Origin of the sequence: Nonomuraea jiangxiensis (genome assembly GCF_900099965.1) — a bacterium.
Lineage (GTDB): Bacteria > Actinomycetota > Actinomycetes > Streptosporangiales > Streptosporangiaceae > Nonomuraea > Nonomuraea jiangxiensis.
This window is the reverse complement of record NZ_FNDJ01000013.1, coordinates 1-221,854: the sequence shown is the minus strand read 5'-3', so window position 1 is coordinate 221,854 and position 221,854 is coordinate 1. Positions and strand designations below refer to the sequence as shown.

At 69.9% G+C, this 221,854-nt stretch carries 221 protein-coding genes, 4 tRNA genes, 1 other RNA gene, 2 pseudogenes and 2 riboswitches (1 of these 230 cut by a window edge); of the genes and pseudogenes, 123 read left to right on the top strand and 105 right to left on the bottom strand.

Features of this window, described 5'->3' with window-relative positions; genetic code table 11:
- Positions 1-404: the 5' portion of a methyltransferase domain-containing protein gene (locus tag BLS95_RS28225; protein ID WP_425434751.1), read on the bottom strand. 58 nt of this gene lie to the left of the window's left edge; only the first 404 of its 462 coding nucleotides appear in the window; the start codon lies at positions 402-404; its stop codon lies beyond the left edge, outside the window.
- 329 nt (positions 405-733) lie between these two features.
- On the opposite strand from BLS95_RS28225, the gene BLS95_RS55890 reads away from it, so the two are divergent.
- A complete protein-coding gene (locus BLS95_RS55890) occupies positions 734-895 on the top strand; it encodes a hypothetical protein (RefSeq protein ID WP_176993413.1) in 162 nt (53 codons plus the stop codon).
- A gap of 9 nt (positions 896-904) precedes the next feature.
- Here BLS95_RS55890 and BLS95_RS28220 read toward each other — a convergent pair whose 3' ends face one another.
- Positions 905-1,360, bottom strand: a complete 456-nt coding sequence (locus BLS95_RS28220) for a MarR family winged helix-turn-helix transcriptional regulator (RefSeq protein ID WP_090937624.1) — start codon at positions 1,358-1,360, stop codon at positions 905-907.
- Between the two features lie 76 nt (positions 1,361-1,436).
- Here BLS95_RS28220 and BLS95_RS28215 point away from each other — a divergent pair, with 76 nt between their 5' ends.
- The gene (locus BLS95_RS28215) at positions 1,437-2,315 is read left to right on the top strand and encodes an alpha/beta hydrolase (protein ID WP_245765321.1); all 879 of its coding nucleotides are present in this window, start codon (positions 1,437-1,439) and stop codon (positions 2,313-2,315) included.
- A 63-nt stretch (positions 2,316-2,378) separates the two neighbouring features.
- On the top strand, positions 2,379-2,675 hold the full coding sequence (locus BLS95_RS28210) for a DUF4287 domain-containing protein (RefSeq protein WP_090937621.1): 297 nt from the start codon (positions 2,379-2,381) through the stop codon (positions 2,673-2,675).
- A gap of 144 nt (positions 2,676-2,819) precedes the next feature.
- Here the strand turns inward: BLS95_RS28210 and BLS95_RS28205 are convergent, their stop codons facing one another.
- Both BLS95_RS28205 and BLS95_RS28200 read right to left on the bottom strand, forming a co-directional pair.
- On the bottom strand, positions 2,820-3,800 hold the full coding sequence (locus BLS95_RS28205) for a hypothetical protein (protein ID WP_143043902.1): 981 nt from the start codon (positions 3,798-3,800) through the stop codon (positions 2,820-2,822).
- 358 nt (positions 3,801-4,158) lie between these two features.
- Positions 4,159-4,243 (bottom strand) — tRNA-Ser (locus BLS95_RS28200).
- Positions 4,244-4,340: 97 nt separating this feature from the next.
- On the opposite strand from BLS95_RS28200, the gene ffs reads away from it, so the two are divergent.
- An RNA gene (gene ffs / locus BLS95_RS28195) (signal recognition particle sRNA small type) lies at positions 4,341-4,436 on the top strand.
- A 31-nt stretch (positions 4,437-4,467) separates the two neighbouring features.
- A complete protein-coding gene (locus tag BLS95_RS28190; protein ID WP_090937614.1) occupies positions 4,468-6,855 on the top strand; it encodes a DNA polymerase III subunit gamma and tau in 2,388 nt (795 codons plus the stop codon).
- A 487-nt stretch (positions 6,856-7,342) separates the two neighbouring features.
- Here the strand turns inward: BLS95_RS28190 and BLS95_RS28185 are convergent, their stop codons facing one another.
- On the bottom strand, positions 7,343-8,779 hold the full coding sequence (locus BLS95_RS28185) for a GAF domain-containing protein (RefSeq protein ID WP_090938072.1): 1,437 nt from the start codon (positions 8,777-8,779) through the stop codon (positions 7,343-7,345).
- A 651-nt stretch (positions 8,780-9,430) separates the two neighbouring features.
- Here BLS95_RS28185 and BLS95_RS28180 point away from each other — a divergent pair.
- The 5 genes from BLS95_RS28180 to BLS95_RS28160 all read left to right on the top strand — a co-directional run bounded on the left by BLS95_RS28180 (position 9,431) and on the right by BLS95_RS28160 (position 13,321).
- Positions 9,431-9,781 (top strand): YbaB/EbfC family nucleoid-associated protein, encoded by a 351-nt coding sequence (locus tag BLS95_RS28180; protein ID WP_176993412.1) that lies wholly within the window; start codon positions 9,431-9,433, stop codon positions 9,779-9,781.
- A gap of 2 nt (positions 9,782-9,783) precedes the next feature.
- Positions 9,784-10,383: a recombination mediator RecR gene (gene recR / locus BLS95_RS28175; RefSeq protein ID WP_090937611.1), complete on the top strand. Its 600-nt coding sequence runs from the start codon at positions 9,784-9,786 to the stop codon at positions 10,381-10,383.
- Positions 10,376-10,906, top strand: a complete 531-nt coding sequence (locus BLS95_RS28170) for a DUF5063 domain-containing protein (protein ID WP_090937608.1) — start codon at positions 10,376-10,378, stop codon at positions 10,904-10,906. Before recR ends, BLS95_RS28170 begins: the two co-directional genes overlap by 8 nt.
- Before the next feature lie 85 nt (positions 10,907-10,991).
- Positions 10,992-12,266, top strand: coding sequence for an aspartate kinase (locus BLS95_RS28165; protein WP_090937605.1), 1,275 nt, complete (start codon positions 10,992-10,994; stop codon positions 12,264-12,266).
- A complete protein-coding gene (locus tag BLS95_RS28160) occupies positions 12,263-13,321 on the top strand; it encodes an aspartate-semialdehyde dehydrogenase (RefSeq protein ID WP_090937603.1) in 1,059 nt (352 codons plus the stop codon). Before BLS95_RS28165 ends, BLS95_RS28160 begins: the two co-directional genes overlap by 4 nt.
- 192 nt (positions 13,322-13,513) lie before the next feature.
- Here the strand turns inward: BLS95_RS28160 and BLS95_RS28155 are convergent, their stop codons facing one another.
- On the bottom strand, positions 13,514-14,374 hold the full coding sequence (locus tag BLS95_RS28155) for a hypothetical protein (protein WP_090937600.1): 861 nt from the start codon (positions 14,372-14,374) through the stop codon (positions 13,514-13,516).
- A 192-nt stretch (positions 14,375-14,566) separates the two neighbouring features.
- Between BLS95_RS28155 and BLS95_RS28150 the strand changes: the two genes are divergently transcribed.
- The 3 genes from BLS95_RS28150 to BLS95_RS28140 all read left to right on the top strand — a co-directional run bounded on the left by BLS95_RS28150 (position 14,567) and on the right by BLS95_RS28140 (position 16,755).
- Entirely contained in the window at positions 14,567-15,235 is a 669-nt protein-coding gene (locus BLS95_RS28150; RefSeq protein WP_176993411.1) for a TetR/AcrR family transcriptional regulator, read from the top strand.
- Positions 15,236-15,295: 60 nt separating this feature from the next.
- On the top strand, positions 15,296-16,255 hold the full coding sequence (locus BLS95_RS28145; protein WP_090937597.1) for an LLM class F420-dependent oxidoreductase: 960 nt from the start codon (positions 15,296-15,298) through the stop codon (positions 16,253-16,255).
- A gap of 152 nt (positions 16,256-16,407) precedes the next feature.
- The gene (locus BLS95_RS28140; protein WP_245765320.1) at positions 16,408-16,755 is read left to right on the top strand and encodes a YkvA family protein; all 348 of its coding nucleotides are present in this window, start codon (positions 16,408-16,410) and stop codon (positions 16,753-16,755) included.
- A 29-nt stretch (positions 16,756-16,784) separates the two neighbouring features.
- On the opposite strand, the gene BLS95_RS28135 is transcribed toward BLS95_RS28140, so the two are convergent.
- From BLS95_RS28135 to BLS95_RS28120, 4 genes are all read right to left on the bottom strand, one after another.
- Positions 16,785-17,981: an amidohydrolase family protein gene (locus tag BLS95_RS28135; protein ID WP_090937594.1), complete on the bottom strand. Its 1,197-nt coding sequence runs from the start codon at positions 17,979-17,981 to the stop codon at positions 16,785-16,787.
- A gap of 123 nt (positions 17,982-18,104) precedes the next feature.
- On the bottom strand, positions 18,105-18,854 hold the full coding sequence (locus tag BLS95_RS28130; protein WP_090938061.1) for a tyrosine-protein phosphatase: 750 nt from the start codon (positions 18,852-18,854) through the stop codon (positions 18,105-18,107).
- Positions 18,855-18,864: 10 nt separating this feature from the next.
- Positions 18,865-19,668, bottom strand: a complete 804-nt coding sequence (locus tag BLS95_RS28125; protein ID WP_090937591.1) for an SURF1 family cytochrome oxidase biogenesis protein — start codon at positions 19,666-19,668, stop codon at positions 18,865-18,867.
- Between the two features lie 42 nt (positions 19,669-19,710).
- On the bottom strand, positions 19,711-20,172 hold the full coding sequence (locus BLS95_RS28120) for a winged helix-turn-helix transcriptional regulator (RefSeq protein ID WP_090937589.1): 462 nt from the start codon (positions 20,170-20,172) through the stop codon (positions 19,711-19,713).
- Positions 20,173-20,230: 58 nt separating this feature from the next.
- On the opposite strand from BLS95_RS28120, the gene BLS95_RS28115 reads away from it, so the two are divergent.
- Positions 20,231-20,743, top strand: coding sequence for a GNAT family N-acetyltransferase (locus BLS95_RS28115; protein ID WP_090938058.1), 513 nt, complete (start codon positions 20,231-20,233; stop codon positions 20,741-20,743).
- Positions 20,740-21,336: a TetR/AcrR family transcriptional regulator gene (locus BLS95_RS28110; protein WP_090937584.1), complete on the top strand. Its 597-nt coding sequence runs from the start codon at positions 20,740-20,742 to the stop codon at positions 21,334-21,336. The genes BLS95_RS28115 and BLS95_RS28110 overlap by 4 nt, the downstream gene beginning before the upstream one ends.
- Here BLS95_RS28110 and BLS95_RS28105 read toward each other — a convergent pair.
- Entirely contained in the window at positions 21,284-21,640 is a 357-nt protein-coding gene (locus BLS95_RS28105; protein WP_090937579.1) for a hypothetical protein, read from the bottom strand. The genes BLS95_RS28110 and BLS95_RS28105 overlap by 53 nt on opposite strands.
- A gap of 118 nt (positions 21,641-21,758) precedes the next feature.
- Between BLS95_RS28105 and BLS95_RS28100 the strand changes: the two genes are divergently transcribed.
- Positions 21,759-23,183: a DUF7059 domain-containing protein gene (locus tag BLS95_RS28100; RefSeq protein WP_090937576.1), complete on the top strand. Its 1,425-nt coding sequence runs from the start codon at positions 21,759-21,761 to the stop codon at positions 23,181-23,183.
- A 271-nt stretch (positions 23,184-23,454) separates the two neighbouring features.
- Here BLS95_RS28100 and BLS95_RS28095 read toward each other — a convergent pair whose 3' ends face one another.
- The 3 genes from BLS95_RS28095 to BLS95_RS28085 form a co-directional block, all read right to left on the bottom strand.
- Positions 23,455-26,646, bottom strand: a complete 3,192-nt coding sequence (locus BLS95_RS28095) for an AfsR/SARP family transcriptional regulator (RefSeq protein ID WP_090937573.1) — start codon at positions 26,644-26,646, stop codon at positions 23,455-23,457.
- A 274-nt stretch (positions 26,647-26,920) separates the two neighbouring features.
- Entirely contained in the window at positions 26,921-27,565 is a 645-nt protein-coding gene (locus tag BLS95_RS28090; protein WP_090937570.1) for a GNAT family N-acetyltransferase, read from the bottom strand.
- 141 nt (positions 27,566-27,706) lie between these two features.
- Positions 27,707-29,008: a pyridoxal phosphate-dependent aminotransferase gene (locus BLS95_RS28085; RefSeq protein WP_090937567.1), complete on the bottom strand. Its 1,302-nt coding sequence runs from the start codon at positions 29,006-29,008 to the stop codon at positions 27,707-27,709.
- A gap of 79 nt (positions 29,009-29,087) precedes the next feature.
- Between BLS95_RS28085 and BLS95_RS28080 the strand changes: the two genes are divergently transcribed.
- The 3 genes from BLS95_RS28080 to BLS95_RS28070 are packed head-to-tail and all read left to right on the top strand — an operon-like array spanning position 29,088 to position 31,776.
- Positions 29,088-30,065, top strand: a complete 978-nt coding sequence (locus BLS95_RS28080; RefSeq protein WP_090937564.1) for a LysR family transcriptional regulator — start codon at positions 29,088-29,090, stop codon at positions 30,063-30,065.
- Between the two features lie 26 nt (positions 30,066-30,091).
- Positions 30,092-30,763: a ribonuclease HII gene (locus tag BLS95_RS28075; RefSeq protein WP_090937561.1), complete on the top strand. Its 672-nt coding sequence runs from the start codon at positions 30,092-30,094 to the stop codon at positions 30,761-30,763.
- Between the two features lie 32 nt (positions 30,764-30,795).
- On the top strand, positions 30,796-31,776 hold the full coding sequence (locus tag BLS95_RS28070) for an LLM class flavin-dependent oxidoreductase (RefSeq protein ID WP_090937558.1): 981 nt from the start codon (positions 30,796-30,798) through the stop codon (positions 31,774-31,776).
- 31 nt (positions 31,777-31,807) lie between these two features.
- On the opposite strand, the gene BLS95_RS28065 is transcribed toward BLS95_RS28070, so the two are convergent.
- Positions 31,808-32,194, bottom strand: coding sequence for an SCO5389 family protein (locus tag BLS95_RS28065; protein ID WP_090937555.1), 387 nt, complete (start codon positions 32,192-32,194; stop codon positions 31,808-31,810).
- An 83-nt stretch (positions 32,195-32,277) separates the two neighbouring features.
- The gene (locus BLS95_RS28060) at positions 32,278-33,207 is read right to left on the bottom strand and encodes an ATP-binding protein (protein WP_090937553.1); all 930 of its coding nucleotides are present in this window, start codon (positions 33,205-33,207) and stop codon (positions 32,278-32,280) included.
- 67 nt (positions 33,208-33,274) lie between these two features.
- Here BLS95_RS28060 and BLS95_RS28055 point away from each other — a divergent pair, with 67 nt between their 5' ends.
- Positions 33,275-33,754 carry a tetratricopeptide repeat protein gene (locus BLS95_RS28055; RefSeq protein WP_090937550.1) on the top strand — a complete coding sequence of 160 codons (480 nt, stop codon included), beginning with the start codon at positions 33,275-33,277 and terminating at the stop codon, positions 33,752-33,754.
- Here the strand turns inward: BLS95_RS28055 and BLS95_RS28050 are convergent.
- Positions 33,751-35,013: an LCP family protein gene (locus BLS95_RS28050; RefSeq protein WP_245765319.1), complete on the bottom strand. Its 1,263-nt coding sequence runs from the start codon at positions 35,011-35,013 to the stop codon at positions 33,751-33,753. The genes BLS95_RS28055 and BLS95_RS28050 overlap by 4 nt on opposite strands.
- A gap of 246 nt (positions 35,014-35,259) precedes the next feature.
- Here BLS95_RS28050 and BLS95_RS28045 point away from each other — a divergent pair, with 246 nt between their 5' ends.
- Together BLS95_RS28045 and BLS95_RS28040 are read left to right on the top strand one after the other, a co-directional pair.
- Positions 35,260-35,982 (top strand): class I SAM-dependent methyltransferase, encoded by a 723-nt coding sequence (locus BLS95_RS28045; protein WP_218136012.1) that lies wholly within the window; start codon positions 35,260-35,262, stop codon positions 35,980-35,982.
- 39 nt (positions 35,983-36,021) lie between these two features.
- Positions 36,022-37,461, top strand: coding sequence for an MFS transporter (locus tag BLS95_RS28040; protein ID WP_090937544.1), 1,440 nt, complete (start codon positions 36,022-36,024; stop codon positions 37,459-37,461).
- Positions 37,462-37,466: 5 nt separating this feature from the next.
- Here the strand turns inward: BLS95_RS28040 and BLS95_RS28035 are convergent, their stop codons facing one another.
- Entirely contained in the window at positions 37,467-38,447 is a 981-nt protein-coding gene (locus BLS95_RS28035) for a polyprenyl synthetase family protein (RefSeq protein WP_090937542.1), read from the bottom strand.
- A 129-nt stretch (positions 38,448-38,576) separates the two neighbouring features.
- Here BLS95_RS28035 and BLS95_RS28030 point away from each other — a divergent pair, with 129 nt between their 5' ends.
- Positions 38,577-39,122: a flavoprotein gene (locus BLS95_RS28030; protein ID WP_090937539.1), complete on the top strand. Its 546-nt coding sequence runs from the start codon at positions 38,577-38,579 to the stop codon at positions 39,120-39,122.
- 28 nt (positions 39,123-39,150) lie between these two features.
- Here BLS95_RS28030 and BLS95_RS28025 read toward each other — a convergent pair whose 3' ends face one another.
- On the bottom strand, positions 39,151-40,590 hold the full coding sequence (locus BLS95_RS28025; RefSeq protein ID WP_090937536.1) for an ATP-binding protein: 1,440 nt from the start codon (positions 40,588-40,590) through the stop codon (positions 39,151-39,153).
- 144 nt (positions 40,591-40,734) lie between these two features.
- Between BLS95_RS28025 and BLS95_RS28020 the strand changes: the two genes are divergently transcribed.
- Positions 40,735-41,679, top strand: a complete 945-nt coding sequence (locus tag BLS95_RS28020) for a serine hydrolase domain-containing protein (protein WP_245765318.1) — start codon at positions 40,735-40,737, stop codon at positions 41,677-41,679.
- Between the two features lie 7 nt (positions 41,680-41,686).
- Here BLS95_RS28020 and BLS95_RS28015 read toward each other — a convergent pair whose 3' ends face one another.
- Positions 41,687-42,640: a quinone oxidoreductase family protein gene (locus tag BLS95_RS28015; protein WP_090937532.1), complete on the bottom strand. Its 954-nt coding sequence runs from the start codon at positions 42,638-42,640 to the stop codon at positions 41,687-41,689.
- A gap of 82 nt (positions 42,641-42,722) precedes the next feature.
- Between BLS95_RS28015 and BLS95_RS28010 the strand changes: the two genes are divergently transcribed.
- Entirely contained in the window at positions 42,723-43,325 is a 603-nt protein-coding gene (locus tag BLS95_RS28010) for a TetR/AcrR family transcriptional regulator (protein ID WP_245765317.1), read from the top strand.
- A gap of 36 nt (positions 43,326-43,361) precedes the next feature.
- On the opposite strand, the gene BLS95_RS28005 is transcribed toward BLS95_RS28010, so the two are convergent.
- Positions 43,362-44,231: a LysR family transcriptional regulator gene (locus BLS95_RS28005; protein ID WP_090937525.1), complete on the bottom strand. Its 870-nt coding sequence runs from the start codon at positions 44,229-44,231 to the stop codon at positions 43,362-43,364.
- A gap of 71 nt (positions 44,232-44,302) precedes the next feature.
- Here BLS95_RS28005 and BLS95_RS28000 point away from each other — a divergent pair, with 71 nt between their 5' ends.
- Positions 44,303-45,166: a 4-hydroxy-tetrahydrodipicolinate synthase family protein gene (locus tag BLS95_RS28000; protein ID WP_090937522.1), complete on the top strand. Its 864-nt coding sequence runs from the start codon at positions 44,303-44,305 to the stop codon at positions 45,164-45,166.
- 14 nt (positions 45,167-45,180) lie between these two features.
- On the opposite strand, the gene BLS95_RS27995 is transcribed toward BLS95_RS28000, so the two are convergent.
- The 4 genes from BLS95_RS27995 to BLS95_RS27980 form a co-directional block, all read right to left on the bottom strand.
- The gene (locus BLS95_RS27995) at positions 45,181-45,609 is read right to left on the bottom strand and encodes a hypothetical protein (RefSeq protein ID WP_090937519.1); all 429 of its coding nucleotides are present in this window, start codon (positions 45,607-45,609) and stop codon (positions 45,181-45,183) included.
- Positions 45,606-50,414, bottom strand: coding sequence for a DNA repair ATPase (locus BLS95_RS27990; protein WP_090937516.1), 4,809 nt, complete (start codon positions 50,412-50,414; stop codon positions 45,606-45,608). The genes BLS95_RS27995 and BLS95_RS27990 overlap by 4 nt, the downstream gene beginning before the upstream one ends.
- Positions 50,415-50,487: 73 nt before the next feature.
- Positions 50,488-52,584, bottom strand: coding sequence for a flotillin family protein (locus tag BLS95_RS27985; RefSeq protein WP_090937511.1), 2,097 nt, complete (start codon positions 52,582-52,584; stop codon positions 50,488-50,490).
- A complete protein-coding gene (locus BLS95_RS27980) occupies positions 52,584-53,135 on the bottom strand; it encodes a hypothetical protein (RefSeq protein WP_090937508.1) in 552 nt (183 codons plus the stop codon). Before BLS95_RS27980 ends, BLS95_RS27985 begins: the two co-directional genes overlap by 1 nt.
- 143 nt (positions 53,136-53,278) lie before the next feature.
- Between BLS95_RS27980 and BLS95_RS27975 the strand changes: the two genes are divergently transcribed.
- Positions 53,279-54,199 carry an NADP-dependent oxidoreductase gene (locus tag BLS95_RS27975; protein ID WP_245765316.1) on the top strand — a complete coding sequence of 307 codons (921 nt, stop codon included), beginning with the start codon at positions 53,279-53,281 and terminating at the stop codon, positions 54,197-54,199.
- A gap of 30 nt (positions 54,200-54,229) precedes the next feature.
- Here BLS95_RS27975 and BLS95_RS27970 read toward each other — a convergent pair whose 3' ends face one another.
- From BLS95_RS27970 to BLS95_RS27960, 3 genes are all read right to left on the bottom strand, one after another.
- Positions 54,230-55,150 carry an aminoglycoside phosphotransferase family protein gene (locus BLS95_RS27970; RefSeq protein ID WP_090937506.1) on the bottom strand — a complete coding sequence of 307 codons (921 nt, stop codon included), beginning with the start codon at positions 55,148-55,150 and terminating at the stop codon, positions 54,230-54,232.
- Positions 55,151-55,186: 36 nt separating this feature from the next.
- Positions 55,187-56,065: a 1,4-dihydroxy-2-naphthoyl-CoA synthase gene (locus tag BLS95_RS27965; protein WP_090937503.1), complete on the bottom strand. Its 879-nt coding sequence runs from the start codon at positions 56,063-56,065 to the stop codon at positions 55,187-55,189.
- A gap of 202 nt (positions 56,066-56,267) precedes the next feature.
- The gene (locus tag BLS95_RS27960; RefSeq protein ID WP_090938046.1) at positions 56,268-56,600 is read right to left on the bottom strand and encodes an ArsR/SmtB family transcription factor; all 333 of its coding nucleotides are present in this window, start codon (positions 56,598-56,600) and stop codon (positions 56,268-56,270) included.
- Positions 56,601-56,687: 87 nt separating this feature from the next.
- Here BLS95_RS27960 and BLS95_RS59885 point away from each other — a divergent pair, with 87 nt between their 5' ends.
- On the top strand, positions 56,688-56,849 hold the full coding sequence (locus BLS95_RS59885) for a DUF3073 family protein (RefSeq protein WP_090937497.1): 162 nt from the start codon (positions 56,688-56,690) through the stop codon (positions 56,847-56,849).
- On the opposite strand, the gene BLS95_RS27950 is transcribed toward BLS95_RS59885, so the two are convergent.
- Positions 56,812-57,483: a cytochrome P450 gene (locus BLS95_RS27950; RefSeq protein WP_090937494.1), complete on the bottom strand. Its 672-nt coding sequence runs from the start codon at positions 57,481-57,483 to the stop codon at positions 56,812-56,814. The two genes, BLS95_RS59885 and BLS95_RS27950, sit on opposite strands and share 38 nt — an antisense overlap.
- 16 nt (positions 57,484-57,499) lie before the next feature.
- Between BLS95_RS27950 and BLS95_RS59150 the strand changes: the two genes are divergently transcribed.
- On the top strand, positions 57,500-57,622 hold the full coding sequence (locus BLS95_RS59150; RefSeq protein WP_281250043.1) for a hypothetical protein: 123 nt from the start codon (positions 57,500-57,502) through the stop codon (positions 57,620-57,622).
- Positions 57,623-57,734: 112 nt separating this feature from the next.
- Here BLS95_RS59150 and BLS95_RS27945 read toward each other — a convergent pair whose 3' ends face one another.
- The 3 genes from BLS95_RS27945 to BLS95_RS27935 form a co-directional block, all read right to left on the bottom strand.
- Positions 57,735-59,138, bottom strand: coding sequence for an LCP family protein (locus BLS95_RS27945; RefSeq protein ID WP_090937491.1), 1,404 nt, complete (start codon positions 59,136-59,138; stop codon positions 57,735-57,737).
- Between the two features lie 172 nt (positions 59,139-59,310).
- Positions 59,311-59,973: a response regulator gene (locus tag BLS95_RS27940; protein ID WP_090937488.1), complete on the bottom strand. Its 663-nt coding sequence runs from the start codon at positions 59,971-59,973 to the stop codon at positions 59,311-59,313.
- Positions 59,970-61,178 carry a sensor histidine kinase gene (locus tag BLS95_RS27935; protein ID WP_090937485.1) on the bottom strand — a complete coding sequence of 403 codons (1,209 nt, stop codon included), beginning with the start codon at positions 61,176-61,178 and terminating at the stop codon, positions 59,970-59,972. Before BLS95_RS27935 ends, BLS95_RS27940 begins: the two co-directional genes overlap by 4 nt.
- Before the next feature lie 191 nt (positions 61,179-61,369).
- Here BLS95_RS27935 and BLS95_RS27930 point away from each other — a divergent pair, with 191 nt between their 5' ends.
- Genes BLS95_RS27930 through BLS95_RS27920 form a run of 3 tightly spaced genes read left to right on the top strand, consistent with a single transcriptional unit; the run spans position 61,370 to position 64,265 of the window.
- On the top strand, positions 61,370-62,410 hold the full coding sequence (locus tag BLS95_RS27930) for a carboxymuconolactone decarboxylase family protein (RefSeq protein ID WP_090937483.1): 1,041 nt from the start codon (positions 61,370-61,372) through the stop codon (positions 62,408-62,410).
- Entirely contained in the window at positions 62,407-62,811 is a 405-nt protein-coding gene (locus tag BLS95_RS27925) for a hypothetical protein (RefSeq protein ID WP_218136010.1), read from the top strand. The genes BLS95_RS27930 and BLS95_RS27925 overlap by 4 nt, the downstream gene beginning before the upstream one ends.
- Positions 62,808-64,265 (top strand): multicopper oxidase family protein, encoded by a 1,458-nt coding sequence (locus tag BLS95_RS27920; RefSeq protein WP_090937481.1) that lies wholly within the window; start codon positions 62,808-62,810, stop codon positions 64,263-64,265. The genes BLS95_RS27925 and BLS95_RS27920 overlap by 4 nt, the downstream gene beginning before the upstream one ends.
- Positions 64,266-64,276: 11 nt before the next feature.
- On the opposite strand, the gene BLS95_RS27915 is transcribed toward BLS95_RS27920, so the two are convergent.
- Positions 64,277-64,765, bottom strand: a complete 489-nt coding sequence (locus BLS95_RS27915; RefSeq protein ID WP_245765315.1) for an MSMEG_6728 family protein — start codon at positions 64,763-64,765, stop codon at positions 64,277-64,279.
- Positions 64,766-64,820: 55 nt separating this feature from the next.
- On the opposite strand from BLS95_RS27915, the gene BLS95_RS27910 reads away from it, so the two are divergent.
- Positions 64,821-67,103, top strand: coding sequence for a xanthine dehydrogenase family protein molybdopterin-binding subunit (locus tag BLS95_RS27910; RefSeq protein WP_090937475.1), 2,283 nt, complete (start codon positions 64,821-64,823; stop codon positions 67,101-67,103).
- A 54-nt stretch (positions 67,104-67,157) separates the two neighbouring features.
- Here BLS95_RS27910 and BLS95_RS27905 read toward each other — a convergent pair whose 3' ends face one another.
- Entirely contained in the window at positions 67,158-67,373 is a 216-nt protein-coding gene (locus BLS95_RS27905; RefSeq protein ID WP_143043901.1) for a hypothetical protein, read from the bottom strand.
- Positions 67,374-67,591: 218 nt separating this feature from the next.
- Between BLS95_RS27905 and BLS95_RS27900 the strand changes: the two genes are divergently transcribed.
- The 3 genes from BLS95_RS27900 to BLS95_RS27890 all read left to right on the top strand — a co-directional run bounded on the left by BLS95_RS27900 (position 67,592) and on the right by BLS95_RS27890 (position 69,395).
- A complete protein-coding gene (locus BLS95_RS27900) occupies positions 67,592-68,026 on the top strand; it encodes an ATP-binding protein (protein ID WP_176993410.1) in 435 nt (144 codons plus the stop codon).
- A gap of 214 nt (positions 68,027-68,240) precedes the next feature.
- Positions 68,241-68,888 carry an HD domain-containing protein gene (locus tag BLS95_RS27895; RefSeq protein WP_090937466.1) on the top strand — a complete coding sequence of 216 codons (648 nt, stop codon included), beginning with the start codon at positions 68,241-68,243 and terminating at the stop codon, positions 68,886-68,888.
- Positions 68,889-68,933: 45 nt separating this feature from the next.
- Positions 68,934-69,395, top strand: coding sequence for a hypothetical protein (locus tag BLS95_RS27890; protein WP_090937463.1), 462 nt, complete (start codon positions 68,934-68,936; stop codon positions 69,393-69,395).
- Between the two features lie 40 nt (positions 69,396-69,435).
- Here the strand turns inward: BLS95_RS27890 and BLS95_RS58130 are convergent, their stop codons facing one another.
- The 7 genes from BLS95_RS58130 to BLS95_RS27855 form a co-directional block, all read right to left on the bottom strand.
- A complete protein-coding gene (locus BLS95_RS58130; RefSeq protein WP_143043900.1) occupies positions 69,436-71,121 on the bottom strand; it encodes a PQQ-dependent sugar dehydrogenase in 1,686 nt (561 codons plus the stop codon).
- A gap of 186 nt (positions 71,122-71,307) precedes the next feature.
- A complete protein-coding gene (locus tag BLS95_RS27880; RefSeq protein ID WP_218136009.1) occupies positions 71,308-72,705 on the bottom strand; it encodes a glycoside hydrolase family 28 protein in 1,398 nt (465 codons plus the stop codon).
- Between the two features lie 96 nt (positions 72,706-72,801).
- On the bottom strand, positions 72,802-73,599 hold the full coding sequence (locus tag BLS95_RS27875) for an ABC transporter permease (protein WP_218136008.1): 798 nt from the start codon (positions 73,597-73,599) through the stop codon (positions 72,802-72,804).
- Positions 73,592-74,344, bottom strand: coding sequence for an ABC-2 family transporter protein (locus BLS95_RS27870; protein ID WP_090937454.1), 753 nt, complete (start codon positions 74,342-74,344; stop codon positions 73,592-73,594). The genes BLS95_RS27875 and BLS95_RS27870 overlap by 8 nt, the downstream gene beginning before the upstream one ends.
- A complete protein-coding gene (locus tag BLS95_RS27865) occupies positions 74,341-75,279 on the bottom strand; it encodes an ABC transporter ATP-binding protein (protein WP_090937450.1) in 939 nt (312 codons plus the stop codon). The genes BLS95_RS27870 and BLS95_RS27865 overlap by 4 nt, the downstream gene beginning before the upstream one ends.
- A gap of 56 nt (positions 75,280-75,335) precedes the next feature.
- Complete coding sequence (locus BLS95_RS27860) at positions 75,336-76,898, bottom strand: choice-of-anchor I family protein (RefSeq protein ID WP_090937447.1); 1,563 nt, start codon at positions 76,896-76,898, stop codon at positions 75,336-75,338.
- Positions 76,899-77,024: 126 nt separating this feature from the next.
- Positions 77,025-78,668 (bottom strand): ABC-F family ATP-binding cassette domain-containing protein, encoded by a 1,644-nt coding sequence (locus tag BLS95_RS27855; protein ID WP_090937443.1) that lies wholly within the window; start codon positions 78,666-78,668, stop codon positions 77,025-77,027.
- Between the two features lie 298 nt (positions 78,669-78,966).
- Between BLS95_RS27855 and BLS95_RS27850 the strand changes: the two genes are divergently transcribed.
- From BLS95_RS27850 to BLS95_RS27840, 3 genes are all read left to right on the top strand, one after another.
- Complete coding sequence (locus tag BLS95_RS27850; protein ID WP_090937440.1) at positions 78,967-79,818, top strand: helix-turn-helix transcriptional regulator; 852 nt, start codon at positions 78,967-78,969, stop codon at positions 79,816-79,818.
- Between the two features lie 96 nt (positions 79,819-79,914).
- Entirely contained in the window at positions 79,915-81,489 is a 1,575-nt protein-coding gene (locus BLS95_RS27845) for a sensor histidine kinase (protein WP_090937437.1), read from the top strand.
- 110 nt (positions 81,490-81,599) lie between these two features.
- Positions 81,600-81,896, top strand: a complete 297-nt coding sequence (locus tag BLS95_RS27840) for a hypothetical protein (RefSeq protein ID WP_090937436.1) — start codon at positions 81,600-81,602, stop codon at positions 81,894-81,896.
- Here BLS95_RS27840 and BLS95_RS27835 read toward each other — a convergent pair.
- The 4 genes from BLS95_RS27835 to BLS95_RS27820 all read right to left on the bottom strand — a co-directional run bounded on the left by BLS95_RS27835 (position 81,893) and on the right by BLS95_RS27820 (position 84,224).
- The gene (locus BLS95_RS27835; protein WP_218136007.1) at positions 81,893-82,837 is read right to left on the bottom strand and encodes a TIGR03620 family F420-dependent LLM class oxidoreductase; all 945 of its coding nucleotides are present in this window, start codon (positions 82,835-82,837) and stop codon (positions 81,893-81,895) included. The two genes, BLS95_RS27840 and BLS95_RS27835, sit on opposite strands and share 4 nt — an antisense overlap.
- Positions 82,838-82,937: 100 nt before the next feature.
- Positions 82,938-83,252, bottom strand: coding sequence for an ArsR/SmtB family transcription factor (locus tag BLS95_RS27830; RefSeq protein ID WP_090937433.1), 315 nt, complete (start codon positions 83,250-83,252; stop codon positions 82,938-82,940).
- Between the two features lie 100 nt (positions 83,253-83,352).
- Positions 83,353-83,751 carry an STAS domain-containing protein gene (locus BLS95_RS27825; protein ID WP_090937430.1) on the bottom strand — a complete coding sequence of 133 codons (399 nt, stop codon included), beginning with the start codon at positions 83,749-83,751 and terminating at the stop codon, positions 83,353-83,355.
- 86 nt (positions 83,752-83,837) lie between these two features.
- The gene (locus tag BLS95_RS27820; protein WP_090937426.1) at positions 83,838-84,224 is read right to left on the bottom strand and encodes an STAS domain-containing protein; all 387 of its coding nucleotides are present in this window, start codon (positions 84,222-84,224) and stop codon (positions 83,838-83,840) included.
- 231 nt (positions 84,225-84,455) lie between these two features.
- On the opposite strand from BLS95_RS27820, the gene BLS95_RS54455 reads away from it, so the two are divergent.
- On the top strand, positions 84,456-84,851 hold the full coding sequence (locus tag BLS95_RS54455; RefSeq protein ID WP_143043899.1) for a helix-turn-helix transcriptional regulator: 396 nt from the start codon (positions 84,456-84,458) through the stop codon (positions 84,849-84,851).
- Positions 84,852-84,974: 123 nt separating this feature from the next.
- Here the strand turns inward: BLS95_RS54455 and BLS95_RS27810 are convergent, their stop codons facing one another.
- Positions 84,975-85,838 (bottom strand): DMT family transporter, encoded by an 864-nt coding sequence (locus BLS95_RS27810; RefSeq protein WP_218136006.1) that lies wholly within the window; start codon positions 85,836-85,838, stop codon positions 84,975-84,977.
- A 410-nt stretch (positions 85,839-86,248) separates the two neighbouring features.
- Between BLS95_RS27810 and BLS95_RS27805 the strand changes: the two genes are divergently transcribed.
- From BLS95_RS27805 to BLS95_RS58125, 3 genes and pseudogenes are all read left to right on the top strand, one after another.
- The gene (locus BLS95_RS27805) at positions 86,249-87,412 is read left to right on the top strand and encodes an NAD-dependent epimerase/dehydratase family protein (RefSeq protein WP_090937424.1); all 1,164 of its coding nucleotides are present in this window, start codon (positions 86,249-86,251) and stop codon (positions 87,410-87,412) included.
- Entirely contained in the window at positions 87,409-88,143 is a 735-nt protein-coding gene (locus BLS95_RS27800) for a class I SAM-dependent methyltransferase (protein WP_090937421.1), read from the top strand. Before BLS95_RS27805 ends, BLS95_RS27800 begins: the two co-directional genes overlap by 4 nt.
- A pseudogene (locus BLS95_RS58125) lies at positions 88,140-88,523 on the top strand (GtrA family protein); the annotation flags it as partial. The gene BLS95_RS27800 and the pseudogene BLS95_RS58125, both read left to right, overlap by 4 nt.
- Positions 88,524-88,570: 47 nt before the next feature.
- On the opposite strand, the gene BLS95_RS27790 reads toward BLS95_RS58125, so the two are convergent.
- Together BLS95_RS27790 and BLS95_RS27785 are read right to left on the bottom strand one after the other, a co-directional pair.
- Entirely contained in the window at positions 88,571-89,413 is an 843-nt protein-coding gene (locus BLS95_RS27790) for a glycosyltransferase family 2 protein (protein ID WP_090937415.1), read from the bottom strand.
- The gene (locus tag BLS95_RS27785; RefSeq protein ID WP_090937411.1) at positions 89,410-90,366 is read right to left on the bottom strand and encodes an NAD-dependent epimerase/dehydratase family protein; all 957 of its coding nucleotides are present in this window, start codon (positions 90,364-90,366) and stop codon (positions 89,410-89,412) included. Before BLS95_RS27785 ends, BLS95_RS27790 begins: the two co-directional genes overlap by 4 nt.
- A gap of 187 nt (positions 90,367-90,553) precedes the next feature.
- Here BLS95_RS27785 and BLS95_RS27780 point away from each other — a divergent pair, with 187 nt between their 5' ends.
- The gene (locus tag BLS95_RS27780) at positions 90,554-91,786 is read left to right on the top strand and encodes a hypothetical protein (protein ID WP_090937408.1); all 1,233 of its coding nucleotides are present in this window, start codon (positions 90,554-90,556) and stop codon (positions 91,784-91,786) included.
- Here the strand turns inward: BLS95_RS27780 and BLS95_RS27775 are convergent.
- Entirely contained in the window at positions 91,761-92,738 is a 978-nt protein-coding gene (locus BLS95_RS27775) for a DsbA family protein (RefSeq protein ID WP_090937405.1), read from the bottom strand. The two genes, BLS95_RS27780 and BLS95_RS27775, sit on opposite strands and share 26 nt — an antisense overlap.
- A gap of 75 nt (positions 92,739-92,813) precedes the next feature.
- Here BLS95_RS27775 and BLS95_RS27770 point away from each other — a divergent pair, with 75 nt between their 5' ends.
- Both BLS95_RS27770 and BLS95_RS27765 read left to right on the top strand, forming a co-directional pair.
- The gene (locus tag BLS95_RS27770) at positions 92,814-93,398 is read left to right on the top strand and encodes a TetR/AcrR family transcriptional regulator (protein ID WP_090938034.1); all 585 of its coding nucleotides are present in this window, start codon (positions 92,814-92,816) and stop codon (positions 93,396-93,398) included.
- A 113-nt stretch (positions 93,399-93,511) separates the two neighbouring features.
- Positions 93,512-96,154, top strand: coding sequence for a metallophosphoesterase (locus tag BLS95_RS27765; RefSeq protein ID WP_176993408.1), 2,643 nt, complete (start codon positions 93,512-93,514; stop codon positions 96,152-96,154).
- 184 nt (positions 96,155-96,338) lie between these two features.
- Here the strand turns inward: BLS95_RS27765 and BLS95_RS27760 are convergent, their stop codons facing one another.
- Entirely contained in the window at positions 96,339-96,779 is a 441-nt protein-coding gene (locus BLS95_RS27760) for a hypothetical protein (RefSeq protein ID WP_090937399.1), read from the bottom strand.
- 229 nt (positions 96,780-97,008) lie between these two features.
- Positions 97,009-98,232 (bottom strand): MFS transporter, encoded by a 1,224-nt coding sequence (locus BLS95_RS27755; RefSeq protein ID WP_245765314.1) that lies wholly within the window; start codon positions 98,230-98,232, stop codon positions 97,009-97,011.
- Positions 98,233-98,360: 128 nt separating this feature from the next.
- Here BLS95_RS27755 and BLS95_RS27750 point away from each other — a divergent pair, with 128 nt between their 5' ends.
- A complete protein-coding gene (locus tag BLS95_RS27750; RefSeq protein WP_090937393.1) occupies positions 98,361-99,317 on the top strand; it encodes a LysR family transcriptional regulator in 957 nt (318 codons plus the stop codon).
- A 308-nt stretch (positions 99,318-99,625) separates the two neighbouring features.
- Positions 99,626-101,110, top strand: coding sequence for a serine/threonine-protein kinase (locus tag BLS95_RS27745; protein ID WP_090937391.1), 1,485 nt, complete (start codon positions 99,626-99,628; stop codon positions 101,108-101,110).
- 79 nt (positions 101,111-101,189) lie between these two features.
- Here BLS95_RS27745 and BLS95_RS27740 read toward each other — a convergent pair whose 3' ends face one another.
- The 5 genes from BLS95_RS27740 to BLS95_RS27720 all read right to left on the bottom strand — a co-directional run bounded on the left by BLS95_RS27740 (position 101,190) and on the right by BLS95_RS27720 (position 104,238).
- On the bottom strand, positions 101,190-101,852 hold the full coding sequence (locus tag BLS95_RS27740; RefSeq protein ID WP_143043898.1) for a hypothetical protein: 663 nt from the start codon (positions 101,850-101,852) through the stop codon (positions 101,190-101,192).
- Positions 101,853-101,903: 51 nt separating this feature from the next.
- Positions 101,904-102,500, bottom strand: a complete 597-nt coding sequence (locus tag BLS95_RS27735; protein WP_218136005.1) for a TVP38/TMEM64 family protein — start codon at positions 102,498-102,500, stop codon at positions 101,904-101,906.
- Positions 102,501-102,766: 266 nt separating this feature from the next.
- On the bottom strand, positions 102,767-102,988 hold the full coding sequence (locus BLS95_RS27730) for a hypothetical protein (protein ID WP_143043897.1): 222 nt from the start codon (positions 102,986-102,988) through the stop codon (positions 102,767-102,769).
- Positions 102,989-103,251: 263 nt separating this feature from the next.
- Positions 103,252-103,752, bottom strand: a complete 501-nt coding sequence (locus tag BLS95_RS27725) for a DinB family protein (protein WP_245765313.1) — start codon at positions 103,750-103,752, stop codon at positions 103,252-103,254.
- 54 nt (positions 103,753-103,806) lie between these two features.
- Positions 103,807-104,238: an SgcJ/EcaC family oxidoreductase gene (locus BLS95_RS27720; RefSeq protein WP_176993406.1), complete on the bottom strand. Its 432-nt coding sequence runs from the start codon at positions 104,236-104,238 to the stop codon at positions 103,807-103,809.
- Positions 104,239-104,437: 199 nt separating this feature from the next.
- On the opposite strand from BLS95_RS27720, the gene BLS95_RS27715 reads away from it, so the two are divergent.
- Positions 104,438-104,812 (top strand): YciI family protein, encoded by a 375-nt coding sequence (locus tag BLS95_RS27715; protein ID WP_218136004.1) that lies wholly within the window; start codon positions 104,438-104,440, stop codon positions 104,810-104,812.
- 2 nt (positions 104,813-104,814) lie between these two features.
- A complete protein-coding gene (locus tag BLS95_RS27710; protein WP_090937376.1) occupies positions 104,815-106,095 on the top strand; it encodes an RNA polymerase sigma factor in 1,281 nt (426 codons plus the stop codon).
- A gap of 200 nt (positions 106,096-106,295) precedes the next feature.
- On the opposite strand, the gene BLS95_RS27705 is transcribed toward BLS95_RS27710, so the two are convergent.
- Together BLS95_RS27705 and BLS95_RS27700 are read right to left on the bottom strand one after the other, a co-directional pair.
- Positions 106,296-107,198, bottom strand: coding sequence for an alpha/beta hydrolase (locus BLS95_RS27705; protein ID WP_090938027.1), 903 nt, complete (start codon positions 107,196-107,198; stop codon positions 106,296-106,298).
- Positions 107,199-107,337: 139 nt separating this feature from the next.
- Entirely contained in the window at positions 107,338-108,237 is a 900-nt protein-coding gene (locus tag BLS95_RS27700) for an SDR family oxidoreductase (protein ID WP_218136003.1), read from the bottom strand.
- A gap of 113 nt (positions 108,238-108,350) precedes the next feature.
- Between BLS95_RS27700 and BLS95_RS27695 the strand changes: the two genes are divergently transcribed.
- Complete coding sequence (locus BLS95_RS27695; protein ID WP_090937374.1) at positions 108,351-109,022, top strand: winged helix-turn-helix transcriptional regulator; 672 nt, start codon at positions 108,351-108,353, stop codon at positions 109,020-109,022.
- An 84-nt stretch (positions 109,023-109,106) separates the two neighbouring features.
- Here BLS95_RS27695 and BLS95_RS27690 read toward each other — a convergent pair whose 3' ends face one another.
- From BLS95_RS27690 to BLS95_RS27675, 4 genes are all read right to left on the bottom strand, one after another.
- Positions 109,107-110,528: an MFS transporter gene (locus BLS95_RS27690; protein ID WP_090937373.1), complete on the bottom strand. Its 1,422-nt coding sequence runs from the start codon at positions 110,526-110,528 to the stop codon at positions 109,107-109,109.
- Positions 110,525-111,148, bottom strand: a complete 624-nt coding sequence (wrbA, locus tag BLS95_RS27685; RefSeq protein ID WP_090937370.1) for an NAD(P)H:quinone oxidoreductase — start codon at positions 111,146-111,148, stop codon at positions 110,525-110,527. Before wrbA ends, BLS95_RS27690 begins: the two co-directional genes overlap by 4 nt.
- Before the next feature lie 199 nt (positions 111,149-111,347).
- A complete protein-coding gene (locus BLS95_RS27680) occupies positions 111,348-111,839 on the bottom strand; it encodes a MarR family winged helix-turn-helix transcriptional regulator (RefSeq protein WP_090937369.1) in 492 nt (163 codons plus the stop codon).
- 107 nt (positions 111,840-111,946) lie between these two features.
- On the bottom strand, positions 111,947-113,830 hold the full coding sequence (locus BLS95_RS27675) for an ABC transporter ATP-binding protein (RefSeq protein WP_090937367.1): 1,884 nt from the start codon (positions 113,828-113,830) through the stop codon (positions 111,947-111,949).
- A 154-nt stretch (positions 113,831-113,984) separates the two neighbouring features.
- Between BLS95_RS27675 and BLS95_RS27670 the strand changes: the two genes are divergently transcribed.
- Complete coding sequence (locus BLS95_RS27670; RefSeq protein ID WP_245765312.1) at positions 113,985-114,734, top strand: DUF998 domain-containing protein; 750 nt, start codon at positions 113,985-113,987, stop codon at positions 114,732-114,734.
- Between the two features lie 52 nt (positions 114,735-114,786).
- Here BLS95_RS27670 and BLS95_RS27665 read toward each other — a convergent pair whose 3' ends face one another.
- The 10 genes from BLS95_RS27665 to BLS95_RS27620 are packed head-to-tail and all read right to left on the bottom strand — an operon-like array spanning position 114,787 to position 127,822.
- Positions 114,787-116,880 carry a golvesin C-terminal-like domain-containing protein gene (locus BLS95_RS27665; protein ID WP_090937365.1) on the bottom strand — a complete coding sequence of 698 codons (2,094 nt, stop codon included), beginning with the start codon at positions 116,878-116,880 and terminating at the stop codon, positions 114,787-114,789.
- 3 nt (positions 116,881-116,883) lie between these two features.
- Positions 116,884-117,801 (bottom strand): dihydrodipicolinate synthase family protein, encoded by a 918-nt coding sequence (locus BLS95_RS27660; RefSeq protein ID WP_090937364.1) that lies wholly within the window; start codon positions 117,799-117,801, stop codon positions 116,884-116,886.
- A complete protein-coding gene (locus tag BLS95_RS27655; RefSeq protein WP_090937362.1) occupies positions 117,801-119,414 on the bottom strand; it encodes an FAD-dependent oxidoreductase in 1,614 nt (537 codons plus the stop codon). The genes BLS95_RS27660 and BLS95_RS27655 overlap by 1 nt, the downstream gene beginning before the upstream one ends.
- Positions 119,411-121,489, bottom strand: coding sequence for an MGH1-like glycoside hydrolase domain-containing protein (locus BLS95_RS59145; RefSeq protein WP_090937360.1), 2,079 nt, complete (start codon positions 121,487-121,489; stop codon positions 119,411-119,413). Before BLS95_RS59145 ends, BLS95_RS27655 begins: the two co-directional genes overlap by 4 nt.
- Positions 121,486-122,250, bottom strand: coding sequence for an ATP-binding cassette domain-containing protein (locus BLS95_RS58110; protein ID WP_090938019.1), 765 nt, complete (start codon positions 122,248-122,250; stop codon positions 121,486-121,488). Before BLS95_RS58110 ends, BLS95_RS59145 begins: the two co-directional genes overlap by 4 nt.
- Before the next feature lie 5 nt (positions 122,251-122,255).
- Positions 122,256-123,284: an ABC transporter ATP-binding protein gene (locus tag BLS95_RS58105; RefSeq protein WP_245765311.1), complete on the bottom strand. Its 1,029-nt coding sequence runs from the start codon at positions 123,282-123,284 to the stop codon at positions 122,256-122,258.
- Between the two features lie 11 nt (positions 123,285-123,295).
- Positions 123,296-124,813 carry an ABC transporter substrate-binding protein gene (locus tag BLS95_RS27635; protein WP_090937359.1) on the bottom strand — a complete coding sequence of 506 codons (1,518 nt, stop codon included), beginning with the start codon at positions 124,811-124,813 and terminating at the stop codon, positions 123,296-123,298.
- 26 nt (positions 124,814-124,839) lie between these two features.
- Positions 124,840-125,715, bottom strand: a complete 876-nt coding sequence (locus BLS95_RS27630; protein WP_090937358.1) for an ABC transporter permease — start codon at positions 125,713-125,715, stop codon at positions 124,840-124,842.
- Complete coding sequence (locus BLS95_RS27625) at positions 125,712-126,632, bottom strand: ABC transporter permease (protein WP_245765342.1); 921 nt, start codon at positions 126,630-126,632, stop codon at positions 125,712-125,714. The genes BLS95_RS27630 and BLS95_RS27625 overlap by 4 nt, the downstream gene beginning before the upstream one ends.
- Positions 126,633-126,637: 5 nt before the next feature.
- Positions 126,638-127,822, bottom strand: coding sequence for a LacI family DNA-binding transcriptional regulator (locus BLS95_RS27620; RefSeq protein WP_090937354.1), 1,185 nt, complete (start codon positions 127,820-127,822; stop codon positions 126,638-126,640).
- A 153-nt stretch (positions 127,823-127,975) separates the two neighbouring features.
- On the opposite strand from BLS95_RS27620, the gene BLS95_RS27615 reads away from it, so the two are divergent.
- From BLS95_RS27615 to BLS95_RS54440, 6 genes are all read left to right on the top strand, one after another.
- Positions 127,976-128,827: a phytanoyl-CoA dioxygenase family protein gene (locus tag BLS95_RS27615; RefSeq protein ID WP_090937352.1), complete on the top strand. Its 852-nt coding sequence runs from the start codon at positions 127,976-127,978 to the stop codon at positions 128,825-128,827.
- Positions 128,824-129,684: a helix-turn-helix transcriptional regulator gene (locus BLS95_RS27610; protein ID WP_090937351.1), complete on the top strand. Its 861-nt coding sequence runs from the start codon at positions 128,824-128,826 to the stop codon at positions 129,682-129,684. Before BLS95_RS27615 ends, BLS95_RS27610 begins: the two co-directional genes overlap by 4 nt.
- Positions 129,685-129,815: 131 nt before the next feature.
- The gene (locus tag BLS95_RS27605) at positions 129,816-130,160 is read left to right on the top strand and encodes a hypothetical protein (RefSeq protein WP_090937349.1); all 345 of its coding nucleotides are present in this window, start codon (positions 129,816-129,818) and stop codon (positions 130,158-130,160) included.
- Between the two features lie 199 nt (positions 130,161-130,359).
- Positions 130,360-130,827, top strand: a complete 468-nt coding sequence (locus BLS95_RS54450; RefSeq protein ID WP_143043896.1) for a hypothetical protein — start codon at positions 130,360-130,362, stop codon at positions 130,825-130,827.
- Between the two features lie 32 nt (positions 130,828-130,859).
- Positions 130,860-131,063, top strand: a complete 204-nt coding sequence (locus tag BLS95_RS54445) for a hypothetical protein (protein WP_143043895.1) — start codon at positions 130,860-130,862, stop codon at positions 131,061-131,063.
- Positions 131,064-131,386: 323 nt separating this feature from the next.
- Positions 131,387-131,803, top strand: coding sequence for a hypothetical protein (locus tag BLS95_RS54440; RefSeq protein ID WP_143043894.1), 417 nt, complete (start codon positions 131,387-131,389; stop codon positions 131,801-131,803).
- Between the two features lie 43 nt (positions 131,804-131,846).
- Here the strand turns inward: BLS95_RS54440 and BLS95_RS55885 are convergent, their stop codons facing one another.
- Complete coding sequence (locus tag BLS95_RS55885; RefSeq protein ID WP_176993405.1) at positions 131,847-132,005, bottom strand: hypothetical protein; 159 nt, start codon at positions 132,003-132,005, stop codon at positions 131,847-131,849.
- Positions 132,006-132,163: 158 nt separating this feature from the next.
- Here BLS95_RS55885 and BLS95_RS27590 point away from each other — a divergent pair, with 158 nt between their 5' ends.
- Positions 132,164-133,813 (top strand): hypothetical protein, encoded by a 1,650-nt coding sequence (locus BLS95_RS27590; protein WP_090937343.1) that lies wholly within the window; start codon positions 132,164-132,166, stop codon positions 133,811-133,813.
- Positions 133,814-134,130: 317 nt separating this feature from the next.
- On the opposite strand, the pseudogene BLS95_RS59880 reads toward BLS95_RS27590, so the two are convergent.
- Positions 134,131-134,352: pseudogene (locus BLS95_RS59880) on the bottom strand (IS701 family transposase); the annotation flags it as partial.
- Positions 134,353-134,361: 9 nt separating this feature from the next.
- On the opposite strand from BLS95_RS59880, the gene BLS95_RS27585 reads away from it, so the two are divergent.
- Positions 134,362-135,618, top strand: coding sequence for a recombinase family protein (locus BLS95_RS27585; protein ID WP_425434750.1), 1,257 nt, complete (start codon positions 134,362-134,364; stop codon positions 135,616-135,618).
- A gap of 272 nt (positions 135,619-135,890) precedes the next feature.
- Here BLS95_RS27585 and BLS95_RS27575 read toward each other — a convergent pair whose 3' ends face one another.
- The 3 genes from BLS95_RS27575 to BLS95_RS59875 form a co-directional block, all read right to left on the bottom strand.
- Positions 135,891-136,472, bottom strand: coding sequence for an SMI1/KNR4 family protein (locus BLS95_RS27575; RefSeq protein ID WP_090937339.1), 582 nt, complete (start codon positions 136,470-136,472; stop codon positions 135,891-135,893).
- 82 nt (positions 136,473-136,554) lie between these two features.
- Positions 136,555-137,181: a DUF5753 domain-containing protein gene (locus BLS95_RS27570; protein ID WP_245765310.1), complete on the bottom strand. Its 627-nt coding sequence runs from the start codon at positions 137,179-137,181 to the stop codon at positions 136,555-136,557.
- Positions 137,182-137,273: 92 nt separating this feature from the next.
- Positions 137,274-137,378, bottom strand: coding sequence for a hypothetical protein (locus BLS95_RS59875; RefSeq protein ID WP_425434754.1), 105 nt, complete (start codon positions 137,376-137,378; stop codon positions 137,274-137,276).
- A 180-nt stretch (positions 137,379-137,558) separates the two neighbouring features.
- On the opposite strand from BLS95_RS59875, the gene BLS95_RS54435 reads away from it, so the two are divergent.
- The gene (locus tag BLS95_RS54435; protein WP_176993404.1) at positions 137,559-137,822 is read left to right on the top strand and encodes a site-specific integrase; all 264 of its coding nucleotides are present in this window, start codon (positions 137,559-137,561) and stop codon (positions 137,820-137,822) included.
- Entirely contained in the window at positions 137,819-137,941 is a 123-nt protein-coding gene (locus tag BLS95_RS55880) for an integrase (RefSeq protein ID WP_176993403.1), read from the top strand. The genes BLS95_RS54435 and BLS95_RS55880 overlap by 4 nt, the downstream gene beginning before the upstream one ends.
- 100 nt (positions 137,942-138,041) lie before the next feature.
- Here the strand turns inward: BLS95_RS55880 and BLS95_RS27560 are convergent.
- Positions 138,042-138,127: transfer RNA gene (locus BLS95_RS27560), tRNA-Leu, on the bottom strand.
- Positions 138,128-138,466: 339 nt separating this feature from the next.
- On the opposite strand from BLS95_RS27560, the gene BLS95_RS27555 reads away from it, so the two are divergent.
- Both BLS95_RS27555 and BLS95_RS27550 read left to right on the top strand, forming a co-directional pair.
- Entirely contained in the window at positions 138,467-139,093 is a 627-nt protein-coding gene (locus BLS95_RS27555; protein WP_245765309.1) for a hypothetical protein, read from the top strand.
- A gap of 227 nt (positions 139,094-139,320) precedes the next feature.
- A complete protein-coding gene (locus BLS95_RS27550) occupies positions 139,321-141,516 on the top strand; it encodes a chaplin family protein (protein WP_090937335.1) in 2,196 nt (731 codons plus the stop codon).
- Positions 141,517-141,687: 171 nt separating this feature from the next.
- Here BLS95_RS27550 and BLS95_RS27545 read toward each other — a convergent pair whose 3' ends face one another.
- Entirely contained in the window at positions 141,688-141,873 is a 186-nt protein-coding gene (locus tag BLS95_RS27545; protein ID WP_090772450.1) for a DUF5703 family protein, read from the bottom strand.
- Positions 141,874-142,062: 189 nt separating this feature from the next.
- Here BLS95_RS27545 and topA point away from each other — a divergent pair, with 189 nt between their 5' ends.
- The 9 genes from topA (at position 142,063) to BLS95_RS27500 (ending at position 153,125) form a co-directional block, all read left to right on the top strand.
- A complete protein-coding gene (gene topA / locus BLS95_RS27540; protein ID WP_090937332.1) occupies positions 142,063-144,747 on the top strand; it encodes a type I DNA topoisomerase in 2,685 nt (894 codons plus the stop codon).
- Between the two features lie 167 nt (positions 144,748-144,914).
- A complete protein-coding gene (locus BLS95_RS27535) occupies positions 144,915-146,144 on the top strand; it encodes a metallophosphoesterase (RefSeq protein ID WP_218136002.1) in 1,230 nt (409 codons plus the stop codon).
- 72 nt (positions 146,145-146,216) lie between these two features.
- Positions 146,217-146,774, top strand: coding sequence for a helix-turn-helix transcriptional regulator (locus BLS95_RS27530; RefSeq protein WP_090938007.1), 558 nt, complete (start codon positions 146,217-146,219; stop codon positions 146,772-146,774).
- Between the two features lie 142 nt (positions 146,775-146,916).
- Complete coding sequence (gene tmk / locus BLS95_RS27525) at positions 146,917-148,962, top strand: dTMP kinase (protein ID WP_090937330.1); 2,046 nt, start codon at positions 146,917-146,919, stop codon at positions 148,960-148,962.
- Positions 148,963-149,072: 110 nt separating this feature from the next.
- Entirely contained in the window at positions 149,073-150,245 is a 1,173-nt protein-coding gene (locus BLS95_RS27520; protein ID WP_090937328.1) for a DNA polymerase III subunit delta', read from the top strand.
- Between the two features lie 121 nt (positions 150,246-150,366).
- Positions 150,367-150,894: a SigE family RNA polymerase sigma factor gene (locus BLS95_RS27515; RefSeq protein WP_245765308.1), complete on the top strand. Its 528-nt coding sequence runs from the start codon at positions 150,367-150,369 to the stop codon at positions 150,892-150,894.
- Positions 150,891-151,931 (top strand): permease-like cell division protein FtsX, encoded by a 1,041-nt coding sequence (locus BLS95_RS27510; protein WP_143043892.1) that lies wholly within the window; start codon positions 150,891-150,893, stop codon positions 151,929-151,931. The genes BLS95_RS27515 and BLS95_RS27510 overlap by 4 nt, the downstream gene beginning before the upstream one ends.
- A gap of 116 nt (positions 151,932-152,047) precedes the next feature.
- Positions 152,048-152,911 (top strand): PSP1 domain-containing protein, encoded by an 864-nt coding sequence (locus tag BLS95_RS27505; RefSeq protein ID WP_090937325.1) that lies wholly within the window; start codon positions 152,048-152,050, stop codon positions 152,909-152,911.
- A 140-nt stretch (positions 152,912-153,051) separates the two neighbouring features.
- Positions 153,052-153,125, top strand: a tRNA-Thr gene (locus BLS95_RS27500).
- 86 nt (positions 153,126-153,211) lie between these two features.
- Here BLS95_RS27500 and BLS95_RS27495 read toward each other — a convergent pair.
- Both BLS95_RS27495 and BLS95_RS54430 read right to left on the bottom strand, forming a co-directional pair.
- A complete protein-coding gene (locus BLS95_RS27495) occupies positions 153,212-154,543 on the bottom strand; it encodes a tyrosine-type recombinase/integrase (RefSeq protein ID WP_090937323.1) in 1,332 nt (443 codons plus the stop codon).
- Positions 154,540-155,049: a hypothetical protein gene (locus tag BLS95_RS54430; protein WP_143043891.1), complete on the bottom strand. Its 510-nt coding sequence runs from the start codon at positions 155,047-155,049 to the stop codon at positions 154,540-154,542. Before BLS95_RS54430 ends, BLS95_RS27495 begins: the two co-directional genes overlap by 4 nt.
- A 162-nt stretch (positions 155,050-155,211) precedes the next feature.
- On the opposite strand from BLS95_RS54430, the gene BLS95_RS27490 reads away from it, so the two are divergent.
- From BLS95_RS27490 to BLS95_RS27440, 11 genes are all read left to right on the top strand, one after another.
- A complete protein-coding gene (locus BLS95_RS27490) occupies positions 155,212-155,421 on the top strand; it encodes a helix-turn-helix domain-containing protein (protein ID WP_090937321.1) in 210 nt (69 codons plus the stop codon).
- On the top strand, positions 155,421-155,771 hold the full coding sequence (locus tag BLS95_RS27485) for a hypothetical protein (RefSeq protein ID WP_090937319.1): 351 nt from the start codon (positions 155,421-155,423) through the stop codon (positions 155,769-155,771). The genes BLS95_RS27490 and BLS95_RS27485 overlap by 1 nt, the downstream gene beginning before the upstream one ends.
- Positions 155,768-155,971: a hypothetical protein gene (locus tag BLS95_RS27480; protein WP_090937316.1), complete on the top strand. Its 204-nt coding sequence runs from the start codon at positions 155,768-155,770 to the stop codon at positions 155,969-155,971. The genes BLS95_RS27485 and BLS95_RS27480 overlap by 4 nt, the downstream gene beginning before the upstream one ends.
- Positions 155,968-157,437, top strand: a complete 1,470-nt coding sequence (locus tag BLS95_RS27475) for a hypothetical protein (RefSeq protein WP_090937313.1) — start codon at positions 155,968-155,970, stop codon at positions 157,435-157,437. The genes BLS95_RS27480 and BLS95_RS27475 overlap by 4 nt, the downstream gene beginning before the upstream one ends.
- Positions 157,438-157,624: 187 nt before the next feature.
- On the top strand, positions 157,625-157,870 hold the full coding sequence (locus BLS95_RS27470) for a hypothetical protein (RefSeq protein WP_090937310.1): 246 nt from the start codon (positions 157,625-157,627) through the stop codon (positions 157,868-157,870).
- Complete coding sequence (locus BLS95_RS27465; protein WP_090937307.1) at positions 157,867-158,304, top strand: helix-turn-helix domain-containing protein; 438 nt, start codon at positions 157,867-157,869, stop codon at positions 158,302-158,304. The genes BLS95_RS27470 and BLS95_RS27465 overlap by 4 nt, the downstream gene beginning before the upstream one ends.
- A 1-nt stretch (position 158,305) precedes the next feature.
- Complete coding sequence (locus BLS95_RS27460) at positions 158,306-158,941, top strand: hypothetical protein (protein WP_090937304.1); 636 nt, start codon at positions 158,306-158,308, stop codon at positions 158,939-158,941.
- A complete protein-coding gene (locus BLS95_RS27455; protein WP_090937302.1) occupies positions 158,938-159,150 on the top strand; it encodes a hypothetical protein in 213 nt (70 codons plus the stop codon). The genes BLS95_RS27460 and BLS95_RS27455 overlap by 4 nt, the downstream gene beginning before the upstream one ends.
- 235 nt (positions 159,151-159,385) lie before the next feature.
- The gene (locus tag BLS95_RS27450) at positions 159,386-159,640 is read left to right on the top strand and encodes an HNH endonuclease signature motif containing protein (protein ID WP_090937299.1); all 255 of its coding nucleotides are present in this window, start codon (positions 159,386-159,388) and stop codon (positions 159,638-159,640) included.
- 137 nt (positions 159,641-159,777) lie between these two features.
- Entirely contained in the window at positions 159,778-160,155 is a 378-nt protein-coding gene (locus BLS95_RS27445; protein ID WP_090937296.1) for a hypothetical protein, read from the top strand.
- A gap of 11 nt (positions 160,156-160,166) precedes the next feature.
- On the top strand, positions 160,167-161,771 hold the full coding sequence (locus BLS95_RS27440; RefSeq protein WP_245765307.1) for a terminase: 1,605 nt from the start codon (positions 160,167-160,169) through the stop codon (positions 161,769-161,771).
- A gap of 284 nt (positions 161,772-162,055) precedes the next feature.
- On the opposite strand, the gene BLS95_RS27435 is transcribed toward BLS95_RS27440, so the two are convergent.
- A complete protein-coding gene (locus BLS95_RS27435) occupies positions 162,056-162,364 on the bottom strand; it encodes a hypothetical protein (RefSeq protein WP_090937293.1) in 309 nt (102 codons plus the stop codon).
- The gene (locus tag BLS95_RS27430) at positions 162,361-162,615 is read right to left on the bottom strand and encodes a hypothetical protein (protein ID WP_090937290.1); all 255 of its coding nucleotides are present in this window, start codon (positions 162,613-162,615) and stop codon (positions 162,361-162,363) included. Before BLS95_RS27430 ends, BLS95_RS27435 begins: the two co-directional genes overlap by 4 nt.
- A 94-nt stretch (positions 162,616-162,709) precedes the next feature.
- On the opposite strand from BLS95_RS27430, the gene BLS95_RS27425 reads away from it, so the two are divergent.
- A complete protein-coding gene (locus tag BLS95_RS27425; RefSeq protein ID WP_090937287.1) occupies positions 162,710-162,961 on the top strand; it encodes a GntR family transcriptional regulator in 252 nt (83 codons plus the stop codon).
- 165 nt (positions 162,962-163,126) lie between these two features.
- Here the strand turns inward: BLS95_RS27425 and BLS95_RS27420 are convergent, their stop codons facing one another.
- From BLS95_RS27420 to BLS95_RS27390, 7 genes are all read right to left on the bottom strand, one after another.
- A complete protein-coding gene (locus BLS95_RS27420) occupies positions 163,127-165,136 on the bottom strand; it encodes a hypothetical protein (RefSeq protein WP_090937284.1) in 2,010 nt (669 codons plus the stop codon).
- Entirely contained in the window at positions 165,136-165,525 is a 390-nt protein-coding gene (locus BLS95_RS27415) for a hypothetical protein (protein WP_090937281.1), read from the bottom strand. Before BLS95_RS27415 ends, BLS95_RS27420 begins: the two co-directional genes overlap by 1 nt.
- Positions 165,522-165,749 carry a hypothetical protein gene (locus BLS95_RS27410; RefSeq protein WP_090937278.1) on the bottom strand — a complete coding sequence of 76 codons (228 nt, stop codon included), beginning with the start codon at positions 165,747-165,749 and terminating at the stop codon, positions 165,522-165,524. Before BLS95_RS27410 ends, BLS95_RS27415 begins: the two co-directional genes overlap by 4 nt.
- Before the next feature lie 81 nt (positions 165,750-165,830).
- The gene (locus BLS95_RS27405; protein ID WP_090937275.1) at positions 165,831-166,586 is read right to left on the bottom strand and encodes a DUF2637 domain-containing protein; all 756 of its coding nucleotides are present in this window, start codon (positions 166,584-166,586) and stop codon (positions 165,831-165,833) included.
- Positions 166,583-166,897: a hypothetical protein gene (locus BLS95_RS27400; protein WP_090937272.1), complete on the bottom strand. Its 315-nt coding sequence runs from the start codon at positions 166,895-166,897 to the stop codon at positions 166,583-166,585. Before BLS95_RS27400 ends, BLS95_RS27405 begins: the two co-directional genes overlap by 4 nt.
- Complete coding sequence (locus tag BLS95_RS27395; protein ID WP_090937269.1) at positions 166,894-167,073, bottom strand: hypothetical protein; 180 nt, start codon at positions 167,071-167,073, stop codon at positions 166,894-166,896. The genes BLS95_RS27400 and BLS95_RS27395 overlap by 4 nt, the downstream gene beginning before the upstream one ends.
- Positions 167,070-167,831 (bottom strand): DUF6907 domain-containing protein, encoded by a 762-nt coding sequence (locus tag BLS95_RS27390; protein WP_090937266.1) that lies wholly within the window; start codon positions 167,829-167,831, stop codon positions 167,070-167,072. Before BLS95_RS27390 ends, BLS95_RS27395 begins: the two co-directional genes overlap by 4 nt.
- A gap of 164 nt (positions 167,832-167,995) precedes the next feature.
- On the opposite strand from BLS95_RS27390, the gene BLS95_RS27385 reads away from it, so the two are divergent.
- Complete coding sequence (locus BLS95_RS27385; protein WP_143043890.1) at positions 167,996-168,226, top strand: helix-turn-helix domain-containing protein; 231 nt, start codon at positions 167,996-167,998, stop codon at positions 168,224-168,226.
- Between the two features lie 66 nt (positions 168,227-168,292).
- Positions 168,293-168,383, top strand: a tRNA-OTHER gene (locus BLS95_RS55875).
- 77 nt (positions 168,384-168,460) lie between these two features.
- Here the strand turns inward: BLS95_RS55875 and BLS95_RS27380 are convergent.
- Both BLS95_RS27380 and BLS95_RS27375 read right to left on the bottom strand, forming a co-directional pair.
- Positions 168,461-169,108 carry a mechanosensitive ion channel family protein gene (locus BLS95_RS27380; protein WP_090937260.1) on the bottom strand — a complete coding sequence of 216 codons (648 nt, stop codon included), beginning with the start codon at positions 169,106-169,108 and terminating at the stop codon, positions 168,461-168,463.
- Positions 169,109-169,680: 572 nt separating this feature from the next.
- On the bottom strand, positions 169,681-170,427 hold the full coding sequence (locus BLS95_RS27375; RefSeq protein WP_218136001.1) for a helix-turn-helix domain-containing protein: 747 nt from the start codon (positions 170,425-170,427) through the stop codon (positions 169,681-169,683).
- A gap of 359 nt (positions 170,428-170,786) precedes the next feature.
- Between BLS95_RS27375 and BLS95_RS27370 the strand changes: the two genes are divergently transcribed.
- The gene (locus BLS95_RS27370) at positions 170,787-171,398 is read left to right on the top strand and encodes a DUF6461 domain-containing protein (protein WP_090937257.1); all 612 of its coding nucleotides are present in this window, start codon (positions 170,787-170,789) and stop codon (positions 171,396-171,398) included.
- 666 nt (positions 171,399-172,064) lie between these two features.
- Here BLS95_RS27370 and BLS95_RS27365 read toward each other — a convergent pair.
- Positions 172,065-172,778 carry a DUF4328 domain-containing protein gene (locus tag BLS95_RS27365; RefSeq protein WP_176993402.1) on the bottom strand — a complete coding sequence of 238 codons (714 nt, stop codon included), beginning with the start codon at positions 172,776-172,778 and terminating at the stop codon, positions 172,065-172,067.
- A gap of 129 nt (positions 172,779-172,907) precedes the next feature.
- Between BLS95_RS27365 and BLS95_RS27360 the strand changes: the two genes are divergently transcribed.
- The 5 genes from BLS95_RS27360 (at position 172,908) to BLS95_RS27340 (ending at position 178,465) form a co-directional block, all read left to right on the top strand.
- Complete coding sequence (locus tag BLS95_RS27360) at positions 172,908-173,567, top strand: class I SAM-dependent methyltransferase (RefSeq protein ID WP_090937251.1); 660 nt, start codon at positions 172,908-172,910, stop codon at positions 173,565-173,567.
- A 23-nt stretch (positions 173,568-173,590) separates the two neighbouring features.
- Positions 173,591-174,541 carry a MerR family transcriptional regulator gene (locus BLS95_RS59140; protein WP_090937996.1) on the top strand — a complete coding sequence of 317 codons (951 nt, stop codon included), beginning with the start codon at positions 173,591-173,593 and terminating at the stop codon, positions 174,539-174,541.
- A 256-nt stretch (positions 174,542-174,797) separates the two neighbouring features.
- On the top strand, positions 174,798-176,372 hold the full coding sequence (locus BLS95_RS27350) for a sulfatase family protein (RefSeq protein WP_342742768.1): 1,575 nt from the start codon (positions 174,798-174,800) through the stop codon (positions 176,370-176,372).
- 84 nt (positions 176,373-176,456) lie between these two features.
- A complete protein-coding gene (locus tag BLS95_RS27345) occupies positions 176,457-176,987 on the top strand; it encodes a DUF305 domain-containing protein (RefSeq protein WP_090937245.1) in 531 nt (176 codons plus the stop codon).
- A gap of 41 nt (positions 176,988-177,028) precedes the next feature.
- Positions 177,029-178,465 (top strand): S10 family peptidase, encoded by a 1,437-nt coding sequence (locus tag BLS95_RS27340; protein ID WP_090937242.1) that lies wholly within the window; start codon positions 177,029-177,031, stop codon positions 178,463-178,465.
- Here the strand turns inward: BLS95_RS27340 and BLS95_RS27335 are convergent.
- The 3 genes from BLS95_RS27335 to BLS95_RS27325 all read right to left on the bottom strand — a co-directional run bounded on the left by BLS95_RS27335 (position 178,424) and on the right by BLS95_RS27325 (position 181,077).
- Positions 178,424-179,275, bottom strand: a complete 852-nt coding sequence (locus BLS95_RS27335; protein ID WP_090937239.1) for a hypothetical protein — start codon at positions 179,273-179,275, stop codon at positions 178,424-178,426. The genes BLS95_RS27340 and BLS95_RS27335 overlap by 42 nt on opposite strands.
- Positions 179,276-179,343: 68 nt before the next feature.
- A complete protein-coding gene (locus BLS95_RS27330) occupies positions 179,344-179,763 on the bottom strand; it encodes a peptidase inhibitor family I36 protein (protein WP_090937237.1) in 420 nt (139 codons plus the stop codon).
- Between the two features lie 213 nt (positions 179,764-179,976).
- Positions 179,977-181,077 (bottom strand): glycoside hydrolase family 183 protein, encoded by a 1,101-nt coding sequence (locus BLS95_RS27325; protein WP_090937234.1) that lies wholly within the window; start codon positions 181,075-181,077, stop codon positions 179,977-179,979.
- 132 nt (positions 181,078-181,209) lie between these two features.
- On the opposite strand from BLS95_RS27325, the gene BLS95_RS27320 reads away from it, so the two are divergent.
- The 4 genes from BLS95_RS27320 (at position 181,210) to BLS95_RS27305 (ending at position 186,491) form a co-directional block, all read left to right on the top strand.
- On the top strand, positions 181,210-182,820 hold the full coding sequence (locus BLS95_RS27320; RefSeq protein ID WP_090937232.1) for an ABC-F family ATP-binding cassette domain-containing protein: 1,611 nt from the start codon (positions 181,210-181,212) through the stop codon (positions 182,818-182,820).
- 145 nt (positions 182,821-182,965) lie between these two features.
- Positions 182,966-183,685 (top strand): hypothetical protein, encoded by a 720-nt coding sequence (locus tag BLS95_RS27315; RefSeq protein WP_245765306.1) that lies wholly within the window; start codon positions 182,966-182,968, stop codon positions 183,683-183,685.
- 150 nt (positions 183,686-183,835) lie between these two features.
- On the top strand, positions 183,836-185,278 hold the full coding sequence (locus BLS95_RS27310) for an RNA polymerase sigma factor (protein ID WP_090937226.1): 1,443 nt from the start codon (positions 183,836-183,838) through the stop codon (positions 185,276-185,278).
- A gap of 112 nt (positions 185,279-185,390) precedes the next feature.
- Positions 185,391-186,491, top strand: coding sequence for a C40 family peptidase (locus BLS95_RS27305; RefSeq protein ID WP_090937224.1), 1,101 nt, complete (start codon positions 185,391-185,393; stop codon positions 186,489-186,491).
- Between the two features lie 4 nt (positions 186,492-186,495).
- On the opposite strand, the gene BLS95_RS27300 is transcribed toward BLS95_RS27305, so the two are convergent.
- The gene (locus tag BLS95_RS27300; RefSeq protein WP_090937221.1) at positions 186,496-186,993 is read right to left on the bottom strand and encodes an inorganic diphosphatase; all 498 of its coding nucleotides are present in this window, start codon (positions 186,991-186,993) and stop codon (positions 186,496-186,498) included.
- Positions 186,994-187,077: 84 nt separating this feature from the next.
- On the opposite strand from BLS95_RS27300, the gene dacB reads away from it, so the two are divergent.
- The 11 genes from dacB (at position 187,078) to BLS95_RS27245 (ending at position 197,107) form a co-directional block, all read left to right on the top strand.
- Entirely contained in the window at positions 187,078-188,499 is a 1,422-nt protein-coding gene (gene dacB, locus BLS95_RS27295; RefSeq protein WP_090937218.1) for a D-alanyl-D-alanine carboxypeptidase/D-alanyl-D-alanine endopeptidase, read from the top strand.
- A gap of 112 nt (positions 188,500-188,611) precedes the next feature.
- Positions 188,612-189,688 carry a zinc-dependent metalloprotease gene (locus BLS95_RS27290; protein WP_176993401.1) on the top strand — a complete coding sequence of 359 codons (1,077 nt, stop codon included), beginning with the start codon at positions 188,612-188,614 and terminating at the stop codon, positions 189,686-189,688.
- Positions 189,689-189,862: 174 nt separating this feature from the next.
- Positions 189,863-190,864 carry a tRNA lysidine(34) synthetase TilS gene (gene tilS / locus BLS95_RS27285; protein WP_090937216.1) on the top strand — a complete coding sequence of 334 codons (1,002 nt, stop codon included), beginning with the start codon at positions 189,863-189,865 and terminating at the stop codon, positions 190,862-190,864.
- A gap of 11 nt (positions 190,865-190,875) precedes the next feature.
- Positions 190,876-191,427, top strand: a complete 552-nt coding sequence (gene hpt / locus BLS95_RS27280; RefSeq protein ID WP_218136000.1) for a hypoxanthine phosphoribosyltransferase — start codon at positions 190,876-190,878, stop codon at positions 191,425-191,427.
- Between the two features lie 238 nt (positions 191,428-191,665).
- A complete protein-coding gene (gene ftsH, locus BLS95_RS27275; protein WP_090937213.1) occupies positions 191,666-193,660 on the top strand; it encodes an ATP-dependent zinc metalloprotease FtsH in 1,995 nt (664 codons plus the stop codon).
- Entirely contained in the window at positions 193,657-194,235 is a 579-nt protein-coding gene (folE, locus tag BLS95_RS27270; RefSeq protein WP_090937210.1) for a GTP cyclohydrolase I FolE, read from the top strand. Before ftsH ends, folE begins: the two co-directional genes overlap by 4 nt.
- A gap of 58 nt (positions 194,236-194,293) precedes the next feature.
- Complete coding sequence (gene folP / locus BLS95_RS27265; RefSeq protein ID WP_090937207.1) at positions 194,294-195,151, top strand: dihydropteroate synthase; 858 nt, start codon at positions 194,294-194,296, stop codon at positions 195,149-195,151.
- Positions 195,148-195,594, top strand: a complete 447-nt coding sequence (locus BLS95_RS27260; protein WP_090937204.1) for a nuclear transport factor 2 family protein — start codon at positions 195,148-195,150, stop codon at positions 195,592-195,594. The genes folP and BLS95_RS27260 overlap by 4 nt, the downstream gene beginning before the upstream one ends.
- Entirely contained in the window at positions 195,584-195,949 is a 366-nt protein-coding gene (folB, locus tag BLS95_RS27255; RefSeq protein ID WP_090937202.1) for a dihydroneopterin aldolase, read from the top strand. The genes BLS95_RS27260 and folB overlap by 11 nt, the downstream gene beginning before the upstream one ends.
- Before the next feature lie 193 nt (positions 195,950-196,142).
- Positions 196,143-196,646: a 2-amino-4-hydroxy-6-hydroxymethyldihydropteridine diphosphokinase gene (gene folK, locus BLS95_RS27250; protein ID WP_090937199.1), complete on the top strand. Its 504-nt coding sequence runs from the start codon at positions 196,143-196,145 to the stop codon at positions 196,644-196,646.
- Positions 196,643-197,107: a DUF3180 domain-containing protein gene (locus BLS95_RS27245; protein ID WP_090937196.1), complete on the top strand. Its 465-nt coding sequence runs from the start codon at positions 196,643-196,645 to the stop codon at positions 197,105-197,107. The genes folK and BLS95_RS27245 overlap by 4 nt, the downstream gene beginning before the upstream one ends.
- A gap of 45 nt (positions 197,108-197,152) precedes the next feature.
- Here BLS95_RS27245 and BLS95_RS27240 read toward each other — a convergent pair whose 3' ends face one another.
- Together BLS95_RS27240 and BLS95_RS27235 are read right to left on the bottom strand one after the other, a co-directional pair.
- Positions 197,153-198,271, bottom strand: coding sequence for an acyltransferase family protein (locus BLS95_RS27240; protein WP_090937194.1), 1,119 nt, complete (start codon positions 198,269-198,271; stop codon positions 197,153-197,155).
- Positions 198,268-199,413 carry an NADH-quinone oxidoreductase subunit D gene (locus BLS95_RS27235; protein ID WP_090937191.1) on the bottom strand — a complete coding sequence of 382 codons (1,146 nt, stop codon included), beginning with the start codon at positions 199,411-199,413 and terminating at the stop codon, positions 198,268-198,270. Before BLS95_RS27235 ends, BLS95_RS27240 begins: the two co-directional genes overlap by 4 nt.
- A 122-nt stretch (positions 199,414-199,535) precedes the next feature.
- Here BLS95_RS27235 and BLS95_RS27230 point away from each other — a divergent pair, with 122 nt between their 5' ends.
- Positions 199,536-200,183, top strand: a complete 648-nt coding sequence (locus BLS95_RS27230; protein WP_090937188.1) for a DoxX family protein — start codon at positions 199,536-199,538, stop codon at positions 200,181-200,183.
- Here BLS95_RS27230 and BLS95_RS27225 read toward each other — a convergent pair.
- Positions 200,180-201,517 (bottom strand): aminotransferase class V-fold PLP-dependent enzyme, encoded by a 1,338-nt coding sequence (locus BLS95_RS27225; protein ID WP_090937186.1) that lies wholly within the window; start codon positions 201,515-201,517, stop codon positions 200,180-200,182. The genes BLS95_RS27230 and BLS95_RS27225 overlap by 4 nt on opposite strands.
- 42 nt (positions 201,518-201,559) lie before the next feature.
- Positions 201,560-201,675, bottom strand: a riboswitch (SAM riboswitch).
- A gap of 111 nt (positions 201,676-201,786) precedes the next feature.
- On the opposite strand from BLS95_RS27225, the gene BLS95_RS27220 reads away from it, so the two are divergent.
- Positions 201,787-202,560 (top strand): TerC family protein, encoded by a 774-nt coding sequence (locus tag BLS95_RS27220; protein WP_176993400.1) that lies wholly within the window; start codon positions 201,787-201,789, stop codon positions 202,558-202,560.
- Positions 202,560-203,753: a cytochrome P450 gene (locus tag BLS95_RS27215; RefSeq protein ID WP_090937183.1), complete on the top strand. Its 1,194-nt coding sequence runs from the start codon at positions 202,560-202,562 to the stop codon at positions 203,751-203,753. The genes BLS95_RS27220 and BLS95_RS27215 overlap by 1 nt, the downstream gene beginning before the upstream one ends.
- Positions 203,754-203,778: 25 nt before the next feature.
- Here the strand turns inward: BLS95_RS27215 and BLS95_RS27210 are convergent, their stop codons facing one another.
- Positions 203,779-204,741: an SAM-dependent methyltransferase gene (locus BLS95_RS27210; RefSeq protein WP_090937181.1), complete on the bottom strand. Its 963-nt coding sequence runs from the start codon at positions 204,739-204,741 to the stop codon at positions 203,779-203,781.
- Between the two features lie 189 nt (positions 204,742-204,930).
- Here BLS95_RS27210 and BLS95_RS27205 point away from each other — a divergent pair, with 189 nt between their 5' ends.
- The 5 genes from BLS95_RS27205 to BLS95_RS27185 all read left to right on the top strand — a co-directional run bounded on the left by BLS95_RS27205 (position 204,931) and on the right by BLS95_RS27185 (position 210,817).
- The gene (locus BLS95_RS27205; protein WP_245765305.1) at positions 204,931-205,164 is read left to right on the top strand and encodes a chaplin; all 234 of its coding nucleotides are present in this window, start codon (positions 204,931-204,933) and stop codon (positions 205,162-205,164) included.
- 418 nt (positions 205,165-205,582) lie between these two features.
- Entirely contained in the window at positions 205,583-206,473 is an 891-nt protein-coding gene (locus BLS95_RS27200; RefSeq protein WP_090937178.1) for a Rossmann-like and DUF2520 domain-containing protein, read from the top strand.
- Between the two features lie 87 nt (positions 206,474-206,560).
- Positions 206,561-207,397, top strand: coding sequence for a pantoate--beta-alanine ligase (gene panC / locus BLS95_RS27195; RefSeq protein WP_090937176.1), 837 nt, complete (start codon positions 206,561-206,563; stop codon positions 207,395-207,397).
- Between the two features lie 105 nt (positions 207,398-207,502).
- Positions 207,503-210,031: an L-aspartate oxidase gene (locus BLS95_RS27190; RefSeq protein WP_090937173.1), complete on the top strand. Its 2,529-nt coding sequence runs from the start codon at positions 207,503-207,505 to the stop codon at positions 210,029-210,031.
- A 3-nt stretch (positions 210,032-210,034) separates the two neighbouring features.
- Positions 210,035-210,817 (top strand): type III pantothenate kinase, encoded by a 783-nt coding sequence (locus BLS95_RS27185; RefSeq protein WP_090937171.1) that lies wholly within the window; start codon positions 210,035-210,037, stop codon positions 210,815-210,817.
- Positions 210,818-210,880: 63 nt separating this feature from the next.
- Here the strand turns inward: BLS95_RS27185 and BLS95_RS27180 are convergent, their stop codons facing one another.
- Positions 210,881-211,360 carry a hypothetical protein gene (locus tag BLS95_RS27180; protein ID WP_090937168.1) on the bottom strand — a complete coding sequence of 160 codons (480 nt, stop codon included), beginning with the start codon at positions 211,358-211,360 and terminating at the stop codon, positions 210,881-210,883.
- A gap of 171 nt (positions 211,361-211,531) precedes the next feature.
- On the opposite strand from BLS95_RS27180, the gene lysX reads away from it, so the two are divergent.
- Complete coding sequence (gene lysX, locus BLS95_RS27175) at positions 211,532-212,989, top strand: bifunctional lysylphosphatidylglycerol synthetase/lysine--tRNA ligase LysX (protein WP_245765340.1); 1,458 nt, start codon at positions 211,532-211,534, stop codon at positions 212,987-212,989.
- Here the strand turns inward: lysX and BLS95_RS55870 are convergent.
- Together BLS95_RS55870 and BLS95_RS27170 are read right to left on the bottom strand one after the other, a co-directional pair.
- A complete protein-coding gene (locus BLS95_RS55870; protein WP_176993399.1) occupies positions 212,973-213,137 on the bottom strand; it encodes a hypothetical protein in 165 nt (54 codons plus the stop codon). The two genes, lysX and BLS95_RS55870, sit on opposite strands and share 17 nt — an antisense overlap.
- 414 nt (positions 213,138-213,551) lie before the next feature.
- Complete coding sequence (locus BLS95_RS27170; RefSeq protein ID WP_090937162.1) at positions 213,552-213,782, bottom strand: hypothetical protein; 231 nt, start codon at positions 213,780-213,782, stop codon at positions 213,552-213,554.
- 229 nt (positions 213,783-214,011) lie between these two features.
- On the opposite strand from BLS95_RS27170, the gene BLS95_RS27165 reads away from it, so the two are divergent.
- Positions 214,012-214,224 (top strand): LuxR C-terminal-related transcriptional regulator, encoded by a 213-nt coding sequence (locus BLS95_RS27165; RefSeq protein ID WP_090937160.1) that lies wholly within the window; start codon positions 214,012-214,014, stop codon positions 214,222-214,224.
- A gap of 19 nt (positions 214,225-214,243) precedes the next feature.
- On the opposite strand, the gene BLS95_RS27160 is transcribed toward BLS95_RS27165, so the two are convergent.
- Positions 214,244-215,302, bottom strand: coding sequence for a C40 family peptidase (locus BLS95_RS27160; protein WP_245765339.1), 1,059 nt, complete (start codon positions 215,300-215,302; stop codon positions 214,244-214,246).
- Between the two features lie 15 nt (positions 215,303-215,317).
- A riboswitch (cyclic di-AMP (ydaO/yuaA leader) is annotated at positions 215,318-215,458 on the bottom strand.
- A 276-nt stretch (positions 215,459-215,734) separates the two neighbouring features.
- On the opposite strand from BLS95_RS27160, the gene BLS95_RS27155 reads away from it, so the two are divergent.
- The 5 genes from BLS95_RS27155 to BLS95_RS27135 form a co-directional block, all read left to right on the top strand.
- Complete coding sequence (locus BLS95_RS27155; RefSeq protein ID WP_090937157.1) at positions 215,735-216,316, top strand: amino-acid N-acetyltransferase; 582 nt, start codon at positions 215,735-215,737, stop codon at positions 216,314-216,316.
- Between the two features lie 85 nt (positions 216,317-216,401).
- A complete protein-coding gene (locus BLS95_RS27150) occupies positions 216,402-217,841 on the top strand; it encodes an RDD family protein (RefSeq protein WP_143043888.1) in 1,440 nt (479 codons plus the stop codon).
- A 123-nt stretch (positions 217,842-217,964) separates the two neighbouring features.
- On the top strand, positions 217,965-218,453 hold the full coding sequence (locus tag BLS95_RS27145; protein ID WP_090937152.1) for an RDD family protein: 489 nt from the start codon (positions 217,965-217,967) through the stop codon (positions 218,451-218,453).
- A 513-nt stretch (positions 218,454-218,966) separates the two neighbouring features.
- Entirely contained in the window at positions 218,967-219,299 is a 333-nt protein-coding gene (locus tag BLS95_RS27140) for a histone-like nucleoid-structuring protein Lsr2 (protein WP_090937978.1), read from the top strand.
- A gap of 1,590 nt (positions 219,300-220,889) precedes the next feature.
- Positions 220,890-221,854, top strand: a 965-nt coding sequence (locus BLS95_RS27135) for a Clp protease N-terminal domain-containing protein (RefSeq protein ID WP_143043887.1), incomplete at its 3' end; no start/stop codon positions are given.

The following is a 221,854-nucleotide window of genomic DNA, read 5'->3' as shown; positions in this document are numbered from 1 at the left end:
GTCGTAAGGGCCGAGTCGGCCAGGCGGAAGCCAGCGGCGGTGAAGGATCGTCCGTTGAACGTCCATGCGTCGGTACAGCTGGTGTTCGCGAAGTAGCTGGGTCGAGGAGGAGGCTGGCTCACGTGCACCGCGAACGGGTGGTTCACCGAGGCGATCAGCTGGCCGCCGGGCCTGAGCACGGGCCGCAACCCGGCCAGCGTCGGCCCCCAGGCCTCCAGATAGTGCAGCACCAGCGACGCGACGACGTCGTCGAACGAGTCGTCATCGAACGGCAGCGGATCGCGCAGGTCGACCACGCGCAGGTCCGCGTCGTCACCGAGCCGCCGCCTGGCCAACTCCAGCATCCCCGCGCTGGAGTCGATGCCGGTGACGACGGCACCGCGGTCGCGTAGCGCGGCGGACACGGGGCCTGAGGCACAACCGGCGTCCAGGATCCGGCGGCCGGCCACGTCTGACGAGCAGTTGCTTGGGGCCACGGTGAATGGAAAGCGCAAATGGAAGGACACACCTGGGAGGATTTCTGGAGTGGCCTTTCACCGGTGTGGCGGAGGGTGTTGTGCGGCGCCGACACGCCCACGCCTCCACGTCCAGCTGCAATCCTGCGACGCCGTCGCCTCACGACCGACTTTGAATGGGTCTGGTATTTCGACCCCGTCAGGTCGCTGCCGGCGGTGACCGAGGCGTTGCTCTGGGATGTCAACGGCATGGACCTGGGCCCCTTGACGGGCCGGTCGTGGCAGGCGACTTCGGGGTGTTGCCGCCACTGCGTGACCTCGCCGAGCTCGTCCTGTACGCAGATGTTGACGTCGATATCACCGCCGCACGGAACGACGGCCTTCGCGTCACCCACCTCGATCAGCCTTATTTCCCGCCCTTCGGCCCCGATGACGTGTAACCGATCCGATCAGGGCTCCATCCGATCCGTCCGATGATCCGTCTCGGCCCGCCGGCGGAGCATGGAGAGGTTGACCGCAAGGTTCTCCAGGACGTCGGCCGGGAGCACCGAGCCGATCCAGGTCTGGAGTTCGGCCTCGACCGTCGGGGTGGCTTCGGCCAGGATGCGTTCGCCCTCCGGGGTGAGCATGACCAGGGAGGACCTTCGGTCGTCCGGGTTCGCGGTGCGGCGGCAGCGGCCGGCGGCTTCGAGCCGGTCGACGGCCTTGCTGGTGGCGCCGATCGTGATGGCCGCCTCGTGCGCGAGATCGTAGACCCGGGCCACGCCACGCCGGGCGATGAAGCGCAGGAACTCGAACTGGCCCAGCGGTAGGTCGTGCTCGGCCTTCAGCCGGGCGTCGAGCGCGTTGTAGAGCCGCGTTTCCACCCGTACCAGGTCCGTGAACAACGATGTGAGGTCCGTCACAACCTTCCCCAGAATTAGGTTCCTTGGAATGTAGTTGCCATAAAGTGCATTCCGTGGAACCTATCAGTAGGGAACGATGATGACGCGCGACCAACGCTCCGCGGCACGATCCATGATCATCAAAGGTGAGCTCGGCCGTCCGCCGAGTCGGCAGCGCGCCGAGTTCGACGAGCTGTTCGCACGGGGCCCGCTCGGCGACGACATCACGCTGGCACCTCGCACGCTGGGAGGTGTTCCGGCCCTGGATGTTCAGGTCGAGGGCGCCGATGGCGACGCGGTGATCCTCTATTTGCACGGAGGCGGTTACGTCGTCGGCTCGGCCCGGACGGGGGCCGGCCTGGCTGCGCCGCTCGCACGCCGTACCGGGCTTGCGGCGGTGTCGCTGGACTACCGCCTCGCGCCGGAGAACCCGTTCCCGGCGGCGGTCGACGACGCACTGGCGGCGTACGGAGATCTGCTTGGGAGCGGTCGCCGGATCGTGATCGCGGGCGACTCCGCCGGCGGTGGGCTGGCCCTCGCCACCATGCTGGCCGCGCGGCGGGACGGTCTGCCGTTGCCGGTCGCCGCGGCTCTTTTCTCGCCGTGGACGGATTTGACGCTGTCCGGTGCGAGCCTCGACTCCCGCGGTGATGTCGATCCGCTGTTCAGCCGCGCGCACATGGCGGAGTACGCCGAGCACTACCTCGCCGGTCACGACCCGAAGGACGAGTTGGCCAGCCCGCTTCTGGCGGACCTGACCGGTCTGCCCCCGCTGCTGATCCAGGTCGGCTCAGCCGAGGTCCTGCTCGATGACTCGCTCCGGCTGGCGGTCCGAGCCGCGGAACACGAGGTCGACGTCAGCCTGGACGTCGTCGCCGGCGCGCCGCATGTGTACCCGCTCATGGCCGGCGTGATGGACGAGGCCGACCAGGCGCTCGACCATGCCGCCAGGTTCTTGGGAGATGCCCTCGCATAGATGCCAGGACCATCACCAATGGGACACTATGCCCGAAATGTCAGATGAGGAGTGGAGAGAGCTATGTCGTTTCAGGCATATTTGGACAACATCGAGGACAAGACCGGGCTGACGCCGCGAGAGTTCATGGCCTTGGCGAAGGAGCGCGGCTTCGATGAGCCGTCCACGAAGGCGGGGACGATCATCGAGTGGCTGAAGCAGGACTACGGCCTTGGCCGCGGGCACGCGATGGCGTTGGTGCATGTGATCAAGAAGGGCCCGAAGATCGACGCAAAGCATGTCGGGACCTCCGGTTCACATCGAGACGAGTCCGACACCCTGTGGCTGGATGGCAAGAACAACCGGCCTGAGGCGAACTGACACCCGGCCCGGCGTTCCCCATCCGGGCCAGGACGGGAACTCGGCGATCAGCTGGGTCAGCAGGGTCGGCGCGTAGCGTGGCTCTGGCGCAGGCCGATCAGGGCAGGCCAGGCGGCCTGAGTCGGGCAGGCCTTGGCCAAGGACTCAGGCAGGTGGCGCCAGCCGATCCATCTGGGCAAGAAGCGCATCGTTCAGATCCCCCACCAGCACCCCGTTGTTCACCGAGGGTCGGCAACCGGGATTGATCCGCACCCAAGCCGAGGGTCCCTCCTCATAACCGAAGTGCAGATAGAGCATCTCCCGTTGTCCACCACCGACTTCTCTGCACGTGTTCCCGCCCGGTTCGGCGTCCAGCGAGTTCAGCTCCGCCGCCAGCTCACGCGCCTGTTGCTCCCCATGCTCCGGCCCGTGTGACGGGCGGGGGGTGGAGTTGCCGCTCGATACCTCCCGGCAGACCAGCACCTTGATCGCCCCATCGGGCACCATCTGCTCGTTCTGCCCCCGCCGTCCGGTCGTCGGGTCGCACGGGTCCTTCGGCTGGAGGAGTTTCCAGGTCCCGGTGCGGTAGGCAGCGGTGATGCTGGGCCCGATGTAGGAATCGCTGGCGACCGTGCCGTTGGTGGTCGTGACGCAGGAGTTGATCTCTTCGGCGCTGCCCACCCACAGCGCCTGGCCATCGGGGTAGGCGAACCGGATGAGGTAGTTCGTCACCTGCCCGCCGATCAACGTGCACACCTTTTCGATGCGCTCGGTGGTGACCGGAAGGTAGCCCAGGTCGTAGGCCATCGACTTGGCCTGGTCGGTCAAGGTACGTGATCCGGCGAGCGACTCCCTGCCCGGATTCGAGTTCTGCCCGGGATAGGCGCAGATCAACGCGCTTGTGGGCGTACCGGGTACGAGTGAGTCCTCAACCCCGTCGAGGTCAGCGGGGGCCGGCACCCAGCGGCCGATCTCGTTGCTTTCCCATCGCTGCGGACACGAGGCCGGCACCGGCGGCGCAGGCTCTTCGACCGTGCCCGGAACCAGGACGACCGCCGTGAGAAGCAGGACCGCCGCCGCGACTGCGCTGATCCAATGGATGGGCTTCACACCGCTAAGGACGTCGTCCGCCCACCACCGGTTCACCGAACGGAAGCTCCGAGCCGGTCAGGCGAGCCGCACGATCAGATCGAGAACACCGTCGTCCGGATCTGCCTGAAGCAAGCCGCTTGTTAAGCCATCGCCATTGTGTGCACCACCGCCGAAACGCCTTGGTTTCTGCTCGACGTGAGCGAATGCGGAAGTCACCGGGCTGATGGGACGACTTGCACAGCAGTCTGGGCTACCGCAGCCCGGCCGACTTCGAGGATGCTCGCGCGGCCTGATCACCACACCAAGCTCAGCTGCCCGAGGGAACGCGATGGAGGCAACTTAGGCTGGGCATAGCGAAAGGGGCCGACTTGGATGGGGTCGGCCCCTTCGCGTTTACTGCCTCAACCAGGCGCGGAGGATGGGGGATTTGAACCCCCGAAAGGTTGCCCTTTACACGCTTTCCAAGCGTGCGCCCTCGGCCACTAGGCGAATCCTCCGCCGACGAGCTTACCGGACTTTCAGGAGTGTGCAGACCACGTTTTCGCCGGGCTTTCGGGGGTGGAGCGAGCACTGCCGCGTCCGGCTAGACTGTTCAGGGACCCCTCGCGCGGCGTCATCCTGTGAACCTCCCCAGGGCCGGAAGGCAGCAAGGATAAGCGGGCTCTGGCGGGTGTGCGGGGGGTCTCTTCGTTGGGAGCCCCCTCGCAGGCGGGATGGTCGCATGAGCCTTGCGCTTTACCGCAAGTACCGGCCCGGGACCTTCGCCGAGGTCAAGGGACAGGAACACGTCACTGACCCGTTGCGGCAGGCGTTGCGCACGGGCCGGATCAACCACGCTTACTTGTTCAGTGGCCCCCGAGGTTGTGGAAAGACCTCCAGTGCCCGCATCCTGGCGCGCTCCCTCAACTGCGAGCAGGGACCGACGCCCGATCCCTGTGGTGTCTGCGAGTCGTGTGTCGCGCTGGCCCCGACCGGTCCGGGTCACCTCGATGTGATCGAGATCGACGCCGCCTCGCACGGCGGTGTGGACGATGCCCGTGACCTGCGCGAACGTGCCTTCTTCGCGCCCGTCTCCGCGCGCTACAAGATCTACATCATCGACGAGGCGCACATGGTGACCCGCGAGGGGTTCAACGCGCTGCTCAAGCTCGTCGAGGAGCCCCCGCCGCACCTGAAGTTCATCTTCGCGACGACCGAGCCGGAAAAGGTCATCGGCACGATCAAGTCGCGTACGCACCACTACCCGTTCAGGCTGATGCCGCCCGCCACGCTCAGGGCGCTCCTGGAGGAGATCCTCACTTCGGAGAACGTGCCCTTCGAGCCGAACGCCCTCCCCCTCGTCGTACGCGCCGGGGCCGGCTCCGCCCGTGACTCCCTCTCCATCCTCGACCAGCTGCTCGCCGGGGCGGAGGAAGACGGCATCACCTACGCCAAGGCCGTCTCCCTGCTCGGCTACACCGACGGCGACCTGCTGGACGAGGTCGTCAACGCGTTCGCGGCCAGGGACGGCGCCCAGGTCTTCCACACGGTCAACCGGGTCATCGAAGGCGGCCACGACCCCCGCCGGTTCGCCTCAGACCTGCTCGAACGCTTCCGTGACCTGGTGATCCTGGCGAACGTTCCCGAGGCGGCCTCCAGCGGGCTGCTCGACCGCCCGGCCGACGAGCTGGAGCGCCTCGTCCAGCAGGCGGCCTCGATGGGGCCGGCGGAGCTCACCCGTGCGGCCGAGGTCTTCAACGCCGGTCTCACGGAGATGCGCGGCGCCACCTCGCCGCGGTTGCTGCTGGAGCTGATGTGCGCCCGCGTGCTGCTTCCTGGCGCCTCGCAGGGTGAGGACGCCCTGCTGGCTCGCCTCGAACGTCTCGAACGCGGTGGCGCCGTCGCCCAGATGGCCGCCCGCGCCACCGGTGCCGCGTCCACCTCCGCCGCGCCTGTCGCCCCCGCTGCGGCCGCTCCGAGTCCTGCCGCTTCAAGCCCGGTCGCGATACCCAGGCCAGGCATGTCACGCGGACAGCCGGCGTCCGCGGGTTCGGCTCAGGCTGGTGCTCCGGTGGAAGCGGCCGGTGGGGCCGTATCTGCATCGGGGTCCACCGGTGCGGCGGCGCCCGCCGACGACTGGCCCGAAACGGCCCGGCCCGGCTCGTCCGCCGCCGCCACTGGTGCGCAGTCCCCGTCGGCAGGCGGTACGCAGTCCGCTCCCCAGGGTTCTTCCGAGCCCGCCACGAGCGCCGGGCAGGGAGGCCCGGTTGCGGGCGGGGCGGGGGCCATGCAGGCGCAGTGGCCCGCCGTGCTGGCCGCGCTCAAGCAGCGCAGCATCGTGGTGTGGGCCAACGTGAGCACCAACGCCCAGGTGGTGGGCGTGGAAAGCAATCTGGTCACGCTCGGGTTCAGCCAGGTCGGCGCGATGAAGAACTTCACCGGCGGCGGCAAGGACGCCGTGGTGGCCGCCGCGCTCGGCGACGTGCTCGGCGGTACGTGGCGGGTCGAAGCCGTCGTCGGCGGCGCCCCGGCCCCGGGTCCGCCACCCTCCCGGGGTCCCGCGCGCCCACAGGGAGGCCAGGGGACGACTGGGCCCGCCGGTCACAACCAGGGCCACGGCCAAGGTTCGCCCGGCTCTCAGGGATCCACCGGCCCGCAGGGGACGGCAGGCGCCCAGTCGTCCGTGCCGGCCCCGCACGGACGCACGTCGTCACACGGTACGTCCTCGCAGGGCACATCTTCGCAGGCCACCTCGCAGGATGACGGCCAGGGTGCGCAGGACCCCGGCCAACCTCCGGGACACCAGACCACCGACGAGTCCTGGCCCGACGCCCCCGACGACCTCGCCCCTGGCTCCCCGCCCGCCCCTGATTTCACGCACACGGTGAGCGCCGTCCAGCACACGAGCGGCGGCGCCCCAGCGGCGGCTCAGGCGGGCCCGCGCGTCCCGGCCGCTCGTCGTGGTGCCCCGGCCTGGCCGGAGAAGATCCCCGGTCGCGACAAGGGCCTGGAATCGGACGACGTCGACCCCTTGAACGACGAGGACGCCGACGTGGACGCGGTCTCCGGAATGGCCCTGCTGGAGCGGGAACTCGGCGCCAAGGTGATAGGCGAAATCGACCACACGTAACCGAACCGAACCGGCGGCCGCCGCCCGGTCCAGCGTCCCGGGGGTCAGCGCTCTCGACTACGGCATGAGGGCACAGTGGCTCCCGGGCCCACAACTCGTGGGCGCACAGCTCCTGGGATCGGGGATCAGGCACTGCTTCTGGGATCGCGCGCCGCTCCTGGGACTGCGCGCCTCCTGGGATCGCGCACAGCTCCTAGGACCGCGCACTGCTCCGGGAATCGCGCACTGCTTCTGGGATCGCGCGCCGCTCCGGGAATCGCGCGCCGCTGCTAGGCGAGGGTCGTGTGTGCGCGGACGCCTCCCAAGGTGCTGGATTCCGTCGTTGGTCGTGGGGGGCGGACGGGACCGACCAGAGGGTCAAGGTTGCGACGTTGCGGTCTGCGCCGGGACGGCCGAGGGGCGTTGAAGTGAAGGTCCGTAGGGACGACGGTGGGGAGTGCTCTCCCGTGCTCTGCCGTAAAGGATGCTTGGAATGGAGGAGACGGGTTCAGGTGAGGCGGGAGCGGGCGGCGGCGGAGCGGGGGTCGGCGGGGGCGAGGGCGGCGAGGCGTTCCAGGACCTCGTAGTCGTCGCGGCCGTTGAGGGTCTGTGCGTACGCCCACAGATCCTCCGGCGCTCCGTGCCGCAGCAGGCAGGCCCGGACCTGGGCCTCCAGCTCGTCGCGTTCCCGCCGGATCTCCGGGGACTCCGAGCGCACCAGCAGCGGCCCGGTGTACGCGCGGGCCAGTGACCGTGGGTCGCCCGCCGCGAGATGGCGGCGCAGGTCCAGGAAGTCGGCCTCGACCGAGCAGACCAGCCGGTACGGCTTCGCCGCGATGGCGTCTCCGAGCTGGCTACGCAGCCGATGGATCTCGGCCCTGATCGTCACCGGGTTGCCGTCGTCCCCGTACAGATGGCATGAGAGCTGCTCGGCCGTCAGCCCGTACGGGTGCAGGGCCAGGAGCGCGAGGATCTCGGCGTGCCGGAGGGAGAGCGACCGGTCGTGGCCGTCGAAGGTGGCCGAGGGCGGGCCGAGGCCGAGGAACGACAGGGTCAGGATCGGGGTCGCGGTGGAGGAGACGTGGTGCAGGAGGAAGCCGTCCGAGAAGGGTTCGAGGCGGGCCACGGTGCCGTCTCTGAGGATCATGCGCCGGCCGGGGACGCGCTGCGGCTGCTCGCCGAGGTGGACGCGGTTGCCCAGGTCGCCCGCCGGGTCGCCGGAGATGACCCGGCCGGTGGCCGACAGCAGCACGCCCGGCCCGCTCCGCAGGGAGTCGTAGCGGCGGCGCAGGCGTTCGTCACGCTCGTGCATCCGCAGCGCGAGCTGGGTCTCCGCGAGCTTGGCGGCGGCGGCGACCAGCGCGACGGTGGCCGGGTGCAGGGTACGGGCCCTGCCGCTGACGTCGACGCAGCCGATGATGCGGCCCGAGTCCGGGTCGGTGATCGGGGCGGCGCTGCAGGACCAGACGTGCAGCACGCGCATGAGGTGCTCTTCCGAGTAGACGTGGACCGGACGGTTCGCGGCCAGCGCGGTGCCGATGCCGTTGGTGCCGACGCTGTGCTCGGACCAGTTGTGCCCGTCGGCCAGGCCGATCTGGTCGGCGCGGCTCATGCTCGCGTGGCAGCCCTCCCGCCACAACACGCGTCCGTCGCAATCCGTGACGATCATGACGTTACCGGTCTCCTTGGCCACACTGGACAGGGTCTGGCTGAGCAGCGGGAGCAGAGGCCGCAGCGGATGAGCGGCGCGCGCGTCCTTGAGGTGGGACCGGTCATAGACCAACGGCGCGCTTTTGATCTCCGGATCGATCCCTGCCTCCAGAGAACGCCGCCAGGAGGCCGTGATCAGACGACGGGGCTGCTCTGGCCAGTTCCCACCGACAACGGCGGCTTCGTGCGCGCCGCGCAGCAGGCGGGAGTACGCGTCGAGATGGGGGTAACTCATCGTCACTCCAAGTAGTTATTTCAGAGCATCCGTCGTGTCGGCGATCCGCGCAACCGATTCGGGGGGATTGCATACGGTGATTGAATGAACGCAACCTGTGTGCAACGTTCGCATGGCTAGCGTGCTGCTCAACACGTCGGCGTGGTGCGGCCGCTCCGTCCGACGTGATTGGCCGGGTCTCGGACGCTGGAGGGGGGCCGAGATCCGGCCAGAAACGACGGCCTGGCGGGATCGGAGATCTTCCCGGAGCCGGCCCAAACAGATCCTTCCGCCGCACGCGAATCGGATGAGCCTGACACTGCACGACGCGGAGCGGACTGGCGGGGCTGGGTTGGTTGGACTGACGGGGTCGACCTGAACGGGCTGATGGGGCTGACCTGAACGGATGCCCGATCCGGCCGGAACGACAGCCGAGCCGTCCCGAATGCCGGGGACCGGACTGAACGACGGCTCAAGAACAGGCCGGGCAACAGCGAAGACGACCGGCGGGGACGGCGATGGAGCCCCGGCCGCGACGACGGACGACAATGCCGCACACGCTCAGAACAGGGGCCCAAGGGCGAAACATGGGGACGCGCCAGTACATGACGCCGCCCAAACACCGTAGGCTCGTGGCAGTCAAGAACGCGGAGCCACGAGGAGCGCACGACGGTGAACCCAGGGGATGTCAACCTGCAGCAGCTGCTGGAGCAGGCACAGCTCATGCAGCAGCAGCTTGTGAGCGCCCAGCAGGAGCTGAACGACGCGCAGATCGAGGGCTCGGCGGGCGGGGGCCTGGTCACGGCCATCGTCAACGGCTCGGGCGAGTTGCTCGAGCTCAAGATCGACCCGAGCGTGATCGACGCGGGAGACGCGCAGGACACCGCGGAGACGATCGCCGACCTGGTGATCGCGGCCGTCCGCGACGCCGTGCGCGCGGCGGCCGACCTGCAGCAGGAGAAGCTCGGTCCGCTGGCCCAGGGCCTGGGCGGCGGCGGCCTCGGACAGCTGCCAGGGTTCTAGGCATGTACGAAGGGGTCGTCCAGAACTTGATCGACGAGCTGGGCCTGCTGCCCGGCGTCGGTCCCAAGAGCGCGCAGCGGATCGCGTTCCATCTGCTGGCGGCCGATCCAGCCGACGTCAAACGGCTGGCCCACGCGCTGCTGGAGGTCAAGGAGAAGGTCCGCTTCTGCCGGGTGTGCGGAAACGTGGCCGCCGAGGAGGAGTGCCGCATCTGCCGCGACCCGCGTCGCGACACGCATGTGATCTGCGTCGTGGAGGAGTCGAAGGACGTCGTGGCGATCGAGAAGACGCGCGAGTTCCGCGGCACCTACCACGTGCTCGGTGGCGCGATCAGCCCGATCGACGGCATCGGACCCGACGACCTGCGCATTCGCGAGCTCATGACCCGCCTGGCCGACGGCCGGGTCACCGAGCTCATCCTCGCCACCGACCCCAACCTTGAGGGTGAGGCGACGGCAACCTACCTTGCCCGTCTGGTCAAGCCGATGGGTGTGAAAGTGACACGACTGGCCAGCGGTCTGCCTGTGGGCGGTGACCTCGAATACGCCGACGAGGTGACCTTGGGCCGCGCGTTCGAAGGACGGAGGCTGCTGGATGTCTGACCAGTGGAGCGCGCTGGCGGAAGAGATCTCCGTGCACGCGCAAGACTACGTGGACGGCCTGACCAGGGTCGCGGGCGGCGAGGGCGGCGACGCCATCTGGTCGCTCCTGCTGGTGGAGGTCGCCCAGGTGAGCCTGGCGGGTGCCAAGCTCGGCGCGAACCAGGACGTGATCCTGGCGGGCAACTACGAGCCGCCCATGAGTGAGGACCCGGACATCGACGGCGTGCGCACCGCCCTGGCCGAGCGGCTGGAGGCGGTCGACGACTACGCCGAGGTGTTCGACCCGTACAAGGACACCGGCGTCACGCCCTACCGGCTGTCGGACGACCTGACCGCGGTCGCCGCCGACCTCATCCACGGGCTGCGCCACTTCCACGCGGGCCGCCCGCACGAGGCGCTGTGGTGGTGGCAATACTCCTACTTCAACACCTGGGGCAACCACGCCGGCGCCGCGATGCGTGCGCTGCAGGCCCTGGTCGCCCACTCGCGGCTTGACGTGGCCGAGGAGGCCACCACCGTCTGACCGGTCCACATGCTGGTACGAACCATCAGGCCCATGAAAGGCCCCCGATAGACTGACACCTCACAGTCCAGACCGGGAGACTCTCGTGGCGCTCGTTGTGCAAAAGTACGGTGGTTCGTCCGTCGCCGACGCGTCCTGCATCAAGCGGGTCGCGCAGCGGATCGTCGCGACGAAAAAAGCCGGCAACGACGTGGTCGTGATCGTCTCCGCCATGGGCGACACGACGGACGAGCTGCTCGACCTGGCCGAGCAGGTGTCACCGCTGCCTCCGGGCCGCGAGCTCGACATGCTGCTGACCTCGGGCGAGCGCATCTCGATGGCCCTGCTGGCGATGGCCATCGCCAACCTCGGCCACGAGGCCCGCTCGTTCACCGGTTCGCAGGCAGGCGTGATCACCGACTCGACGCACGGCAAGGCCCGCATCATCGACGTGACGCCCAGCCGCATCCGCGAGGCGATCGACCAGGGTCACATCGCGATCGTGGCCGGTTTCCAGGGTGTCTCGCAGGACACCAAGGACATCACCACGCTGGGCAGGGGTGGCTCCGACACGACGGCGGTGGCGCTCGCGGCGGCCCTGGAGGCCGACGTGTGCGAGATCTACACCGACGTGGACGGCATCTTCACCGCCGACCCGCGCATCGTGACCGCGGCCCGCAAGATCCCCAGGATCTCCTATGACGAGATGATGGAGATGGCGGCCTGCGGCGCGAAGATCCTGCATCTGCGGTGCGTCGAATACGCGCGCCGGTTCGACCTGCCGATTCACGTACGCAGTTCGTTCAGCACCAAGGAAGGCACGTGGGTCGTCTCCGACCCTTACAGCGAAGGAACCGAGATGGAGCAGCCGATCATCTCCGGCGTCGCGCACGACCGGAGCGAGGCCAAGATCACTGTTGTCGGGGTGCCCGACAAGGTCGGCGAGGCTGCCTCGATCTTCAAAACACTGGCCGACGCCGAGATCAACATCGACATGATCGTGCAGAACGTCTCGGCAGCGGCCACCGGCCGCACCGACATCTCCTTCACGCTGCCCACGGCCGACAGCCCGACCGCGCTGACGGCGTTGAAGAAGATCCAGGGTGACATCGCCTACGAGTCGCTGCTCTTCGACGACCAGATCGGGAAGGTGTCGCTGATCGGCGCGGGCATGCGCTCGCACCCCGGCGTCACGGCGACGTTCTTCGCGGCCCTCGCCGACGCGGGGGTCAACATCGAGATGATCTCCACCTCGGAGATCCGCATCTCAGTGGTCGTCGGGCAGGACGGCGTCGACGCGGCCGTGGCGGCCGCGCACCGCGCCTTCGATCTCGACGCCGACCAGGTCGAAGCCGTGGTCTATGGAGGTTCAGGACGATGAGCAGGCCCAATCTCGCCCTGATCGGCGCCACCGGCGCCGTGGGCACCGTCATGCGTGACATCGTCTCGACCCGCGAGGACATCTGGGGCGAGATCCGTCTCGTCGCCTCCGCCCGCTCGGCGGGCAAGGTTCTCCAGGTGCGCGGCCAGGACGTCGTGGTGCAGGCCCTCGCGCCCGAGGTGTTCGACGGCATCGACGTGGCCATCTTCGACGTGCCCGACGAGGTGTCGGCCGTCTGGGTGCCGATCGCGGCCGAGCGCGGCGCGATCGTGATCGACAAGTCCGGCACGTTCCGGATGGAGCCCGACGTGCCCCTGGTCGTGCCCGAGGTCAACCCGCTCGACGCCCGCGACCGGCCGCGGGGCATCATCTCGACCCCCAACTGCACGACGCTGTCGATGATGGCGGCCATGGGCGCGCTGCACGCCGAGTTCACGCTGACGGAGCTGGTCGTCGCCTCCTACCAGGCGGTCTCGGGTGCCGGCGTGGCGGGCTCGGCGCGGCTCTACGACGAGATCGAGGCGCTGGCGGGCGACCGTACGATCGCGCAGACGGCCGGTGACGTGCGCAAGGTGCTGACCAACAAGCTGCCGGAGGAGTCGCCGTTCCCCGCGCCCATCGCGTTCAACGTGGTGCCGTGGGCGGGCTCGCTCAAGGACGGCGGCTGGGCCTCCGAGGAGCTCAAGCTCCGCAACGAGTCCCGCAAGATCCTCGGCATCCCGGACCTGAAGGTCTCCGCGACCTGCGTGCGCGTGCCGGTGATCACGACGCACTCGCTGGCCGTGCACGCGCGGTTCGAGCGCGAGATCACGGTCGCCGACGCGCACCGGATCCTGGAGGCGGCGCCGACGGTGGTCCTCATGGACGACCCGGCCGATGGGGTGTTCCCGACACCGCTGGACGTGGTGGGCACCGACCCGACCTACGTGGGCCGCGTGCGGCAGGCGATCGACTTCCCCAACACGCTCGACCTGTTCGTGTGCGGTGACAACCTGCGCAAGGGCGCGGCGCTCAACGCGGCGGAGATCGCCGAACTGGTCGCCGCCGAGTTCTGAGGCCGGTCCGGGAGGCAGCGGTCGCCGAGAGCGGTCCATAGCTCTGAGGCCGGTCCGGGAGGCAGCGGTCGCTGGTGTGGCGCCGTACGTAGGTTCGTGCGGCGTCACATCTTCGTTCGGGGCGCTTGCGGGGCGTCGAACGGTGTCATGGGCCGCGTCAGGGCCCGTGGGGGGCCGTGGCGGCGGGCTCTGTCACCGGAAGAGGATGTCCCAGTGGTCGCTCTCGTCGGCGAACGTGGTGCCTGAGGCGGAGCGGTAGAGCGGGGAGCCGTCGCCGCGGGTCCCGATCCTGTCGTGATTTTTCCTGATGTGCCGGTCGATGCAGGCGTTGTGGCCGATGTCGAGCTTGTAGCCGTTGCCGTGGCTGAACTGGCCGGGCGCGTGCCCCGCCTCGGTGCCACCGGTGACCATGATCGGACAGCCGCTGGCCCGCTTCAGCTGGATGACCCGGGTGATCGTGCCCGTGCGCACCGAGTCGAGCGAGGTGCAGTGGTGCATGTGCCGGCTCACGCAGTTGCCGGTCGACGTCGTACGCAGGCCCGCGCTCCGCAGCCAGCCGGCCGCGGTGGCGTGGGACATGTGCACGGCCGCCAGCCGGGGCGTGACACGGGCCAGATCGACCTGTGCGCGCCGCTGAGCCATGGGCAGCCTCAACTTGGGCATGACCGCCGCCCTGGCGTGAACGGGGCTTGTAGTGGATCTGGCGGCTCTCGCCCGCCTGTGCGGATGGTGACGGAAGGTCACGGACGGATGTCGTTCGAAGGCCGCGTCGTCATAGCGGTGTTTGGGGGACCACGCCCGGGCGGGGCGCAGCCCGATGTCCTCCATGTTGTCCATGGCGTGTTCGAGGGCCCAGAACGGGGCCGACTGCGGCCTCACGCCGTACGTCTCGTACATGACCTCGGCCCCCTCCTTCATGGGAGCCGGCGCGTACTGCCAGCCGGGGAACCTGTCCAGGTGCAGAACGCTCGGTGCCGACTCCTCTTCGGGGTAGGTGTCGGCCGCTGCCGCCGTGGCCAGCGCGATTATGGTGATGTCTATGCCGAGAAGCACGACTACGACGAGGCGCGCTCTTCCACGTATCCACATGTCGATGCCTTTTCGCGGAAATAGCCCTTCCGCCTGAATCGACAATCCCACCTTTCACAGGAGAGAAATCATGCCGCAGGCTCAACTTTGCCTTGTGGCGGTGATCACCGTGCGGCTCCATGACCTAACGTGCGTCCACGACGTAAAGTGACGAACGTGTCCGAAGCCCGAAACCGCGGATCGGAGAGCACCCGAGAGGTCATCGTCGAGACGGCACTGCGACTGTTCAGGGAGCGCGGCTTCGACGCGACGACCATGCGTGCCATCGCCGCTGAGGCCGGGGTGTCAGTGGGCAACGCCTACTACTACTTCGAGAGCAAGGAGGCCCTAATACAGGCGTACTACGACCGTGCGCAGGCCGAGCACGAGGCGGCCTGCAGAGACCTGCTGGCCACCGAGTCGTCGTTCGCGGCCCGGCTGGACGGGGTGCTGCGCGAGTGGGTACGCGTTTCCGAGCCTTACCACGAGTTCGCCGTCAAGTTCTTCAAGCACGCGGCCGAGCCGACCAATCCGCTGAGCCCCTTCAGCGCCCAGTCCTCGCCCGCCCGTGAGGCGTCCATAGCCATCTACCGCCAGGTCGTCGAGGGTGCGCGCGACCGCATGAACTCGGAGCTGCGGGAGGAGCTGCCCGAGCTGCTCTGGCTGCTGTCCATGGGCATGGTGCTGTTCTGGGTGCACGACACCTCGCCTGGCTGTGCCCGTACGTACCGGTTGATCGAGGTCACGGTGCCGCTGGTGGACCGGCTGGTCGGGTTGTCGCACCTGCCGGGGCTGCGGGGGATCACGAAGGACTTCATCGCCGCCGTTCACGAGTTGCGCGCCTAGGGGACATACCGAGCGGTTGGTACGGTAGCGGGGCTTGCGCCGAAGAGCTGGAGGCCGTGAATGACGCAGAACTGGGGCATGACCATCCCCTTCTACGACCGCTCGTTGTCCAGGTCGCGGGAGCTGATCGCGGAGCTGCCCGGACTGGGTTACACCGACGCCTGGTCCGCCGAGGTCAACGGGGCCGACGGGTTCACCCCGCTGGCCATGGCCGCGCAGTGGGCGCCGGGGATCAGGCTGGGCAGCGCGATCGTGCCGGTCTCGACGCGCGGCCCTGGGCTGCTGGCCATGTCCGCGGCCACGCTGGCCGACCTCGCGCCCGAGCGGTTCGTCCTGGGGATCGGTGCCTCCTCTCCGGCGATCGTCGAGCGGTGGAACGCCGGTACGTTCGACAAACCGTACGCGCGCACCCGCGACACCCTGCGCTTCCTGCGGAGGGCGCTGGCCGGGGAGAAGGTCTCGGAGGCGTACGAGACGTTCGAGATCAAGGGGTTCAAGCTGGAGCGGGCCCCCGAGATCCCGCCGCGGATCGTGCTGGCCGCGCTGCGCCCCCGGATGTTGCGCCTGGCCGCCGCGGAGGCCGACGGGGCCATCACCAACTGGCTCTCGCCCGAGGACGTCCGCCAGGTGCGCGCCGAGATCGGCCCGGACACCGAGCTGATCGCCCGCCTGTTCGTCTGCGTGAGCGAGGACACCGACAGAGTGCGCGAACTGGGCAGGTGGATGCTGGCCAGTTACCTGACCGTGCCGGTGTACGCCGCCTTCCACGACTGGCTGGGACGCGGTGAGGTGCTGCGGCCGATGCACGAGGCGTGGGCGGCCGGCGACCGCCCGGCGGCCCTCAAGGCGATCCCCGACGAGGTGGTGGACGCCCTGATCGTGCACGGCGACGCGGCCACCTGCCGGGCCCGGATCCAGCAGTACGTGGACAACGGGCTGGACACGCCCGTGCTCGCCCCCATCCCGGGCGGCGAGGTCCCGATCGATCAGGCCGTACGGGCCCTGGCCCCCCGAGCCTAGGCACCCAGGGCTCCGAGCACCGGCGAGCGGCAGAAGCCGGAGCGGAGGCCGGCGGGCCGGGCCCTTCCAGCACCCGGCGATGGCCCGATCGGTAGGAACTCGTGGCCGCGCCGACGCGTTATGTCGTGAGAGCCGCGGGTAAAGGGGATCTCATGATGGCTAAGGCAGCACGGGCAGCGGCGGCGTGGCGCACCTATCGCGAGGTGACCAAGCCGGGATCGCCGGGCCTGATGGCGAGAGTCAGAGCTGTCCCGCGCATGGTGGGTGCGGTCATGCGCGGCCAGTATTCAGGCCTGGGCAAGGGCAAGCTCGCCCTGCTCGGCATCGGAGTGGTCTACATCCTGTCACCGATCGACGTCCTGCCCGACTTCCTGATGGTGATCGGCGTCGCCGACGACTTCGGCGTGTTCCTGTGGCTGCTGGGCACGCTGCTCGGCGAGAGCGGGCGCTACGTCGAGCACGAGCGCAGCATCATCCAGGGCAACCTCGAAGGGGCCTGAACCTTCCTCCGGCCACGGCCGGAGGAAGGTCAGAGCTCCTCCATCCGCAGCCAGGCCCGTGAGGGCAGCGGGTGGCCGAACAGCCGAGCCGCGTTGCCGTAGGCGACCCTGGCGATGTCGGCGGGCGGGAGCGTGCCGAGGTTGCGCGCCACGGACTGCTGGGTGTCCGGCCAGGTCGAGTCGGAGTGCGGATAGCCGCTCTCCTGCAGCACGTGGTCGAGCCCGACCGCGAGCCGCACCCCCGACAGGGCGTGGTCGTCGAGCGTGCCGAAGAAGAAGTTGCGGCGCAGCACCTCGCTGGGCTTGAGCCCGCCGTCCCACGACGCCTCACCCGCCACCGGGTGGTCGAGCGCGTAGTCGGCACGCTCGGCCAGCATCGGCAGCCAGCCCACGCCGCCCTCGACGATGAGGATGCGCAGCGCCGGGAAGCGCAGCGGCAGCCCCGACCAGAGCCAGTCGGCACAGGCGAACATGGCGCTGGTCGGCATGAGCGTGGTGATCGCCTCGATGGGCGTGTCGGGCGAGGGCACGGGCGACCACGAGGAGTCCCCGGCGTGCAGCGCGACGACGGTGCCGGTCTCCTCGCAGGCGGCGAAGAACGGGTCCCAGTGGCCCGTGTGGATCGACGGCAGCCGGAGCCTGGTCGGGAACTCCGGGAACACGACGGCCTTGAAGCCCCGGGCCGCGTTGGCCCGGATCTCCTTGGCGGCGACGTCGGGATCGGGCAACCACGGGAGCTGCAGGCCGATGACGCGCTCGGGGTAGGTGCCCGCCCAGACGTCGATGTGCCAGTCGTTCCACGCCTTGACCAGGGCCAGGCCCAGCTCCTGGTCGCGGGTCCTGGCGAACGGCATGCCCGACTGCCCGGCCAGCATGCCGGGGAAGCAGAGCGCGGCCCAGATGCCGGCCACGTCCATGTCGCGGATCCGGGCCTCGATGTCGTGGCAGCCGGGGCGCATGTGCTCGAACCTGACCGGGTCGAGCGTCCACTGCTCGCGCGGCATCCCGGCGCCCACGTCGATGCCGGCGCACGGATAGGTGGCCCCGCCGTAGCGCCAGACCTGGTGACCGGCCTCCGTCTCCACGACCTTGGGCGCGACCTCCGCGTATTTCTCCGGCAGCCGGCCTTCGAAGATGTCGGGAGGCTCGATCAGGTGATCGTCGGCGGAGATGATCACGTAGTCGCGCCGCCTCGGGTCAGGGTCAGGAAGCAGCGGCGTAGTCACGCGTGTAACCGTACGACGGCGGGATAACGTCGAACAAGCTGCGACGTATCCGTTGGGTATCCGAGATCTTCCGACCGGGGACCGCGGGGAGGGGATGGGCGGCGGTCCCGGGCCGCCGGACGCCTACGACCGCTCCTTCGAGTCCGGTCCGGTCAGCAGGTGATCGCGGAGTTCGGCGATGACATCGGGGGAGACGCGCAGGACGTCGGTGACGTATTCCTCCACCGAGCCGTGCCTCAGCGCGAGGTCGGCGAGGAAGAACCGCATGGCCTCGGCGGGCGCCAGGCCGAACCCTGGCCACAGTTGCATGCCGGGATGCCGTCTGCGCCAGTCGGCGACGAAACGGTCGTGGGCCAGGCCGGTGAGCGCGTAGTCGGCGACGATGTCGTCCTCGCCCACGCCCACCAGGGACAGGATCAGCGCCGTGAGCAGCCCGGTGCGGTCCTTGCCTGCCGCGCAGTGGATGACCACCGGGGCGTTGCCCGCCTCCGAGATCGTCTCCAGGGCGGTCCTGAGGTTGTCGATGCCGTCCTCGGTCACCTCCAGGTAGCGGTCGGCGAGGTATCTCGCGATGCCGGCGGCCTCGACGATGGCGGCGACGTCCCACCTGCGCCCCTCGATCGGCAGGTTGTGGTAGAGCTGCCCCTCGGCCTCCGGGACCCGTCCGGCCCGCTCGACCTCGTACGGATGCCGCAGGTCGATGACGGTGCGCACTCCGAGCGCGCGGAAGGCCGGCAGGTCGTCACCGGCCAGCCAGCCGAGGGAGTCGGCCCGGTAGAGGCGTTGCCACCGGACCGTGCATCCGTCTCTGGCGGCATATCCACCTACGTCGCGAAAGTTGCAGAGGTTCGTGAACTCAATGTGGCGGATCACCCTCAACACCTTAATTGGCGGTGGCCCCGGCCTCCTCGTCCGCGGGCGCGCCCCGCGATTCGCCCGCGGCCTTCCGCTCGGCGACTTCGCGCCGGATGAGCATGATCCACCCGCCGATGGCGATCCCGATGAACAGCCACCACTGCACCCCGTAGGCCAGGTTGAGCCCGCCTCCCGGGCCCACGTCGGGCTCGGGCACCGGCACCGGCGCGACCGCGGGCCGCGGCTGCTGCTCGGTCAGCTCGACGTAGCCGCCCACTAGCCGGTACGGCAGTCCCTGCCCGAGCTTGTCGGCGTTGATCAGCAGCACCTGGCCGGGCGGCAGCCCGGAGCGATCGCGGATCCCGCTGGACTCCTCGGTCTCGCTGGGTCGTAGCCGCCCGGTGACAGTTACCTGGCCGGCGGGGGGAGCGGGCACCTCGGGCGCGGTGTCGGCGGTGGCGCCCGCCTTGACCCAGCCGCGGTTCACGATCACTGCGGTGCCGGCGCCGGTCACGAGCGGGGTCAGGACGTAGAAGCCGGCCTGGCCCTCCTGGGGGCGCCGGCGTACGACGACCGCGTGGGCCGGGTCGTACGTGCCCGTCACCCGGACCGTACGGAACCGCTCGTCCTGCCGGACCGGTTGGCCGGGGGCCGCGAGCCGGTCGAGCGGCACCGGCGCGGCGTCGATGTTCGAGGTGACCAGGTCGCTGTTGGCGGAGCGCTCCTCGAAACGGCCGAACTGCCACCGCCCGAGCAGCACGAAAGCGGGGATGACCAGCAGCACCACGACATGGAGCGCGAGCCATCTGGGCGTCAGCAGGAACCGGTACACGCCTTCAAGGGTAGGCACCCGACCCCGTGCCCCTGGAAACGCCTAGGCACTCTTGAGGCCGGAGCCCGGCACCGGGGTCACCTCGCGGGGGCCGCGCACCTCGTGGCCGTCCGCGCAGTGGAAGTGCTGCTCGATGAGCGCGCCGCAGCCGCGATGGGTCAGCAGGACCGGCGGGCCGTCCTCGTCGGACAGGTATTTGTCACCCCAGTGCATGAGCGCCACCAGCAGCGGATAGAGGTCGCGGCCCTTCTCGGTGAGCCGGTATTCGTCCCGCTGCCGCTGCCCGGGCTCGCGGTAGGGCTCCTTGCGCAGCAGCCCCTCGTCGACCAGCCGGGCCAGGCGGGCGCTGAGCACCTGGCGGGGAGCGCCGGTGATCGCCTGCATGTCGGCGAAGCGCCGCACGCCGCTGAACGCCTCCCGCAGCACCAGGAAGGTCCACTTCTCCCCGACGATGTCCAGGGTGCGCTCGATTGAACAGTTGTCCACCCGGAAGGGCACGTTCATCTTTGCATTATACCTGAGTTCAATTGACAGACTCAGCTTCGACGGGCAGCCTGAGTCTATGCATGGAACTCAGATCCGCCCCGCCTGTCCGGACGACGAGGAGCGGATCGCGCGCTTCCTGGCGGGGCTGTCGCTGCAGACGCAGACAATGCGCTTCTTCACCGGCTTCGGCGTTCCGGCGAGCGGGCTGGTGCACGCCCTGATCGCGGTGGACGAGCGTCGCGACGCCCTGGTCGCGACCGAGGGTGGCGAGATCGTCGGGCATGCCATGAGCTATCTGGGCCGGTGCGCCGACGTGGAGATCGCCGTGGTCGTGGCCGACCAGTGGCAGGGGTTCGGGCTCGGGCCGGAGCTGGTCGAGAGACTGCTGCTCAGGGCCGCCCTGCGCGGCGCGAGGACCGTGGGCATGGACGTCATGGGGGAGAACCGCCGGGTGCTCCGGCTCATCCGCAGGATCTGGCCTGATGCGGTGATGAAGGTCGCTTCCGGGACGGTTGAGGTTACCGCTATGATCGATCAGGCTGCATTATTTGCGGAACAACGTTCTGGTGGCACACCATTGACATTGTGAAGAGTGTCAAGAACGGACGCGACGGCCGGACCCGCATCATCGAGGGCGCCCTCCGCCGGTTCAGCCAGGACGGGGTGTCGGCCACCACGCTGGCGAGCCTGCGCGAGGAAAGCGGAGTGAGCGTCGGCAGCTTCTACCACCACTTCGCCAGCAAGGAACACGTCTTCGGCGTGCTCTACGCGGAGATCCTCACCGCCTACCAGGAGGCCTTCCTCGCCGAGCTGGTCAGCCACGAGGAGGCCCGGGCCGGCATCGAGGCCGTGGTCGCCTTCCACATGCGGTGGGCGGGGGAGCATCCCGAGCGGGCCAGGCTGCTGGTCAGCGAGCGGCCGCCGCGCAAGCACGAGCCGGGTGGCACGGAGGTGGCCGAGGCGCGGCGGGCGTTCTTCCGCCAGGTCTCCGACTGGTGGCGGCCGCACATGAAGAACGGCCTGCTCCAGCCCGTGCACGCCACCATGTGCTACGTGCTGTGGCTGGGGCCGGCGCAGGAGATGTGCCGGTTGTGGTTCGCCGGGGCGCACACGCCCACCGAGGAGGAGATCAGGGGACTGGGCGAGGCGGCCTGGCAGAGCCTGCGCCAGCGTCCCGAGTGAGGGGCCGGGCCCGGCGCAGGCTCGTACTGATCCGCCAGCTCGCCCGGTCGAGCGAGATGTCCAGCCGCAGGTCACCGCGGTGCCTGCGGAGCCCGGGCACCCGCACCCTGGCGTGCACGTCGAAGCGGCCGTGGTGCGGATAGCCGAACCCGAGCTCGCCGGGCAGCACCCGCAGGTCGTCGCGGTTGCCGCAGTGCGGGCAGGTCCAGGACACCAGGTCCAGGCCCCGGTTGTAGTCGGAGCAAGCGCTGAAGTATTCGTCGGGCCCGAATCGGGACTCGCAGGCCAAGCAGGGGATCAGCATCGGTCCGCTCCTTGGGATGAGCTGGTTACCTCCCTAGAGATATCGCGCTCGCCTTGTTAGTGGCTTGCAGAATGCTTGGACGTTTAAGTAACAGTATGAACGCCGTGGGTATCGGATCATGCCAGGAAGCCCGTGGTGGAAGGATGGTCCTGTGGAACGACTGCGCCATCACCTCCTGGAGACCGGTTACACGATCGACGGCGTCCGCGACCGCCTGGGCGGCATGGCGGCCACGGCCCTCTCCAGGGAGGAGCTGGTCCCGGCACTGCGCGCCACCGCCGACGGCGATCCGCTGGCCACGCTGATCAGGCTGTGGTGGCTCGGCGTCCCCGTTCCCGCCGTCTCCGTCCCCGACGAGGTGCTCGACTCCGGCCTGGTCGCGGCCGAGGGCGACCAGATCCGCGCGACCGTGCACCTGCAGCCCTGGGAGACCGGCGGCTACCTGGTCTCCGATCGCAAAGTACGGCCGGGCGACCCGGCGCTGCGGGCCGACCACGTCGTCGGCGCCGGGGGCGCCTCGGCCAACCTGGCGCAGCTCGTCACCCGCCGCCCGGCCGGGCGCGCGCTCGACCTCGGCACCGGTTGCGGGGTGCAGGTGCTGCACCTGGCAGAGCGGGCCGAGCAGCTGGTGGCCACCGACGTCAATCCGCGGGCCGTGGAGCTGGCCAGGCTGAGCTGGGAGTTGTCGGGGGTCACGGGGGTGGACGCGCGGGTCGGGTCGATGTTCGAGCCGGTCGAGGACGAGCTGTTCGACCTGATCGTGAGCAACCCGCCGTTCGTCATCTCGCCGGCGCCCGGGCTGACCTATCGCGAGGTGGGCGGCGACGGGTTCTGCCGCGACCTCGTACGCCGCACGCCCCGCCATCTCGCCCCCGGCGGCCAGGCCCACTTCCTGGCCAACTGGCTGCACGTCGAGGGCGAGGACTGGCACGACCGCGTCGGCGGCTGGCTGCGCGAGACCGGTTGTGACGGCTGGGTGGTGCAGCGCGACGTGCAGGACCCGGCCGAATACGTCGAGCTGTGGCTGCGGGACGCGGCGCAGCAGGGCACGGAGTCCTACACCGAGCACTATGACCGCTGGCTGGCCTGGTTCGACGAGCACAAGGTGGAGGGCGTCGGGTTCGGCTGGATCACGATGCGCAACTCAGGCGCGTTCGACCCCGTCGTCCGCGTGGAGCACCTCACGCACCAGGTCTCGCTGCCGGTCGGCGACTACGTGGACGCCGTGCTCGACGCCGTGGCCGCCGCGCACCGGGCCGGGGATCTGGACACCGCGCGGCTGCGTACCGCCGACGGGCTGCTGGACGAGCGCATCGGCCTGCCGGGCGCCGAGGACCCCATCCGCATCGTGCTGCGCCAGACGCAGGGACTGCGGCGCAGCAGGGAGGTCGGCACGGTGGAGGCGGCGCTGGCCGGCGTGTGCGACGGCGAGCTGGCACTCGGGCCGCTGCTCAACGTGATCGCCGAGCTGGTCGGCGACGGCGAGATCCTCAACGCCGACGCGGTCAGGCCGCTGATCGCGGAGGGTTACTTCCTGCTTTAATCGGCCGTTGATTCGACGTTGACCGCTTGGGTGCAGGCTCTAGCAGGACACGGACCTGGGGGGTTCGAGGGCCGTGTCAGGTCCGGCCGGTCGTCCTAGTGAGGCGGCTAGCCGCCGCGCGGAGCATCCGGATGACCGGGCCCCCTAGCGACGCGTGGCGGCAACGGATGGCCGGCCGGGCTGAAAACCATTGATCACGATGTTTCGTGACTCCCTAAGGACAGCCTTGATCAACCATGTGTGGATGACACGTCTGGACGACGAGCTGTACTCAGGACTCGACGACGGACTCGACGACGGACTCGACGACGGGCTCAACAGTGGGCTCGACAGCGGGCTCGACAGCGGGGGCGGCGGACTCCAGGGCGGACCCGGTGACCGCGGTGGGACCGAGGGCGGGTTCTGTGATGGCGATGCCGTCCAGCAGGACCTTCAGGTCGCCGGCCTCGGGAGCGCCGAGCCGGGAGAAGATGTCGAAGGCCCGCCTTAAGCAGTCCAGGCTCCGCGTCCTGCTGCCGAGACCGCGCAGCGCCTTGCCGAGCACGGTGAGGGAGAGCGCCTCGCCGTAGGGGTGACCGATCTCGCGGGCCACGACCAGCGCCTGCTCGGCGTGGCGGACGGCGTCGGGATAGCGCTTGGCGGCGATGAACGTCTCGGCCAGCCGGGAGCACACCCGCTGCTCCCAGACCCGCTGCTTGCCGGCCCGGAAGAAGGCCAGGCACTCGGCGTGGTGGTGGACGGCCTCGGTGAGCCGGCCGACCCGGGACAGCACGATGCCGAGATGGTAGCGGGCCCGGGCGGTGCCGGCGCCGCTGCCGATCTCGGTGAAGATGGCCAGCCCCTTCTCCGCCGCCGCGATCGCGTCCTCGGCGTGGCCCAGGCCCAGGTGGTCGCGGGCCGAGTAGCTGAGCACCAGCGCCTCGCCGGCCGGAACGCCGTTCTCGCGGTAGAACCGCATCGCCGCGTCGAACAGCGCCAGCGCCTCGGTGTGGCGGCGCTGGCGGCCGACCACGACGGCCAGCGCGTTCAGCACCTCGCCGGTGACGATCTTCTCCGCGCGGGCGCGCGAGAGGTCGTACACGATCCTGAACTGCTCCTCGGCCTCCCTCAGCCGGTTGCCCGCGAACAGCACCCGGCCCAGCACATAACGGGCGCGTAGCTCGCTTGCTCGCTCGGATCCGGGGTCGGCGCGGCCCTGATCGCGCCCGGGTCCGGCGCGGCCCTGATCGCGCCCGGGTTCGGCGCCGGTCTGGTCGGTGAGGTGCTGGGCGGCGGCCAGCGCGGCGCGGGTGCTCTGGTCGAACTCGCGCGTGTGCGTGCCCGACTCCAGCAGCGGCTCCATCGCCACCAGCAGGTCGGCGGCGGGCTGGAGCTCCTCGTCGGTACGCGCGACCGCGGCCGCCTGGTTGATGGCCGCGAACAGCGAGTCGCCCTCGGAGATCAGCCAGGCCACGGCCTCCTCCGCACCGGCGAACGCCCGCCCGCTGCCGATCACCACGAGGTTGTCCGCGATCATGCTGCCCTCGTAGGCCAGCCGGTGCGCGGACTGGGCCGAGGCCAGGTAGAAGCCGAGCAGCCGGCGCAGCGCCATGGCCCGTTCCCGGGGCTGCTCGCTCCTGTCCAGCTCCCGCCTGGCGAACAGCTTGAGCAGGTCGTGGAAGCGGTAGCGGCCCGGCGCCGGCGCCTCCAGCAGGCTGGCGTCCACCAGTGACTCCAGCACCTCCTCGGCCTCCAGCGCGCTCATCGACAGCACGGCGGCCGCCGCCTCGCCGGAGATGTCGGGCCCGCTGGGCAGCGACAGCAGCCGGAAGGCGCGGGCCGCGGCCGGGTCGAGCTGCCCGTACCCGAGCGCGAACGTGGCCTCCACCCCCAGGTCGCCCACCCGCAGCTCGTCGAGGCGGCGCTGTTCGTCGGCCAGCCGGGCCACCAGGGAGGCGATCGTCCACGAGGGCCGCGCTGCCAGCCTGGCCGCCACGATCCGCACCGCCAGCGGCAGGAACCCGCAGGCGGCCACCGCGTCCATGGCCGCGCCGTGCTCGGCCGACACGCGCTCCGCCCCGGCCACCGCCCCGAACAGCGACAGCGCCTCCCCCGGCTCCATCACGTCGAGGTCGATCAGCCGGGCCGAGGGCAGGTCGGCCAGCTTGACCCGGCTGGTGACGATGGCCGCGCAGCCGGGCGAGCCGGGCAGCAGCGGGATGACCTGGGCGGTGTCGCGGGCGTTGTCCAGCAGGACCAGGATGCGGCGTTCTGCCAGGATCGAGCGGAAGAGCGCGGATCGTTCGGGCAGGCCGTCGGGAATGACGTCGGGCGGGATGCCGAGGGCGCGCAGGAATCCGCCGAGGGCCGACTCGGGCGCGGTCGCCTCGTCGGTGTAGCCGCGCAGGTCGGCGTAGAGCTGGCCGTCCGGGAACAGGTCGTCGGCCAGGTGGGCGACGTGCACGGCCAGCGCGGTCTTGCCGACGCCGCCGATGCCGGAGATGGCCGCCACCGGGACGCCGCCGGCTGAGGAGAGGGACGAGGACTGGGCCGACAGCAGCGCGCGCAGCCGTACGGCGAGCTCCTTGCGCCCGGTGAAGTCGGTGACGGCGGCGGGGAGCTGGGCGGGGCGCGGCAGCTCCAGGGCCGGCCGCGGCTCCTCCGGCTCCGGCGACTCGTCGGCGGCCGGCTCGGCCGGGGCCAGCGTGGGGTCGGCGGCCAGGATGCGCTGGTGCAGCGTGGCCAGCTCGGGACCCGGCTCGATGCCGAGCTCGTCGATCAGCGCCTCGCGCGTCTCGGTGAACACGTTGAGAGCGTCGCCCTGCCGGCCGCACCGGTAGAAGGCCAGCATGAGCTGGGCCCGCAGCCGTTCGCGCAACGGATGGTCGGCGGTCAGCGCGATCAGCTCGGACACGATCTCGGCGTGGTTGCCCAGCTCCAGGTCCAGGTCCATGAGCGTCTCGATGACGCTGATGCGGCGCTCGACCAGCCGGTCGCGCTGGTGCTCGGAGTAGGGCCCGACGGTGCCGGCCAGCGGCTCGCCCTCGAACAGCGCCAGCGCGGCACGCAGCCTCTCGGCCGCCTCGCGCGGCCGCCCCGCCTTGCGCGCCGCCTCGGCCCCGGCGATGCCGCGCTCGAAGCGGGTCAGGTCGAGGGCGTCGTCCGGCAGCCGCAGCGCGTAGCCGCGGCCGATGGAGGTGAGCAGCTCCGGCCGGGAACGGGCCGGCCTGTCCGGTTCGAGCACGGTACGGAGTCTGGAGACGTAGGTGCGGAGCGCGCCCAGGGCCCGCGGCGGGGCGTCCTCGCCCCAGACGGCGTCGATCATCTCGTTGGGGGTGACGGCGTGGCCCGCGCGCAGCAGCAGCATGCCGAGGATGGAACGCTGCAACGGGGTGCCCAGGTCGAGTTCGAGGCCGTCACGCCACGCGCGGACAGGACCGAGGACGGCGAACCGCAGCCCCCCTTCAACGCTCTGACCAGCCATGCCGTCCGTCTCCAAGCCAATGGGATGATTTGTGACCAAATGATAGATCGGACATTGCACACCACCTAGCACCGGCCTGATCGTTAACCTGTACGTCGATCGGCTGTCAATCAGGCGTTGAACCTTCCCGCCGATGCTGGTGGTCGGCTGGGCATGACGCATGGGCTCGACCATCGAGCACGCCGCGGGCGGCGTGTCATGTAGAGCACACGGGGGCGGCGAAAAATACAGGCCCCGCCCGGAAAGTTGGGCGGGGCCTTTGGTGGAAAGGTGGTCAGGCTGCCTCGACCAGTCCGAGCCGCATGACGAGCCGCTCCCTGACGGCCGGCCATTCGGAGTTCAGGATCGAGTAGAACGCGGTATCTCGGACCGTATTGTCGGCGCCTCGGCTATCCGCTCGTCGCACCCCGTCGAAGTGTGCGCCGAGGGCCTCGATGGCGGCCCGGGACTTGGTGTTGCGTACGTCTGCTTTGAGGGTGATGCGGTGGACGTTCCACGTCTCGAAGGCGTGTGAGAGCAGCAGGAACTTGCTCTCCCGGTTGACCCCCGTGCCCTGGGCGCTCGCGCCCAGCCAGGTGTAACCGATGTCGGCCACGGACGGAATCTCGCCCACCGCACCGCGTGTACCCGGTGGCCAGGGCATGGGGCCCTGCCAGTACTCCAGGTGCATGAGACGGGTGGCACCGACCACGCGGTCGGTGTTCAGCCACCGGATGGCGAAGGGCAACGAGCGGCCCTCCGCCTGCTCAGCCATAGCGGCCCCCACATAGGAGGCCATCTCGTCCCGGCCGTTCGGGACGCGAGTGAAGGCATACGTGGAGCGGTCTTCACTCGCCGCGGCGACCAGGTCATCGACCGCCGCGGGGCTGAGAGGTTCCAGGCGCACGGAGCGCCCGGACAAGGTGACAAGAGCGGGCATGTGCACATGATGGAGGGGAACCCCGCGTGCATGTAACCAGACTGTTGATCCCACCTTCGACCGGGTTCCGCGGACAGGATGTTTCCGCAGGTCAAGGGCCCCTTTGGGGGAAGGTAAAGCCGATCTTGGGAAAAGATTCGCCTAACCGTGACATGGGGTCGGCACAAGCGCGGGGTGGTGTTCACGCACCGCGTCGTGGCGCACCAGGGAAAGCTCCTTGAGGCCCATCGAAAGGTGATCGAGATTGGCCGCGATCCACGGCAGCTGGAGAGGGTCGGCGCTGGTCAGAGAGGCCATCCGGGCCTCGGGGGTCTCGCCGTAGAGCAGGCTCACCGCGACCCGCACCCTGGCCGCGGCGGGGTCGTCGCCGAAGGCGTGGCCGGGCAGCACGCCGATGCCGTGCTCCTCCAGCAGGATCCGGGTGATGTCGGCGGCGCCGCCGAGCCGTAGGTGGCTCAGGTCGGGATAGAGGTAGAAGCCGCCCTGGGGGACCGGCACGCTCGCCCCGATCTCCACGAAGCGGTCGCGTACGGCCCTGGCGACCACGCCGTGCAGCCGGCGGCTGAGCGCGATGCGGTCGACCAGCTCGGGCGGGTCGTCGAAGGCGTAGGCCGCGGCCTCCTGCACGGGCGCCGCCGGGGCCGACCAGATCTCGCTGGCCACCCCCAGCAACTTCGTGCGCAGGGCGTGCCCGTCCGCCTCCGCGCTCGGGTGCGGCAGCCTGGCCACGCCGATCCGCCAGCCGCCCAGTGCCAGGCTCTTGCTCAGCCCGGTAGTGATGATCGTGCGCTCGGGCGCCACGTCGGCCGGCGAGGTGAACGGCAGTGACGGGTCGTGCACCAGGTCCCGGTAGATCTCGTCCGAGATGATCATCAGGTCGAGCTCGCGGGCGACCTGCGCCAGGCGGCCCACGGTCTCCGGCGTGGCGAGCCGGCCCGTGGGGTTGTCCGGCAGGGTCACCAGCACCGAGCTCACGGTCCTGCCCTCGGCCCGGGCGCGCCGCACCTCGGCGGCCACCAGGTCCGGGTCCGGCACCCCGCCCTCTCCTGGCGGTGCGGGCACCAGGATGGGGCGGGCACCGACGAGGTCGGCCTGCGCGGCGTAGCTGACCCAGCTCGGCATGGGCAGGACGATGTCGCCGCCGATCGCCATGATCAGGCCGTACAGCAGGGGTTTGCTGCCCGGTCCGCAGACGACCAGCTCGGGGTCGGTGTCGAGCCCCCGTCGTGCCCAGTAGCCCGCTGCCGCGGTCCGGAGCGCGGGGGCTCCGGCGACCGGCCCGTAGCCGTTGCTCCCCGATGCGGCGGCCAGCTTGTCGCGCAGTGCCGGGTGGACGGGCAGACCTGCCTCACCGAAGGCGAGGTGCACCACGCGCTCCCCGGCGCGCCGTCTTCGCTCGATGTCCTCGTTGGCCGCCAAAGTGGCGGACAGAGTCACGGTCATGTTTGTCACGTTCCCAGCGTGGTTGTATGAAGGCATCAGGACAAGCGAGGCTTTTCGTGGGTAGGCATAAGGAAGTCTGATGCTCGAATTGCGGCGTTTGGTGCTGATCTGCGAGTTTGCTCGTCGGGGCAGCATCGCGGCGGCGGCCGAGTCTCTGGGGTACAGTCCGTCCGCCGTGTCGCAACAGCTGGCGGCGCTCGAACGTGAGACCGGCACGGCTCTGATCGACCGGACGGCGCGCAGCGCCGAGCTCACCGACGCGGGGCGGCGGCTGGTCGTGCACGCCGAGCGCATCCTGTCCATGGTCGAGGAGGCCGAGTCCGACCTGTCCGCGCACGCCGGGGCCCCGGTGGGACGGGTGGTGGTCACCGCCTTCCCGACGGCGGCGGTGGCGTTCGCGCCGGCGCTCGCCCGCTCACTGCGCCGCCACACGGAGCTCACGTTGCGGCTGGGGCAGAGCAGGTCCGGGCGGGGCATGCGGGAGGTGCAGTCGGGGGAGGTGGACATCGCGCTGGTCGACGACTGGTACGGCCGGGTGGGCGACAGCGACAGCCTGCGGGTGTTCCCGCTGCTGCGTGACCCGCTGGTGCTCGTGGTGCCGCGCAGGCACCGCCTGGCCGACCCCGGCGTGCCGCTCGACCTGCGGGAGCTGCGCGACGAGGCGTGGATGGCCACGCCCGACGGCGAGCCCTCGCGGCTGGCGGTGGACCGGCTGCTCGGGAACGTGGGCGGCATCAAGCCGACGCCGTGGGAGTTCGAGGGGCTGGGGACCATTCTGTCGCTCGTCGCCAAGGGCATCGGGATCGCCGCCGTGCCCGCGCTGGCGCTGGCCGCCGGGGTGCGGGGGCTGGCCGTGCGGCAGTTCCCCGGCAATCCGGTGGGGCGTGACGTGAAGGCCGTGGCACGCGCGTCCAGCGTGCACCGGCCGTCGGTGTCGGTGACGCTGCGGGCCATCCACGTGGCCGCCCGCTACCTCGCCGGTGACCTCGATCCGGTGCGCCCGGCGGGCAGGCCACACGGCGACCGGCCCGACGAGGACGACCCGCTCGCCGAGTGAGGCGGGGGCCGATAGCGTGTGCGCCTATGCCGCCGACGTACGACATCGAGCACCTCCTGCTCGCCCAGCCCAGCACCCGTACGGTCGCCGGCGTCGACGAGGTGGGGCGGGGCGCCTGGGCGGGGCCCGTCACGGTCTGCGCCGTTGTCACGGACCTGTCCGAGCCGCCGGCCGGCCTGACCGACTCCAAGCAGCTCACCGCCGCCCGGCGCGAGCCGCTGGCCGCGGAGCTGGGCTCCTGGGCCGCGGGGATCGGCTTCGGCGAGGCCACGCACGCCGAGATCGACGCCCACGGCATGACGGAGGCTCTGCGCAGGGCCGCCCGGCGGGCGCTGGAGGCACTGCCGGTGCGCCCGGACGCGGTGATCCTCGACGGCAAGCACGACTACATCGGCGCTCCCTGGCCGGTGCGGCTGGAGATCAAGGGCGACGCGGCGAGCGTCTCGGTCGCGGCGGCGTCCGTGCTGGCCAAGGTCAGGCGCGATGCGTACATGGCGACGATCGGCTGCGACGAGTACGGCTTCGCCGACAACGCCGGATATCCGTCACCCATGCACCAGGAGGCCCTGGCCCGGCTGGGTCCCACCGCCCACCACCGCCTCTCCTGGTCCTATCTCGACGACCTGCCGCAGTGGCGGCATCTGAAACTCCATCGCGATCCGCTGGCGATCGAGGGACAGGCCAGCCTTTTCGGTTGAACGTGCGCGGCGCGCTCGTCACCATGAGGAAAATGCGAATCGGCGTCTTCGTCCTGGCCGCCCGGTTTCCCGGTCAGGAATCCGGGCGGGTGCTGGCCGATGCCGTGGAATTGGTGACGGCCGCCGAGGAGGCGGGATTCGACGACGCGTGGGTCGCCGAGCACCATTTCATGTCCTACGGCGTGTGCCCGTCCGCCACCACGTTCGCGGCGGTGGCCGCGGGCCGGACCAGCCGGATCGGGCTCGGCACGGCCGTGAGCGTGCTGTCCACCTGGCATCCCGTGGCGCTGGCCGAGCAGGCTGCCATGCTGCACCACCTGTCGGGCGGGCGGTTCACGCTCGGGGTCGGCAGGGGCGGGCCGTGGGTGGACCTGGAGGTGTTCGGGACCGGGGTGGAGCGGTTGGAGCGGGGGTTCGGGGAGTCGCTCGACGTGCTGATCGAGGCCCTGTCGGGGGGCCGGGTGTCGGCCGCGGGGGACTTCTTCCGGTTCCGGGAGGTCGAGCTGGTGCCGCCGGCCCGGCTGCGGCCGGTGGTCGCGTGCACGTCGGAGGCGAGCGTGGGGGTGGCGGCCGCCCGGGGGCTGCCGATGTTGCTGGGCATGCACGTCGGGGACGCGGAGAAGGCGGCCCTGGTCGCGGACTACCGGGCCCGCGGGGGGAGCGCGGACGACCACGTCGCGGCGGGGGTGGCCTATGTGGGTGACTCCACGGCCCTGGCCGTGCGGGAGCTGAAGGAGTCGCTGCCGCGCTGGCTGGAGCCGGGGCTGGCCGGGTATGTGCCGGTGGACGATCGGGTGCGGCCCATGCGGAACATCCCGGCATATGTGGACTTGCTGACGCGGATTCATCCGGTGGGGTCGGCCGGGCATTGTGCGGAGACGTTGCTTCGTACCGCGGAGATCACCGGAATCGAGCGGTTCGTTCTGCTGATGGAGGGGGCCGGGGAGCACCGCGCAAATGTGCGGAACATTCGCAGATTCGGGGCCGAGGTGCTGCCACTGCTGGCCCGGTGACCCGGTCGCGGCCGGGTCACCGGGTGGTGGCTCAGCAGTCAACGAGCTCCGGCTGCTGGTTGAGGATCTGCGCCCTCGGGGTGACGAAGTCGAGCAGGGCCTTGGTGGCCGCCGGGTCGAAGACCGCGACCCGGTGGCAGTTCTGGAAGGCCAGCCGTACTCCGAAGTGACGCTCCAGGGTGCCGCGCATCGCGTCGCTCGCCATGCAGCGCAGGAGCTGGCCGCGGGCCTCCTCCGACGGCGGTGGCACCTGGTTGTCCGCGAACTCGGCGCCGGTCTGCTCGCGCTGCTTGACCAGCTCGCTGATCAGCGACCACGCGTAGGGGAGCGAGTCGCGTACGCACGCCACGAAGGCCGCGTCGTCGACGTCACCCGCTCTGGCCTGGTCGAGCAGATCGTTCGGAACGGTCAGCGACATGCTGTCTCCTCTCGAAAGGGATCGCCTTTGAAGCTAGGCGGGGATGGGAGGACCCTCCAGTGGCCTGAAGGGGGACAGTGCGGTCATGGGCCGTAGACGAAATCCGGATCTATCTGGGCGGTCAGGTCCGCTCCGGTCCGTTCGTTGGCCCACGCGCGGGCGTTGCGCAGGTGGAACTCCGCGGCCTGGCGGCCGAAGCGGGCCCAGTCTTTTTCCTGCTCGTCGAGGGTTTTGCGGAGCACGGTCAGCGCGTCGAGGTTGACGGCCTCCAGGTCGCCGAGCGCGAAGTGGCGGCCCTGCTCCATGGCGCGGACGACCGATGAGTGCTCCATCCAGGTGAGCAGGTCGTCACCTACGTGCTCGCGCAGGAACTCGACGTCGGACTCGCCGTGGACCTTGTTGCCTACCACGGCGAGCGCGACGCCGTATTGGGCGGCGTAGTCGCGGTATTGCCGGTAGACGCTCACGCCCTGCCGGGTGGGCTCGGCGACCAGGAACGTCAGGTCGAAGCGGGTGAACAGGCCCGAGGCGAAGGAGTCGGCCCCGGCCGTCATGTCCACCACGACATATTCCCCCGGGCCGTCGACCAGGTGGTTGAGCAGCAGCTCCACCGCGCCGACCTTCGAGTGGTAGCAGGCCACGCCCAGGTCGTCCTCGCTGAACGGGCCGGTCGCCAGCAGGTGGGGCCCCTCGGGAGTGGCCAGCGCGTAAGGGTCGGCGGCGAGGTCGGCGACGCTCAGCAGCCTGGAGCCGCGCCCCGGCGGGGTGGTCTTGACCATGACCTCGGCCGAGGGGATGCGCGGGTTGTCGCCGCGCAGCCGGTCCTTGATCTCGGTGAGGTGGGCGCCGAGCGGCTCGGGCTGGCGGTCGAGGCCGAGCACGAGGGCCAGGTGCTGGTTGATGTCGGCGTCCATGGCGACCACCGGCCCGCCCTGGCTCGCCACGTGTCTCGCGAACAGGGCCGACATGGTCGTCTTGCCGCTCCCGCCCTTGCCGACGAACGCCACTCTCACGGCGACTCCTGATGAGTATGAAAATCGTTTCCGTTCTGGACGGTCACCATCATGCCACACTCGGTGCATGCGTGATATCGACCTCGCACGGGCGGTGCGGTTGCGTGAGACGGGCGAGCGGGAGCAGGCGCGGGAGTTGCTGGTCGAGCTCGCGGCCCGGCACCCCGACGACGCCGAGGTGGCCTACCAGGCGGCATGGGTGCACGACTCGCTCGGCCTGGAGGCCGAGGCGGTGCCCTACTACCAGCGGGCGCTGGCGGGGCAGGGGTTGGGCGCCGACGACCGGCTGGGGGCCTACACCGGGCTCGGCAGCACGCTACGGGTGCTCGGCCGGGTTGACGACGCGCTGGAGACGTTCCTGCGGGGGCTGGCGGAGTTCCCGCAGGACGCCGGGCTGCGGACGTTCATGGCGATGGCGCTGCACAACGCCGGCCGCTCGGGCGAGGCGGTCGCGACGTTGCTCAAGGTGGTCGCCGAGTCGGACCAGGCCGACAGGTATCGGCGGGCCATCGCCTACTACGCCGACCACCTCGACGAGACGGTCTAGGCGCAGGTCGCGTCCAGGGTGACCGGCTGGTCCGGGCTCTGGACCGCGGCCGGCTCCCGCGGCGCGGCGGTCACGGGCTTGCCCGTGGGACGCCGCTGCTCGTCCAGGGCCTCGGTGACCTCGCGGCGGATGAGGCGCCAGTCGGGGTTCGCCGTGTCGATCAGCGGCGGCACGAAGCTGAGGCTGCGCATCTTGGTGCCCTTCATCTTCTGGGACAGGTCCACCACGGCCGGCAGGACCTCCTGCGGGATGTCGGTGGAGATGAAGCGCTTGGTGAGCGTGGCCAGGCGCTCGAAGCTGTTGAGCACGGTCATCGGGTCGGCCTGCTTGGCCAGGGCGTTGAGCAGGCACTTCTGGCGGCCCATGCGGACATAGTCGTCGCTGTCGGTGCGGGAGCGGCCGAACCAGAGCGCCTCCTCGCCGGACAGCCTGCGGGTGCCGGCCGGGAGCAGGCCCTCGCGGTATTTCCCGTACACGATGGGCTGCTTGATGGTGACCTGTACGCCGCCGACGGCGTCGATCATCTGCGCGAAGCCCTTCATGTCGATCAGGGCGTAGTAGCTCACCGGGATGCCCAGGATCTCGCTGACGGTCTGCTTGATCAGCGCCGGGCCGCGCTGGCCCTTCGGCACGCCGGGCACCATGTCGGGATGGTCCTCGGCGAACTGGAAGATCTCGTTGAGCAGGCCCGGCGTGTCGGGGCCGTCGCCGGTGAAGCCGGCCGGGAAGCGGTCCCTGGCCGGGCCGGCGGGGAACTGGATGCGCTGGAGGTTGCGCGGCAGGCCGAACAGGGTGGTCGCGCCGGTGCTGGTGTCCACGCTGGCCACGGTGACGCTGTCGGTGCGTACGCCGGGCCGGCCGGGAGCCGAGTCCCCGCCGAGGAGCAGGAAGTTGACGTGCCGGGCGCCGTGCCAGGGGTCGTCGGCGGGGACCGCCGCGCCGCCGCTGGAGAACAGGCTGTTGACGACGTCGCGGGAGAGGTAGCTCAACCGGGCGGCGTAGACGGTCGGGATCAGGATCAGCGCGCACAGGGCCAGGGTCAGGGTCGTGGTCAGGAAGCGGCCGACCGTGTCGGTGCTCGGCGGGCGTACCAGGAGGAAGGACCAGATGATCACGCCGGTCCAGGCGAGCGCGATCACCACCAGCGCCACGGTGAGCACGATCAGCCAGCGGGGCTGGACCGCCAGCGACAGCAGACGTGAGCTGAACGCGGTGAACAGCGTGAGGATGCCGGCGAGCATCAGGAGGTATACGGCCATGAGTGCGATGCCGGTCTTGCGGCGGTCGGCGGCCACATGGGCAACCCCCCACAAAACGGCGGAACTCAATGTCAACACGATGCTGGCTCCCAGTCCGAGTCCACGGTCTTTACCCGTCATCCCTGGTCAAACCCCCACTGCACACCCGTTCAGGTCACCTTAGTAATGGCTTGTGCGTGATTGGCGCTGCACAGGGAAAGGGTTGGTCAATTCCCCGCCAAGTCATCGTTGAGATATAACGTGAATGTGCGCAAGCGACACGGTAGTTACGGTTTTGACGCGCCTTGGGCACTGGCCGGGCTGCTGTTCGGGGCGATCATGTTGCTGGCCCTGGCGGGAGTCTCGTTCGTGCTCGACATCCCCGCGGCGGGCGTCGCCTTCGCGCTCGGCGGGCTCTACACGCTGACCAGCGCGGCCAGTTATCTCTACACGACGCGGCGCGGGAAGTTCGTCGTCTGGGCGGCCGAGCTGCGCCGGCTGGAGGGCGACGAGCGTTTGCTCGACCTCGGCTGCGGCCGGGGAGCGGTGCTGCTGCTGGCGGCCGAGCGGCTGGCGCGGGGGCGGGCCACCGGCGTCGACCGGTGGAGCACGAAGGACCAGTCGGGCAACAAGGAGGCGGCGACCCGGGCGAACGCCGTGGCCGAGGGCGTCTCCGACCGGGTGGAGCTGGTGACGGGGGACATCCGCGAGCTGCCGTTCGCCGACGGGGCCTTCGACGTGATCGTGTCGAGCCAGGTCATCCACAACGTCCGCGACGCCGAGGGGCGCACGCGGGCCCTCGGCGAGGCGTACCGGGTGCTGCGGCCCGGCGGGCTCATGCTGATCGCCGACTTCCAGCACGCCCCCGCGTACGAGGCCACGCTGCGCGACCTCGGCGTGACCGACGTACGCCGGCGCGACGCCGGCCGGCGGTTCTGGTACGGCGGCCCGTGGTTCAGGACCGAGCTGGTGGAGGCCAGGAAACCCTGATCATGTTTGCCACGCGCTTACCGGGTATCCGTATGCGCCATGAGCGACGTGGGAACCGGCACGATAAGCACCAAAATCCCCGCCCGGTTGGACCGGCTGCCATGGTCCAGCTGGCACTGGATGATCGTCATCGGTCTTGGCACGGTCTGGATCCTCGACGGCCTTGAGGTCACCATCGTCGGTAACCTGTCCGCGCAGCTCGCCCGGCCGGGAAGCGGCCTGGACATCACCGCGGCGCAGGTCGCGGGCGTGGCCGCCGCGCTCTATGTGGCGGGAGCCTGCTCGGGGGCACTCTTCTTCGGCTGGCTGACCGACAGGTTCGGCCGTAAGAAGCTGTTCATCCTGACGCTGGTCGTCTACCTGGTGGCGACGTTGATGACGGCCTTCTCCTTCAGCGCCTGGTGGTTCTTCCTGTTCAGGTTCCTGACCGGGTTCGGGATCGGGGGCGAGTACGCCGCCATCAACTCGGCCATCGACGAGCTCATCCCGAGCCGGCACCGGGGACGCATCGACATCATCATCAACGGCAGCTACTGGCTCGGCGCGGCCGGTGGCGCGCTGCTGACCGTGCCGCTGCTGAACGACCTGCCGGTGAACATCGGCTGGCGGGTCGCCTTCGGCCTGGGCGTGGTGCTGGGCCTGGCCATCCTGCTCGTCCGCCGCAACGTGCCGGAGAGCCCGCGCTGGCTGTTCATCCACGGCAAGGACCGGGAGGCCGAGGAGATCGTCGGCGACATCGAGCGGCGGGTCGGCGGGGACCTGCCGGAGCCGGAGCAGTCGACGACCGTGCACCAGCGCAAGTCGATCGGCTTCCTGCGCATCGCGCACACCATGGTCGCGCTCTATCCCAAGCGGACGGTGCTGGGGTTGTCGCTGTTCATCGGGCAGGCGTTCCTCTACAACGCGATCACCTTCGGGTACGCGCAGATCCTGGCCACGTTCTTCAAGATCGACACGCACACGGGCTACTACTTCGCGGTCATCGCGGTCGGGAACTTCCTGGGCCCGCTGCTCCTCGGCCCGCTCTTCGACACGGTCGGCAGGATCCCGATGATCTCGGCCACGTACATCGGCTCCGGCGTGCTCCTGCTGGGCACGGCCTGGCTGTTCGCGCAGGGCTCGCTCACCGCGGTCACGCTGACCGCGTGCTGGTCGGTGGTGCTGTTCGTGGCCTCGGCGGGGGCCAGTTCGGCCTATCTGACGGTGAGCGAGATCTTCCCGATGGAGACCAGGGCCATGGCCATCGCGTTCTTCTTCGCGATCGGCACCGCCGCGGGCGGCATCACGGGCCCGCTGCTGTTCTCCTCGCTGGTGGCGACCGGGGTGCCGGGAGACACGGCGCTGGCGTTCGCGATCGGCGCGCTGGTGATGATCGCCGCGGGGCTGGTCGAGCTGTTCCTCGGGGTCAAGGCCGAACGCAGGGGCCTGGAGGCCATCGCGCCGCCGCTCACCACGGCCGACGCGCCCCGGCCGGCCTGACCTTCTCAAGTGACCGGGGTGAGCCGGGCGACGGCCGCCACGTGATCGATGTACGCGGTGGGGAGGCCGTACAGGAGGTCCGCCAGTTCCGGGTCGTGGAGCACGGGCAGGGCGGCGAGGGCGTCGGAGGCCAGGCCGCGGCAGTACGCGATCGTGTGGTCCACCATCCGGCTCGCCCGCAGCCTGCGCAGCACCTCGGCCACCTGCTCGTCGTCCATGTCCCGGCCGAGCAGGTGGCCCACGTCGGCCCCGGCGAGCAGCAGGGGAAGGGTGTAGACGCCCTGGCGCAGGTCGTTCCCCGCGGGCTTGCCGAGCCGGTCGCCGGGGGCGGTCAGGTCCAGCAGGTCGTCGAGCACCTGGAAGATGAGCCCGAACTTCTCGCCGTACGCCGCCATCCGCGCCCGGTCCTCGGCCTGAGCCTGCGCGCAGACGGCGGCCACCAGGCACGCGGCCCTGAACAGCGCGGCGGTCTTGCCGGTGATCGACCGCAGCGCGCTCTCCTCGGTGCGGGCCGGGTCGAACAGGTCGGTCGTCTCCAGGTACTGGCCCTCGGCCAGCTCCACCACGGTGGCCGCCAGCACCTCCGCCACCGGCCTGGACACGGCGGTGATGGCCGCCAGCCAGGCCCTGGCCAGCATGAAGTCCCCGATGACCAGGGCCTTGCCGCTGCCCAGCTCGGCGTTGAGCGTCCTGGCGCCGCGCCGCTCGGTGGCCTGGTCCATGAGGTCGTCGTGCACGAGCGACCCGGTGTGGATGAGCTCGACGCAGGCGGCCGCAGTGATCACCCGCCGGTCCAGCGGGTGGCCGAGGGCGAGGGCGGTGGCGAGCGTCATCGCCGGGCGTAACCGCTTGCCCCCGGCGGCGACGATGCGCTCGGTGCCGGCGTTGATGCCGGGGAGCGCGGACGACCCGCTCAACCGGCGGACCCTGGTCTCGACCTTCCGCAGTCCTCGCTCGATGACGGGGTTGCGCAGCAGTTGATCCATGTCTCCAGCCTGCGTCCCGGCCGCTGTGCCCGACCTGAGAGACACTGAGGACCTTCTCAGGCACGGGCGCCCGCCGGGCGGTGGGCGTGGCATCCTGGCAGCCGCGACCATGATCCTGGGAGTCATCGCATGACCGAACCGGCGGGCCGGGTTCTCTACGTCATCGTGTGCGCGGCGGGGCCGGCCGCCGAGGTCGGCCGGCTCGTGGACCTGGCTCAGGAGGCGGGATGGGTGGTCCAGATCGTCGCCACGCCGTCGGCGCTGGACTTCATCGACGTGGCCGGGCTGGAGCGGCGGACCGGGCGTCCCGTGCGCAGCCGGTATCGCAAGCCGGACGAGCCGAAGCCGCCGCGGGCCGACGCGATCATCGTCGCGCCCGCGACGTACAACACGATCAACAAGTTCGCCCTCGGCATCGCCGACACCTACGCCCTGGGCCTGCTCGCCGAGGCGCCGGGGCTCGGCATCCCGGTCGTGGTGCTGCCCTTCGTCAACCGCGCCCTGGCCGCCCGTACGGCCTTCCGACGCAGCGTCGAGGACCTGCGGGCGGAGGGTGTGCGTTTGCTGATCGGCCCCGGCCGCTTCGAGCCCCACGAGCCGACCTCCGGCCCCGACCACTTCGACACCTACCCCTGGGACCAGGCACTGACAGAACTCACCGACCAAATGCCGTAGCGGCCAGGACGCCGGACCGTGCGGCGGGTCAGGACCTCCAGGCGGCCAGCAGGTCCTCCGGCCCCCAGAGCTGCTCGAGCGGGAGGCCGGGCTCCACACCCGCGCGGGAGACGGCGATCCGGGGCGTAGCGGCGCTCGTGCCGGGCACGAAGGCCGCGCCCCGCGCGAGCTCGTCGTAGTCGTGGCGATCGAACGGGCGGTTGTCCAGCCATTTGATCGATCCGACGAAGTGGATGTCGCCGGCGACCGGCCCCTTGTCAGCACCGACGAGATCGATCTCCGGGTTGTTCCGGCGATTCCACCAGCCGCCGACCTCTTCCGTGTCGGGCCAGGAGTCGTTCGGCAGCGCTCGGGCGAGGCTCTGGCGGACGACGGGCTCCACCGCCCGGCCACGCCATGCCGTCCAGGAACGCTCGATGCGCCGCAGCGCGAGGTCCGGGCGGCCGCGTTCACTCTCGGCCACCGCGCGCTGGAGGAAGGCCAGCCAGAAACGCAGATAGTGATCGGCGACGCGGTAGCGCTTGTTCTTGGTGTCCTGCTGGGCCGACAGCGGGAGATCCGCAGCGATGACCTGCTTGGCCGTCAGCGTGTTGAGGATGGGCGCAAGGGTGCCCGACGGCAGGGGAGCCGCGCTTCCGGCCTTCGCGGCGATGTTGGCGAAGGTGCGTTCGCCGGTGCCGATCGACTCCAGCACCGTCCTTGCGTGGCCGGCTCCGGGGAACTCGCCCAGCAGAGTGAGCTGGCCGGCCGCGAGCAGCGGTGAGAGAGGGGAGTCGAGGCTGCGGCGCAGGAAGTCCGTACGGGACAGCCCGGGCTCCCAGGACCGGACGATCTCCGGGAAACCGCCCGTGACGAGCAGGGCGTCCATGGCCTCGGCCGCAGGAAGACCTGTCATGTCGGCGACGTCGGCCAGGTGAAGGGGCCTGATCGTCATCCGGGCGGCGCGTCCGAAGAACGGCCGGCCGTATTCCTGCAGCGCCTCCATCATCGCCAGATCACTGCCCACGAGGATCAGCAGGATCGGCCGGGCCGACAGGAACCGGTCCCAGGCGGTCTGCAGGGCCCCCTCGAACTCCCGATCCTGCTCCACGAGCCAGGGCACCTCGTCGAGCACGAGGATGCACGGACTGTCACCCGCCGCCGTGGCAAGAGTGCGCAGGGCCTCGTTCCAGTCCTGCGGGTGGGCACCGTCGACCAGGCCGGCCTGCGGCAACCCGGCGCAGACGATGCTCCGCACCAGATCGCCGCGCTCCGCGGCGGGAGAACGGCCGCGCGACGCCTGGAAGAAGACGTGCGGCAGCCCGGAGCGGTCGCAGAACTCCTGCACCAGCCGGGACTTCCCGACCCGCCGGCGCCCCGTCATGATCAGGGCCCGGCCCCTGGTCGTCAGCCTCTGCTCCAGGACCAGGCCGAGTTGCTGGTCCAGGATCCGGAGATCATGCTCCCGGCCCGAGAATTCGACCACCATGACGCGCCTCCAAGAAGTAAGACTGCATCTTAGTAAGAACCAATCTTACTTTGATGACGGCTACCTACCCGGCGAAATTGTGCCTGACACCGTGTGAGGCGGTATGCCAGGATGTGCCGACTTTCTGGGAGGAACATCGTGGCGATGGCTGAGCGGATCGAGGCGGTCCTGCGTTCGGGGAAGGCGCCCAACCTGCACGGGCTGGTGGTGATGCGGGGCGGGAACGTCGTTCTGGAGCGGTACGGGGCCGGGGTGGATCACCGGGTGGGGGAGTCGCTGGGGCACGTCGCGTTCGGCCGGGACACGCTGCACGACGTGCGCTCGGTGTCCAAGAGCGTGGTGGCGCTGCTGTACGGGATCGCGCTGGGGGAAGGGCTGGTGCCGGAGCCGGGGGCGGGGTTGATGGGGCAGTTCCCGGAATATACGGATCTGGTGGCCGACCCCGCGCGGGCTCACCTGACCATCGAGCACGCCCTGACCATGACGCTCGGGCTCGACTGGAACGAGGACGCGCCCTACACGAGCCCGGCCAACAGCGAGATCGCCATGGAGCTGGCCCCGGACCGATACCGGTACGTGCTGGAGCGGCCCGTCGTCGAAGCGGCGGGGAAGCGGTGGCTCTACTGCGGCGGCGCCACGGCGCTGATCGGCGGGATCATCGCGCGGGGCGCCGGCAGGCCGCTGGAGGAGTACGCGGCCGGTGCGCTCTTCCGGCCGCTCGGCATCGGGGACTTCCAGTGGAGCAAGGGGGATGACGGGCTGGCGATGGCCGCGGCCGGGTTGCGGCTGCGGCCGATCGACCTGGCGGCCGTCGGGCGGCTCCTGCTCGACGGCGGGCAGGGCATCGTGCCCGGCGAGTGGATCCGGGAGATGCTGCGGCCACGGGTGGTGATCGCGGACGGGTTCGAGTACGGCTACCAGTGGTACGTGAGCACCGGCGAGCGCCGCTGGGTCGAGGCGATCGGGAACGGCGGGCAGCGGCTGCTCGTGGTTCCGGATGAGGAGCTGGTGGTCGCCATCACGGCCGGCGAGTACGACCAGGAGCCCGCCAGTTCGATGGCCGTACTCGACGCCGTTCTCGACAGGTGAACCCGGCTCAGGGGGTGAGGAGGACCCGGCCGGTGAGGGCGCGGCTTTCCAGGAGGCGGTGGGCTTCGGCGGCCTCCTCCAGCGGCAGCGTACGGTCGATGTAGGCCCGGCTGCGGCCGGTGGCGAGCCGCGCCAGCATCGCCGGATAGTGCGTGCCGAACACGTCCGCGGCCCACGCCGGCCCGCTGCACCCGCTGATCGTCACCCCGCGTTCCATCAGGTCGGCGGCCGTGACGGCGGCCGGATCGCCGCTCAGCAGCCCGTAGTGGAGCATGCGTCCCGAGCCGGGCGTGAGGTGGTCCAGCACCTGGCGTGCCGACGCGCCGCCGATGGCCTCGAAGGCGACGTCCACGTCCGGTAGCTCGCCGGTCCAGGCCGGGGAGCCGTGGTCGAGCGCGACGTCGGCGCCCTGGGTGATAGCGAGGTCCCGCTTGGCGGCCGAGCCGGCCGTGGCGATCATCCGTCCCGCTCCGAACTCCTTGGCGTGCCGCACGAGGTAGCCGCCCACAGAGCTGGTGCCCGCCTCCACCAGGACCGTCTCGCCGCCTGCCAGCCTCGCCCGGTGCAGCAGGGCCAGCGCGATCGCGCCGGGGGCGCCCGCGGCCAGCGCGTCCGCCGGGGTCACGCCGTCCGGCACGGGGCAGGTCAGGGTGGCGGGGAGGGCCACGTATTCGGCATAGGCCCCGATGCCGCCCGTCACGCCCACCACTGTGCTGCCGACCAGCCCGGGATCGACGTCCGCGCCGACCTCGACCACCTCGCCGGCGGCCTCCGCGCCGATCACGACGGGGAACGACAGGGGGAACGGCAGCGTGCCCGCCCTGATCTGGGTCTCGGCGTAGCTGGCGCCCACGACCTGGGCGCGGATGAGGACCTGGCCGGAATCCGGGCTCGGGCGCGGCACGTCCGTCGCCTTGAGCTGCTCCGGGCCGCCTGTCTCCGTCAGAACGATCGCCCGCATGTCTTCCCTCCAATTAAGTGAACCAGCAGTCCAGATAATAGTGGACCACTGGTCAAGTTTGTCCATGGGAAAGAATGACCGGATGGAACGTCGAGAGCGGGCCGACGCCGCGCGCAACCGGCAGGCGATCCTGCGGGCGGCCGAGGAGCTGTTGCGGCGGCACCCGCCCGAGCAGGTCTCCATCGAGCGGGTCGCGGCCGCGGCCGGGGTGGGCAAGGGGACGGTCTTCCACCGGTTCGGCAGCCGGGCGGGGCTCATGGTGGAGCTCATGGCCGAGCGGGCGCGCGAGCTGGAGCAGGCCATCGCCACGGGGCCGCCGCCGCTCGGCCCGGGCGCGGAGCCGGTGGATCGGCTGGTCGCGTTCTTCACGGCGGTCGCGCTGCTCGCGTCGCGCAACGGCAACCTCATGGCGGCGCACGAGCACGCCATGGTCACCAGGAAGGCCGCGGAGACGCCCAGGGAGGCCAATCCGATCTACCTCTACTGGCATGGGCACGTGTCCGGGCTGATCGCCGAGGCCCGGCCGGAGGTGGACGCCGAGCTGATCGCCCACATGTTGCTCGGCACCCTGCACATGGAGCCGATCGCGAGCCGGTTGCGGGCGGGGGAGCACGAGCGGCTCGCCGCCGCCTTCGCCACGCTGGTCAGGGGACTGCTGGACAGAGGGGCCTTGGGCGGCGGGTAGGAGTCACAGGGGCAGGCGCGGGATGGCGGGTGGGCGTCACAAGGGCAGGTGCGGGACGGCGGTGCGGAAGGCGGCGATGGCCGCTCGGATCGCCGGGTGCGCGCCGTATCCCCGTCTGAAGGCGGCCAGGGTGCGGCGGCTGAGGGGCAGGCGGGTGAGCCGCACTCCCGGCGGGGGATCGGTGGCCGCCAGGCGGGGGACGATCGCGACGCCCTGACCTGCCGCGGCGAAGGCGAGCACGGTGTCGAAGTCGTCGATGTGGTGCCGTACGAGCGGCTCGAACCCGGCCGCCTGGCAGACCCTGATCGCCATCGTGTGGCAGAGGGTGCCCGGCTTGTTGGTGATCCACGCGTCGGCCCGGGCGGCGGCGACCGAGGGGCGGTCGGTGAGGTACATCGGCTCGCTGAACAGCGGCTCCGTCTCGATGGAGGCGTCGGTGACCGGCGGTACGAAGTCGTATTCGTGCACGAGCGCCACGTCCAGCTCGCCTGCCCCCAGCGCGGCCGAGACGTCGGCGGGGTCGATCTCGGCGACCATCGGCTCCAGTCCGGGATGGTCGGCGGTCAGGCCGGCGAGCGCGGGAGGCAGCAGCACGCGGGCCGCCGTCGGGAACGCGCCGATCCGCAGCGGCCCGGACGGCCCGCCCCGGGTGGCGGCCAGCGCCGCCGCGGCGCGGTCGAGCTGTTCGAGTACGGCCTGCGCGTGCTCCACCAGCAGCAGCCCGGCCGGGGTCAGGGTCACGGTGCGCCCGGTACGCTCCAGCAGCGGCACGCCGGCCTCCCGCTCCAGGGCGCTGAGCTGCTGGGAGACGGCGGAGGGCGTGAACGTGACCGCCTGCGCGACGGCGGCGATGGTGCCCCGCCTGGCCAGTTCGCGGAGCAGGTGGAGCTTGCGTGGGTCAAGCATAAGCTCAGCTTAGGCTCGAACGAAGAAATCCGCGCTGGACCTAACGGGTTCCGGCGGGCCAGGCTCGAAGCATGTTGAGAGGACTGCACGTACCGCTGGTCACCCCGTTCGACTCGGCCGGACAGGTGGCCGTGGACGCCATCGAGAAGCTCGCCTACCACGTGCTCGACCAGGGCGCGGCCGGGCTGGTCGCGCTCGGCACCACCGCCGAGGTGGCCGCGCTCGAACCGGAGGAGCGGGCGCGGGTGGTCGAGATCTGCGCGCGGGTCTGCGCGGAGCGGCAGGCGCTGCTGACGGTGGGGGTGACGGGCAACGACACGCGCTCGACGGCCCGGGCGCTGCGCGACCTGCCCGAGGGCGCCGGGGCCGCGCTGGTGACCGTCCCGTACTTCCTGCGGCCGGGCGAGCGCGGCGTGGTGGCGCACTTTGAGGCGCTGGCGGAGGAGACGCCGGTGCCGCTGGTGATCTACCACATCCCGTACCGGACCGGGCAGGCGGTCGGGGCGGCGACGTTGCGGCGGCTCGGGGCGCATCCGATGATCGCCGGGGTGAAGTACGCGGCCGGCGGCATCGACCAGGAGACGGTCGACCTGCTCGGCGACCTGCCCGCCGGGTTCGAGGTGCTGGGCGGGGACGACGCGTTCGTGTCACCGCTGCTGGCGCTGGGGGCCGCGGGCGGGATCCTGGCCTCCGCTCACGTGGACACCAGAGGGTTCGTCGAGCTGGTGGCCGCCTGGCACGAAGGCGACGCCGGCCGGGCCAGGGCGCTCGGGCACCGGCTGGCCCGGCTGTCGGCCGCGCTCTTCGCCGAGCCGAACCCCACCGTGATCAAGGGCGTCCTGCACGCCCAGGGCCTGATCCCGACCCCGGACGTGCGGCTGCCGCTGCTGCCCGCCGGCCCCGCCGCCGTGTCACGGGCTCGCCTCCTCGCATAGCCACGCGCCCGCGCTCACCGTGACAGCGGGGTGACGCTCAGGCCGGTGAGCGCGGCCGGATCGCGGGTGACCGCGAGCTTACGGTTCAGCCGCACCGCCTGCGTACGGGTGACGCCGAGCCACCGGAACCGCAGCGGCGCCACGATCCACCCGTTGGCCGTGCCCTCCGAATGGCAGGGCGAGCCGTCCGGGTCGCCGATCTGCCCCGTGACCTGGTAGACGACCTCCCCGCCCGGCTCCAGCGGATGCGGCACCGGGAGCGGCCGGCGTCGCCCCTCCCCGTGCGTGCCGGTCGAGAGCAGCCGGGCGGACGTGGGGAACCAGTAGCAGGGACCGTTGCGCCGCTGCCAGTCCTCCACGGTCTCTTCCAACCCGGCCAACTCGACCGCGGACGAGCCCGCCGCCACCGCGAGTGCCGCGGTGGTGGCCAGGATGCGTCTCATCGGTCGGAGTCCCTGATGGCGGAGCCGACCTCGCGGACCCGGTCCGCCAGCAGGCCGAGCGCGCCCACCGCCCGGGTCATCGGGTCGTCCTGGGCGCCTCCGAGCGCCTTGGCCCGCAGGTAGGCCGCCTTGACCTCCGCCCAGCGGGCGGCCTGGGCCGGGGTGAGGCGGCCGCGCAGCTCGGCCAGCTTGAGCAGGTTGGCCTCGGCGTCGGCGGTCAGGGTCTGGGCCTCGCCCACATAGTGGTCGTCGAGCACCGCTTCGAGCTCGGTGTCGTTCATGGCGGGGACGATGCGCTCGGCCAGCTTGTTCATGTTGCGGTAGGAGCCCTGCAACCGATACGGCGGCTCGGTGCGGGCGGCGTCGGACTGGGCTGCCGAGGCGATGTAGGCCCGGTTGTTGGCCAGCACCACCTCCTGCACGCGCACCAGCTTGGCCAGCACGCTGAGGATCTCGTCCAGCTCCGGCTTGCCGTACGGGTGCCGGAGCTGGTCCGGCCGGACCGTCTGGTCACCCTTCGCGAGCCGTACCAGGAGCTCCACGTCGGCGCGGTCGCGGCCGGCCAGCGGCGCCAGCACGGGGTTGGAGGTGAGGGCGTTGTCCACGTAGCTCAACGCGAACAGCTCGTCCTTGCCCGACAGGACGTCGCCCAGGTTCCACACGTCGGCCCGGTTGGCCAGCATGTCCGGGATGCGGAACCGGGTGCCCGACTCGGTGTATGGGTTGCCCGCCATGCACACCGCGAACCGCTTGCCGCGCAGGTCGTACGTCCTGGTGCGGCCGTTCCAGACCCCTTCGATGCGGCGCTGGGCGTCGCACAGGGAGATGAACTTCTGCAGCAGCTCCGGCGAGGTGTGCTGGATGTCGTCCAGGTAGAGCAGCGTGTTGTTGCCCGCCTCCAGCGCGAACGAGATCTTCTCCACCTCCTGCCTGGCCGTCGCGTCGGGCGCGTCCGCCGGGTCCAGCGAGGTCACCTCGTGGCCCAGGGCGGGACCGTTGACCTTGACGAACATCAGGCCGAGGCGGCTGGCGACATATTCCATCAGGGTCGTCTTGCCGTAGCCGGGCGGCGAGATGAGCAGCAGCAGGCCCATCTGGTCGGTGCGCTTGCCCGCGCCCGCCGCGCCGAGCTGCTTGGCCAGGTTGTCGCCGATGAGCGGCAGGTACACCTCGTCGAGCAGGCGGTTGCGCACGAAGGCGCTCATGACCTTGGGCTTGTACTCCTCCAGCCGCAGCCGGCGCCGCTCGGCCTCGATCAGCTCGGCCCGGCGGCGCTGGTATGCGCGGTAGGCCGGGATCCGCTCCCGCTCGAACGTGCGCGTCCTGGTGAGGATCTCGTCGATCCTGAGCTCCAGGCTGCGATCCCGGATGCGGGGATGGGCGCCGAGCAGGCCGTCCACGGTGACGGCCGTGGCGGCGCTGGACTCGTGGCGGGGCAAGTCGCACAGCTGCAGGGCGACGGCCTCGGCCGTCTCCGGGCCCTGGTGGTAGGCCGCCAGCCACGCCTGCGCGAGCTGGAGGCGCTCGGGCAGGGGTACGGCCTTGAGGTCCTCCTCGAACTCCCGTGTCCTGACCGGCCCCAGCTCCTGCCGGAACCCGTCGAGCACCTCGCGCGCCGCCTTGCCGGTCACGAACTTGAAGGGGGTCCCGCCCAGCTCCTCGACCAGGTACTCCCCGGCCGGCTCCGCCGCCCCTGCCATGCCCCCCAGCCCCGCGGTGAACCCGGCGATCAGGACGCCCAGCTCCGCGGCCAGCGCGTCCAGGGCCGGCGGGCGGCCGAAGACCGTGCCGGCCCGGGTCAGCGACACGGCACGGGTGGTGAATGTTTTACGTGAAACCTCCGTCAGGCCGAACGCCCAGAAGAGCTGGGCCACCGCCCGCACCTCGGCCGGGTAGCGCAGGAGCCCGGCGCCCTCCCGCAGCCGCACCAGGGCGTCCAGGATGGCCGTGGCGTCGTGGTCGTGGACCCCGCGCTCGTAGCCTTCGTCGTACCGGTCCGAGGCCGCCTGGCGTACCAGGTCGGCGAGCGGCGTGCCGGGGGTGGCCGAGTCCAGCAGCGACGTGGCCAGGTATTCGGCGCGGTAGACCTCCGGCGTCTCCGAGACCAGGAGCTGGTCCCAGAACGGGCGGGTGTCGGCGAACGACTCGGGGACCGGCGAGCGGTAGTCGGTTCCGGTGATCGCGAGGTGCATCCACTGGTCGTGCGGCACCAGCGTCAGGTCGATGGGCTGGGTGTTGACGGCGAAGTTGTGGCGGCCCAGGCGCAGCGTCGCGCCGCCGTCGGAGAAGAGGTCCAGGCGGTCCCTGAGCGCCCGCCCGGCCTCCTGCCGCGCCGCCTTGACCCGGCCTTCGAGCTCCTCCGCCCGTACGGCGTCGCCGAGCCCGCGCAGCTCCCCGGCGACCGAGCGCACCTTGGCCACCATGGGGTCGGTCGCGAAGTAGGTGTTGATCTCGTCCGGCGAGCCCAGCGCGGCCAGGCGCCTGGTGATGCCGCCCAGGACGCGCTCGGCGGAGGCGAAGAGCCGGTCGGCCCGCCGGGCCAGGGCGTCGAGCTGGGTCTGCTTGCGGGCGGAGAACGCCTCGTAGACGTCCTCCCGCTTGGCCGACAACTGTGCGGCGAAGTCGTCGAACTCGCCGAAGCGCGACTCCAGGCCCTCCAGCTGGAGCAGCAGCCGGCCGAGCTGCTCGTCGCATTTGTCCGGGGTGCCGGCCATCGCCAGCGCACCCGTGACGGCCTGGCCCAGCAGTGCGAACTCGGCGGCGAAGGCCGCCCGGCCCTCCGCGCCCAGCAGCTCGCGCCGGCGGCCGTCCAGTACGGCCCTGGCCCGGTTCACCCCGCCGAGCACCTCGGCGATCCGGCCCAGGATGGAGGTGCGCACGGTGGCGTCGGCGATGTCCAGCGAGCCGACCACCTCGGTCACCACCTCCAGCCCCTCCGCCTGCTCGGCCAGCCGGTCCGCGACGGGGGCGGCCTCGGCGACCGTGCCGATGCCGGCCGCGTCGGCGGCCAGCCGTTCGACGGCGGCGTGGTAGCCGGTGAACGCCTCAGCGCCCGCCAGGAAGGCCACCGCCCGCCGGCCCACCGAGGCCAGCTCGTCCGCCACCGAGGAGGCCAGCGTGTCCAGCGCGGCCACGTCGATGTGGCGGACCTCGCGCAGCGTCATCAGTCGGCCCTGGGCCCTGCGCAGCGTGGCCAGGGTGGTGACCCAGGCGTCGGCGGTGTCCGGATCGCCGGCGCGGGCCCTCCGTACGAGCTGGGTGGTCTCCTCCTCGGCCGCGGCGAGTTCCCGGGTGGCCTGGCGGGTGAGCTGCTCGACGTTCTCGTACTCGTCGAGCACCTGCTCGGCGGTGGCGCGTACGTCGGCCAGCGGCGCGCGCAGCCCGTGCTCGCCGAGCCAGTGGTAGGAGTCGAAGGCCCGGGTGCAGGCCGCGATCAGTGCCTCGAAGGTGCCGGCGGACGGCGCCATCTCCGCGACCATGCGGGAGACGGACAGGCAGTCGGAGATGCCGCGTACGAGCTCGGCGTTGCCGATGCGTTCCAGGGGGCCGGTCCCGGCGGGCTGGGCGGCGGCATAGGTGTCCGACACGTACGGCGTCTGCCACACCTGCATCGGATGGACCCGGGTCGGCTCCTCGGAGACGGCCCGGAAGACCACCATCGTGCCGTCGTCGAACAGCGAGTACCCGTGGCAGACGATGGGGTTGGCCACCTCCTTCCTGATCACGTTGTACGGCAGCAGCAACGAGCGCCCGTCACCTCTCGCGTGAAAGACGTACAGCACGTCCTCGCCGTTGGGTGAGCGCACCACCTGCTCGAACTCCAGGTCCGCCACGTCCGTGTCGAACGTCTTGCTGACCCCGGTCGCCAGGTAGTAACCGCCGGGGAAGATCAGCCCCTGGTCCTCGGGGAGGCGCCGGCAGGCCCGCCCGATGCCGTCGAGCCGTACGACCGCCTTGGTACGGGTGTTGAAGACCAGGTGGCGCCACTCGCTCTCCTTGTACGGCCGGACGCGGATGAGGATGAGCGGCCCCACGCGGGCGTGCTCGACGTCGGCGTCCGCCAGGCTCTGCAGCGGCTCGGCGACCGGCTCGGCGTAGATCCCGGCGCCGGACTCCGTGTTGTCCTCGATCTTGATGGTGAGGTCGCCGCCGACCGTCTCGACGAACACCTCGCCGCCGATGGAGATGTGCGGGTGGCGGCCGAGCACGTGGTCGTCGCGGGTGGTCGCGGTCCACTCGAAGTCGTGCGCCGGAGGGAAGACGTGGTCCCGCTCCCCCCTGTTGTCCTGATATTTCGGGACCCCGCCGTTGCTGACCGCCCAGCGCAGCACCCGCTGGTCGGCCGGCCCGGTCTGGAACACCGCCAGCAGCCTGCCGTCCACCCGCCGGAGCTGCTGCAGCCGCGTCTCCTTGTAATAGCGGTAGAGCTCGGCGAAGTCCTTGCGGAAGGCCGGGTCGTCCAGCGTCTCCAGCCGGTCCGGATCGAACCTGAAAGCCTCCCCGTCCCTGGAGAACCGGTGCACCGCGAACACGTCCGCCACCGTCGTCTCCGGCTTGAGCCCGATGAAGACGTTGTAGCCGAACAACATCACGTCACCCAGGGAGACGATGTCCCTGGGGACGCAGTTGTTCTCGGTGCGGATCCGCTCGGTGCCGAGCAGCCGCAGCTCCGTGCCGCCGAAGACGCGCAGCCGCGCCGCGTTGAGCGCCTCGGCCGCCCCGGCCAGGGCCTTGGCCTGGACCTGGAGCCGGTTCCTGAGGACCTCGTAGGTCCCCGCCGCCAGCTCCGTCTCCGCCACGGTCACGGGCCCTTCTCCTCCGTCGTCGTCACGGTCACGGCGCTGTGACCGGTGGTCCGCTCGCCACGCTCGCTCACCGTCAGCTCTTCGCCCCCGTCAGCGCGGCCACCGGCGAGTCGGCCACGCCGAGCCGGCGGGCCGCCTCCAGCAGCTCGCCGAGCGCCGTGGACTGCGGGCCGCCGTCCTGGATGAGCCGCATGAGCAGGGCGGACACGGTCAGGTTCTTGAGGTCCTCGGTGCGTACGCCGCCGACCACGCTCGCCAGGTCGGCCGCCAGGCTGGCCGAGCCGTTCACGTACGGCGAGACCAGCGCCCCCGCGACCTCCGAGTGGTCCACGAACCCGTCCACCACCTTGCCCGCGGTGATCGAGCCGACCACCTTGTCGAAGAACATGGTCTCGCCGCCGACGATGTCGATGTTGGCCTTGGCCAGCCCGGCCGCCAGCACGCTCGCCTGCGACTCGGCCACGTGCCGCGACACCTCGATGTGCTTGAGCCGGACCTCCTTGTCGGCCTCCAGCCGCAGCCGGTACTCCTCGTGCGACCTGCTCGCCTCGTCCAGCGCCGCCATCGCGGCCGCCTTCTGGGTCAGGCCCTCGGCCTCGGCCTTCAGCTTCTCGCCCACCGCGGTCGCGCCGGCCAGCGCCAGCGCCTCCTCGCCCGCGGCCCGCGCCTTGAGCCGCTCGCCCTCGACCAGCGCCATGGCCTTGGCGCCGTCGGCCTCGGCCCGCAGCCGCTCGGTGAGCGCCACGGCCTCCGCGCGGCCGACCTTCTCGATGGCCTCGGCGTCGCGCTCCCTGACCTGCACCTGCGCCAGCCCGCCGGCGGCCGACTCGGCCTGCACGCCCTCCGCCAGCCGGATCTTGGCCCGGGTCTCCAGCTCGGCGGCCTGCTGCCGGGCCTCGGCCAGCGTGAGCTCCTCGCGCGCCCTGAACTTGGCGGCGGCCTCCGCGGCCTCGGCGGCCTTGATGTCCTTGACCAGGTTTTCCTGCGCCTCGGCTTCAGCGGCGATGATCACGCTCTGCCGGGTGCGCTCGGCCTCCTCGACCACCCGCAGCCGCTTGATGCTCTCCTCCTGCTCGGCCACGGTCTTGTCGACCGCGATGCGCTCGCGGATGACCTCGGCGATGGCCCGCCGCTCGCTCTCGATCTCCTTGTCCTTGGCGATGCGCGACAGCTCGGTCTCCCGCTCGCGGGAGATGACCTCCAGCGCGCGGTCCTTCTCGATGCGCTCGGACTCGATCGCGATCACGCGCTCGCGGTTCTTCGCGGCGACCGCGACCTCGCGCGCCTGGTTCTCCTGCTGCACGCCGAGCTGCTCGTCGGTCTTGATGTCGGCGGTACGGGCGCGCAGGCGCTCCTCGGCCTGTACGCGGGCGATCTCCGCCTCCTCGCGGGCCTTGACCGTCTCGATCTCGCGCCGCTGCTTGAGCTCGGCGTCGGCCTGGCGGCGCTGGAGTTCGAGGATGGCCTCGCGGGCGTCCACGTTCTGGCGGGTGATCTCCTTCTCCTCGTTGCGCTGGAACTCGTTCGTGCGCACGTGCTCGATGGCCGTCAGCTCGGTGATCTTCCGGATGCCCTGCGCGTCGAGGATGTTGCTCTTGTCGAGCTGGAGCAGCGCGGTCTGCTCCAGGTAGTCGATGGCGGCGTCCTCCAGGCTGTAGCCGTTCAGGTCGGTGCCGATGAGCCGGATGATCTCGTCCCGGAACTCGTCGCGCTTGGTGTAGAGGTCCACAAAGTCGAGGTGCTTGCCCGCGGTCTTGAGCGCCTCGGAGAACTTGGCGCTGAACAGCTCCTGCAGCGTCGCCTCGTCGCTGGCGCGCATGGTGCCGATGGCCTGGGCGACCTTGATGACGTCCTCGGCGGTCTTGTTCACCCGGACGAAGAACGTGATCTTGATGTCCGCCCTGATGTTGTCCCGGCAGATCAGCCCCTCGCGGCCAGTGCGCTCGATCTCGATGGTCTTGACCGAGATGTCCATGATCTCGGCCTTGTGGACGACGGGCAGAACCACGGCGCCGGTGAACGTCACATCAACCTTGTTGACCTTCGACACGATCAGCGCCTTGCCCTGTTCGACCTTGCGGAAAAGGCGGCCGATGACGATGAGCAGGCCAATCACGACGACCAGGACGACGGCGAGGAATATGCCGAAGCCAGTGGAGATGACGTCCATCATTGCTCGCTTTCGTAGGGCATGACCCAGAAGAATTCGCCGTCTTTGTCATATTCGAAGATGAGGGCGTTGTCGCCGCGGGCGAGGCGGTCCTGGCCGGTCGTGCGTACCTGCACGATCGCGGACGAGCCGTCCGCGGCGGTGACTTCGGCCTGGCCGAAGTCGGGGGTGGCCGCGCCGGTGCGGATCACGCACATCTGGCCGACGAAGTCGCCGCGCGAGTGCCGGTCGCCTTCGGGAAACAGCCTGCGCAGCGGAACCAGCAGGCCACGGGTGGCGAGCCAGGCGCCGGCCGCGGCGGCGAAGGGCACGACGGCCAGCGGGCCGCCGCTCGTCACCTGGCTGCCGATCAGGGCCAGCAGCCAGGCCAGCGCGATCAGCAGCGAGAGCGCGACGCCGCCGGGTACTCCCCCGAGACCCAGCCACGCGGCGTCGTCGTCCAACTCGAACAGCCCGGTGGCGACGACCAGCCAATAAGCGACGACCACCACCAGCAGAAAAGTGAAAATGACCGTAGGAAAGCGCAATACGGTGTCTAAGAACTCGGTCATCCCGCCTCGGTCTACCCCGTCCCCGTTGATGTCCTGACGGACTCTAATACATATAAAGCCCAGGTAAAGATGAAAGTTCCCGACTTGGTATGGAAATTCGGGCGGTTGACCTCGACTTGGGTTGAGGTTGCAGGGTGGAAGCCATGACTGAGGTGATGAGGGCCGCGGCGTTCACCGAGCCGGGCGGGCCTGAGGTGCTGAAGGTGATGGAGGTGCCCGCGCCCCGGGCGGGTGCGGGCCAGGTGCGGGTCCGGGTGCGGGCGGCCGGGGTGCAGCCGTTCGACACGGCCATACGCGCGGGGTGGGAGCCGCCGGGCCTGGCGCTCGACTTCCCGCGCATCCCGGGCAACGAGTTCGCGGGCGTGGTGGACCAGGTGGGCCCGGAGGTGACCGGGGTGGCCGTGGGCGACGAGGTGCTCGGTTTCTGCAGCTTGCTCGCCTACGCGGAGTACGTCGTCGTCCCGGCGGCCCACGTGGCGGCCAAGCCGGCGGGAGTGCCCTGGGAGGTGGCCGGCGGGCTCACCGCGGGCGTGCAGACCGCGGAGATGGCGCTGGACACGATGGGCCTGGCGGCGGGGGAGACGCTCCTCGTGCACGGGGCGGCGGGAAACGTGGGCGCGGCGGCGGCGCAGATCGCCCGCCGGCGCGGCGCCACCGTGATCGGCACCGCCCGCGAGGCCAACCACGACTACCTGCGCGGTCTGGGGGCACTCCCGGTCGTCTACGGCGAGGGGCTGGCCGACCGGGTGCGGGCGCTCGCCCCCGGCGGGGTGGACGCGGCGCTGGACGGGGCCGGGGGGCACGCCCTGGAGGTGTCGCTGGAGCTGGTCGCGGACCGGTCCCGCATCATCACCATGGTCGAGCACGGCAGGGCGGCCGAGCTGGGGATCCAGACGGTCCGGGGCGAGCGTACGGCGGAGCGGCTCGGGCGTTACGCCGCCCTCTACGCCGAGGGGGAGTTCGTGTTCCCGGTGCGGCGGGCGTACCGGCTGGAGGAGGCGGCGGACGCGCACCGGGAGATGGAGACCGGCCACGGCCGAGGCAAGATCGTCCTCACCCTCTGAGCCGCACGGCCGCTTCGAGAAGGGTCTCCGTCACGCTCTGAGGCGCACGGCCTCGGCGATCGCGAGCTGGACCTCCTGCAGCTCGCGCGCGCCGTCCTCGACGTCCCACAGCGAGTTCTGCAGCACCCGGCCGAGCGTCCATCCGGCCGCGCGCCGGCGGTCGAGGCCGAGCCCGTCCACCATGAAGTCGAAGCGCCGCAGCACCGCCCGCGGCACGTCCCCCGAGGCGACCACCTCGTCCCACCGGTTGTGCAGGGCGGGCATCAGGTCGAAGCCAGGATCGCCGGCCAGCGGCTTGGGGTCGATGCTCAGCCACGGCTCCCGGTCGGCGGCCAGCACGTTGTCGTAGTGCAGGTCCCAGTGCAGCAGCCGGTCGCCGGGCCCGAGGTCGGGAGTGAGCTCGGCGACCGCCGCGGCGCACCACCGCAGCCAGTGGCGGTCCCGCTCCCTGGGCAGCCGTGCCACGGCGCCGGGCACGTCGTCGAGCATCGCCCGGGCGATGTCCGCCAACCGGCGCATCCCCGCGGGGGCGGGATGCGCCACCAGGCGGCGCAGCAGGCCGGTCAGGATGTCCAGCGCGACCGTCTCGTCCGGCTCGCCGGACAGGGACCGCTCGGCGTGCAGCCGTTCGAGCAGCAGGGTGCCGGTCTCCGGGTCCGAGTCGAGCAGCAGCACCGAGGCGTCCCCGGCCCAGGCGCGCAGCCCGTGGGCCTCCGTGTCGTTCTCGTCGGAGACGGGCTGTAGCTTGAGCGCGGCCCTGGTGCCGTCGTCACGGACCACCGGCAGCACGAGCGAGACCACCCCGTGCCGGGGCTCGCCGTCGAGCCGCAGGTCCCATTCGGCCAGGTAGCGCTCGGCCAGCGCGGGCAGCCCGGCGGACCAGGCGCGACCGGCCTCCCCGTCGAACTTCACGTGCGACTCGGTCAACGCCGCCGGCACCTTGATCCGCATGCTCCCAGTCTGCCCGGGGTCCGGCGGTGCGAGGGTTCAGTAGTGCCAGGGGAAGGGCGACCAGTCGGGGGCCCGCTTCTCCAGGAACGAGTCGCGGCCCTCGGCCGCCTCGTCCGTCATGTACGCCAGCCGCGTCGCCTCCCCGGCGAACACCTGCTGCCCCACCAGCCCGTCGTCCACCGCGTTGAAGGCGAACTTCAGCATGCGCTGCGCCGTCGGCGACTTGCCGTTGACCTTGCGCGCCCACTCCAGGGCCGTGGCCTCCAACTCCTCGTGCGGGACCACGGCGTTGACCATGCCCATGCGGTGCGCGTCGGCCGCGGTGTAGGTGTCGCCGAGGAAGAAGATCTCGCGGGCGAACTTCTGTCCGACCTGCCGCGCCAGGTAGGCCGAGCCGAACCCGCCGTCGAAGCTGGCCACGTCGGCGTCGGTCTGCTTGAACCGGGCGTGCTCGGCGCTGGCCAGGGTCAGATCGGACACCACGTGCAGGCTGTGGCCGCCGCCCGCCGCCCAGCCGGGCACCACGCAGATCACGATCTTGGGCATGAAGCGGATCAGGCGCTGCACCTCCAGGATGTGCAGGCGCCCGGTGGCGGCCGAGCCGTCGGCGTACTGGTAGCCGTCCTTGCCCCTGATGCGCTGGTCGCCGCCCGAGCAGAAGGCCCAGCCGCCGTCCTTGGGCGAGGGGCCGTTGCCGGTCAGCAGCACGCAGCCGACGTCGGTGGTCTGCCTGGCGTGGTCGAGCGCGCGGTAGAGCTCGTCGACCGTCTGCGGGCGGAAGGCGTTGCGCACCTCGGGGCGGTCGAAGGCGATGCGCACGGTGCCTTGGTCGACTGCCCGGTGGTAGGTGATGTCGGTGAAGTCGAATCCCTCGACCGCCTGCCACGCCTTGGGATCGAACAGCTCGGAGACCATGGCCGAGAGCCTAGTCGATCTGCCTTCCGGCCCTTTCGGCCCCACTCCTTCCGCGCCCTGCCCAGGCGCAGGCCGTGGTCGAGCCTGCCCGACCCGGCGGTGCATCCCGGGCATGGCGCGTTCGACGGCGCCCGCCGCCTTCACCGGGTGGTGTCCTGGGCACCTGCGGCGGCGGGCCTGGTCAAGTGAGTACGGGTGCCGGTCAGGTGACCTCGGCCCGCAGCTCCGCGAGCAGTTCCCCTTGGTCGGCGAGCATGTCGGTAAGGATTCGGCGGGCGGCTCCGAGCAGGTCGGCCAGCTCGGGGGTCGCCAGCGTATAGACCACGGTGCTGCCCTCGCGGATCGCGCTCACGATCCCCGCCCTGCGCAGGACGGCCAGTTGCTGGGAGAGACTCGAAGCCTCGATGTCGATCTGAGCCAGCAGATCCCTGACGGGAAGCGGCCCTTCCTGAAGAAGCTCCAACACCCGGATGCGAGCGGGGTGGCCGAGCGTTCTGAAGAAGTCGGCCTTGGCCTGGTGGACCTCCACGTGCATATAGCCCAGACTAATCCAGCGCAGTTGCATAATTCTTCAAGTCGTAACGTTGTTGGATAGCATGACAGCGGGGACTAGGGAGTAGCCATGGGCCGAGGAAGAGCCAAGGCGAAGCAGACGAAGGTCGCTCGCCAGCTGAAGTACACCAACCACCACATCGACTACGACAGGCTCCGGCAGGAGCTCGGCGCAGACGAGCGTCATGAGGAGGCTACGCCGTCCGAGCAGGAGTCCGAGCGCGGGCGATGACGCGCATCAGCTTCGCGGGCGCGAGGGTGACATTCTTCAGCCGCCTGGCCTCCGGCCCCTGACCGGGCGCCGTGAGCTCCAGGCGGTGCAGCACCTCGCGGATGATGACGCGCATCTCCAGCAGGGCCGGCCGCGCACCCACGCAGAATCGCCGTCCCCCGCCGAACGGCATCCAGGACCTGCTCTGGCGCCCTTCCAGAAAGCGCTCCGGACGGATTTCCGCGGGCTCGGGGAAGGCGGCGGGGTCGTGGTGCACGAGCGGGATGTACGGCCCGGCGTACCAGCCGGCGGGGATCTCGTGGTCACCCGGTTCGAGCGGGGCGTCGAGCAGGCGCGGCGCCTCGTGGACGACTGGCCGGACGCGTAGCACTTCCTTGACCACCGCGTCGAGGCAGGGCTCGTCGTCCGGCAGCCGCCGCATCACCTCGGGCATGCGCACGAGCCGTTCGAAGGCCCAGGCCAGGCCGGTGGCGGTGGTCTCGTGACCGGCGACGAGCATGGTGATCAGCTCGTCGCGGATCTCCTGGTCGGCCGGCTCGGTCTCCAGCAGCCGGCCGAGCACGTCGGTGCCGCCCGTCGCGATCAGCCGGGGCAGCAGCCCGCGCGGCCGGGCGACGCGCCCGGCGTCCCTCATACCGAAAATCAGCCGGATGATGACCTCCAGCGTGATGTCCTGGAGCCGGTCGCGCAGCGTGGAGGGCCTGCCCAGCGGCCAGGTGGCGATCCGCGCCGCCGCGATCGCGGCGATGTCGTCGTGGGGGCCCGCGCCCTGATGCCGCAGTGGCTGCTCGACCCCTCGGCCACCCCCGACGCCCGCCGGGTCGTGGACACCCTCGCCGCCCTCCTCGAAGGTCCTCGACCAGCGATCGTGCGGGCGGCGCGGGGTCAGGCGGCGCAGGTGTCGTGGGTGGCGTCGAAGCCCTTGATCGCTTCCGTGTCGTCGGCCCGCTGCGGCTTGAGGCCCTTCCAGTCGTCGCCGACCACCAGCACCAGCCGGTTGGTCCGCGCCCCAGGGACCTGTCTCGTCGTGCTGCTCAGCAGGTCGCCGGTCAGGGTGGGCACCCGGGTCTCGCCGTTGGCGCCGTACATGACGGTGGTCTTCGGCTGCGGCTTCTTGGAGGAGTCGCCGATCTTGGCGATGTGGTAGCCGCGCTGCTCCAGGAAGGCCGCCACCTCGGTGGCCAGCCCGCTGCGCCAGGTGCCGTTGCGCAGCTCGACCTGGATCTGGGTCCGGCCCACCTTGGCCTGGCCGCCCTTGACGCCGTCGACGCTCTGGTCCTTGGCCACGATCTGGAACAGCTTGCCCGCCTGCGGCTGCACCCACTCGACCCGTCCCGGCTGGGTGAGCGAGTAGTGCCACGGGGTGGTGATGAAACGGATCCTCCCGGCGTCCAGGCCCTGCAGGCTGACCGCGAGGTCCTTCATGACGCCGGGCGTCAGGTCGGGGTCGGTGGTGACCGCCTTGGTGCCGGCGTCGAGGAAGGACAGCAGCTTGGCCGGGTTGGTGAGGGTTTCGCCGCTCATCACCTTCTTGACCATCGAGGCGATGAACATCTGCTGCCGCTGGATGCGCCCGATGTCGGAGCCGTCCCCCAGGCTGTAGCGGGCGCGTACGTAGCCGAGCGCCTGCTCGCCGTCGAGCGTCTGCCGCCCGGCCGGCAGGCGCAGCAGCGCCTTCTTGTCGTTCACCGGCGTCGGCAGGCACACCTGCACGCCGCCGACGGCGTCGACCATGCTCTTGAACCCGGTGAAGTCGACCTTCACGAAGTGGTCGATGCGGATGTGGGTGAGCGACTCGATCGTCTTCCAGGTGCAGCCGATGCCGCCGGAGTTGAACGACTCGTTGATCATCCCGAGGTGCGGCCGCTGCCCCGGCAGGGCCCCGCTGGCGCGGCAGGCGGGCAACTGCACGAGCGAGTCACGCGGGAAGCTGACGACCATCGCGTTGTCGCGCTTGGACGACACGTGCGCCAGCATGATCGTGTCGGTGCGCTCGCCGGTGATGTGGTGGCCGTATTTGGCGTTTTTGCCGTCGCGCTGGTCGGAGCCGACGATCAGGACGTTCATCGCGGTGCCGGCGACCTTGGGCGGCCGGGTGGCGCCGAGGTCGGCGGCGACGTCGATGTGCTTGATGTTGCCGTTGAGCTTGACGGCGACGCCCACCGCTATGCCCGCCGCCAGCAGAACGACGGTCACCGCGATCCCGATCCCCCAGCGCAGCCAGTGGCGGTGCCGCCGGGGTGGTGCGCTCGGCTCGGATGGCGGCGCGTCGACAAGCCCGCTGCTCACGTGACTCCAGAGGAACGAGGCCGAGGGCCGCCGCGTTGGCCAAGAGCCTCGCCGTACAGTTCTCGGCCGGTTGGACGAGCCGAGTTTACTGAAGTCCCACGGTGTCGTGGACGATGCCCCGCCACTCTGGGAGCTTTCACAGGAACGTGAGCGCCCCGGGCCCGTCAGCGCGTCAGGGCCGCGACCGGGGGGCGACCAGCCCCGACTCGTAGGCGAACACCACGAGCTGGGCGCGGTCGCGGGCATGCAGCTTGGTCATCGCCCTGCTGACGTGCGTCTTCGCGGTGGTCGGGCTGATCACCATATGGGCGGCGATCTCGTCGTTGGACATGCCGCGGGCCACCAGGGCGGTCACCTCGCGTTCGCGGTTGGTGAGCACGTCCAGTCCGGCCGGTTCCGGCTGGGGGCGGCGGGCGACGTACTCGCCGATCAGGCGGCGGGTGATCGCGGGGGACAGCAGCGCGTCGCCGCGGGCCGCCACCCGGACGCCCTGCAGCAGGTCGGCGGGTTCGGTGTCCTTGACCAGAAAACCGCCGGCGCCGGCCCGCAGCGCGTCGAAGACGTACTCGTCGAGGCCGTAGTTGGTGAGGATCACCACGTGGACCTCGCGCAGCCGCTCGTCGGCGGCGATCCGCCGGGTGGCCTCGATACCGTCCATCACCGGCATCTGGACGTCGACGAGCGCCACGTCGGGCCGGTGCTCCACGGCGAGGGCGACGGCCTGCTCGCCGTTCGCGGCCTCGGCCACCACCTCGATGTCCTCCTCGGCCTCCAGCAGGGCGCGGAAGCCGCCGCGGATGAGTGCCTGGTCGTCCACGAGCAGTACCCGGATCATGCGCTCTCTCCAGCAGGAAGCCGGGCGCCGTCGAGCGGCAGCTCGGCGCGTACGGTGAAGCCGCCCCCGGGCCGGGGCTCGGCGTGCAGCCGGCCGCCCAGCGCCGTGACGCGCTCGCGCATGCCGCGCAGGCCCACGCCGGGCACGGTCGACGCGGCCCCGCCGGCCCGGCCGTCGTCGTCCACCTGCACGACCAGCTCCTCGCCGCGGTAGTCCACGCGCACCGACGCCCGTGCCCCGCCGGCGTGCTTGGCGACGTTGGTGAGGGCCTCCTGCACGATCCGGTACGCGGCCCGGTCCACCTCGGGGGGCAACGCGCGGCGGACGCCGGAGACCGTCACCGTGGCCGGCAGGCCGGTCGAGCGGGCCCGCCGGACGAGGTCGTCGAGCCGGTCCAGCCCGCTCGCCCGCGGCCCGTCGTCCGGGTCGCCCGAGCCGGTCACGCAGCCCGAGCCGTTCCCGTCGCCGGGGTCGTCGCGCAGGACCTCCAGCGTGGCGCGCAGCTCGCGCATGGCATCGCCGCTGGCCTCCTGGATGGCCAGCAGCGCCGCGGGCACCTCCTCGCCGCGCTTGCGCGCGAGGTGGACGGCCACCCCCGCCTGGACCTTGATGATCGAGATGCTGTGGGTGAGCGAGTCGTGCAGCTCCCTGGCGATGCGCAGCCGCTCCTCGCCCGCACGACGGCGGGCCTCCTCCTCGCGGGTGCGCTCGGCCTCCACGGCACGCTGCTCGACCTGCTCCAGGTACGCCTGCCGGTGCCGGGTCATCACCCCCGCCACCCCGGCGGCCATGAACCAGCCGAGCAGCAACACCGTGCTCTGGACGAGGTTCTGGGTGTCCTGCTGGGCGGCGACCGCCAGGTTCGTCGCCAGGCTCACCCCCAGGAACACCGCGCCCGCCAGCGCCGACGCCACCCGGTATCCCGCCCTGGCCGCGCCGAAGACCGCCCCGATCACCGGGAACGCGGCCTGCGGCCCCGGCAGCGCGTGCACCGAGAAGATCAGCATGCCGAGCGTGCTGACGACCAGCGGCACCAGGGGGGCGCGCCGCCAGGCCACCAGTGCCACCGAGCCGATCAGGACGGCGACCAGATCCACGGCTCCGGCCCGCGGATTGGCCAGCACGGTGGACGTCTGCAGGGTGGCCACCACGGCGGCGAGCGCGGCGTCCAGGGCGAGCGGGCGCCATCCGTGCGGAGAGCTCATTCCTGCACATTAGATCCTGGACAGGACAACTCTCCTCCGCGCCAGGGCGTAAATCTCGCCTACTCCCCGCGTGGTACTCCCGCCGATCCTGCTCCACGGGTCGTACGGCAGGAGTCTCCCCGGGCACGACGACTTCTCACCAGGCGAAACACCACGATGTCCGGCATGGAGATGATTCGAGATCAGGCCGGATGATGGCCGGCTTCCGTTACGTCACGCCGGTGGAGCCCCCGGCGGCGACCGGCCGGGTCGCCCAGGTCTACGCGCAGTTCGCGGACGAGGTCGGGATGGCACGCATGCCGATATTCCTGACCTTGTCGCCCGCGCCGGAGGTGCTGGCCGCGACCTGGGCGACCCTTCGCGAGTCGCTGCTGACCGGGAACGCCCCCAGGACCGGCAAGGAGCTCGTGGCACTGGGCGTGTCGATGGTCAACAAGTGCCCGTTCTGCGTGGCCGCGCACACGACGTTCCTGCACGCGACCGGTGACCACCGGCTCGGCGAGGCCGTGGCCGGCGGTGGCGCGCCGGCCGACCCCGCGCAGGCGAGGCTGCTGGCCTGGGCCAAGGCGCGCGACGGCGGGGTCCCCCGGCCCTTCGCCGCAAAGCTGGCCCCCGAGTACGTCGGCACCGCGCTGGCCTTCCACTTCATCAACCGGATGGTCTCGGCACTGCTGACCGAGAACCTGCTGCCGGCCAACCTGCAGAACTCCCGCCTGGTCAGGAGCTTGGGTGGGCTGACGCTGGCCCGCAAGACCCGGCGGCGGACGGCGCCCGGCCGGAGCCTGCCGCTGATCGCCGGCCTGCCCGCGCTGCCTGAGCCCGCCTGGGGTGCGGGCACGCCGGCCGGGGCCGCCTACGCCGTGCTCGGCGCCGTCGCGGGGGCCGGTGCCGACCTGCTGGGCGAGGCCGCGCGGGCGGCCGTGGCGGGGGCGGTCGGGGCCTGGGACGGCTCGCATCCGCCGATGGGCGGGGACTGGCTGGACCGGCCGCTGGCCGGCCTGCCCGCCGGGGAGCGGGCCGGGGCCAGGATCGCGCTGCTCGTCGCGCTCGCGCCGTACCGGCTGACCGACGCCGACGTGGCCGCCTGGCGCGACTCCAGCCCGTCCATGACAGACGAGGACCTGGTACGGCTGTGCGCGTTCGGCGCCATGCGGGGCACCGAGCGCACCGCCGTACTCATCGGGGAGTCCTCCACCACCACGGAAACACCGACCTCGGGAGACAGATCATGACCGCGTCATCCGCACTCGCCGCCCGGCCCGCCCAGGAATCGTGGACCGTGCGGGCCCTGCGGGCCGTGGTGGTCCTGCACGTCATCGCGCTGCTGGCGCAGGCGGTGACCGCCGGGCTGCTGCTGTCCTCGCCCGGCGGCCGGCCGCTGCACCTGGCCTCGGCCATCGCCGTGACCGTCCTCGGCCTGCTCCACCTCGTCCTCGCGATCCTGGTCTGGCGGCCGGGCGGCGGGCCCGCCAAGTTCGTGCCGCTGGCCGCGTCGATGCTGGTGTTCACCGTCGTCGCGGCGGCGCTGGGCATGGCGCACGTGAAGGCCGTGCACGTGCCGCTCGGGGTGATGCTGTTCGGCGGCGGTGTCATGCAGCTCCAGCGGGTCATGTCCCGCCCCGCCACCGCATGAGGCCGACCAGGAGGGACGTGCTGCGGCTGGCCGGGCTCGGTGCGCTCGCGGCGGGGGCCTCCGGCTGCGGGCTGCTCGCGGGCACCCCGCAGCCGCAGCTGCTGGCCAGTGCCGCGCCCCTGCCCAGCCCGTACGCGGTGCCGCTGCCGATCCCCGAGGTGGCCAAGCCCGTACGGACCACGGGCGCGGTGGACTACTACGAGCTGGACGAGCGGGCCGCCGAGGCGGAGGTGCTGCCGGGACTGCGCACGCCGATCTGGGGCTACGGGGGGACGTTCCCCGGGCCGACCATCGAGGCGCGCAGCGGCCGGCCCATCGTCGTGAAGCTCGTCAACCGGCTCGGCGAGCCGACCGTGCTGCACCTGCACGGCGGGCACACCCCGGCCGAGTCCGACGGCTTCCCCACCGACCTGGTGGCCCCGGGGGCGGCCCGCGAGTACGCCTACCCGCTGCGGCAGCGGGCCGCCACGCTCTGGTACCACGACCACCGGATGGACCGCACCGGGCCGCAGGTATGGCGCGGGCTGGCCGGGATGTTCCTGGTGCGCGACGAGGAGGAGGCGGCGCTGCCCCTGCCCGGCGGGGAACGCGACCTGCCGCTGCTGATCTGCGACCGGTCGTTCGCGGCCGACGGCACCCTGCTGTACCCGGGGCTGGAGGGGCGGCCCGGGGTGCGGGAGGCGTACATGGGGGGCGTGCTCGGCGACGTGATCCTGGTGAACGGGGCGCCGTGGCCGGAGCTGCGGGTGGCCAGGGCTCGATACCGGCTGCGGCTGTGCAACGCCTCCAACGCCCGGACGTACGAGCTGGCGACCGGGGGCCCGATGATCCAGATAGGCACGGACGGCGGGCTGCTGGCCGCGCCGCGCACGGTGAAGGCGATCCGGCTGGCTCCGGGCGAGCGGGCCGACGTGGTCGTCGACTTCTCCGCTTACGAGCTGGGCCGGCGGGTGGAGCTGCGGAACCTGGCGGGGGAGGGGGCGCAGGGCCGGGTGATGCGGTTCGCGGTCGATCGGGACGAGGCCGACGACTCCGCCGTGCCGGCGCGGCTGGCCACGGTGGAGGCGCTCGACCCGGGCAGGGCCGCCGTGACGCGGGACTTCGAGTTCAGCAGTGGCGGCCTGCACGGGGGCACCGGCTGGCTGATCAACGGCCGGCCGTTCGATCCGCGGCGGATGGAGGCCAGGCCGAAGCTCGGCGACGTCGAGGTCTGGCGGCTGACCAGCGACGTGGCCCACCCGGTCCACCTGCATCTGGACCAGTTCCAGGTGGTGTCGGTCAACGGCGAGCGCCGGAGCGGGCCGCCGGAGTGGAAGGACACCGTCGAGCTGCGCGACGCGCAGACCGTCGAGATCGTCACCCGGTTCACCGACTACCGCGGCCGCTACGTGCTCCACTGCCACAACCTCGAACACGAGGACATGGCCATGATGGCCGCCTTCGAGGTGGTGTGACCAGGGCGTGGTCAGGCGGGCAGGCGGTCGGAGAGGGGCCAGACGTAGGCCAGGTCGTCCGGGTCGTCGCCGAAGAGCGGCCGGTAGTGCCCGGGGTCCTTGCGCAGGAGCGCGGAGCGGTGGCTGAGGTGCAGCGCCTCGCAGCCGAGCCAGGGCGGCAGCTCGCCGGCGGCGGCCAGCTCCGGCTGCCTACGCACGCCGGGGACGCCCCGGTGGCCGGCCAGCTCGCCGATCATCGTGGCGGCGCAGGTGTCCTGGCGGCCCGTGGCACACCAGCGGTCGCACACTTCGAGGCCGTAGCGGACCAGCGCCTCCTCGTAACCGGCCCACATCTTGGCGACGGGGTGGTGGCGCCAGCCGTATCCGGGGACGGTGAGGGCACGCAGCACCTGCAGGGCCTCGACCCGCTGCTTGCCCAGCCGCAGCGGGTCCAGGACCGCGGCCGTGGCGGCGAAGTCGGCATATGGCAGGAATGTTTGCATCGATACCTCGGCTGACATGCTCTTTCTCGCGGATCGTATAGACCGCCCGGTGACGGGCGTTCAAAATCAGGCCATGGACGACAGGTATGTCGGCGCCCGGACGCCCCGCCGGGAGGACGCCCGGCTGCTCACCGGCAAGGCCAGGTACGTGGGCGCCGTCCGGCTCCCCGGCACCGCCCACGCCCAGGTGGTGCGCAGCCCCGTCGCGCACGGCAGGCTGCTCGGCTGCGACACCGAGGCGGTCCGGGCACTGCCCGGCGTGCTCGACGTCATCACCCCCGCCGACGCCCCTGACCTGCGCCTGCCCTGCGTCAGCGTGGCGCCGGGCCAGCGGATGACGTCCTACCGGGTGCTGGACGACGAGATCAGGTACGCGGGCCAGCCACTGGCCGTCGTCGTCGCCCACACGCCGGAGGCCGCCAGGGACGCCGCCGACCTCATCGACCTGGAGCTGGAGGAGCTCCCCGCGGTCGTGGGCGCCGAGCGGGCACTGGCCGCCGGGGCCCCGCTGCTCTACCCGGAGCTGGGCACCAACGTCCTCACCGACTTCACGCTCGGCGACGCCGACTGCGCGGCGGCCGTGGCGGGGGCCGTGCACGTGGTGGAGATGACGTTCACCATGGGGCGGTGCTCGCCCTACCCGATCGAGCCGCGCGGCGTGGTGGCCTGCTACGACGGCGACGAGCTGACCGTGCACATCTCCTCGCAGGCGCCGCACCACGTACGCGAGCACCTGGCGGACGCCTTCCGGCTCGGGCACGACCAGGTGCGCGTCATCAGCCGCGACACGGGCGGCGGGTTCGGCGCCAAGGAGCACCTCTACCCGGACGAGGCCCTGATCTGCCTGGCCGCGCGGCGCCTGGGCCGCCCGGTGAGCTGGTCGGAGGCGCCGGGCGACCGGCTGACCGCCACGCTGGCCGCGCGGGCCGCCGTGCACCGGGGACGGCTGGCGCTGGACGGCGGCGGCCGGTTCGTGGCGCTGGACGTGGACGTCATCGGCGACCTCGGCGCCCATCCCGCCAACAACGGGGCCGCGACGTTCGCGGTGACGGCTACGATGATGCCCGGTCCCTACCGGTTCGACCGGGTCGCGGTCCGCGTGCGCGGCGTGGCCACGAACACCACCCCGGCCGGCTCCTACCGCGGCTTCGGCCAGCCCGAGGCCACCCTGACCAGGGAGCGGCTGATCGACGAGGCGGCCCGCAGGCTCGGGTTCGACCCCATCGAGCTGCGGCTGCGGAACATGCTGGGGCCCGGCGAGTTGCCGTACACGACGCGGGTTCACCAGCCCTACGACTCCGGCGACTACCCGCGGGCCCTGCGGACCCTGCGCGACCTTGTCAAGCCGGTCGAGCGGGACGACGGGCGCAGGCGCGGCATCGGATACTCCTGCCACGTGGAGACCACCGGCATGGGCCCGTCCACGGACCTCCGGGGCGCCGGCATCCAGGCGGGCGGCTACGAGAGCGTGGTCCTGCGGATGGAGCAGGACACGTCCGTGGTCGTGTCCTCGGGGGTGGTCTCGATCGGGCAGGGCATCGAGACGACGCTGGCCCAGCTCGCGGCCGACCGGGTGGGGGTGCCCATCGACCGCGTACGGGTGGTGCTGGGGGACACGGCGGCGACGCCGTACTCGGCGATCGGGTCTATCGCGAGCCGGTCGATGGCGGTCGGCGGCGGGGCGCTCGCGCGGGCCGCGGCCCGGCTGCGGGACAAGCTCGTGGCCATCGCCGCGCACCGGCTGGAGGCGGCCCCGGGCGACCTGGAGCTGGCGGACGGCGTCGTGCGGGTGAAGGGCGACCCGCGCGCTTCCGTGACGCTGCGGGAGCTGGCCACCTCGGCGTGGCGCGGCTGGGACCTGCCCGAGGGCGTCACGCCCGGCCTGGAAGAACGCGCCAGCTACGACCCGGCCGCCTACACCTTCGCCTACGGCGCGCACGCCGCGGCGGTGGCCGTCGATCCGGAGACGGGCGCGGTCGAGGTCGAGCGTTACTGGGTGGTCAACGACTCCGGCGTGCTGGTCAACCCCGCCGTGGTGGAGGGGCAGCTCAGGGGCGCCGTGGCGCAGGGCATCGGGCAGGCGCTGACCGAGGAGATCGTCTACACCGCCGACGGCCAGCCGATGGCCGACTACCTGCTGCCGACCGCGCGCGAGGTGCCGGACATCGAGGTGGTGATGTTGCGGACGCCCTCGCCGATCACGCCGGGCGGCATGAAGGGCTGCGGCGAGTCCGGCACGATCGGCCCGCCGGCCGCCGTCGCCAACGCGGTGGCCGCCGCACTGCCGGAGATCGCCGAACGGGTCACGGACGTCCCGCTCACCCCGCAGGCCGTCTGGTCCCTGCTGCGTACATGAGGAGACCGGCTGATCGGGGCCCGGGTGCCGGGATCGGCCGGTCGATGACCGGGGTCAGATGAGGTCCTTCAGCTCCTTGCCGGACTCGAAGAGCGCCTGCTCCATCGCTATCCTGCCGGCGGGCTTGGGCGGGTCAGGGCGTTGCGCGCGTTCCCGCGGACGCCGGGTGGCTTCGGGCCGGGCGCGTTCGGGGCGCGGGCCCTGGCGCGGCTCCTGGAGTGGCTCGGTGTCCATCGCGGGCTCGGGTGTGTGTTCGTGCGTACTGCTCATGGCAGAGTCCGTACCCCTGGCCGACGCGCCGCGCCGAAAAAAATCGTGATTTCTCGCCAAAGAATCGACCCAAAGCGGCTTCTCGTGCGTACAGCTTTCGACAGCCGCGTACGCCCATCCACAGGGAGCTCGTTTTGTTGAGCGAAATGCGCATCCGTTGTCCCTCGGCCCAGGAAAGGCATGCCATGACCACGCTGCCCTCAGCTCGACGGAGCAGCATGCGGCACGCGTGGCAGCTGCGCGAGGATCCCCGGACGGTCGGCCAGGCGCGCGCCGTCATTCGCCAGGAACTGTCCGCACTCGACCTTTCTTCGGACCTCATTGACGACGCCGTACTCATGGTGAGCGAATTGATCACCAATTCCCTCATGTACGGCGATGGTCCCTACGAACTCGTTCTCCACGTGGACGCCAAAGAGATCATGTGCGTGGTCGTGGACAGCAGCCCGATCCTCCCGGTCCCCTCGCCTCACGACGTGGGGGCCGAGCACGGGCGCGGGCTGCGGATCGTGGCCCGGCTCTCCGACGGGTTCTACGGCTGTCATCCCCAGCATTACGTCACCCACCCCGACCTGGTGGGCAAGGCCACCTGGTTCGCGCTCCCGCGCCGGGGCACCGCCGCCAACGTGGTGCCGCTCAGGGCCGGGAACTAGCTCCCACCACGGTGCCGCCCCGGCCGCGACCGGCGCTCCCGTGGCGGCCGGCGGGTGGCTGTCGTAGTGAGCGCGATGACGGAACGTGATCGCTCGGCCACGTCTCCAGGCCATTCATGTCCAGATTTGTGGCATTAATGGCCTGGAAGACGTGGTCTATCCCGCCGCCATACAGGCAGGCTGGAAGCATCACGGGGGTTGGAGGACGTTCACCATGTCAGTGCGGGAGAAGTCGGTCGCGGGCGTCGCCGTACCGGACACCAGGATCGCCGTCGAGGCCACCGAGCTGGTCAGGGACACCGCGCCCGAGCTGATCTACCACCACTCGCGGCGGGTCTACTGGTTCGGCAGCCTGCAGGGGCGCAACCGCGGGCTGAGCTTCGACCCGGAGCTGCTCTACGTCGGGGCGATGTTCCACGACCTGGGGCTGGGCGAGCGGTTCCGCGACAGCGGCCGGCGCTTCGAGGTGGACAGCGCCGACGAGGCCCGCCGGTTCCTGCAGAGCCGGGGCGTGCCGGAGGACAGCGTACGGCGGGTGTGGACGGCCATCGCGCTGCACACGACGCCCGGGATCCCGGAGTTCATGGAGCCCGAGGTCGCGCTGGTGACGGCCGGGGTGGAGTACGACGTCCTGGGGATCGGGTTCGACGACATCAGCGACGAGGAGCGGGCCGAGGTGGTGGCCCTGCACCCGCGCCCCAACTTCAAGCAGCGCATCCTGCGGGCCTTCACCGAGGGCATCGCGCCGCGGCCCGAGACCACGTTCGGCAACGTCAAGGCCGACGTGCTGGAGCACTTCGTGCCGGGATTCCGGCGCGGCGACTTCGTGGCGACGATCCAGGGCTCCGCCTGGCCCGAGTAGTCATGGCGGGCCGGCCTCGCAGCGGGCGGCCGGGAAGGGGGCCTCATGGACTACATCGACGACGGCTACATCGACGAGTGGATGCGGGCGGGACGGGCGCACCGTGTCGAGGCCGACTTCTGCACCGCGTTCCACGGCTGGCTGCGGGGCCTGCCGTGGCTGCCCAGCCGGGTCGACTGGACGCGGCTGAGCCACACGGTCGTCGACTGCTCGCCCCTGACCGACCGGGAGATCGTGGTCCTGACCAGGGAGCATCCGATCGGCCGCCACACGCACCTGCTGGTGATGTACGCGCCGGACCAGCCGGGGATCGTCTGCGAGTTCGACACCGGGATCGGCAATCTCGACCTGCTCTACTGGACGGCGCCGGGAGCCAGGTACTTCTGCGGGGCTTCGCTGGTCGACGGCGTTCTCGTGCCCAGCCACGAGTATTTCGGGGAGTTCGACGGCCACACGAAGATCAGGCTCCACACGCCCGCCACCAAGGCTCCTGCCCGGCAGGGGTGACCGTCCGCCGGGCCGGTGGGGGCGTGCGGCGTCCACCAGGTCAGGGGCTCGTGCACTGGTAGCCGGAGGGGGTCTGGGAGTCGCCACCGGGGCGGCTCGCCTGGAAGCCGAACGAGGTGCTCTGGCCGGGGGCGAGCGTGCCGTTGTTCGGGGAGTTCCTGACCGTGACGGTCTGGGCGCCGGTGGTGATCACCGCGTTCCAGTAGCCCGTCGTGGTGTGCCCGCTGGGCAGCGAGAACGTCACCGTCCAGCCGTTGATCGTGGAGGTGCCGGTGTTGGTGACCGTGACGGGCTGGACCACGTAGCCGGTCTGCCACTGGGACTGGGTGGTCGCGGTCACCGAGCACCCGCCGGTGCCGCCGCCGGGCGAGGTGGTGACCGTGACCGTGTTGGACACGGGGGAGAGGTTGCCCGCCGCGTCGCGGGCCCGCACCTGGTAGCGGTAGGTCGTGCCCGGGGTCAGTCCGGTGTTCGTGAACGAGGTGGTCGCCGAGGTGCCCACCTGCGCGAAGGCGCCGCCCGACGAGCCCGCCGCGCGCAGCACGTCGTAGCCGGTCACCCCGACGTTGTCGGTCGAGGGGCGCCACGTCAGGGTGGTGCCGGCCGCCGTGGTCCCCGAGGCGACCAGGCCGGCGGGCGCGGTGGGCGGGGTGGTGTCGCCGCCGCTCGTGGCCGGCGGGACGCGGATGATCCGGTCGTCCTGGGCCACCGGAGTGCCGCGTCCGTCCCGGTTGCTGGTGGCCACCCAGAGCCAGCCGTCCGGGCCGACCGCGACCGCGCGCAGCCGCCCGTAGGCGGACTGGAACTCGGCCACCGGCGTGCCCGCCGAGCCGCTGCCGGTCAGCGGCACCGCCCACAGCCGCTGGCCGCGCAGTCCGGCGGCGAACAGCGTGTTGTTGGCGTAGGCCAGCCCGCTGGGCGACGCCTGGGCGGTGGTCCAGGTGACGATCGGGTTGCGGAAGGAGCTGTTGCCGCAGTTGCCTTCGCACGTGGGCCAGCCGTAGTTGCCGCCGGCGACGATCTGGTTGATCTCGTCCCAGGTGTTCTGGCCGAACTCGGTGGCGTACATCCTGCCCTGGCCGTCCCAGGCCAGCCCCTGCACGTTGCGGTGGCCGTAGCTCCAGACCCGCGAGTTCGCGAACGGGTTGCCGGAGGGGATGCCGCCGGTGGGCGTCATGCGCAGGATCTTGCCGGCGGGGCTGTTGAGGTTTTGCGCGTTGCTGGTGGCGCCGGCGTCGCCGGTGGCCACGTACAGCATGCCGTCCGGGCCGAAGGCGATGCGGCCGCCGTCGTGGATGGTGGCGCTCGGGACGCCGGAGAAGAGCACCGTCTGCGTCTGCGGGGCGCTGAGCTGGAACCTGACCAGGCGGTTGTCGCCGCTGGTGCTGGTGAAGTAGGCGTACACCCAGCCGTCCTGGGCGTAGGAGGGCGACACGGCGATGCCGAGCAGGCCGCTCTCGCCCGAGGCGCTCACCCCGTTGATCACGGCCGCCTGGGCGGGCGCCTGGCCGGGGCGCACCCGCATGATCCGGCCGGTGTTCCGCTCGGAGGCCAGCGCGCTGCCGTCGGGCAGGAACGCCAGCGCCCACGGCACCTGCAGGCCCGTGACGGAGACCTCCGCCCTGGAGAAGTCGAAGCCGCCCACCACCTGGGCGCGTGCCTCGGGGACATTGATCATCATTGCGACCAGGGCCAGGATCAGGGCCGGGATGACACGGGCGCGCATGACGGACTCCTTGACCGGATCACCGTGGACGGATGCCAGCACCGTAGGCACCACGGTGACCGGACCTCAATCATCGCGGCCGGTACGATCCCGCGATCTGCGGCGATGGCCTCGCGGCGGTGAAACTTTCAGGCGACGCCCCGGACCGGCGTCCCGGCCCGGGCGTCGCCGGGGACGGCAAGCGCCCTACTGCTCCACGCCGTTCACGAACACCTTCCGCAGGCGCAGGCCGTCGGTGAACGCGATCTTGTCCGGCCCGGCCACGTTCGTGAACTCGCACTTCTCCAGCCGCACGTCCACCAGGTGGTCGGTCTCCAGGCCGACCAGGTTGAGCACGGCGCCGGCCCCGTCGAGCCGGGTCCGCTCCATCCGGATGTCGCGCACCGACAGCGGCTCGGCGCCGGCCTCGTTGTTGTAGGCCATGTTGACGAAGATCACCTCGCGCTCCACGTTCCCGCCGGTGAAGTCGCGCACGTAGACGCCCTCGATGTAGGCGCCCCGCTTCTTGTTGGCCTTGAGGTAGACCGGGTACTTCACCGGATAGTTGCCGGGGAAGTCCGGCGAGTTGATCACACACCGCTCGGCGAAGACGTTGCGCACGCCGCCCGACATCTCGCTGCCCACCGTGATGCCGCCCCACCGGCCGGAGAAGTAACAGTCCTGGACGACGATGTTCTCGCTGGGCACGCCCACCCGGCGGCCGTCGGCGTCCCGTCCCGACTTGACCGCCACGCAGTCGTCGTTGGTGTTGAAGCGGCAGTCCTTGATGTGCACGTACGACGACGCCTCGGGGTCGCAGCCGTCGGTGTTGTAGAGGGTGCTGACGACGGTGATGCCGCGTACGGTGACGTTCCTGGACAGGACCGGGTTCACGGTCCACATGGGTGGTTCGAGGATCGTGACGTCACTGACCAGGATGTTCTGACATTTCACGAACTGGACCATGGCGGGGCGCAGGTAGTGGCCCGCCCCGAACACGCGCTGCTCGACGGGCACGCCGTCGTCGCCCATCTTGCGCAGCGCCTTCTGGTCGGCGCTCTGCGGGCCGCTGTTGGCGTACCAGCTCTCCCAGGGTCCCTGCCGGGCCTGGCCGTCGAGCGTGCCCTTGCCCGTGACCGCGACGTTCCGCCGGCCGTAGGCGTAGATGAAGGGGCTGTAGTTGTAGCACTCCGTGCTCTCCCACCGGGTGAGGACCACCGGCAGGTACGCGTTCGGGTCGGTGCTGAAGGCGATCACGCCGCCCTCGGACACGTGCAGCTCGACGTCGCTGAGCAGGTGGATGGCGCCGGTGAGGAACCGCCCAGGCGGCACCACGACCCGCCCGCCGCCCCTGCGGTGGCACTCGGCGATGGCCGCCTTGAACGCGGCCGTGCAGTCCGTGGTGCCGTCACCCACGGCGCCGAACGCGGTGACGTCCCACCTTCGGTCCGGGAAACGAGGAGGACGGATCTTGCGCAGGATGTCCGGCACCTTGCGCCACGGATCGGATGAAGCGGCCTCGGCCTGCGTGGCTGTGGTTCCGGGAACGATCGTGGCGGCGGCGAGAACTCCGCCGGCCTTCAGTAGGGAGCGTCGGGAAGGCATGGGCACCACCGGGGTGTCGGGGGAGACATCGGATCTCTGGAGCGTAAGGGGTGCCCTGATGGAATTCAAATCTTGACGAAGTTAATTTTATCCCCTTCAGTGGCCGACGCTCTGGTAGTGGTCCAGCTGGCGACGCCAGATGCGGTACGCCAGCACGATCAGCCCGGCCCCCAGCACCGGCGCGGCCGGCGCCCAGGGGCTGTCCAGTTTGCCCAGGACGACGCTCGCCGGCACGTACGCCACGAAGGCCACCGGCAGCGCGAAGGTCAGCACCCACTCGACCACCCCGCCGAAGATCTTCATCGGGTACGAGCCGAACTTGCTGAAGACGTCGTCCACGAACACCCGCAGCTGGAAGGTGTCGATCATGCGCAGCGCCAGCGAGCAGAGCGCGAGGAAGAAGGCCGCCTCGATGAGGGCGCCACCGGCGATGGCCGCCAGGCAGAAGGCGACCAGCCAGACATCCCACCGGACGTGGGCGTGCTGCGCGGCGACGGCCAGCAGCGTCACGCCCACCAGCAGGTCGCCGAACTGGGCGATGCCCATTCTGTTGCCCATGAGCTGGACGAGGGGATTGAGCGGGCGCAGCAGGAATCGGTCGAACTCCCCCTCGCGCACCACCCACTGGATGTCGTTCACGCTGATCATGGGGATCATCGCCAGGGCGTGGGCGGTCAGGCGCAGGCCGTACAGGAAGGCGATCTCCGCCAGGCCCCAGCCGGCCAGCGACGGGAAGGTGGTCATCACCACCCAGACGAAGGCGAAGCCGGTGCCCTGCCAGACCGCGCCGCAGAGGATGCCGATCACGGTGTTCAGGCGGTACTGCATGGCGCCGCGGGCGGAGGCGCGCTGCAGCAGGACGTACAGGCGCAGGGCGCGCAGGACCTCAACCACCCTGGATCACCACCCTGCGGCGGGCCCGGGACCAGGTCAGTACGAGCAGCCCTGCCAGGCCCACGACCCAGGCGACCGCGATCGCCACCGCACCCGAGACATCGGATATCTGCCCGACATAGACGGCCGCGGGCACGTAGCCGAGATACTTGAAGGGCAGGGCCTCGGCCAGCACGCCCAGAAAACCGGGGAAGTAGGTCAGCGGCACCATCGTCCCGGCGAAGAACTGGCTGACCAGCCGGTGAAAGAGCGCGACCGCCGAGGTCTCCGTCATCCAGAATCCGGCCAGGCTGATCAGCAGCGCCAGCTCCACGGCGATCACGTAGCCGAGGACCAGGGTGAGCAGATAGCCGGGGCCGTCGGCCGGCGCGGTGATCGAGCCGACCAGCAGGACCACCGGCACCACCGGGGCCAGCAGGCAGAGCCCGCCGAGCGTGTTGCCGACCTGGAAGGAGGCCAGTTGCCGCAGGTAGCCGACCGGCCGGGCCAGGTCGAAGAAGACCGTGCCGACGCGGATGCGGTGGTGCGCGGTGCTGACCACGATGGTGTGGGTGGCGAAGGCCTGCAGGTTGGCCAGGGTCAGGTAGGCCAGCAGGGCCTCCAGCGGGAGCCCGGCGGCGGGGCGGGCGCCGTAGACCGAGGTCCAGATCATGCGCAGCAGGAACACCTGGGCGACCAGCGTCACGCAGGTGATGAGGATGTTGCTGCGGTAGGCCAGGGCGAGGCGGAACCCGATGCGGATCATCGGGCGTAGATGCCCTTGATCACGCTCTCCAGGTCCGGCTCCTCGATCGACAGGTCGCGGATGGTGTGTTCGGCGGCGATCGAGGCGATCAGGCCCGGCAGGTCGTCGTGGATGTCGAAGACGTAGCGCCCGTCGGCGTCCCGCGACACCCCGCGCACCTGCCCGGGCCCGGACTCCAGCAGGACCACCAGCCGCCTGGGCTGGTCGACCAGGGCGTCGATGGCGCCGTCGAAGAGCACCCTGCCGTGGTCGATGAGGATGATCCGCCGGCACAGCGCCTCGACGTCGGCCAGGTCGTGCGTGGTCAGGACGACGGTGGTGCGCCCGGTGCGGTTGGTCTCCACGATGAACTCGCGTACGGCCTCCTTGGCCAGCACGTCCAGCCCGACCGTGGGCTCGTCGAGGTAGAGGAGCGGGGGCTCGTACAGGACGGCCGCGGCCAGGTCGCCGCGCATCCGCTGGCCGAGGCTGAGCTGGCGTACCGGGGTGTCCAGGAAGTCGTCGAGCCCGAGCAGGTCGCGCAGCTTCTTCAGCGACGTCGCGAAGCGCGCGGCGGGAACGTCGTAGAGCGAGCCGACCAGGCGCAGGGACTCGATCAGCGGCAGGTCCCACCACAGCTGGCTGCGCTGGCCGAAGACCACTCCGACGTTGCGGGCGTTGGCCGAGCGGTCGCGCCAGGGCACCAGGCCGTTGACCTCCACGGTGCCGCTCGTCGGGGTGAGGATGCCGGTGAGGATCTTGATGGTGGTGGACTTGCCGGCGCCGTTGGGCCCCAGATAGCCGATGACCTCGCCCTCGCCGACCTCGAAGGTGACGCCGGCCACGGCGCTCTTCTCCTCGTACTGGCGGGTGACCAGCGTGCGTAACGTGCCCAGCGGGCCGGAGAAGGTGCGGGGGCGGCGGAAGACCTTGGTCAACCCGTCTACCCGGATCATGTCGAAGATTTTCCGCCGCCGCCCTGCGCCTGGCAAATTCTTTTAGGGGCGACTGCTCAGGACTTGATCTCGTACACGGCGGTGGTGCCGCTCACCTCGTTGCCGACCACCAGCAGCGGGGAGCGGGTGGGGCTGTCATGCGCGTCGATGAACAGCACACCCTCCGGGCCGACGTCTCCGGCCGTGCCGGCCTCGACGTCGCCGGCGAAGTCGCGGGTGTTGACGTAACCGGCCTGCTTGGGGTGGCGGGGGTCGGACAGGTCGTACGCGACGACGCCGCCGACCCGCTCCAGGCCCACGAACGCGTACGTGCGGCCGCGTACCTCGCCGATGGTCACGCCCTCCGGCTCGGGGCCCTTGTTGTCGCTGCGGGAGTCGAAGGAGTCGTTCTCCTCGTTGTCGAAGTTGAACTGCTCGGGCAGCTCATCGGCGATCAGCCGCTCCAGCTCGCTGCCGGAGTCCCAGACCAGCGAACCGTCGGCGGCGCGCACCGAGATCGACCGGCCGCCGAACACCCGCAGCTCGGTGTACTTGCCCTCGGCGTCCTTGGGGGAGTCCGACAGCACGGTCAGCCGGCCGAGCTCGGCGTCCTTCCGCAGGGCGGCCGCGTCCGGGAACGCCGACGGCGACAGCTCCATGTCCTTGACCCGCACCTCATCGGTGTGGCACTCCCAATCGCGGCTGTCACCCTCGTTGGCGGTCACCAGGTACGTCCGGCCGCGGTCGCGGAGGTGGGTGATCGAGTCGGGCATGTAGGCGCTCTTGACCGGGTGCGTACGGATGTCGATCTTGCCGTCCCGGTCGGAGGCGTCCAGCTCGTTGCCGGGCCGCGAGTTGTCCTTCAGCCCGAGCGGCACGATGTCGCGGACCACGGCCCGGTCGAGGTCCACGATGGCCAGCGCGTTGTTCTCCTGCAGCGTGACCCAGGCGGTGCCCTTCTCCGTGGTGATGTACTCCGGCTCCAGGTCCTGCGCGGCGCTCGACCCCGGCCCGCTGATCCGCACGCCCTTGGCGCGCAGCCGGTCCTCCTTGCCGTTCCAGGCCTGGAACCCGGCCGTGCGCACGGTGCCGCGCCGCACGTCGATGACGCTGATCGAGCCCTCGGGGTCGTCCACCGCGCCCTCGCAGTAGGAGGCGGCCTCGCCCTCGTTCGCCACGACGACCTGGCGTCCGTCCTCGGTGAAGGTCAGCATGTCGGGCAGCGCGCCCACCTGGACCTGGCGCAGCTTCCTGGCGGTGCGGGTGTCGAAGAACGCGACGCTGCCGGCGGCCGTCTTGTTCTCCGCCTGCTGCGCGACCGCCAGCAGGCCGTCGTGCACGGCCACGCTGTTGGCGCCGGGCGTGGTGAGGGAGGCGACCTTGCGCGGGTCGCGCGGGTTCCGGAGGTCGAGCACGTCCACCGTGCCCTGCTCCGCGTTGACGACGAAGACGCGCCGGGTCTTGGCGTCGTACGCGGTGATCTCCGCCGCTCCGACCCCGACGGCGCCGGCGGTGTACCGGCCGAGCAGGGACAGCTCGATCTCGGAGCGTCCGTGGTCGGCGGCGGCGGGGGTGGCGGGGAGGAGGGCGAGCACTGACAGGCTCGCCGCCGCCAGACAAAGCGGAGTGCTGGTTCGCATGGGGCGGAGTGTCACGATATTTCATTACCACTTCGCGTCGCTCAGATGATCAGCACCTGAACCGGAACTTGCGACTCCGTGACTTCTCGAGCCCGGCTCACCTCCCGCGTGGGCCGGGCCGGTGGTTCACGTGTCCTCGACCGCCGGGGCGCCGGTTTCCCGGAGCAGGCCGTCGGACAGGGTCAGCCGGCGGTTCACGTTGATCTCCGCCAGGAACCGCTCGTCATGGCTGACCACCACGAACGCGCCCTCGTAGGCGGCCAGCGCACCCTCCAGCCAGGCGACCCCGGCCAGGTCGAGGTTGTTGGTGGGCTCGTCGAGCAGCAGCAACTGCGGCGCGGGCTCGGCGCACAGGACGCAGGCCAGCGTGGCGCGCAACCGCTCGCCGCCCGACAGCACGCCGACCGGCAGGTGCGCGGCGGAGCCCCGGAAGAGGAACCGGGCCAGCAGGTTCATCCGATCGGCCGGGAGCATGCCGGGGGCGAACGCGGCCAGGTTGCCGGCCACGCTGCGGTCGAGGTCGAGCAGGTCCAGCCGCTGCGACAGGTAGGCCACCCGGCCCTCGGCGCGCCTGGCCCGCCCCGCCGCCGGGGCCAGGGTGCCCTCGATCAGGCGTAGCAGGGTGGATTTTCCCGCGCCGTTGGAACCGGTCAGCGCGATCCGCTCGGGGCCCCGGATCACCAGGTCCACTCCGGGGCCGGCGAACAGGTCGCGCTCGCCGTACCGGGCCAGCAGACCCTCGCCGGTGAAGAGCGTGCGGCCCGCCGGGACGTGGGTGCCGGGCAGGTCCAGCACGATCTGCTGCTCGTCGCGCAGCGCCCGGCCGGCCTCCCGCAGCTTGGCCTGGGCCTGGCCGACGCGGGCGGCGTGGGTCTCCTGGGCCTTGCCCGCCGACTCCTGGGCCCGCCGTTGCAGTCCGCCGGCGACGATCTTGGGCAGGCCGGCGTTGCTCAGGTTGCGCGCGGCGGTGCTCGCCCGGCGCGCGGCCCGCTCGCGAGCCTGCTGCAGCTCCCGCTTCTCCCGCTTGACCTCCTGCTCGGCGTGGCGGACGGTCCTCTCGGCGGCCTCCTGCTCGGCCCGTACCGCCTCCTGGTAGGCGGTGAAGTTCCCGCCGTAGTAGCGGACCTCGCCGTGGTCGAGCTCGGCGATGCGGTCCATCCGGTCCAGCAGCGTACGGTCGTGGCTGACGAGCAGCAGGCACCCGGCCCAGTCGTCGAGCACGGCGGTCAGCCGGCGCCGCGCCGCCAGGTCCAGGTTGTTGGTCGGCTCGTCCAGCAGCAGCACATCGGGCTGCCTGAGCAGCTGGGCGGCCAGGCCGAGGGTGACGACCTGGCCGCCGCTGAGCGTGGACAGCCGCCGGGTGAAGGCGAGCTCGGCCAGGTCGAGGCGGTCGAGCTGGGCGCGGGTGCGCTCCTCGATGTCCCAGTCGTTGCCGATCGTGGTGAAGTGTTCTTCGTTGGTGTCACCGGCCTCGATGGCGTCCAGCGCGCGGATCACGGGGGCGATGCCCAGCACCTCGGCCACGCTCAGATCGCCGTCGAAGGGCAGGCTCTGCGGCAGGTAGCCGAGCACCCCCTGGACCGACACGGTGCCGCCGGTGGGCCGCAGCCGCCCGGCCACCAGCTTGAGCAACGTGCTCTTGCCCGCGCCGTTCGGCGCGATCAGGCCGGTACGGCCCGCGCCCACGGTGCAGGACAGGTCCTCGAAGACCGGGGTGTCGTCGGGCCAGGAAAACGACAGGTTGGAGCAGATGATGAACGCGTCGGACATGCCAGAGACCTCATAAGCGACACCGGGCGCGCAAAAGCCGCCCGGCACGGGGACATGGATTCGGGGAACGACGAAACGGCCACAGCGGCTGCGCCTCACGCGCCCGCCGAAGGCCGATCACGTCCGGGTATCACCCGGAGATGTCGTCGTCACCCACCATGTCTGGATCTCCCTGACTCCGATCACATGCGCCCGCCACGATACCGGACGAGTCCGGTGCTCCGGCCTCGCCGGGTTGTGGCGTGCGTAGGAGTCACGCGGTCACCTTGTCCGGAAAAATCCGTCGTACGGTGACGAAATGGACAGCAGCAAGCTTCTCGGCGACTTCCTCCGGACCTGGCGCGAGACCCTCGCACCCGTCCGCTACTCCAGCGAACCGGGCAGGGAGGAGGTCGCCGTGCTGGCCGGGATCAGCACCGACTCCTGCACCCGGCCGGAGAACGGCACGGAGTTCCGCCCCTCGGAACGCATCCTCGGCTCCCTGGTTCGGGTGCTGGAGCTGAGCCCCGATGTCACCGAACGGATGCGGGCCCTGGCCGGCCCGCTGTCGCACCCTCTGCCGGAGCGGAACGCGGGGGTCAGCGCGTGCCTGCGGTGGCTGATCGACAGCTGGACCGACACGCCCGCGCTGCTCTGCGACCGCCGGATGAGCCTGCTGGCCGCCAACCACCTGGGCACCGCACTGCTGGACGGCCTGGAAGACACCGACGCCCTACTCGGCCCCCCGCCCCCGGCCTCACCGCCCTCGGACTCGCCGACCCCAGCCCCGGAACGCGAGCCGGCCCCGGCCTCGGAACGCGAGCCGGCCCCGGCTTCGGAACGCGAGCCGGCCCCGGAACGCGATCACCTCGCCGGTGCCGAGGAAGCCTCGCGGGCCGTGCGCGCCGTCCCGCACCATCCCGTCCTGGCCGCGCTGGTCGGCGGGCTCTACCAGCAGAGCGACCCCTGCCACCGGGGGACTCCGGCCGACGACGCCCACAAGGTCAGGCGCCTGCGCCATCGCGAGGTCGGCGAGATCACCCTCACCTGCGACGTGTTCGGCGTGGAGCGCTTTCCCAGCCATCAGATCGTCGTCTTCCAGGCCGAACCCGGCAGCCCTTCCGAGCACGCACTCGCCCTCCTGGGCAGCCTCGCCGCCACAGCGCCCTGAGCGCCGCGGCTCCACCCACCGACGAGCGCGCCGTACGGCCGCGCACCCCACCTCCATGACTTCCTGGCTTCCTTGGCCTCTGGCGAGAGGAAAACCGTGACTGCGATCCACTACCCTCGATCCCTCCGCGGGCGTTCCACCCTGGCCGCGTCGTTGCTGGCCCTGGCCGTCCTGGGGGCACTCGGCGGCGCCGCGTCGCTGGCCATCCGCCACGCCCTGTCCGATTACGCCTTCGTCCAGGCCGAGCTCGTGGCCGACCAGTGGAGTGCCGCCGCCCGTACCGTGCCGCCCCAGACGCTGCCCGACCCGCTGCCCGCCTCCGGCGACATCGACCTGGTCCAGATCGTCGGCACCCGGGGCGACGTGCTGGCCGCCAGCGCCACCGCCCGCGGCCGGCCCGCGCTCACCCACGTTCGCCCCGCTCCCGACGACCCGGTGAGATTCATGCCGGGAGACCAGCGGATGATCGTCGCCGTCCGTACCGACCCGGCGCCGTCCGCCCCCGTCGTGCTGGCCGGGATGGCCGTGCCCGCCCTGCTCCGCGAGCACTACCTCGAATACCTGCTGGCCGCCGTGGCCCTCGCCCTGGCCGCCGGTGCCGGGATCATCACCTGGACGGCCATCGGCCGGGCCCTGCGCCCGGTGGCGGCCATCCGCACCCACATGGCCCAGATCTCCGTCAACGACCTGAGCCGCCGCATGCCCGTGCCGCCCGGTGACGAGGAGGTCGCCGATCTCGTCCGTACCGCGAACCGTACCCTCGCCCGGCTGGACGAGGCCGTCGCCCAGCAGCGCCGCTTCGCCGCCACCACCTCCCACGAGCTGCGCAACCCCCTGGCCGGGCTACGTGCCCAGCTGGAGGACGCCCTGGACCATCCCGAGGACACCGACACCCGGCTCACCCTGCGTAGCGCTCTGAGCACGACCGACCGCATGGACGCGATCATCGACGATCTGCTGGCCCAGGCCCGTCTCCGCGCCGGCAACGACCCCGCATCCCACGAGGTCATCAACCTCACCCAGCTCCTCACCCAGGAGACCGCCCAGGTCAACGGCGACCCGCGCGTCAGGATCGTGGCCCGGACCAAGATTGCCACCACCGTCGCCGCCGACGCCGGTCTCCGCACGCGCAAGGGCCCGCGTGGCGGCGGGACGTACATGGGTGCGCTGGACCGGACCGACGGGCTCGCCAAGCCGATCGGCCGGTTCGTCCCGGTCCGGCTGCACGTGGACGGCGACGTGTGGGTTCGCGGCTCGCGCATCCAGCTCATCCGCGCCCTGGCCAACCTGGTCGGCAACGCCCGCCGCCACGCCGCCACCGGCGTCGACGTCACGCTCACGACGGCCGGGGGCCAGGCCGTCATCGCGGTCACCGACGACGGTCCCGGCATCGCGCCGGGCGACCGCCAGCGCGTCTTCGAGCGCTACACCCGGCTCGACGACGGGCGCCGCCTCGACGGCGGCGGCAGCGGCCTCGGGCTGGCCATCACCCGCGACATCGCCGCAGGCCACCGGGGCACCCTGACCCTGGAGGACTCGCCGAAGGGCGCCCGGTTCGTCCTGCGCATCCCCCAGATCGACCCGCCGGTCGGCACGGTCCCCGACCCGGCGCGGCCCGCCGCCCACGTACCGATGCAGGACGGCGAGCACGCGCAGGGTGCGCGGAGCTGAAACGAACACCCGTTCGACACCCGGCCCCCGGGAATCGGTGGTCCACGCCGTGCGCCTATGGTGGAGGGAGAGCGCCACAAGGCCGAATCGGCGTCGCAGAGGAGGCTGAGATGAGGGACCACTTCGTCTGGGTGACGACGCGCCGCATCAAGCCGGGCACGTTGGAGGAGTTCGAGCGGGCCTGGCGCCCGGAGCCGTACCCGGAAGGGCTGCTCCAGGCGTACGCGTACTGGTCCGAGGACGGGCTGGAGATCACCGGGGTGTCCTTCTGGGACAAGAGGGAGTCGTGTGACTCCTGGCGCGGCTCCGAGAGCGAGACCCGCCGCCGGGCCGCCATGGCCCCCTACGTCGTCCAGGAGCGGGAGGGCTTCTACGTCGGGCGCGAGCTCGGCATCCCGGTGCGCTAGCGATCCGGGTCGGGCGATGACGCCGGTACCCGCGGCCGGCCGCGAGTGGGACTGTTCGCGCGCGGGGGCAGGAGTGCGCCGGCGAGGCGGCGCCAGTGGGGCATGGCCGACTCGCCCGGCTCGACCCCGATCACCTGCACGGCGACGTGGTCGGCCCCGGCCTCGACATGGCCGTGCAGTTTCCGCACGATGGTGTCCAGGTCGCCCCAGAACACGAAGTCGTCGACCAGCCGGTCTCCGCCGCCGCCCGCGATCTCCTGCTCCGAGTAGCCCAGGCGGCGGAACTTCGCCACGTTGTACGGAGTGGCGAGATAGGGGCGCAGGTGCTCGCGCGCCACCGCGCGGGCCTTGACCGGGTCGGACTCGAACAGCACCGGGTGCTCGACTGCCAGGAACGCCTCCGGGCCGAGGACCTCCCGCGCCTGCGCGGTGTGCGCGACGTTGACGTGATAGGTCTGGGCTCCGGCGGCGCGGTCGCGGGCCAGTGCGAGCATCTTGGGTCCGTACGCGGCCAGAATCCGGCGCATCGGCGCTCGGGGCAGGGGATTGACCGTCTCGATCGCGTCCAGCTCGTCGAGATAGCGGGCCATGGCCGCCAGCGGCTTGGTCTCGGGCCGTTCTTCGCCGCCGAACCCGAGGCCGAGCAGGTGCCGGTCGGGGTAGGCGTCGGCGAGCAGGAGGGCGGCGCCGTAGGTCCACCGGGCCCCGCGCGACCAGATTTGCGCGATGCCGTTGACCACGCTCATTCGCTCGGTGCAGGCCAGCAGGTAGCCGGCGTGCGTGAGCGCCTCCCGCCCGAGCAACTCGGGGATCCACAGCGCCTGCCAGCCCAGCTCCTCCAGCTCCCGGGCCGACTCGCGCAGCCGCGCGGCCGGCTGGTGCTCGAAGTCAAAGGTGTAGATCCCGAACGTGCCCAGGTCCATGCCATCGATGCCGCTCACCGAACGCCTCCGCCATTCTGCCGTCTCAGTCGCATCAACATATCGCATATTGTCGATATGTTGAGCAAACCAAGCGGTCAATCGCGCACCAGGTGTGTCGCTACAGGGTCCGGCCCAGGGTGGCGACGAGCTGGGCGATGCGCTCCTCGTCACGCTTGTAATGGGTCCACTTGCCCACCCGCGTGGCCCGCACCAGCCCCGCCCGCTGCAGCTCGGCCAGGTAAGCCGACACCGTCGACTGCGCGAGCCCCACCTTCGCCTGGATGTGGCTCACGCACACCCCCACCTCGACCGGGTCGGCGATGGCCCCGTCCAGGGAGAAATGACGCTCGGGCTCGCGCAACCACGACAGCAGCCGCAACCTCGTCGGGTTCGCCAGCGCCCGCAGCGCGTCGACCAGCTCCGAATCCGTCATGAACCAGATCCTAGGTTGTCACCGAGGATTCGGAGTATGTCGATACGAGCCCCCCACGACGATCACTGCCCCCCACCCGGCGTCGTCGGCCGCTCGGCGCCTAGGCCGCCGCGGTGTGGGGCTCGTCATCCGTGGCCGCCGGGCGGCCGGGCGTGGCGAGGATGGCGGCGAGGGCGGCGTCGGTGCTGGGGTGCACGCGAAGCCGGTCCCCGACCCTGGTGATCTCGATGAGGCGCGCCGGTGAGCCGCGCAGCCCGGCCAGGTGGACGGCGCCGCCGTGCCGCTGGGCGAAGGTATAGGCGTCCAGCAGCTGGCGCAGGCCGCTGCTGTCCATGAAGGTCACCCCCGCCATGTCGAACACCAGGATGTCGGCGGGTGTCTGACGGACCTCGCCGATGAAGTGCTTGAGTCGCGGGGCGCCGGCCAGGTCGATCTCTCCGGCGAGCGTGATCACGGTCACGCCGTTGAAGTGCTGGTGGTGCATGCGCAGCGCGGACATGAAACCCCTTTTGGATCAGTTACGCGAAGGTGACAGGCTCGGGTGAACAGGCGGGCGGCGTGCCCGGGCCGGAGCTGCCCAGCAGGTCAGCCGGCCGATGGCAGGTCGGGTTCATGGATTCCATGGGGGTTCTCGCGAAGGTCGGCGTCGCTCAGCGCCGTGACGGCCTGCTCGACGCTGGAATGGATGTTCAGGATCGCCCACATGCCGGTGATCTGCAGCACCCGGGCGGGTATGGCCTGCACCGCCGCCAGATGTACGGGCCCTGCCGCGGCGAGCCGCAACAGTACGTTCATGCCGCAGCTGTCCATGAAGGTCAGCCCGTGCAGATCGAACAGCACCGGTATGCCGGGCTGCCGGCTGTGCTCGACGAAGGACTCGAACCAGTCGGCGTTGGTGGCGTCCAGCTCGCCGGCCACCGTGACCAGCACTGCGTCGGCCAGCCGACTGCAGTCCAGGCTCAGCGGAGTCATGGGGTTCCGCCTCGGATCAGCCGGTCGGCGACGGCTGTGCGACGGTGATGGACATGGCCCCTTCCCTTGGTCGTTGCCTGCGGAGACGGCGGACGGATGGCCGCTGTCAGCAGAAAGAGTAAACGCGAAACAGGTTACACGAAAGACTTTTCGTCATTAGAATCGGGTCAGAAGTTTGGCCGGCCTGGCTTGCGCAGGTCAGGACGGAGAGAGGCGAAGAGAGCCGTAGGCATGTTTGATGACTCCTCACCCGCTGCGTCCACCTGGACCTTCCTCACCCACCACGCGCGGGTCCTGATCGAGATCGCACGTGACCCCGACGTCCGGCTGCGCGACATCGCCGCCAGCATCGGCATCACCGAGCGCACCGCACAGAACATCGTGCGCGACCTGTACGAGGCCGGCTACCTGGCCCGTAACCGCATCGGACGCCGCAACCGCTACAGCCTCAACCTGGACCAGCAGTTCCGCTACCGCACCGAGGCCGGCGTGCCCATCAGCCTGCTGACCGACATCTTCACCCGGCGCGAGGAGCCCCCCCAGGCCGATCAGGCAGGCGAGGTCCCTGTCGGGTACGCCGGTCGACCCGAGCTACGCGATCCCGAGCCCGTGCCCGGCCTCGGCTGACCGCCGTGCCGGCACGCCCGTCGGGAGCGCGTGGCGCTGCCTGGGCACGCATCGGGGGAGATCCGGCGAGCAGGAAACCGCCCCAGACGATCAGGCCGACGCCCAGCCCCGGCAGCGCCGAGATCACCGCTCCTCCACCCCGCGCCGCCGCCGGGAAGCGCGATCCGCCGGCTTGGCCAGGAGCCGGGACCGGCCGAGGATGATGGTGCCCGTCACCATTGCCACCAAGCCGGCCACCTCGCCCGCGAGGGCCTCCGGGCTGACTCGCAGCCGCTCGGAGAAGATCACGGCTCCGAGCACGATCCCGGTGATCGGCTCGACGGCCGTGGTCGCGGGCAGCGAGATCTGGAGCGGAGCGGCGTCGAACGCGCTCTGGTTGAGCAGCAGCCCCACCACGGCCACGCACGGCAGCGCGTACGGCTGCCACTGGCCGAGCAGGCTCAACCCGCTGTCCAGCGTCAGGAGGGAACTACGGGTCAGCACGTCCTGCACCCCGTACAGCACGCCGGCCGCGGCGGCCAGCGACATCGCCTTGATCTTCAGCGAGCGTCGCAGGCCGAGGGAGACCAGCGCCGTCGCGACCAGGACCGCCGGGAGCGCCGCGAGCCACTGCGAAGAGATCGGGTCGGGTAGGTGGCCGCCGTGTGGCCGCCCGGCGAACAGGAACAACGCCACGCCGCCGCTCACCAGCACCGCGCCGAGCTGCAGCATGCGGCCGAACGGCTCCTTGTAGACCAGGTGCGCGGCGGTGAGGGCGAACAGCAGGTTCATCGCGAGGAGGGGCTCCACCTCCGCCACGTCCGCCTCCCGTAGCGCGACGGCGCCGAGGATCTGCCCGCAGATCATCAGCCCGAACCCGGCCAGCCACGTCGGCATGTGCATGAGGTTCAGCAGCAGGCGTACGTGCAGCATCTCCTCAAGGGGCTCGCGGTAAGCGGCATGCTGCTGAGCGACGAAGCCGAGGCCGAGCAGCAAGGCCGCGCCCAAGGAGATTGCGATGATCAATGATGGCCCCCGCCGAGGTCCCGCCCGACAGGAATGAGCACCGGGCAGGAAGGCTTCCCCCCATGCCTTGATCACCCATGCCCATTGTCAGAGACCTTCCCCGACAGCTTTACGGCCGAGCAGTCCCTCTGGTGCGGCCTTCCCCAAACGCCGTATCTGTAACGGCTCGAACCTGGATCCGGTTGGGTGCGCCCTAAATCACGTCAAGGAGCGGCCTTCCATCACAACCTGCTGTGAAGTCCTAGGAGACGAAGAGATACAAACCTGCCATATGGTACGAGTGGGTTACCTGCAGCGGGCGGTAGCCACTCTCCGTCTGGGCGTGAGGACATCCGCGCATGCAGGAAGATTTGTCCGGAACCTTGTCGTAGAGCAGTCAGGAAATTAGGTAAATGCGGATCTTGGTCCTCGGCGGTGACGGGTACCTCGGCTGGCCCACCGCACTGCACCTCTCGCAGTGCGGTCACGACGTCGCCGTCGCCGACAACTTCGTCCGGCGGCAGTACGACTTCGAGCTCGGCTTCGAGAGCCTGGTGCCGATCGAGTCCCTGCAAACCAGAATCTCGACATGGCAGGACCTGACCGGTAAGACCATCAAGGCCTACGTGGGCGACCTGACCGAAGCGGACTTCACCTACGAGATGATCCGCGACTTCGCCCCCGAGGCGGTGGTGCACTTCGCCGAGCAGCGGGCCGCGCCGTACTCGATGATCGACCGCAAGCACGCGGTGTACACGCAGGTCAACAACGTCGTGGGCACGCTCAACCTGCTGTACGCGATCGCCGAGATCGACCCCGACATCCACCTGGTCAAGCTCGGCACGATGGGCGAGTACGGCACCCCCAACATCGACATCGAGGAAGGCTGGCTGGAGGTCGAGCACAAGGGCCGTAAGGACCGCATGCTCTACCCCAAGCGCCCCGGCTCCTTCTACCACCTGTCGAAGGTCCACGACAGCCACAACATGGAGTTCGCCTGCCGCATCTGGGGGCTCCGGGCCACGGACCTCAACCAGGGCGTCGTGTACGGCCAGCAGACCCCCGAGACCATGCTGGACGACCGGCTGGTCACCAGGTTCGACTACGACTCGGTGTTCGGGACGGTGCTCAACAGGTTCGTCGTCCAGGCGGTGCTCGGCCACCCCCTCACGGTCTACGGCACGGGCGGCCAGACCCGGGGGATCATCGACATCCGGGACACCGTCCGGTGCATCCAGCTCGCCTGCGAGAACCCCGCCGATCGCGGCGAGTTCCGGGTGTTCAACCAGATGACCGAGTCCCTGTCGGTCGCGGACATCGCCGAGACGGTCGCGAAGAGCTACCCCGGCGAGGCGACCATCAGCAACCTCGACAACCCCCGGGTCGAGAAGGAGGAGCACTACTACAAGGTGGTGCACAGCGGCCTCGTCGAGCTCGGTCTCGTGCCGCACCTGCTCTCCGACACGTTGATCACCTCGCTGTTCGACGTGACCAAGCGCTACGCTGACCGGGTCGACCTGGGCGCCATGCAGCCGCGGGTCAACTGGCGAGGAGCTTTGGGGGGAGAGGCGCGGTGAGCTCCGCGGAGGGTGCCTTCGCCCGGGCCACGGGCCGTGCCGCGGAGCGGGAGGACGGCGGCCCCGACAAGCCCCGATACCGCCGCTACCAGTACGATCTGATCGCCCCGCACTGCGGGCGCAGCGTGCTGGAGGTGGGGGCGGGGCTCGGCGAGTTCGCCAGCCAGTTCACCGGCCTCGACCGGCTCGTGGTCACGGACGTCGACCCCGACGCCGTCGAGGTGATGAAGGCCCGCTTCGCCGACCGCGGCGAGGTCGAGGCGGCGCAGTTCGATCTGGCCAGCGGCTCCTGCCTGGACCGTCCTGTCGAGACCGCGATCGCCATCAACGTGCTGGAGCACTTCGAGGACGACGCGGCGGTGCTGACCCTCCTCGCCCGCTCGGTCACCCCGGGGGGCACGATCGTCCTGTGGGTGCCCGCCTACCAGAGCCTGTACGGCGAGTTCGACCGCAAGGTCGGGCACTTCCGCCGCTACACCCCCGCCACGCTCAGGGACGCCGCCGTACGCGCCGGACTCGACGTCGAGCTGGCCCGCCCGGTCAACCTGCTGGGCGGGCTCGCCTGGTGGGCCGCGGTGCGTATGGGCAAGGCGGGTTCGCCCAAGGCGGGGGCGGTCGGCCTGTACGACCGGGTCATCGTCCCCGTCACCCGGGTGCTCGACCGGGTCCTGCCGATTCCCTTCGGCCAGTCGGTCCTGGGCGTCATCCGGGTGCCGAACCGCGCGGAATGACCGGCATTGTGATCGATCTTCGGCATTTCCTGAAGAGCGCCGTGGCGCGCATCTTCGGGCGTTACGCGGTCGGCTCGGTGATCTCGGCCGTGGTGAGCGAGGTCACGCTGCTGACGTGCTACGGGCTGAAGCTGCTCAGCCCGCAGGGCGCCAGCATCGCCGCCTGGGCGGTCGGTTCCGTCGTGAACTACTCACTCAGCCGGTGGTGGGCCTGGGGACGTCGCGGACGGCCCAAGCCACTGCGCGAGCTGCTGCCGTTCTGGCTGACCTCGGTGGTCGGGCTGCTCTTCTCGTCCTGGGCCACCGGGGTGGCGGACGGCATGGCGCAGCGGATGTTCACGACGGACGGCCCCCGCGTGGTGTTCGTGGGGGCCGTCTTCCTCGGGACCTATGGCCTGCTGTTCTTCGCGAAGTTCGCTTTCTTCCACTACTTCGTCTTCGCCGACACCGGCTCCGAGCCCGCGGAGGGCGCCGGGACCGGCGAGGACGAGGAGGAGGCGGCGCGGCGGCGCTCGCGCAGCCAGGTCCCGACCACGACCCGCGAATAGCGGTAGCCGTAGACGAGGTTCCCGCCCTTCTTGGTGCTGCCGGCGGCGCGCAGCCGCATCGTCGCCGGTACCTCCACCACTCGGAACCCGTGCGAGATCACGCCGATCAGCAGCTCGGACGACTGGTACTGGGGCTGGTTGAGCGTCACCGCCCCGGTGACCTCGGCGCGCATCGCGCGCAGGCCGAAGGAGGTGTCGGTGATCCGCTGCCCTGTCATCCGGCTGATCATCCACGCGAAGACGTGCACGCCGAGCCGGCGCACCCTGTCGTAGGTCTCCTGCCGGCCCAGCACGCGGGAGCCGGTGGCGAAGTCGGCCTCCCCCCGTAGGACCGGGGCCAGCACACGCTTGATGTCGTCCGGGTCGTACTGGCCGTCGGCGTCGGTCGTCACGATGTAGCGCGCGCCGCCCTCGCGGGCGAGGCGGTAGCCCAGCCGCAGCGCGGCACCCTGCCCGCGGTTCACCGGCACGTCGCAGACCATGGCGCCGGCCTCGCGCGCCTCGGCCGCCGTCCGGTCGGTCGAGCCGTCCACGACCACGATGGTCGCGGTCTCCATCCCGTCAATGACCGCGGGGATCCCGCCGAGCGCCTTGCCGATGCCGTTCTCTTCGTTGTAGGCGGCGATGACGATCGCGATGGGCGGCAGGTCCGAGCCGTACTGGCTGGTGAACTCCGCTATGGCGGCGGCGTCGGGGTCCACCAGCCTCTCCGGGCCTGTCATGCGGCATTCTCCGTTTCGTCGGGTTTTTCCGCGGACGATTCTGCTGGAGCCGGGGCGAAGTCCGGCCAGACTGTGGCCATTCCGGAGGTCAAATCGTGGCGTGGCCGATATCCCAGCGCCGTGGCCGCCGAGATGTCGAGCACGACCGCCGGCATCTCGCCCTGCTTCGCGGGGACCTGCTCGACGGGGATGGGCGTCCCGGTGGCCTTCCTGGCCGCCTCGATCAGCTCGTTGACGCTCACGGACGTGCCCGAGCCGACGATCAGCGGGCCGTCGTGGCCCTCGTGCCAGGCGATCAGCATGGCCTGGACCACGTCGTCGACGTGAACGTAATCACGTAGCTGGGTCCCGTCGCCGTACACCTGGACCCCCTGCCCGGCAGCGGCGGCCTTCATCAGCCTCGGCACGAAGCTGTCCTTGTGCAGCATCCCCGGGCCGTACACGTTGGCGAAGCGCAGCGCGCTCGTCCGCATGCCGTACACCCCGGAATAGGCGCTGAGCAGCATCTCCGTCGCCGCCTTGGTCGCGCCGTAGGGCGTGAGCGGGCGCAGCGGCAGGTTCTCGCTGATCCGGGCGCTGCCCACGTCGCCGGTCACGGCGTTGGTCGAGGCCAGCAGGAAACGCGGCACGCCGTGCTTCCTGGCCAGCTCCAGCAGGCCCGCGGTGGCCTCCACGTTGACCTCGTACGTTCCCGCGGGATCCTCCACCGAGCGGAGCACCGAGGTGACCGCGGCCAGATGCACGACCCCGTCGAGCCCGGCCGAGACGGCGCTCTCGCGCACCTTCGGGTCGCGCAGGTCGCCGACGACGGACCGCACCGCCGGATCCGGGTGAGGGTTTAAGTCGGCGACCGTGACCTCGGCCTGCTCGGCGAGGAGCGTCGCGACCAACCGCCTCCCGATGAAGCCCGCACCACCCGTGACGAGCACGCGTGCCCCGGCCAGTTCCGGCATGCCCGGTCTCCCTTCACTCACGTCCCAGAGACCCTACCGCCACCAGGCGAATGCCCACTTATCCACTCAGGAGACCCACAGCTCATTTCCAGACAACGCTCTGGACTTCCCGCATAGGCTACGGTCGAGGCGCCGGCGTCCATGGAACGCACGAGCGAAGGCCACACCCCCGGTCGAAGGAGAGCAGGTGAGCCCAGTCCTGGCGATAGGCCTTCTGCTGGTGGCCGGTCTCGTGCCGGCGCTGGTCGCCCAGCGCCGGGGATGGGCGCCGTCGTTGTGGGTGGCGCTGGGTGTCGGGGCCGCGTTGCGGATCGCGGTCATGTTCTGGGCCACGAAGGACCCGAGCCAGCCTTACGACTTCGCCGTCGACTTCCCGGCGGCGGCCGACCACGTGCTCGACGGTCTCAACCCGACCACGCACATGCGCGAGGGCGGCTGGCACTTCCTGCCCTTCCTCGCCTACGTGCTGGCGGCCCAGCGGGAGCTGGGTGACCTGCTAGGGCTCTCCTGGGGAGTGGTGGGCAGGATCGTCCCGGTCCTGGCCGATCTGGCCCTGATCCCGCTGGTGGCAAAGCTCGCCGATGAGCGCAGGGCGCTGCGCGCCTTCCAGTACGCGTGCGTGCCGCTCGGGATCATGGTGAGCGGCATCCACGGCCAGTTCCCGCCGATCACACTCGCGTTCGGGGTGGCGGCACTGGTCGCCGCCCGCGCCGGCCGGGCCCACTGGGCCGGGCTGCTCATCGGGCTCTCGGTGACCTGCGCCAACTGGTCGGTGCTGCTCGTTCCCGGCGTGGTGCTCGCCGTGGCCGGACGGCGGCGGCTCACGGTGCTCGGCTGGACCGTGGCCGTGCCCGGGGCGTTCCTGGTCAGCAGCTCGGTGTTCCTGGACACCCCGTTCACCGGGCTCGTCGCGCTGGGGAAGGCCGTCATGTCCACCCGGGCCGTGGTGGGCGACTGGGGCTGGACCGCCCTGGCGACGGGTGGCGCCCAGGTGGTCTCGCCGGCCCTCGGCCAGGTGGGCATGCCGATCCTGCTCATCGGGCTGCTCGCGGCCGGGTGGTGGTGGCGGCGGGCCGACCCGGTCGCCCTGACCGTGGTCCTGCTGCTGGCGTTCGTGATCCTGACCTACCGGCTCGGTGCCCAATACCTGATGTGGCCGATGCCGTACCTCATCGCCCGCCCGCCTCGGGTCCTGTGGCCGGTGGTGATCACGGCCAGTGTCTGGGCCGCGGTCGGCTACCTGCATGCCGAGGTGCTCTTCGGGATGACGTGGTGGCAGTTCCACACCGTGTGGTCCCTGTCCTCCCTCCTGGTCATCCCCTTCCTGATCGCCGCACTGCCGTCCAGGAACGCGGCCGGCCCCCCTCCTCTCCAGGGGGCCGGTGACCTCTCGCTCAGCGCGCGTAGTCCGGGGTCATGACGGCGGCCAGCGTGAGGTGGGAGGCGGCCTCGTCGTGCCTGCCCTGGCGCTGGAGCGTGCGGCCGAGCAGGTGGCGGGCGTAGGAGTCGTCCGGGGACTCGGCCACCAGGGATTCCAGGGCCGTACGGGCGCGGTTGAGCTGTGCCGAGGCGAAATACGCCCGGGCCTCCAGCATCCGGACACCCCGGTCGCCGCCGTGCTCCGCCATCAGGGGCCGCAGCAGCGTCAGGGCCCCGAGGGGGTCGCGCTGGTCGAGCAGGGACTCCGCCCAGCGCAGCCGCCGCACCTCGTCGGGCAGGCGGCGGGGGGCGCGCCGGCTCGCGTCCTCCAGGAACTCCCTGATCGTCTCCGGTGACTGCGCGCCCTCCAGCGCGAGGTCGCCCACGATGATCGTCGGAGAGGTGCGTACGCCCTTGGCCTTGCCGATGAGCAGCAACTCCCGCGTCAGCTCCGCACCGGAACCGGCCTCCCCGCCCGCGAACCCGGCCAGACCGGCCTCCGCGGCGACCTCGCTCAGAAACGCGGGGTCGCTGATGTCCCGGACCTCGACGAAGTGGGCGCGCAACACCCGCTCCACCACCTGCCCCTGCACCTCCGCGCCACCCTTCTCGTAGGCCAGCGCGATCAGCCGGTGCGCCTCCAGCGTGGAGGCCCGCCACTCGGAGCCCCACTGAGCCCCCAGCCCTTCGGCGGCGGCCACCTCGGCCACCCGCGCCCGGTTATCCGCCGGGGACAGGCCGGGCGCGCAGGCCCGCAGCGCCTCGTCGGCCATCGGGTCGCGCAGCGTCTCGGCCAGCGGCACCGCCCGCGCGGGCGCCGACGGATCGATCTGGTACGGCCGCCAGACCACCTCCACCGGCTCCCCCTCCCAGGAGGCCAGCGCCTTCTCCAGCCGCCGCTGGCCGATGTGGGCCCACCCGCAGACGACATCCGCCCAGATCTCCACTCGCATGCCGCCAAAGTATGCGACAACTGTCAATTAGTCAACACATGTCGCATAGTCGATGGTTGTCGTATAGTGAGCGCCGTGCACTCCGACGATCCACGCGCGCAACGGACCCGGGCCCGGCTCAAGGCGGCCGTGCTGGAGCTGGCCGCGCAGCAGGAGCTCGCCACCATCACCATGTCCGCGCTGGCCAGGCGCGCCGAGGTGAACCGGGCGACCGTCTACCTGCACTATCCCGACGTGGACTCGCTGGTCACCGACGCCCTGGAGGACGCCGTCGCCACGGTCGCCAGGGCCGCCGCCCTGTGTCCCCTCGACGCTCCCCGCGACCGCGCCCCTCTTCCGCTGGAGGAGTTGTTCGAGCACGTGGCCGCCAACGCCACCACATACGCGCGCATGCTCGGTCCCCAGGGCAGTGCCCGCTTCGCCGCCCGCCTGCGCGAACGCCTCACCGCCGAGCTGGCCCAGCGCTTCGCGGGGGGCCGGCGACCCGCGGTTTGGGACGACGTACCGGTGGAGATGCACGCCGCCTACCTGGCCGGCGCGCTGGTCGGCGTGGTCGCGCACTGGGTGACGGCACGTCGCGAGCACGTCCCCACGGAAGAGGCGGCGCTGGCGTTCTGGCAACTCTTCAGAAGCGGTTCCCGGAGCACTACGACCGACTGAAGACGTCGTGCGTACCGTATGTCCCGTATTCGTGGTGAATTAACCCTGTCGTCTGATGTGTGATCTAGTGTCCAGCCCGACTATGGCCGTGCGAGATCCATAGAGGTGGATACGTGTCATTCACGAAAAGAGCGTTGTGGGCGCTTGTGGGGGTGACTGCGGCGATCACCGCGGTCGTCCCCCAGGTGGCCCAGGCAGCGCCTCAGACGGCCGAAGTGGCCCAGGCAGCGGGAAACGGGCTTGAGCGGATCACCCCGGCGGTGGACCCGAGCAAGCCGCCGCAGGACCAGCTGGTCCTTGCCGTGATCGGCGACTACGGCGGCTGCGGTGCGGACCGGGCCTGTGCCTCGGAGAACCAGGTGGCCGACATGGTCCACTCATGGAACCCGGCCTACATCCTGACCGTCGGGGACAACACCTACCAGCAGGGTCGCCCCGAGGAGGTCGTCAAAGCCCAGGCGCCGTACAAGGCCGACATCGACGCGGGCACGTTCTTCCCCATCATGGGCAACCACGACTACGGCAACGGCTGCAACCCGGAGAGCATCAAGCCCAGCGTGGACTTCTTCAAGGTCCCGGTGGCGTACGTGGCGGGGTTCGGCAACGGGCTGGTGGACTTCCTGAACCCGGACGCCAACTGCCAGACGTCGTCGGGCACTACGAAGCCGCCCATCTACGACCAGTACAAGAACACGGTCGACGACAGCGCCGCCGCCTGGGTCCTCTCCGGCGGCCACCAGCCCATCTACAGCTCCGGCAAGGCCGGCAACAACCCGGACCGGGCGTGGATGATGACGCCGGGCGTCGATCTGATCCTGGCGGGCCACGACCACCACGCCGAGCACATCGTCACCTCCGACGGCTACAACATCGCGATCACCGGTAACGGCGGCGAGGGCATCACGCCCCTGTTCAGCACCACATCGGGCAGCCTCTACCGTGAGGCCAAGGACTTCGGCGCCATGCGGCTGACCGTCACCAAGGACTCCCTGAAGGCCGAGTTCGTGACGCTGCCGGGCAAGGTCGACTATTACTTCATCCTCAAGAAGGACGCCCAGGGCAAGGCTTACGTGGCCGAGCGCACCGACTGGGTCGACCCGAACCCCGATCCGGGGGACAACCCGACCCCCAACAAGTACAGCGTCTCTTTCGACCTCGCGGCCGACAAGAGTGACGGGCTGACGTACAAGAACTACGAGGACGGCCCCTACGAGGAGACCACGGTCGACGGCCGCAAGGCGCTCCAACTGCAGAAGAACTCGTTCGGTGGGGCCAACCAGCTCTACATGTTCGTCGACGACACGGCGATCTCCGGCGGACCGTACAAGGTGAAGGCCACGTTCACCTATCGCTCGCCCGTCCCGGGCACGTTCGCTCTCCAGTACGACTCCGCGACGAGCGGCTCGGCCTACCAGAAGTCGACGCCGGTGACGATCGGCGCGGACCAGGTGAACCAGTGGCAGACGGCGTCGATCGACATCCCCGACATCCGGTTCACCAACCGTGAGAACGGCGGCGCCGACATGCGTCTGTCGGCCGCGGCCAACCTTCCGCTCGCCATCTCCGGGGTGAAGATCGAGGTCGCTCCGCCCAAGCCGACCGTGACCCACGTGTCGATGGACTTCTCCGGCGAACCCAACGGGCTGAACTGGATGCCCTACGAGAGCGGCCCGGCCCATGAGATCACCGTCGACGGCCGCCAGGCGCTGCAGGTGGACAAGAACACCTTCAACACCGGCAACAACCTCTACCTCGTGGTCGACGACAAGTTCATCCAGGGCGGGCCCTACGACGGCACGGCGACCATCGAGTACCGGTCTCCGGTGGCCGGGTCGTTCGTCCTCCAGTACGACTCCGCGGCCACCGGGTCGGCCTACCAGAGCACTCCTCGGGTGAACATCACCGCCGGCCAGGTGAACACCTGGCAGACCGCGACACTCCCCCTGCCGCAGGTGATGTTCCGTAACCGCCAGAACGGCAACGCCGACATGCGGATCGTCGGCGCCAACAACCTGCCCCTCATCATCGGTTCGATGGACGTCGACATCGCCGGAGGTGAGGACGAGGGGCTCGAGGACGCGCAGAACGCCGTCGCCGCCGCGGAGGCTCACCCGTCGGCGGAGACGATCGCGGTCGCCGAAGCCGCGATCGCCAAGCTGCCCGCCGGTCCCGACGCCGACGCGCTGACCCAGCGACTCAATGCGGTGAAGGCGATCGTCGCAGCTCAGGACCTCGCGGCCGCCCGGGAGGCGGTCGCCGCCGCGGAGGCGCACCCGTCGGCCGAGACGATCCAGGCCGCCGAGACCGCGATCGCCAAGCTCCCCGCCGGTCCCGACGTGGACTGGCTGACCCGGCGACTCGACGTGGTCAGGACGATCGTCCAGGCGCAGGACCTGCTCGCGGGAATCATCTCGCGCGACCTCACCGACCAGGCCGCCATCGACGCCTCCATCGCCGACCTCGCCAAGGCCAGGACGATCATCGATCAACTGCCGGAGGACCACCGCGCACCCCTGCGGGACAGTGCCACGGCTGCGCAGCGACGGATCGTGGAGGCGATCACGGCAGTCCTCGCCGCACCGCACGACGGCAAGCCGGCTCCCATCGCCCGTCCCTGGCTGGACCTCGTGATCGCGGACACGTACGACCGGTACGGCAAGGACAACATACAGGGCCAGGTGATGCGCATCGTGGCCGGCCACGCCACCGGCAAGGAGGTCAAGACGGCAATCGAAGAATTCCTCGCCGACCAATGACCGAAGGCCCGGGTCCGGAAAACCATCCACGACCCGGGCCTTCGTCCGACACACCGGAGACCACCAAGAAACAGCCACCGCCGACCGGCGAGATTTGGTTCGTCGGCACCGGACCGTCGAGGGTTCGGCGCCACTCGGGTGGAGGGCGACTTCCCGGGACCACCGGTGAGGGCACGGACTCGCATTAGCGGTAGTGGTAGCCGCCCCAGCCGAAGCGGTTGTCGTGGCCGTAGCCGCCGCGGATGCGGAAGTCGTCGACGTCCCTGCCGAATACGATCTTGTTGCTGTAGAAGCTCTTGGAGCTGAAGCGCTTGTAGTGGTACCAGCGGCCGTCGCGCTTGTAGTAGACGTCGAAGAAGCTGTAGTCGCGGTCGTGGCGGTCGCGGTCCCACATCCGGAAGTCGAGCCAGTAGCGGCCGTTGCTCTTGCCCCAGCGGTACTCGAAGCGGCCGTCGCCGCGATCGAAACGCTTCCAGCCGTTGGAATAGGCCGCGGTGGCGGTGGTGGCGGCGATCGCCGTGGTGGCCGTCGCGGCCGAGGCCGAAGCGGCCGGAGCGGCGGCGATCCCCGTGGCCACGGCACCGGCCAGAACGGTGCCGACGAGCAGCTTGCCTATGGTACGCACAGTTTTCCTCCGTTGAGTGGGCACCCTCTGGGAGCGAGGGCGCCGGGCTTTACCCCGTTTGCCGGCCGAGTGTTTCTCTCGCGTTCCGGACAACGAGAACAGTAGGAGGGGACCGCCACCCCGCTCTGCGCACAACGACACACAAGGGGCCTTGTGCGCACTACTGCACACAAGGACGTGGCGGTGGCGAAAAACAGCGCTGGATGAGCCTGCGGGGCGCGGCGGTGAGTCATGCGGCCGGGACGTCTTCGGGGTCGAACAGGTGTGTGCGTTCGGGCAGCAAGAGCGGGGTGGCGAGCAGGAGAACGCCGGAGATGGTGATCGCGGCGAGGGGGCTGGTGAGTGTGGCGAGGATGCCCCAGATCACCATGAGGGTGGCCTGCACGAGTTTGCTGCTGACACTCCATGCGCTGAGGACCCGGGCGGCATGATCCGGGGGAGTTCGGCGCAGGCGTTCTGTGGCGTAGATCGGGTTGAAGATGCCCATACAGGTGATCAGCAGGCCCTCGACGATGATCACAGTGAGGAGTCCGGTGATGCCGGGATGGACGAACGCGAGACCGAGCGGAAAGAGCGAGCGCAGCCACCCGGAGACCGCCATGACCCGGTGCCGGCCGTAGCGCTTCACGAGGCGTACGGACAGGCGGGCGCCCACGAAGCCGCCGAGTGCCGGGACGCCGAAGGCAAGCCCGTACTGCCAGGCCGGGAAGTGGTATTCCTCCAGCAGGAGGACGGCAAGAAGCGGGCCGGTGGCCATGATCAGGCCGCTGACCAGGATCGAGTTGAGGAACAGGCGCCGTAGCGCCCGGTCGTGGAGGATGAACCGCCAGCCGCCGAGCAGGTCGGCTCCGCGCGACCTGGGGGCCGGGCCGCGGGGTGCCGCGACGTCGCCTCCGCGGATGCGGAGGACCCCGAGCGCGGACAGCAGGTAACTGAGGGCGTCGGCCATGACGGTGATGACCGGGCCGAGCAGCCCGATGAGCGCGCCGCCCATGGGCGGGCCGGCCGCGGTCGCCACCCAGCTCGTGCCCTCGAATCTCGCGTTCGCGGCCAGGAGGTGATCGCCGCGGACGAGGTATTTCAGGTACGCGCCGGACGCGGCGGTGAAGGCGATGCTCGCGGTTCCGGAAATGACCGAGACGACCAGCAACTGGCCGTAGGAGAGCAAACCGAGGAAGTACGCGACCGGAACACTCGCCATCGCGAGGAACCGAGCCAGGTCCATCGCGATCATCACCGGACGCTTGGCCCGGCGCTCGATCCACGGCCCGAGCGGGAACGCGACGATCGCCGCGACGGCAAGCCCGGCTGCCTCCAGCAGCGAAACCGCGAATGCCGACGAGTGCAGCACGTCAACCGCGACGAGCGGGAACGCCCCGAACGCGATCCACGTCCCGTACGTGCTGACGGCGTAGGCCGACCACAGCCAGCCGAAATCGGACCCCAATTTCACGCGCACCCGGCTCCTCCACCACAACCGATGTTTGGATCCCTGAATCACATCGGCTACAGCAGCGCAGGATCAAACAACCGCCTTACGGCGAGCCACAACGATCGGTTGGGTAAGCCTAAGCTGAGCCCGTGGACACCGAGGCAGTGCGATCCTTCGTCCGGGCGGCCGAGCTCGGACAGTTGCAACACACGGCCGACGAGCTGGGCGTGACACAGCAGGCGATCTCGAAGCGGATCGCCGCCCTGGAGCGCGAACTGGAGGTCCGCCTGTTCACCCGTACCGCCCGAGGGGTCGAACTGACGCTCGACGGCCAGGCGTTCCTCCCACACGCACGGACCATCGTCGCGGGTGTTGATCGCGCCGTCACCGCGGTCAGGCCGGGCTCGCGGGCCCTTCGGATCGACGTTCTGGGCCTGCGTAGCGCTCAGGCCGTCGTTCTGCACGACTATTGGCGGTCGCATCCCGAAACCGACCTCGACGTGGTGACCCTCAGGGTCAACGACCCCCAGGTGGCGGCCGCCGCCGTCCAGGCAGGCGATGTCGACGCCTCGTTCCGCACGGTCGTCGATCCGGCCACGCTGCCGCGCGACGTACAGATGATCCGCGCCTTCGACTCCCCGCTGGAACTTCTCGTCGGCCCCCGGCATCCGCTCGCCTCCGCACGAACGCTGACCCCATCCCAACTGCGCAAACTGCGGATCTGGGTGCCGGGTATCGTGCCCAGAAGCGAATGGGCGGAGTTCTACGATCAGCTCGCCTCCGCCTTCGACCTCCGCATCGACGCGACAGGCCCGAACTTCGGTAACGAGGTGCTCCTCGACGCCCTCGCGGACTCCGCCGACATGGCCACCCTCGTCGGCGCGCGCGACCGCTACATCTGGCCGGCGAACCACGACCTACGCCGCATCCCCATCGTGAACCCGACGCTCGCCTACCCGCTCTCCCTCATGTTCCCCAGTACGAACCCGCACCCGGGACTTCGAGCGATCATCGACCACCTCGCAACCCTGGCACCGCTCCCCGAGCCGGCCTGGCTCCCGTCCTGGGCAACCCCGCGGGGCAGCGCACACCGCGGCGGTCACTGATCATCCCCGTGCCGGTCCACGGCCCCCGTCCCCCGGCCTCACGGGTCCCAGGGCGAGACGGTCAACCGCAGGCGGATCGGCCGCCTACCAGGCTCCGCGCGTGCTACGGTATGCCGTCCCCGACGGGCTTCGATGATCGCCGAGCAGCGGCGACGCGCTCCTGGACATATGAGCCCGGCTCGGACGGCCGAACCACGTGACCTCTCAGCCCAGGAGGACCAGATGGCGGCGGAATGCGCGCCGGCCGGGACCGGACAGTCAACGGCCCATTTATGCCCCGATGACACCTCCCGCCCCGTGACGGGGGCATGACGATGATGTTGGCGGGCCGCTATACGCTGATGTCGCAACTGGGCCAGGGCGGCATGGGCACGGTGTGGCTGGCCTTCGACGAGTTGCTGCGCCAGCAGGTCGCCATCAAGGAAGTACGGCTGCCCGCCGACCTGAACGAGGCGGCCAGGGCGGAGCTGACCGAACGTACGCTGCGCGAGGCCCGGGCCGCGGCGCGGCTGCGCTCTCATCCGTCGATCGTCACGGTGCACGACGTCGTCATGGACAGCGGCCGGCCGTGGATCGTGATGGAGCTGGTCAACGGCCGCTCCCTCGACCGGATCGTACGCGAGGACGGGCCGCTCCCACCCGCCCAGGTCGCCTGGATCGGCCGGCACATGCTCGACGCGCTGGCCGCCGCGCACACGATGGGGGTTCTGCACCGCGACGTCAAGCCGGGCAACGTCCTGCTCACCCAGGACGGGCGAGTGCTGCTGACCGACTTCGGCATCGCCACCGTGGCGGGCGACGCGGCGCTGACCCAGACCGGCCTGCTGAACGGCTCGCCCGGCTACATCGCGCCGGAGCGGTTGCGCGGCGAGGCCGACGGTCCGCAGGCCGATCTGTGGTCGCTGGGAGCCACCCTGTACCTGGCGGTCGAAGGCCGAACCGCCTACACCGGCCCCAACGCGGCTGCCGTGATGGCCGCCGTGCTCCTGCACGAGCCCGAGCCTCCACGGCGGGCGGGCCCGCTCGTGCCCGTCCTCGTCGCGTTGCTGGAGAAACAGCCCCAGCGGCGCTGCACCCCCGCGCAGGCGTCGGCATGGCTCCAGGCAGTGGCCCAGGGCGGTGTTCCGCAGATCACCCGGCCCTCGGCGGGGCGGCCCGCCCCGCGCCGCCGGGGCGCCGTCGTGGGCGGCGCGCTCGCGCTCGCGCTGTCCCTGGTGGCGGGTACGGTGCTCTGGGCGGTCAACCGCCCGGGAACCTCCGGCCCGACCGGCGAGCCGGGCCGCTCCACGACCTCCTCGGCCACCCAGGCGGCGAAGCCCGCGACGTCCTCCCCGGCCGCGAAACCGCTTTTCGGCACCGGACTGCACTCGTGCCGCGTACTGACCGCCGGTCAGGTGCGTACGCTGCTCGGCAGTGGGCTCAAGGAGGATCACCAGGCCAGGGCGATCTGCCAGTATCGCGGCGTCAACGAGTCCTACGCGGCTGTGTCGGTGTACCGGGTGCCCACCGTCGATGGCGCCAAGGCCAACTTCGTCGCCATAAAACAGACCTATCAGGACTATCGCGACGAGTATCCGGATGTCACGTTCTCTCGGACACCCGTGGCCGGGGAGGAATCGTTCGCCTCCGTCTACCGGATGGAGAACGGCCCGTACGTGGCCAACATGGTGCTCCGCATCTCCAACGTCACGGCCATTCTCAGCTACAGCGGCCCACGATCGGGGACCAAGGCCATCGTGCGCGCGGGTGTCTCAGCGGCCGCGGCCCTGGAGGAGGCACGCCCGGCACGCTGAGCCGGCCGCCTGTCCGGGACGAGAGGGTCGGCCAGGGTATCGACCGGACGCCCTCGACAGGGGAGCGCAACAGGCTGCCTCACATGTCAGAACTGACCTGCCATGAAAGCAAATCGTAGGCTCGTGCCAGGTCATCGGCCCACGCCGCGTCGTGATCACGCTCGAATGCGTCGTACAGGCGGTCTCGTACCACGTCGCGGTGCAACCAGGTGAGGACCGCAGCGGGCAGTTGCGCGCCGCCGACCCACCCGATCACCAGGTCGGCGATGTGCCGGTCTGCCGCCGACCCGCGGATGGTGTCCCAATCATGGAGGAAGAGTCCGATGCCGCCGCAGAGCTCGTCGGCCATGCCGAGGAATTCGGCCGCGTCGCCAAATGAGCCGACCCGCGGCGGATGCTCCGCCAGCAGCAACCGCCAGACCACCATCAGGTAGCCGTCGACAGCCTCCTGCTCGGCCGCCGGCCAGGTCCGCCAGTCCTGCCGGACCAGCAAGCTGGAAATCACACTGGGCACAAGTTCATTTCCGGTGGCGAGCCGTTCCAGCAGCAACGGCACCAGGCTCTTCACGTCGTCGTCGGTCCCGACCGTGCCCCCGAGCCTGAGCGTCAACGAGAACAGGTCATGCTCATCCACCCGCACAGGACCACGACAGTGCGGACATCCTTCAAGCACTGTCCGCCGCGGGTAGCGGGCGAACGTCTCCCGGAGCCGTCCCACCGCCGCAGCCAGCGCGTCGTCCATCCTGCCAAGTGTCGCAGGAGCATCCGCAGGCGTGGAAGTCGGAGGGCGCGCTCAGGCACCCGACGGCTTGCCCCGCCGAGCCGTTACAAGCACTCCTACCAGACCGAACAGTCCGTAGGCCGTCGACAGTGCGAGCAGCGCTGGGTGCGACGTACCGCCCGCCGCGGCACCCCCGAGGACGACGACCGATACCGTGCCAGGCAGCACGCCGATCGTGGTGCCGACGAGGTACGGCAGAAATCGCACTTCCGAGGCACCGAAGGCGTAGTTCACCACCGCGAACGGCACGATCGGCATCAGCCGGAACGACAGGACGGCGACCAGTGGGCTGCGTTCCAGCCGCGCCCGCACCCACGCCATCACGCGACGATCGGCATGCCGGGCGGCCAGCCCCGCGGTGCCGAGCCGGACCAGCCAGAACGTCAGTGCTGCCGCTCCAATTGTCGCGACCACTGCGACCACGGTGCCGAGCACCGCACCGAACAGCACCCCCGCGGCCACCGAAAACGCGGTTCGTGGCACCGGCGTAAAGGTAACGACCACCTGAAAAAGTACGAACACCCCGGGCGCCCACAGGCCGGCCGCTCGGACCGATTGTTGCAGCGTGGCCACGTCCAGACCGCCGCCAACGACGATCACGAAGGCCACGAGAACCAGAACGAGCCCAGCCACCGCACACCACCATCGACGCCATGACGGGCGGCTCGGCTCAACGGATGCGGTCGGCACGACCTGGAATCATACCCAGCGGCCCGTGCACGAAAGGCCCCACGACAAGGCACGCAGAGCATTATCGGTGGCGCTGAGCATCATGGCATCCGACGGCGAACATGGGAATCGTCGGATCCGACACGCTCATATCGGGAGCCAAGCAACGACGTTCCCTCCGGCGCAAGGCAGCACGACGAAATCACTCAAAAAGGGGTAGAGATGTCTCTGACCGCTAAAGGATTGATCGGTGGAATCGCCACCGCGCTGTTACTGACGATCGGATCGGCGTCCGTCGCGCTCGCGTCGCCGTCCTCCACGTCCGATGGCAAGGTCTGCGTGACCGAAGCCTCCTCCTCGCAGGTGCTCTGTGTTCCGGGGACACCTGGCGTCACGTCGCTGGTGGCAACGATCTCCTCGGCCTCCAACGGGAGCTCGTATGCAGTACGGATACGGCCGGCCGAAGGAGTCAGCGTCAGCTGCCTCAAGCCAGGCGGCACGGTCACATATCCACAGGGTTTTAAGATCTCCGGTATTCAAGTGTTTCGCACCGCCACGTGCGTGATGTAGCCACTTGGGCAATTTTCCCTTGGTACAACTGAAGTAGGGCAAAACAGAAAACGGCCTCGTGATCACTTCTGCGATCACGAGGCCTCCCACGGGGTCCAGCGAGGCCGGCTCGGGGTGGCCGCTAGCGAGGGCCGAGGCCGGTGCGGCCGTCGAGGAGCTCGCGCGCGGCATCGAGGTGGCCGAGATGCCGGGCGGTCTCCTCGATCATGTGGAGAACGATCCCGCGCAGATCGGCGGTCTCGTCGTCCGCGTTGCCGCCGTGCCGCCCAGCCGGCTTCGCGTCCAGCGGAGTCGTGGCCAGCAGGGCGTTGCCTCGTTCGCACTGCTCCCGATAAAAGGCGAACACCTCCGCGACCGGATGCGCCGAGGTCATCAGCTCCTCATCGTCATCAGGCCATGGCACATCGGCCACGGTCCCGCGGAACACCCTTTGGAACCAGTGGCGCTCGGCATACGCCAGATGCTTGATCAGCCCGAGCGGCGTCCACCCCGAGGGCAGGACCGAGGTCCGCAACTGCTCGTCGGTGAGTCCGTCCAGGATCGCCAGGGCGCTGGCCCGCTGGGCGTCGAGGAAGTGCCGCAGGGCAGCGGCTTCCGCGGTCATTGTGCTGGTGGAAGCCATGGCTGCCCTCCCGGGCGATGCAACCGTCGTCATACGAATGGGCTTCGTCCGCGATCATCCCGCGGGGCAGCTGTGGTACGTCTCGACCACCCATCGGCCGTCATGGCGGGTGAGCGCCCAGGTCGCCAGCTCCCACCGGTCCACTGGAGGCTCGGCCTCGCCGGGGAACACGGTGGCGCTGCGGGTGACCACGACGGACACGTCCTGCGTGAGGAAGCGTACGCTCAGCGGGGTGTGAATGCGCCGCGAGCCGTGTAGTGGGCCGGCGAAGGCCGCTCCCATGCTGGCCCGGATTTGGTCCTTGCCCCGCAGGTGAACGCCGGGCAGGATCACCGTGGCATCCGAGGCGTACCGGTCGGCGAACGCGTCGGCGTCGCCGTCGCTCCACGCCCCGGACGTCGCGTCGAACAACGCGAGAACGGAACGCTCCCCGTCGCCGGCCGTCGAGGGCTCACCCGGGCTTTGTGCGTACAGTTCTGAAGTCATCTCGTTCTCCTGGAGTCGCAGGGCCGCCGGACGACGGCTCGACTGAACGACGCGGCACCTCTGCCGATTTGGACAGCAGGTGGCCTGCCGTCTTTCGCTCCTCCCCATAAGCTCAAGGGGACCGGTTTGTCCAAATTTCATGTCGGCTGCGTCGTACCGATGAGGGCCGCGCAAATGCGCAAGAACAATGGGGGGTCCGATGCCGGACTACATGGTGCTGCTGTACGCGCCGCATACCGACGACAGCGAGCAGCAGGTGGACAGATGGGCCGAGATGCCCCTCTGGCTGGAGCTGACGGAGAACCTTCGGGAGGCCGGGCTGCTCGTCGCCCACGGTCCCCTGCATCCGGTGACGGCCGCGACGACGGTGCGGGTGCGCGGCGGTGAGACCGAGCTCACCGACGGACCGTTCGCGACGACCAAGGAGTTCCTCGCGGGCTACTACGTCCTGCGGTGCGCCGACCTTGACGAGGCGCTGCGCCATGCGGCCCGGATGCCCACCGCGCGCCACGGCTCGGTCGAGGTACGGCCCATCATGGACCTGAGCGAGTCTCCGGCCGCCCCCGGCGTGTGAGCATGACCGCACGGAACGGGGACGCGTCGTCGGCGGGTGACGCGGCGGCCGTGAAGGTGTTCCGGGACGAGCGTGCCGCCGTGCTGGCGACGCTGATCAGGTATGTAGGTGACTTCCAGCTCGCCGAGGAGGCCGTCCAGGACGCGTTCGAGAGCGCGCTCGTGACCTGGCGGCGTGACGGGGTCCCGGCCAACCCTGGGGCGTGGATCACCGTAGCGGCCCGGCGACGGGCGATCGACCGGCTGCGCCGAGAGCGTTCCGTCGCCGACCGCGCCGAGCGCCTGGCCGCGTTGCTCCGGCTCGACCAGCCGGAACATCCTGCTGCGGACCAGGTGGACGAGGCCGACGAGATCGGCGATGACCGATTGCGGCTGATCTTCACGTGCTGCCATCCCGCGCTGGACATGCCGGCCAGGGTCGCGTTGACCCTGCGCATGCTCGGCGGCCTGACGACCGGCGAGATCGCACGGGCGTTCCTGGTCGCCGAGCCCACGATGGGCAAGCGCATCGTCCGCGCCAAACGCAAGATCGCCGACGCCCGAATCCCTTACCGGGTGCCCGCCGGCGAGGACCTCCCCGGCCGCGTGCGGGGGGTTCTCCGCGTCCTGTACCTGATCTTCAACGAGGGGTACTCCGCCGGCACCGGTGACCGTCTGGTGCGCGGCGAACTGTGTGACGAGGCCATCCGCCTGGGACGACTGCTCTGCGAGCTGATGCCGGGCGAGCCCGAGGCATGGGGGTTGGTCGGCCTGATGACGCTCCACGACGCCCGGCGCGCCGCCCGCGTCGACGGCCTCGGCGGCTACGTCGCGTTGCCGGACCAGGATCGCTCCCTTTGGGACGAGGACAGGATCACCGAAGGGATGCGCGCGCTGGAACACGCCGTCCGGTTCGGGCGTCCCGGCCCTTACCAGCTCCAGGCCGCCATCGCGGCGGCGCACCTCCAGACCTCCGGCGATGACCCGGCGTCCTGGGCACGGATCGCGGACCTGTACGAGGCGTTGGACGCCCTCACCCCCTCGCCCGTGGTGCGGGTCAACCACGCGGCCGCGGTGGGGTTCGCCTACGGGGCCGCCGCCGGCCTGGAGCGGCTGGCCCCGTTGCTGGGCGATCCCGCGCTGGAGCGCTACCAGCCGCTGCACGCCACTCATGCTGAGCTGCTGCGCCGGGCCGGTGAGGTGACCGGCGCGGTGCGCGCCTACCGACGGGCGATCGACCTCTCCGAGAACGCGGTGGAGCGCGCGGAGCTCGTGCGCCGGCTGGAGTCGCTGACGACCGGCTGAGCCAGGGGAGCCGGCTCGCCGCTTCGCGCGCTGTTCGACCGCACGCCTCCCGTGACGTGCGGTCGAACAGCGCCCTCAAAGACCCCGCGCCGATGTCGGCGTCCTTACGGAACGCGGAGAGCGGCTCGGCTCCGGTTCCGTCCCCCATCGGTCAGTTCGTAGACCCAGGAGCCTGCCGGCCGGCGGCGCCGGTCGGGAGGTCAGCCGAGGCCGATCTTCGGCCGGACCCACTCGGCGAGCCTCCGGAGCGCGTCGTCGGACTCGGGTGAGTATCCGGCGGCCATCTGAAAGGTGTGCTGTTGCTCGGGGAACACGTCGAGCCGGACGTCCACGCCGGCCTCACGGGCGTTCTGCTCGAATTCGAGGCTCTCGCCGAGCAGCGTCTCGTGCTCGCCCACCTGGACGTACGTCGGCGGCAGGCCGCTCAGATCCGCATAGAGCGGGCTGGCCAGCGGCTCCTTCGGGTCGGCACCCGCCAGGTACGCCGAGGCGAGGAAAGACACCACCTCCTTGTAGAAGAAGGCCTCGTTCGTGCTGTTCGTGGCGAAGGTGTCGTTGCTGACGGTCATATCCACAAACGGCGATATCAACATCAACGCGGCCGGGATGGGCAGGCCCAACTCCCGGGCACGCAACAGCGTCGAGACGGACAGCCCGCCTCCGATCGAGTCGCCGACGACGGCGATGTGCCCGGCGTTCGTCCCCTGGTCGAGCAGCCACCTGTATGCGGTGGTCGTGTCCTCCAGCGGCACAGGGTAGGCCTCCTGGCGGTACCCGACGAGCAACGCGCGGGCCCCCACCGCCTTGGCCAGGTGGGCGAACATCTTCCGATGCGTATAGATCGAGCCGCTCACACCACCGCCCCCATGCACGCTGAAGACCACCTGGTCCTCGGCCGCCCCCTTCGGCACGGCCCACAGCGCCGGCCGACCGGCCACCTCCACTTCGAGGTAGTCCACGCCGCCAGGTTCGGCCGTCAGGGCGGGCCAGAACCGTTCGACCCTCTCCCGTACCTCCTCGGGCGTCTGGCCCGGATTCGCGACGGCCGCTTCCGTCATGCTGCGCCAGTGATCCCTGACCATCTGCGAACGCTCGCTCGCCATGATGTCCACCTCCTGTGTAGGACGGTCACCGCCTCCTTCGGCGGTACCTTTCGAAAACTCGACGCGGGCCCCGTGCCTGTTTGGACACGATTCGGGGGAGGAGCAGTGCGAGCATGACCGGCACGCCCCGATTCCGGCCTCAGGCCGGGGTGACGGTGTAGGGGGAGACACCGCGGAACACGTCTGCGTATCGACGGGCGAACTCCGCGAAGGTGGTCGGTTCGATCCCGAAGCGCTCATGGGTGCTCAGGTCGACGGTCGAGCGGCCCAGTCGGCTCCGCTCCTGGAACAGTTGCGCGAACGCGCTCGCGCGCGGCCTCGGGTACCCCGCCGCCAGCCAGGCCTGCTGCTTCTCCTCGGAGGTCACGTCGCGGTAGCTGACCGATCTGCCGATCGCGTCGGAGATGTGGCGCGCGGCGTCGGTCATGGTGAGCGCCTCGGGACCGGTCATGGTGTACGTCTCGCCTTCGTGGCCGGGCGTGGTGAGCACGGCGTAGGCCACTTTGGCGATGTCATCGATGTCGACCGGGGCGAGCGTGGTGTCGCCGAGCGGGAGGCGGAGCTCGCCGTGGGCGACGATGTCCGGCACTTCCTCGAAGTACACGTGCATGAACTGGCTCGGCCGGAGCACGGTCCACGGCATCCCGGAGGCGACGAGGTAGCGCAGGATCTGCTCGTGACTCCGGCTGGAACGGAACTTCTCGTTGTCGAACCCGTCGACCGAGTCTTTTCCAGAGAATTTCACGATATGGCCGACCCCCGCCTTGATCGCGGCGTCGATGAACGTGCACTGGGTCTCCAGCATTTCCGGCCCGGCACCGGAGATCATCAGCACCCGGTCCACCCCGGCCAGCGCGTGCTCCAGCGTCTCGGGCCAGAGCATGTCGCCGTAGACGACCTCGACCCCTGGCAGCGCCCGTAGATCGTCGCCCTTCTCCGGGGACCGCACGAGGGCACGGACCGGTGTGCCATGTCGTACGAACTCACGGACGGTGGCCGATCCGGGACGTCCGTTCGCTCCTGTGATGAGGATCATCATTCCTTCTTCCTGTTCGGGGAATGCCTCCAGAGGTTACATATGAGAACTGTTTAGTACAACTTCGATACTGAAAGAATCCGTATCGGAACGAGGCTTCGGTTAGACTCGGTGATGTGTCGAGCACGCGAACCTATGGCGACGCCTGCGCCGCCGCACACGCCCTTGACCTGGTCGGCGAGCGCTGGGCCCTCCTGGTCGTCCGTGAGCTGCTTCTCGGTCCCAAGCGCTTCAGCGACCTGCGCAGCGGGCTGCCGAACGCCGGCCCCAACCGCGTGTCCCAGCGGCTGCGCGAGCTGGAACAGTACGGCATCGTGCGTCGACGCAAGCTGGGTCCGCCAACCCGGTCGTGGGTCTACGAGCTGACCGACTGGGGACGGCAGCTCCAGCCCGTGCTCGTCCACCTCGGCCGGTGGGGCCGGCACTCACCCTTTCGAGATCTCAACGCGGACATCAGCGTCGACGCCCTCATGCTGGCGCTTCACGGCGACTTCGCCGCGCAGTTGAGCGACGGCCTGTCCGCCACCTACGCGCTGGTCTTCGGCGACGACCGCCTCACCGTGAGTGTCGCCGACGGCGAGATCGACATCACCCGCGGCGAACCCGAAGCGCCCGACGCGACCATCACCACCGACACCAGGACGTTCGCCGCGCTGCTGACCCGCCGGCGCCGCCTGGAGGAGGCCACCGACGACGGGCACACCACCGTGTCCGGCGACGTCAACACGCTCAAGCGCCTGCTCGACTGCTTCCCCCGCCCCGAAACGGAAGAGGCGCCCTCGACCTGACGCCTCTTCCCCCAGGCACCCGGCGTGCCGTCAAGCTGCCGTATCCACACCATGGGTGACTGTCCGACCCCGTACGGGCGCCGCTCAGCCCGCTGGTTGTTCCTTGGCGACCGGCGCTTCCGGCGTGGCGGGAGGTCGGGGCCGCCGTGTGGCGACGAGTAGCGCCAGGGCGATCGTGGCGGCTGCCGCACCGACGAGGTAGGCCGGGCCGGTACGGGTGATCTCGCCGCCGGTCAGTTGCCAGGCCAGGGAGCCGGCCGCCGGCCCGACCGCGAAACCGAGGTTGAGCAGGAGCGCGGAGAGGGCCCCGGCGGTCGCACCGAGGTGCGGCGGCGCGGACATCATCACGGCTGCCTGGGTCGGTCCGGCGAGCAGACCGGTGCCCGCGCCGACCAGCGCCAGCCGCCAGGCGATGTCCACGGCTCCCCACTCGGTCGAGCCGGACACCAGCAGCGTCGCGCCAGCGAGCAGCAGTATTCCGCCGACGATGGAAACGGGCCGTGGTCCGGAGCGGTCGGTGAGGGCCCCGCCCAGCGGTGCGAAGACCACCATGCCGGCGGACAGCGCCAACATGGTGAAGCCCGTGACCCCGTTGGAGACACCGATCCCGTCGACGAGCAGGAACGGGGTGATGAAGTTGAGTACGCCGCTCAGCACCGCGCCGAACAGCAGCGCGATCAGCCAGCGGTTGACGAACGGGTCGGCGAACAGCGCCATGACGGGCTTGGCGTCCTTACGGCGGAGCCAGAACACCAGGGTCACGATGCCGGCGACCAGCAGCACCCCGCCGATCGCGGCACCGGCTCCCGGTCGGCCGAACTCCTGCAGCCCGAGTAAGAGCGCCGTGCCGGCGACACCGAGCATCAGCACGTCGATCAGCCAGCGTGGCCGCGGTGGGTGCAGTCCCAGGGTGCCACGTGGTACCGACACCCAGGCCAGCCAGGCGGCCACCAGGCAGACCGGGACGTTGATCAGGAACGCGGCCTGCCAGCCCAGGGCGTCGATCAGCAGTCCACCCCCGGCCGGGCCGACTGCTCCGCCGAGCGGGCCCAGCGACGCGACCAGGCCCATCGCCCGGCCCATCAGCTGCGGCCGTACCGACTGGGCGATGGTGGCGAGCACGAGCGAGGAGATGAGCGCGCCGAAGAGCGCCTGTACGACCCGTGCGACGATCATCATCTCCAGTGACTGCGAGACGGCGACGAACACGCTGGCCAGCCCGAAACCGACGACCGCGAAGACGAACGCCTCCCGTTTGTCGACGGTGTCGCCCCACCGGCCGGCGGGCAGGATCAGCGCGACCATCGGCAGCGCGTACGCCAGGATGACCCACTGCATCGCCGCCGGGGCGGCGTCGAACCGTGCGCCGAGCGCGGGCAGGGCGACACCGACCACGTTCAGGTCGACGGCGGTGATGAAGACCGCCAACCCGCAGGCGATGACGGCGCCCCACCTGATGCCCTCGGTAGGCGGTGCCGGTCCGGACGACGTCTCGGGTGAGGTCACGCTGTCACCTCCCGGCTGACCGCGTACCGGCCGGCGACGGTCGCCAGCCGGGAACCGTAGGCGCGGGCGGCCGCGAGCTCCTGGGCCGAGGGGGCGGCCCGGCCGTACGAGGCGTGGGCGGAGACGCCGTACGGGTTGCCGGCGCCGCGGAGGGTGTCGCCGATGTAGCCGGCCGGCACGATGATCGAACCCCAGTGGTGGAAGATGTGGGTCAGCGCGAGCAGTGTGCTCTCGTGACCGCCGTGGGCGGTGCTGACACTGGTGAACCCCCCGACGAGCTTGTCCGCGAGTTCGTCGGAGAACCACAGCCCGCCGGTGGTCTCCAGGAAGCTGGAGATCGGCGTGGCCAGGTTGCCGAAGCGCGTCGGGCATCCGATCGCGATCGCGTCGGCCCAGCGCAGATGGTCCAGGGTGGGTGCGGGCAGGTGATCGGTGGCGGCGAGGTTCGCCTGCCAGTCCGGCCGGCTCGCGATCGCCTCGGCGGGCGCGGTCTCCGTCGCGCGGAGCAGCCGGACCTCCGCGCCGGTCTCCCGCGCGCCTTCCACCATGGCTTCGGCCAGGCTGCGCACCGTGCCGGTGGCGCTGTAGTAGATGACGGCGACCCTGATGTCGGTAGGCATCGCATCTCCTAATGTAGCTGGCTAAATTAGCCGGCTCAGCTTAGCCCGGCGTCCGGTGACCCTTCAACCCCATCGGGGTTTCCGTCCTACCGTGAGGATCGAGCCGATACCGGTCGGAGATGCGGTTTCGCCGGGGCCGGCTCCGATGGAGACCGGGGCCCAGGGGATGCGGCCTGGGCCCAGCCGCCGCCCGATCCGCTCAGGTCGAGGTGTTGATCCGGGTGAGCACGTCCAGGAGCGCGGACCGGGTGGCAGGATCGAGCTCCGCGCTCAGCCGCCGCTCGCTGTCGGCCCACAGGCGCTCGACCGGGGCCTGCAACTCCCGTCCCCGGTCGCTCAGGTAGACACGTGAGATCCGGGCATTGGCGGGATCCGCGGCCCGCCGCACCAGGCCGGCCCGTTCCATCCGCTGCAGCATCTTGGTGACCGTAGGGGGCTCGACGCAGAGCCGGTCCACCAGCTCGGACTGGCTGAGCCCGTCCTTCGACCAGAGCTGTGCCAGGAGCTGTTCCTGCCCGATGTAGAGGCCGAGGCCCGCGAGCTCGTCGGCGATCTTGGTCCGGTGCGCCTTGGCCCAGCGGACAAGCTGGTAGAGCAGGGTGTCGGGGATCGCCGTCTCGGCCGGTACGGTGACGGTCCCGCCGGGGGACGGGCAGGTGGGTGGCGCAGCCGGCTCCGGCGAGTCAGTCATACCGCCACGCTACTCCAGCCGCCCCGGACGGCGGCACGCATCACATCCGTGCTGCCAGGAAGCGCCACCGGTCACCGGATGATCGTCGGCCACGCGCCTCCCTGCCCTCAGACGGGCTCACCGTGTGGACGCCGTCCGTCGGCGGCGATCGGGACGGGCAACGACGGGGCCGCGTCGAGTGCGTCGTCGTCCGCGACCAGGAAGCCGCCCGACTGGTGGCGCCACAGCCGCGCGTAGGGGCCATCCGCCTGGAGCAGCTCGCTGTGTGTGCCCTGCTCCACGATGCGGCCCTGGTTGAGCACGACCAGCCGGTCCATGCGGACCACGGTGCTCAGGCGGTGTGCCACCACGAGGGCCGTACGGTCCTGCATCAGATGCCACAGGGCCTCCTGGACGAGGATCTCGCTCTCCGAGTCGAGTGCGCTGGTCGCCTCGTCCAGCAGCAGGATCGGGGCGTCGCGCAGGATGGCACGGGCCAGGGCGAGGCGTTGCCGCTGACCGCCGGAGAGCTTCACGCCGCGCTCGCCGACCAGGGTGTCGAGCCCGTCGGGCAGCGCCTCGGCGAACTCCGTGACGTGCGCCGCCCTGGCCGCCCGGAGGATCTCGTCCTCGGTGGCGCCCGGCCGGGCGAACGCGATGTTGTCGCGGATCGTCCGGTGGAACATGCCGGGCTCCTGGGGGACGTACGCGATCAGGCCGCGCAGGTCGGCCTGGCGCAGCCGGGCGATGTCCTGGCCGCCGATGAGGATGCGGCCCCCGTCGATGTCCATGAGGCGCAGCAGCAGCCGGGTCAGCGTGGTCTTGCCGCCCCCGGACCGGCCGACCAGCCCGATCTTGGTGCCGCTGGCGATGTCGAGGTCGAGCCCGTCGAACAGGGGCGGGCCCGCGGCGTGCGTGAATCTCACCCGTTCGAAGCGGACGCCGGCGTCGGCCGGGCGCAGCGGCTGGGGGTCGGGAGGGTCGACCACGGTCGGCCGCGCCAGCAGCAGCTCGGTGAACTGGGCGGCCTCGGTGAGCGTGCTCTCCAGGCGCCGGTAGATCTGGTTGAACTCGAACATGATGCCGGTCGTGTTCGAGTAGTAGGTGAACGTCACCACGATGGCCTCCACGCCCAGGCCGCCCCGCAGCGCCACAGCCAGGAGCAGGCCCAGGGCGGCGGTCAGCACCGATAGCGGCGCGACCACGGTGTCGACCCGCAGGTTGCCGTAGTCCCAGGAGCGCAGCGAGAGCCGCTGCTGCTCGGCGACCCTGACCCGGTGCTCCGCGGCCTCGCGGTCCTCGGCGGCGAACGCGCGTACGGTGTCCATGTTGGCCAGCACGTCGGCGACGTGGCCCGACACCCGCACCTTGGCGGCCTCGCGCTCGTCGACCAGCCGCTGCCGGCGGCGGATGAGCGGGGCCACCAGGAAGCCGGTCACGACGATGAGCCCCAGCAGCACGAGGACCAGCAGCGGGTGATACTGCCACAAAACGACCGAGGCGAAGACCAGCGGCACGAGCTTGGCCATGATCGAGAACGTCAGCGCGTCGGCGAACTCCTCGAACCTGCCGGAGAAGCTCAGCACCCGTTTGGTCAGCGAACCGGCGAAGTTGTCGTGGAAGAAGGCGGCGTCCTTGATCAGCAGTTCGTCCATGCCGATCACGCCGAGCCGCTCGATGCCGCGGGAGTCCGTACGGTTGAGGAAGTGCAGCCCCAGCCGCCACAACACCTCGCCCGCCAGCAGCAACGCGCCGAAGCCGAGCACGTAGGGCAGCAGCGCGGCGACCGAGCCGTCGCCCCCTCCGGACAGGTGCCCCACGAGCGCCGCCACCGCCAGCGGCGCCAGGTAGAACAGGCAGATGTTGCCCATCGCCGGCAGGGTCAGCGCGGGCACCGCCACCGGCCACTGCCGCTTCAGCTCCAGGCAGTAGAACCGCAGCGCGAGCAGCACCGCAGACCTGCGGACGGACGGGGTGCCCGCGGAGACCTGTCCTGAACCGAACACATCCATCCGCCCTCCCGAACGCCGACACCCACCGTGGCCATGCTGCCGCAGGGAGTGCCGAGCGATCCAACGATTTTCCGCCGCCCGACCGCCCGGACCCGCCGTCGTGCTTGTCAGGCTGGGTTGACAGCGATCCTCCTGTCAACCTAGCCTGACAGGCATGCGAACCATCATGCCGCCCGGCCCCGATCCCAGGGGTCCGGAGACGGCCATCGACAGGACGACGAGGCGCCTACTGCTGTGCGGTGTGGTCGCCGGCCCGCTCTTCGTCGTCGCGTTCCTCGTCCAGGGGGCGCTCAAGGCCCACTACGACCCGCTGCGGCATCCGATCAGCTCGCTGGCCCTGGGCCCGTTCGGCTGGGTGCAGACGGCGAACTTCGTCATCGCCGGCGTGCTGTCGCTCGCGTTCGCCGCCGGGATGCGGCGCGCGCTCAGGGGCTCCTCGTCAGCGAGGGGGGCGCGCTGGGGGCCGATCCTGGTCGGGGCGTGGGGGGTGATGCTGGTCGGCGCGGGGGTGTTCACGACCGACCCGGTGAGCGGGTATCCGCCGGGGACGCCTGACCAGATGGCCGAGTACAGCAGCGTGCCCGCCCTGCTGCACGACCTGCTCTCCATGCCGGGCTTCGCGGCGCTGGCCTGCGCGTGCGTCGTGTTCGCGGTGCGCTTCGCGGGGACGCGGCGGCTCCTGTGGGCCTGCTACTCGGCCGTCAGCGCGGGGGCGTTCGCGGTGATGCTGGAGCTGTCCACGCTCGGGTTCGACCAGACGGCGTCGCTGGTCGCGTACGGAGGGCTCTTCCAGAGGATCTCGGTCACCATGGGGTGGGCCTGGCTCACGTTCCTCGCCGCGCACCTCCTCCGCCACCAGCGGGACGGCCACGAGCGGGGTGGGCACGCGGCGGCGTCCGGCTGATCCGGGGTGGCGACGTGCGCGCCACGCGCCGGATCAGCCGGACCGACCGTCGTCAGGGCTTGCGGCGCAGCCTGACGGCGTCGGCGATGACGAACCCGTCGGCCGCGTTGCTCAGCTCGACCGAGGTCAGCCCCGCGGTCATGCGGAACGTGCCGAGCGACACCCACGAGCCGCCGCGCGGCTCCGTCACCCCGGCCTTGCGCTGGTCGACCCGTACCACCTTGGTCCCGGTCGCGTGCCTGACGGTGAAGGGCGCGTTGCTCGCGCGGTTCTCGTGCGCGGTGTGCGAGACCTGGACCTCGTAGTCACCGTCGCTCGGCACCACCAGCCGCCACCGGACGACGCTCCCGCCCGTGCCCGCGGGCGCCGTACGGTAGTTGCCGCCGCGGTAGCCGGCCACGCCCGTAGCCGGCGACCAGACGCCGCTGACCACCTGATAGCCGAGTTCGTCGTTGTCGACCACCACCTCGCTGGACACGTCGGCGCGCGCGGGGGCGTCGATGAGGCTCAGCGTGTCCAGCGAGACCACCCTGCCGCCGCCGCGACCGGCCTGTGACGCGGTGAACCGGATCTTGTGCTGCCCGACCGCGAGTTGGACCTCGCCGAGGTTGGCGACGTCGTAACCGTCGGCCCGGTCCGCCGTCGTGTCCAGCACCGCGATCGGGGTGCGGATGCCGTCGACCGTGACGGTGACCAGGCCGCCGTCGGCGGAGCGGAAGTAGCGCAGGAGCAACTCCTGGGGACGCGGGTTGACGACGTTCACGGTGTACTCGACGTAGGCGGTGGTCTGGGACGGGGTGAACACGGCCCGGTTCCCCCCGCGCGCCACCGGGTCGGCGACAGTGGACACGGCGCCGCCGGTGGCGAGCGCGCCTGCCGACAGGTCGACGACGCGCTCGTCGTAGTGGGGGCCGTCCGACAGGGTGTCCCGGCCGTTGGTCAGCCATTCCAGGGAGAACCGGGCGACGACGACCTTGCGCGGGAAGCTCGCGTTGTCGCCGTCGCGGCCGTAGACGAGCACGATCGTGCCGTCCGAGAGACGGGCCAGCTCGGAGTAGTACGACCGGCCCGGGTTGACCACCCGGCTGTAGCGGAACGAGTGCGCGTCGTCGTAGCTCACCGAGACCGTCAGGTTGGTCCGCACCGGCGAGTCGGGGCGGCTGAACAGCACCCGGCCGGCCTCCGACGAGCCCGGTCCGCCGCTGTAGCGCAGCAGGCTCGCGTCCACGGCGTTGAACGTGCCGGTGGACCCGTCCAGCCGCGGCGCCGACCAGGTCAGCCCGCGGTCGGAGCTGACCGACACGATCCGCTGCCGGTTCCCGCCTGCCGCGGCGCGGCCGTTGACCAGCACCGTGCCGTCGGAACGCTGGATCACCCTGGCCTCGTTGATCGGGTAGGCGACGGAGACCGGCACCTCGGCTGTGGCCTGCCAGGTCTGGCCGTGATCGTCACTGTAGATCGACGCCACGCCGTAATACCGCTGTTCGACGCTGTTGCCGACGATCACCCGGCGGTGGGAGCAGTTGAGCAGCAGCCGGCCGTTGTCGAGCTGGATGCCGTGGCCGGGCCCGGGGCCGTGCAGCGCCCAGTCGTACGGGAAGTGGTCGAACAGTCCGGACAGTGCGCGCGGCGCGCTCCAGGTACGACCGCCGTCCGCGCTGGAGATCATGTACAGGTCGCCCTTGTCGCCGGAGCAGGTCGTGTTCTCCGGCAGCCGGGTGGAGAGCATGTAGAACAGGAAGACGCCGCCGGTGGTCCGGTCGACGACGAACGCCGGGTTGCCCCACGACTGGCCGCCGGCCGAGGTCACCAGCGTCCGCGTCGCCTCCCAGGTGTCGCCGCCGTCGGGGCTGCGGCGCAGCACCAGATCCCGGGGGCCGGCGTCGCACACCTCGTGCCGTCCCTCGGTGACGACGAGGATGGAGTCGTCGGGCAGCACCGTCAGCCCGTGGACGTGATAGCTCTCCAGAGGGTCCACGGTGTTGTCCCACAGCGTGGTCTCGTCGAAGGTGACCGGCGCGCGCCGCGCGGACGCCGCGCCCGCCGGTAGAGCGGGGCCGAGCGCGGCGGCCAGTGACGCTGCGGCCAGGCCCTTGCCGAACGCCCTGCGGCCGATGCTGATGGACCAGGACTCTGACGGTGCCACGTGCTACCTCCGGGGGAAGAGATGTGCTTCGTCGTTGGCGAGTAAGGCGTTCAGGTCGCGCCGTTCGGCCTCGGTGCAGGGCACGAGTGGCGCGGCCACGTGTGGGGGGCACAGCCCGCGGTCGTCGAGGAGCGCCTTGATCGCGGGCACTCCCGGCCGGATCGAGTGCAGGGCGAGCAGCCGGGCGAGCACACGCTGCGCCTCCTCCGCGTCGCCGTCCCTGCCGCTCTCGTGGGCCGCGAACAGCTCGACCGAGGGGCCCGGCGCCAGGTTCGCGATGCCGGGGACGATGCCGTCCGCGCCGAGGCGCAGCGCCGCGAGCAACTGCGTCTCCGCCCCCTGGCTCACGCCGAAGTCCGGCCGGCGCCTGGCGGCGGAGACGATGTGGCCCAGCAGGTCGAGGTCGCCGGAGCTGTCCTTGATGCCCACCACGTGCGGCATGGCCACCAGCCGGTCGATCGTGTCCCGGCCGAGCGGGTTGCTGTAGCGGGGAGCGTTGTAGGCGACCACCGGGGTGCCGAGGCCGGCCAGGGCCTCGTAGTGGGCGGCGATCTCGTCGTCGCGGTGCCGGAAGTAGATGGGCGGGCTGAGCACGAGCGCGTCGGGCTCGGCCGGCTCGACCGCCGCCGCGCGCTGCCGCGCCTCCGCCGTCCCGGCCGCCGTGACGTTGCACAGCACCGGCCCGCCGGTCAGCTCGCGCCACTGCCCGGCCACCTGGACGGCGAACTCCGTGAGCGCGGAGACCGGCAGCAACGGGCCCTCGCCGTTGCTGCCGAACAGCATCAAGCCACGCGCGCCCGCCGCGGCGAGCCCGTGGAGCAGCGCCTTCGCCGCCTGCCCCGAGGGGAGGCCCGGCTCGCTCATCGGGGTGACGAGGGGGATCATCACGCCGCCGAGCAGCCGGCGGCCGTCGACCGCCATCAGTACCCCCTGATCTCGGGCCAGGCCAGCTCGACGCCGTCGGCGGCCAGCTCGCTCCTGAACGCCCGCAGCCGCGCGCCGTCGGCGTGCACCTGCTCGGGCTCCAGCCCGTGGTCGAGGCAGTGGGCGGCGAGCGTCCCCGCCACCTCGCCGATGTTCCACTCCACCGGGTGCAGGCGGTAGCAGCCGTTGGTGATGTGGGTGGTCCCGATGTTCTTGGCCGCGGGCAGCAGGTTGCGCAGCCGGACCGGCAGGAGCGCGCCGAGCGGGATCTGGAACGGCGAGCTGGCGACGTCGATGTACGTGTCGCCGCCGGTCGAGGGGTGCAGGTCGATGCGGTACATGCCGATCCCGACCGAGTCGGGGTAGGCGACCGCGCCGGCCTGGCCGCGTACGGCCAGCGACAGGTCCTGTTCGACGATCCGGTAGCGGGCCTCGATCCGCCGCGACTCGCGGATGTAGGGCGCCTTGGCCAGCCCGTCGGTGGTGCCCAGCACGTCGCCGCGCAGCCGCAGCCCCGGCCAGCCGGTGCCCCCGTCCTCGCGCGGCGCCTCGGTCTGCAGCCAGTAGAGCATGCTCATGCTCAGCTCACGGGCGCCGGCCAGGTGCTTGTCACGCTCCTCGGCACTGACGCCGATCAGCGGACCGGGCAGGTAGTCGATCATCGGCCAGTTGACGATGGTGACGTCGCTGGCGGCGAACCCTGGCCGGTAGAGGTTGCGCGACAGCACCCGGCGGAACGCCCACAGCTCCTTGTCGCCCGGGTCCGCCCGCTGGTCGGCGACGAACGGGGCCGGCGCCGGGTTCGGGGTGAAGGCGCGGGTCACCGTCTCCAGCGTCCTGGGGTCGGGCGCGCTCAGGCTGAGCAGCGGGTTCGGCCACTTCGGCGGCTGGTAGCGGGCCCAGTCCCGGTAACCCGCGGGCCGGTCGATCGTGTGGTCCTCACCGGCCCGGTGCTCGATCGCGAACACCCAGGAGAACGCCTGCATGTTCGCCGGCTGCGCCTCGTCGGGAGCGCTGGGCTCGCCGGTGTCGTGCCGGGACTCGAAGCCGGTGACGTGCTCGGCACCGGTGAGCGGCAGCAGGTCGCCCAGCTCCGTGGCGTCCAACACGTACGGTGCCGCCACCTCCAGTCGGTGCCCGTCCGCCGCCTCGACGGTGACGGCGCGCACCCGGTCGCCGTCCACGGTGGCGCCGACGACCTTGTGGCCGTACAGGATGCGCAGCCGGCCCGCCGACACGTACGGCGCGACCATGGCGTCCAGCACGGCGGCGGCCACCCTGGGCTCGTGGCACAGCCGGGAGACCCGCCCCTCGCCGGGGTTGAGGTCGGGGCGGGCACGGGCCTCGTCGGTCAGCGGGTACCAGGTCCGGTAGTGGTCCCGGATCGCGTCGCGCAGCCTGCGGTAGCTGCGGGTGCATCCGAACTGCTCGATCCAGGTGTGCTCGTCCGGTGGCACGCCCTGGCTGGTGAGCTGCCCGCCTATCCAGTCGGTTTCCTCGACGAGAAGCACGGACCGGCCCCTGCGCAGCGCGGCCAGCGCGGCGGCCACGCCGCCGAGCCCGCCGCCGGCCACGAGGACGTCGGCCGTTGTCTCGGATTCCCTTGTCACGCGGGCATTCCCCCATCGTTGTCGTGCTGGTCTGTTTCGTTACGGGTTATGCGGAAGGGTGTCGGCTCGGCGGAGACCGGCACCCGTACCGGGGCGCCGTCCCCCGGCGGGCTGACGTGGAGATCGCCACTGCCGCGGGCGATCCCGGTGACCTCGCCCGCGGTACGCCGGTAGGCGGTGACGACGACGCCCGGCGCGGCGTCGAGCAGCGGGCGGCCGTCGAGCGTCACGGTGAGCCGGTCACCGGCGGTCACGGCGAGCCGGCCGTCGCCGAGCGGCAGGTTGGCCAGCTCCGCGGGCTCTCCTGGGTGCGCGAAGCGCCAGCCGTCCTCGCGGGCGTCGGCGAGTTCGCCGTACGCGAGGTAGGCGAGCAGGCCGCCCCAGGCCATCAGCCCGTCGGAGCGCGCCTGGAACGCCCGGACGTCCTCGCCGGAGGTGGCCGGATAGTTCTCGCGGACGTGGCTGTGCTTGTCCCATTCGGACAGGAACAGCCGCAGCAGCGCGGCGACCAGCGGGCGGCTGGCCTCGGTCAGGTCGTAGCGGCGCAGGCCCTCGATCGCGAGGAACGCCATCGGCGCCCAGATGCGCCCGCGCCAGTACGTCGCCGCGTAGCCGGGGTCGTCGCGGGCCACGCTGGGCAGCGGCGGGTCGCCGCCGAGCGTCTGCGGACGCAGCAGCCGGGCGGCCAGGTCGGCGGCCCGGGCGGCGTCCGGCATGCCGGCCAGCAACGGGTAGAGCAGGGTGGGCGAGACGTGCGGGTCGTGTGTCCCGTCGGCGTGCAGGTTCCGGTAGCCGCCGCGGTCGGCGTCCCACAGCAGCGGGTCGGCGCTCGCCCGCGCCTTCGCGGCCTGGTCGCGCAGCCGTCGTGCGACGTCGTCCGCGCCCAGCGTGCCGGCGATGGCGGCGAGCGCCTCGGCGTCGGCGATGTGCAACGCGACCAGCCCGACGTCGGCCAGGTTCATCGTGTGGGTGTCAGGGTCGTAGCTCACTTCGTCGTACATGGGCGAGTCGTCCAGGCCGGACTCCCGTTTCGTCCGGTCGAGGGTGGCCGAGCCGGGGTCGCCGTCGATGGGGTCAGAGCCCCAGGCGAGCAGGCCGTACGGGCCGCGGCGGGCTCGGGGCCACCAGTCGTGCCAGGCCAGCAGCGCCGGGAACGTTCCGGCGAGCAGTTCCCGGTCGCGGGTCTCGTCCGACAGCCCACCGGCCAGGTACGCCTTGCGCACGGTCAGCGCGCCCACCGGGGGCTGCGAGCGGTCGGCGGTGACGCCCTTGTCGTCGGACACGCGGTTGGGGATCATGCCCGCGGCGTCGGCGAAGGGCAGGATCTGGCCGAAGATATCGCGGGCGTGGTCGCGGTCGACGGTGGAGGCGACCAGGCCGGTGAAGAACGTGTCCCACGCGTGCAGCGCCCAGGTGCCGTAGAAGCCCCTGCGCCGCTCGGAGACGAAGTCCCGGGAGGTCGGCGTGAGCACCCGGCCGAGGTCGGGCGCGTAGATCCGGTTCCAGGTGACGGCCCTGGTGGCGGCGTCGGCGGCGTCGCCCAGCCAGCCGGCCGACCGGGGGGCGGTGCGTTCGGCCTCGGCCCTGCGCCGCGCGAGCAGGGCGTCCACGCCGGCGGCGCCGCCGGGCGTGCCGTGCGGGGCCACGCGCAGCTCCACCCGGGCTGCGAACTCCAGCACCAGGCCGTCGGCCGGCCGCGACTCCTCGCCCGTCCTGACGGGCCCGCCGCCGGTCTCCCGCCAGTCGATCCGCCAGTCGATCCACTGGGCGCCGGCGTCGGTGTCGTCCCGGCCGTCCAGCGCCACGAGCACGCCCGCGGTCCCCTCGGCCCGTACGTACAGCTCGTCCGTGGACCCTCCGGCCATGACCAGGTGCAGGAGGCCGTCACCGGCCTCGACGGTGACCTCCGCGTAGTCGCCGCCCACGGTGTGGTGCCCGAGCCTGACCAGACCGTCACGCCAGGTGAACCCGTCGAGGGGAGCGCCGGGCACGCCGAAGCGGACCCGCAGCCCCGACGGCAGGTGCACCATGCCGGTGTGGGTGGTGACGTCCCACGTGTTCCAGCCGGTGATCATGCTTCTACTCCGATGTCGAGTGCGGCGTCGAGCAGGGCCTGGGTGTACTCGTGCCGGGGCGCGCCGAGCACCTCTCCGGCCGGGCCCTCCTCGACGACGGCGCCGCGGCGCATCACCGCGACCCGGTCGGCGATCTGGTGCACCACGCCCAGGTCGTGGGTGATGAACAGCAGCGCGAGCCGGTGGCTGCGCCGCAGGTCCACGAGCAGCCGCAGGATCTGCGCCTGCACGGACACGTCGAGGGCCGAGACCGCCTCGTCGCACACGAGCAGCCGTGGCCGCACCGCCAGCGCGCGGGCGATGCTCACCCGCTGACACTGGCCGCCCGAGAGGTCGCCCGCGCGCCGCCCGGCCACGTCGGCGTCGAGACCGACGTCGGCCAGCAGCCGGTGCAGCGCCTCGGTCCGGTCGCCCCGCGGCGCCGTGACCGGGTGCGTACGCCATGCCTCGCCGATGAGATCGGACACCGGCATCCGCGGATTGAGCGACGAGCGCGGATCCTGGAACACCATCTGGATGGCGCGCTGCGACTCCGGCGGGCGGCGACCGGCCGGGCCGAGCCTTCGCCCTTCGAACGTCACGGTCCCGGAGTCCGGCCGCTGCAACCCGACCACGCAGCGGGCGACCGTGGTCTTGCCCGAGCCCGACTCGCCCACCACGGCGAGTGTCTCCTCCGGCGCGACCCGCAGGCTGACGCCGTCGACGGCGACCAGGCCGCCCCGGCCACCGAAGGTGACCCGCAGGTCGGACACTTCGAGCATCTCGCTCACGGGGTGAACACCTCTTCCGCGAAGTGGCAGGCACTCCACCTGCCCGGCGCGACCTCGCGCGCCTGCGGCACCTCTGCCTTGCACCGGTCCCGGGCCAGCGGGCACCGCGGGTGGAACGCGCACCCGGACGGCCGGTTCGCCGGCGTCGCCGGCGAGCCGGGCAGCGGGTCGGCCAGCGCCGTCTTGGTACGCACCGCCGGGACGCTCGCCGCCAGCGCGCGTGTGTAGGGGTGCGCGGGACGGCGCAGCACCGCGCCGGCGGGGCCGCGTTCCGCGACGCGGCCCGCGTACATGACCACGACCTCGTCGGCGACGTGGGCGACCACCCGCAGGTCATGGGTGACCAGCAGCATGGCCAGCCCCTGCTCCCGCTGGATCGAGCGGAGCAGGCGCAGGATCCTGGCCTGTACGGTGACGTCGAGCGCGGTGGTCGGCTCGTCCGCGAGCAGCAGCGACGGGCTGCCGGCCAGGGCCAGGGCGATCATGGCGCGCTGGCGCAGCCCGCCGGAGAACTCGTGGGGATAGCTGTTCATCCGCCGCTCGGGGTCCGGCACCCCGGCGCGGTCGAGCAGGTCGATCACCGCGTGCCGCACCTCGGCCCGCGGCCGTCCGGCCCGCCGGAGGATCTCGCCCACCTGGCGGCCGATGGTGATGCTCGGGTTCAGCGCGGCCAGCGGGTCCTGGAAGATCATCGAGATCTGGTGGCCTCGCACGCGCCGCCAGTCGGTGTCCGGCCGCAGGAGGTTCTTCCCGCGCCACACCAGCTCGCCGCCGGTGGTCGCGTGGTCGGGGAGCAGGCCGATCACCGAGAGCGCGGTCATCGTCTTGCCGCTGCCCGACTCGCCGATCAGGCCGACCGTGGTGCCCGCGGGCACGTCGAACGACACCCCGTCCACCACGCGGACGGTGTCACCCGCGGCGCCGTCCGGCCGGGGCAGGTCGACGACCAGCCCCTCGACCCGTAGCAGGGGTCCGTCATGCGGCGGATCCGCCGTACCCGATTTATCTGGATGCTGCGCTGTCACCCGGCCACCCATCATGCGCCCGCGAGCCGTACGTGGGAGAAGTCGGGCAGTCCGCTCGGGTCGGGGGTGAACCCGGTGACCCGCGCCCGCCAGGAGTAGGCGAGCTGCACCGTCATCGGGTACATGCCGACCGCGTCCGCCCAGATGATCTTTCCGGCCTGGCCGTACAGTTCGGCGCGCTCGGCCTCGTCCGGGCTCTCGCCCGCCTTGGCCAGCAGCTCGTCGAGGTCCTTGTTGCAGTAGCCGGTACGCTTCGCCGCGCACGTGTAGAGCCGGCCCAGGTTGCTGGCCGCGTCGTAGGTGGGCGTGGCGAGCTGCTGGAAGTTGATGTCCCAGTTGAGCGCGAGCAGGTCCTCGGTGAAGACCGCCTTCTCCTTCTCCAGGACGTCCACCTGGACGCCGATCTCGGCCAGGCCGGAGGCCACCGCCTGCACGAACGGCCGGAACTCGGCGTCGGAGAACTGCAGCCGCAGCTTTTTGCCGAAGTCGAAGCCGGCGGACTCCAGCGCGGCTTTGGCGGCCTTCGGATCGTGGCCGACCGGCTGCTGCTTGGCGTAGCCGAGCACCGCGGGCGCCACCAGCCCGTCGGCGAGCGCGCCGGTCCGCGGGTAGAGCTGCTTGATGATCGTGCCGAAGTCGACCGCCTGCCACAGGGCGCGGCGCACCTCGGCGGTCTTGAGCGCCGGGGTCGAGGAGTTGAACCACATGGTGAACACCGCGGTGCTCGGCACCGTCTTGACGGTCAGCCCGTCCGTCTCGCTCAGCACGGGGAGCTGGTCGTCGGGGATGCCCCAGACCACGTCCACCTCGCCGGTGCGCAGCGCGGTCAGCCGGGCCGACAGGTCGGGGATGGTACGGATCTCCAGGTTGGCGAGCTGCGGCCGGTCGCCCCAGTACTTCGCGTTCGGGCTCATCGCCAGCACCTCGCCGGGCGCGAACCGGTTCACGGTGTACGGGCCGGAGCCGATAGGACGTGTGAAGAACGCGGTGTCCTGGGCCGTGACGGTACGCGGGATGACGTAGAACAGGCCGAGCTTGCGCGGGATCGACGCGTCCGGGGCCGGCGCGGTCAGCTTGACCTCGTTCTCGGCGGGCGCGGTCATCTTGTAGCCGGGGAAGTTGGCGGCGTTCGGGCCGTCCAGCGTCATCATCCGCTCGAAGGAGGCGACCACGTCGGCGGCGGCCACCGGCTTGCCGTCGGAGAACGTCACGCCGGACCGCAGGTGGAACGTCCACTCCGCCGCGGTGGCGCCGGGCTCCCACTTCTCGGCCAGGTCGCCCTCGACCTTGCCGTCGGCGCCGGGACGTACGAGGCGGCTGAAGATCGCCTGCGCGGCGAGCTGCGTGCCGGTCGTGGCGCCCTGGGCCCCGTGCGGGTCGAGGCTCTCGATCGGGTACGTGCCCGCGGCAGTCAGCCTGCCCCCGGCCGGATCACCGCCGCCCCCGCTGCCGCCGGTCGTCGTGGCGCAGCCGGCCAGCAGCAGGACGGCCGCCGCCGCGAACGCTGTCATCTTGCGGAACCCAGTCATCGAGTTCTCCTGTCAGGAAAGGGGGGTCAGGAACGGGTACGGCGCTGCCCGTAACGGGCCGTGAGCTGGTCGCCGAGGATGCCCATGTTGATGATCAGCAGGGACAGGGCGATGCCGGGCAGCGTGGAGATCCACCAGGCGGTCTCCAGGTACTGCTGACCGTTCGCGATCGTCTGCCCCCACGACACGGCCCCGGTCGGGAGCCCGATGCCGAGGAAGCTCAGGCCCGCCTCGGCCAGCACGACGAGGGCGAACTCCAGCGTCGCCAGCGCGACGACCGGGCCGACGGTGAAGGGCAGCACGTGCCGGACGATGATCGACCGGACCGGCACGCCCATCACCCGGGCCGCGTCGACCCACGCCCGCTCGCGCAGGGAGAGCGCGACGCCGCGGGTGACCCTGGCGAAGGAGATCCAGGCCGTCACCGACAACGAGAGCACCACGACGGGGACGCTGCGGGCGAACACACCGGCGATCACGATCGCGAGCAGGATCGCCGGGAACGCCTGGAGCACGTCGGTGATCCGGGCCAGCACCGCGTCCAGCCAGCCGCGCGCGTAGCCGGCGACGACGCCGATCGTGACGCCGACCAGACACGCGACCAGCACGGTCGCCAGCCCGATGGTCAGCGACGTACGGGCGCCGTAGACGACCTGGGCGAGGATGTCCCGGCCGAGCGCGTCGGTGCCGAGCCAGGCGACCCCGCCGGAGGAGAGCTGGGATCCGGGGGCGAGCAGCCGGTCGGTGAGCGGGGTGTGCACCGGGTCGTAGTCGATGACCAGCGGCCCGATCAGGGCCACCAGCGCGTACAGCGCGATCACCACGTACGGCACCCGGGCCGGCGCGCCCCTGCGCCACCGGCGCGTGGCCACCTGCTGGGGCAGGACCGCCGCCTGGCTCATGACCTGGCCTCCGTCCGGATGCGGGGATCCAACCGGATGTAGAGCACGTCGGCGACGATGTTGAGCACCATCACGATGCCCGCGATCAGCAGCGTCACCGCCTGGACGACCGCGTAGTCGCGGTTGGCGACCGCGTCCACGACCAGGGAGCCGAGGCCGGGCCAGGCGAAGACGTTCTCCACGATCACCGCGCCTCCCATGAGCGCGCCCATCTGCAGGCCGACGATCGTCACGACCGGGATGAGCGAGTTGCGCAGCGCGTGCCCGAGCAGGACCTGGCGTTCGCTGAGCCCCTTGGACCGCGCCGTCTGCACGTACGGCTCGCGCATCGACTCCGTGACGCTGCTCCTGGTGAGCCGGGCGACGATGGCGGTGAACGGGAAGGCCAGCGTCACCGCGGGCAGCACCAGGTGCGCGGGCGTGCCGACCCCGGCGCTGGGCAGCAGGCGCAGGCCGAGCGCGAAGGTCAGGACCAGCATGATCCCCACCCAGAACGTCGGGAAGGACTGCAGCGCGATCGTCGCCGCGGACACGACGCGGTCCACCGCGCCGCCGGGCCGGCTGCCCGCGACGAGGCCGAGTGCCAGACCGGCCACGACCGCGATGGCCGTCGCGGTGAGCGTGAGGTCGACCGTGGCGGGCAGGCGTTCGAACACCGCCTCCATGGCCGGCCGGCCGAGCCGGTAGGACTCGCCGAAGTCGAGCCTGAGCACGTCGCCGAGGTAGCGGACGTACTGCTCGAACAGCGGCTTGTCGAGCCCGAGCGTGGCCGTCAGCCGGGCGATCTGCTCCTTGGTCGCGTCGGGGCCGAGGAACACCGCGGCCGGGTCGCCCGGCGCGGCGCGGACGATGACGAAGATCACCGAGGCCGCGCCCCACATCACGAATACACCGATCAGCAGCCGCCGCACCACCATGCGCGTCACCGTGACCCCGTCCGATCAGGAGAAGGCGTCCGATCAGGAGAAGGCGTCCGATCAGGAGAAGGGGCCTGGTCAGGAGAAGGGGCCTGGCCGGGAGCGGCGGCCTGGCCGGGAGCGGCGGCCTGGCCGGGGGCGGGGCCGATCGAGTCGCCCGGCACCAAGCTGCACGGCACCGTGACCTGCTGGGGCGTGCCGTGTGGCGGGTCCAGCAGGCCGATGAGGAGCTGCACGGCCGTGCGGGCCATCTCGACCCGGGGCAGGGAGAAGCGGGTCCAGTCGCGCAGCTCGGGCGTCCACGACGGCGGGTCGCCGAGCAGCGCGATCGAGCAGTCGGCGGGAAAGCTCACCCGGCCGTCCGCGCTGGTCGCGGCGAGCGCGGTGGTCAGCCGGTTGTCCTCGCTCGGCTCGACGAGGATCGCGGTGACGCCCGCCGTGCCCGTCCAGTGCTCGACGTACTCGGCCGTCAGGTCGGCGGGGTCGGCGAGCGCGCGGATCAGCGACTCGTCCACGGGGATCCCGGCCGCGGCCAGGCCCTGCCGGTAGCCGGTCTCGCGATCGCGGGTCGGCTCGGTGTCCTCGACCGCGCGCAGGTAGAGGATCCTGCGGTGACCCAGGCGGGCCAGCTCCGCGACCATGTCGCTGGTGGCCGTCACGTAGTCGGCCGCCACGTACGACAGCTCCGCGCCGTCGAGCTCGCGGCGGCCGATGAAGACGATCGGGAAGTCCTCCCTGACCAGCTCCGCCAGCTCCTCGCGGCGCACGTTGCGGCCCAGCAGGACGCAGCCGTCCGCGAGCTTCAGCCGGTTCACCCCACCGGTGTAGATCTCCCGCGCCCCCGAGCCGATCGAGGTGAACAGCAGCAGGTCGTAGCCCTGCCGCGAGGTCTCCTCCTCCACGCCCAGCAGGAACGGGTAGTAGAAGTCGCGCTGGTCGGTCGGGAAGACGGGCTCGAACGTGTACAGGCCCAGCAGGTGAGTGCGGCCGCCCCTGAGACTCTTGGCGGCGACGTTGGCCGAGTAGCCCAGCTCCGCGGCCGCCTCCAGGACCGCCTGCCGCGTGGGCTCGGCGATCTGGGCGCCGGCCGCGCCGCCGCTGAGTACGAGCGACACGGTCGCCTGTGAGACACCCGCGCGTCTGGCGATGTCGAGCTGGGTCGCTCGCCGTTGCCGTGGAGGAGGAGTCATGCCCACTCTCATTGAGGCTGTTAATACGTATTAGTAAGTAGCTCGGGATGTTAATTGCCTGTTTCCGGACACGTCAATAGGTGACAAAATTCGCCATCCGCGTGCGTGATCGGGCCATGGCCGGGACCGGGTCGCGACGGTGATGATGGGGCCATGACGAACTCGGCCCTGAAGACCTCGTTCGACCGCGACGGCTATGTCGTACTCGACCGCGCGCTCAACCCCGGCGAGGTCGACAAGCTGCTCGAAGAGGCCGTCCGCATCTGCAGGGGCGAGCGGGGCGACATCAGCGGAGCGCTCCCCGCGGGCGCCGGCGACACCGACGACGAGGTGCTGCGCAAGTTCCTGTGCGTCCACTACCCGCACAAGCTCTCCGGCCTGATGCTCGCCACGATGCGCCATCCCGCGGTTGTTTCGGCGCTCACGTCGGTGATCGGCCAGAACGTCAAGGCGATGCAGTCGATGCTGTTCATCAAGTCCGAGGGCGAGCCGGGTCAGGCGTGGCACCAGGACGAGCTGTTCATCCCCACCCGCGACCGCTCGCTCACGGCGGCCTGGATCGCGCTCGACGACGCCACCGTGGCGAACGGCTGCCTCTGGGTGCTGCCAGGATCGCACCGGCGTGGCGTGCTCTACCCCAACCGCGAGCACGACGACCCTCGCTACGACTGCACGATGGAGTCGTACGGCTTCCCGTTCCGCGACTCCGACGCGGTGCCCGTCGAGGTTCCCGCGGGCAGCGTGGTGGTCTTCAACGGCTACCTGCTGCACAAGTCGCTGCCCAACACCGCCGCGCACGGCTACCGGCGGGCGCTGGTCAACCACTACATGAGCGCCGAGTCCCTGCTGCCCTGGGCCACCCCGCCGGAGGGGACGGGCATGGCGCAGGCGGACTTCCGGGACGTCGTCCTCGTCGCCGGCGAGGATCCGTACGCGTACAAGGGGTTCGAGGACGTGCGCAAGCCGCGGATCCGCCCGAACCGGGAGGGCGGTTGTGACAGATGACGATCTCCGTCGACCTGGTGGCCCGGCTGGGGCCGAGCGTCGCGGGCTATCCGCCGGGCTCGGCGTTCGGGCCGCGGGTGGCCAGGTCGTACCAGTTCGTCTGGCTACTCGGCGGCAGCGCCACCTGGCTGTGCGACGACGTCGCGCTGCCGCTGACCCCGGGCAGGCTGCTGCTCATCCGTCCGGGGATGCGTGACGCGTTCCGCTGGGATCCGCGCGGCCCGACCCGGCACGCGTACGTGCACTTCACGCTCACCGGCCAGGTGCCGTCCAGTTGGCCGCTCGTACGTGACCTGACCGGGCGGCACGACCCGATGGGCGCCCTGTGCCGCTACCTGCTGTGGCTGGGCTCCGAGTGCCCGGCGGGGTGGCGGGACCTGGCCTGCGAGACGCTGCGCCTGCTGGTGCTGACGTTCCTGGCCGACCCCACGCCCGCGCACCGCGCACCGGCGACCCTGCCCGCGCCGCTGACGGCGATGCTGGGCGCGGTGCGCGAGCACTGGTCCGACGGGGTGGCCAGGCCGATCCCGATGCGCGACCTCGCCTCGGCGGCCCAGGTCTCGCCGAGCACGCTGTCGCGTACCTTCCGGCGCGCGTTCGGGATCGGCCCGGTCGCCGCCATCGAACTGCTCCGGCTGGCCAGGGCAGAACCGCTGCTGTGGCAGAGCAACCTGTCCATGCGGGCGATCGCCGTGCAGTGCGGCTTCGCCGACGCCTACCACTTCTCCCGCCGGTTCCGGGCGGTCTACGGGATGGCGCCGTCCACATTCCGCGACACCGCCCCGGAGTCCGCACCCCCGTCCCCCGCCGAATCCCACGGCCTCACCGCCCTGGAAGCACTCCTCCACACCCCCTGACCGCCGGCCTTCTTGCCACACGATCACGCGCACCCGGACATCCTCTGAACGACGCCGGTACGCGCCAGGCCCGCGGCACGCCCGGCCTCTGGTCGGCGATTCAGGAGGCCCAGGAGCCGCGGCCGTTTCCCATGGCAGCTGGAACCCGGGCTTCCCACGGCTTCCAGGCCGCCCTCCGCGCCAGCGACGCCGCCCCGGCCGCCGTCCGAGCCTCGGTCCTCTCCCGCCTCGCGTTCGCCTACGCGACAACGGACCGCCACACGGACTTCCAGCGAAGCTGCACCATCGACCGGCCGCTCACCGGCCAACGGGCCACGCTGGATGTACTTGCCCTCATCCACCTCGGCATGTCTTCGCCGAGTGACGGCATCACCGCCAAGGAACGCACGCTGCTCGCCCAAGGCATCGACCTGCTGCAGACCGGTTGCGCACAACCGGACCAACGAAGCAGCCCATCAACGCCGAGCCCTCTGTGAGCGCTGCACCGCCGCCAACGCAACCCGTACGTCAGCAGCTTCCTCCCCCGGCTTGAGCACGCCCTGCACGCAACGATTCGGAGCTGAACAGTTCGGCAAGGGCACCTGCTCGCGCCCGGGGAATCCCATACCGCAGTCGTATGTACCGATCTGGTCACTCGCAGCGACAGGCCGACGTGGCCGCCTTAGTCTGTGCCCCGTGGCGTTCGAAGGCTTGGAGCTACTGACTACGGTAATTAGCGGCTCAGCAGCAGCCGGACTGCTAAGTGCTCTCGCGTCGGCTCTCGGCGCCTGGCTCGATCGGCGCAAGAAAACAGATGAAGTCCTTCCGACCGGCGCACCGACGATCGAGAGCCGCGCGGATGAACTGGCGGAGATCCTTAAACGATCGACAACATTGCTGGACGAGTTGACTGCCGAAATCGCGGCACGGAGCGCTACAGCCAAGGAGATGGAGGCAAAGGCGAAAGACGCCGAGAACCTGGCCGCGATGCACGAAGAGCAGCGCCAGGCGGTGGAGAAGCTGCTGGACGCGAGGCTGGAGGCCCGGCTGAAGGAGAGCGGCAAGAAATCCTTTCTTCAGGGCATGTGGCTGAACATCATCAGTGGAGCGTTCTTCTTTGCGGCCGGTGTCGTCGTAACCGTCTGGCTGGACATCGGCAAATAGCGCGGGCACCGCCATCGGCGTACGTTCGGCGTATGAACAACCAAAAGGTCATCTGGGTCAAGCCGTTCGATCCGGAGAACCACAACGCCGAAACCGAGGGGCGTGCGGGACTGTGCGGATGGCACGGGACTAACCAGGGAACACCCTGCGAGAAACCGCCGTTCGCCGGCGTCAAGTTCGACTATGCCGCCCACCCCACACTCGCCACCCGCCTAGCCGCTGGAGGCCGTGATTAGGGCAGTGCCCATCGCTGCCACGCTGGTCGGCGTCGCGCTCCTGTCGGGATGCACATCTGTCCCTCCTACACCCGCATCCTCTTCGGCAGCGTGTCCGGAAGCCGTCTGCCTGGTAGGTGCCGATCCACAGATTCTCGTGCACGACACGCGAGAGGACAGTTACGTACCCGTTGCCGGACGAGTGAGGTGGATCAGCCAGGAATCCTGCCTGTCCGTGGAGACCGAGGGCAGCAGGATGGTGCCGATATGGCCCCGGGGTGCGACACCGCTTCGTGTGGGGGAACGGCGCGGGATTTCACTGCCCGGCGTCGGGCAGCTGATGGATGGAGATCGATTCAACGGAATGGGGATCCGGCATCACGAGGATCCGCTGTTTCTGCAAGCGCCTGGACGATGCCGCCGCCAAGGCGGATTCCTCGTCATCTCAGGTGGCGCGGGATCTGGGGATCAGTCCCTACACGGTGCACAATTGGGTGCAGATGGATCGACTTGCCGAGCATTACAACGGTGACGGCGACAGCAGCAACGGGGGCAAGGCGCTGACGCCGGAACCGGGGCCTGCCTGTATTGCCGTCCGCCATCCTGACGCTCACCCGCCCGTCCCCGGGCACCTCCTCCAGCAGCTCGGCCCGCCCTTCTACACGAACCACCAGGTGCCGCAGGCAGACCCGCCACCAGGGGGTCGAGCCACACCCGGCGAGGAGCCCGGCAGGCACCGGCAGCCCGTTCAGCATCCATGACTCTACGGTGGCGCGGCACTCCTTCTCGTGCCCGTCCAGGTGCTCAAGCAGCGCCCGAACTGCTCACCGACCCGGCTGGACCGCACGGCCTGGGCACGGACGCCAGCAGCTGGCCGCCGGTCTTCCTGCAGCGCAGGGTCATCCCGTCCAGCGCCGGCTCGTGGCCGCGGACGGCGCGGACCCGCGTGAGGGGAATCGTCATGGCGACGACTATGTCAGCGGGCACCGACAATCGTCCCGGTCTCGAACGCCGGAGGGTGCTTGATCACGGTTTGGTTTCGCGCGACCGGATGATCTTGACGTGGGAGCACCCGTGAGACGTTATTAGAACTCATGTTCCCATCTCGACAGGAGGCTCTCGTGCCCCCACCCCTGGTTCGCCGATTAGCCGCTTACTGCGGCGCCGCCGGCCTGATCACCGGCCTGCTCACCGTCACGGCCCCCGCCGCCTCGGCGTCCGGCACCACCACCGATCTGGGGGTCACCGACTCCTACACCGCCGACCTAGCCGTCGGCGGCGGCCGGGTGTTCGTTCCCGCCGGCGACCGCATCATCGTGGCCGACACTGACGGAAACCTCACCGGCGGCGTCGTCACCGGCCTGTCCGGCGTCCGCGAGCTGGCCGTGAACGCGGACGGCACCCGTCTGTACGCGGCGCTCACCGGCTCGAACGAGGTGGCCGAGATCGACACCGCGAGCCTCGCCGTCACCCGGCGGATCGACCTGTCGGCCCACCCGTGCCCGTCCACCCTGGCACTGCTGGGCGAGCGGCTGTGGGTGGGGCACGCGTGCGACAACGGCCCTGGCGGCGTCGTCGGCCTGGATCTGAGCGCGGCCACACCGGTGCCGGTTGCGGTCGGGGGCGAGCACATGCGCGCTCCCGTGCTCGCGGCCGCCGGCGACACGCTCGTGGTCGGCCGGACCAGCCTGCACCACGCCGACATGCTGGTCTACGACGTCGGCGGCGGCACCCCGGAGCTGCGCGGCACGATCGACGGCAAGAAGTGGCGCATGGACTACCTGCGCGACCTCACCCTGAGCTCCGACGGCGGCACCCTGTTCAGCGCGGCCGACACCCCCGGTCACTTCACCAGGTACGACACCAGGACCCTGGCGGCGACCGGCACCTACGGCGACGGCTGGGACGGGTACCCGTCCGCCGTGGCGCTCGGCTCGGACGGCGCGTACGTCGCGGCCGGACGCCAGTGGGGCAGCACCGACCTCACCCTCTACGACGCCGCGACGGGCGCGGAGCTGTTCGCGGCCGACCAGCCGGACGCCGAACTGCTCCCGGACGGCGTCGCGTTCTCCGGCACGGACGTCTTTGCGCTGCTGCGCAGCTCCACGGACCGGCTGCTGCTGTGGCGGGTGACGGGCGTCGCGCTACCGGCCACCAAGCTCACGGTGACGGCCCCCGCGGACGCGTACGCTGGCTCGCCGATCACCGTCGAGGGGCGGCTCACCAGCGCCGACGGCGAGGCGCTCGGGCTCAAGCCGCTCACGGTGATCCAGTACCTGCCCGGCTGGACGAAACTGCCGATCACCGGCGTGACGACGCTGCAGGACGGCACGTTCACCTTCCAGGACACGCCCGTCTTCGAGCTGCCGCCGTACGTCGGCGAGGTGATCTACTGGGTGTTCTGGGACGGTGACGACGGCCACCGCCGCAGCAGCGCCTTTGCCACCGTGACGGTCAAGCGCGAAGCCACGCTCACCCTGACAGGGCCGCAGTCCGGCGTCGTCGGCACGGCCGTGGAGCTGAGCGGCGTCCTGACGGCGGATGGCAGGCCGCCCTCTCCGGGGTCCACGCTCACCGTACAGCGCACCCTGTACGTCAAGGGCACCAGCGGTAAGACCGTCAAGCTCCCGCCGGTGACGGTGAACGCCGACGGCACGTACACGTTCACCGACACGCCCGCCAACGCCGGCAGGTACAGCTACCTCGCGAGCTATGCGGGGGACGGCGGGACCGGACCGGCCCAGGCCACCCATCAGATCATCGTCAAGTGACCCGACGACCGGTGCCCGGCCGCCGGGCCGGGCACCTCGGCCGGGATCCGGTGGTGACTCACCAGGCTCCGTCGACGTGTTCCAGGAGCCAGGGGACGTACGCCAGGTACGCCTGGATCAGGAGCACCAGCACGTCCGCCGAACGCGGTCGCCAGTCGTCGCTCATCGGCTTCCTTCCCGTGCGCGGATTCACGCTCGTAGCGTTGGGCGGAAGGCCGGGTAGGTCCCCCGCCGTACCAGACCTCGCCCCCAGGGCCGCTGGCGCCGGCGAGCCCGGGGACGGTCCGCTCGGCTGATACTCCAGTGACATTTCGCGATCATGGGTCGGATCTGCGTTGGTAGTGGCAGTGCCGGGCGGTGGCTTGGTGGCGTCGGCGCCAGTGTGACCAGCACAGGAAGTCCGTGAGGGGGCGGTGCCGGGTCAGTACAAGTGTGGCGAGCAGCCGGCGGATCTCGGGCAGGGTCAGCGGGATGCGGTCGTCGGTGGTGCCTGGGGGCTGGGCGGCGGCGATGACCGTCAGCACAGCCAGGGCGAGCAGGCCGCGCCCGTGGTGGAAGAGATCTTCGCCGCCTTCCTCGATGGCTACGGCCTGTTCGCCATAGCCGAGAGGCTTACCCGCAACGGGGTCCCGAGCCCGTCGGCGCACGATCCGGCCCGGAAGCGTCACCGCTCCGGCGTTGCCTGGTCCAAGAGCGCGGTGCGCGCCATCTTGACCAATCCTCGTTATCTGGGCCATCAGGTGTGGAACCGGCAAGGTAAGCACGAGGTCCTCATGAACGTGGATGACGTCGGCCTGGGCCACACCACCAGACTCAGGTGGAACGCCAAGGAGGACTGGGTCTGGTCGGAAAAGGTTGTTCATCCGCCGATCGTGTCCAAGGAGGACTTCGACGCCGTTCAGACGACGCTGACCGGGCGGGGCAATCACCACACGGACAAGACTCGTAAGCCCACCTCGAAGCCGTACCAGCTTCGAGGGCTGCTGTACTGCGGCATCTGCGACCGCAAGATGCAGGGCCAATGGGTCAACGATGCGCCCTACTACCGGTGCCGCTTCCCCGAGGAGTACGCCCTGGCCAACCACCTCATGCATTCCCGAAACGTCTATCTACGCGAAGACCGCGTGGTTCCGCGACTCGACCGTTGGCTCGGCCGGCTGTTCGCGCCGCACCGAGTCGATCAGACTCTTGCCCTTCTGGTGGCCGCGCAGGACCTGGTCCCGCCGGAGGCCCAAGCTCTCGTCATTGCTAGCCGTCAGATCGCCGAGTGCGATCGCAAGCTCGCCCAGCACCGGGCGGCCCTTGAGGCGGGCGCTGAACCGGCTCTGGTCGCCGGCTGGATCCAGGAGGAGCTCGTCCGCAAGAAGGCGGCCGAGCAACGGCTCAGCAGCGCGCACGTACCGCCGCAGAATCGGCTGGGGCGGGAGGAGTGGGCGGAGATCACACACAGACTGGGAGACATGGTGCGAGTGCTCTCGAACGCCGACCCAATCCGGAAGTGCAAGATCTACGCGAAGATCGGTCTGCGACTGACCTACCACCTGTCAAAACAGAAAGTCCTGGTCACATCTAGTCGTGACCAGGACCCCATAGGCGACCGGTACGTGTCCGAGGGGGGACTTGAACTCCTGGCACCCGGGGGACCTCCGCGGTCATCCGGATACCTAGAAATGCGCCGTGAGCTGCTGCGGAGCGGTTTTCGATCTCGGGCGCGTGCATCCAAGAACATCCGGATACGTGGGTGGCGGTATCACACGAAGTATCACGACAAGAATCAGCACAGGCGGCTCGTCGCTAGGGCCTGATATCTAAGTTCATTGAGGCCTCTGAGCTGGCCTGACGGTACTGGGGTGTGTCAAAGATCCACAACGAGTGAGATCTCCTTGCGACATGACCACCCGCCCCCGATGGCACTCACTTCGACGTGACCGAACGCCTCGCGGAGATTCACTCACGCTACGGGCCTGAGCATCTCGTCTCCCGCGCGATTGTCACGCCAACGCCATGCATCCTGGCCGCCGTTCGGGCTGTGGAGTCGGCGCTCTCCGAGGCAGGCTCACGGCAAGGTGTACCGAAGTCACGCTAGGTACCTGCCGAATTGGTATTCCATGAGGTCCCAGAACGACCGGTAGCGGACCTCTCCCGGATGCCAGCTCGCGAGGTCCCATGCCTCCCACTCGCCGTCCGGCCCGACTACGTGCGGGTTGAGCAGCCAAACCTGCCCCTCGATCTCCTCGGAGACACAGAGGCTGGCAGACACGGACTCTTGGTGGAGATACCACTTGTCCTGCGGGTCGGCACCATCCAGGCCATCCCAGATCTGGGCGATCATCGGCTCGACATCACGAGTCCACCCAACCTCAGCCAGAGTCAGTAGGCGGAGACTTGAATGACTGTACTCATCCCAGCCATTGGTGACCTGGAGAAACTCCCGGTAGCTTGCCGGCAGGCGCATGCCGAGCCGCTCCTCGTGCCGCACGATCTCGGCGTCACTGGCGCCGGTTGCGCCGAGCCAGGGCGCACGGCCGAATCCGTCGTCCGACTGCGCTGGGCGTTGCGCCAGACGAGCCCTGTACTGCGCGAAGTACTCCTGGGCCGCATTGTTCACGGTGTGGAGAAGATTGTTCCAGGGATAGCGAGGGGCGTTGGAGATGGCCATGGCGGGGACCTTAACGGCTGTGCCCGACATTTCAGCCGATGTACGGCCGAGCTGTGCCGCCTAACCGACATTGAGCCAGGTCCTAGCCATCCACGGCCTGGATCGCCTTGGTGATCAAAGCGCGGGCGGCTTTGCCGTACATCGCCAGGGCTGCCAGTTCGGCGAACGCCCCGGCGTACAGGGCGATCTCGTGGGGCTGTGTGACCGTCAGGTGGCCGGAGACGAGTTCGACGGTGGCCTCGGCGTCGTCGAACATGAAGAACCCCTCCACAGGCCACATGGTGGACCGGTCGGCGTCGAGCGGGATGATGCCGAGCGATATCGAGGGCAGGGCGCTCACGGTGAGCAGGTGGCCGAGTTGCCCTGCCATGACGTCGGCCCCTCCGATTGGCGCGCGTAGGACGCTCTCCTCCAGAACTACGGCGAACCGATGGTCGCCCTCGTGGATGACGTGCTGCTTGTCCACCCGCACCTGAACCGCTTCCTCGACATCGTCTCGGAGACCGCGACGCCGCATGAGCGCCGAAAGGATGGCGGTGATGTAGGCGCGGGTTTGCAGTGGCCCAGGGATGAGCTTGGAGGAGTAAATGCGGAAGTGACGTGTCCTCTCCCATCGAGGCACGACCGCCTCCTGAGCCTTCTTCAGCCCAGTACGTTCCATGTGCCGCCACTCGACGAACATCCCCTCGATCGCCTCAAGGGAGGCCACCAGGTCAGGTGCTTGTTCTGGCACCCCGCAGCGGCGGCACCAGGCGCGGATATCGGCGGGGGAAGGGGTGCGCTGGGCATGCTCGTTACGGCTTACCTTCGACGAGTGCCAGCCTGCCAGCAGACGGGCCGGTAGTCCTCGTGGGGAACGGCGCGTTGCCAGACGGCCTCGAACGCCTCACCACACAGCTTGGTCACCGCCTGGTCGGTGATGATTTCGCTATCCACCTTGTCGCCCTCGCCGCGCGAAGACTGGGATCAGGCGACGGGAGATCAGCGTGGACGAACTGCTCGTCATCGCCTACGCCCTCGCGGTCCCGCCCCTCCTCCTGCTCTTCCCCCTGGAGGGCCCGAAGCCTGCACTGACGCCGCCTCACGGTGGCGCTCCTCCGTCAGCACAAGAAGGAGCGCGGCGGCCTGGCCCTCAAGCTGGCCCAGGGCGACGCCCTCGTGTTCGGTGACCATGAGGGCGTGTGGCGGCACCCGGAGCGGTTCAGCCGCACGTTCAAGGAGCATCTCGCCCGCTGCCGTAGGGAACTCGCCAAGCAGGGGATTGAGCCGCCGCCCGACATCCGGCTCCACGACCTCCGCCACACGCACGCCACGATCATGCTGATTGCCGGCGTGAATCGAAGATCGTGAGCGAGCGTCTCGGGCACTCGACGGTGAGCATCACGCTCGACATCTACTCGCACTGCCTCCCGACGATCCAGCGTGAAGCCGTCGAGAGGTTCGCCGCGATCATGGGCAGCAACGGCTGATCAAGGCCGGGAAGTATCAGCGCAGTATCACGGCTCGTTCTGGTGGCGAAAAAGCAAAAGCCCCGAGCCTGTGACCTGCACAAACTCGGGGTCTCCTGGGTGTCCGAGGGGGGACTTGAACCCCCATGCCCATCACTGGGCACTAGCACCTCAAGCTAGCGCGTCTGCCTATTCCGCCACCCGGACTTGGTGCCTGCACGCGAGACCGTCATCTCGCGTCGGCTCAGTAAGGTTAGCAAACTCTGCGGGGTGCGTCATACCAAGAATCCTCGGTCCTCCTCACAGCGTCGGCGGGCGGCTGGTGATGGGCCGGGCGGGGGCTGCTGATGGTGGTTTCGTGGTGGGCGGGGGGCGGGTTGCGGGGGTTGGGGCGGGATTGGGAGCTCGGGGGTTGGCGAATTTCTGGGGCTCTCGTGAAAAACGCTTGCGGCAACGTTGGGTGCTGCTACGGTTACGGACCGTTGAGGGGTGAGTCCACGGACCGGCCTCACATCGTGAGGTCGGTTCTGGAGCTGGGGAGGTCACGTGGCGCGCGCGGCGGTGGAGTGGCTGAGGGCGAATGCCCTCGCTGCGCGCTGCCTGCCCGTGACCGCCCCGGCGCACGGCGCGGCCACCGATCGGGTCGACCGGATGGCGCGGTTCGCGGCCGGTGCCCGTCGGCTTGTCGTGCGGGCGTTCGCCATGGGCGTCCTGGTGGCCGCCGGGTGGTTGCTTGCCGTTGTGTTCGGCATGCTCACCGCCGCTCCGGCGGCCGCGGACGACACCATGGTGACCGCCACGACGGCCACGACAGCGGCGACTGACGTCGGCGCACCTCAGCCCCACGACCTCACCGGTCAGCCGTACGGCCTCGGAGGCCGTACGGACGCCTCGGCGTCGGACAACGCCGAGGCGATGGCCGGACGCACGGTCGATGGGCTCAACAGCCAGTCGGATCCTGGCCTGCCCGCACCGTCCACCGCCGGAAAGATCCTGGACACCGATGGACTGGTGCCCAACGGCGGTGGCAGTGGCCCGTTCGGGGCCGCTGCGGGGGATGTCGCGAGGTCCGTGTTCGACCCGCGGCTGCAGGCCCGGCGCGCCATCCTGGCGTCGGTGCCGACCCCCGTCGTTCGCACAGCGGCGGACGATCCTTCTTTCTCACCTGACTGATTCCCGCCCCCAGGCGCCGGCCAAGGCATTCATCGGCCACCGGCTCCTGCTCGAAGGTACGCGGCGGAGCGTGGCGAGCGTCCCCTCCGCCGGCGGGTGCACATGTCAGTACATCCGGTTCGTGATCTGAGCCCGCGGTCTCCGCTGTACGTGAGAGACCACGTGTGGCCCCGGGCTGCCCGCGAACCGTTCAGGTATCCCCCCAAGAACCACTAGGAGCATTCATCATGCGTACGTGGGCAAAGGCATCAACCCCCGCGGCCCTGCTGGCGGTCGCCGTCATGTCGTTCGGCGGCGCCGGCGCCGCACTGGCCGACACCTCGGGTGACGCGTCGGTCGGCGGCGGCAACCAGGTCGACCTGCCCGTCTCCCTCCCCATCGACATCAGCGGCAACTCCGTCGCCGCGGTCGGCTCGGCCAGCGCCAGTTCGCAGGGCGGCGCCGAGGTCGTCAACCACGGCCGGGGCATCCCCAACAGGACCTCGGGCGACGCGAGCGTGCTCGGCGGCAACCAGGTCAACGCGCCTATCAGCGCCCCGATCAACGCCTGCGGCAACGCCATCTCCCTGATCGGCAAGTCCGACGCGGGCTGCAAGGGCGGGGCCACCGTCCGCAACCAGGGCAAGGGAGGCGCGGGCGGCAACCGTACCTCGGGGAACGCGAGCGTGCTCGGCGGCAACCAGGTCGTCGCGCCCATCAGTGCCCCGGTGAACCTCTGCGGCAACGCGGTCGCGATCTTCGGGGACGCGACGGCGGGTTGCAAGGGCGGCTCCAGCGTCTACAACACCGGTGTCGGCGCGGGTGGCAACCGTACCTCGGGGAACGCGAGCGTGCTCGGCGGTAACCAGGTCGTCGCGCCCATCAGTGCCCCGGTGAACATCTGCGGCAACGCGATCGCGGTGGCCGGACGGGCGTTCGCGGGCTGCCGGGGCGGCTCGACCGTCACCAACAACGGCGGTCCAGGCAGCCGCTACCAGCGGCACGCGAAGGTCGGATCGACCGGCAACGACACCGACGGGCGCTTCGGGGTGGGCAGCGGCAACCAGGTCATCGCCCCGATCAGCCTGCCCGTCGAAGCCTGCGGCAACGCCGTGGGCAACGCGTCGGCCGGGTGCACGGGCGGCGCGAGCGTACTGAACTCTGGCGGCGGGTCAGGGGCCGGCGGCAACACCACATCCGGGCGGGCCGGCGTGCTGAGCGGCAACCAGGTCATCGCCCCGGTCACCGCGCCGATCAACGTCTGCGGCAACGCGGTGGCCGTGCTCGGCCAGGCGTTCGCGGGCTGCAAGGGCGGCGCGCACGTCAAGAACGGCGGCCGGGGCGCGGGTGGCAACCGTACCTCCGGGAACGCGGGCGTCCTGTCCGGCAACCAGGCCGTGGCGCCGATCACCGCCCCGATCAACGTCTGCGGCAACGCGGCCGCCGTGCTGGGGGCGTCGGAGGCCCACTGCAAGGGCGGCGCCCACGCATGGCCGCACCGGGGCGTAGGTGGCGGCGGCAACCGTACCTCCGGCAGGGCGGGGGTGCTGGCGGGCAACCAGGTCGTCGCGCCGATCACCGCGCCGATCAATGTCTGCGGCAACGCCGTGGCCGTGCTGGGTGACGCCGCGGCCGGCTGCCTGGGCGGGGCGAACGTCGGCAAGGCCGGCGCCGGGTCTCCCGGCCTCAACCGCTTCGCCCACGCCACCGGCAAGGCGGCGCCCCCGAAGGGCGGGTTGCTGCCGATAGTGCCTGCCGTGCCGTTCCTGTCCGGGCTGCAGGACGCCAACGGGGTCACCCAGGGGCTCCGGGGCGTCACCGGTGCCGCCGCGCCGCTGCAGGGAGGAACGGGGCTCGCAGACCGGCTGCGGGACACCGGCGCCGTCGGCACGCAGTTCCAGGACGTGAACAGCATCGCCCAGCCGCTGCAGGACGCGAACACCGCCGCCTCGGCCGGTGACATGACCGCGCTGCCCGTGGTCGGGGACGCCTCCAGGACGCTGCCCATGGTCCAGGACGCCTCCAAGGCGCTGCCCGTGGTCGGCGAGGCCGCCACGTCCCTGCCGGTGGTCGCCGACGCCTCCCAGGCGCTCGGCCTGCCGCAGGTTCCCGAGCTGCCCGGCCTGCCCGCCGAGGCGCGGAAGCCGTCGAGGACCGCGCACGCCGCGCCGGCCGACAAGGCCGGGCGTTCTCGCCCGACGAACGCGATCTCCCCGCTCCAGCCGGCCACCCAGCTGGTCGCCTCCACCCCGGTCGGCGGCGCCGTGACCTCGGCCACGAGCGGCCTGCCGGTCTCCGGCCTCGGCCTGATGAGCGCCGAGCAGCCCGCCGGCGTCACCGGGATGAACTCCAGCTCGCTGCTGGCTCTCATGCTCGGCTCGCTGTTCGCCGCCTCGGTCATGCTGTTCGGGGCTGCTCGCCGGGTCCGGTTCGGCCGTAAGTAGGCGGATTCGGTTCGCCGGCAGGTAAGGGAAATGGCAAGCACGAGTACAAGGTCCGGCTACTGCTCACCTACCTGTGAGTAGTCAGCGGTAGACGCTTTGCCCGTTCCGGGGGCGCGGCCCGGGGCGGGCAAAGCCATGTCCGCGGCCGACCGTCCACGGTCAACCGGCGAGTCAAAGCGTGCGGCGTACCCGCATGACCTTGCGGCGGAGCCGTACGTGACGGCTTCCGTCGGGATGGACGCGTACGCGGGCGAGCTCCCACTGACCGTACTCTGCGTGTTCGGTCAGCAGTTGACGTGCTGCTTCGCGAGTGAGGTCGCGCGGAATGAAGATATCCATGTAGGAGTAGTCGAGCACAACGATTAGTCTCCAGGGTGAGTCAGGGCGCCATGCCGCTCGATGGGCCTTATTCTGCGTGCTTGCGGGTGGAGCCGGAAGCTAGTGGGTAGCCCCGGGGAAGGAAATTTCCGAGAGTCGGGTTACCTTTCAGTCTGTGCCCACTCCCGGCAGGGGGATTTGCAAGCGAACAGCGAGGTAGGAAGCAGCGTGCCAGCCAAGAACGGCAGCGCCGGCGGAACACGCCTGGTCATCGTCGAGTCGCCAGCCAAGGCGAAGACGATTGCCGGGTACCTCGGGCGCGGCTACATCGTCGAATCGAGCATCGGCCACATCCGCGACCTGCCGGAGAAGGCCGACGACATCCCTGAGAAGTTCAAGGAGTTCCCGTGGGCGCGTCTGGGTGTCAATGTCGAGCACGAGTTCGAGCCGCTGTACGTGGTCAACCCCGACAAGAGGTCGCAGGTCAACAAGCTGCGGCAGCTGCTGAAGGACGCTGACGAGCTCTACCTGGCGACCGACGAGGACCGCGAGGGCGAGGCCATCGCCTGGCACCTGCGCGAGGTGCTCAAGCCGAAGGTCCCCGTGCATCGCATGGTGTTCCACGAGATCACCCCGCAGGCCATCCAGGACGCGGTCGCCAACCCGCGCGACCTCAACCTGCGCCTGGTCGACGCCCAGGAGACGCGGCGCATCCTTGACCGGCTCTACGGCTACGAGGTCAGCCCCGTCCTGTGGAAGAAGGTCAAGCCGCGGCTGTCGGCGGGCCGGGTGCAGTCGGTGGCGACGCGGCTGGTGGTGGAGCGCGAGCGGGATCGCATGGCGTTCACCCCTGCCCACTATTGGGACCTTCAAGCGCTGTTCGACACCAACAAGCCGGAGGAGCGGCCGCGCGACTTCACCGCGGCGCTGACCGGGGTGGACGGCAAGCGGGTGGCGCAGGGGCGTGACTTCGCCAGTACGGGGCGGCTGAAGAGCGCCGACGTGCTGCACCTGTCGGAGGAGGCCGCGGGTCAGCTGGCCGCCAGGCTGCGGGATTCGTCGTTCGCGGTCAGGTCGGTCGAGCGCAAGCCGTACACGCGCAAGCCGTACGCGCCTTTCCGGACGACCACATTGCAGCAAGAGGCCAGCCGGAAGCTGGGGTTCTCCGCCAAATACACGATGCAGGTGGCCCAGCGGCTTTATGAGAACGGGTTCATCACCTACATGCGTACCGACAGCATCACGCTGTCGGAGACCGCTGTGGCGGCGGCGCGCTCGCAGGCGATCAAGCTGTACGGCGCCGCATACGTGCCCGACAAGCCCCGCGTCTACAGCAGCAAGGTGAAGAGCGCGCAGGAGGCGCACGAGGCGATCAGGCCCTCCGGCGAGGAGTTCCGCACGCCGGGCGAGACCGGGCTTTCGGGCGACATGTTCCGGCTGTACGAGCTGATCTGGCAGCGTACGGTGTCCTCGCAGATGAAGGACGCCGTGGGCGAGTCGATCAGCGTGAAGGTGGCGGGCAGGTCGGCCACCGGCGAGGACGTCGAGTTCAGCGCCACCGGCCGGACGATCACCTTCTACGGGTTCCTGAAGGCGTACGTGGAGGGGGCCGACGACCCCTCGACCGACCGCGACGACTCCGAGAAGCGGCTGCCCAGCCTGGCCGAGGGCGACGTGCTGACCGCGAAGCGGATGGAGGTGGCCGGCCACTCGACCAAGCCGCCCGCGCGTTACACCGAGGCCTCGCTGGTCAAGGAGCTGGAGGATCGGGAGATCGGGCGGCCTTCGACGTACGCCTCGATCATCGGGACGATCCTCGACCGCGGTTACGTGTTCAAGAAGGGGACGGCGCTGGTGCCGTCGTTCCTGGCGTTCGCCGTGGTCAACCTGCTGGAGCAGCATTTCGGCAACCTGGTCGACTACGACTTCACGGCCGAGATGGAGAAGGTGCTCGACGACATCGCCAACGACCGGGCGGAGCGGGTGCCGGAGCTGCAGCGGTTCTACTACGGCGCCGACGGTGACGAGGGTCTCAAGGAGATGGTCACCGACCTGGGGGACATCGACGCCAAGGAGATCAGCTCGTTCCCGGTGAAGGGCACGGACATCGTCCTGCGGGTCGGGCGCTACGGCCCCTATCTGGACCGGGACGGCGCCCGGGTGAACGTTCCCGAGGACATGACGCCCGACGAGCTGACCGCGGAGAAGGCGGAGGAGCTGTTCTCGCGGCCGACGGGTGATCGGCAGCTGGGGCACGACCCGGTGAGCGGGCACATGATCGTGGCCAAGGACGGCCGGTACGGGCCTTATGTGACAGAGGTCCTGCCCGAGCCGGCCGTGGACGAGGACGCTCCCAAGCGGCGCACGAAGAAGGCCGACGCGCCGAAGCCGCGTACGAGCTCGCTGTTCAAGACGATGTCGCTGGACACGATCACGCTGGAGGACGCGCTCCGGCTGCTGACGATTCCCAGGGTGGTGGGGGAGCTGGACGGCGAGGAGGTCGTGGCGCGTAACGGGCAGTTCGGGCCGTACATCAAGAAGGGCGGCGACTCGCGGTCGCTGGCGTCCGAGGAGGACCTGCTGACGGTCACGATCGAGCAGGCCAAGGCGCTGTTCGCGCAACCGAAGCAGCGCGGGCGGCGGGCCACGGCGGCGGCGCCGCTGCGCGAGCTGGGCGACGATCCGAACTCCAAGAAGCCCGTGGTGGTGAAGGAGGGGCGGTTCGGGCCTTATGTGACCGACGGTGAGACGAACGCGTCGTTGCGCAAGGGCGACACGGTCGAGGACATCACGATCGACCGGGCGGCCGAGTTGCTGGCCGAGCGGCGTGAGCGGGCGCCCGCACCGAAGAAGACCACCCGGAAGGCGCCGGCGAAGAAGGCTCCCGCGAAGAAACCCGCGGCCAAGCCGTAGGAGCGCGCCTCCTCCGGGAGGGTGCTGGTCGCGGGGGTCGTCGGACGTTGGGCCGTCGGACGTTGGGCCGTCGGTCGTGAGGGGCCGTCGGACGTGGGGCCATCGGTGGTGAGGAGCCGTCGGTCGTGGGGGCCGTCCGACGTGCTCGCCGGAAGTAGCATCGTGGTGTGATCGTCCTGATCTTCTTGGGCCTGGTTTTGCTCGGGCACTGGTACGTGTGGCACCGGATGGTGCGTTCGAGCACGGCTCCCGGGCGGGTGCGCAAGGCGCTGACCTGGGCTCTGGCGGGACTGCTCGCGGTGCTCGTGGCGACGTTCGCGGGCAGCAGGCTGGGCGTGGCGCACTGGCTGGCGTGGCCTGGGTTCGTGTGGCTGGCGTTGCTGTTCTACCTCGTGGTTTTCCTCGTCGTGCTGGAGATTCCGCGGGCCGTCGCCGGGGTTGTCCTGCGGAGGCCGGGGCGGGCGCCGGTGGCCGAGCCCGTGCCTGTCATGGCGGGTGCGGAGAGCCCGATCAGGGAGGCTGGGACGACTGCGCTCGCGGACGCGGGGCCGGAGGCCGGGCCTATGAGCAGGCGGCTGTTTCTCGGGCGGACCACCGCCGTCATCGCCGGTGCCGGTGCGCTGGGGACGGTCGGGTACGGCATGGCGACGGCCCTCGGCGACCCGGTGATCGAGCGGGTCGGGGTCGCGCTGCCGAAGCTGGATCCGCGGCTCGGCGGCCTGCGGTTCGCCGTGGTGAGCGACATCCACCTGGGGCCGCTCACCGGCGTGGCGCACACCGAGCGGATCGTCCGCATGATCAACGGGCTTCAGGCCGACGTCGTGGCGATCGTGGGAGACCTGGTGGACGGGTCGGTGGCCGAGCTGGGGCCGCTGGCGCGGCCGTTAAAGAGCCTGGAGTCCCGCTACGGGGCCTTTTTCGTGACCGGCAATCATGAATACTTCTCGGCCGGCGGCCCCGCCGAGTGGATCGAGGAGCTCGGGCAACTCGGTGTCCGCTCGTTGCGAAACGAGCGGGTGGAGATCAGGCATCAGGGTGCCGTGCTCGACCTGGCCGGGGTGAACGACCTCAACGGCACCTCCTCGAACGACGGCCCCGACTTCGGCAAGGCCCTCGGCAACCGTGACACCAGCCGGTCCGTGGTGCTGCTCGCGCACCAGCCGGTGATGGTCGACCAGGCCGCGCGGCACGGCGTCGACCTGCAGTTGTCCGGGCACACGCACGGCGGGCAGATCGCGCCGTTCAACCTGGTGGTGGGGTTGCAGCAGCCGGTGGTGTCGGGGCTGGCCGCGATCGACGGCGTACAGGTCTACGTGACCAGGGGCGCCGGGTTCTGGGGGCCGCCCGTGCGGGTCGGGGCGCCGCCCGAGATCACGCTGCTGGAGTTGGGCGGCTGACTTTCCGCGATCCGGTAGTCACGGAGTGCCATCGTGCCCTAGTATCCAACCGGATACCTTTCGGAGGTGGGCATGGTCTCTTCCCCGGTGGAGCAGGCGTTCCGGCAGGACGTCGCGTTCTGGGCCAAACGCGGCGGGCTGCTGTTCAGGCAGGCCAGGCATGCCGCCAGCCTCAACCAGAAGGCCCTGGCCAGCGTCAGCGGCACCTCCAGGACGACCCTGTCGGCCTATGAGCACGGCAGGAAGTCGCCGACGCTGGAGACCGCGGGCCGCATTCTCGACGCGGCCGGGTTTCGGCTGGTGCTGGAGGCGAAGGTCGAGTTCGCCGCCCGGGCGGCCGGCGACGGCCGGACTTTTCACGTGCCGAGCCGCCTGCACCGGCTGCCGCTCGCCGCGGCGCTCGGCCGCGTACGGCTGCGGGGGCGGGTCTACGACCTGGCCGACCGCGACGAGCGCCGGGCGGCCTACGTCGCGCTGCTGTGCGAGGGCGGGCCCCAGGAGCTGCTCGACCACGTGGACGGCGTGCTCCTCCTCGACCTCTGGGACGAGCTGATCCTGCCGCAGGAGATCCGGGCCGAGTGGGCGCCTTTGGTGGAAGAGGCCCGGCAAGAGGCCGGAGATATGAATTGATGACGTTTTGGGGCGCTTTTTCGAGGTGTGTATCCTGCGCGCCGGCCTGCGATCGTAATACTCTCAGCCACGAGCATCCGGGAAAAATCCGGTTCATCTGTTGTCCGCCCGCTTCTTGCCAACACCTGGATACGCTGAAATCATGACTGCCCCTGGCCGAAGCCGCCCCGCCCACGTGCTGGCCAATGCGCCGTTCCGACGGCTCTGGACGGCAATGTCGGTGTGCAGTCTGGGTGACTGGCTCAATCTCCTGGCACTGACCGCGCTCGCCGGAAACCTCACCCAGCACGACGACTACCGGGTCCAGTCACTGGCCATCGGCGGTGTCTTCATCGCCAAGATGCTGCCCGCGATCCTGCTCGGGCCGCTCGCGGGCGTGTTCGCCGACCGGTTCGACCGGCGGCTGACGATGGTCACGGCCGACGTGGCCAGGTTCGCCGTGGTGCTGTCGATCCCGTTCGTGCAGAGCTACCAGTGGATCATCATCGCGACCGTCCTGGTCGAGTGCATCAACCTCTTCTGGGTCCCGGCCAAGGACGCCACGGTGCCCAACCTGGTGCCCAAGGAGCAGCTGGAGTCGGCCAACCAGCTCAACCTGCTGGTGACCTACGGCACGGCGCCGGTCGCGGCCCTGCTCTTCGCGGCGCTGTCCGTGGTGGGCGACGTGGCCACGAACGTGGTGCCGTTCATGTCCGGCCGGGACACCACCGGCATCGCGCTGACCGTGAACGCCTGCGCCTATCTCGTGTCGGCGTTCCTGATCTTCACGCTGCGCGGCATCCCCAGGCGCGACGGCGCCATCTCGACGCCTTCGGTGCTCAAGCAGGTCGTCGAGGGCTGGCGGTTCGTCGGTGGCAACCGGCTGGTGCGCGGCCTGATCATCGGGATGCTCGGGGCGTTCGCGGCGGGCGGGGCCGTGGTGGGCGTGGCGAAGATCTACGTGGAGGCGCTCGGCGGCGGCGACGCGGCCTACGGCGTCGTCTTCGGGGCGGTCTTCGTCGGCATGGCGCTGGGCATGTTCTTCGGGCCCCGGCTGCTGCGGGAGCTGTCGCGGCGGCGGCTGTTCGGGCTGGCGATCACGGTGGCGGGGCTGGTGCTCGTGGCCATCGCCCTGGTGCACAACCTGGTGATCGTGGTCATGCTGACCGTGGTGCTGGGGGCGTGCGCGGGGATCTCCTGGATCATCGGCTACACGTTGATCGGGCTCGAGGTCGAGGACGGGCTGCGCGGCCGTACGTTCTCGTTCCTGCAGTCCACCGCCCGGGTGACCCTGCTGCTCGTGGTCGCCGTGGCCAACCCGCTGGCCGCGATCTACGGCGTGCGGAGGCTGGATCTGGGCGAGGTCACCTACCGGTTCGACGGGTCCAACCTGGTGCTGCTGATCGGCGGGGCGCTCGCCATCACGGTCGGCATCCTGGCGCTGCGGCACATGGACGACAGGAAGGGCGTCTCGCTGTCCGCGGACCTGATCGCCGCGGTGCGGGGCGAGCGGTTCCCCACCGAGTCGCCCGAGCACGTGCCCGGCCTGTTCCTGGCGTTCGAGGGCGGCGAGGGCTCCGGCAAGACCACCCAGTCGCGGCTGATCGCCATCTGGCTGCGTGACCAGGGTTTCGACGTCGTACAGACGCGGGAGCCGGGCTCCACCAAGGTCGGCATGCGGCTGCGGGCCATCCTGCTTGACGCGGCCGAGCGCGGGTTGTCGGCGCGCGCTGAGGCGCTGCTCTACGCCGCCGACCGGGCCGAGCACGTGGAGAAGGTGATCCGGCCGGCCCTCTACCGGGGGTCGCTGGTGATCACGGATCGTTACGTCGACTCGTCGCTCGCCTACCAGGGCGCCGGGCGGGCGCTGGCCCCCGAAGACGTGTCCAAGATCAACGCTTGGGCCACGGGCGGGCTGGTGCCGCATCTGACGGTGCTCATCGACACGCCGCCGCAGGTGGGGTTGCGCCGGCTGGGCGGGGCGGCCGATCGGATCGAGTCGGAGCCGCTGGAGTTCCACGAGCGGGTGCGCAAGGAGTTCCGGGCGCTGGCGGCCGCGGCTCCCGAGCGGTATCTGGTGGTGGACGGGACGCTGGCGACCGAGGTGATCACCCGGCAGATCCAGGACCGGATCCGGGAGCTGCTGCCCGACCCGGTGCCGCGCGAGTCGGAGGACTCCACGGGGACCATGCCTGCGATTCGCGACTAGTTCGTTCCGATGCCGCTGCCGAGGGGTGGCGGCTGGCTGTGCGGGCTTTGCGTTGAGGTGGGCGGCTGGTTGTGGAGGTGGTTGTCGGTGTTCGCGGATAGCCTTACCTCGTGGCGGTTTTCGATGACCTCGTGGGGCAGGACCAGGCGATAGCGGTGCTGTCGCGGGCAGCCGTGGCGGCCGGGGAGGTCGTCGCGGGCGGGCGGGGCGCGGGCATGACACATGCCTGGTTGTTCACCGGGCCGCCGGGCTCCGGCCGCGAGCACGCCGCCCGCGCCTTCGCCGCGGCGCTGCTCTGCCCGGACGGCGGTTGCGGCCACTGTGACCAGTGCCACCAGGCGCTGATCGGCTCGCATCCCGACCTGGAGACCGTACGCCCCGAGGGGTTGTCCTACAGCGTCAAGCAGACCCGCGAGCTGATCCTGCGGGCGGCCGGCGCCCCCACGCAGGGCCGGTGGCGGGTGATCCTGTTCGAGGACGCCGACCGGGCCACGGAATCCGCCGCCAACGCCCTGCTCAAGGCCATCGAGGAGCCGCCACCGCGGACGGTCTGGCTGCTGTGCGCGCCAGCTCCGGACGATCTGATGATCACCATCCGGTCGCGGTGCCGCCTGGTCAATCTGGTCACCCCTGCCCCGGAGGCTGTGGCGCACGTGCTGGCCACGCGGGACAGCGTGCCGTGGGAGGTGGCGACGTTCGCCGCCAGGGCCGCTCAGGGGCACATCAGCAGGGCTCGGGCGCTGGCTCTGGACGAGGAGGTCCGGCGGCGGCGCGAGTCCGTGCTGGGCATCCCGCGCTCGCTGACCGGGGTCGGGGAGTGCGTCACGGCGGCCGAGCGGCTGGTGAAGACGGCCGAGGAGGAGGCCGCCGCCGCCACGGCGGTGCTCAACGAGAGCGAGACCTCCGAGTTGCGCAAGCTGTACGGGGAGGGGTCCACCGGCAAGGGGCTCAACCGAGGGCTCGTGCGGGGCGGCGCCGGGGCGTTGAAGGAGCTGGAGGACCGGCAGAAGTCCCGGGCCACCCGGATCAAGCGGGATTCCCTGGACGCGGCGCTGCTGGAGTTGGTGTCGTTCTATCGGGACGTGCTGGCCATGCAGTTCGGGGCCGGGGTCGAGCTGGCCAATGATGATGTCCGGTTCGACCTGGATCAGCTGGCGAAGGCGTCCACCCCCGAGGAGACTTTGCGGCGGATCGACGCGGTCATGTTGTGCCGGGAGCGGCTCGGGCTGAACGTGAATCCGCAGATGGCCGTCGAGGCGATGATGCTGGCGTTGCGGGGCTGACCTTCGGGTGGCCCTCGGCTCGCGGATGAGGCGTGGCCGAGCGCTCGTGGTGCTGTGACGATCGCCGGAAGATGGCGGGGTGGCTGAAGCAGCGGATGGGGCCTACGGGCGTCTCTGTGATGTGGAAGTCGAACTACTCACGCAACAAGAGGCCCTGGCGCGGCAGCGGGTCGATGTGGCGTCGATCTTCGCCGAGCATCATGTCGGTCTCGTACGGCTGGCACTGATCATGGTCGGCGATCAGGCGAGCGCCGAAGACGTCGTCCAGGAGGCGTTCGCGCGTACCCATGCCGGCCAGTCCAGGTTGCGGGACGCCGACAAGGCGCTGGCCTACGTGCGTTCCGCGGTGCTCAACGGGTGCCGGTCGGTGTTACGCAGGCGGGCGAGGGTGTTCCGGCGCGCTGTGCCGTACGAACCGCCTGTCTGGTCGGCGGAGAGCGCCGTCCTGCTGGGCGAGGAGCGGCGGGAGGTGCTGCTCGCGCTGCGGAAGTTGCCGCGCAGGCAGCGGGAGGCGTTGACGCTGCGCTACTACTTCGATCTCTCCGACCAGGAGATCGCCGAAACGATGGGGACCGGCGCGAGCACGGTGAGATCCACGATCGCGCGAGGGCTGGCGGCCCTCGGCCGAGCGCTTGGGGAGGACGCATGAGCGGTCCGGTGGAAGACAGGTTGCGCGACGCCCTGGCCGGCGCGGGGGAGACGATCGACGCCAGCACGCTGCAGCCGCTGCGGACGCGGGAGCGACGGAGGTTCCGGGTGAACTTGCGGCTGGTCACCGTTTCCGTGGTCGTGGTGCTCGCGGGTGCGGTGGCGGCCGTGGGGTGGGGCGGCGGTCTCGGCGGTGAGGATCGGGCGGTGGCGACGAATCCGCAGCCGACCAAGGAAGTGGCCGTCTACCTGTGTACGGAGTCGGCGCCGAAGGAGACCTCGTGTCACGGGCGCGCCGCCACGCTTGAAGAGATGAAGGCGATCGAGAGCTACCTGCGTGGGTGGCCGGGGGTCGAGTCGTTCTTCTTCGTGGACCAGGCCCTCTCCTACGCGAATTTCCGGCGCGAGTACGTGCACGACAAGGCATTGCTGAACGAGGTCAAGGCCACGGACCTGGCCCCGGCGTTCCGGGTGAAGACCAAGGGGGGAGTCACCCAGCAGCAGGTGGCGCGGGCCATGGGGATGGCCGGTGTGCGGAGCGTACAGGTTCTCCCTACGCCCGACGAGATGGCGCGGGTGAAAGGAGATATGACGATGGCTGTCTTCCTCTGCACGAAGGGGACGTGGCAGCCTTCGTGCCGGGAAAAGGTCGAGCGCTATGAGCACGGCGTCGTCAGGACCGTCGACGTCGGCAAGGAAGCGACGAAGGCCCAGAAAGACGCCATCCGGAAGATCGCCCAGATGCCGGAGGTCGAGTCGTACGTTTTCGAGAGCCAGGAGATGGCATACGAGAACTTCCGGCGCTCCTTCAGCAAGAACACGGCGCTTCTGCAGGCGACCCAAGTGGAGGACATGCCCCAGTCCTTCAGGTTGACGATGAAACAGGGGGCCGATTGGAGCAAGGTCTTCAACAAGATGAAGCGGCAGCCGGGGGTGGCACAGGTCGTCTACAACGCCTGCCTTGTCGGGGAGACCTTGCTGGAATTCAACTACGGGTTGTCCCTGCCGGACAGCATGGCGTGCGTGGCCGGCACATGATCCGGTGAAGATCCGCGCCGGTGGCCCTCACTCTCGGCGGGCGTACGCACGTAATGTGGCAACGGAGGCCGTACGAACCCCCGAGGCCGTCAGGAGGCGAGCGCTAGCCCATGGGAATGATCATGGCTGTGAGCTTCACCCGTTATGGGAGGCTTTACTACCTCGATCCCGGAGGGCTCAGCCCCAAGGTGGGTGACAAGGTGCTCGTACCGACCGATTCGGGTCCCGAGGTGGCGGAGTGCGTGTGGGCACCGCAATATACGAGCGAGGACATCGACGGGCTGCCGGTGTGCGCGGGGCTGGCGGGCGAGGAACACCTCAACCGTGACGAGGCCAACAAACGCCGCAGGGCCGAAGCCCGTAGCGTGTCCAAGCGGCTGATCAAGCGGCACACGCTGCCGATGAAGGTCGTGGGCATCGACTACCTCGACGAGGACAACGTCTACACCGTCTACTTCTCGGCGCCGCACCGGGTGGACTTCCGGGCGCTGGTACGCGACCTGGCCCGCAACCTGCGAGCCAGGGTCGAGCTGCGGCAGATCGGGCCCAGGGACGAGGCGCGGCTCCAGGGCGGCATCGGGCCCTGCGGGCGCGACCTGTGCTGCGCCACGTTCCTGAAGGACTTCGAGCCGGTGTCCGTACGCATGGCCAAGGACCAGGACCTTCCGGTCAACCCGCTGCGGATCGCGGGCGCGTGCGGGCGGCTGATGTGCTGCCTGAAGTACGAGCATCCGCTGTACGTCGAGACCCGCAACAGAATGCCCAGAGCCGGCAGCCGCGTCAGCACCCCGCAGGGGGACGGAACCGTCGTCGGGCACAACGTACCTTCCGACACGGTGACGGTGCGCCTGGACGACGGTGGCAGGCGCTGTGCCTGCCCGTCGGCGTCGGTGTGCTCGCCCCGCATCCAGCACGAGAAGATGTACGGTCCGGAGCAGGAACCGGGGGATGAGGGTGACGGCGGCGCAGGCGGGTCATGAGGTCGTCCAGGTGACCTGGTGGACCTGGATCTTGGGACGGGAGTGGCGCTGTCGGGCGGGACGATCTGTCCGGGTGTCGGGTGATCAGCGGGAGCGAGAACCCCTTGGGCTCCTGTAGACTCTTGCAAGCTGAACAGCACGCCGCCTTAGCTCAGTCGGCCAGAGCACTTCACTCGTAATGAAGGGGTCTGGGGTTCGAATCCCCAAGGCGGCTCTCGGATCTACCAGGGCGTTCACCTTGATTGGGTGGGCGCCCTGAGTCGTGTCGGTTGCAGTTCTCGTTGCAGTACGCGGCTTCGATCATGGTTGAGACCCCCACAGGGCACGTCCCATGCGCTGCATGCCATCTGCCGCCATGGGCGTAGCCACGTGGGTGTATCGCTGCGTCAACCGGATGTCGGAGTGTCCGAGGATCTCCTGAACCGTCCGGACATGGACGCCCTGCTCAATGAGCAGCGTGCCCGCCGTGTGCCTGCCGTCATGCACACGCGCGTCCCGGACGCCAGCCTCGCCGAGCAGCTCCTTCCAGTCGTCCCAATCGTCGCGCGGGTCGATAGGCCGGCCGTTCGGCTGGCAGAACACAAGGTCGTGGTCCTCCCACACGTTCGCCGCCGCCATGCGTTCTGCCTTCTGCTTGGTCCGGTGCGTCTTCAAGATCGGGATTAGCTCGGGCGGGAGCGGCACGGTTCGCTTGGACTTGCCCTTGGGTGGACGGAACACCAGGCCGCCCCCGGTGCGCTGCGGGCAGGTGCTTGCGTGCCGCGCGCAATCCTTCGGGCACAGGCGCTCCGCGGCGGCCGGAACGCAGATGTGACGACGTCCGGCCTTGCGCTTGGCCTTGGGGCAGTTCTTCAAGCATGCGCGGCGGTGCTTCCCTTCGGTGCACCCCTTGACGTCGGCGCACCCGTGCCGCCAGGTCAGGCGCGAGATCTGCCACCAGACCCGAACCGACCCGCCATCAAGGTCAACGTACTTCCAGCGCAGGCCCAGAGATTCGCCCTGGCGTAATCCAAGCGCGAGCCCGACAGACCAGCGCGCACCGTTCCGGCGCCCTTCCGCTACAGCCAGGATGCGCCGAGCCTCGCTCTGCGTCAGGGGCTCAATCTCCTCGTCGCCGGCCCCAGGAGGATCAACCAGCTTGGCGACGTTCCGGCCGATCTTGTCTCGCCGTACAGCGATCTCGAGGGCACGAGACAGGATGCGGTGCACCTTCAGTGCATGGCTCGGTTTCTTCCCCTCGGTCAACATGCGTGTGTACAGCTTGTCGAGGTGTTCGGGCTGCAACCGGTCGAGCCGGTGCTTTCCCAGGTGCTTGATGATCCAGTTGCGCGTGTCGCTCCAGTAGGACTCAAGCGTAGTCGGGGCAAGGTCTCGGCCGGCGATGTCGTTGAGGTATGTGGTCATCCACTGCTCGACAGTGGGCGCGCGGCCGGGCTTGTCCGTCTTGCCGGCGTCCCGCTTCGCTTCCAGCTCGCGAACCTTCCGCGTGACCTCGGTTTCGGTCTTCCCCGTGCGGTGGCGGCGGTCAGGAGAGCCGTTGTCCTTGATGCCCATCGTGACCCAGCCATGCCACAGGCCGTCGCTTTCGCTGAGGTAGATGGAAGATCGGCCGTTCGGCTTGCGTCCGCTCATCCGGCCTTGCCTTTCTTTCCGGGCGGGAGCTTGCCGCGGAGACGTGCCTCTCTGATCCAGCCTCGAACAGTCGCGACAGGCACGTGCGAATGGTCAGCAATGTCCTTCGCCGGCCTAGGGCTCAACGCAGAGAACGCGCGGTAGTACCAGGCCACGCGCTGGGAGAACTCGTCCGGATCCTCTTCCTTGCGCCTGGCGAGAGGTGCTAGTTCGCGGAGAAACTGCTCACGGGGCATTCCGGTAGCGATGAGCCCGGGAAGGTTCGCAAGTCGCCCCACAGGGATCGACCGCATCACGTCCGTGGTGACGTCCTCTCCAATGACGCAGAGGCCAGAGAGTCGATAGCTTCCGTCCCGGACTTGCCACCTGACGTAGACCTGCACATCGGGATGGACGCCGTTGACCACCTGCCATTCCTCGCCGAGTCGGCTCCACAGCTCGTCTTCGCTCGTCTCGTACTCAGGCAGGCGCCAAGGGTCTGCCGACGTCCTCTCAGGATTGCTCACGTCCGCCAAGGTACAGGGACGTTCCCCTGTTGCTCAATGAGTACGTCGAACCTCTACGTCAACTCTGACGAACTTGCGCGACACGTGGCGGACGTGCTACCCATGTCATCAAGCTAGACGGACTTAACGCTTAAGCGTGTCATCGTTGCTGAAGGGTGCGACATGTCGGACGAAGACCGGAAGCTGATCCCCTGGTGGCCGGACGCTGGGCGCCTGCTCGGGGGACTTGGGCGGACGACGATGCATGGCCTGGTCGCGTCGGGAGAACTGCCCAGCATCACGATCGGGCGCAGGCGCTTCATCGCTACGCGCGACATCGAGGAGTACGTCGAGCGGCGGCGCGAGGCGGCGCGGGGCGGGAGCGCTGCCTGATGAAAGAGCCCCCCGAGACGCAGAACGACCCCGGAGGAGTCGCCACTCCTACCGGGGTCGGATACGACCAGCAGGCCGCCCAAGACCTCGTCAGAGTACCGCGCCAGCGCCAGCCGCGTCACGTCACGGGACAGACATCTCTGCCGATCGTTCCCGCCCTGGCGTTCCCGCCCCAGCCCGGACAGAAGCAGGCCGTCCTCATCGTCGAGGAGTGCCCCGCCTGCGACTGGTGGCACCGGCACAACGCCACCTGGCCCGCAGGAGCCATGCTCGACCGGCGCGGCCGGTGCGGCACTGCGTACACGCTCGTCCCGTACGTGCGCCGCCGCAGGAAGAAGGCGGCCAAGTGAGCGACGTGGACAAGATGCTCGAGCTGCTCGGCGATTACGAGGGCCAGCGGCGCCGCGAAGACCAGTCGTTTGAGGAGGGGTTCCGTCTCGGATTCGAGCACGGGATCGACGTCGGGCGCGGCATGGCCGAACACGAGATTGAGCAGGCATGGAAGGCGCTCGCCGAGAAGGTGCGCGCCATCGGGAAGGGCCAGGCGTGACCGACGACCGCAAGCTCTCCGAGCTGCCCGACGATGAGCTCTTGGAGCGCTTGGAGGCGATGACAACTCGCTGTCCCAACTGCTCCTCGACCGGGCACACCTTCTGCAGTGGGTCCAAGCCTGCCGCTTCGTCCTTCGGTGCCGCGTTAGACGCTGCGCTCGGCGGTCAGCCGGAGAAGGCGCAACTCGTGGATCTCGGCTACGACGACGAAGAGGCGCAGGCCGCGGCCAAGCGGGTTGACCCGATGTACGAGGGCGATCGGCCAGAGCGCCCCGGGCCGACTCCCGACCCTGCAGTCTTCTGCGGCTTCCTCGGCGAGGTGGTTCGGGACCTCGACCCGACGACGGAGGCAGACCCCGTGTCGGTGCTCGCGACGCTCATGACCGCCGCCGGCGTGATGATGGGCCGCAACCCGTACGTGCAGATCGGCGACGACAGACACCCTGCACTCGTCTGGTCGATGATCGTGGGCAAGACGAACTCCGGTCGCAAGGGCGCCTCCAAGGGCACGGCCATGCGGATCATCGCTGGCGCCGACTCCGAGTTCGCACAGGCGCCGCTCCTGACGTCTGGCCTGTCCAGCGGCGAAGGACTGATCGAGGACGTCAAAGACGACCCCGATGACCCAGACCGGGACAAGCGCAGGCTCGTCATGGAGTTGGAGTTCGCCTCGACCATGGCCAGGTGCGCGCGGGAGGGCAACAGCCTGCCCGCCGTGCTGAGGCTGGCATGGGATGGCGAGAACCTCGGCGTAATGACCAAGAAGAAGCTCGTGGCGAGCGGCGCCCACGTCGGGATCGTGGCCCACATCCCGCCGCGGGAGTTTCGTCTCAGGCTCAGCGACAGGGAGATGGCAGGCGGCACCTACAACCGCTTCCTGCCGATCTACTCGCACCGCAATGTGCTGCTGGCGCTGCCGACCGGTGCCCGCTCGGATGTGGTCGCGGCGCACGCGAAGACGTTCCGGGAGCGCATCGACAAGGCCCGTACGTCCAGAGCGGTCGGCATGACGGCCGCCGCCGAGAAGCTATGGGCTGACGAGTACTACCCCGACCTCAGCAGCGATGGCGAGGACGGCACGCTCGCGGAGTTCACCGCGCGGGCCGCCGCCTACTGTCGCCGCCTGGCCATGGTGTACGCCCTCATGGATGGCTGCTCTGTGGTCGATGAGCAGCACCTCAGCGCCGGATACGCGCTGGTCAACTACTCCCATGCCAGCGCGGCCTACGTGCTCGGGACCGCAACTGGGAACCCGGACCTGGACAAGCTCATGGCAGCCGTCCGGAACGCAGGTGCGGCCGGCCTGAAGAAGACGGACGTCACGAAGCTGTTCAGCCACCACAACAGGCTTCAGCGAGCCGACCTGATCAACGACCTTCTGGAGTTCCCCGGCTTCACCGAGGCGGAAGTCCCGACCCGGGGGCGCCCTGGCAAGGTCCTGAAGTTCGTCGAGCCTGGCGAGTAAAGCAAAGAAGGCGAGCAAAGGTGCCTGACCTGCACAGACGCACGTTCGACCCTCGCGAGCAAAGTGCGAGGAAAGCCAGGCCGGACACCTTTGCTCGCACTTACTTCGCGACCCATGCGACAACGTTTCCGCACGTCACACGGCTTATATCGCTTACTTACCTTTCCTCGCAGAACCAGGAGAACTCGTGAGGCGCAAGAGGATCACCACGACGACCGACCATAACCCGGACGGCTGGCCACTCGCCCCGTACGACCACGGTTACCCGGGCGTACACCGGTGCGGCAGCATCCTCGCCAGGACCATCGACGGGCAGCGCGCCTGCCAACAGATCGCCGTGTGGCGGATCCGCACCCGTGGCCGCAACTTCCAGCGGACCGGCTACTACTGCGACAGCGACCTCCCCGACGACGACGGGCCTGCGGCGGCATGACCGACGCTCCACGCCGTACCTCCGCAGTCGTCGGGCTCGACGGGCCGGCCGTCGTCATCTCCGCCCGCGCCTGCGCCTGGCTCGACCGGTACGCCGACCTGCGCCACCTCCGCGCCCGGTACGCCGCCCTGGTCGACGACGAGATCACACAGACGCTCGTCAACATGGGCGTACTCGCCGCCGACTGGCGCAACCGCCACGGCGCCAGTCCCGCCCACGGGACCGCCATAGCGGACAACACGGGACAACCGCCACCGTTGGAACTCACCACGCAGCAGGCCGCGGACCTGATCGGGATCACCCCGTCCGGCATCCGCAAAGCGATCAACCGCGGCCAGCTCGACGCCACCAGAAGCAACGGCCGGTGGACCATCTCCCGCGGAGACGCCGAGATGTACCGCACCCGTCCACCAGCGCAACACGGAGGACCGTAACGTGCCGCTCGACAAGCAGACCCGCGAAGCGATCCTGAAACTCAAGCAGACCAACGCGGGCAAGGCCAAACGCATCCGCGAGGACAAGCGCAACAGCACCGAAGGCATCCGCCGCAAGCTGGCCGTCCTCGACGCGCAAGAGAGAGCCGCGATCTCCGCCCTCTGGCAAGACGGCAGCCGCCGCCACGCCGCCGCCGTCGACAAGTACTCCCGCCACATGTTCGGCATCCAGCCGGGAGACGGCGACCCCATCCAGGCCGCGAAAGAACTCCGCGCCTGCACCGAACGGGCCAACGCCATCAACAGCGTCGCCGACGCCGAGCAACTGGCAGCCGCAGCCCGCCGGCTCGGAGACACCCTCCTCGAACGCGCCATCTTCGCCCGCGCATGGGACCTGTGCAAGACCGACCTAGGCGCCCAGAAGTGGGGCGGCATCGTCCGCAGCTACCTCGACCGGAACCCCCAGGTACGCCCCGTCGCCCAGCAGCTCGGCGACCTCCTCGACGCCGACACCGCGCAGGCACGCATGCAAGACCAGATCATCTGTGGCCGCTCGCGCGCCCCCGAACTCAGCCTCCTGACCGACCAAGAGATAGACCTCATCGCCGCAGAGGAAACACAGGGGGGTGCCGCATGAACGACCCCATCCGGGCATGGCACCAGGCCAGGCAATACCGGGGCTTCACGCTGCCTGACCCACCACCCGTGCCAGCCGAGCCCTACCCGGTGGAGTCCCTCACACCAGGCGCAGGCATGAGAGCAGACCCCGAGGTGCCCGACGTGTTCAACAGGTTCCTACGCGACCAGCTCGACGGCGCGTACGGGTCCACGATCGGGTCCTACTGAGCGGCTCGGAAGTGGGCAACCGAGCGGCGGCAGATGCGGACGGCTTTGCTCCTCCTTTCACGTCCGCATCGTGGCAGCCAGGCGGGCCGACTCTCCGAGATTGGGGAGTCGGCCCGCCATTCACCAGCAAGCGAGAGGCGACACAGTGGCGCGAAGAGTACAGAGCAACCCGCGCAACCGCGTAGAGAGCGGCTCACGGCGCAGCAGCCCCCGGCCTGTCGACTGGCCGGCGAGAGTGCAGCTCGTACTCAAGCGCGACGGCTCATGCCGATGGCTCACGGACGGGCAACTCTGCGGCAGCGTCGAGCGGCTTGAGGTCGACCACATCGACGACCCCACCGACCACGACCTGTCGAACCTCCGCGCGCTGTGCCACGAGCACCACAAGCTGCGCACACAAGCACAGATCACAGCAGGAGTCCGCGCCTACTACACCACACGCAGCAGGAAGCGACCAGACGAGCCGCATCCCGGACTGATCAAGAAGTGATTGTGCACATGAGAACAATGTCCGAAATGGTGGGGTATGACCCCTTTCGAAATTTGCCCGCGAGCCCGGTCCGGCAATGCATGGCTGGCCGTGCGTGCCCGATCTCGCGTTTTTCAGGCCGGTGAAAGGGGTGTCAGATGACCAAGAAGGCGACCGTTCCCGCTGGTCTGGGGCCTTCGGGTGCGGAGTTGTGGGAGGACGTTACCGCGCTGGGGCCGCTTCCTCCGCATAAGCTCCGCATCCTGTTGGACGCGTGCCGTGAGGCGGACCTGGTTGACGAGCTGGAGGCGGCTCGGGTGGGCCGGCCGTTGGAGGTGAAGGGGTCGATGGGTCAGCCGGTGGCCGCTCCGCTGGTGTCGGAGCTGCCGAAGCACCGGGCGTTGGTGGCGGCCCTGCTGGGCAAGCTCGGACTACCGGATGAGGTGGTGGACGAGCGCCCCAAGTCGTCGAGGCGCTCTGAGTCGGCCAGGGCCGCGGCGCGTGCCCGCTGGGGCTCTGCTGGGGTGTCGGCGTGATCGTGCCTCCTGTGTCCGCTGACGGCCTTCCTGTGGGCAAGCCGGACGCGTACGGCATCCGCTCGGTCGGCTATGACGTGCTCGCCTGGGGGGCTGAGATGCTCGCCCAACCGGACGGGGATCGCGCTGGCGAGCCGTGGGTGTGGACGGACTCTCAGGCGCGGTTGATCCTGTGGTGGTACGCCGTCGATCAGGCGGGGGCGTGGCTGTTCCGCCGTGGCCAGGTGGTGTTGCCGAAGGGCGCCGGCAAGTCGCCGATGGCCGCCGCGGTGTCGTGTGTGGAGCTGGCCGGTCCGGTGGTGTTCGACGGGTTCGACTCGACCGGCGAGGCAACGGGCAGGCCGCACCCGTCGCCGCATGTGCAGTTGGCGGCGGTGTCGCAGGATCAGGCGTACAACACGATGTCGCTGGTGTTGTCGATGCTCGGCAACGGTAGGGCCGCGGATGAGGTCGAGGGGCTCGACTTGGGGGTGACGCGGGTCCGTACCCGGGCGGGCAAGCTGGAGCCGGTGACCGCGTCGGCGCCGTCGAGGGAGGGGCAGCGGTTGACGGCCGCGATCCTCGACGAGCCGCACCTGTGGACGCTGGCCAATCACGGCGTGCGCCTGGCCGCGACGCTGCGCCGCAACCTTGGCAAGACGGGTGGCCGCTCGTTGGAGACGACGAACTGTTGGCGCCCTGGCGAGGGCTCGGTGGCGGAGGAGACGTCCGCGTACGCCGATCTGATCGCTTCTGGTGGCGTCGTGGATGGCGGGCTGCTGCGCTTCCACCCGAAAGCGGTTGTGGCGGACCTGGCCGACGAGACGCAGTTGCGCGCCGGCCTGGCCGCTCTGTATGCGGACAGCCCGTGGATCAACATAGATCGGATCGTGGCTGAGGTGTACGACGTGAACACGCACCCGTCGGACGCCCGCCGCTACTACTTGAATGAGGTGGCCGTGGCTGAGGACTCCCTGATCGCCGCGCACGAGTGGGACGCCTGCGAGAGCCCAGAGCGGCTACAGAACGGCGACACGATCACGCTCGGGTTCGACGGTGGCAAGAGCGACGACGCCACGGCGCTGGTGGCGATGCGTGTCTCGGACCGCCTCCTGCAGACGCTCGGCATCTGGGAGTGCCCGGAGCCTCCGCATGACAAGGGCTGGCAGGTGGACCGCGAGGCGGTCAACGACATGGTCAGGCTGGCGTTCGACGCCTACAACGTGGTGGCGTTCTTCGCGGACGTTGAGCAGTGGACGTCGTACATCGACATGTGGTCTGTCGACTTCCGGGACAAGCTGTTGGTGTCCGCCTCGCCTAATTCTCCGGTGGGGTGGGACATGCGCGGGCGTCAGCAGGCGTCCACCCTGGCGAATGAGCGCCTGGCCGCGGCTGTCCGGGATCGGCTGGTCAAGCACACGGGGGAGCTGCGGTTGCGTGCTCACGCGTTGAACACCCGCCGCCGGCCGAACCGGTACGGCATCAGCTTCGGGAAGGAAGCCCGCGGCTCGAAGCGGAAGGTGGACGGGTGGGCCGCGTCGATCCTGGCCGACCAGGCACGGCATGAGGTGGTCGAGTCGGGCAAGCTCGACCAGCCGAAGAAGAAGCGCACGGGCCGCGTGTACGGGTGGAACTGACCGCGTTTCGAGAGTTTTGCGAGGCTCTACGCGCGTACGCGCGCGAGAGTTTCCGGACTTTCGGGACCCCCTTCTTACGCGCGCGCGTGAGATGGCCCCGCCCCCTTTGTGCTGCCCTCCGTGGCGGGGGACGGGGCCACCGGGTCCGGCTCCCGGGCGCGTGGTGTGGTGTGGGAGCCGGACGTCTTGCGGTGGCCCCGCCCGATCGTCCGGGCTACCACCCCCGGGGGCGGGGCCACTTCCTCCCTGGCGAAAGAGGCAAGAGATCACCAGGGGGTCTGTGATCAACCTCTGCGTAGCTGCAGGTACAGCTTGTACGCCTTGAGGGCCAGGGCGGTGCGGTCCATGTGCTTCCGCTTGATCGCGTTAAGGAACCGCGTCTCCATGGTCTCCTCGTTCAACCAGTGCAAGAGCCAGACCGCGATGAACCCGTCCGTCTCGTCGTGCGGGACCCAGGCCGCGCGGCTTATCTGCCTGCCGTCCACCAGCCACCATGCGCTCGCGTCGGACTGGTCTTGCTCGAAGCGGGCCACCCACTGCTTGCCCGCGGTGTACTCGGCGAGCACGTCCCGGAACGGTTTGCTGGCGCTCATGGCAGGTCGCCTGTGGTGAACGGGATCTCGCGGTCCAGGTGGGCGGGCCACGAGATGTGGTGGTGCCTCATGCCGGGCGGCGGCGGGTCGGCGTGTTCGGCGAGGATGCGGAGCGCCATGCCGCACAACATCGCGCCGCGCTCGGTGGCAGCGGACGCGGTACGGCCGGACTCGTGAGTGAGGTGATACACGCCGTTGTCGTCGAGGCGGACCGTGCACTCGGGAATGTCGAGCGGCTGCTTGGAGGGCATGTACGGACTGTACGTCTAGCCCGTACAGCTCGTACAGCCTATGCAACTCGTACCGCCCGAAAGGACTGTTCATGCCGTCCTTAATGTGTTACGCGTGACCGTTAACCAGCTCGACCCGACACCGCTGTGGCAGCAACTCGCGGCGATCATCCGCGAGCGCATCAAGGCCGGCGAGTACGAGCCGCGCCAACCGCTCCCGAGCGAGACCCAGCTCATCCAGGAGCACGGCATCGCTCGCGGCACCGTACGGCGGGCGATGAAGGCGCTCGGCGAGGAGGGTTGGACCGTGACCGTTCAGGGTCGCGGGACGTTCGTGAAGCCTGCGGAGGAGTGGCCGGAGTCGTAGCGTGGCACCCTCGCGTAGGGGCTGGGGGTGTGCCACGCGGGGGGTGTTACAGGTCAGAAGGGGTGCCACGCATCGTGGCACCCCTTCGTGGCACCGGGCGTGGCACCCCGTGGCAGCTTGATCAACAAGCGATCGGCGCGCAGCCCACGCGCAGCCGTGCGCGCGTCACGCTTCCGGCCGGTCCGGCATGAGGTAGCGCTGAGCCTCTTCGTCGTACCCGCCGAGTACGCCCGCCTCGACCAGCTTCTTGAGCGTCTTCTGGACCCACGAGCGGCTCATGTCGGTGGACTCCCACAACGGTCTGAGATCGCCGGAGGAGAACGACCGCGCCCCGTCGTCCCACAGCTCTTGCAGCCGCTTCATGAGGGCCGCTCCGCGCTCCTCAGCGGTCATCGTCTGCGCCGGAGGCGCGAACGTCAGGGGCGGCTCGCCATCGTCGAGGTCGGGGATCTCGTCGTCGATGTCGCCTGTCACCTCGGGGTCGGGGTCGTCGGTCTCCAAGTACTCCTTGGCCACGTTCCGCACCTCCTCATCATCGTCGTCGTCTGCGTCTTGTTCGAGCTCCCCAGCCGTGGCCGTTGCCGCCTGGCCGCCGCCCGTGAGCCTCGACAGGGCCGCGGTGGTGGCGTCGACCGGCTTGGCCGTGGCCGGCCACTGGGCGGCGTGGGCGCGCATCGCCGCGTTGGCCAGCTCGTCGTCGACCTCGCCCTGGTCGTCGAGGCCCCATGCGTACGTGCGGAGCGGCATCGCGAACCTCCCTTCGCCGAGCGTGGGCGCGTCCAGATACGCCATGCCGGGCTGGCTGTTGGTCCACAGCTCGGGACGGCACTCGGCGTCCTGCTGCCGCTCCGACAGGCCGAACGTGGCGTCCGCCGAGTTCTCCACGCCGAAGCACATCTTCGCGAGCTGTCCGCGGACCAAGGTCGGCATCTGCGTGTAGTCGGAGCGCTGCAAGCTCATGACGATCGTGCCGCCCGCCGAGCGGATCGCCTTGACCATCGACAGGAACGCTTCCTGCTCCTTGTCGGTGAGGCAGTCGAAGATGTCGGGAAACTCCTCCAGCCAGATCAGCCAGTACGTCAGGCCGCATCCGCGCTTCCACTTCTGCAGCCCCTTGCTGGACAGGTAGTTCGTCCGCTCCTTCACCTTGGACTGCAGCTCGGCGAGCATCGCCTTGACGCCCGCCTTGGTCGTCTCGAACCGGTGCAGCGATTCCCGCATCGGGCCGAGCGTCTGATCGCCCTTGGTGATGTCGCCGGCGAACACCGCCACGTCGTACCGGGTGATGACCTCCGCGAGGAAGTTCCACGCCCCGCCGATGCTCTTTCCGGAACCGGTCTGGCCCATCATCTGCAGGTGGTGGCCGACGATCACATATTCGATCTCGTCGAGGTCCTGCCACAGCCCCGGGCACAGCGGATCGGCGATCGACAGGCCAGGCCGGGACGGGCCACGCCACGGGATCGGGTTCTTCATCACCCGGGCGTCGCTGATGACGACCTTGGCCTTGCTGGCGTCGTCGGGGTCAACGCTGGCGGTGATCGACCCCGGGGGCAACCCAATGCCCGACTCGACGTAGGCGACCTCCTTCTGTAGATCCTCGGCGATGTGCCGCCCCTCCTGGAGCTGCACCTCGCCCTCCACCTTGTGCGCGGTGGCCTTGATGGTCTTCGCCTCGACCTCATGCATGCCGGCCTTCTCGGCGCCCTGGCCGAACAGGAACGCGAGCGGGTCGGCGATAGCGCCAGGCTGATCCCAGCCCTTCAACCGGATGACCGTGCGGATGTTCCACGACAACGCCATGGTGACGCCGCCGACCACGCCGAGCCGCCACACGATCGGGTGCCCGGGACCGGAGATGACCACGCTCAGCGTCCACATGCCTGCCAGGAACGTCGATAGCGTCGTGTGGGTCTTGCCCCACGGGCCGCGGGCGTGGCTCTGGCCGTAGGTGACGCCGGTCAGGATCACCACGCAGATCGTGACCACGCTCGACCAGCCGCCGATCGTGTCAGGGCTGTACAGGATGAAATGCAGCGCGGACGCCAGTCCGAACGTGAACACGCCCGCGATCCACGGCGTGACCAGGGTCAGCAGGCGGGAAACCTCCCGGGCCGTGACCTTGGCCAGGGAGGACTCCTCTTGCACGGGCACGAGCTCCTTGCCACGCGCCATCAGTCATCGTCCTTCCAGTCGAACGTGCTCTTGCGCTTCTCGGGGTTGGCCTTCGGGAGCACGTCGACGAACTCCTTGCGGAACTGGGCGTGGAACTTCACCAGCTCCGTACCGGCGCCCTTCTGCAGCTCCGCCGCCCGCTTGAGTCGCTTCACCACGCGCCGCGCCCTCAGGCGGACGTCGGGGGCGCCCAACAGGGACAGCACCGGGTGACCCTTGAAGCTGCGGATCAGCACCGCGTACAGCTCGTCAGCGCCGATCTCGAACTCCTGGGTGAGGTCGCGGCACAGATCCCGCCCGACACGCGCGTACTGCGTGATCGCCCTTGGGCCTTCCCACGGGATCGCCGAGAGTTCAGGGATGCGGTTCCGGCCGGGACGCTCGCTCATCGCTCCTCCCGCCACGTCTCGCGGACGACCTCGACGAACTGGCGAGAGAACCGCGACAGCCGCGGCAGGCCAAGCCACGCGGTCACGAGCGCGTCCAGGGCGCCGAGCAGCAGCACCAGGACGTGACCGAGGATGGCGAGCACGAGCACCAGGCCGACCGCGGCGCGGAACACCAGGACGCGCGCCACCAGCAGCAGCGCGCGTCGGTCGTGAACTTCGGTCATGATGTGAGGCACCTCCGTTGTGAGGGACCGGCCCGGGTACGTGTCTTGGAGGGCAGCACCCGGGCCGGGGTCAATGGGGGACTAGTTGCTGTTGGCGAGCCCTGATGTCTCCACCAGGCCACCGAGGTACGCCTGCAGACGTCGGGCACGGTCGGTGCCGACGTTCAACTTGTCCTTGATCGTGCGGACGGTAGGCGGCTCGCCCTGCGCCACTTCGGCGAGGAAGGTAGCCACCGCGACCGGCCGGTAAGGCGCGTCCGCATCGGGCTCAGGTACAAGATCGGGCTGTACCTCGACCTCGACCACGGGCGGCTCGTCGAGGTGGTGCGGGATGTCAGGCTTAACATCGCGCACCGGTTCTACCTGCACAGGTACAACGGACTCTTGTACCTCGATCTTGGAGCCGTTCATAACATCAACGGCTCCAAGATCGTTAGTAACAATGTCAGGCTTAACATCGTCACTAACGGCCGACCTCCGGATCAGCCCCATGAGCAACTCATAGGACAAGACCAGCGCCGCGGCGGGCCACGCGGCCACGACAGCGCCGATCGGCCCGTGAGCGATACCGTGCAAGACGTTCGCCGCCAACGTGGCCGCGATGCCAAGCGCCAGCGTGAAGTAGGCGAGCTTCGGCCTGCGAGCGCCGCGGCGGGCAGCGTCGAGCAGCACCATCGACGACGCGAACACCAACCCGTCGATGGTGAGCGGCACCAGGTAGGCGGTCAGGCCCGACTCGCCGTGAGCGGCGACGACCTCGAGAGCGTGGCGGTAGCTCACGACCGCCGCCACCGCGGCGAGGATGACGACGACGATCGTCGTGGACCAGCGGATCATGCGTCCTCCCCTTGCGCCTGGTCGAGCGTGTCGGCCGCAGTGTGCAGGGCGGCAGCCACCCGGGCGGCGTGCTCGCCCTCGATGCGATCGAGAATCCGCGCCATCGTGTCGGCGCTCGTGGACGTCAGGTCGATGGACAGGTTCGGGTTGGTGTACCGCAGCTCCGCCAGGCCGACCACGTCAGGGCCGTCGCCGAAGACGACGGTGTACACCTTCAGGTCGCCGATCTCGACCGGCTCGGAAATGTGCGTGGTGCTGTCAGGCTCGATGTCGGTGCGCTCACGGACGCACCAGGGGTAACGACAGCTCATGCGGCACCCCCGCGGCCGATCCTGTAGGCGGTCAGGTCCACCACGTCAGCCGTGGCGGGCACGGTGGGCCGGCCGATGTGACCAGCCTCAGCAAGCAGCGCGGACAGCGTGAGGTACGCCCGCGCCGCCTCATCGGTGGCGCGGACGAGCACCTCTACCGGGAGCGTGATGTTCACGCCGACGCCTGCGACTGCTCGGCGTGGCAGGTGACGCACTCGCGGTCAGCGCAGCGCCCCTCCGAGTCGAAGAGCTGCGTCCGGGGCGGCTCCTGCCCGCGCGCCTGCCGGACCAGGTCGAGGATGCGGAACGCCAGAAGCTCAGCCTCGCGGAGGGTGGCCCACGCGACCGGCTCGTCTTCCATCTCCATGTACAGGCGCGGCTCGGACTCCCGGTATCCGCGCTGGAGGAGGAACCTCATCTCGGGCGGCTGGTACTCGGCGTAGGAGGTGGACGGGTCCATCGTGTCGAACGTGACGCTGTGGAAGTCGGACTCGTGGACGCGGTCGTCCGGGTCGTCGCCGGAGCGGTGGATGTTGCCGTTGGTGCACCACTGGTCGCACGGGTGCGAGGTCAGCCAGTAGGCGGTGGGGCGCTCCCGCAGGTCCTTGCGGACGGCATCCATCGTGGCCGCGTGCCTGTACCTGACCTTCGCCGCCGCCGCCTCCGCGGCCTTGTCGGCCTCCTTCTGGATGTGGGCGGCCACGGCCGGGTCGTTCGCGTCGGTGGTGGCGGGCTCGCTTCCCGAGCAGGCGTAGAGCTGGCTCTCACCGCCGACGTGGATGTACAGGTTCACCGGCGTCAGGTGGTTGGTCTCGCTGCCGCAGGCGACGCAGGCGTGGCCGGCAAGCTGCGCGTCGGTGAGCTGCTCGGGGTCGAAGTCGACGGACGTGCAGGCAGCGCTCGCGTTGCCCGGGGTGGACATGGAAAGATCCATGTGGGTCTCCTCCTGTGTCAGCAGGTCGAGATCAAGAGCGGGTCAGACGTGTCAGCGTCTGGCCCGTTCGCTTTGGTGGTACGGCTCGACTGTACTCTCATTGGGTGCACCTGTAAAGGGTGCGCCTATAGTCAGTGCGCACCGAGTGCGTTTACACTGCACGCATGAGTGATCCTGTTGAGCGCGTTCCTGTCGCAGTGAGCGACATAGCCGCCCTGCTCGGCGTGAGCACCAACACAGTGAACGCCTGGCGCAAGCGGGCGGCCGGCGCCAAGCAGGTCGAGCCCTTTCCGCCCGCCGCAGGCAAGGTTGCGGGCATGGACTACTGGTGGAGTGACGAGATCCTCGCGTGGGCGACGCGGACCGGCCGGGCCCCGTCTCGGCCGGACGCCTAGTTGCAGTCCTTGTTGCAGTACGGGGTGTATCGCGTGCGTCCTTGGAAGTCCGCAATGACCCGCTGAGCTGCCTAGACGGACTTAGGTGAACCTCTACGAACTCTCGGCAGGCGCTCTCGTAATGAAGGGGTCTGGGGTTCGAATCCCCAAGGCGGCTCCCAGCTCAAAGGCCCCTCGCGATGATCGCGGGGGGTCTTTTGCTAACACTCCTGCTGACGGCCGCTCGCTTGGTGGCTAATCGCGGCGTCCAAGGTTGAGCGACTGGAATGTCTCGTCCACCCATGTCCTCTCCTGGGCGTTGCTTGTGATCTGCTGCAGCGAGATGAAGGAGGACTTTGGTGCACTGCTTGATCGGCTGCTCTTGGACATCAGGTCTGATGTGAATCCGGCCAAAGCCTTGAATGCAAGATAGGGCCGAGCTTCAGAGCTGGTCCACTGGTGCGCCACTATCTCCAGGGTGCCTGCCGCGTAGATCCGGGACTGTAGAGGCACCTTACGCCGGATCGACTTGCGTAGGCTCTGAAAAGCCTGCCGAAAGCAGCTGAGGAGGGTGCATTCCTGATGCGACAGGGAGCGTTCGGAGGCCAGCCGTACAAGTAGCGATTCCACCTTGCCCTCTGCTTCGGCCGCTCGCCTCAGCATCTCGGTCTGGAAAGGATCCTCCTGTCTGAGGCTGTCGGGAGCGCCATCCCAGGACTTCCAGATCGCACAGAACTGCCCGTATGCCTCGTAGAACGCGCCGAGAGCCAGGAGATCCAGCTCGCGGCGCTTCTTACGTTCGTCCCATCGTGCTGTCAACCGAAGACCCACCAGCCATCCGAGCGACAGGGTGATCAGCGCTACGACCAGATTGGGTACCGCCTTGAGCATCTCTGTCCACATTCCCGCTCCCACGTCACCTCCCGAATCTCGTTAGTAGATCGGTGTGCCGCAGAAATCGTGTCAGTCATCACCTGCCGAGGTGATGATCGTCGCGAAGACTTCTGTGGCGGCTGTCTCAGCGGGACGGATCACGCGGGCGTAGACGCGCAGGGTGATCGCGGGGTCGGCGTGGCCGAGACGGGCCGGACGACGTGTACGGGGGCGTCGGCCGGGAGCAGCAGGGTCGCGTGGACGTGGCGTAGGTCGTGCAGACGGTTAACCGGTAGTGGGTCGGAGGCGGTTTTGTTGTGGGCCTCGATGAGCGTGCGCGGCAGGCCGGTGACGGTCGTGGGGGAGATCGGGCCGCCCCGAGCTGTCGTGAACCCGGTGTCGTCAGTGCCCTTCCAGGAGTCGCCGACGCAGGCCTTCCCTGTGCCAGGCCGAAGACGACGACCAGAGCGGACGCGGCCTCCACCTGGTGCTGATTCTGACTTTCGATCCTGTTGCCGCAGGCATGCGGTGTGATGGGCCGTCTCCCGCAATCCGATCACTGCCAGTCCGGTCGTGGCCAGCGCGGGCATCACGGACCCCGGTCACTCTCCCCGGAGGGACTCGGTCTCGTTGAGGACCTGCCGCACCTGCTCGGCGGTCAGGCGCCGGACATCCCAGAGCAACGTGGTCAACTCGGCCGCCGCCGGGTGTGCCGGCGGCATCTTTGTGGGAAGGCGGATGCCGGTCACGGCGGCCAGGTCGGCGGCGGGGATGCCCAGCACGGTTGCGAGTCGGGCAAGCAGATCGGGGCTCAGCTCCTTGCGGCCGCGGCCGATCTGCCCGATTGTGGCGGGGGACAGGGCGAGGCCGGTAAGGCAATAGAGAGCCTTGGCCGCGGCCGTCCAGTTCAGGTTTCGGTTGGTTAGCATCCGGACGAGTGCCGCGCCGTAACTCGGTTCGTACAGCTCCCATGGCTTTGGCGGGGGGAACGGGCAGGCGCGTGGATGCTGCGGTAATGACCGGACCAACCGCCGCACGTGGTCGACGAGTTCTGGCCCGAGGCACCTGGCCTGGTTCACCAGTGAGGCAGCCCAACTCCCGGCCTGGGCGTCCAAAGGCATGAGCTCATCCGGCACTGGCATTCCTGCGAGCACGAAGGCATCTACGTCGCGCCAGCCCAGCGCTGGCGCCACTCGCAGGAGCATCGACGGACCAGGCTCCGCGCCGTCAAGCACCGCCCGAAACTCCGCTTCGGGAACCTCCGCCATACCGGACAGATCACCGAGACTCACGCCTCGATGATCGGATAACCGCGCCAACAGCACGCCGAACCTTGGGTACTCCGTCATCTCGCCAACCTTGATCAGAGTGTCACTGGGCAAACCCGCCGCTCGCGATGATGTCACCGCCATGCCCCTGGTCAAGGCCGGGACGGACACCTGCTGCGAGGGCTTCCAATCTGGACCACAATAAGATCGTTTAAGCCCTCACGCTCGCGGATGAGTTCCTCTACGGTTTCAAGCCGCCGCCCGATGGGCGGCCGGGCGGTCCGGGCGTGCGGCCTCTTCGGGCCGGTCCCGCCCGGCCACCCCGCCGCACCATCGAACGCAGGCAGAACCGTGCGCAGGATGTTCACTGTGGTCAGGGCGCTGATGAGACGATCATTCGATGCAATGATGAAGCAAGACCGATCACGGGGAAGGCTGAGGTGGCAGACGCATTCGAGGAGTTCGCCTGGCTCGGCGAGTTCGGCCCGTTCTACGACGTCTCGTGCGTTTCCTTCGCCCGGTCCCTCACCCCTCCTGAGGCGTTGGCCCGGCTCGAGGCGGGGGTCACCGACATTGAGGAGGTGACATTTGAAGGATTCCAAGAACGCACGATGTGGTGCGTCGATTCCGACAATATGCGCAGCACTTACGTTGGGGCGATTGAGACTGCCGGCTGGACGGTGCTCATCCAGCTTTGGGCGGGATCGATCGGCCTTGACAATCGTCTGATGCGTAGCCTTTCGCGGGAGAGCGAGGTCGTGGTGGTCCACCGTAACCTCCATGCCAGCGACTACTTCATCTACGCGGTGGATGGCGAACAGATCACCTGGTTCGACCAACTGCGCCCTCATGCACGTACAGGCATTGATCCCGACCGGTTGGTGGAGGAGATGCGGGAGGTGGGGCTGGATCCCGACCACGACTGGGAAGGACCCGGGATCGACGCCACGTTCCCGCGAAGCTTCGCGTTGGCCAAAAGGATTACGGGCTTTCCTTTCTCCAAGGCCATGCTGGCCCCGCGGTTCCTCGCTGCCGTGATCAGAAACGGATGATCGGCGCTTCGACCGAGCTACCGGAACAGCTTGGCAGCGGCTGTCCCCGGCTTGCCGGTATGAGGCTGTAACACCAGCTACTCACGGAACGGATCCCCCAAGTGTTCAATACCTGCGAATAAGGCGATCACAAAGCGCCGTTGCTGCCTGCGTTTGTAGAAGCCCCGAGTCTGCTCGGTCTGCTTGATCGGGCGACAGTATGCTTGCAATAGCGGTGCTGGGCTGAACTCGACTCCCGCGTTAAAGGTAGATGTCTTTGAGGGATGAACTCCTGAAACAGCGCGATGCCGGCCGAGGCGCGGGCAAGGGCGTGGAGACGATTCCGTACCGCCGGTGATCCTCGACGTTGGTGTGCTCATTGGTGGGTTGGGCACTCCTGGTAGCACTCGCCGCTGATACAGCATCGGGAAGGCCGCGCTGTGTCCGGCCAGGACCGAGTTGGTCGTCACGATGTTGGCTGCGAGTTCACGCCATGCTCCGAAGCCATGCCAATGCGGTCGCGGTATCGCTGTATCTGCTGACACTCTCGCGATGAGACATGTCCAAGCGTGTGTCTCGCAGTTTCAACGACAGGCACCCTTCGTGATCAATGTCGTGGTTGGACGCTACATCCGTCGGAGTGGGCTTTTCGGATTCGTTTCTCGGAAGGTGCTCTGTGAAGGTGCCCTATAAGGCCGCGCCCGACTCGGGTACGCCGGGCAAGAAGGGCGGCCTGCTTGGTGTGGGGTCGGGTGGAGGCGTTGAGCGGAGGACCTCCTGGGCGTTGGTGATTTTGCGGATGACGGCGATCGCCAGTACGGCCGCGATCAGCATCAGTCCGATGCCGACCACCTCCAGGCGCAGGGCGAACGCGATGCCCTCCAGGTCGAAGGGGAACAGGTTGAGCAGGCCCCAGGTCGTCCTCGCCGTCACCCAGGCGATCAGCCAAGTCGCCCACCACGCGTTGATCAGTCCCTTGGCGGAGCCGGGGGGTGTGGAGGCACGCCAGATGTCGTCCACGATCTGCCGGGGAACCCAGAACCAGCCGATCGGGAACATCCATCCTGCGACCAGCCAGAACCTGCCGTGCCGGTGACCGTTCAGCGAGAGGCTCACGGCGTTGGTCCTGACGCGGAACAGCCAGGCCAGGAACCCGGCCGCGGCCACGAAGAAGGTGAAGACGCGCGCGACCTCGGACCCCAGGACGAGCAACTCCCCCGTGCGTATGGCCACTCCGGAGACGGAGTCGGTGTCAGCGATCATTCGATCCACGAGCGACGCGTACCAGAGGTCGATTCCGGCTGTGGCGACCCCCACCAGGGAATCGCACACCACGCCCGCGATGGCCAGGAGCGCGACGCCACCGACCGGGCGTAACCGTCCATGAGGGGGATGTATCACGTGGAGACCTTCGGGAGGGGAGATCGGGGCGGGCATCAGTATGTAGCCGCAAGGACTGGAAGATCATCGTTCATCCCGTTCGGGATTCTCTCGTGACCAACCTGCTTGTTCGCCGGGCATCATGAGGGGATGAGCGTGCGCTATGGCGAGGTGATCGGGTCTCTGCGGACGGCCTACGACGGCGGGGCCAGGCGGCGTGACGGCAGGGGCAAGGCGCCGTGGAAGCTGGCGGAGCGGGAGGCGTTCCTGGGCCGGTTGAAGGGGCACGGGTGCGGGCGGCTGCTGGAGATCGGTGCCGGGACGGGGCACGACAGCGTCTACTTTCGGGACAACGGACTGGACGTCGTGGCCGTCGATCTGTCGCCTGCCATGGTGGCTCTCTGCCGGGAGAAGGGCCTCGACGCCCACGCCATGGATTTCCTGGGGCTCGATTTCCCGCCTGGCTCGTTCGACGCGGTCTATGCGCTCAACTGCTTGCTGCACGTGCCCAACAGCGACCTTCCGGCGGTGCTGGAGGCGGTCCGTACGCTGATGCGGCCCGGTGGGCTCTTCTTCCTCGGCGTGTACGGCGGGGCCGGCCGGCCGAGGGAGGGCACCTTCGATGAGGACGATCACCATCCTCCCCGGTTCTTCTCCTTCCGTAGTGATGAGCAGCTTCAGGAGTACGCGCGGGCGGCCTTCGAGATCGTGGACTTTCACGTCGTGGGGGCCGACGATGACCGGTTCCAGTCGCTTACGTTGCGGCGGGCCGATCCTTCCGGTGGTCCGGCCGGCTTGAGTCTCCAGTAGGTCGAGACGCGAGGGTGGAGGGCATGGACGGCGACGCGCTCTACTCGATCGGTGAGCTGGCCCGGCGGACCGGACTGCCGGTCACGGCCATTCGGTTCTACTCCGATCGCGGGATCGTGCCGCCGGCCGACCGCAGCCCGGCCGGCTACCGCCTCTACGACATCGACGCCGTCGCACGCCTGGACCTCGTACGGACTCTGCGCGACCTGGGAGTGGACCTGCCCACGATCAGGAAGGTCGTGGACCGGGAGATCTCGCTGCCCGAGGTCGCCGCGGCGCATGCCGAGGTGCTGGCGGTGCAGATCCGGATCCTGCGCCTGCGGCGGGCGGTGCTGACGGCGGTGGCCAGGCGCGGGTCCAGCCCTGAGGAGATGGATCTCATGCACGAACTGGCCAGACTCTCCGAGGACGAACGCCGGCGGCTGATCGGCGACTTCCTCGACCAGGTCTTCGACGACTCTGAGCTCGGTCTCGGTCCCGGCCCCGACCTCGCCGGGGTCAGGAGTTCCATGACGCCCGAACTGCCCGACGATCCCGAACCCGACCAGGTCGAGGCGTGGGTGGAGTTGGCCGAGTTGTCCCGCGACCCGGACTTCCGCGACAGCATGCGGCGCATGGTCGGGCACCATGCGGCCGAGCGTGCCCGGGGCGACACCACGGTCGTGCGCCGCGACGCCGTCGCGATGGTCCGCGAGCAGGTCCGCCCCGCCCTGGCGGCCGGCATCGATCCGGCCTCGCCCCAGGCTGATGGGGTGGTCGCGGCGGTCACGGCCCAGTACGCGCGCGCCTGCGGCCGTCCCGACGACGCCGAGCTCCGGCGCCGGCTGTTGACCGTGCTGGAGACCGCGAACGATCCCCGGAGGGAGCGGTACCTGCGGCTGCTCGCGGTGATCAATGGTTGGCCGGCCCCGGAGAGCCTGGCGCCGGTGTTGGACTGGTTCGTCGCGGCGCTGCCTGCCCGGATCGCGGGGTGACGACGACAGCCGGTGATCGGTAACGGCGCATAGCGCGAGCGGGTGAACGGCTCCGTCCCGAAGCAGGGCGGGGCCGTTCTCGTTGTCGCGCCACCTCGGGTCGGCCGGGGCCGGAAAGCCGCGCGCCCCGGCGTGGCCCGCCGCTCTCCGGGCATACGGGTTGATGAGGTGGTTTGTCGGATATTACCGTGCATCAAAACTTTGACATTCCAGTAAATGGGGCAGTCATTTGGCGACCGGAAATATCAGGAGAAGCGTGGCGGCAGCGGTCGCCTTGGCAGTCGGACTTGCCTTGGTCGTGGCGGCCCAGCGGAGAGCCGGAGGCGCCGCCGAACCCAGGCGGCCCAACATCATTTTCTTCCTCGTCGATGACATGTCAGCCGATCTGCTGCCGTACATGGACACGGTCAGGGGCCTGGCGCACGACGGCACCACGTTCAACGACTATTACGTGGCCGACTCGCTCTGCTGCCCGTCCAGGGCCACCATGTTGACCGGCAAGTACCCGCACAACACCGGCGTACGGACCAACCAGGGCAGCGATCACGGCGGTTACCGGGCGTTCGAGCGGCACGAGGGCAGGACGTACGCCGTCGCGCTGCACCAGGCCGGATATCGGACCGGTTACCTCGGCAAGTACCTCAACGAGTATCCCGCCGGTCCCGGTTACCGGGTGCCGCCCGGATGGGACGAATGGCATGTGTCCGAGGGCGGGGGATACAGCGAGTTCAACTACCACCTCACGCGCTACATCAGGGAGGAATCGGGCGGCAGGCGGCCGGTCAATCCCTCCGACGGCACCTATCTGGTGGACGAGCTGGGACAGCGGGCGGTCAACTTCCTCGCGCGGTCGCGTCAGCACGCCCCGGGCGAGCCGTTCTTCCTCCAGGTTTCTCCCTTCTCGCCGCATTCCAGGGTGAACGTGCAGCCCGGCGACAAGGAGCCCCGCTTCCCGCCCGCGCGGCGTGACCGGCCGAAGAACCGGTTCCCCGCCGGGGAGTTCCCGCACGGGGACTGCGGCGGGCCCGACTGCGCCGGCATCGACGTGACGACCAGCCTGCCCGGGTTCAACGAGGACACCTCCGACAAACCCTCCTGGGTACACCGCGAGCCGCTCGGGGCCGGCACGATCCAGGCGCTGCGCGCGGACTTCCGTGACCGGATTCGCATGGTGCAGTCGGTGGACGACATGGTCGGGCGGGTCCTGGGCGCGCTGACGGAGGCGGAGAAGCGGAACACGTACGTGGTGTTCACCAGCGACAACGGCTTCCACCTCGGACAGCACCGGCTGGTCCGGGGCAAGTCCACCGCCTACGACCACGACGTACGGGTGCCGCTGCTGGTCAAGCGCCCGGCGGCGGGGCGGCCCGGCGACCTCGTGACCAACGCCCTCGCGCAGAACGTGGACCTGTTCGCGACCTTCCTCGACCTCGCCGGGGCCGACCCGGCGGCCCGTGACAGCCGCGACGGCCGCAGCCTGCTGCCGCTCATCGAGGGCCGCCAGGTCGCGGACTGGCGGGAGGCGGCGCTGATCGAGCACGTCAAGCCCGACCCGGACGCGTCCGGCGAGCCCGACCCCGACCACGACGGCCTCACGGCGGGCAACTCCCAGCCGCCCACCTACGCCGCCGTGCGCACGGCTGGGGAGCTCTACGTCGAGTACGAGGGCGATCCGAGGCCGGAGTACTACAACACGGTCACCGATCCCCACCAGGAGTCCAACGACCCCGGCAACGCCAGGACGGTCGAGCTGGGCAAGGTGCTCGACGCGCTGGAGGCGTGCGGGCGGCCTGCGGCGATGGACTGCTGGAGCGCGTCCCACCTGCGGTGACGGCTTCCGGCGACCGGAGCCCTTGCGTTCCGGCGGGAAATCGTCAACTCTTAGGAAGGTTTCCTATTCATTTAGGGAGTTGCGGTGCTCGGTAGGCGGTTGTCCGCGGTCCTCGTCCTCCTGCTGATCGCCGCCTGCGGCCCGGTCGAGACCCGGCAGGCCCCGGTCAACGCCGAGGACGTGATGTTCGTGCAGATGATGGTGCAACATCACCGGCAGGGCATCGAGATCGCCAAGGTCGGCACCGCCCGCGCCACCACACCGCAGCTCAAGACGCTGACCGCGGCCATCGAGAGCACCCAGCAGGACGAGGTCGAGATGATGCTGCGCTGGCTGCACTCCTGGGAGCAACCGCTCACCGCCGCCACGGGCGCGCACGACCACCACGGCGGCATGCCGGAGACCGACGTCAAGCGCGTCCAGGCCCTCAGGAAGTCGAAGAAGTTCGAGTACGACCTGCTCAGCCTGCTCATCGAGCACCAGGACGGCGCGGTCCGGATGGCCGCCGGCGAGATCTCGGGCGGGGCCAACCCCACGGTTCAGGAGTGGGCGGCGCAGGTCCAGGCTTCGCGCAAGGCCCAGATCGGCATCATGACCGACCTGCTCAGCCGGTGACCTCGCCGTAATCAGACCAGCTACCTCCATAATTGGGCGATATGTCTGAAGCAACACAGCCCGCGCCGCCCGCCGACAACCTGATCACCACGTCGCACACCCTGCCCTCGGGTCAGCGGTACACCGCCACCACCGGCACCATGGTGCTGCGCGAGGAGGTCTTCACCGACGGGAAGTTCGACGGCCTGCGCCCCAAGGCCGAGATGTTCGTCACCTCCTACACGCTCGACGGGGCCGAGCCGCTGAGCAGGCCGGTCACGTTCGCGTTTAACGGGGGGCCCGGCTCGTCGAGCGTCTGGCTGCACCTGGGCGTGCTGGGGCCGCGCCGGGTGGTGATGGGGGACGCCGGCTCGCTGCTGCCGCCTCCGTACGGGCTCGTCGACAACGAGGAGAGCCTGCTGGCCGTGAGCGACCTGGTCTTCATCGACCCGGTCTCGACCGGTTACTCGCGGGCGGCCGAGGGGGAGAAGGCGGAGCCGTACCACGGTTTCACCGGCGACGTGGAGTCCGTCGGCGAGATCATCCGGCTGTGGACGACCAGGAACGGGCGGTGGATGTCGCCGAAGTTCCTGGCCGGGGAGTCGTACGGCACGGTCAGGGCGGCCGCGCTGGCCGATCACCTGCAGTCGCGTTACGGCCTGTACCCCAACGGCGTGATGCTGATCTCCTCGGTGCTCGACTACATCACCGGGGAGTTCAACGAGGGCAACGACCTGGCCTACGCCCTCTATCTGCCGACATATGCGGCTATCGCGCACTATCACGGGCTGCACGGTGACCGGCCGCTGGCCGACGTGCTGCGCGAGGCCGAGGGGTACGCCGAGCGCGACTACCTCTGGGCGCTGGCCCGCGGCAACCGCCTCACCCCCGAGGAGCGAGCCGCCGCGGTGGCCAGGATCGCGGCGCTGAGCGGGCTGAGCGAGGAGTACGTCGACCGCGTGGACCTGCGGATCGAGCACATCCGGTTCTTCACCGAGCTGCTGCGCTCGCGCAAGCAGGTCGTGGGGCGTCTCGACGGCCGGTTCACCGGGTGGGACCCGGACGCCGGGCGCGAGCACTTCACGGCCGACCCCAGTATGGACGCGATCATGGGGCCCTACAGCTCCGCGCTCAACCACTACCTGCGCACGGAGCTGGGCTATGCCAACGACCTGCCGTACGAGGTGCTCACCTCGCGCGTGTGGCCGTGGTCGTTCAAGGAGTTCGAGGGCGCGCACGTCTCCGTGGTCGGCCGGCTGGGCGCGGCCATGCGGGCCAACCGGCACCTGCGGGTCCACGTGGCCTGCGGATACCACGACGGCGCGACGCCGTACTACGCCGCCGAGCACGCCCTCGCCCACCTGCCCGTGCCCCCGGAGCTGGAGGGCAACGTGGAGTTCAAGTACTACGAGGCGGGCCACATGATGTACGTGCACGAGCCCAGCCGGGTGCGGCAGTCAGCCGACCTGGCGGCCTTCGTCCTCGGCCAGCAGGGCTGAGGCGCGAGCCAGGCGGTGACGCAGGTTCTCCTGGAACGCGGCGAACCGGTCGGCGTTGTCGCGGATGACGGCCCGCTGCAACGCCGCGTCCGCCGCGAACCAGGCGGCCACCAGGCCCGATGACCACTTGCACGTCGTGTCGGCGGTCGCCACCTGCTTTTCGTCCTCGCTCACGGCAGGCTCGTCCAGATCCCAGCGGCTGTCGGCGATGGCCGCCTCGGGCGCCGGGTAGGGGTGGCCCGCCTGGCTCATGCACGCCTGCCAGCGCTGGGCCGCCCCGGTCACCGACGGGTGTTTGGCGGCCTGCTCCAGCGTGAGCGAGTCCTGTAGGGACAGCCAGGCCCAGTCCGCCTTGCGCGCTCCCGTGTCCAGGGTCTGCGTCGCGCGGTCGAGGCAGCCGCGGTCGGCGGCGGTCCCGTACAGGCGGTGGCGGGTGGTCTTGGACAGCTTGCCGGTCCAGGCCCCGGTCGTGTCGGGCGAGGGCGGGCGGGCCAGGTGGTAGCCGTGGCGCCTGGCGGCCTCGGTGTCGGCGACGCCGTAGCGGCGCGAGTTGCCCGGATCGATCGCGGCCAGGGTGTCGGGGTCCTCCGCGGGCGGGGCGATGGTGATGCCCTGCTTGCGCATGCACCGTACGACGAGGTGGTTGTGGGCGTTGCCCAGGATGGCCCGCTGCTCGGGAGTGGTCTTGTAGGCGTCGAACGGCAGCACCAGCTCCTTCACCGAGCTGACGCCCTTCGCGGGCGCCGCCGGCACGGGCTCGCGGGTCGTCGCGCAGGCCGCGGACACCAGCACGGCGGGCAGCAGCAGCATGCCCGCCAGGAGTCCGCGACGGCCGGTTTCCGGCGGCCAAGCCCGGAAACCGGCACTCCCGTCAATGCTCAGCGGCACCAGATGTCGATCGCGCTGGTGCGGTTGTTGCCGATGGCGTTGTTCGCCAGGAAGCCGTCGTTCGAGTTGTGCGTGAACGTGCTGTGGGCGCCGGTGAACTCGGCGTGCTGCCAGAGGGTGACGCTGCAGCCGACCCGGTTCCTGACAGAGCTGGTCTCGTTGTCCATGCTGTGCCAGCTGTTGCTGAAGTCCCAGTTCAGCCAGTTGTTGTCGGACAGGTCGGAGTCGTCCTTGATGAAGTCGCGCCAGTGGTCGATCTGGCCGCGGTTGTAGTCGAAGCCTGCGTACAGGCAGACGCGTCCGCCGTAGCACGTCGAGCGGGGGCTCGCCACCGCTGCGGCGGCGGGGACGACCACGGTGAACAGCGTGGCCGCGGCGACGAAGCCGGCGGCCTTTCTGGATAGCCTCACAGGTCTCTCCTAGATGGGTGAGTCGTTCGACTTCGTGACATGGCGTACCGGATCGGATCCGAGTCGGTGAGGACCGCCGAAGGGCTCCGCGCCCGGCGAGGGGTCGCGTGCCCCGGCCCGCCGCCCAACTTCGTATCAGCCGGGCTTGCCGCGAGTTCGTCGCGTTGACGCAACTCTTGCCAGCTTTGGTGGGCGGGCAGAGGAACTTGTGGGCTACTCGGGAAGCGCCGCGAGCCGTACGTTCAGGAATCGGGGCCGGTATAGGGACACGTCGTGATAGTGGTCGGTGTGCGCGAGGCTGTTGACGTTGTACGACACGACCAGGCCGGGGCCGGGGACCCCGGGATGCGCGTGGGCGTTGTAGGTGAACACGTTCCCGCGGGTCTCCGGGGTGGTGTAGACGTGCTGCCTGCCGGTGAACGGGCCGGCCGGGGAGCACGACGAGTACGCCACGATGTTCGCGCTCAGCGGCTCGGACGTGTCATGCGTGATCAGGACATATCCGGATCCGACCCGGGTGACGCTGTACTCGTTCGCCACGCCGCTCATCAGCCGCGCGGAGTCCGCCTCGTCCGCCGACCAGGAACCGCCGGCCGTGCGGAACTCCCAGCGGCCCAGCAGGCTCCCGCCCCCGACCCGGGCGAGATGCATGTACTTGGACGAGCCCAGGTCCTCCACCCCGTACACGTAGGTATGGCCGCCGTCCTCCAGGATCCCGGAGCCCCAGGCGACGCCGCGCCCCGAGGGCAGGCCGTGCACGCCGATCGGCCGCGCCAGCCGTCCCGGCGCGAACCTGGCCAGCACGTTCCGGCGCCAGCGCCAGTCCAGGTCGTGCGTGCGGCGCGCGTACTCCTGATAGGTGACCTCCACGATCCCGCCGGCCAGCGTCGCGTCCCCGGCCCAGAACCAGTGGTCGCGCCCGCGCGGCGGCATCAGCGCGGCCGGCCGCTTCGCGGTGCCGCCGTGGACGGTGGCCAGCCGGCCCGCCCGCTCGACGGCGAAGGAGTTGTTCAGCATGACCGTGGCCTGGGGCCGGGTGCCGTCGGCGTTCACCCGCCCGAGGAAGGTGTCGGAGAAGATCCACAGCTCCCGCCCGCCCGGCAGCCCGAGCGAGTACGTGCCGTCGCCCCCCGTCCAGTCGTCCACCCGGGCGTTGTCGTTGCCGTGGACGGTGAACAGGCTGGTCAGCCGGGGATCGACGGTGACGCCGCGCACGGCCGCCGGGCACTGCCGAGCCGGGGCGGAGGCCGGGGCCGCCGCGATCCCGAGCGACAGGACGGCCAGGGAGGCGAGGGCGGAGCGGAATCGCGGCATGGCAGTCCCCCGGGAAGCGGTTCTCTGCAGTTGTGGCGATCCGATCACCGGCTGTCGAGAACCCGGGGCCGGCGCCGCGCGGAGCGGAATATCGGGATGCGGGGTCCGGAACGCGGCGGTTACGCTGCCGGGATGGGCCACGTCGAGGTAGGACACCTGACTTACGTGCTGCCCGACGGGCGGCCCCTGCTCAACGACGTGTCCTTCCGCGTCGGTGAAGGCGTCAAGGCAGCACTCGTCGGGCCCAATGGCGCGGGCAAGACCACGCTTCTGCGGCTGATCGCCGGCGACCTCCAGCCGGTCGACGGCTCCGTGGCGAGCTCTGGTGGGCTGGGCGTGATGCGGCAGTTCATCGGCAGCGTGCGCGACGGCAGCGGCGTGCGCGACCTGCTGCTCGGCGTCGCCCCGCAGGCCGTGCGCCGGGCCGCCGAGCGGCTCGACGCGGCCGAGCTGGAGATGATGGAGCGCGACGACGAGAAGACGCAGATGCGTTACGCGCAGGCCATCGCCGACTACACCGACGCCGGCGGCTACGACATCGAGGTGCTCTGGGACACGTGTACGGTGGCCGCGCTCGGCGTGCCGTACGAGCAGGTGAAATATCGGGACGTGTCCACCTTGTCGGGCGGCGAGCAGAAGCGCCTGATCCTGGAGGTGCTGCTTCGCGGGCCCGACCAGACGCTGCTGCTCGACGAGCCCGACAACTACCTCGACGTGCCCGGCAAGGAGTGGCTGGAGCAGCAGCTCAAGGAGACTCCCAAGACCGTGCTGCTGGTCAGCCACGACCGCCAGTTGCTGGCGAACGCGGCCGAGCGGATCGTCACCGTCGAGTCGGGCAACATCTGGATCCACGGCGGCGGGTTCACCACGTACGCCGAGGCCCGCAGGGCCCGCAACGAGCGCCTCGACGAGCTGCGCAGGCGCTGGGACGAGGAGCACGCCAAGCTCAAGGCCCTGGTCAACATGCTGAAGAACAAGGCCAGGTACAACGACGGCATGGCCGCCCCCTACCACGCGGCGCAGACGCGGCTGCGCAAGTTCGAGGAGGCCGGGCCGCCCGAGCTGGCCCCCGGCGAGCAGCACATCACGATGCGCCTCAAGGGCGGACGCACCGGCAAGCGCGCGGTCATCTGCGAGGGGCTGGAGCTCACCGGGCTGATGCGCCCGTTCGACCTGGAGGTCTGGTACGGCGAGCGGGTCGCCGTGCTCGGCTCCAACGGCTCGGGCAAGTCCCACTTCCTGCGCCTGCTGGCCGGCGAGCCGGTCGCCCACGAGGGCGTCGCCCGGCTGGGCGCCCGCGTGGTCCCCGGCCACTTCGCCCAGACCCACGCCCGGCCCGACCTGCTCGGCCGCACCCCGGTCGAGATCGTCATGACCGAGCACGCCAAGCTGAAGAACGAGGCCATGAAGGCGCTGGCCCGCTACGAGCTCGCGGGCAGGGTGGCCGAGCAGCGCTTCGACACGCTCTCCGGCGGCCAGCAGGCGCGGCTGCAGATCCTGCTGCTGGAGCTGTCGGGGGCCACGCTGCTGCTGCTCGACGAGCCGACCGACAACCTCGACCTGGCCAGCGCGGAGGCGCTGCAGGCGGGGCTGGACGCGTTCGAGGGCACGGTCATGGCGGTCACCCACGACCGCTGGTTCGCCGCCGACTTCGACCGCTACCTGGTCTTCGGCTCCGACGGCACGGTCTACGAGTCCGCCGAGCCGGTCTGGGACGAGGCCCGCGTCACGCGCCCCCGTTAAAGAGTTGGTACGGCAGGCGCGTGTCACCTGCCTGCCGTGCCCATGTACGGGTTATCACGGCAAAGTGATCCCGCGTAGCCGAACCGTCAGCCTCCTCGCACTCGGGGCGATCTGCCTCGCCGGGTGCGCGAGCGAGGAACAACCAGTGCAAGAGCTCAAGCCCCTGGCTCTCAAGGAGCAGGTGTCCCACGTCATCAAGTCCGCCGAGGGCTACACCGTGAGCTGGGCGGGTGTGCTCAGCAACGCCAACCCGTGGCACTTCGGCGAGCACGTGGTGGCCACGATCGTCGGGCGCGACGCGGCGGGCGCCGAGGTCGTCAGGATGGACCAGCCGCTCGACGCCGTGCCGCCGGGCGGCTCGCTGGCCTTCACCGGGTCGGCCGCCTCCGCCCAGCGCCCGGCCAAGGTGACGATCCAGTATCGCCCCGCGCAGTGGCGGCAGGCGGCCCGGATAGCCTCGGCCTTCCAGAGGTTTCCCATCAGCCGTGTCCGAACAATGCGCCAAAAAGACGGCACATACCTTATTACCGGATATATCGAGAACCCTTACCGGCAGGCCGCCGGCAGCCTCGTCATCAACGCGTTGCTGCGCGACAGCACCGGCAAACTCGTCGGTGGCGGCAGCACGTTCGTGGACGACGTGAAAGCAGGAAGCCCGCCCCGGTTCATCCTCACCGCCGGTGGCATGCCCAACGGCACCCAGGTGGCCAGGACCGACATCACGGCCAGTACGTGGGGCTCGACCGGCCGTCCCTTCGAGGACCTGGCGCTCGGCGGGGCCATGCCGGTGCACACCACCAAGCCGGTGACCGAGCCGTTCGCGGAGGACCGCAACACGCAGGTCATCACCAGTCACAAACAATAATGAAACACCGCCATAAGTCCCGAAAAATCGGGTTCCCAGGGATAATCAGATCGATTATTCGTACGAAATCCGAGAACTTTACTCAGCGGACACACCTATAGCCCCGGAAACGGTAGAACTACTAGTTACCAATCCATTACCTTCGGTCACATGAATGACCGCGTCCTGGTCGAAGCACTCCGCGCCCGCGATGCGGGCGCCATCGCCGCGCTCTATGACGCGTACGCGGAGGGCATCTACCGATACTGCTGGTCCCTCCTCCTGAGCGCCGACAGCGCCCAGGTGGCGCTCCGCGACACGCTGATCGCCGCCGAGGCGCACGCGGGCGCGCTGGCCGACCCCGACCGGCTCGGCACCTGGCTGTACGCGCTGGCCCGCGCCGAGTGCCTGCGCCGCCGGGCCGCCGCGCCACCCGGCGCCGCCCAGGCCCTCGCGCAGGCGCCGCCGCTGCACGACCCGGCCGACGCCGACCTGCGGATCATGGCCTGGAACGCCGTCCAGAGCCTGCCCGTCGCCGACCGGGAGGTCCTGGAGCTGTCCCACCGGCACGAGCTGCCCATGCCCGAGCTGGCCCAGGTGCTCGGGAGCCCGGCGCGCCGGGTGGAGGCCCTCCAGGACACGGCCCGCGAGCACCTGGGCGATGCGATCACCGCCGAGTTCCTGGCCAGGAAGGGCCCGTACGACTGCGCGGTGCGGGCCCGCATCCTGACCGGGTTCTCCGGCGAGCTGACCAGGGAGATGCGCGAGCACCTGGTCGGCCACCTCCAGCACTGCGAGACCTGCGCCCCGCACCGGGGCCGCCAGGTGTCGGCCGCCAAGGTCTTCCAACTGCTGCCGCCGCCGGTGCTGCCCGACTCGTTGCGCCTCAGGGTGTTGAGCTGTTTCCTCGACCCCGAGCTGCTGCCCTACCGCCGTTACGTCGCCCGGCGTACGGCCGCGCTGGGAGCCGCCGGGTTTCCCGTTCCCACGGAAAGGAACGCTCGACGGTGGCCTCAGGCGCTGGCGGGCGCGCTGGCGGCGATCGCGACCGTGGTGGCGATAGCGCTGATCTTCGACCAGCTCGGCGGGGAGACCGGCGGGCCCGCGGGCGTGGCCACGGCGGCGTTCCCGGCGACCGGCGAGCCGCCCGCGATCCGGCTGCCCTGGCAGGCCGACCCGCGGGAGGAGCCGCAGGAGGTCCCGGAGGAGGTCCCGCTGACCGTGCGGCCCGCCCTCGACACCAGGACCACGCAGCCGCTGGGGGTGACCTCGGCACCGACCCCCGCGCCGCCCGCGGTCACCCCCGCCCCCGTGGGATCCCGGCCGCCCGGCGACCAGCCTCCGGGGCGACCACGTGACCCGCTGGACCCGGGGACGAGCCCGCCACCGCAGCACTCCCCGTCGTCCGAACCCCCGTCGGGAGAGCCGAGGCCCAGGCCCAGGCCCCGGCCCAGCACCCCCTGCCCGACCACCCCGGCCCCGACCCCGAGCGCCACGCCCACCCCGACCCCGACACAGCCCCCCACCCCGACCGTCACCCCGACGGAGGTGGCGACCTCCGCCCCCACGCAGGAGCCCTCGGGGACTCCGGCGGAGCCCCCGGCGACCACGTGACATGACGGAGGCAGGCTCGGGGTTCTCGGCAGAGAGTCCCGCCGATCACGTTACGTGAGCGAAATGCCGGGAACCGTGTGCATAGAGTAATCATGTGTGGTCGGGGGGACCTATGCGCACATTCGGGACGGGACTCCTCGCGTGCTTCCTCGCCGTCATGCCGTGCCTGCCGGTCCAGGCCGACCCGGGCCCCTCCGCCCGCGACGTGAAGAAGGCCCGGCAGGCCGCGCGGGAGCGGTCGAAGGAGCTGGACGCGACCACGGCGAAGCTGGCCACGGCACAGTCACGGCTGGACCGGCTGGGGGCCGAGGTGGAGCGGCTGGTGGAGGCGTACAACGGCGAGGTCGTGCGGCTGAGGCAGGCCGAGGAGGCCCACGCGCAGGCGCGGGCGCGCCTGACGGCGGCCGACGGCGAGGTCGAGGCGGCCAGACAGAACGTCGTGCTGCTGGCCATGGAGAGCTACACCGGGCTGGGCCCGATGGAACCGGTGGTCGGCATGGTTCTCGACCGGGGCGGCGCGGACGGCTTCCTGCACCGGGCCGGCGTGCTCGGCCAGTTGCACGGCGAGCGGGCCGCGATCCTCAACAGGCTGCGCGCCGCCCAGGAGGTCGCCGCCATCCTGCGGACGCAGGCGGCCCGCGCCTACGCGGCCCAGCAGGCCGTGGCCGAGCGCGCCGGGCAGGCGAAGGCCGCCGCCGAGGCCGCGGTGGTCCGTCAACGGCAGGAGACCAGGGGCCTGCGCGCCCAGACGGTGCGGCTGGAACGGCGTCTCGACGCGGCCCGCGGGCACGCCCAGCGGCTGGCCAGGCGGCGGGCCGCGGCCGCCTCCGGGCTGGCCGGCGGCTCGGCGCGGGGCGACGTGGCGGCGAACTGGGCGCTGACCCAGCTCGGCAAGCCGTACGTGTGGGCGGCCGACGGCCCCGACACCTACGACTGCTCGGGGCTGGTGATGCGGGCCTGGGAGAAGGTGGGCGTACGGCTGGACCACTGGACGGGAACCCAGTGGACCTCGGGGCCGCACATCCCTATCGACCAGCTACGCCGCGGCGACCTGGTGTTCTTCGGGCACATCAGCGACGACCCCGGCACCATCCACCACGTCGGCATCTACGTCGGGCGCGGCCAGATGGTGCACGCGCCGCAGACCGGCGACGTGGTGCGGGTCGCTCCCATCTGGCGGGGGGACCTGGTGGGCGCCACCAGGCCCCACTGAGAGGTCAGTGCCCGTGGTGCCCTTCGTTCTTGGCCCGCTGGAACGACCGCTCGATCTCGGCCTCGGCCTCGATGCGGCCCACCCAGTTGGCGCCCTCGACCGACTTGCCCGGCTCCAGGTCCTTGTAGACCTCGAAGAAGTGCTGGATCTCCAGCCGGTCGAACTCCGACACGTGGTGGATGTCCTGGATGTGATGCATCCTCGGGTCGGTGGACGGCACGCAGAGGACCTTGTCGTCGCCGCCCTTCTCGTCGGTCATCCTGAACATGCCCACCGCCCGGCACGTGATGTAGCAACCGGGGAACGTCGGCTCCTGCAGCAACACCAGCGCGTCCAGCGGATCGCCGTCCTCACCGAGGGTGTTCTCGATGAAGCCGTAGTCGGCGGGGTATTGAGTGGAGGTGAACAGGAGCCGGTCAAGCCTGATCTTCCCGGTCTCGTGGTCCACTTCGTATTTGTTGCGTTGTCCCTTGGGAATCTCAACGACAACGTCGAACTCCACTGCGGTTCCTCCACTCAAACCCCCGGGCGGCCCCGGATGGGCGTTAATGTCTCGTAGTCGGACACAGGAGAGAGGGCAGGCGACGTGGCGCGGCACGACCGGTTGGTGATGCTGACCACTCTCGCGGTGCTCCAGGCACTGACGATCGTCATCGGCGTTTACGCGATGGCGACCGGCTTCAACCTGGGCGCGTTGACGAGCCAGCCCTCCCCGACCAGGCCGACGGCATCCCCGGCGGACGGATCTTCCCCCGTCCCCGTGGTCACCGCGGGGCCTGTGCTGGCCCAGCTCTCGGTGAAGTCGGGGGACGGACCTCTCCCGACCAAGGGTACTTTGACCCAGCAGCTCACCCGCGCCCTGGGTGACAAGGCGCTGGGTGACCGGGTCGGGGCCATCGTGCTAGACGCGGCCACCGGCACGCAGATCTTCGCTTCCAACGCGGACGTGGGCATGACCCCGGCCTCGACCACGAAGATCATCACCTGTGCCGCCGCCCTGGCCTCCCTGGGTCCGGACTCCCACCTGTCCACGCGAGTCGTCCAGGGGTCGAAGCCGGGGACCGCGGTCCTGGTGGGCGGTGGCGACACGTTCCTGGCGGGTCCGTCGGCCAAGGAGACGTACCCGAAGCAGGCCTCGCTCGCCACGCTGGCCAACCGGACGGCTGCCACGCTCAAAGCACAGGGTTTGCAAAAAATCAGCCTTTATTACGACACCTCGCTCTTCGTCGGAAACCCGATCGCCCCCGGCTGGAAGCAGAACTACATACCGGACGGCGAAGTGGCGCCCGTCTACGCCCTCGCGATCGACGAGGGCCGCCAGGACCCCCGCTACAACCAGCCCCGGGTCGCCAACCCGCCGCAGTACGCGGCCGCCGCCTTCGCCAGGCTCCTCGCCAAGAAGGGCATAGCGGTCGGCAAGACCATCCGCCCCACCAAGGCCGCCGCCGGCGCGGCGGAGCTGGCCAGGGTGGACTCGGCGCCCCTCTACGCCCTGGTCGAGCACACGCTGACCCGCAGTGACAACGACCTGGCGGAGGCCCTGGCCAGGCACGTGGCCATCAAGGAGGGCCAGCCGGCCTCCTTCGAGGGCGGAAACAAGGCCGTGATCGCGGTCCTCCGGCGGCTGGGCGTGGGGGAGGGCATCTCCCTGGCGGACGGCAGCGGCCTGTCGATCCGCAACCGCATCAGCCCGCACGCCCTGGCCAAGGTCGTCGCCATGGCCGGCTCCGCCAAATACCCCGACCTGCACGCCGTCGCCACCGGCCTGCCGATCGCCGGCTTCTCCGGCACGCTGGGCAACGGCCGCCGCTTCACCGCCGCCGACAGCAAGGACCAGGTCGGCAACGTACGCGCCAAGACCGGCACCATCAACAACGTGAACACGCTGGCGGGTCTGGCGACCACGAAGGAGGGACGACTGGTCACGTTCGCCTTCATGGCCGACCGCGTCCCGGTCATCGCCGAACCCGTACTCGACCGCCTCGCCGCCATCGTCGCAAGATCCTGAGCCCGAATGACAAAGCGCCTCCTCGTGCTTTGCCGGCGATCCTCCCTCTCTCCTCAGTCCAGACACCGGCGTTCCTTCGCAGGTTGCCCCCGAACCACGTACGGTGGACGTTATGCAGGTGATCGACTGGGATCTGGCCGTCACGACCGGCACGCGCCTGGTGCGCCCCGGTCCTCAGGTGAGCCGGGAGGAGGCCAGGCAGGCCGTCACCGAGCTCCGCACCCTGTCACGTGAGGCCGAGGGCCACGTGCGCGAGTTCACGAGGATTCACACAGAGACCGCGCCACAACCCGCGACCATCGTCGACCGGCCCGGCTGGATCAAGGCCAACGTCGACGGCTTCCGCGTGGTGCTGGAGCCGCTCACGGAGCGCATGAGCAGCGGCGCCAACCAGCCGCCCGCCATCGTCACCGCCGTGGGCTCGCGCATCACGGGCGTCGAGGTCGGGGCGGTGCTGGCCTTCCTCGCCTCCCGCGTGCTGGGCCAGTACGAGCTGTTCCTCCCGCCCGACCCCACCGGTCAGGCCGCCACCGGCCGCCTGACCCTGGTCGCCCCCAACATCGTGCACGCCGAGCGCGAGTTGGGCGTCGACCCGCACGACTTCCGCCTGTGGGTCTGCCTGCACGAGGAGACCCACCGCGTCCAGTTCACCGGCGTGACCTGGCTGCGGGAATACGTCCGGTCGCAGATGACCGAGTTCCTGCTGGCCTCCGACCTCGACCTGCCCACTCTCCTCGAACGCCTCCGCAACGCCGCCGACACGGTGGCCGACGTGGTGCGCGGCGGCGAGGGCAGCCTCATCGACGCCATCCAGTCACCGGGCCAGAAGGAGATCCTCGACCGCCTGACGGCCGTGATGACCCTGGTGGAAGGCCACGGGGACTACGTCATGGACGCGGTCGGCCCGGCGGTGGTGCCCACGGTGGGGGAGATCCGCGCCAAGTTCGCCCAGCGCCGTGAGGGCGGCTCCCGCCTCGACCGCACGGTCCGGCGCCTGCTCGGCATCGACCTCAAGATGAAGCAGTACGCCGAGGGTTCGACCTTCGTCCGGACGGTGGTGGACCGGGTGGGGATGGACGGCTTCAACAAGATCTGGACCTCCCCGCAGACCCTGCCGACCTCCCAGGAGATCGCCAACCCGTCCGCCTGGATCGACCGCGTCGTCAACACCCCGGCCCTCCCGGCCTGACCCGACCGCCCCACACCCACGCGGAAACGGCCGTCTCATCGGGCGGCCCATCCAACGATCGGCCTGCCCGCGTGGGCGGGAGGTCTCCTGCGGGGTCGTTGCCGTACCGGTCTGGGGCTCGCGGTGCCCGCTGCGGGCGTATCGACGTGCGGTGGCTGGCCGTGACCGGCGACAATGGCACCTGTGGGCCCACATCCAGCCGTAGCCGACGTCCGTCGGGCAGTGCGTGAGGCGCTGGCCGGCATTCCCGAGGGCGCGCTCGTCCTGGCGGCCTGCAGCGGCGGGGCCGACTCCCTGGCGCTGGCCGCCGCGCTGGCGTTCGTGGCGCCCAGGATGCGCCTGAGAGCGGGCCTGGTGACCGTGGACCACCAGCTCCAGGAGGGATCCGCGGAGCGGGCGCGGCTGGTCGCGGCGATCGGCGGCGAGCTCGGGCTCGACCCCGCCGAAGTGCTCACCGTCACCGTCGGCACCGCCGGCGGACCGGAGGCGGCGGCCCGGGAGGCCAGATACGCGGCGCTGGCCGAGGCGGCGGACCGGCTAGGGGCGGAGGCTGTGCTGCTCGGCCACACCAGGGACGACCAGGCGGAAACGGTTCTGCTGGGCCTGGCCAGGGGCAGCGGCCCGCGCTCGCTCTCCGGCATGGCCGCGGAATCCGGCCGCTATCGCAGGCCGCTGCTGCACATCCCGCGAAGCACCACCGTCCTGGCCTGCCAGGCGCAGAATCTGAGACCCTGGCACGACCCGCACAACGAGGACGTCCGCTACACCAGGGTCCGGGTGAGGAAGCAGGTCCTGCCCGTTCTCGAACGCGAGCTGGGCCCCGGCGTGGCAGAAGCGCTCGCGAGGACCGCCGCCATGGCCCGCGAGGACGCCGACGCGCTTGATGAATGGGCGGCGGTGGCATATGAAAATTGCGCTCTTAGCGATATCGGTGGGTCGGTGACGCTCGCCGTATCCGAGTTGGAAAAGCTGCCCGACGCCGTCCGGCGAAGGGTGCTGCGGCGAGCGGCCATAACGGCCGGGGCCCCGTCAGGCGCGCTTTCCGCCACCCACGTGCTGGCCGTGGACCGGCTGGTCACGGTCTGGCGCGGGCAGAAAGCGGTTGACCTGCCCGGGGGCCTGTCCGCTGTCCGGCGGTATGGCACCCTGATAGTCGCCATCAGTCCCATCGCGTAAGGAACCATCAGGTGGACGCTGCCGACATGGGCAAGGATCTGGAGAAGGTCCTCATTCCGGAAGACGAGCTCCAATCCAAGATCAAAGAGCTTGCCGGGCGGATCGACGAGGATTACGCGGGCCATGAAGTGCTGCTCGTGGGCGTGCTCAAGGGAGCCGTCATGGTGATGGCCGACCTGGCCAGAGCGTTGCACGTGCCCGTGCAGATGGACTGGATGGCGGTCTCGTCGTACGGCGCGGGCACCAAGTCGTCCGGCGTCGTACGGGTGCTGAAAGACCTCGACACCGACATCCTGAACCGCCATGTGCTGATCGTCGAGGACATCATCGACTCGGGTTTGACGCTCCACTGGCTGCTGGAAAACCTGAAGTCGCGCAATCCCGCCTCGTTGGAGATCTGCGCTGCGCTGCGCAAACCCGACGCGGTGAAGGTGCCCATCGATGTGAAATACGTGGGGTTCGACATTCCCAACGAGTTCGTCATCGGTTATGGCCTGGACTACGCGGAGCGATACCGCAACCTGCCCTTCATCGGCACCCTCGCCCCACACGTTTACAAGTAGCAATCCCATGCGCGGCCGGGAACATCGCGCACTGTGACGTACGTTGATATGGCAAGACCGGTGCAGCGGGCGGGTCCCCCCGTGCGCTCTGCCGGTGTACCTTCAGACTCCGGGAGGGTGACCAAGCGTCCCCTTCGGGTAGTCGAAAGTCGCGGTGCCGGATGCCGCGGCCCCGGGCCAGCCCGGGGTTCCAGGCCATGGTCAGGAAGGGACGGGCCCGCAAGGGGTTCCGCATCGGATGGATCTCAAGCGATTTACACGTGGGCCACTGCTGTGGATCCTGGGCATCGTCGTGCTGCTCCTTCTCGTCACCCAGCTCTGGAGCGGCGGTGGCAATTACAAGGAAGCCGACACGTCCCTGGTTCTGCAGCAGATTCGCGCCGGAAACGTCAGCAACGCCAGGATCGTCGACAAGGACAACCGGATCGAGGTGACGCTGGCCAAGCCGATCACGGTCAAGGCCGGTGACACTCCGACGAAGCTGATCCAGTCAGACTGGGTCACCGGTTACGGCAGCAAGCTGACCGACGAGCTGCAGACGCAGGTCGAGGCCGGCAAGACCAAGAGCTTCACCACCGAGGTGCCGCAGGACAACATTCTCGTCAGCATCCTGGTGAGCTTCCTGCCGATCGTCTTCATCGTGCTGGTCTTCCTGTTCATCATGAACCAGATGCAGGGCGGCGGCTCCCGGGTGATGAACTTCGGCAAGTCGAAGGCCAAGCTCATCACCAAGGACACCCCCAAGACCACGTTCGCCGACGTCGCGGGGGCCGACGAGGCCATCGAGGAGCTCCAGGAGATCAAGGAGTTCCTGCAGGCCCCGGCCAAGTTCCAGGCGATCGGCGCCAAGATCCCCAAGGGTGTGCTGCTCTACGGCCCGCCCGGCACCGGCAAGACCCTGCTGGCCCGCGCGGTCGCCGGCGAGGCCGGCGTGCCGTTCTACTCGATCTCCGGTTCCGACTTCGTCGAGATGTTCGTCGGTGTCGGCGCCTCGCGTGTGCGTGACCTGTTCGAGCAGGCGAAGGCCAACGCCCCGGCGATCATCTTCATCGACGAGATCGACGCCGTCGGCCGCCACCGCGGCGCCGGTCTGGGCGGCGGTCACGACGAGCGCGAGCAGACCCTCAACCAGCTGCTCGTCGAGATGGACGGCTTCGACGTCAAGGGCGGCGTGATCCTCATCGCCGCGACCAACCGGCCCGACATCCTCGACCCGGCGCTGCTGCGCCCGGGCCGCTTCGACCGGCAGGTCACCGTCGACCGTCCCGACCTGGAGGGCCGCAAGGGCATCCTCAAGGTCCACGGCCGTGGCAAGCCGTTCGCCCCCAACGTCGACCTCGACGTCATCGCGCGCCGCACCCCCGGGTTCACCGGCGCCGACCTGGCCAACGTGATCAATGAGGCGGCCCTGCTCACCGCGCGGGCCGACCAGAAGCTGATCACGATGGACACCCTTGAGGAGTCGATCGACCGCGTCATGGCAGGGCCCGAGCGCAAGACGCGGGTCATGTCCGACAAGGAAAAGAAGATGATCGCCTACCACGAGGGCGGTCACGCGCTGGTGGCGCACGCGCTCCCCAACTCCGACCCGGTGCACAAGATCACGATCCTGTCCCGCGGCCGCGCGCTCGGTTACACGATGACGCTGCCGATGGAGGACAAGTTCCTGGCCACCAGGTCGGAGATGATGGACCAGCTCGCGATGCTGCTCGGCGGCCGCGCGGCGGAGGAGCTCGTCTTCCACGAGCCCACCACCGGCGCCTCCAACGACATCGAGAAGGCCACCGCCGTCGCCCGGCGCATGGTGACCGAATACGGCATGAGCGAGCAGCTCGGCGCCCGTAAGTTCGGCACCGGGCAGGCCGAGGTCTTCCTGGGCCGCGAGATGGGCCACGAGCGCGACTACTCCGAGAAGATCGCCTCCACGATCGACGAGGAGGTCCGCCGGATGATCGAGACGGCGCACGACCAGGCATGGGACATCCTGGTCGAATACCGCGACGTGCTCGACAACCTGGTGCTGGAGCTCATGGAGAAGGAGACGCTCTCCCGCGACCAGGTCCTCCAGATCTTCGCCTCCGTGGTCGTCAAGGAGCACCGTCCGTCCTACGCGGGCTACGGCAAGCGCCTCCCCTCCGACCGTCCCCCGATTCTGACCCCCAAGGAGCAGTCGGCCAACGGCTCGCTCACCACGGGCCACCAGGACGCCCTTCCGTCCGGAGACAGTGCGTGACCCAGCACGACGTGGACCTGGGTCGGATCGAGAAGGCCGTACGCGAGATCCTCTACGCGATTGGCGAGGATCCCGACCGTGACGGCCTGGTCGACACGCCCTCCCGGGTCGCCCGGGCCATGGCCGAGCAGTATTCAGGGCTCGGCCAGGCGCCCGAGGACGTGCTCACCAAGGTGTTCGACGTCGACCACGACGAGATGGTGCTCGTCAGGGACATCGAGGTCTACTCATCCTGCGAGCACCACCTGGTCCCGTTCCACGGCGTGGCCCACGTGGGCTACATCCCCAACGACCGCGGCCAGGTCACCGGGCTGTCCAAGCTGGCCCGCCTGGTCGACGTGTTCGCCCGCCGGCCCCAGGTCCAGGAGCGCATGACGTCCCAGATCGCCGACGCCCTCATGCGGGTGCTGGACCCGCGCGGAGTGATCGTGGTGGTGGAGGCCGAGCACCTGTGCATGACCATGCGCGGCGTACGCAAGCCGGGCGCCAAAACGGTCACCTCGGCCGTCCGTGGCGACTTCCGGACCAGCGACAAGACCCGCTCCGAAGCGATGGCGCTCATCCTCGGCCGCTGACAACCGAACGGGGTACCCACGATGTCAACAGCTGTGGGGGAGCGCCTAGGCTTGGCCCATGACTAGCGTGCCCATCAACGTGCCGGGAGGTACGGAGCGGTGCCTCGTCATGGGTGTGGTCAATGTGACGCCCGATTCCTTCTCCGACGGCGGCCTCTGGTTCGACGAGGCGGCCGCCATCCGGCACGGTCTTGACCTGGTCCAGGAGGGGGCCGACCTCGTCGACGTGGGCGGCGAGTCCACCCGCCCCGGCGCGACCAGGGTGTCGCTGGAGGAGGAGCTGGCCCGGATCGTCCCGGTGATCAGGGCGCTGGACTCCGAGGGCGTGACGGTCAGCGTCGACACGATGCGGGCCGAGGTCGCCAGGGCGGCCGTCGAGGCCGGTGCCAAGCTCGTCAACGACGTCAGTGGCGGCCTGGCCGACCCCGACATGCCTCGTGTGGTCGCCGCGACCGGTGTGCCATATGTGGTGATGCACTGGCGTGGCCACAGCCATGACATGTACAGTCGCGCGGTTTACGCCGACGTGGTCACCGAGGTGCGCGAGGAGCTGAGTAAAAGGGTCGATCTGGTGCTGGCCGAGGGCGTCACGGAGGAGCAGATCGTGCTCGATCCCGGCCTCGGCTTCGCCAAGAACGCCGAGCACAACTGGACCCTGCTGGCCGGCATCCCGAAGCTGGCCGAGCTGGGTTTTCCCCTGCTGATCGGAGCGTCGCGCAAGCGGTTTCTCGGGCGGCTGCTGGCCGACCCCGACGGCACACCCCGGCCGTTCAGCCGCAGCGACGATGCCACGCTGGCCGTGACCGCGCTGGCAGCGCATGCGGGCGCCTGGTGTGTTCGTGTGCACGAGGTGGGTCCCAATGCCGATGCCGTGCGCGTGGCGGCCGCCTGGAAGAGAGCCGGAGCCAACACATGAGCGTCGACACTGCCGCGATCGAGACGGTGAACCAGGAGTTCTACACCGCCATCGAGAACGCCAACCTCGACAAGATGACCGAGATCTGGGCCGAGGACACCGCCGACGATCAGGTGAGCTGCGTACACCCGGGCTGGACCCTGCTTTCCGGGCGGTCGGAGGTGCTGCGGTCGTGGGCGCTGATCATGGCGAACACGACCTACATCCAGTTCGTGCTGACCGACGTCAGCACCACTGTGCTGGGTGACGTGGCCGTGCTCACCTGCGTCGAGAACATCCTGACCGCCGGCGAGGAGGGCGAGGCCAGCTTCGCCGCCGGCAAGGTGGTGGCCAGCAACGTCTACATCCGCACCACGCAGGGCTGGCGACTGTGGATGCACCACGGTTCGCCGGTGCTGCAGGGGGACGACGACGAGGAGGAGGAAGGCGAGCTTGAGCGCTGATCGTATCGCCCTCAAGGGCCTGCGGGCCCGGGGGAGGCACGGCGTGCTTCCTGCCGAGCGGGAGCTCGGGCAGGAGTTCGTGGTCGACGCGACGCTGTTCCTCGACACCGCGCCGGCCGCGGCGGGCGACGACCTCGCCAAGACCGTCGACTACGGGAGGCTGGCGCAGGACCTGGTGGCGGTCGTGGAGGGGGAGCCGGTCGAGCTGATCGAGACGCTCGCGCAGCGCCTGGCCGACGTCTGTCTGGCCCGCGAGCTGGTGCACAAGGTCGAGGTGAGCGTGCACAAGCCGGCGGCGCCGATCCCGCTGCCGTTCGACGACGTGATCGTGACGATCGAGCGGAGCCGAGCATGAGGCCCGGCGCCGACCCCCGCAGGGCGGCGGCTCCGAACGCCTGCCGGGCGGCGGCCCCGCTCGTGACGGATCGATCGGAGTCGTGTATGAAGGACGACGTGATCGTGACGGATCCAGTGAAGTCGCGCATGCGGAACAACGTGAACGTCCGGCGGGTGACGGCACCAGCCGTGATCATCGAGCGGAGGCGCGCATGAAGGCCGTCCTCGCGCTGGGCAGCAACCTCGGGAGCCGGTTCGAGACCCTGCAGGATGCGCTGGACTCCCTGTTCGACGCCCCGGGGCTGGATTTCGTCCGGGCGTCCCCGGTCTACGAGACCGATCCGGTCGGAGGGCCCGAGGGGCAGCGGCCCTACCTCAACGCGGTCGTGGTCGCCGAGACCACCCTGCCGCCGCGTACGCTCCTGGAGCGCGCGCAGAGCGTCGAGAACGCCTTCGGCCGGGTTCGCGTCGAGCGCTGGGGGCCGCGTACGCTCGACATCGACCTGATCGTGGTGGGCGACACGGTCTGCGACGACCCCGACCTGACGCTGCCACATCCTCTCGTGCACGAGCGCGCGTTCGTGCTGGTGCCGTGGTCGCAGGCCGACCCCGAGGGTGAGGTGCCCGGCCACGGCCGGGTGGCCGACCTGCTGGCGGGCCTCGACGTCGAGGGCGTACGCCTGCGCGAGGACCTGAAGCTGCAGGGGCCCGATTGAGGCCGACGCATCCGGGCCACCTGGTCGGCATCGTCATCGTCGTCGCGCTGATCGCGTGGGCGGCGATCAGGCCGTTCTATTCCGAGCTGCCGCTCATGCCGTGGACCGCCATCCCCACGATCCTGCTGCTGGCCCTGGGCGAGGGTTACAGTGCCTGGGCGACTCGGGCCAGGATCGCCAGAAAGCCGGGCACCAAGCCGGTGGAGCCGCTGGCGGTGGCCCGGCTGGCGGCGCTGGCGAAGGCGTCGGCGTACGCGGGGGCGTTCTTCGGCGGGATGTTCGCCGGTTTCGCGCTCTACACGGTGCAGCTCTTCGACCGGCAGACGCCGCGGGGCGAGTTCTTCATCGCCGCGGGCTCGTTCGTGTCGTGTGTCGTGCTCGTCTGCGCCGCCCTCTTCCTGGAGCACTCCTGCCGCATCCCGAAGGGTCCGGACGAGGCGGAGCGTCACAAGCCCAAGTAACGTGCGACGGCCTGGCCGGCCTCTCGGCATCGGCCCCGGGCCTGGCTAGCCGGGTGTTGAACTTCTGTCATGCGGGTGTTTGACGGGTGTACGGCGGCGGCTGAAGAGGTAGATGACCGGGGTGGTGCAGATCAGCGGGCCGATGATGGCGATGGGACGCTCCAGCCACCACTTCAGGTCCGGCGGGATCTTGTCGCCCAGAGTGCCGAACAACCACCACGACAGCCCCAGCGAGATGGCCATCCCCGTCGTGTGGAACAGGAAGAGCGACAGCGCGTACCGGTTGATGAAGTCGTTGACCCGGCGCCAGCCCGGTCGTTCCAGGACCCGCTCCATGGCCGGCCGCAGCACCTCCACCAGGCCGATCTGGAAGAGCAGCAGGGCCACGATCACGAACGTCGGCGGCGCCATGTTCGACCACTTGTCGCCGGGCACGCCCACCATCGAGCCGGGGTAGATGCCCGAGTAGACCAGGCCGAACAGGGCGAACAGCCCCGTCCACAGCAGGGCGATGTCATAGCGCCTGGGCAGGATGACGACCCGGTCGTAGAAGAGCCCGGCCTGGTGGGCCAGCCCCCAGATGAGCAGCATGTTGAGCCAGCCGGCCCAGTCGATCCCGTAGCGGAAGCGGATGACGTCCACCACCAGCGCCGCGCCGCCGAGCCAGATGAGGGCCAGCACGTCGTAGCGCCGGTGCAGCCAGAGCGCCACCGGCAGCAGCGCGATCAGCATCAGGTAGACGCCGAGGAACCAGAGCGGGCTGAGCACCAGCAGCACCACCCGCCACATCCAGTCCACGCCGAATGTGAGCGTTACCACCGCTCCGATGGAGATCCACACCCCGCACAGGAAGAGAGCCGGTAAAGCCAGCGCCCGGATGCGCCGCAGGACGAACGAGCCGAGTCCGACGCCCCGCGCCCTGGCCCGCTCCCAGGACAGCAGGTGCACGTGCCCGCCGACGTAGAAGAACAGCGGCAGCACCTGCAGCAGCCAGGTGAGGATCCACAGCCCGGAGGTGAAGCCCAGCGGGCTGGTGGGCTCCGGGCCGTGCGGCTTCCACTGCAGGATGGTGAAGGCCCAGTGCCACAGGACCACCACGATCAGGCTCAGCGCGCGGAGCCAGTCGACGTACTTGTCACGCTCTGTTGGGGCGATGGTGCTCACTTGTCGATGTCACCCACGACGAAGAACATTGATCCGAGAATGGCCACCATGTCGGCGACCAGATGTCCTGGCAGCATCTCGCGCAGCACCTGGATGTTGTTGTAGGAGGCGGAGCGGAGCTTGAGCCGCCACGGCGTCTTGTCCCCCTTGGAGACGAGGTAGTAGCCGTTGATGCCGAGCGGGTTCTCCGTCCACGCGTACGTGTGCCCCTCCGGCACCTTGAGCACCTTGGGCAACCGCTGGTTGATCGGCCCGGGCGGGAGCGAGCGCAACCGGTCGACGCAGGCGTCGGCGAGGTCGAGCGAGACCTTGAGCTGTTCGAGCAGCACCTCGAACCGGGCGTGGCAGTCGCCGCCGTCGCGGGTGACGACCTTCACGGGCAGCTCGGGGTAGGCCAGGTAGGGGTCGTCACGGCGCAGGTCGAAGTCGACGCCCGAGGCGCGGGCGATGGGGCCGCTGACGCCGTACTGCATGATCTGTTCGCGGGTGAGCACGCCGACGCCCTTGGTGCGGGCGACGAAGATCTCGTTGTGCAGGATGAGATTCTCGATGTCGGGCACCCGGCGCCGGGTCTCCGCGACCGTCGCCGACACCCGGTCGAGCCAGCCCAGCGGCAGATCCTCCTTGAGCCCGCCGACCCGGTTGAACATGTAGTGCATGCGCCCGCCGGAGATCTCCTCCATGACGGCCTGGATGCGCTCGCGCTCGTTGAAGGAGTAGAACAGCGGCGTGATCGCGCCCAGCTCCAGCGGGTAGGAGCCGAGGAACATGAGGTGGTTGAGCACCCGGTTGAGCTCGGCCAGCAGCGTGCGCGCCCATACGGCCCTGACCGGCGGCTCCATGCCGAGCAGGCGTTCGGCGGCCAGCACCACGCCCAGCTCGTTGGCGAAGCCCGACAGCCAGTCGTGCCGGTTGGCCAGCATGATGATCTGCCGGTAGTCGCGGACCTCGAACAGCTTCTCCGCGCCCCGGTGCATGTAGCCGACGATCGGCTCGGCGGTGGCGATCCGCTCGCCGTCCAGCGTCAGCCGGAGCCTGAGCACGCCGTGCGTGGACGGATGCTGGGGCCCGATGTTGAGGATCATGTCCTCGGTGGCCAGCTCTTTCGCGCCCGCGCCGATCCCGACCACACGTTCCGTCATATGGCAATGCTGCCACCGTCCCGGTTGATGATCCAGCGCGGGGGAGGGTCAAGAGATAGTACGGCAACGCATCCCGAAGAAGGACAGGGGGAGGAATATCGGTAACAGGGGGAGAAAACACTATGAAGCGAGTTCTTTTCGATGTCGCGGCGTTGATCACCCGGTTGACAACGGGCGTGATCTTCCTGGTCCACGGTTGGGAGAAGTGGCGGAGCGGCTTCGGCGCCACGGCCCAGCAGTTCAAGGACATGGGCGTCGCGGTGCCCGAACTCGCCACCGGATACACCACCGTCGTCGAGACCATCGGCGGCCTCCTGCTGATCGTCGGCCTGCTGGTACGCCCGGTGGCGCTGCTGCTGTTCATCGGCATGCTCGCCGCGATGACGTTCGTGCACGGGGCCGAAGGGGTGATGACCGCCGACAACGGCTGGGAGCTCGCGGGCGCGCTCGGTGCGCTGACCCTGCTGTTCCTGACCCTGGGCGGGGGCCGGCTGGGGCTCGACGGGCTGTTCAACGCGATCTTCCGCCGGCGCGCCGAGCGGCGTGTCGCCGAGGAGGAGCTCGCCGCCCACGCGCCGGTCCGCCAGGTCGAGCCCACCCAGGAGGGCGGCCCGACGACACCCGCCCCCACTCAGCCCATGGAGCGCCCCCACGTGCCCAGGCAGCAGGCCCCGTCGGGCTCCCCCAGGCTCAACGACCAGGACATGCGCGACATCGACGCGCTGATCGCCGACGAGCCGCCGGAGCACCGCAAACCCCCGAACCGCTAACGTGCGGCGAGGTCCCGTACGGCCTCGATCAACCGGTCCACGTGCTCCTGCGTCGTCCCGAGGCCGATCGAGGCGCGTACCGCCGAGTCCGTGCCGTCCTCGCAACCGCCCGCGTGCCCATGGTCGCGCCCTCCGGCCGGGCTCCTGCGCTCGGTGGTGCTCAGCAGGTGCCGGACGAACGGGTGCGCGCAGAACTTCCCGTCACGCACGCCGATGCCGTACTCGCCGGACAGGAGCTCGGCCACCTCGCGGGCGGAGTGCCCGGCCACGGTGAACGACACGATGCCGACGCGCGGGTGGTCCTCTCCCCACAGCGACAGCTCGCGTACCCCCTCGATGGTGGCCAGCCCGGCCCGCAGCCGGGCGATCAGGCGCTCCTCCTCGCGTACGAGTGCGGTCCAGCCGGTGGCGCTGAGCGCGTCGCAGGCGGCGGCCAGCGCGATGGCGCCCAGTACGTTCGGGGTGCCCGCCTCGTGCCGCGGCTCGGGGTCGTCGTGCCAGTCCACCTCGCCGCCGGCCGCGTCCCCGACCGAGCGCACCGCGCCGCCGCCCTTGAGGTACGGCTCGCCCTCGGCCAGCCAGTCACGCCGGCCGACCAGCGCCCCGGCGCCGAAGGGCGCGTACAGCTTGTGTCCGGAGAAGACCACGTAGTCCAGGTCGAGCGCCGTCAGGTTGAGCTGCCGATGCGGTACGAGCTGCGCCGCGTCCACCAGGATCCGGGCCCCGTGCCGGTGCGCGATGTGGGCAAGGGCGGCGATGGGCCACAGCTCGCCAGTGACGTTCGAGGCGGCGGTCACCACGAGCAGCTTCGGGCCGTCGATCCCGGCCAGCGCCTCGTCGGCGGCGCGGACGGCCGAGCCGGGGAGCGGGGGCGGCGCCAGCCGTACGGACCGCTGCCAGGGCAGCAAGGAGGCGTGGTGCTCGGTGTCGAAGACCACGGCGGTGGTGCCCGCGGGGAGGCAGCGGGCCAGCAGGTTCGTGGCGTCGGTGGTGTTGCGGGTGAAGATCACGGCATCGTCGGGGCGGGCGCCGACGAACGCCCTCACCGTGTGGCGTGCCTGCTCGTACCTGGCGGTGGTGAGCTGGGAGGCGTAGCCCGCGCCGCGGTGCACGCTGGAGTAGGCCGGGAGCGCCGCGGCGACGGCCGCGTTGACCGGCTCCAGACAGGGGGCGCTGGCGGCGTAGTCCAGGTTGGCATAGCCGACGAGCCGCCCGCCCTTGACCGGCACCTCCAGGTCGGCGCCCAGCACGGCGGGGAGCGGGCGCTCCGCGGCGGCGGGGGTCTGCGCCGCGGTCTCGGCCGGGGCGGAGTTGAAGATCGTCAGCGTGGGCACAGCACTCTCCTCGGGGTCATCGGACCCCTGGTGCAGCCACGGAGCCCGCGCTTGCCCGCCACACCGCGTGACGGACCAGGTCTTCACCCGGGGCACCCCGCCGCGGACGCGAGGGTTGCCGGCCAGCTAGCCGGGGCTTGTCGCTGGCACTCATGACCTACGAACCGCACTATAACCGACACCCTGCCGTATATCGCAACCCCGCGAACTTATGCAGTCGCCTGCTCGTTGCTACCGGGAAACCCATCACGAGCCTTGGAGGTGCGCGGATGTTGGACTGGGTGACCGACCCCCAGATCTGGATCGGCTTCTTCACCCTCGTCGCCCTGGAGATCGTCCTAGGGATCGACAACATCATCTTCATCTCCATCCTGGCCGGGAAACTCCCGCCGGAACAGCGGGACAGGGCCCGCGTCCTGGGTCTGGCCGCCGCCCTCATCAGCCGTCTGCTCCTGCTGTTCGGCCTGTCCTGGGTGGTACGCCTCACCGAGCCCCTGTTCACCGTCTTAGGCCAGGGCATCTCGGGACGAGACCTGATCCTGCTGCTCGGCGGCCTGTTCCTGCTGGCCAAGAGCGTCACCGAGATCAGCCACAGCATGGACACCGCGCACGGCAAGGACGGCGGCAAGGCCGCCGGCGTCTCCTTCACCTCCGTGATCGTGCAGATCATGCTGCTCGACATCGTGTTCTCGCTGGACTCGGTCATCACCGCCGTCGGCATGGTCGACGAGCTCGGCGTGATGATCGCGGCGGTCGTGGTGTCGGTGCTGGTGATGTTGTTCGCCTCGGGGCCGATCAGCAGGTTCGTGGACAAGCATCCGAGCGTCAAGATGCTGGCGCTGTCGTTCCTGGTGCTGATCGGCATGGTGCTCGTCGCCGAGGGCCTGGACCAGCACATCCCCAAGGGCTACATCTACTTCGCGATGGCGTTCTCGGTCGTCGTGGAGTTGCTGAACATCCGGATGCGCAGCAGGCAGGGCAAGCGGGTGGCCGGGACCGAGAAGGACGCTCCGGAGGAAGGGGCCACTTCTACTATGAAATAGTGCATTTTGATCCTTGGAACCCGGAGTTCGTGGCCCATCCCTACCGGGTCTACGACGAGCTGAGACGCCAGGCCCCCGTCAGCTACTTCGAGCCGACGGGCCAATGGCTGATCTCCCGGCACGCCGACGTGAACGCCCTGCTCCGGGACCGCCGCCTGGGCCGGTCCTACCTGCACGTGGCCACCCACGAGGAGTTCGGCCGGCCGCCGGAGCCGGAGTTCCAGGAGCCGTTCTGGCGGGTGATCAGGGCGGGCATGCTGGACGTGGAGCCGCCGGTGCACACCAGGCTGCGCCGGCTGGTCTCCAGGGCGTTCACGCCGCGCATGGTCGAGTCGCTGCGCCCCCGGGTGCGCGCGATCGCCGGGGACCTGGTGGACGCGTTCGTGGAGAAGGGCGGCGGCGACCTGATCGCCGAGGTCGCCGAGCCGCTCCCGGTGACCGTGATCGCGGAGATGCTCGGCATCCCCGACCAGGACCGCCACCTGCTGCGCCCCTGGTCGGCCGACATCTGCGGCATGTACGAGCTCAACCCCACCCCCGAGGCCCAGCACACCGCGGTACGCGCCGCGTCGGAGTTCGCCGGCTACCTGCTCTCCCTGGCCCGCGACCGCCGGCGCGGCCCGGGCGACGACCTGATCAGCGCGCTGGCCGGGATCGACGAGCTCACCGACGACGAGCTGGTCGGCACCTGCGTGCTGCTGCTGAACGCCGGCCACGAGGCCACCGTGAACGTCACGGGCAACGGCTGGTGGGCGCTGTTCAGGAACCCCGCCGAGCTCGCCCGCCTGCGCGCGGACCGCTCGCTGCTGCCCACGGCGGTGGAGGAGCTGATGCGCTGGGACACGCCGCTGCAGATGTTCGAGCGCTGGGTGCTGGAGGACATCGAGGTGCACGGCGTCGGGATCCCGCGCGGCTCGGAGGTGGCGCTGCTGTTCGGCTCGGCCAACCGCGATCAGGCGGTGTTCGAGGACCCGGACCGGCTGGACGTGGGCCGCGCCGACAACCCGCACATTTCCTTCGGGGCGGGGATCCACTTCTGCCTGGGCGCGCCGCTGGCCCGCATCGAGCTCATGGAGTCGTTCGGCGCGCTCCTGGACCGGACCTCCGGGCTGGAGCTACGGCAGGAGCCCGAGTGGAAGCCCGGCTACGTCATCCGCGGCCTGCGCGCCCTGGAACTGACCGCCACCACCTGAGGAGGGCGGGTACGGGAGCCGGAGCTCAGCGTCGCTGGGTGAGCCAGCCGAAGCCGCCGAGCCCCGCCGGATCGATCAGCTCGCCCTCCTGCGAGGCCCTGGCCAGAGCCCGCAGGTAGGCGCGCGGATCGGTGCGGGCGAGGTCGAGGGGCGGCCGTGCGCCGACGATCCCCAGCCCGCGCAGCGCCTCCCGCTGTGTGGACAAGGTTGTGGATATCGCACCGGCCCGCCGCCCCGCCTCCGCGCACGAGTCCAGCGCCACGTGAGCCGTGATGTCGCAGGTCCCGTCGGGTATGGGGGCCACGACCGCGCCGTCACGGTAACCGGTCAGCGTGCCGCAGGGCGGACGGTTATCCACAGGATGTGCATAATCCACGGCGATCGCCCGGCCCCTGGTGAGGCGTAGCAGGACCGAGGCCCAGGCCTCGTCCCTGGGCCAGCCGATCTCCGCCCGCGAGCCCACCCGGGACAGCGGCCACCACCGGTCGAGCCAGGCCCGGTCGGCGGGCCGGGGCGGGCCGCCGATGCGCTCCTCGCCCGTGTGCACGTCGACCATGACCAACCGGGGTCCGTCGGCCGTCTGCTCCACCACGTCGAGTGGCACGTTGTCGAGCCATTCGTTGGCGATGGCCAGCCCGGTGATGCCCGAGGGCACGTTCACGTGCCAGGCGATCCGCTCCGGCAGCCCGGCCGGCCTGGGGGAGAGGTCGACGGCCGTGAGGCGCAGCCGATCGCGCAGTGCGGGCTTGGCGGCGTCGAGCACCTGCCTGACCAGCAGGCCCTCGCCCGCGCCGATGTCGACGAAGTCGAGCACGTCCGGGCCGCCGAGCTCGGCGTCCACCTCTTCCAGCAGCGCCACGACCGCGTCGGCGAACGCCGCAGAGGCGTTGACCGAGGTGCGGAAGTGGCCCGAGGGGCGCTCCCGGAGGTAGAAGCCCGCCTCGCCGTACAGCGCACGCTCCGTCGCGACGCGCCACGTCAGCCACATGCCCTGGACTATCTCACGGGTCAGGGGTAGTACGCAGGGTCATCGGACGACTACTCATTGTCGCGGACTTGCGATATTGTTACCCATTGTCATCGAGTGATTGCGTTGCGCCAACCCCCAATTGGCAGAGCGGGCCACTCAACCGATCAAGCACCCTGCGGCCATCGGCCGCTAACGAAAGGAGTCCTCGTGCTGAAGAAGCTCGTGGTCGTCACCGGGTCCATCGCCATGCTGTCCCTGGCCGCACCGGCCGCTCACGCCGACACCACCGCCGGCAACAACGGCGTGCTCACCGGTAACCAGGTGCACGTCCCGGTCAACGCGCCCATCGATGTCTGCGGCAACGCCATCTCCGTCGTCGGCGTGCTGCCCATCGCCGGCTGCCGGGGCGGTGCGGGGGTCTACGCGCCCAGCAAGCACTGAGCGCCCCCCGGGCCACGGCCCAACCGCCACAACGCCCGCCCGCGACGGCACTATGCCTCCGCCGGGCAACGGCGCCATAAGGCGGCCGAGCCCGGCCCCGCACAGGCGGGCCGGGCTCGGATGGCCGGCCGATCGGCGGATGGCCGGCCTGGTCGCACCTCCAAGAGGTCGCATCCAGGTGCGGGCGTCGGGTCTTGGCGAAGGGCTCGGCGCCCGCTGCTATGCGATGAACCTCTCTCCTCATCTCATCCGACAGGGGGTGCACGATTTGTATGCCCTTGTCGCTTTTGTCAGTAACTCAACGTCTGGCAAAACAGCGGTCACGCCAGTGTGCCGCTGACCGCGCCCCTCGCTCCTCACTCCTGGGTGGCCGTTACGCTGGTCGGCAGTGCCATCGGGTCGACAGAGGTGTGACGTCATGGACGCAGGGGATCGCCCGGCTCGGCTGACTGTCGGCGTGCTCGGACCGGGCAAGGTCGGCTCAGCCCTGGGCGCCGCATTGGCGCAGGCAGGCCACCGGGTCGTGGCCGCGAGCGGCGTCTCGGACCGCTCGCAGCGCTGGGCCGCCGACCGGCTCAGTGTCTGTCCGTCCCGGCCCGACGAGGTGGTCGGCGCCGCCCAGCTCATCCTGCTCACGGTGCCGGACGACACGTTGCCCGACCTCGTCAACGGACTGGTCACCACGGGAGCCGACCTCCAGGGCAAGATGCTGGTCCACACCAGCGGGGCGTACGGGCTGTCCGTGCTCGACCCGGCCGCCCAGGCCGGCGCGCTGCCGCTGGCGCTGCATCCGGTGATGACGTTCACCGGCCGGGACGACGACCTCAACAAGCTCACCGGCATCTCCTACGGTGTGACCGCGCCCGAGATGCTGCGGCCCGTCGCCGAGGCCCTGGTGATCGAGATGGGCGGCGAGCCGGTCTGGATCGCCGACGCCGACCGCGCGCTCTACCACGCGGCATTGGCCGGGGCGGCCAACCACATGGTCACGCTGATCGCCGAGTCCTCTGACCTGCTGCGGCGCATCGGGGTCGAGCACCCGGGCCGGATGCTGGGCCCGCTGCTCGGGGCCGCGCTGGACAACGTGCTGCGGCTGGGCATCGCCGGTCTCACCGGCCCCGTCGTGCGTGGTGACGCGGGCACCGTCCGCAAGCACGTGGACGCGCTGATCCTGGCGGCTCCCGAGGCGGCCGACGCCTACATCGCGCTGGCCAGGCTCACGGCCGACAGGGCGCTGGCCGCCGGGCTGCTCAAACCGGAGGAGGCCGAGCGGCTGCTCGACGCGCTCGGAGGCAACATATGGACCTGACCGTCGCGCGTTCGGGAGCGACGTTCGGCCTGATCGTCGTGCTCGGGGAGCATGCATGGACCTGACCGTCGCGTTCGGAGGGCGTTTATGGAGCTGATCGTCGCCAGGCACCGGGCGGACCTGGTCAGGGCGCGCCGGGGTGGGGCGGTGGCCCTGGTGCCGACCATGGGCGCGCTGCACGAGGGCCATCGGACCCTGATCAGGGAGGCCCGCGTACGCGCGGATCAGGTCGTGGTCAGCATTTTCGTGAACCCCCTGCAATTCGGCCCAAGCGAGGATTTTTCACGCTATCCCCGTACTTTTGACACCGATCTGGAGGTGTGCCGCGCCGAGGGGGCCGACGTCGTGTTCCACCCGGCCGTCGAGGACATGTACGACCCGAGCCGCCAGGTGAGCGTCTCCGCCGGTCACATGGGCACGATCGTCGAGGGCGCCGTCCGGCCGGGCCACTTCGACGGCGTGCTCACGGTCGTGCTGAAGCTGTTCAACCTGGTCAGGCCCGACCTGGCGATCTTCGGCCAGAAGGACGCCCAGCAGCTCTCGCTGATCCGCCGCATGGTCGCCGACCTCGACCTGCCCATCGAGATCGTGGGCGCGCCGACCGTACGCGAGCCCGACGGCCTGGCCCTGTCCAGCCGCAACCGCTACCTGTCCGCCGACGACCGGCGGGTGGCGCTGGCACTGTCGCGGGCGCTGCGGGCGGGCGCGGCCGAGTTCACCGTTCCGGGGATCCTCGCGGCGGCACGGGCGGAGCTCGACGCGGCCGGCCCCCGGCTCGGCGTGGACTATCTGGTGCTGGTGGACCCGGCGACGTTCGCCGAGGTGAGCGAGTCGTACGCGGGCCCGGCCGTGCTCGCGGTGGCCGCCAGGATCGGCGACACCCGGTTGATCGACAACGTCATCCTGACCTTGAACTCCGGCTGAGGCGGATCACCGACGGGCCGCGACCGAGCCCCCCCGGGGCATGTTCCCGGGGCGTGGGGCGTTATCGTCATATTGACGAAATCACCTCCTGTGAGGAGACCCCTGATGAGTGCACCGGCGATCCCCCTGCGTCTGGCCGCGCCCGCGCCCGGCTGGACGGTCGAGTCGGACGTGGTCGTCGTGGGCTCGGGCGTCGCGGGCCTGACGGTGGCCCTGCACTACGCCGAGCTGGAGCCGGCGGCCAAGATCCTCGTCGTCACCAAGGACGTGCTGTCCTCCGGCTCCACCCGCTGGGCCCAGGGCGGCATCGCGGCCGTGCTCGATCCCGGTGACACGCCGGAGGAGCATCTCAACGACACGCTGCTGGCCGGGGTGGGCTTGTGCGACTCGCGAGCCGTAAGGACGCTGGTGACCGAGGGGCCCGACGCGGTGCGGCGGCTCATGAAGCGCGGCGCGCGCTTCGACCGCGCCCCGGGCGGCGAGCTGGAGCTCACCAGGGAGGGCGGGCACCGGCGGCACAGGATCGTGCACGCGGGCGGCGACGCCACCGGGGCGGAGGTGCAGCGGGCGCTGGTCGAGGCGGTGCGCGCGACGTCGATCGAGGTGATCGAGCACGCGCTGGTGCTCGACCTGCTGAAGGACTCCGAGGGCCGGGCCGCGGGCGTGACCCTGCACGTCATGGGCGAGGGCGCGCGTGACGGAGTGGGCGCCGTGCACGCCAGGGCGGTGGTGCTGGCCAGCGGCGGCATCGGCCAGGTCTACGCCGCCACCACCAACCCCGCCGTCTCGACCGGCGACGGCGTGGCGCTCGCGCTGCGGGCCGGGGCCGTGGTGCGTGACATCGAGTTCGTCCAGTTCCACCCGACCGTGCTCTGGCTCGGCGCGGACTCGACCGGCCAGCAGCCGCTCGTCTCGGAGGCCGTCAGGGGCGAGGGCGCCTTCCTGGTCGACCACGAGGGCCGCGCGTTCATGCGGGACGTGCACGAGCTGGCCGATCTGGCCCCACGTGACGTGGTGGCCAAGGCGATCATGCGTACGATGCGCGAGACCGGGCGTGACCACGTCTATCTCGACGGCCGCCACTTCGGCCGGGAGAAGTGGGCGACCCGCTTCCCGACGATCTACGCCGTCTGCCGCGAGCACGGCATCGACCCGGCGGTCGAGCCGATCCCGGTGGCGCCCGCCGCCCACTACGCCAGCGGCGGAGTCCGTACCGACCTGCGCGGCCGTACCTCGGTCGACGGCCTGTACGCCTGCGGCGAGGTCGCCTGCACGGGCGTGCACGGCGCGAACAGGCTCGCCTCCAACTCCCTGCTCGAAGGACTCGTCTTCGCCGAGCGCATCGCCGAGGACATCCACCGGGCGAAGCGGGCGCCGGGCCGGCCGGTCGCGGCAGGGGACGAGGCCGCGGGGCTGGTGGACCCGCGGGTCAGGGCCAGGATCCAGGCCCACATGAGCACCGGGGCGAGCGTGCTGCGCTCCCGCGAGTCGCTGCGGGCCACCGCGAGGGCACTGCGTGACGCCCGGTGGACGCCGGTGCGGGTGCCCGCCTGCACCGAGTCCTGGGAGGTCACGAACCTGCTCACCGTCGCCACCGTGCTCACCGGCGCGGCAGCGGCCCGGCTGGAGACACGTGGCTCACACTGGCGCGAAGACCACGACACCCGAGACGACAACGACTGGCTGGGCCACCTCGACGTGACCCTTACCGAGGAGGGCCCCCAGATGACGTACACACCGCACGGCGACGCGATGCCGCCGCGGGCGGCGCAGGAGCTGCTCGCCGCCGGGCTGGACCCGGCCGAGGTGGACGCGCTGATCGACCGTGCGCTGGCCGACGACCTCGGGGAGGAGGGCGACGTGACCAGCCTGGCCACCATCCCGGCGGACCAGCGCTCCGTGGGGGACGTGGTGGCCCGCAAGGACGGCATCGTGGCCGGGCTGGCGGTGGCGGAGGCGGTGTTCGTCAGGCTGGGCGCCGCGCGTACCGAGCGGCTGGCCAAGGACGGTGAGCGGGTCAGGGCGGGCGACGTGCTGATGACCGTCGAGGGTCCCACCCGGGGGCTGCTTACGGCCGAGCGCACCGCGCTCAACCTGCTCACGCACCTGTCGGGGGTGGCCACGCTGACCGGCCGGTGGGTCGAGGCGGTCAGCGGTACGGCGGCGCGGATCCGCGACACCCGCAAGACCCTGCCGGGACTGCGCGCGCTGGAGAAGTACGCGGTGCGCTGCGGCGGCGGCGTCAACCACCGGATGTCGTTGTCGGACGCCGCGCTGATCAAGGACAACCACGTGGTGGCGGCCGGGGGCGTGGCGGAGGCGTTCGCGGCGGTCCGGGCGAAATACCCTGAGCTGCCGATCGAGGTGGAGATCGACCGGCTGGACCAGCTGGAGATCGTGCTCGACCAGGGCGCCGAAGAGGTGCTGCTGGACAACTTCACCGTGGAGGACACCGCGCAGGCCGTCCAAATCGCAAAAAATCGGGCGAAAAACAGGATTGCTCTTGAGGCGAGCGGGGGATTGACCTTGGAATCGGCCCGTGATGTGGCCGAAACTGGCGTTGACTACCTTGCGGTGGGGGCGCTTACGCACTCGGCGCCGGCCCTGGACATCGCACTGGATCTGCGGGGGTAATTAATGCTGCTCACGATCGATGTCGGCAACACCCATACGGTGCTGGGGCTGTTCGAGGGCGACGACGTCATCGAGCACTGGCGGCTGGCCACGGACGCCCGCCGCACCGCCGACGAGATCGCGGTCGTCCTCCAGGGGCTGCTGGCCCAGTCGCCGCTGCTCAAGGGGACGGACATCGACGGCATCGCTCTCTGCTCCACCGTGCCGAGCGTGCTCAACGAGATGCGCGAGATGTGCCGCCGCTACTACGGCGACGTCACCGCGGTGATCGTTGAGCCCGGCATTCGCACCGGCGTCCCGGTGCGCATGGACAACCCCAAGGAGGTCGGCAGCGACCGCATCGTGAACGCGCTGGCGGCCATCGACCAGTACGGCGGCCCCTGCATCATCGTCGACTTCGGCACCGCGACGTCGTTCGACGCGGTGTCCGCCAAGGGCGAATACGTGGGCGCGGTCACCGCCCCCGGCATCGAGATCTCGGTCGACGCGCTGGCCGCGGCCGGGGCGCAACTGCACAAGGTGGAGCTGGTCAGGCCGCGCTCGGTGATCGCCAAGAACACCGTCGAGGCGCTGCAGGCCGGCATCATCTACGGATTCGCCGGCCAGGTGGACGGCATCGTCGAGCGCATGGCCGCCGAGCTGGCCGACGACCCCGACGAGGTGACCGTCGTGGCCACCGGCGGGCACGCGGGGCTGGTGGTGGGCGAGTCGCGCTCGATCGACGTGCACGAGCCGTGGCTGACGCTCATCGGCCTGCGGCTGGTCTACAACCGGAACACCACCTGAAGGTGACCGGACACGAACAAGCGGCCCTCCGCCCAGGTGGAGGGCCGCTCTCACGTATGGATGTCACTCGCCTTCGGCGGTGTAGAGGTATTCCCAGGAACCGCACTTCTGCGGGTAGTTGCTGTACTGGCCGACCTGGCACACCTTCACCCGCAGGCTGTAGACGTCGTGCTCCTTGAAGCTGAACGCCTTGTAGCCGGGGAAGCCACAGTATTTCCTGTTGTAGACGGGCGACCAGTCGTGGTCGAAGTCGCTGGCCTCGAACTTCACGTAGGCGCACTTGCCACCCTTGCTGTAGGTGCGCTTGTCCAGGTCGAAGAGCCTGCCCTTGACGCGGACCTCGTTGGACTCACCGTCGTCGTCCCAGTCGACGTTGATGACGCCGTCGGCCTTGGCCAGGTGGTGCTTGGAGTAGACCGGGCCCCAGTACTCAGAGTAGTCGTCGTCGTTGAAGGTGTCGGCGTTGGCCGCGCCCGGAAGCGACAGAGCGACGGCGCTGGTCGCGGCGATGGCCAGTAAACCGGTCGCGATCTTCTTGAACATCTTTTTCTCCCAGAGCTCCCATCGGGCCGGCTCCCTGCCGGCTCCCCCCCGAGCTCGTGAGATATTGATAAAAGAGGTCACTTGCAGCGGCCCTGCAGCAGGCCGACGAGCCCTTGCAGTTCGCCATATCCCCTACCCTTTGATGTTGTGAGCGACGAACTTCCCGAGCAGATGCGCATCCGGAGGGAGAAGCTCGACCGCCTTCGCAGCCAAGGCGTCGATCCTTACCCGGTGACCTTCCCACGCACGGTGACCAACGCCGAGGTCAGGGAGAAATACCAGGGCCTGGAGCCCGACACCGCGACCGGCGACAAGGTCGGCGTGGCCGGGCGGGTCATGCTCAACCGCGTGGGCGGCAAGCTCTGCTTCGCCACGCTCCGCGACGGCGGCGCCGACCTGCAGGTCATGATCTCACTCGACAAGGTCGGCGAGGAGTCGCTGGCCTCGTGGAAGCACGACGTCGACCTGGGCGACCACGTCGGCGTGACCGGCGAGGTCATCACCTCACGGCGCGGTGAGCTGTCGATCCTGGCCGACAGCTGGCAGATCACCTCCAAGTGCCTGCGCCCGCTTCCGGAGAAGCACGTCGGCCTCACCGACCCCGAGGCGCGGGTGCGCCAGCGCTACGTCGACCTCATCGTCAACGACGAGGCCAGGAAGATGGCCCGCGTCCGCAGCGCCACCGTGCGCGCGGTTCGCGACTTCTGGCACGAGGAGGGCTTCCTCGAGGTCGAGACGCCGATGTTGCAGCCGATCCACGGCGGCGCCACGGCCAGGCCCTTCAAGACCCACATCAACGCCTACGACATGGAGCTCTACCTTCGCATCGCGATCGAGCTCTACCTCAAGCGGCTCGTGGTCGGCGGCATCGACAAGGTCTTCGAGATCAACCGCAACTTCCGCAACGAAGGCGCGGACTCCACGCACAACCCCGAGTTCACCATGGTCGAGGCCTACGGCACCTACCTCGACTACCACGGCATCGCGGACCTGACCCAGCGGATGTACCAGAAGGCGGTCGTGGCCGCGCTGGGCACTTCGGTGGTCGTGCACGACGGCGTGGAGGTCGATCTCGGCATCGCCGAATACCCGCGCATCACGCTCTACGGCGCGGTGTCGGAGGCGGTCGGCGAGCACATCACCACCTCGACCACCCTTGAGGAGCTGCGCAAGATCGCCGACCGGCGGGAGATCGCCTGGGACCCGAAGTGGGGCCCGGGCAAGCTGGTGCAGGAGTTGTTCGAGGCCCTGGTCGAGCACACGATCGTCCAGCCCACGTTCGTCATGGACTACCCGCTGGAGACCTCGCCGCTGGCCCGCCAGCACCGCGAGGACCCGCTGGTGACGGAGAAGTGGGACCTGATCGGCTTCGGCACCGAGCTCGGCACCGGCTACTCGGAGCTCATCGACCCGATCGAGCAGCGCCGCCGCCTGGTCGAGCAGTCCCTGCTGGCCGCCGGGGGCGATCCGGAGGCCATGCAACTCGACGAGGACTTCCTGCAGTCGCTGGAATACGCGATGCCCCCGACGGGCGGCATGGGCGCCGGGATCGACCGGATGATCATGGCCTTCACCGGCAAGAACATCCGCGAGACCATCCTGTTCCCGCTGGTCAAGCCCACCCACTGACAACGCCCCGCGGGCTGCCGTCGAGCCGTACCGGTAGCTTGGGCAGCCCGCGGAGGACCACGTTCTCCTTGTACGGCGGCGCCGGGTCCGGCAGCCCCAGCCGGGGCGCCGCCGCGGCCAGGGCGGACAGCGCGATCTCGCCTTCCATCCTGGCCGGCGTCGCCCCCCTCGGGCTCGGTCAGCTCCTCGACCCGCGTCGGGGCGCTCACGAGGTCCTCCCCGGGGCGCTCGTGCCTGAAGGCGACAAGGCCGCGGAAGTAGTCGCGAAATTCCCTTCTGGCCCGCCCGGTTTCTGATTGCAGGTCGCTTGTAAGCATCGGGTCAAGACCGCGGGCGAGTGTATCGCTCCAATCACGGAACCGTTCGTGATCCTCCGGCGGAACCCCGAGCAGTTCGGTGATCACCATCACGAGCAACGGGTGGGCGGGACCGGAAACGACGTCCGCCTCCGCCGGCAGCGCGCCGATCAGCCCGGCGGTGATCGACTCGATGCGCGGGCGGAGACGTTCGAGCCTGCGCGAGGTGAAGGCGCCGCTGACCGGACCTCGCAGCCTCGTGTGCTTCAGCCAGAGGAACGATCCAGCCCGCTGACCTGTGCAGTTGTCGTCGAGCGGGTCCCGAAGCGCGGGTCGTGGAGCAGCGTCGTGCCCAACTCGCGCGTGGTGGCGACGAGCAGCCCGGCCCGCGTACGGAAGATCGCGCCGCGCTCGCTCAGCTCGCGATAGCGGGCATATGGATCGCGCAGAAAATCCGGATCGAATGGATCAAAACTCAGGACGTCGGCCGGGCTCATCGGTGATGGATCCGGTATGCCCGCGGACACATGAGAATCACTCATTGTGATGGCGGTGCCGTCGACATATGGCGAGTACGTCACATATATCGGATCATGTCAATAGCGATGGTCAAGGGCGTGACTTATCGTGCTTGACGACCTTTCCAGGATGCGTTTACCGTCTGCGAGGAGCGGCTTTGGCCCATCTGCGAGGTCCGAGTTCTGCTGTTGGGGGGGAGGGCTCCCGATGGATGTGCTCACTGAAGGCGTTGAGCTAAGCCATGCTGATTTGGCACTGCTCTCGGAGCTGGCCAAGGGAGTCACGGTAGATCGGGTGGGCAGACGTCTGGATATCAGCGGACGCACAGTACGCCGGCGATTGCGGGGGATCTGTGACCGTATCGGCGTGGCCACCGCGATCGAGGCCGTGGCCTGGGCGGCCCGCCGCCAGCTCATCTGACGGCGCGCGTTCCGGCGGGCTAGTCAGCGATCCGCACGGCGCCTGCGAAGGGCCGGTTGGCGATCGACGCGATCCGTACGACGTCGCCCGTCTGCGGGGCGTGCACCATCATGCCGCCGCCCAGATAGAGGCCCACGTGGTGCAGGTCGTTGTAGAAGAACACCAGGTCGCCGGCGCGTAGCTCGGAGCGCGAGATGTGCCTGCCCGCGGTCCACTGGCTGCCGGTGTAGTGCGGCAGCGAGATGCCCACCCGCTGGTAGGCGGCCATGATCAGGCCCGAGCAGTCGTAGGAGCCGGGGCCCTCGGCGCCCCACACGTACGGCTTGAGCTGCTGGGTGAGTGCCCACCGGGCCGCCTCAGCCGCCTTGCCGCTGCCGATGACCGGCAGGTTGACGCGCACCGCGCGGGTGCCCGGCCGGCCCGCCTCACCCAGGGCACGCCTGTAGAGGTTGCTCTCGACCTTGGTGACCAACTTGGTGATCTTGTCGCGCTTGGACTCGATGTCCGAGACGATCTTCTGGACCTCGTCGATGCGCGCCTTGGCGGCGGCGCGGGCGCGTTCGGCGGCGTCCATGGCCCTGGTGACCTGGTTGACCTCCTCGCCCTGCTGCTGCTCGATCGCGTAGGTGGTGGCGGCGCGGTCGAGGAGGTCGTCAGGGTCGCCGGAGGTCATGAGGGCGAGCATGTTGTTCAGGCCGCCCGTCATGTAGGAGTTCTGGGCGAGCAGGACGGCCTTGGCGCGCTTGGCGGAGAGATCGGCCTCGCTGGTCGCCAGCGTCCGCTGCGCGGCCTCCGAGGACTTCTTGGCGGTCTTGAGCTTCTCCCGCTGGCCGTTGTACTGCTCGGTCAGCGTCTCGATCTCGGTGTGCATCTGCTCGACCTGGTCGGCGAGCTCCTTGAGCGAGGGCTTGGGATCAGCGGACGCGGAGCCGACGGGGATGGCGAACAGCAGCGCGGCGACGGTGACGCCGACCACACCCAGACGGCCCCATCGGGGACGGTCGAGACCGGGCGTCCGCCGAGCGTGTTCCGGAGGGCAGGCGTGCTTGCCCGCCGACTTCATCCCACGGCTGAGCATGCGCTTCACCAACCAAGCTCCTCTCATCGACGCCTACCGGGTTAGCTGACGGGTTCGGGCCGGAGCAGCCCTACCGAACTCGGATTCACCCCAGTGATGGCTCGCGCCACCGGCGGGTCCCCGGCTCCCCTTACGGGGATTGAGCGTGTCTCCGCGCGCGACACGCGGGGAACATCGTCGCTGGACACTAATGCACTCCAGGTTCGTGCTCAACCAGAACTGCCAAGTCTGTAGAGGTTTCACAACTGAAGGGTCACAAGGTGATCTCGGGGGCAACCGTGCAGAACAGACCTTATGTCCTCTTTGCCCGAGCTTGGGCCTTGAGGCCGAGCCGAGCGGGTGGCGTGCTCGATCGACCACCAGATGTAACAAGATGGGCCGAGACGTGGGAGTTAGGGCCGAGCCGTAATGACATCTGTACTCTGGAGAGCCATGGAGCAGGTGGCCGAGCTGACAGCGCCTAATCCCGGGCCCGAGGGGGGAGTCGTGGTCCGGCGTGCCCGCACGCCCGATGTGCGCACGGTCCGGCGCCTCGTCGACACCTACGCGGGCGCGGGTCCGCGGCTTCTGGAGAAGGCCACGGTGACGCTGTACGAGGACGTACAGGAGTTCTGGGTGGCCGAGCGGGGCGGGCAGGTCGTCGGCTGCGGCGCGCTCCACGTGCTCTGGGAGGATCTCGCAGAGGTCCGTACGGTGGCCGTGGATCCCGAGTGCCGGGGGATGGGAGTCGGGGGCCGCATCGTCGCGGCGCTTATCCAGCAGGCGAAGGATCTGGGACTGCGGCGTGTATTCTGTCTGACTTTTGAGGTCGACTTCTTCGCCAGGCACGGTTTCCTGCCGATCCAGGGCACCCCGGTCTCTCCTGAGGTCTACGCCGAGCTGCTGGCCTCGTACGACGAGGGTGTGGCGGAGTTCCTCGACCTGGAACACGTCAAGCCGAACACCCTCGGCAACACCCGCATGCTGCTCCATCTGACATCGGGTGACGCAGACCTTGACCGCATGGAAAGGTGATTGTTGATACCTATGTCGATACGTTGGGCAGCACAGGCATGTGTCCTGACATGTGCCACACGCGCACTCGAAGCGAGGTGACACGGTGAGCACCGGACAGCCGCCGTATCCACAGGACGATTCCGGCGAGAACTCTGCACCTGGTACGCCGGACTACGGGCAGCACAACGCGGGCCGCCGTCACGGTGAGCCCGACCCCGACGCCACTGTGGTCGGCTACCGGGCGGACGACGCCTTCGGGCAGCCCCCGTACGGGCAGCAGCAGGGCTATGGCCAGCAGGGCTATGGCCAGCAGCCCCAATACGGCCAGCAACAGCAGTACGGCCAGCAGCCCCAGTACGGACAGCCCCAGTACGGGCAGCAGCCCCAACACGGGCAGCAGCAGGGCTACGGACAGCAGCAGCAGTCCCAGCCCGACTACGGCCAGCAGCAGGGCTACGGACAACAGCCTCAGTACGGACAGCAGCCCGGCTACGGCCAGCAGCCTCAGTACGGGCAGCAGCCGCAGTCGGGCCAGCAGGGTTACGGCCAGCAGCAGCAGTCCCAGCCTGACTACGGTCAGCAGCAGGGCTACGGTCAGCAGCCGCAGTCCCAGGCCGACTACGGCCAGCAGCAGGGCTACGGGCAGCAGGGCTACGGCCAGCAGCCGCAGTCGGGCCAGCAGAGCTATGGTCAGCAGCAGCAGTCCCAGCCCGACTACGGTCAGCAGGGCTACGGTCAGCAAGGCTATGGCCAGCAGGGTTACGAGCAGCAGCAGCAGTACGACCAGCAACAGCAATACGGCCAGCAGCAGTACGGGCAGCAGCCACAGTCGGGCCAGCAGGGCTACGGCCAGCAGCAGCAGTCCCAGCCCGGCTACGCCCAGCCTGGCTACGGGCAGCAGCCCGGCTACGGCCAGCAGTACGGTGACCAGCAGTACGCCCAGGGCTATGGGCAGCCGCAGCAGCAGGCCTATGGCCAGCCCGGCTACGGTCAGCCCTACGGCCAGCCGGTGGGCGTGCAGCCACCCGGCGCTCCGGGCCCGCTGGCGGAGTGGTGGCAGCGGCTGGTGGCGCGGCTCATCGACTTCGTGATCCTGTTCATCGTGAACATCGTCGTCGGCTTCATCATGGCCGCCCTCTTCGTGGCCAGCTACTCCTCGCTGGACGGCAGCAGCAGCGGACTGTTCTCCTCGGTGGTGGTGAGCATCCTGTCGGCCCTGATCGTGACGGCGATCTGGGTGGCTTACGAGTTCTTCCTGCTGAAGATGAACGGCCAGACCGTCGGCAAGATGGTGATGGGCATCAAGGTCGTCCCCGTGGGGCAAGGAATTCCCCCGGGCGGCCTGCCGGTCTCCACGGCGCTCATGCGCGGTGCGGTGACCTGGGGAGGCTGGGCGATCAACGCGATCCCCCTCGGGTTCCTCAGCTCGTTGTTCGCCTACGTGGTGGTGGCGCTCAACGGCGCCTCCCAGCTCTGGGACAAGCCGCTGCAGCAGACGTTCGCGGACAAGATCGCGGGCACCGTCGTGGTGAAGATCAAGTAGCTCGCACGACAGCGTAAAACAGGGGCCGGCTTCCCGCCGGCCCCTGTTTTGTGTGTGGGGGCCGTACCAAAATGGGGGGACCTGTACTCCCGACAGGGCCGTCGATGACGCGAGGTGGGGGTTATGGCCGGGATGCCGCCGGGGGCGGGCGCGTTGCCCGCGGAATGGTGGGAACGGCTCGCGGCACGCCTGATTGAAGCACTCGTCTTCGGGGTCTTCTATTACATTCTGTTCATCGCGCTGTGGGGCATCTTGCGGACTGTAGGGGTGCTGGAGGTGTTCGATGGGCGGTTGCCGGGTGTGTTCGCCTGGCTTGTGGCCGGGCTCGGTTATGCCTGCTACGACTGGCGGGCGCATTACCGGAACGGCCGGACGTTCGGGAAGGCGATCATGAGGATTCGCCTGGCGCCGGGAGACCATCCGTCACGGGCGCTGCTCAAACGAGCCCTGGTCTATCCCGTACCGGTGATGCTGATCGGCATTCCGGTCGTCAATCTGCTGGCCGGAATGTTGCTGTTCGGCGTGGGCCTGCTGATCCTGATCGACAAGCCGCTGGAGCGTGGCCCACACGACAGGCTGGCTGGAACGCGTGTCGTTAAAGATCTTCGTTGAGCCATCCGTACCTGGGCGGATGCCTTTACGTAAAATTTTCCCTTGATCCGGTAAGGAGCCTGGAGAGACTGGCATTAGGCTATGGGGCGTCCGGGTTGCCGGATGTTGGCGCCCCTGCGACACGCAGGGCATGTGTGTACCGCTATGGTCGGTTGCGGGTGGTTGTGGCCGGCGTCTCAGAGGAGCTCCGCGCTCCCGCCGGCCGCGAGCCGCCGCGATATTGCGCCCCCGAAACCCTGCCAGCCGTGGAGGCGAGGACGAATGGAAGCCGTAACAGACGTATTGTCAGCGCTCATCCCCCCGCTCGTGGTGGGCGGCGCCTTCATCTTTGGTGTAGTGAAGTTGGTCCGCTCGGAGGGGCCCAGGCGCCGGCCAAACCCCGAGGATCAGGCGGAGAAGGGGAACTGATCGGCCAGTCAGCCGAATCCCCGTAGCGCTGAATTGTCTCCACGCCTTTCCGGGTATATGTTTGGGCAGGCGAATGAAACAATGCTCCGGGAAAGGATTGCGTACATGGCCAAGCAGATCCAGGAGATTCTCATCGATGACCTCGATGGGGGCGAGGCCAATGAGACGGTCAGCTTCGCTATTGACGGCTCCTCCTATGAGATTGACCTCAGCGACCTTAACGCGAAGAAGCTGAGGGACGCGCTCACGCCTTTCGTGCAGCACGCACGCCGGGCAGGTGCCGTCTCCACGCGCCGTCGTGGTCGCGGCGGCAGCAGGGCGATGAGCCGCGAGAAGAGCTCGGAGATCCGGCAGTGGGCCAAGGCCCACGGTCTGCCTGTGAGCGAGCGCGGCCGTATCGCCTCCACCGTCGTGGAGAAGTACGAAGCGGCTCACTGAGGGGCCATCTCCTGACCATGCGCTTATGCCGTTCGCCTAGGACCCCGGCGACCGCCATAAGCGCATGATCATTCCTGGGACGTTCTTGAATGGACGGCCCTGGAAGTGATCTTCTGACCCGTCCATATGTGGGCGTTCTGGTCGAGAGTTCGGTTCCGTGGGCCCTTTTGCCGACGCCGGCTCACATATGTGGTGGCGTCACGCTCGACGCGCCCCCGTCGTTCGGGGCCTTCAGACGCTTCATTCAACGTACGCTGCCCGTGCCGCGCCGCCCGTGGAACGGGCCAGCCCGGAAATCGGCCCCACCGGTAAACCCGGCGGCGTCACTCTGAGTGTTGTAGCGCTTAAGCGCGATCTCGGCTCGGGTTGGCGCCGCAAAACCCGTCCGGTTCGGAGATGCGAGCCGGTCGGAAAACCCGTCGGCGCTGGGATGCGAGCCGCCGGGATAACGGTCTGTGATGTGGATGCGGGCCGCGGGGATATCTCGCCCGGGCCGGAGATGGGTGTGGGGCGGATTGCCGGTCGTGTGGAGGAGTGCGTGCCGGTGGTATAACCCGCCCGCGCGAGAGATGCGCTCTGGTGGGGCATATGTGGTGCGCCACCGGGATGGGCGATGGTGGCATAACCCTCGATCTCCAGCATGCGTCGCAGAATCCCGCGTCCCCCGGCATCAGAGCACAATGCCCCCTCGTTCGCCCCGCGGCACAATGCCGCCCCCTTCTCCTTCCGTCCCGCGCTGGGGCCTCTATCCGGTGTGCCCCGCAAGGTGCGACCGGTCGGCGGGAAACGAGGCGCCCCGCAAGTGCGACCGGCCGGGTGGAACGAGGTGCCCCGAGCGGCGGCCCGAGGAATGAGGTGTCGCCCCGGGCGTCGTGGAGGAATGGGGCGTGTCCTTGGGCTCGGGGCGCGGCAGGAAATGAGGACTCCCCTGGGCCAGGACGTGGCCTGGAATGGGTGCGCCCTCGGGCGGCGGGGTGAGAAAGGTGCGTCGGCCGCCGTAGTGAGGGAATGGGCCTGCCCTGCGGGGCGGAGGCCGGTCGGCGCGGTCGAGTGACGCCGGATGAAGATTGCATGGCATCGGATGAACTGTCGCATGACGCCGGATGAAGCCGGTAACCGGGCCGACCCGATGGCGGCGTTCTGTATTACGCGGCAGTGCGGTGTGCGGTGAGTGGCGTGTCATGCTCAGGGCGTAACGTGATCGGTTGGCCAAGCATTGACGCCGCGACATAGGATGATTGCGTAACAGATACGGACGTGGGCATCCAGGATGCGCGGGCGATGAGGCGCCCCAACGCCGACTCGCCTCTAGCGTCCGGATGCCGATCCGTGTGGATCTGCGTTCGCCGTGGACGGCATATTTCAGCCGCTTCCGTGAAGCGTCTTAAACATCGTTCGCTTGCGGCGTATCGGGAACACGTCACCCCCGAACAGTAGTTGGATGGAGGGTGAACGCCCTGCTCTCGGGGAACGTCTCTGTTATAGAGCGTGTCAGCGGCAGTGGGCACGGTTCGCCGAGCCAGGGCTAGCATGCGGGAGGACGGGACCGGATTTACCGGCCTGACTGACCGCTCTGTGAGGAGCGACGAGATGTTCGAGAGGTTCACCGACCGAGCGAGGCGTGTTGTCGTCTTGGCCCAAGAAGAGGCCAGGATGCTCAACCACAACTACATCGGCACTGAGCACATTCTTCTTGGCTTGATCCACGAAGGTGAGGGCGTGGCCGCCAAGGCTCTGGAGAGCCTCGGCATCAGCCTTGAGGGTGTGCGCCAGCAGGTCGAGGAGATCATCGGCCAGGGCCAGTCGGCTCCGTCGGGGCACATTCCGTTCACCCCGCGGGCCAAGAAGGTCCTCGAGCTGTCGCTCCGTGAGGCTTTGCAACTGGGTCACAACTACATCGGCACCGAGCACATCCTGCTCGGGCTCATCCGTGAGGGTGAAGGTGTGGCCGCCCAGGTGCTGGTCAAGCTTGGAGCTGATCTCAACCGTGTCAGGCAGCAGGTCATCCAGTTGCTCCACGGTTACCAGGGCAAGGAGCCGGCCGCGGCGGGCGGCCCTCAGGAGTCCGCGCCGTCGACGTCCTTGGTGCTCGACCAGTTCGGCCGCAACCTGACCCAGGCCGCCCGCGAGGGCAAGCTGGATCCGGTCATCGGCCGTGAGAAGGAGATCGAGCGGGTCATGCAGGTCCTCTCCAGGAGGACCAAGAACAACCCCGTTCTCATCGGCGAGCCCGGCGTCGGCAAGACCGCCGTCGTCGAGGGCCTGTCGCAGAAGATCGTCAGGGGCGAGGTGCCCGAGACGCTGAAGGACAAGCAGCTCTACACGCTTGACCTCGGCGCCCTGGTCGCCGGCTCCCGTTACCGCGGTGACTTCGAGGAGCGCCTGAAGAAGGTGCTCAAGGAGATCCGCACGCGCGGCGACATCATCCTGTTCATCGACGAGCTGCACACGCTCGTGGGTGCGGGCGCCGCCGAGGGCGCGATCGACGCCGCCAGCATCCTCAAGCCCATGCTGGCCCGCGGCGAGCTGCAGACGATCGGCGCGACGACGCTGGA

Excerpts from the sequence above, each read along its gene's own strand:
- BLS95_RS28215 (WP_245765321.1), top strand. The coding sequence starts at position 1,437 with ATGATGACGCGCGACCAACGCTCCGCGGCACGATCCATGATCATCAAA.
- BLS95_RS28210 (WP_090937621.1), top strand. The coding sequence starts at position 2,379 with ATGTCGTTTCAGGCATATTTGGACAACATCGAGGACAAGACCGGGCTG.
- BLS95_RS28190 (WP_090937614.1), top strand. The coding sequence starts at position 4,468 with ATGAGCCTTGCGCTTTACCGCAAGTACCGGCCCGGGACCTTCGCCGAG.
- BLS95_RS28185 (WP_090938072.1), bottom strand. The coding sequence starts at position 8,779 with ATGAGTTACCCCCATCTCGACGCGTACTCCCGCCTGCTGCGCGGCGCG.
- recR (WP_090937611.1), top strand. The coding sequence starts at position 9,784 with ATGTACGAAGGGGTCGTCCAGAACTTGATCGACGAGCTGGGCCTGCTG.
- BLS95_RS28170 (WP_090937608.1), top strand. The coding sequence starts at position 10,376 with ATGTCTGACCAGTGGAGCGCGCTGGCGGAAGAGATCTCCGTGCACGCG.
- BLS95_RS28160 (WP_090937603.1), top strand. The coding sequence starts at position 12,263 with ATGAGCAGGCCCAATCTCGCCCTGATCGGCGCCACCGGCGCCGTGGGC.
- BLS95_RS28145 (WP_090937597.1), top strand. The coding sequence starts at position 15,296 with ATGACGCAGAACTGGGGCATGACCATCCCCTTCTACGACCGCTCGTTG.
- BLS95_RS28140 (WP_245765320.1), top strand. The coding sequence starts at position 16,408 with ATGATGGCTAAGGCAGCACGGGCAGCGGCGGCGTGGCGCACCTATCGC.
- BLS95_RS28120 (WP_090937589.1), bottom strand. The coding sequence starts at position 20,172 with ATGAACGTGCCCTTCCGGGTGGACAACTGTTCAATCGAGCGCACCCTG.
- BLS95_RS28115 (WP_090938058.1), top strand. The coding sequence starts at position 20,231 with ATGCATGGAACTCAGATCCGCCCCGCCTGTCCGGACGACGAGGAGCGG.
- BLS95_RS28105 (WP_090937579.1), bottom strand. The coding sequence starts at position 21,640 with ATGCTGATCCCCTGCTTGGCCTGCGAGTCCCGATTCGGGCCCGACGAA.
- BLS95_RS28100 (WP_090937576.1), top strand. The coding sequence starts at position 21,759 with ATGCCAGGAAGCCCGTGGTGGAAGGATGGTCCTGTGGAACGACTGCGC.
- BLS95_RS28095 (WP_090937573.1), bottom strand. The coding sequence starts at position 26,646 with ATGGCTGGTCAGAGCGTTGAAGGGGGGCTGCGGTTCGCCGTCCTCGGT.
- BLS95_RS28090 (WP_090937570.1), bottom strand. The coding sequence starts at position 27,565 with ATGCCCGCTCTTGTCACCTTGTCCGGGCGCTCCGTGCGCCTGGAACCT.
- BLS95_RS28085 (WP_090937567.1), bottom strand. The coding sequence starts at position 29,008 with ATGACCGTGACTCTGTCCGCCACTTTGGCGGCCAACGAGGACATCGAG.
- BLS95_RS28080 (WP_090937564.1), top strand. The coding sequence starts at position 29,088 with ATGCTCGAATTGCGGCGTTTGGTGCTGATCTGCGAGTTTGCTCGTCGG.
- BLS95_RS28075 (WP_090937561.1), top strand. The coding sequence starts at position 30,092 with ATGCCGCCGACGTACGACATCGAGCACCTCCTGCTCGCCCAGCCCAGC.
- BLS95_RS28070 (WP_090937558.1), top strand. The coding sequence starts at position 30,796 with ATGCGAATCGGCGTCTTCGTCCTGGCCGCCCGGTTTCCCGGTCAGGAA.
- BLS95_RS28065 (WP_090937555.1), bottom strand. The coding sequence starts at position 32,194 with ATGTCGCTGACCGTTCCGAACGATCTGCTCGACCAGGCCAGAGCGGGT.
- BLS95_RS28055 (WP_090937550.1), top strand. The coding sequence starts at position 33,275 with ATGCGTGATATCGACCTCGCACGGGCGGTGCGGTTGCGTGAGACGGGC.
- BLS95_RS28050 (WP_245765319.1), bottom strand. The coding sequence starts at position 35,013 with ATGGCCGTATACCTCCTGATGCTCGCCGGCATCCTCACGCTGTTCACC.
- BLS95_RS28040 (WP_090937544.1), top strand. The coding sequence starts at position 36,022 with ATGAGCGACGTGGGAACCGGCACGATAAGCACCAAAATCCCCGCCCGG.
- BLS95_RS28035 (WP_090937542.1), bottom strand. The coding sequence starts at position 38,447 with ATGGATCAACTGCTGCGCAACCCCGTCATCGAGCGAGGACTGCGGAAG.
- BLS95_RS28030 (WP_090937539.1), top strand. The coding sequence starts at position 38,577 with ATGACCGAACCGGCGGGCCGGGTTCTCTACGTCATCGTGTGCGCGGCG.
- BLS95_RS28025 (WP_090937536.1), bottom strand. The coding sequence starts at position 40,590 with ATGGTGGTCGAATTCTCGGGCCGGGAGCATGATCTCCGGATCCTGGAC.
- BLS95_RS28020 (WP_245765318.1), top strand. The coding sequence starts at position 40,735 with ATGGCTGAGCGGATCGAGGCGGTCCTGCGTTCGGGGAAGGCGCCCAAC.
- BLS95_RS28015 (WP_090937532.1), bottom strand. The coding sequence starts at position 42,640 with ATGCGGGCGATCGTTCTGACGGAGACAGGCGGCCCGGAGCAGCTCAAG.
- BLS95_RS28010 (WP_245765317.1), top strand. The coding sequence starts at position 42,723 with ATGGAACGTCGAGAGCGGGCCGACGCCGCGCGCAACCGGCAGGCGATC.
- BLS95_RS28005 (WP_090937525.1), bottom strand. The coding sequence starts at position 44,231 with ATGCTTGACCCACGCAAGCTCCACCTGCTCCGCGAACTGGCCAGGCGG.
- BLS95_RS28000 (WP_090937522.1), top strand. The coding sequence starts at position 44,303 with ATGTTGAGAGGACTGCACGTACCGCTGGTCACCCCGTTCGACTCGGCC.
- BLS95_RS27995 (WP_090937519.1), bottom strand. The coding sequence starts at position 45,609 with ATGAGACGCATCCTGGCCACCACCGCGGCACTCGCGGTGGCGGCGGGC.
- BLS95_RS27985 (WP_090937511.1), bottom strand. The coding sequence starts at position 52,584 with ATGGACGTCATCTCCACTGGCTTCGGCATATTCCTCGCCGTCGTCCTG.
- BLS95_RS27980 (WP_090937508.1), bottom strand. The coding sequence starts at position 53,135 with ATGACCGAGTTCTTAGACACCGTATTGCGCTTTCCTACGGTCATTTTC.
- BLS95_RS27975 (WP_245765316.1), top strand. The coding sequence starts at position 53,279 with ATGACTGAGGTGATGAGGGCCGCGGCGTTCACCGAGCCGGGCGGGCCT.
- BLS95_RS27970 (WP_090937506.1), bottom strand. The coding sequence starts at position 55,150 with ATGCGGATCAAGGTGCCGGCGGCGTTGACCGAGTCGCACGTGAAGTTC.
- BLS95_RS27965 (WP_090937503.1), bottom strand. The coding sequence starts at position 56,065 with ATGGTCTCCGAGCTGTTCGATCCCAAGGCGTGGCAGGCGGTCGAGGGA.
- BLS95_RS27960 (WP_090938046.1), bottom strand. The coding sequence starts at position 56,600 with ATGCACGTGGAGGTCCACCAGGCCAAGGCCGACTTCTTCAGAACGCTC.
- BLS95_RS59885 (WP_090937497.1), top strand. The coding sequence starts at position 56,688 with ATGGGCCGAGGAAGAGCCAAGGCGAAGCAGACGAAGGTCGCTCGCCAG.
- BLS95_RS27950 (WP_090937494.1), bottom strand. The coding sequence starts at position 57,483 with ATGAGGGACGCCGGGCGCGTCGCCCGGCCGCGCGGGCTGCTGCCCCGG.
- BLS95_RS59150 (WP_281250043.1), top strand. The coding sequence starts at position 57,500 with ATGATGACCTCCAGCGTGATGTCCTGGAGCCGGTCGCGCAGCGTGGAG.
- BLS95_RS27940 (WP_090937488.1), bottom strand. The coding sequence starts at position 59,973 with ATGATCCGGGTACTGCTCGTGGACGACCAGGCACTCATCCGCGGCGGC.
- BLS95_RS27935 (WP_090937485.1), bottom strand. The coding sequence starts at position 61,178 with ATGAGCTCTCCGCACGGATGGCGCCCGCTCGCCCTGGACGCCGCGCTC.
- BLS95_RS27930 (WP_090937483.1), top strand. The coding sequence starts at position 61,370 with ATGATGGCCGGCTTCCGTTACGTCACGCCGGTGGAGCCCCCGGCGGCG.
- BLS95_RS27925 (WP_218136010.1), top strand. The coding sequence starts at position 62,407 with ATGACCGCGTCATCCGCACTCGCCGCCCGGCCCGCCCAGGAATCGTGG.
- BLS95_RS27920 (WP_090937481.1), top strand. The coding sequence starts at position 62,808 with ATGAGGCCGACCAGGAGGGACGTGCTGCGGCTGGCCGGGCTCGGTGCG.
- BLS95_RS27915 (WP_245765315.1), bottom strand. The coding sequence starts at position 64,765 with ATGTCAGCCGAGGTATCGATGCAAACATTCCTGCCATATGCCGACTTC.
- BLS95_RS27910 (WP_090937475.1), top strand. The coding sequence starts at position 64,821 with ATGGACGACAGGTATGTCGGCGCCCGGACGCCCCGCCGGGAGGACGCC.
- BLS95_RS27905 (WP_143043901.1), bottom strand. The coding sequence starts at position 67,373 with ATGAGCAGTACGCACGAACACACACCCGAGCCCGCGATGGACACCGAG.
- BLS95_RS27900 (WP_176993410.1), top strand. The coding sequence starts at position 67,592 with ATGCGGCACGCGTGGCAGCTGCGCGAGGATCCCCGGACGGTCGGCCAG.
- BLS95_RS27895 (WP_090937466.1), top strand. The coding sequence starts at position 68,241 with ATGTCAGTGCGGGAGAAGTCGGTCGCGGGCGTCGCCGTACCGGACACC.
- BLS95_RS27890 (WP_090937463.1), top strand. The coding sequence starts at position 68,934 with ATGGACTACATCGACGACGGCTACATCGACGAGTGGATGCGGGCGGGA.
- BLS95_RS58130 (WP_143043900.1), bottom strand. The coding sequence starts at position 71,121 with ATGCGCGCCCGTGTCATCCCGGCCCTGATCCTGGCCCTGGTCGCAATG.
- BLS95_RS27880 (WP_218136009.1), bottom strand. The coding sequence starts at position 72,705 with ATGCCTTCCCGACGCTCCCTACTGAAGGCCGGCGGAGTTCTCGCCGCC.
- BLS95_RS27870 (WP_090937454.1), bottom strand. The coding sequence starts at position 74,344 with ATGATCCGCATCGGGTTCCGCCTCGCCCTGGCCTACCGCAGCAACATC.
- BLS95_RS27865 (WP_090937450.1), bottom strand. The coding sequence starts at position 75,279 with ATGATCCGGGTAGACGGGTTGACCAAGGTCTTCCGCCGCCCCCGCACC.
- BLS95_RS27860 (WP_090937447.1), bottom strand. The coding sequence starts at position 76,898 with ATGCGAACCAGCACTCCGCTTTGTCTGGCGGCGGCGAGCCTGTCAGTG.
- BLS95_RS27855 (WP_090937443.1), bottom strand. The coding sequence starts at position 78,668 with ATGTCCGACGCGTTCATCATCTGCTCCAACCTGTCGTTTTCCTGGCCC.
- BLS95_RS27850 (WP_090937440.1), top strand. The coding sequence starts at position 78,967 with ATGGACAGCAGCAAGCTTCTCGGCGACTTCCTCCGGACCTGGCGCGAG.
- BLS95_RS27840 (WP_090937436.1), top strand. The coding sequence starts at position 81,600 with ATGAGGGACCACTTCGTCTGGGTGACGACGCGCCGCATCAAGCCGGGC.
- BLS95_RS27830 (WP_090937433.1), bottom strand. The coding sequence starts at position 83,252 with ATGACGGATTCGGAGCTGGTCGACGCGCTGCGGGCGCTGGCGAACCCG.
- BLS95_RS27825 (WP_090937430.1), bottom strand. The coding sequence starts at position 83,751 with ATGTCCGCGCTGCGCATGCACCACCAGCACTTCAACGGCGTGACCGTG.
- BLS95_RS27820 (WP_090937426.1), bottom strand. The coding sequence starts at position 84,224 with ATGACTCCGCTGAGCCTGGACTGCAGTCGGCTGGCCGACGCAGTGCTG.
- BLS95_RS54455 (WP_143043899.1), top strand. The coding sequence starts at position 84,456 with ATGTTTGATGACTCCTCACCCGCTGCGTCCACCTGGACCTTCCTCACC.
- BLS95_RS27805 (WP_090937424.1), top strand. The coding sequence starts at position 86,249 with ATGCGGATCTTGGTCCTCGGCGGTGACGGGTACCTCGGCTGGCCCACC.
- BLS95_RS27790 (WP_090937415.1), bottom strand. The coding sequence starts at position 89,413 with ATGACAGGCCCGGAGAGGCTGGTGGACCCCGACGCCGCCGCCATAGCG.
- BLS95_RS27785 (WP_090937411.1), bottom strand. The coding sequence starts at position 90,366 with ATGCCGGAACTGGCCGGGGCACGCGTGCTCGTCACGGGTGGTGCGGGC.
- BLS95_RS27775 (WP_090937405.1), bottom strand. The coding sequence starts at position 92,738 with ATGCGAGTGGAGATCTGGGCGGATGTCGTCTGCGGGTGGGCCCACATC.
- BLS95_RS27745 (WP_090937391.1), top strand. The coding sequence starts at position 99,626 with ATGACGATGATGTTGGCGGGCCGCTATACGCTGATGTCGCAACTGGGC.
- BLS95_RS27740 (WP_143043898.1), bottom strand. The coding sequence starts at position 101,852 with ATGGACGACGCGCTGGCTGCGGCGGTGGGACGGCTCCGGGAGACGTTC.
- BLS95_RS27725 (WP_245765313.1), bottom strand. The coding sequence starts at position 103,752 with ATGGCTTCCACCAGCACAATGACCGCGGAAGCCGCTGCCCTGCGGCAC.
- BLS95_RS27720 (WP_176993406.1), bottom strand. The coding sequence starts at position 104,238 with ATGACTTCAGAACTGTACGCACAAAGCCCGGGTGAGCCCTCGACGGCC.
- BLS95_RS27715 (WP_218136004.1), top strand. The coding sequence starts at position 104,438 with ATGCCGGACTACATGGTGCTGCTGTACGCGCCGCATACCGACGACAGC.
- BLS95_RS27710 (WP_090937376.1), top strand. The coding sequence starts at position 104,815 with ATGACCGCACGGAACGGGGACGCGTCGTCGGCGGGTGACGCGGCGGCC.
- BLS95_RS27705 (WP_090938027.1), bottom strand. The coding sequence starts at position 107,198 with ATGGCGAGCGAGCGTTCGCAGATGGTCAGGGATCACTGGCGCAGCATG.
- BLS95_RS27700 (WP_218136003.1), bottom strand. The coding sequence starts at position 108,237 with ATGATGATCCTCATCACAGGAGCGAACGGACGTCCCGGATCGGCCACC.
- wrbA (WP_090937370.1), bottom strand. The coding sequence starts at position 111,148 with ATGCCTACCGACATCAGGGTCGCCGTCATCTACTACAGCGCCACCGGC.
- BLS95_RS27680 (WP_090937369.1), bottom strand. The coding sequence starts at position 111,839 with ATGACTGACTCGCCGGAGCCGGCTGCGCCACCCACCTGCCCGTCCCCC.
- BLS95_RS27675 (WP_090937367.1), bottom strand. The coding sequence starts at position 113,830 with ATGGATGTGTTCGGTTCAGGACAGGTCTCCGCGGGCACCCCGTCCGTC.
- BLS95_RS27670 (WP_245765312.1), top strand. The coding sequence starts at position 113,985 with ATGCGAACCATCATGCCGCCCGGCCCCGATCCCAGGGGTCCGGAGACG.
- BLS95_RS27660 (WP_090937364.1), bottom strand. The coding sequence starts at position 117,801 with ATGGCGGTCGACGGCCGCCGGCTGCTCGGCGGCGTGATGATCCCCCTC.
- BLS95_RS59145 (WP_090937360.1), bottom strand. The coding sequence starts at position 121,489 with ATGATCACCGGCTGGAACACGTGGGACGTCACCACCCACACCGGCATG.
- BLS95_RS58110 (WP_090938019.1), bottom strand. The coding sequence starts at position 122,250 with ATGCTCGAAGTGTCCGACCTGCGGGTCACCTTCGGTGGCCGGGGCGGC.
- BLS95_RS27635 (WP_090937359.1), bottom strand. The coding sequence starts at position 124,813 with ATGACTGGGTTCCGCAAGATGACAGCGTTCGCGGCGGCGGCCGTCCTG.
- BLS95_RS27630 (WP_090937358.1), bottom strand. The coding sequence starts at position 125,715 with ATGAGCCAGGCGGCGGTCCTGCCCCAGCAGGTGGCCACGCGCCGGTGG.
- BLS95_RS27625 (WP_245765342.1), bottom strand. The coding sequence starts at position 126,632 with ATGGTGGTGCGGCGGCTGCTGATCGGTGTATTCGTGATGTGGGGCGCG.
- BLS95_RS27620 (WP_090937354.1), bottom strand. The coding sequence starts at position 127,822 with ATGACTCCTCCTCCACGGCAACGGCGAGCGACCCAGCTCGACATCGCC.
- BLS95_RS27615 (WP_090937352.1), top strand. The coding sequence starts at position 127,976 with ATGACGAACTCGGCCCTGAAGACCTCGTTCGACCGCGACGGCTATGTC.
- BLS95_RS27610 (WP_090937351.1), top strand. The coding sequence starts at position 128,824 with ATGACGATCTCCGTCGACCTGGTGGCCCGGCTGGGGCCGAGCGTCGCG.
- BLS95_RS27605 (WP_090937349.1), top strand. The coding sequence starts at position 129,816 with ATGGCAGCTGGAACCCGGGCTTCCCACGGCTTCCAGGCCGCCCTCCGC.
- BLS95_RS54445 (WP_143043895.1), top strand. The coding sequence starts at position 130,860 with ATGAACAACCAAAAGGTCATCTGGGTCAAGCCGTTCGATCCGGAGAAC.
- BLS95_RS54440 (WP_143043894.1), top strand. The coding sequence starts at position 131,387 with ATGGAGATCGATTCAACGGAATGGGGATCCGGCATCACGAGGATCCGC.
- BLS95_RS55885 (WP_176993405.1), bottom strand. The coding sequence starts at position 132,005 with ATGACGATTCCCCTCACGCGGGTCCGCGCCGTCCGCGGCCACGAGCCG.
- BLS95_RS27575 (WP_090937339.1), bottom strand. The coding sequence starts at position 136,472 with ATGGCCATCTCCAACGCCCCTCGCTATCCCTGGAACAATCTTCTCCAC.
- BLS95_RS27550 (WP_090937335.1), top strand. The coding sequence starts at position 139,321 with ATGCGTACGTGGGCAAAGGCATCAACCCCCGCGGCCCTGCTGGCGGTC.
- BLS95_RS27530 (WP_090938007.1), top strand. The coding sequence starts at position 146,217 with ATGGTCTCTTCCCCGGTGGAGCAGGCGTTCCGGCAGGACGTCGCGTTC.
- tmk (WP_090937330.1), top strand. The coding sequence starts at position 146,917 with ATGACTGCCCCTGGCCGAAGCCGCCCCGCCCACGTGCTGGCCAATGCG.
- BLS95_RS27510 (WP_143043892.1), top strand. The coding sequence starts at position 150,891 with ATGAGCGGTCCGGTGGAAGACAGGTTGCGCGACGCCCTGGCCGGCGCG.
- BLS95_RS27505 (WP_090937325.1), top strand. The coding sequence starts at position 152,048 with ATGATCATGGCTGTGAGCTTCACCCGTTATGGGAGGCTTTACTACCTC.
- BLS95_RS27495 (WP_090937323.1), bottom strand. The coding sequence starts at position 154,543 with ATGAGCGGACGCAAGCCGAACGGCCGATCTTCCATCTACCTCAGCGAA.
- BLS95_RS27490 (WP_090937321.1), top strand. The coding sequence starts at position 155,212 with ATGTCGGACGAAGACCGGAAGCTGATCCCCTGGTGGCCGGACGCTGGG.
- BLS95_RS27485 (WP_090937319.1), top strand. The coding sequence starts at position 155,421 with ATGAAAGAGCCCCCCGAGACGCAGAACGACCCCGGAGGAGTCGCCACT.
- BLS95_RS27465 (WP_090937307.1), top strand. The coding sequence starts at position 157,867 with ATGACCGACGCTCCACGCCGTACCTCCGCAGTCGTCGGGCTCGACGGG.
- BLS95_RS27455 (WP_090937302.1), top strand. The coding sequence starts at position 158,938 with ATGAACGACCCCATCCGGGCATGGCACCAGGCCAGGCAATACCGGGGC.
- BLS95_RS27445 (WP_090937296.1), top strand. The coding sequence starts at position 159,778 with ATGACCAAGAAGGCGACCGTTCCCGCTGGTCTGGGGCCTTCGGGTGCG.
- BLS95_RS27435 (WP_090937293.1), bottom strand. The coding sequence starts at position 162,364 with ATGAGCGCCAGCAAACCGTTCCGGGACGTGCTCGCCGAGTACACCGCG.
- BLS95_RS27430 (WP_090937290.1), bottom strand. The coding sequence starts at position 162,615 with ATGCCCTCCAAGCAGCCGCTCGACATTCCCGAGTGCACGGTCCGCCTC.
- BLS95_RS27420 (WP_090937284.1), bottom strand. The coding sequence starts at position 165,136 with ATGGCGCGTGGCAAGGAGCTCGTGCCCGTGCAAGAGGAGTCCTCCCTG.
- BLS95_RS27415 (WP_090937281.1), bottom strand. The coding sequence starts at position 165,525 with ATGAGCGAGCGTCCCGGCCGGAACCGCATCCCTGAACTCTCGGCGATC.
- BLS95_RS27410 (WP_090937278.1), bottom strand. The coding sequence starts at position 165,749 with ATGACCGAAGTTCACGACCGACGCGCGCTGCTGCTGGTGGCGCGCGTC.
- BLS95_RS27405 (WP_090937275.1), bottom strand. The coding sequence starts at position 166,586 with ATGATCCGCTGGTCCACGACGATCGTCGTCGTCATCCTCGCCGCGGTG.
- BLS95_RS27400 (WP_090937272.1), bottom strand. The coding sequence starts at position 166,897 with ATGAGCTGTCGTTACCCCTGGTGCGTCCGTGAGCGCACCGACATCGAG.
- BLS95_RS27390 (WP_090937266.1), bottom strand. The coding sequence starts at position 167,831 with ATGGATCTTTCCATGTCCACCCCGGGCAACGCGAGCGCTGCCTGCACG.
- BLS95_RS27385 (WP_143043890.1), top strand. The coding sequence starts at position 167,996 with ATGAGTGATCCTGTTGAGCGCGTTCCTGTCGCAGTGAGCGACATAGCC.
- BLS95_RS27380 (WP_090937260.1), bottom strand. The coding sequence starts at position 169,108 with ATGTGGACAGAGATGCTCAAGGCGGTACCCAATCTGGTCGTAGCGCTG.
- BLS95_RS27375 (WP_218136001.1), bottom strand. The coding sequence starts at position 170,427 with ATGACGGAGTACCCAAGGTTCGGCGTGCTGTTGGCGCGGTTATCCGAT.
- BLS95_RS27360 (WP_090937251.1), top strand. The coding sequence starts at position 172,908 with ATGAGCGTGCGCTATGGCGAGGTGATCGGGTCTCTGCGGACGGCCTAC.
- BLS95_RS59140 (WP_090937996.1), top strand. The coding sequence starts at position 173,591 with ATGGACGGCGACGCGCTCTACTCGATCGGTGAGCTGGCCCGGCGGACC.
- BLS95_RS27340 (WP_090937242.1), top strand. The coding sequence starts at position 177,029 with ATGTCTGAAGCAACACAGCCCGCGCCGCCCGCCGACAACCTGATCACC.
- BLS95_RS27335 (WP_090937239.1), bottom strand. The coding sequence starts at position 179,275 with ATGCTGCTGCTGCCCGCCGTGCTGGTGTCCGCGGCCTGCGCGACGACC.
- BLS95_RS27325 (WP_090937234.1), bottom strand. The coding sequence starts at position 181,077 with ATGCCGCGATTCCGCTCCGCCCTCGCCTCCCTGGCCGTCCTGTCGCTC.
- BLS95_RS27320 (WP_090937232.1), top strand. The coding sequence starts at position 181,210 with ATGGGCCACGTCGAGGTAGGACACCTGACTTACGTGCTGCCCGACGGG.
- BLS95_RS27310 (WP_090937226.1), top strand. The coding sequence starts at position 183,836 with ATGAATGACCGCGTCCTGGTCGAAGCACTCCGCGCCCGCGATGCGGGC.
- BLS95_RS27305 (WP_090937224.1), top strand. The coding sequence starts at position 185,391 with ATGCGCACATTCGGGACGGGACTCCTCGCGTGCTTCCTCGCCGTCATG.
- BLS95_RS27290 (WP_176993401.1), top strand. The coding sequence starts at position 188,612 with ATGCAGGTGATCGACTGGGATCTGGCCGTCACGACCGGCACGCGCCTG.
- tilS (WP_090937216.1), top strand. The coding sequence starts at position 189,863 with ATGGCACCTGTGGGCCCACATCCAGCCGTAGCCGACGTCCGTCGGGCA.
- ftsH (WP_090937213.1), top strand. The coding sequence starts at position 191,666 with ATGGATCTCAAGCGATTTACACGTGGGCCACTGCTGTGGATCCTGGGC.
- folP (WP_090937207.1), top strand. The coding sequence starts at position 194,294 with ATGACTAGCGTGCCCATCAACGTGCCGGGAGGTACGGAGCGGTGCCTC.
- BLS95_RS27260 (WP_090937204.1), top strand. The coding sequence starts at position 195,148 with ATGAGCGTCGACACTGCCGCGATCGAGACGGTGAACCAGGAGTTCTAC.
- folK (WP_090937199.1), top strand. The coding sequence starts at position 196,143 with ATGAAGGCCGTCCTCGCGCTGGGCAGCAACCTCGGGAGCCGGTTCGAG.
- BLS95_RS27235 (WP_090937191.1), bottom strand. The coding sequence starts at position 199,413 with ATGACGGAACGTGTGGTCGGGATCGGCGCGGGCGCGAAAGAGCTGGCC.
- BLS95_RS27230 (WP_090937188.1), top strand. The coding sequence starts at position 199,536 with ATGAAGCGAGTTCTTTTCGATGTCGCGGCGTTGATCACCCGGTTGACA.
- BLS95_RS27220 (WP_176993400.1), top strand. The coding sequence starts at position 201,787 with ATGTTGGACTGGGTGACCGACCCCCAGATCTGGATCGGCTTCTTCACC.
- BLS95_RS27210 (WP_090937181.1), bottom strand. The coding sequence starts at position 204,741 with ATGTGGCTGACGTGGCGCGTCGCGACGGAGCGTGCGCTGTACGGCGAG.
- BLS95_RS27200 (WP_090937178.1), top strand. The coding sequence starts at position 205,583 with ATGGACGCAGGGGATCGCCCGGCTCGGCTGACTGTCGGCGTGCTCGGA.
- panC (WP_090937176.1), top strand. The coding sequence starts at position 206,561 with ATGGAGCTGATCGTCGCCAGGCACCGGGCGGACCTGGTCAGGGCGCGC.
- BLS95_RS27190 (WP_090937173.1), top strand. The coding sequence starts at position 207,503 with ATGAGTGCACCGGCGATCCCCCTGCGTCTGGCCGCGCCCGCGCCCGGC.
- BLS95_RS27185 (WP_090937171.1), top strand. The coding sequence starts at position 210,035 with ATGCTGCTCACGATCGATGTCGGCAACACCCATACGGTGCTGGGGCTG.
- BLS95_RS27180 (WP_090937168.1), bottom strand. The coding sequence starts at position 211,360 with ATGTTCAAGAAGATCGCGACCGGTTTACTGGCCATCGCCGCGACCAGC.
- lysX (WP_245765340.1), top strand. The coding sequence starts at position 211,532 with ATGCGCATCCGGAGGGAGAAGCTCGACCGCCTTCGCAGCCAAGGCGTC.
- BLS95_RS55870 (WP_176993399.1), bottom strand. The coding sequence starts at position 213,137 with ATGGAAGGCGAGATCGCGCTGTCCGCCCTGGCCGCGGCGGCGCCCCGG.
- BLS95_RS27170 (WP_090937162.1), bottom strand. The coding sequence starts at position 213,782 with ATGAGCCCGGCCGACGTCCTGAGTTTTGATCCATTCGATCCGGATTTT.
- BLS95_RS27165 (WP_090937160.1), top strand. The coding sequence starts at position 214,012 with ATGGATGTGCTCACTGAAGGCGTTGAGCTAAGCCATGCTGATTTGGCA.
- BLS95_RS27160 (WP_245765339.1), bottom strand. The coding sequence starts at position 215,302 with ATGCTCAGCCGTGGGATGAAGTCGGCGGGCAAGCACGCCTGCCCTCCG.
- BLS95_RS27155 (WP_090937157.1), top strand. The coding sequence starts at position 215,735 with ATGGAGCAGGTGGCCGAGCTGACAGCGCCTAATCCCGGGCCCGAGGGG.
- BLS95_RS27145 (WP_090937152.1), top strand. The coding sequence starts at position 217,965 with ATGGCCGGGATGCCGCCGGGGGCGGGCGCGTTGCCCGCGGAATGGTGG.
- BLS95_RS27140 (WP_090937978.1), top strand. The coding sequence starts at position 218,967 with ATGGCCAAGCAGATCCAGGAGATTCTCATCGATGACCTCGATGGGGGC.